The organism is Mesoflavibacter sp., from assembly GCF_964226795.1.
GTDB classification, from domain to species: domain Bacteria; phylum Bacteroidota; class Bacteroidia; order Flavobacteriales; family Flavobacteriaceae; genus Mesoflavibacter; species Mesoflavibacter zeaxanthinifaciens.
The window spans coordinates 57,672-276,327 of the sequence record NZ_CAXQQP010000010.1 but is presented as its reverse complement, the minus strand read 5'-3'; the positions used below and the strand labels follow the sequence as shown (position 1 = coordinate 276,327).

The following is a 218,656-nucleotide window of genomic DNA, read 5'->3' as shown; positions in this document are numbered from 1 at the left end:
CCCGTAACTGACGGTTATACGAGACCGTTGGTTGCAATAGCGGAATTAAAAACTAAGCGTGAAAATCGTGCGAATTCTGAACTTTGAAAATAGCGGAACTTTGCGCAAAAAAGCTTAACAGAAACTGAATTTAATACTCAAAACCGTAACGTAACGCTGAATTAAATTGTAAAACGGAATAGTGCGTGGAAACTAACTCAAGCGGAATTAAAACATGAATTGATCACTTCACTTCTACTCTAACGAATTCCAAAATTGCGGAATCAAAACGTGGAATTGAATAGCAGAACGCAAAACAAAACGCTGAGTGAATCTCAAAAAACTGAAATATAACTGCAACCAACATTGTATAAATTCAATTGCGGCTGAATTTCCTACGGAAATTCATTGCAATTTTCTATCTTTCAGTCTCAATCGGAAAATCGTACCGATTTTCCGCAACTGAAATTTATACACTAACGTTGGCAATAATTAGAAAAAGTGGGACACAAACGAAAAGGTCAATTAACAACTGATATAGAATGGCATAAACATCTACGGAAAATTGGAAAAAGATTTTTCTGGAAAGGAGAGCGTAAAGCCGAAAAGAAAATGGTTAATGAAAACATATCAGAACTTAATGAAATGAATGAAATTCCCCTACTTACTTTTGACGAATTATTTGATCTAATTGAAGAAAATCGTTTTGAAAATTTAACTGACAAAAAGATTGCAGAAAAAATATTTGAAGCAGAAAGAGATTGGAAAATGACATCTCAGGAATCTTTAAATGATTTTATGATTGTGCTTGAAAACGAAATTGGAGGAACTGTGACTATGACGAGTCTGGAGAAACTTTTGAAAAAATATAATAGAAAGGATACACAATTCGGTTGGGAAGCAGAAAGTGTTTGTTCTTTATTAGAGATTTTTAAATTGACAAAAGAAACTGATTTGAGAAATATCTTTAGTCAATTGGCTAAAAAAGTGACATAAAAACTATTGCCAACAATATATAACCGCAATTACGGCGGATTCGACTACGTCCGAATCCACTCGAAATTGCTAACGCTAGTTCTTAACCGAAAATCATTAACTTTAATCCCGTAACTGACGGTTATACGAGACCGTTAGCGGTAATTTAAACACAAATCTAAATGAGACAACAAATAACAGTTGACAAAGCAATAAAAAGAGGACATTTAATAGTGAATGTTCCTGTATTTATCGCAATTATCGGCTGTCCTGCTTTGGCTCTATACTTAGAGAAACAGAATTTAATTCCTGGTTGGGGAATTGGAATAGCTTTTTTAATAGGATTTATTTTAGCTTGGTTAATTTGGAGTTTTATGATTACCAAATGGAGAATTTGGGCATTTGACAATGTCCGAAACGTTCACGAATTAAAGAAAAGAGCTATCCAAGAAAAATTGATTTGGAATGACGGAAATATTTTCGAAAAAACGGAAATTAGGAATAAAGAGGATAAAAGTAAACTTAAAAAACTTGAAAAGAAATTTGAGCAAGAAGATGAATTTAAAGAAGATTACACTCTTCCACATAAAATGGAAATTCATTATTCGAAAGTATATAACTATTTTGAACTCGGAATTTCAATTTTAATAATTGGAGTTGGAATTTATTTATTCACTAAAGGAGAAACCAAACAATATATTTTGGGTGCAATTATGACTGGAATAGGACTTTACAGTACAATAAAGGAATCTCGAAAAGCACTTGATACAAAACCAAAAATAATAATTGACTCGAAAGGAATCCAAACTAAAAATGTGGAATTTAAAAATTGGTCAAATATAGAAAGTGAGGAAGTAGTTCAGGAAGGTTATGGCAAATCAGCTAAATCCTATCTGACTTATTTTTACGATGAAGACGAGTTTGAAAAATTAGAAATTGACTCTCTGAATGTAACTCACAAAGAATTAGAAAATATAATAAGAACATACAGAATACGAAATAATAAAAACTACCGCTAACAATGGCTATAATTCATTGCGGCTGAAATTCCTATCGGAATTTCATTGCAATTTACTATCTTTCGGCTACGGCGGAAAGAATCCTGCGGATTTTTCCGCAACGTATCATAGCCAAACACGTTGTGCAACATTTGAAAAAACTATCGAACTGAATTAAAGTATGGGATTTTTTGACCTTTTTAAGAAAAAACAAAATTCTACTGAATATAGATGTTCCACTTGTGGTGAAATACACGATGAATTACCTGCTCTCGGATTTACAACACCATTCTACTATGAAACTCTGAATGAAAAGGACAAAAAGGAAATTGCAGATATTTCAAGTGATTTTTGCATAATTACTCACGAAGACCAAACTGACAGATTTATACGAACTGTATTGACAATTCAAATTAATGATGCTTGTGAAAATTTGGATTATGGAGTTTGGGTGTCTTTAAGCGAAAACAGTTTTAATGAATATGAGGCTGACTTTAAAAATAATTCTGAAGAAAAAACCTATTTCGGAATGATTAGTAATGATATTCCAGATTATGAAGAAAGCACTTTGGGATTACACGTAAACGTGAATACAAGAAAGGGCGGAATTCGACCAGAAATTATTCCGCACCAAAACGAACACAAATTGATTTCGGATTGGGAAAATGGAATCACAATTGCGGAAGCAGAAAAACGAGTAGAACGAATGAAAAAAACGTTGCACAACAATGTATAACCGCAATTACGGCGGATTCGACTACGTCCGAATCCACTCGGAATTGCTAAAGCTAGTTCTTAACCGAAAATTATTGCTAAATTGCCCGTAACTGATGGTTATACTAGACCGTTGGTTACAATAGCGGAATTAAAAACTAAACGTGAAAATTGTGCGAATTCTGAACTTTGAAAACAGCTGAACTGTGCGCAAAAAAGCATAACGGAAACTGAATTTAAAACTCGAGACCGAAACGTAACGCTGAATCGAAAAATGTAAAACTGAACTGTGCGCAGAAACCAACTCGAGCGGAATTTAAAACGTGAATTGATCAATTCTACTCTATCGAATTCCAAAATTGCGGAATAAAACGTAGAATTGAGTAGCTGAACGCAAAACAAAACGCTAAATGAACCAAAAACTGAAATATAACTGTAACCAACAATGTATAAATTCAATTGCAATGAATTTCCTACGGAAATTCATTGCAATTTTCTATCTTTCAGCTTCAACGGAAAATCGTACCGATTTTCCGCAACTGAAATTTATACGCAAACGTTGCCAACCATTAAAAAATTACGCTCTGAATGATTGAAATTAACGAGAAAACTTTTGAATACGCTTTAACTGAATTCAAAAATATTGTGGAAAAAGACACGACTGAAAAACTCGTTGAATTTAAAACAAACAATTTTATAAATGAACACGAAAACTACAAATACGCAGTTTTAGAACAAGCAAAAAACAGACTTTTAACCAAAACTTGGAAAGAGAATGAAATTGGAAATGGCAGAATTTTAAAATCAGTAAAAGATTCAATTCAGACAAATGTCATTTACAATTATGAAACTCATCAAAACAATTTAATTGATTGGAGAAAAAAGGACAATTTTAGTAAACTAAAAGCGAATCAAAAAAACGAAAAATTACTTTTTGAGTTTTTTAAAAGTAAAATCAAAGACGAAAAGGCTTTTGACCAATTTTCAGAATTGGGATTTTCATATCAATTAATTGCATATTTATTCTTTATTAAAAACTCTCAAAAATATCTTCCGATTTCACAAACGAGATTTGATTTAATTTTTAGTTCTTTAAATATCGACTTAAAAACAAGTCATAATTCATCTTGGGAGAATTATCAAGAATTTGTTGGAATAATTAAACAATTTCAAAACTATCTTAAAACAAAGTTTAGCGGAATTGAATTGCTTGACGCTCATTCATTTTTATGGATTTATGGTTTTCAATTTGAGAAATCTAAAGAAAATACAGAAGTAAGAATTCAATCTAAAAAAACTGCCGAAAAGAAAAAACCTGAATTGCCAAATTACCAACCGAGAAAAACAATTGACTTGGAAACTTTGGTAGAACCTGAAACCGAAATTGATTATATAAAACAACTTGAAAAACAAATGGAAATCGGAAATTTAGCCGAAGAAATTGTTTTGAAGAGCGAAATAGAGTTTTTAAGAACTGATTATCCAGATTTAGCCGAAAAAGTTCGTTCAGTTGCTAATAATCCGAAACTTGGTTTTGACATTATTTCGTTTGAAATTGATGGAACACAGAAACAAATTGAAGTCAAGGCTATTTCGACTAACAAATCGAACAAAAGTTTCTTTCTATCTCGAAACGAATTTAGAAAGTCAAAAGAATATCCAAATTATTATTTATACTGCGTTTCTGAATTAAGTTCAGAAAAGCCAAAAATATTGAGAATTAAACAACCGAATTTTGAAAACGAAAATGATTTTAAAATGGAACCTATGACTTATAAAATAACATTTGAATAGAAAAATAACGGTTGGCAACACCGTATATAATCCATTGCTAGTACTAGCCTACTTACGAAAATCCTCGCGGATTTTCTATTCGGTTTTTATTTGCTAAATTACGTGCTAAACCACGCAACAAACCATATACAAACACGTTGGCAGTAAGCACCAAACTGTAACTAAAAATTATGAAAAAAAAGAAAATTAATGAATAGTATCTATTATAGTTATTTTATTCCAAGAGGAATTTTTCTTTTAATATTTTTAGTAATTGGATATTCAATTTTTAAAAAAGGGATACCAAAATGGACTTTAATAATATTTATTCCACTTGCATTTTTTTTTGGTTTTTTCACTTTTTCAGGCCCGAATTTACTTGAAAATATTAGCGTTTATGAAAAGTTGAAAAACTTGGAAACTGAAAGTGTAAAAGAAATAAATATATTTAATATAAGTTTTACAGAAAACAATAATGAACCAATTCCAAATTCACTTTACAAAATTGAAAACAAAAAAGAAATTGAATTTATTGTAAATTCTTTAAAACAAAATGAATTTTATAATCAAAACTTTGGTGGAATTGAAAAGTTTTATGGAATGACAATTATTTTAAAAGATAAATCAGAAATTAATTTTAAGATTCTAAAATCAAAGGAAAATATATATCCTGAATTATTAGAAAATATTATTCTATTGGAACTTACAAAAACAATTTAATTTCGGAAATACTAATTGAATGAACGAATATTTAGTAATAACTCTAATCTTTTTGGTCTATTTTTCACCAGTATTTTATCATTTATACCTCGCTATAAAAGAAAATAAGGAAGGGAATAAAATTCGGCTGAAAAAGTTTAAAAAGTTCTTGAAGTATAGTGTTATGATAATTATTCCAGTAATAATCGGATTTGGAATTTTAAGTCATACTAACTATTTGAATTACGAAAAACCTTTGACTTTTGACAAATATGACCAAATTACCTTTGATAATTTCAGAGGACTTGAGTTCTTCAAAAAATCACTTTATGGGAATGAAAGGTTTGCATATGTAGTTACATCAATAGACAGCGAAATTGAGGATAATTCAGTAACTGTTCAATCACTTTTCTATCCTTCAAGCTCATTTGTTTACAAAAAGAATACAAATAGTAAGGAATTGCTAACACACGAAAAGTATCATATTAAAATAACCGAATTATTCGCAAGAAAAGCAAAAGAGAAAATATCAAAACTAAATAGGTTTGACGATAAAAAAATCGAGGGAATAATTCGGCAAGCTGAACAAGACGAAAGAAAATTTCAGAGACAATACGACTACGACACTTTTCATAGTTACGTTTTGAGCGAACAAAAGAGATATGAAAAAGAAGTTGATAGTTTACTAAATTTACTGACTGAATATAAAAAACCAAAAATAGAATTTAATGACAAAAATTAGAATTATCCTTATAGCTTTAATTAGCTTAATTATAACAAGTTGTAATACAGAAAAACACAAATTCCCACTTGACAAACGTTATTGGGACTTAAATGACTACGATGATGCAGTTTTAGAATTAAATTATGGATACGAAGCTGATGAAAAACTGCCGACTTTTGACGACCCAGAAACGAGAATAATCGTAGAAAAGCTAACTGACCAACAAAATTTCAATATTGTACTTGATGACAATGAATTAGGACTAAAACATAGAAACGAAGTAGCTGAAAAATTTTTTAATGAGTGGAAAAATATGAATAATATCTACGATGCGCTCGATAGAAAAGACCAGTATTTATATGACAAAGAAATGCTTGCAGTTTGGCATTTTGGTTTAGGACTTCAGCTAAAATATTTTAAATTAGGGAATGACCAAATCAAAGAAAATGCGGACGACCCAAATTCGTCAAGAGTTAAGAATAACATTAATTCAAACGTTAAGACCTTAATAAGTAACTACTTAATTTATTTGGACGAGATAAATAACGAAAAAGCATTTACAGAAAGTGGAAAAGATAAACTTGCAGATGGAATTGACAAATACTTTCCAGCCTTGATTGAACTTTATCCAGACGCAAATTACAGCGGAATGAAAAACAAAGCGGAATTGATGTTAAAGAAAGCTGAATCGGACAAAATTAAATCGTCGCTGAATAAATTAATTGAACTGATTGACTCGAAAAGCAAAAAAGAAACTGAATAAATAACTGCCTACAACAACGTGTAAGCGCAATAACGGCTGAATTTCCTAATAGGAAATTCAACTCGTTTTGCTAAATTAGGTGCGTCAGCGGAAAGTACTCGCGCACTTTCCCGTTACTGAAGCTTACACAAAACCGTTGTAACACATTTGACCAAATCAACAAAATGAAGAAAAACAAATTAAACATTCTGACTTTTTTACTTCTAATTCCATTCATTGGAATTGGACAAATACCGAAAGGACATTTTTTAGATGCAGACAAAAAAGCTGAAAGAGGATATAAAGTAAAGCCTTTTAAACAAGAAAAAGAGGGAATTTATCATTATGCAGTATTAACAGAATTACCATTTGAAAACGATTGTGATTCTGGACTTTCGGAAAAAGAACAAATTGCCTGTTCCGAACAAAATTTGAGAAACTTCATTTACCCTAAACTTCCATCAGAAATTAAATTTAAGGGCAATGTTTATGTTTATTTGACTGTAACGGAGAATTCGGAGTCTGAAAATATTACTGTAAGTTCGTATCCAAAGTCAGAACAGACAAACGAAATCATAAAAGAAGCCATTAATTCAATCGAATTTAGACCTGGAAAATTTAATGACAAAATCGTAAAATCAAGACTTTGGACTTCATTTACATTTCCGTCATCATCAAACGAACTTTTCTCTGTGTCTTTGGCAAAAATGAAAGAAGTCGAAAATCCTAAATATGAAGACTATGAAAATCTGATTTTCGATGCAAGTCAATATATTTTTTCAAATCCAGTTTATCCAAATGGAACTGAATTTAAATCAGCCGCTCAAATTGTTGGATTTTGGATGAATAAAGATATCGGAATGGGAATACCAACTTTTGGAAAATTCTACGACGCTTTAACGAACGAAAACAAACAACAATTTCTTTATGTTGTTGCAATGATAAATTACGGATTAGACCAAAAAATAAATCACAACCGAATTTTGGAGTGCAAACCAAAAGACGGACAGAAATATAGCGAACAAGAAGATGTAAAAGAAGTTCAACTTGGAGGAGCAAAAATCTTACTAGAATTTATTGGAGACAAAGAAAATAATGTTCCAATGAATTCAAAGACAAAAAAATATTATAAAGCTTACGAAAAAGGAGAGCTTGAAGAGCAAATGAATAAATAAAAACGTGTTACAACAATGGCTATAATTCATTGCGGTTGAATTCCTAGTCGGAATTCAACGCTTATTTATTATCTTTCGGCTACGGCGGAAAGAATCCTGCGGATTTTTCCGCAACGAAATCATAGCCAAAACCGTTGTACACCATTTAAGAAAACCTATGAAAAAACTTACAATCCTACTTGTTTTAATTAACCTATTTGCTTGTCAAGAAGAATCTAAACAATGCGATTTAATTAATTTAAAACTTACAGAGATTCAAGGTTACGGACCTTTTGAAAAGCGATTTGGATTTTTGGATTGGACACCACTAACTGAAAAAGGAATTTGGGGAAATACCGAAATTAAAACAACTGGAATACCAAAAAATTGGACTAAATCAAATGTAACTCAAGTATGGTTTGATAGTCATCAATTTGCTTATCAAAATTACAAACAAGGAAATTTAAGTGATGAATTCTTCAATGACTTAAAAGCATCTTGGAAAATTGATTTAAACAAAAGAAAATTGTCTGAAAAGCCTATTAATTGTTTTGTCCACGTAGCAATCGGAACAAATCAAAATGACGAACTTGAATACATTATTGACACAAACTATGATAATGACTTTTCCGATGAAGAAATCCTAAAACCAACACCAAGAGCATTTGAATTAGATTATCAAAAGCTAATTGAAAAGTCTAAATCAGTAGTTGCACAAATAAGTACTAATAGTGGAATCAAGGAAAAAGAAATAAAGATTTTAGTTCTTTCAACAAGCGACGGAGACTTAATTTATAATTTCCCACAAATCGCAGAAACCACTTATCAAGAAAATAAAATCCTAGTGAGCAACGGGTTTTCAAATCTCACCTACGATGATAAAAGTATAATTGCAATCGATGATGAGAATACAGAAATTGTCGGTTTAAACGAATTTATCAAAATAAATAATGACCTTTATAAAAATCTTGGTGTTGATATAAACTCAAACGAACTTCGACTACTTGAAATGCCAAAGGATACTATTTTATATTCATCAAGAATTGGATTTAATGCAAAACCATTTACAGTTAAAAAACTTGACTCAAACGATTCTTTAAAGTTAGATAATTTTAAAGATAAACTTTTATACCTAGAATTCTGGGGAACTTGGTGCGCACCTTGTATCAATGAAATTCCTAATTTAAAAAAGGCTTATGATGAAACAGATAGAAATGATGTTGAATTTTTAGGAGTTGCTGTATTCGATACAAAAGAAAAGCTAAAAAGTGCAATTGAGAAATACGAAATAAATTGGCCTCAAGTTTTGGATGCAGACTCAGATAAATTCAAAGAAAGTTACAATGTGTCCGGTTACCCAACCTCATTTTTAATAGATAAAAAAGGAAAAATAATTGCAAAGAATTTAAGAGGAGAAAAACTATTGGATACTTTGAATTACTATTTAAAAGAAACGAAATAAAAACGGTGTACAACAACGGCTATAGTTCATTACGGCTGAAATTCCTAATCGGAATTTCAAGCCTTTTTTCTAAATTTATGGTTACGACGGAATGATACTCGCGTACCATTCCGTAACGAAACCATAGCCAAAACCGATGGTATATATTTACCTAAGGCTCGTAGAATTGCGTTTCACAAACGCTTCCCTTCTACTAATTACATACCATCGTCCACTGTTAATTGCACCTCGACTTTTTAATCGTATATTTATCGAGTCTACGAAAACTCATCACGTAACTACACACATAACCGTGTATAACGAATGAGGTGCAATTATAGCTCTCCGTGAGGCGCGCCTTACTACGCTATACACAGTGGTTGGCAACAATTAAAACAAACAGTGTAAATGAAAAAAGTAATACCAGTTATTATCACATTTTTAATTTTTTACAACTCATATTCTCAATGTGGACAATACATTGAAAATAAGTTAAGTGCCCTTTCGGATGTTAGATTTTGGGACGAAAACAATGGATTTGTTATTGGAGGTTCTTCATTACTGACAACCAATAATGGAGGAGTATCATGGGAAACATATAAACTGCCACATTACCAAGGTTTTTATTATAACCCATTAAATGATGTCGAGTTAATTGATTCTAACAAAGCATTTGTTTTTGGTGCAGATGGAATTATTCTTTTCACTGAAAACAATGGAATAGATTGGGAAAGAAGAATAGGAATTACAGGTCTAGAAAATTTTACAGGAGTTGATTTCATTGACAGTGACAAAGGTTATTTAGTCGGAATAGACGATTATTTAGTTAATGATACAGCTTTTTTATACAAAACAACTGATGGTGGAAATTCTTGGTTAAAAGTGACATCCAACATTTCCTCAATTGATTATGGTGATTTTAGTCCTAAAGATATTTTATTTCTAGATGAAAACATTGGTTATGTTTGGGGAGGTAATACATTTTATAAAACTACTGATGGTGGTGAGACATGGGAATACCAAAATAATCCATCAAACTCATACATAAAAAAATTACAATTCATTGATTCTCAAACTGGGTATTTAAGTGGAGGTAGTTCTATTTATAAAACTGTTGATGGTGGGAATTCTTGGACACAAACAAGTTATTACGTTGAATGGACTACAGGAGCATTTACAATAAACAATAACTACTTGTATTACTCAAGTTATGTTGTAAATGGAATTAAAAAAGTTAATATAAATAGTGATACTGAAGAAAGTGCTAATATCAACCAAGATGGTTTTTTAACCGATATATATTTTATAAATGACAATGTTGGATTTGCTGTAGGCAAAAAAGAACAAGGGTCGCCTAATATGGGAAGATTCATATTTAAGACTACAGATGGTGGAGCTAGTTGGACTCAACTTGATAGTGGTTCGCCGAGAGAAGGATATTCTAATAGTGCTAGATATTTTAAAAAGATTAATGAAAATGAGTATATATATTCAGTTGTTAGTGGAGGTAATTTTACGCATTCATCAATCTTAATTTCTCAAGACAAAGGTTCTAGTTGGAAAAAAGTTTATGAAACGGATGATGTTGTTGGCTTTACTTTATATGCGGAAGGCGATTACATCAGTTATTGGAGGTATTCCAATCCAAACAATTATAGTGAAGGTTATATAATATCAGAATCTTTTGACAAAGGACTAACTTGGACAGATGGTCCTATTTTAAATATTACCGATTTGCCAGCAGACACAAATTATTCTGTAATTAACCTTACCCAAGTATCAGTAAATGATTTATATATTTTTGGGTTTGGAAATATATACCATTCGACAGATAAAGGTCTAACTTGGAATTTAATCCCAACACCTAGTGATGTGACAACAAGACAGTATCAATTTATAGATGAAAACAATTTTATCTTATATGGGAGTTCTACGAGTTCTGAACCTATTGTTTATAAGACAAATGATGGAGGTGTAAGTTGGGATTTTGTGGCACAGATTTCTGGATATCCACACAATCTTCAATATGATAGATTTGATTATAGTAACTTAAATAAAATATATTTTTACCCTGCATATTCTGGAGGTAAAATTTTCATATATGATATTCCCAACCAAAACCTTATTGAAAGAAATATTTCATATTCTATCAATAAAATAAAAGCAATTGATGATGATTCTTTTATGATACTTGATAACAGCGGAAATCTATATATTTCTCATGATAACGGATTAACTTGGTCTCAACGGTTTTGGGCTGATTATAATAGTTCTTATCCAAATATTTACGTAGAAGATGAGAATAACATTTTCTTATGGGAGTATAATTTTATTCAAAATTTAAAAACATATATACCGTCTAAACCTGAATTGATATTTGGAAACGATAACACTTTAATTAATACAGAAGAAGAATATATTATTCCTGTTGATTTATTTTCAACAACAGAATGGATATTAGAAAGTGGCGGAACATTAATAATAGATAATAATACTAGTTATTATAAAGTGAAAGTTTTATGGGATACCGAAGGAACACATACCCTTAAAGCTAAAAAAATAAATGAATGTGGAGAATCATTATTTATTGAAATTAATGTTGTTGTAAATAACGAAACAAGTGCTGAAGGTTATAATAAAGATGAACTTTTGGTTTATCCAAATCCATTTAATGAAAAGATTTATTTAAATCTTCCTAAAAGATTTGAAGACGAATATCTGAATATATCTATTACAAACACACTAGGCCAAACTGTTTATAAAAATCAAAAAAACTATTCATCTCAAAATATAGAATTGAATGACTTGTCAAATTCAATTAACTCTGGTGTTTATTTTATCAATGTAAAATCTAATAATTATTCGATTACAAAAAAACTAATTAAAAAATAAAATAACTGTTGCCAACATTGGCTATAAGTAATTGATTGTTCTCGCCTACTTCTGAAAATCCTCGCGGATTTTCAGCTTGGTGCGTACTTGCAAAGTTAATCGCTAAACCACGCAACTACTCATAGCCGAAACCGTTGGCAAACATTACACAAAACGATGCGGAAATACAAAAATGTTGAATATACAAACCCATTTAAATTACTATTCTTACTTAGTTCAACAGTAGCCATCTTTTCTGTAATAGTTTTCGTGTTGAATAGAGTTATGAGTTTTGGTCTATTAAAAGGAATCTTAGCTTTTGTTCTTGCTGGAATTTATTTCTATATCTTAAAAAAGAATTTTATAGTAAAAATCTCAGATTTTGAATTAAAATCAAATCAGTTGGAATGGGATAATAAAAATGTTAATTTTAATGATTTAGAATATTATAAAATTCATTGGATAAAAGGAGCTGGAATAAAATTTAAGTTCAAAAATGGAAATACCTTACGAATAAGCTCAAATGATAATTTTTGCAATTCTGAGCAATTCGTGAATTTATGCCAAAATATTGACTCAAAACTATTGAAATATAATAAAGGGCAAATAGAAAGAAAAAGGTCGTTTTTCGAATCTAAACAAGGATATTACTTTGCAGTAATTATGTCAATCTTGTGTGTGATTGGAACTATTTACAAATCATTGACAGATAAAAAAATTAATATTGAGAATTTTGCCTTAATTTTAGTTTCACTAGGAATTATTTGGAGTGGAGTTAAAAGGAAAAGAAAATAACAATCTGCCAACAATGTATAACCGCAAATACGGCAAATTTGACAACCTCAGGATCTACTACTAATTACTTCTACTAAAATATACAATATTAATCTTAAGTTATATTTCAAACTTATTCAACTTTTTAATTATACCTTTAAATAGATAGATCGAACAGATCAAATAACTAAATTTGATATTTTAATAAAAAGAAATTAATAAAGATGAAGTGGTTACTATTAATTATTGCAGGACTTTTTGAAGTTGCTTTTGCTACTTGTTTAGGTAAAGCGAAAGAATCTACTGGTAACGAAACTACTTTTTGGTATATAGGTTTTTTGATTTGTCTTAGTATTAGCATGTTGCTTCTTGTAAAAGCAACTCAACAAATACCTATTGGTACAGCATATGCGGTTTGGACAGGAATTGGAGCTGTTGGAACTGTTCTGGTTGGAGTTGTAATTTTTAAAGAACCTGCTACCTTTTGGCGATTGTTTTTTATTACTACTCTAATTGCTTCAATTATTGGACTAAAGCTTGTATCTCATTAAAAAAAGCATTTACTAAAATCTATTTGTGTACTATTAAAAACTAATAAAAATTATGAGTAAAAAGGAAGTGTTTTGGTTAATTGGATCATTGATTTTAGCTTTCATCTTTAACTATATGATTTTTCATTTTACTAAGCTAAATAAAATATCTGCTTTTAATCTTAATATATACGACACATACTTTGTTATTCCTAAATATCTTATTGCTCTTTTAATAGGAAATTTAATCCTGTTTTGCATTTATCTAATACGCACAATTAAAAACCGTTTTAATAATATAACTTCTACTGTAATTTTAATGCTTTCTTTATTTTTACTAATAATTATTTTTAACAAATTAGGCGTTATTATAGAAAGCATTATACAACAAAATTCTGGTTGGAGTATTTACCCTCCGTTAAGTTCAGGAATCGATATCAAACAAATTGAATTGGAGGCGAAACTTAAAACTAACACTTTTAATACAATTTCTTATCTAATTTTAACCTTTCAAACTCTGTTTATTATTTTTCTAACATATTGTGGCTTTAAAACAGGTATTCGTTTTCAAAAAAAATAAGCAACAGTAACTTAGCGTTATTTTTAGGATATGATATAAAAAAACACTTTTACAAAAAACTGCAAAAGTGCTTTAGATATTAACTATTAGAAAGTTAAGAGATTATTTTTTTATTATTTTAAACTTTGTAGATTGCTCTTCAGAAGTAACATTAATAATGTAAAAACCTGATTGTAGATTAGATAAATCTGCTTTAACTAATTGACTATCCGTCTCTTCTTTTAAAACTGCTTTACCTAGTAAATTATACACTGTTACATCTGTAATATTTTTATTGTATTTTATGTTTATAACATCATTTACTGGATTTGGATAATATTTAAAATTATTTAGATCAAACTCTGTTGTACTTAAAGTTGCATCATAAGCTCCTATTCTAAACTTTCCAAATTGATAAGCCCATCCCCAAACTCTAATTAAAACTGTTTCTCCTGGAGTTTTATTAGTAAATAATATACCTGCAAATGGATCACCACCAATTACAAATTGGTTATTACAATAAGCTGTACCAGTGTTAGGTGGTGGTATATTGTAATAATAAGGCTGTAAAGTTTCTGTACCACAAGAGCCTGTAAAAGTTTCCATAGCTGTATCACTTAAATTTGTTTCTGTTGGTTCTGCTCTTGTTTCAATAGTAAAGTTACCTGATGGTGGTACAACAACAGAAAACCAAACATCTTTTCCGTATATACCAAAGTCTGGTAGTGTCCCGCAATTTGGAAAGTTAGTGTTGCCTGAATTTACTGTAGCAGATGTAGTCGTTGCTACTATATAACTATTTTCAAAATCTTGCCCTATTGTTAATGGTATAGGGTTAAAGCAATCATCATTTGATGGTGCTTCTGGAGATTTGTAAGCACAAAGGTTAAAATATATTGCTTGTGATGAATTTGAAGATGTTACACTTACATAATAAGTCTGATTTGCAACTAAGTCTGCTAAGATTATATCTTGACATTGAATTAATGGAGATGTTGGACTCTCTTGAAAAGGATTTAAAAAACCTGGAGTACCACTATAAATAGCTAAGTACAAAGGTGTAGAGCCATTTACTAAATCTGCCTTAAATGTATATTCGCCAGTTTCTGGTGCTGTAAAAGTATACCATACATCTGGATTAGAATTACTACACTCTGCTTCATTACTATGTGTTGCATTAGTTGTATAACCCAAAGCTGCACTTTGACAAACTTCATATGTAGAATTTGATAGTTCATCAGCAGTTGAAGGCTCATCATTTGATGGTGCATCAGGAAGTGGATAAACACATAATCTATACTCTGTAGATTCGTTTGCGCCTCTTGTATTTATATAATAGGTTTGCCCCATTACTAAAGTTGCACTAAAATATCTAGTAGAACAACCTGTCATGCTTGTTAAATTACCAACAGAACCAGAATATACACCTATTCGAACATTTAAGGTATTACCTGATAATTCTTCAATTTTTATTGCATAATCTTGTGTTTGTGTTGGCGTAAAACTGTACCAAGAATCTACCCAATTATCATAATCTGAACTAGGACAAGTAGTAAATTCTGATGATTTTGTAAAACCATAAAAGTCTCCGGTTTGTTCATTTTCACACTCATATGTAAGTGACTCTAAAATTGGTGTTGCTCCTAAAGCTTCATCTGTTTGAGCTATGATTGTGTGAGAAATAAAGAAAATAAAGAGTAATAATAGTTGTCTAGTCATGATACATTCTGTTTAATATGTGCTTACAAAATTGATAAAAAAAAGAAGTTTCTTAATGATGTTTAATTACCGTTAACTTATCGTTAACCTAAACCTGCTTTGTTAAACCACTAATACTAAATAAGTTTACACAGCAAAAATGTTTAACAACATGACTAACCATATTAATTTAAAGAAAATAAAAATGAAAAAACTCTACTTACTACTTGCTTTACTGTTAATAGTTTTGTCTTTAAAAGCACAAACTGTGCAAATAAATGAAGTTACTTTAGGTAATATATCTACAAGTACTTTTCAAGAAACACCAATAGATGCTGATGATAATTACTCTTACAGCCAAAGTATATTTTTGCAATCAGAAATCAATCAACCTGGTACAATATCAAAAATAACATTTTACACAAATGGTATATTAGAAAACTCTAACAATATAGTAGTTTACATGACTGAAACTTCTAACGATGTGTTTGCTTCAAATAGCGACTGGATACCACTTGCAAATTTAACTCAAGTCTACTCTGGTACTTACACTGTATATGGTAATGAAGTTTCATTAATACTAGATACACCTTTTAATTATTCTAATACCGATAATCTTGTTATTGCTGTAGACGAAAATCAAGATGGTAATGATACTTTTGACTTTATTACTCATAATTTAGGATATTCTCAAGCCAATGGTAGGGTTTTACATTATGGTAATAACTTTAATAATCCAGATCCATTAACACCACCATCTGGTACTTTAGATTATTATAGACCAAACATAGAAATTGATTTTAACCCTATAACATGTTATCCTCCAAACCAACCAGAGGTAACAAATACTTATGAAACATCTGTTGATGTAACTTGGCTATCTAGTAGTTCTAGTTGGGATTATGTTGTACAAACTTCAGGAATTGGCAACCCAGATAATGCAACTGCTGTTAATACAACATCAAATACTGTAAACATAACTGGATTAACTAATAATACTGCTTATGAATTTTATGTAAGAACAAACTGTAACACAGATGGAGTAAGTGATTGGATTGGTCCTGTATTTTTTAGAACAACTTGCGGTATTGTTGACGATTTTTCTGAGAATTTTGAAGCTCTACCTGACGAATTAGTAACACCTTACTGTTGGTCTACAATATCAAATTCTACCGGAACTGCACCAATTACTAAAGTAAATACAAGTGCTTCTCAAGCTTTTTCTGCAGACAATTATTATGAAATACAAATGAATAATGACGATAATTTTATTCTAGTTTCACCAGAAAGCACGACTATTGCAGATGGTATGCATAGAATTGAATTTGCGGCAAAAGTAAATTCTGTAGGATCTGATAATACAGTCTTAAAAGTAGGCTTAATGTCTAATCCAAATGATGAAAATACATTTACAGAATTAAACAGTTTTACTTTAACTAATGCATCAGATAACACAAACAACTATTCTATATACTATGTAAATATTCCTTTAAATGCATCTGCAAACCATTTAGCATTTAAACCAGAAACTAGTGCTTCGTTTAACAAAATTATTTATCTAGATAATATAGTTGTTACAACACAGCCATCTTGTTTTGAAATAATAAATATAGATGCTAATAATATTACTGACACATCATTTGATTTAACAATTACACCAGATATACAAACACAAACCGAATGGGAAATGGTAATTGTACAAACTGATTTAAACTTTAATCCTGCATTAGAGACTACAATAAACACATTATCTTTAACAAACACTATTACAACAGATTCTGATGGATTATCCATTATACCAAATAGTCCTTATCGTATTTTTATAAGAGCAAACTGCGATGCTATTGGAAGTGATGGTTCTGGTTATAGTACTTGGTTTGGTCCTTATGATATAAGAACAGCTTGTGCTCCATTTAACACAAATTTTATTGAAAATTTTGATAGTTACGTTGATGAAGATTTCCCTTTTTGTTGGAACAAAAACGTTAATTCAACTGGCTCTCCTTTATTAGAAGTTAATACGTCTTCATCTTATGCAAATTCTGGAAATAACGCTATAATAATGAATACAGGTAATGATGCAAATGCAGAAGTATTTTTAATATTACCTCAACATACAACTGCTAACGATGGTACGCATAGATTAGAGTTTTTTGCTAAGAAGAACACTACAAATACAGATGCTTCAATTATTGTAGGAACAATGAGCGACCCTTTAAACACTAACACATTTAATCCTCTTACAGAATTAGATATTACTACAGGCGGATTTACAGAAAACTTTCTTCAGTACTATGTTAATTTACCATCTAGCACAGATCAATATGTCGTATTAAAACATGGTGCTGGCTCTGGTGCAAGTGTGGCTTTTTATATAGATGATGTTTCTATAACTGATCAACCTACTTGTACAGAAGTTTATAACGTCGTTGCAGAAAATGTAACGGATAGCTCTGTAGAAGTTAGTTGGGATTTTCTTTCCAATCAATCAAGTTGGGAATATACTGTACAATTAGCAGGTGCAGGAGAACCAACTTCTGGTACTGCTACAAACACAAATATTTCTAATAATAACTTTAATACTTTATCTGCTAATACTGAATACGAAATTTATGTAAGAGCAAATTGTAATACTAACGGTTATAGTGCTTGGGTTGGTCCATTGTTTTTTACTACACAATGTTTACCAGAATCTGGAATGTTTAACGAAAGTTTTGAAGGTTTTACAAATAATACAAGTATAGAGCCTTGCTGGTCTAGTTTAATTGATCCTGTATCTACAAGTCCTTACGTAAGGTATAGCACTTTACAATCTCAAGAAGGATCTGTAAGTGTTAGGATGTATAGCGGTAATGATGAATCTGCTGGTATATTTTTAATTTCTCCAATGATATCAGATTTAGATAATACTAAACAAATACGATTTAATGTATATGATGATAACAATGGAAGCTTAGAAGTTGGGACTATGAGTGATCCATTAGATGCTAGCTCATTCACATCTTATCAAACATTTTTAGACGAAGATATGACAGATGATGCTTGGGAAGAAAAGATTGTTACATTTGAAAGTTTGTCTGAAAACAACAACTATATAGCCTTTAAGTTTAATGCTGCTACAACTTTTGACAATTTGTATTTAGATAATTTTACTTACGAAAACAATCCTTCTTTAGGAACAGACACATTTTTAAGTGATAATGAATTTAAAATTTACCCTAATCCCGTTAAAAACATATTAAATATAGACGCTTACAACATAACTTCTATTAGTATTTATAGTGTAAACGGTAAAGAAGTTTTATCAAAAGACACTAATACTAACAAAGTTAACGTTTCTGCTTTAGCTAATGGCTTATACTTTATTAATATTAAGGATAATGAAGATAGGGTCATAATTAAAAAGTTTATAAAAAATTAAATAACATATAAAAAAAGCCAGTAAAATTTACTGGCTTTTTTATTCTTCTATTATAAACTCTAGACCTACACCTCTAACGCTTTTAATATTAATTTTTTTATCTTCTTTAAGGTGTTTTCTAACTCTAGTTATAAATACATCCATACTTCTTCCTGAAAAAAAGTTACTTTGTCCCCAAACCTTACTTAATATCTCATCTCTAGGTATTAATTTATTTTTATTAGAAAACAAAAAATAAATTAATTGAGCTTCTTTTTCTGTCACTTTAGTTGTCTTGCCATTAATTGATAGAGTAAGATTATTTATATCAAAAAGATAGTTACCTATATTAATTGGTACATCTTGTTCTGTATTAATTGCGATAGTTTTTTGCTGTTTGGTACGTTTAATAATATTATTTATTCTAAGTATAAGCTCTTCTACATCAAATGGTTTTGATATATAATCATCTGCACCAATACTTAAACCTTTTATACGGTCTTCTTTAGCTTTTCTGGCGGTTAAAAATAAGAAAGGTGTTTCAGGATTTTTTTTACTAAGCTTTTTAGATAATTTAAAACCATCTAATTTTGGCATCATTACATCAATTATACAAATGTCAAAAGTGTGCATTTTAAATAAATCTAATGCTTCAATACCATCTTTTGCCCAAATAACTTCAAATTTATTGAGCTCTAGGTATTGTTTTAGCGTAAAGCCAAAATCTAAATCATCATCTGCTAATAAAATCCTTTTTTGCATCACTTACTGGAAGCTTTATATAGAATGTTGTGCCTTCTTTTAATTTACTTTCAACATCTATAGTTCCGTCATGAGCTTTTACAATTTGATTGCAGTAATACAATCCTAATCCTAATCCTTTATAGGTATGTTTATTGCGTTCACTCACTCTAAAAAACTTATCAAATATAAGTTTTTTATTTTTTTGTGAAATACCTATACCATTATCTGTTATAGATATGATATGATTGTTATTATGAATATGATATTTAATTTTTAGTATAGTCCCTTCAAATTTTATAGCATTATTTAAAATATTAGTAATTGCTGTACTTATATAAAATGTATCTATCTCTAAGATGGTTTGATTATGTTCTATCTCTCTTAAAAACAAAATATTTTTGGGTAATGTTAGCATATAATCTTCACTAACTTCATGTAAAAAAGAGGTAAGATTTATAGGTTTTTTATTTAATTTAATTTGATGGTATCCCAAACTATTATCTACTACTTGATCTATAAGATTTTGTAGTCTTTTATTCTGTCTATTAATTGTATCAATAGATTCTTTAGATATATCTTTATTGTCTACTGCAAATTTATTTGTTAGTGTTTTTGTTGCTATAGATAAAGTAGCTAATGGTGTCTTTAACTCGTGAGTAATATTGTTAATAAAGTCTGTTTTAATATCTGATATTCGTTTAAGTTTAAGTAAATTTCTTATAGAATAAGTAACTAAACTTATTAAAAATACAAATAGTAAAAATGATATAAAGAATAAGAATAGTAATTGGTTAAAAATAATTTTATCCCAATCTACTATTTTCATAAAAATACTAGATTTATACTTTACAGTAACACTTTTTGTTTCGCCTAAATTATCAACATATTGCTTATCAAAAGTCCAATTCCATGCATTTATAATTAGTCCTTCTTCCAAAGGAAAGTCATGACCAATTAAAAACCTTGATTTATCTTTACCTTCTTCTAATAATGGCTCTACATTACCATTTTGATCTATTAATAATATGGTTGAAGCAACTTTTTTAAACAAAACATTTTCATTTAAATCTAATTGCTTTGCTCCTTCTGTATAATATTTTAAAAACTGTTTGTTTTTGCTATTAGCAGATTTTTGTAAATCTTCTAATAATTGATTTTTGCTTATTAGTCCTAATTTGTAATCTGGAATTTTATCTAAAAAATCGTTACGAAATTGCCAAGAAAGAGAATCTACATAAGGTGTTTTTACAATGCTACCTATTTTTGTTCTTGACTCTACAGCAAAACTTTTTTTTCTTAAATCAAAAGTATTAAAGGTTAAATAACCTTGCATTGTTGTTAAAGCTATTAAGGCTAAAATTGCTCCTAATATTAAAAGTTTAGATTTGATCTGCATACTGCAAATTTGATTAAAAAAACACTAATAGTTAACCTTTAGTATTGTATTAACTTATTGTTAACCCAAAACAAATATCAAAAAATATTGTGGTAATTGTCCTATTAAGCTTTGATTTGGTATTTTGCATTAAGATATAAATATTTTGTTAGTAATTAAATTATTACATTTAAGACTAATAATACTTATTAAGTATAGAAGTTAATTATGTTCTTATGAAATTGAAATTTATCTCCATTATTTCAATATTAGTTATTTTAATCAGTTGTAATAAATTACCAAAGAAAAAACTGTCTCAGTTCATTTTAAAAGATGTTGGTTATGAAGTTATTAACGACTCCTTAATAGTGAAGCTATCTAACCCATTGCATTGTCCTATAAGAATAAACATCAAAACTAAAAATAAGAATTTACAAGAAAAATTAAATCAAGATTTTCCTTTAGTTTTAGAGCACTTATCTTCTAAAAAAATAAGTTATTGGACTGACACATCTAAAGAACAAACACAAATAAAGTTTTTAATAACATTAGGAAACCCTAACGACACCATATCTAAAAAGTCTTTTAGTTTACCTTTTAAAAAAGATTATACGTATAAAATTATTCAAGGTTATAACGGCGACTTTTCTCATAGTTCTAAATATTCTAAGTATGCTTTAGATTTTAATTTAAAAGAAGGAGATACTATTTGTGCTGCTGCAGATGGTTATGTTGTTGGAGTGATTGAAGATTATTCTCTTGGTGGAAAATCAAAAAAATGGAGAGATTATGCTAACTTCATAACTATTTTTCATCCTAACATGAATTTATATACTCAATATGTACATTTAACCTATAAAGGTAGCATGGTTAAAGTAGGCGACTTTGTTAAATTTGGTCAAGCAATTGGTTTATCAGGAAAAACTGGTCTTACAACTACAGAACATCTTCATTTTAATGTTTTAAAACCTAATAAATCTGGTATGGAATCTGTACCTATAAAATTTAAAGAAGGATATACTGGTAACAGTTTAAAAAAAGGACAATGGATAAAAAAATAAAACGTTATCAATTAAATAGTGTTATTGCTTTCTTTTTAATAATTATTGCATGTCAATCTCAAAATAAACCTGATCTATATTTGTATAAAAATGATGGTAAAATAGGCCTAATTAATAGTGAAGGAATTATAGTTTTAAAAGCCAATTATAGCCATATAGGAAAGTTTAAAAATGGATTAGCTGCTGTAACTGCTACTAGTAGAGCAAAAAACAACTATCATAAAATCTTAGACACAAAATTAGGATATATCAATACAGAAGGGAAAATTGTGATTCCTCTAAAATTTCAACATATAAATGGAGAAAATAAAGATTTTAGTGAAGGATTAGCTGTTGTAAAACTTAACAACAAATATGGTTATATTAATACAGAAGGAAAACTTGTAATAAAACCTAAATACACAGCTGCATACGCATTTAATGAAGGTCACGCTGTTGTTGAGCTAAATGATGATTATCATAATAGACTACTTATTGATAAAAAGGGTAATGTTGTCTTTAATTTTCTTGATAAATACAAACAACAAGTAGACTCAACAGCAACGAATATTTTAGTAAGTAATTATCAGTTATCAGATAATAAAATAGCAGTTTACACTTTTACTAAAGAAGGTAAAACTTTATCTTCTGTTTTAGACAGTACCGGAAAGGTTTTATTTACCAAACAGTTAGCCAAAATTAAGTCTTATAAAAATAATATAGCAATTGCTATAAAAGACAAGTGTAAAACTGGAAGCGATAACTGTTTTATGTTAATAGACCATAAAGGAAAAATATTAACAAAAAAACTATATTATCCGCTTAGAAGAATTAAACAAAATACTTTTTTAGCGGGAGATGTCTTTACTAGAGAAAAATTGATCATAAACAATAAAGAAGACGTCTTACTACCTAAAATTGAAAAAGGTTTACAAATTAATTTTGATGACTTATCTAACAACTTAGAGTTTATTAGAGTAGGAAAAGGTGGTTATGGTGGCTATATTGATAGAAATGGAGAATTAGTAATTGATATTAAATACATGAGTACATCTGCTTTTTCTGAAGGTTTAGCATTTGTAAAAAAATTAGACAACACTGTTTTATGTATTGATAAAGAAGATAATATTATCTTTAAAATTGATGCAAAACATGAAGCTCATTGGAGTTTCCCTTTTAGTTATAAACCATATCAAATTGGTACTTTTAAAAATGGACTAGCTACATTATTTATGATTGTAGACGGAAAGCATAAAATTGTTCAAGTAGATACAAAAGGTAATTTTTTAAAAATTAAAGAAGAATAACTTCAAACTAAAGTTTAACTAAAAAACTTACTAATCAAGCATTATTCAGAATAATTTTCAACTACAAAATCTCCCCAATTAGCTATAGATTGTATTAACGGAATTAAAGTTTTTCCAAAGTCTGTCAAATTGTATTCTACTTTTAAAGGTGGTTTTGAAGTGTAAACAGTTCTATTTATTAAACCATCTTCTTCTAAAGCTTTTAATTGTAAACTTAATGTCCTTTCTGTTACGGTTGGCATACTCTTTCTTAATTCATTATATCTTAATTTTTTATCTATAAGATGATAAAGTATAACGGTCTTCCATTTGCCGCCAATTATTCCCATAGTTAAACTTGCACAACAAGGATATTCATTACCTCTAAATTTTAGCATCTTAGGTTTTACATTTGCCATCATTTATAGTTTAAATTAATCGTACAAATTTACTAACTATGATTAAAAATGAAACTATAAATATTATAGTATTTTATAATTTTATTAAGCTTTATTAAAAGCTAAAATCCATAACTTTAAATAAAATTTATAACCTATGGAATGGATTTACGATATTAAAGACCCTATTTGGCAAACTGTTGTAGGCAGTTTAATTATTTTTGTAATTATCATAATAGTTACAAGAATAATTGGTTTAAGGTCTTTTGCTAAATTTACTGCTTACGATTTTGCATTTACTGTTGCTATAGGAAGTATAATATCTTCTACTTTAACATCTAGTACTAGTATTACTCATGGTGCTGTTGCTATTACAAGTCTTTTGGTATTAACCCTTATTTCTTCATATTTACAGAAAAAAATACCAAAATTTAGTGCTTTAATTTCAAACAAACCTATATTACTAATGGATGGTAATACCATACTTTATAATAACTTAAAATATAGTAGAATTGAAAAATCACAACTAATAGCTAAACTTAGAGAAGCTAACGTTTTGGATTTTAACCAAGTAGAAGCAGTTGTTTTAGAATCTACTGGAGATATTTCTGTATTACATAAAACTAAAGACGGTATAGAACTTAATAAACAACTATTAGATGGTGTTAGAAAGACACCTTAATTAATTGCTAACTTTTCATACAAAAAAAGCAGTCTTTATCAGACTGCTTTTTAATTGCTATTAATCAATTTTAGGACTAGATGCTTTTACCTAACCAAGCATTCATCATCCAAACCGTTTTTTCTTGTTGAGATATAAAATCACTCATCATTGCAGCTGTACCTTCATCTTCTGCGTCTCCTGCTGCGTGTAGGATAGTTCTTTCTATTTGTAGTAATTCTGTTAAAGAATTAACTATTAATTCTACTGCGTTTTCATCTTTAGATATATTCTTACCTACCGGTACTTTTGCAACACTAGAATAATCTTCAAATGTATGTAAAGGAGTTTCCCCTAGTGTTAAAACACGTTCTGCAATTTCATCTACTTTAGCATTAGCATCTGTGTATAACTCCTCAAACTTCACATGTAAATCAAAAAAGTTTTTCCCTTTAATGTTCCAGTGTATTCCTCTTAAATTTTGATAATATATTTGAAAATTAGCCAATAAATTATTTAATTGATCAGCTAAATCTTTAGTTTTTGATGGATCTAATCCAAGACTATTTAGTTTCATATTTTATAAGTTTTAATTTCTATTACAAAATTACTTCAAATTAAACACCTCTAATTATAAATATTATTGATAGATTTTATATTTTTATAGCCTTAAACTATTAATAATGACGATTACTCAATTATCATATGTTTTGGCTGTAGCCGAACACCAAAATTTTACAAAAGCAGCTCAAAAATGCTTCGTAACCCAACCTACTTTAAGTATGCAAATTCAAAAATTAGAGGACGAACTTGACGTCTTAATTTTTGATCGAAGCAAAAAACCAATAGAGCTTACCGAAGTTGGTAAAAAATTAGTAACTCAAGCCAGAAATATTGTTAACGAATCTAATAGAATACAAGATATTGTAGACCAAGAAAAAGGATTTGTTGGTGGCGAATTTAAGCTTGGTATTATCCCAACTGTAATGCCTACTCTTTTGCCTATGTTTTTAACAAATTTTGTAAAGAAATATCCAAAAGTAAAACTTAAAATTGAAGAGCTTACTACAGAAGAAATTATTACACGTATTAATGATGGACATCTAGATGCTGCTATTGCTGCAACACCTTTAGAACAAGAAAGCATCAAAGAGCGTGTTTTATATTTTGAACCTTTTGTTGCTTACGTACCGCAAAACCATAGATTACATAACAATAAAAAACTAGAAACATCAGATCTTGATATAAATGATATGCTTTTGTTAGAAGATGGACATTGTTTTAGAGATGGTGTTATTAATTTATGTAAAGTATTTAAAAACCATAATGACGACAAGTTTCAGTTAGAAAGTGGTAGTATAGAAACTTTAATCAAATTATCTAATGAAGGTTTAGGCATGACATTACTACCTTATCTTCACACTTTAGATTTACCAGAAAAATCTAAGCAAAATTTAAGGTTTTTTAATGAGCCTAGTCCAGCAAGAGAAGTTAGCTTAATCTATCATAAAAGCGAACTTAAAATGCAAATTATTGAAGCCTTACAAGATGTAATATCTGGTATTGTAAGAGGTGCAATTGCTTTTCAAAATGTTCAAATTATAAGTCCTTTAAGTAAATAAAAAAAGCGACCTAACGGTCGCTTTTTTTTTTATAATGCAAAATTTAAATAGACCGATAATCGGTGTTTTGAAGTTACATTACCGCCAAATAAATCTTGGCTAACTGGTAATGTAAAACTAGTTCCTAAAATATACTTTTTAAAAGCAACTTCTGCTCCTATAGAAGAGTTTAATATGTATCCATCAGTATCATTTAAAGTTTCTCCGTATTGAGTAATTTTATCAAAATGATCTCCTGAAACACCTATAAATGGCATTATATTAGTTTTTAATGTTTTAAAAACTGTATAAAGATTTGCAGAGTAACTTATTTGGTTACCAAATTGATAATCGTTTTTATTTTCTCCTTTTAGGTAATAACTAAATAAGGTATTTACTCCTATTTTATTTCCACCGTAATTATACCCTAAAGAAAAAATACCATCTAAGCTACCTGTTCCTACTTGAAAACCAGGATTAATATTATCGGTTAGGCGTTGTTCAAATTCACCTGTTGGTAATTTAGCTCCTAAACCTACTTGTATACTATGACCTGAAGGTTGTTTTTGATTGTTAAAGTTAATGGTACTTTTATCCTCTTTTTTATAAAAAATAAACTTATACCAGCCTATAACACTAGCATCTCCTATTCCGTTTATACTTTCTTCAATATTATTAAAATCTCTACTTAAATGCTGGTAAGGTAAATTAGCACTGATATAAAAATTCTCATTTATAGGAATTTGAGCCCATAACTGAATAGTATTAAACCTTTCTTTACTAAATGGAGAGTTTTGAAATATTCCATTTTTAGACTCAAAATTTTGATAAATATATCTTACACCTACAAAATTAGAATTACTTAAGGTACCAAAACCAAAACTACCACTACTAGTTGCACAACCACATAAATCACACAGTACTTTAAAAAACTCATCATGCTTACATGGGTTAGTGCTATTTGCTATACTAACATTAATATTTAGACCTATAAAAAATAGGATTATATATAATTTAAAATTCTGAAAAACGCTCATCTTCTAAAAATTGATTATCTGTTAGTGTATTTAAAAAAGCTATTAAGCTTTCTTTTTCGTAATCGCTTAGTGTAATACCAAACGTACCATCTGCTCTAAGCAAGCTACTGTCTACATTACCATTATCTACCATTCCAGAATCGTAAAAATCTAACACTACTTGTAGAGTATTAAACCTACCGTCATGCATATATGGATAACTAACCGCAACGTTACGTAAACTTGGTACTTTAAACTTATATAAATCGTCAGGGTTTTCTAAAACATTATAGCGTCCTTTATCGTTTAACTGAGGATTAATTGGTAAACCTGTATTTCTAAAACTTTGATCAGAAAATAAATCTGTTGCATGACAGCTTGCGCATTTATTTTGAAATGTATTTAAGCCATCTAACTCTATATCTGTTAGAGTTACATTATCTTCGTTTCTTACATATTTATCATATTTTGAATTGCTAGAAATCATCATAATCATAAATTGAGATAATGCTTTAAGCATATTCTCTGTATTTACTTCTCCTCCATTAAATGCTATATCAAATTGCTCTTGATAATATGGATCTTCTTTTAATTTGTTTATTACATTATTTAAAGATTCACCCATTTCTAATTCACTAGTAATAGGAATTATTGGTTGAAAATCTAAATGTGCTGCTGCTCCGTCCCACATAAACGAATTTTGAAATGCTAAATTTTGAATGGGTTGTGCATTTCTAAAGCCTATGCCACCATTAACACCATGACTTAAATTGTGTCCATGATGCGTAAACGCGAATGCTTGCTCATGACAAAAAGCACAAGGAATAGAGTTGTTTGATGATAATCTACCATCATAGAACAGTTTTTTTCCAAGCTCAAAACCAGCATCTGTTACAGGATTATTTTCTAAATCATATTCTAAATCCGGGAAATTATCCGGTACCTCTACTATTAGAGGTACCGGAACATATTTTCCATTATCTTCAGAATTAGAACAGGATAAGCATAACAATAATGTAAGTAAACTGTAAATTAATATTTTCATTTTACTTATTAATTACGTTATTATTCGTTGTGCACGTGATGTACAGTAAACATAGACTGAATATTAGATGCTATAACAGGTGTTGTATTTTCATCTGTATGTACTTGATTATATCCATCTGCTATATTTATTCCATCAAATATTTTAAGAATATCTGCTTTAATATGTACTTGAGGCGTTTTATCTTCTCTAACTAAAACCGTGTTAGGCAATGATAAAGTTACTTCTCTATAATTATCTAAAGATGTACCAACGCTTCCCATATGAATATTTAAGGCATCGTCTGTAATTGTACTTGTAGAGTATGTACCATCTAATCTAATAAATCTGTAACCTGTTGCCCAGCTCCACATCATACCTTCATCAGATGCATAATCTAAAAAGTCGCCTTGTCCATTTGCGCCTAAAGCAAAACGATCTTGATCTATACCTACACCAAAAGTAACAGACACATAATTTGCTGCATCTACATTATTTAAATTGACATAAATTTCACCAGCATTATTACCATCTGCTTCATTTACAATAAATGCATTATCTTCTAATGGATACATAAAATCGTTACCATTAGTATCTGTTAACCTAACGTTACTAATAATGTATTTTAAGGTAGATATTTTAAAAGATTCTCCGTTTGACTTATTATAAGATGTGCCAAAAATAAAGTCTTGATCTCCAACTCCGTTATCAAATTTTAATACAATATCTCCTGTTTGTCCTGTTAAATCTTCTGTTGTGTTATCATCGTCTGAAGAGCACGATAAAATTGTTGCGCATAGAGATAGCGCAAATAAATATTTTAAAAATTTCATTTGTGTTTTATTTAATTGTTAATTACTAATTAGTTGTATTGTATGTAATTATTAAACAATTGGAGGTTTAAAAACACTATTTTTTACATCTAGGTGATATAAAGGATTTGAAAAGAAATCTTTTCTTAATTCTATTGTTTTAAATGTATTAAAATCTAATTGAGACGTGTTATGAAAAAAAACGGGAATAAATGTTTCTGCTAACACTTTAATATTATCTTTTGAAGTATCATCTCTTGATGTTTGTAATTGCTTTGCTAAATGACACTTACCATTACAAGATAATTGAGGTTTGTCTGTATTTACACAATAGGTTTCTATAATATAATCTATATTAAGAGCGTAATAAGAGTAATTAATTACACTAAAAACAGGTCTTATTATAAAGGTTAGGATTATAAAGTATGTGTAAAATAATTTCAAGTGAAAAATTAATTTTTATGCAAAAGTAATAGAAATTTAAAATTTGTAATAAAAAAAGCGACTTAAAAGTCGCTTTTCTTTATTTAAGGATTAAGATAAATTAAACATTGTGTTAGTTTAGGGTTTTGCTTTACTAAAGAGTCTATAAATAATTTAAGCTCTTCTATTTCGTAAGGTAATAATCGCTCTAAAGCTTTTTGTACCTCTTTGCAAAACAACGTGGTGTCAAAACTAACTTTTTGAAGTACAGTTTTGGTGTACTCAAACATTGCTCTTGCCATAATTAATTTTAAGTTTTAGTTAATTAAAGGTAGTTTTATAAATAGGCAAACGGTTTAAAATTTCAGATTAAATGTAACAAAAAAATTGTTTCAAAATTTAAAACCAACGAATTTTAACAGTTAAAAAGACGTTAAAAAAAGTTTTTTAAAACCTATTATCGCCACCAATAATATCTCCTAAACCACCTAAAATACTACCTTCGCCTTTATCTTTCCCTCCGCGTGGTAAACTTGCTAAAACACGACCTGCCAACCTACTAAAAGGTAAAGATTGTATATAAACTACACCTGGTCCTTTTAAGGTTGCAAAAAACAAACCTTCACCGCCAAAAATGGTGTTTTTTATACCACCAACAAACTCTATATCATAATCTACGTCTTGTGTAAAACCGACTATACATCCAGTATCTACTCTTAATGTTTCTCCTGGTTGTAATACTTTTCTAGCTAAAGTTCCGCCAGCATGTACAAACGCCATACCGTCGCCTTCTAACTTTTGCATAATAAAACCTTCGCCACCAAAAAGTCCACGTCCTAAACGCTTAGAAAACTCAATACCAACACTTACACCTTTTGCTGCACATAAAAAAGCATCTTTTTGACATATAAATTTGCCACGATACTCCATTAAATCAATAGGCACTATTTTACCTGGATATGGTGAAGCAAAACTAACGTTACGTTTACCTTGTAATACATTGTAAAATGCCGTCATAAATAAACTTTCTCCAGTAAGTAAGCGTTTTCCGGCACCAAATACTTTACCTAAAAAACCTTTATCCTTTTGTGATCCATCTCCAAAAATGGTTTCCATTTTTATTCCTTCATCCATCATCATGAAGCTGCCTGCTTCTGCTATAACACCTTCGTTTGGGTCTAGTTCTATTTCTACATACTGCATTTCTTCTCCGTAAATTCGGTAGTCTATTTCATGTGAATTCATAGTTTTTTGATTTAATGATTAACAGCTATTGGTTGTAAGATTTGTAAAAATGTTACAATGTTATTTTGACTTTAATTTAATAGACCATTCAAAATCAAAAGTAGAAACCACTACTCCATCTTGATTTACACCTTGAGATTGCATCCAAACGGTTTGACCTTCGCCAGTTTTTATAGTTTGTGCTATAGCCTGATCTATTTTGTTGCCATCATTACACGTAAAAGTTATTTTTCCTGTTGCTTTTTTAGTAAAAACTGCTTTGTTAGTAGTCACTAACATTGATATTTTTTGACCACTTTCTTGAATTTTTGCAATTACCAATGCGCCTGTAGAAAACTCTGCAGCCATACCTTGTACTGCCCAAAACATTGATTTGAAAGGGTTTTGATTAATCCATTTATGTTTTACTGTTACCTCACAACTTTGATCAGAAATTGACTTTGTTCTTACACCACAAATATAGGCAGATGGCAGTTTAAACATTGTATAAGTATTTAGTTTGCTTGGTGTTAACTTCATAATATTATTTTTGGGTTTTTGGCTAAATTATTGAAAATAATCCACAACTCAACATGTTAATGAAATGTTAAATTTTAGTACTTTGTATTGCATAATACCTTCTTTTAGATATATATTTGCATAAGAAACTATTATATACTTTTAAAATCATGCTTACTAATCACCAAAAAAATCTAGCAACTATAATACATTTATCGACATTTAGTCGCTTTATTATTCCGTTTGGAAATTTTATTGGACCAATTGTTTTATGGTTGACTAATAAAGAAAAATCTGATTTTATTGATACACATGGTAAACAGGCTATTAATTTTCAGATTAGTATTTTACTATACACCATGATTTTAGGATTATTATTTGTACCGTTTTTCTTGTTTAATGTTTTTAGTCATTTAGATTTTTTTGAAATTAACACCTTTGACGGTTTACATATTAGTTTAAATGAACCTTCGCCTCTATTTATATTAGGTGGTAGTTTAGGGTTTGTAGCAGTAATTGGATTTATTCTAGAAATCATTTTTATAATAAACGCTAGTATAAAAGCTAAGGATGGCGAATTTTATCAATATCCGTTTAGCATTAATTTTATTAAATAAAACATGAAACAGTTTTTAAAAATCAAGATAGCAAGTTAGCCTGCGTTAGGGATTGAGCAATTGTTGGAGCACATCTTTGATTGCGACTTGCGAAAGCCCGACCCAATTGGGTAACGCTATAAAATAAGAATTATCAATTTCATCAAAAATAATCATCAAAAAATGAACAGTTTAACAATAAATCTCATAAAAATATGAAGATAGAAAATACAAAAGCACAAATGCGAAAAGGTGTGTTAGAATACTGCATACTGTCTGTCTTAAAGGATGAAGACGCTTACGTTGCAGAAATTTTAGACACTTTAAAAGACGCTAAGTTGTTAGTAGTTGAAGGGACAATTTACCCATTATTAACACGACTAAAAAACGCTGGCTTACTAAGCTACCGTTGGGAAGAGTCTACTTCTGGTCCGCCACGTAAATACTACGGACTAACAGAAACTGGACATATCTTTTTAAAAGAATTAACCCAAACTTGGGACGAATTACAAAATGCAGTTAACATAGTAACACAAATTAAATCAACTAAAAAATGAATAAAACAGTCAACATAAATTTAGCAGGTATATTCTTTCATATAGATGAAGATGCATACTTAAAATTACAGCGCTATCTTGAGGCTATAAAACGTTCATTTACAGACTCTCAAGGTCGTGAAGAAATTATATCGGATATTGAGGCTAGGATTTCGGAATTATTTACAGAACGTATGAAAACCGAAAGACAAGTTATTGGTAACAAAGAAGTTGAAGAGGTTATTGCCATTATGGGACAACCTGAAGATTATCTTGTTGATGACGAGATTTTTGAAGACGAACCTTCTAGCAAAACTAAAAATACTTACAGAGCTAGCAGTAGTAAAAAACTATACAGAGATACAGACAACTCTTACATTGGTGGTGTGTCTGCTGGTTTAGCCCATTACTTTGGTATTGATGCTATTTGGATACGTTTAATCTGGATTTTACTTGTGTTTGGTGCTGGTACTGGTGTATTCTTGTACATTTTACTATGGATTTTAGTACCAGAAGCTAAAACAACTGCAGAAAAACTTACCATGACTGGTGAAGCTGTAAATATTAGTAACATTGAAAAAAAAATTCGTGACGGATTTGATAGCGTAAGCGAAAATGTTAAAAACATAGATTTTCAAAAACATGCAGATAAGCTAAAAGAGGGTTTTGAGCATGCGTCGGATAACATTAGTGACTCTGTAAAACGCATACCTACAAATAAAATTAAAGACAATAGTAAATCTTTTTTTGACGGTTTAGGTAATCTTATTAAAGGTGTTTTTAAAATCTTTGCAAAAATCATAGGACTATTTATTGTCTTAGCAACCATAGCTGGTACAATTGCATTAACCGTTGGATTAATTATAGGTTCTTTTTTTGATAGTAATATCCATTTTTTAGACAACGACTTAATGGAGCTTTCAACAACTAGCGGAATGTCTTTTGAGGTACTATCTATTCTAATCTTTATTGTATCAGTTATTCCGCTTATATTTTTATTCTACTTAGGTTTAAAAATATTGATTTCTAACTTAAAACCATTAAGCAACATTGCTAAGTTTACATTACTAGGTTTATGGCTTTTATCTTTAATAGGATTAATTACTATATCAATTAATCAAGGTCTAAGTTACAGCGAAAAAGCGCCAGTAATTATCAATGAAAAAATTGAAAACATTAAAAGCACAGACACTTTAGTTTTAACAATGAAAGGAAACGATAATTTTGCTGGAGATTATTATAGACGTTATCATAATTTTAGAACTGGTTTTGATGAAAACGGAGAAAAGGTAACTTTTTCTCAAGATATTAGAGTAAATATTAAATCTACTAGTGATAGTGTTGCAAAAATCAAAGTGTTTAAATCTTCTAGAGGTAGGACTTTTGAAAGTGCTAAAGAACGCGCAAAAACTATTGATTATAACTATAATATTAATGGTAATAAATTAGAATTAGATAATTATTTTCTAATTCCAAATACCGAAGCTAAACGTGATCAAAAAGTAGAAGTTACTGTTTACTTACCCGAAGGAAGCGTAATTTACAACAATCCTAATACAGAAAGTTTTATAAGCTACAGTAGTTTTGATGGCTATTTAAGAGAAAATACTGGCCATTATTTTAAGATAGAACAAAACAATGCAACTTGTTTAGATTGTCCTGAAGACCAAGATGAAGATGAAGATGAAAACGAATTAAAAATTAACGTAGACTTAGATGGAGAAACCTCTAAAATTAAATTTAATGAAGATGGTTTTGAAGCCAAAGGTGAAAACTTAAAAATCAAAATAAACGATACTGTTTTTGATGCAAGTACCAAAAACGTAAAAGTTATTATAGATGATGAAGAAGGTATAAACATCACAAATAATAAAAAAGAATAACCATCAATCAATCAATCAATCAATCAAAAAACATCAATTATGGTCGCATTAATCGAATATATAATTAACACCATTATAGATATTTTAGTCTAAAACAACCATTATTAACCACTAAAAGTAGCTACCATCTCAAACAAAATAAAGTTTGGGGTGGTTTTTGTTTATATTTGTTCATAACAATATAATTTATAAAATGAATAAAACCTTACTTCTAATGTTATGCGCACTAATATCTACAATATCTATTGCGCAAGATAAAGTAAAGGGTAGCAGAGTATTATCTACCAACACAACAGACATTAACCCTTTTAACAGACTATTACTAACCGAAGATTTTGAGGTAAAACTTGTAGAAGCCGAAACTGCTGCAGTAAAAATTGTAATTGACGAGAACCTGCATGATTACATAAAAATCATCGATAAAGACAGCACACTTACCTTAAAAACTACAGCAAAATTAAGATTTAAAAAACAAGAAATTACCGTATTTTATACAGATGTTTTAAATACTATTGAATTGAAGGAAGATGCAGAAATATTCTCTGAAAACAGTCTAAAATTTACAGATTTAACTTTAGTTACCTCAGATAACTCTAAAGCTTTTTTAACTGTTGAATGTACAATGATTAAACATATAAATGAAGGTAAAGCACGAAACAAATTAAACATTACTGCAGATAATGTTACTTTAGAGTTAAACGGTGACAGTAAAATTGAAGCATTAATTAATGCCTCAAAAATTGAAGCAGATTTATTAGAAAGTGCAGATGCACAAATAGAAGGAGACGCTAAAGACTTAGACTTAAACGTTGATAATTCTTCTGAATTTAACGGAGAAAAACTTAGCATTAAAGACATAAACATTACAACTCTTAATCGTGCAGAAGCTAAGGTAAATGCATCTAGCGACCTCAACATAAATGCTTCTGGCACTTCTGAAATTGAAATTTATGGTAGTCCAAAAATCAATATAGAATCTTTTGAGGATAACGCCATTTTGAAGAAAAAATAAATAACTATACTGAATAAAAAAACCGAAGCTGATTGGCTTCGGTTTTTTTTATTTAAAAAGTATTTCTTTTAATAGTTTGTAGCTGTATTAACCTCAAAAGAAGCATCTTTAGCTGCTAGGTAACGCTCTGCATCTAATGCTGCCATACATCCAGTACCTGCAGCTGTTATAGCTTGTCTGTATACATGATCTGCTGCATCTCCACTTACAAAAACACCTTCTATATTAGTTTTTGATGTACCTGGTTTTGCATTTATGATATAACCTGTTTCATCTAAGTCTAAATAATCTTTAAAGATATCTGTATTAGGTTTATGCCCAATTGCTACAAAAAATCCTGTTGCAGGTATTTCTTGCTTTTCTTTAGTTTGATTATTAAATACTCTTACTCCAGTTACAACTTGTCCATCTCCTAAAACCTCATCAGTCTCTGTGTTGTATAAAATTTCTATATTTTCTGTATTTTTTACACGTTCTGCCATGATTTTAGATGCTCTAAACTCATCACGTCTTACTAACATGGTTACTTTTTTACAAAGTTTAGAAAGGTAATGTGCTTCTTCACAAGCACTGTCTCCTGCTCCTACAATTACAACTTCTTGGTTACGATAGAAAAATCCATCACAAACTGCACATGCAGAAACACCGCCACCAAGTTTTAGATATTTCTGTTCAGATTCTAAACCTAAATATTTTGCACTTGCTCCAGTAGAAATTATTATAGTATCGCTATGTATTTCGGTTTCATCATTTACCCAAACTTTATGTACATCTCCAGAAAAATCTACTTTAGTAATCCATCCATTTCTAATATCTGTTCCAAAACGTTCTGCTTGTGCTTGTAGCTGTAACATCATTTCTGGACCTGTAATACCTTCTGGATAACCTGGGAAGTTTTCTACATCATTAGTAGTTGTTAATTGTCCTCCTGGTTGGTTCCCTTGGTATAAAACAGGATTCATATTTGCTCTAGCTGCATAAATTGCTGCTGTATAACCAGCAGGACCAGAACCTATTATTAAGCACTTAACTTTTTCTATATTATCTGACATATTTAATTTCATTTTTATTGTATAACAAAAGTAGTTTTTTTAATAAAAACCTTACGTAGAAGTTATTAAAAGTTATTATCTACAAATAAAGATTGTTTATGTTTTGTTGTTTTTTACATTAATTTAAGAGCCTTTTACGCTAATTATTACTAACTTACGGTGATATGAAAAATAAAAACCAAATGGGAGTGATAGCTACTAACAAAAACCAAAACATTTTAATTTACAGTTCAGAAAACAGTATTGGCAAGCAAGCCTTAGCTTATTTAGAAGATAGTAAAAATAAAGTCTTTACTATTGATGTAACAAAAACAAAGGTTTCTGGTACACAATGGTTAGAAATATTTCAGAATCTAAAATTACATCCTAAAGATTTTGTTAATAAAGAGCATCCTGATTTTACAAAAAAATATGATAAGGATACTAAGTTGTCTAAACAAGATTGGATTAAAGTTGTACAGAATAGTCCTGTTGTAATGACTAATCCGGTTTTAATTGTAAAAGATAATTTTTATAAAATAGAAACACCTTCTGATATTAGAAAATATTTAGATAACAGCTCTGAAGAAATTGACGAAAAAAAACACATATGATATGTATTTTGTTATCATAAAAAAAGGTCTGAAAATATTCAGACCTTTTTCTTTTTCTATTTGATTATTATCTTAAATCTTCTAACGATTTGATATTTGATAATCCGTTAGTGATTGTTGTTTTCTGCTTTTCTAAGATGTTTTTTGTTGACATTGGTAGTGAAGTTTCGTTTATTACTTCCTCATACTCTTCTACAGCAGATTTTTCGCCTCTAATTGCTTCTTCTAACATAGATTCTTCATTATCTGAAGAAAACACTTTTTTTACATCCATCCAAGCTCTATGTGCATCTCCAATTAAACTTCCGCCTTTATCTACTTCTTGATTAAAAGATTTAATTTCTCCTTTTAATTCATGTCCAAACTCATAACGCTCTTGTGCTTTTTGATTAAAATAATTTTTTAAAGCGCTATTTTGTACATTTTCTGCAGCTTTTTTAAATCCTTTTTCTGCATCATATGTTTTTTCTAATAAGTTGTTTAGTTTACTTCCTACTTGTTCTGTGTAAGTTGCCATAATTTTTGATTTTTTAGTTGTTAGTTTTCTGTGATCTCTTTGTATAAAGAACCAATGAATAAAGCAACAAATAGAAAGAAACATAGTTTTGCTATAAAAGCTAAATTTCCTGCTATGTTACCAAACCCTAAGATGGCTGCAATAAATGCTAAAAATATAAAGAGAACGGTCCAACGTAACATGTTATACTTGTGATTAATTAAAAGACTTGACTTTCAAATCTTATTATAAAGATAAGGGTTACATCAGCCACAAACAGCCTGTTTAACAATGGTTTAATCTAAGTTTAACGCCAGTTAACAATATAAAATCTATTTTAAGATGGCTTTAAGATTAAAGTTGTTTTTATTAAGATTATAGTTGTGTAGTGTATGACTTTAAAAGTTCTTTTAAAGCTTTTTCTGAAGAAGTGAAATATTCTGTTTCAAGTGATTGTTTTTTTGCTTTATTAAAAAACTGTTCTATACTTCCATCTTCATAACTACTAATTATTGCTGGATGTATATAATATTTTTTGCAAACATTTCTTGTGTTTCCTAATTCTTTAGCAGCGACGTCTATTGCTTTAAGAATATTTTTTTTGTTTTGGTTTTTATCATTTTCTGTCCCTAATTCTAACAACGATTCAAAAAATATTATAGATGCTGCCCATGTCCTAAAATCTTTTGCAGTAAAGATGGTACCGCTTATTTCTTTTAGGTATTGGTTTAATAATGTGCTATCTATTTTTTGCTTGTTTCCTTCTTGATCGTAATACTGAAATAATTCCCAACCAGGAATTTCTTCACATTTATTAACAAGTCTAATTAACTTTTTATTTCTAATTGAAACTTTGTGCTCTTTTCCTTTTTTACCTACAAACTCAAACTGAATTTTATCTTTATAAGTATTAACGTGTCTTGATCTTAATGTGGTTAGTCCGTATGTTTTATTCTTTTTCGCATATTGACTGTTACCTATTCTTATGTGTGTTTCTTCCATTAATTTTACAACTAATGCTAAAACCTTAGATTTTGTCCATTGTTTTTGATCTAAATCTTGGTCTACTTTTTTTCTAATATTGGGTAGATGGTTTGCAAACAAAACCATTTTGTAGTATTTGGTTTGGTTTCGTATTTCTTTCCATTTTTTATGGTATTTATACTGTTTTCTTTGTTTTGCATCTCTGCCTACTGCCTGAAGATGTGTGTTTGAAAGTGAAGAAATTTTAACTTGTTGCCATGCTGGTGGAATGACCAAACCTTCTATTCTTTTAAGTTGTGTTTGATCTGTCAAATTTTTCCCTTTATATTTAAATATGAAGGTTTTATTTTCTTTTAATCTTTGAATATTTAGATGTGAAGGATTGGTATAAACCAAATCAAATTCTTCTATAACCTTTTCTGGCTGTAAAAGAATTTGATTGTAAAGTTCTTTATTTATTGATGTGCTTTTCACCTATAAATTTTCTGTCATGTAACTTCTATATTTTTTAGCTAAGTCTTCTTTTTGCGTTTGACTGAAAACTTTCCCAGCTAATTGAAAAAACGAATGTTCTTCATCTTCTAGATGATGTTCTACTTTTTCTTTTAAATCTTTAGCATATTTTAACCAAGCAGAAGAGTCATAGTCTGTGTCTTCTAGCTTTTCTATAAGTTCATCAATTTCATGATGTTCTGCAATACCATGTCTGGCTTTATCTTGCATCATATCATCACTTATCAATGGTTTATAAAAATGTCTTTCTTCTGCATCTGCATGTACTTCTAGTTCTTTTTTCAATTTCTTAAAAATTGTATCACGCTTATCTGTATCTCCTGTGGTTTGTACAAGTTGATCAAGTAATTCTCTTTGCGTATCGTGGTCTTTTCTAATAGATTCAAAAATATTCATATTAATAGCGGTTTATTTTATAATTTTTTTAATTAACATCATTATTCCTACTTTGGATGCCATTTTAAAACCTGTTTGTATCCAAGTGTAAGGCTGTAAAGTATCTTTAAAGTCGTTTTTAACAACCTTAAGTTCTTCCCAAGCAATTTGCTTTTCTAATTGTAATCTATGCAAGTCCCTTTTTATATCTTCTTGTGTTTTATATTGTGTTTTCATTAGTCAAAAAAGGTTTTTGAAAGTGATGCAATGACTTTGTTATTTATCTTACTTCTAAACATATAAAACAATACAGAAATAAGTATAAATATTGCACCAACTATTAGATAACCTAATGATACGCTACCTAAAGCTTTACCTATACCGATTGCTGCAGATATTGCTAAAAACAAAAGTCCTACTAAGATAAAAGCACCAACTACTACAGCTTTTACCAACAAGCTTACAGAAGATGTAAGTTGTTGGAAAATTTTAAGTCTGTAGTACTCGTGAGATTTTTTTAAAAACTCTTCACCTTTATCTACTGCTTGACTTGAGGTTTGGTTGATTTGTTCGAATACAGACATTTTATTTCTGTAATTTTTTATTTCTTTCTTTTAAATCTTTAAGCTTCTTTTCTAAAGTAGAAATAACATCATCTGCTTTGTAACTAGCGTCAGAAACTACACTTTCTAATTGTGCATCTAAAGTTGCTTTTTTTGTTGTTAATGTATTAGCTACTTGATCTTTTAAATCCATTGCACTAGTGGCAAGATTTTCTTTAGTAGCAATTGCTTCGTCTCTTAATTTTTTTCTTGTATTACTTCCTTTATCTGGTGCAAATAAGATTCCTAAAGTTGCTCCAATTGCTCCTCCTAATAATAATCCTAATGCTGAATTTGTGTTGTTGCTCATAATAATTTTTTTTGATTGTTAATATTAATTTGAAGTGAAACGTATCATTAACGCCTCATCTCAAAATTAACAAGTATTTATTGAAATATTCTTAATAAAAATTTAAATAAATTGATAAAAGTTTGTTAAAACACATTTAATTAAAACTATTTTTACGAATAATCCATAATTTTAACACAAATAAAATTTACTATGAAAAATTCAATTATAACATCAAATCCTTACAATCAAAAAGAACTTAAAACTTACAACTACCATACAGATAATGAGATAAAAATTATTCTTGATAATGCGCAAAACGCTTTTGAAGACTGGAAAACAGAAGAAATAAAAGAGCGTACAAACCTTTTACAAAACTTAGCAAACACATTAGAAGATAAAAAAGAAATTTATGCAAAACTAATGACTGAAGAAATGGGAAAACCAATTTCTCAAAGCATTGCAGAAATAGAAAAATGTGTTTGGCTATGCGATTTTTATATTACTAATGCAGAAGATTTTCTTGCAGACAGTATTATTGAAACAGACGCAAAAGAAAGTTTTATTAGTTATGATCCTTTAGGCGTTGTGCTAGCTGTAATGCCTTGGAATTACCCATTTTGGCAAGTAATGCGTTTTGCTGTACCTTCACTTACAGCTGGTAATGTTGGCTTGCTTAAACATGCTTCTAATGTAACTAGTACAGCATTAGCAATTCAAGATTTATTTGAAGAAGCTGGTTATCCAAAAGGTTGTTTTCAAACGCTGTTAGTAAACCACGATCAAATTGAAGATATTATTGAAAACGATATTGTTAAAGCAGTTACACTAACAGGAAGCGAACCTGCAGGAAAAAGCATAGCTGCTGTAGCAGGAAAAAATCTTAAAAAAACTGTTTTAGAATTAGGAGGAAATAATGCTTGTGTGGTTTTTGACGATGCTAATTTAGATAAACACATAGATACTATGGTAAAGGCTAGAATGCAAAATACTGGTCAAAGCTGTATTGCTGCTAAACGATTTATTGTATCTGAAAAAATTTATGATCAGTTTATAAGTCGTTTTAAAGATGAAGTTTCTAAGCTAAACTCTGGTAATCCTGAAGATTCAGACACTTTTATTGGTGTTATGGCTAGAGAAGATTTAGCCGAAGAGTTAGAACAACAAGTTAATAAATCTATAGATTTGGGTGCAAAAATAATTTTAGGCAATAAAAGAAATAAAGCTTATTATGAACCTACCATTATTACCGATGTGACTGAAGATATGCCTGTTTTTAAAGAAGAAACCTTTGGTCCTGTTGCTGCTGTAATCAAAGCAAAAGATAACGAAGATGCAATTAAGTTAGCCGCAAACTCAAGATTTGGTTTAGGTACTATGATTTTTACTGAAAACACAGATAATATTTATAATTACATAGGAGATATACCAGATGGAGCATTATTTATTAACGATATGGTAAAATCTGATCCTAGATTACCATTTGGTGGTACAAAAGCTTCTGGATATGGAAGAGAGTTATCTAAAGAAGGAATTTTAGAGTTTGTCAACAAAAAAACTGTTTATATTAAAAAGTAAAGCGACTACTTAAAACTGTTATACTACATTTGTAGCTTTTTATCCATTTTCAAAATTTTGAAATCCTGTGGAATATTTAATAGTTATAAAGCTTTTAGTTGCAATATGTTTTGTTGTAGGTTTATCGTATTTAGCAGAAAATGTTAGTCCTAAAATTGCAGGAATTTTATCAGGTTATCCAACAGGATCTGCCATTACATTATTCTTTTTTGGATTAGAAGAATCACCCGAATTTGCTGCCGAAAGTGCCATCTTTAATATGGTAGGTCTTACAGCAGCTCTTACCTTTGTATATGTTTATTACAAAGCGTCATTATACTTTAAAACGTATAATATCCTTTGGTCTTCGGTTAGTGCTATTGCTGCATATTTATTAGTTGTTTGGATATTATCGTTTTTACAGCTAAACACTTACGTAGCTATTACAATTCCTGTAATATTCGCTTTACTTTACATTAGACTATTCAAGCAAATCGAAAATATTACCATTAGCCAAAAAGTAAAATTAAATTATCGTATTCTTTTTTTACGAGCTATTTGTGCGGCTTTAATAATTTTAACCATAACCAATGCACCAAAATATTTTGCATCTAACTGGTCAGGATTATTCTCAGCGTTTCCCACTACGCTTTTTCCGTTAATGCTTATTATTCATTTTACATATTCAAAAAAACACGTACATACCATTATAAAAAATGTACCTATTGGTATGTTTTCATTAATAATTTATTCGTTAACGGTATCTATAGTTTATCCAAAATTTGGTATATATTATGGTACATTAATAGGTTTTTTTACAGCAACGTTATATCTATTAGCATACAAAAAGGTTACTTCTATATTACAAAAAACCAAAATCATAAAGTAAGTTATGCAAACAAAACTACACATATTTAAAGTCGTTGCACAACATCTAAGCTTTACTAAAGCAGCAGAACAGCTACACATCTCTCAACCTGCAATTTCAAAAACTATAAGAAACCTAGAAGAGACATATAAAACATCTTTCTTTACAAGAAAAAGAAACTCAATAAATTTAACCAAAGAAGGAAAGTCTTTTTTAATTTATGTCAATAAGATTATAGAAATTTATAATCAAATGGACGAGCAGTTTCTTTATAAGAATGAAACATTTCCGGAGACTATAAATTTAGGTGTAAGCACTACTCTATCCAATTATGTTTTACCAAAAACGATTGCTAAATTTAGAAATCAATTTCCTAATACAATTTTCAATATTATTAGCGACAATACAATTGCTATTGAAGACTTAATCCTAAGAGAGACTATTAATTTTGGAATTACCGAAGGACAAAGTTCTAATCCAAAACTGCACTATTCTAAATTTATTAAAGATGAAATTGTTTTAGTTACAAACGCCAATAACACTTCATTTTCTAAAGGTATTATTACAAAAGACACTTTGGTAAATTTACCAATAGCCCAACGTGAATCTGGATCTGGTACAAAGAGTATTATAGATTCAACGCTGAAAATAAACAATCTTAAATTAAATAATGTAGTTGTTACCTTTAATAGTACTCAAGCTATTAAAAATTATTTATATCATTCTGAAGATTACGCACTACTTTCTATAAATGCTGTTACAGAAGATTTAATAAGTAATAGACTAAAAGTAATAGACATTAAAGATTTTACTATAAATCGATGGTTTTACTTTGTAAAACGTACAGGATACATCTCAAAACAACTTGAAAACTTGGAACGTTTTATAAAAAACAGTCATAACTTTTAGTTATGCTTAATACCAAAATAATTTGGTGTTAAATTATAGCTTAACTCTAATTTTGTATCGTTTATAAAATTTAACGGTATGAAAAATAGCTTAGCAAAACTCACTTATTTATTTATAATAACACTTTCACTTTTAGGATATTTAAGCAGTTATTTAGCGCTTATATTAGGGTTTATTTTTGTCTTAATTTTTAATAATCCTTATAAGACTTATAATTCCAAAGCAATACATTTATTATTAAAAATAGCTGTTATAGGCTTAGGGTTTGGTATGTTTATTACAGAGACATTACAGACAACTAAAGATGGTTTTGGACTAACCATATTTACAATTATTCTTACATTAAGTGTTGGTATTATTTGTACTAAACTTTTAAAAATAGATTTAAAACTAGGACATCTAATCACATCCGGAACAGCAATTTGCGGTGGTAGTGCTATAGCAGCAATTGCACCTACAATTAAAGCAAAACCTAAGACAATAAGCATGGCATTAGTTATTGTTTTTTTGCTTAACTCTATTGCCTTATTTGTATTTCCTGCTTTAGGACATTATTTCAATTTATCACAAGAGCAATTTGGACTTTGGTGTGCAGTTGCTATACATGATACTAGTTCGGTTGTTGGAGCGGCAATTAACTATGGTGATGAGGCTTTAAGAATAGCAACTACCGTAAAACTATCCAGAACACTATGGATTATTCCTCTTGCTATCGTCTCGTTGTTTGCTTTTAAAAACTCTAATAAAAAAATTAAATTCCCTTTATTTATTCTCGCTTTTATTGTCGCTATTATTTTAAACAGTTATCATCTTATCCCAGAAAACATTTCTAACAACATCGTTATTATTGCCAAACGTTTATTAATAACTACTTTGTTTCTTGTAGGTACTTCAATTTCAATAAAAGACATTAAACAAACAGGAAGCAAACCTCTTATCCTTGGTGTATTACTATGGATATGCATTTCTGTATTTTCGCTTATTTATATCCTTAATTAATTAAACCTTTGTTAAAAAATAAACGTTCATTTATTTTTTAAATATCTTTGCATTGTAGAATTAAAAGTAATGGCAAAACTTCAAAAAAGCATAGACAAACGTAACACTTTAGTTAAGGCAACTATTGATTTGGTAAATAACAATGGTTTCCACGCTACACCTATGAGTAAGATTGCTAAAATGGCTAATGTATCGCCAGCAACGATCTATTTGTATTTTGAAAACAAACAAGATTTAGTAAATCAAACTTATATAGAAGTAAAAAGTGAATACACTAAATATGCGTTTAACGGTTATGATGCCAATGCACCTGTAAAAGAAGCGTTTCAATACATCTGGAATCGTATTGCAGATTTTAAGCTTAAGCAATGCGAACACGCTTTGTTTTTAGCTCAATGTGATAATACACCAATGATAGATGAAGCTAGCAGACAAGAAGGCATTAAACATTTACAACCGCTACTAGATTTATGGGCAAAAGGTAAAGCCGAAGGTATTATAAAACCATATTCAGACTATATTTTATATGCCTACGCTATAAACCCGTTAGCTTTTTTAATGTTAGCTCAAAAACGTGGCGCAATTACTTTAGATGATACCTTAATTAAAAATGCTTTTGAAGCAGCTTGGAACAGTATAAAAAAATAAAAACAACCTATGGAATTATTAGATAAATTAAATTGGAGATATGCCGCTAAGGCTATGAACGGTAAAGCCGTACCAGAAGAAAAAGTAGAACGTATTTTAGAAGCTGCACGATTAGCACCAACGTCTAGTGGTTTGCAACCTTTCGAAATTTTTGTGGTAAAAAACCAAGATATTAAAGAACAAATTAAACCAATAGCTTGGAACCAAAGAGTTATTACAGAGTGCTCTCACCTACTCGTTTTTGCAGCTTGGGACACGTACACTGCAGATCGCATTAATTACATGTTCGATTTAACCAACGATATTCGTGGTTTTAGAAACGAAGGTTGGGAAAATTACCGTCAAATGTTACTTAACGCATATCCACAAAAAGACGAAGAAGAAAACTTTAATCACGCGGCAAAACAAGCCTACATTGCATTTTCTCAAGCAATCGCAGCTGCTGCTTTTGAAGGTGTAGATGCAACACCAATTGAAGGTTTTGATCCTGAAGCTGTAGATAAAATTTTAGGCTTACGCGAAAAAGGCTTACGTAGTGCAGTATTGTTACCGCTTGGTTATAGAGAAGAAGAAAATGATTGGTTGGTAAATCTTGTAAAGGTTAGAAAACCTATGGAAGATTTAGTAACCGTAATTGACTAATTAAAAAAAGAGAAAGAAAATGAACAATTTTGAATTTAAAAATCCTACCAAAATCATTTTTGGAAAGGATTCAATAGAAAAACTAAAAAATCAAATACCAGAAGATGCCAAAGTATTAATGCTTTATGGTGGTGGTAGTATTAAAAAGAATGGTATTTACGATAAAGTAAAAACCGCTTTAGCTAATGTAGATGTTACCGAGTTTGGTGGTATTCCTGCAAATCCAGAATATGATATTTTAATGAACGCTTTAAATGTCATTAAAGAAGAAAACATTACCTATTTATTAGCTGTTGGTGGCGGTTCTGTAATTGATGGAACAAAATTTTTATCGGCTGCAGCAGTTTACGACGGTGATACACCTTGGGATATCTTAATAAACAAAGTACGTACAGAAAATGGTATGCCATTTGGTACCGTATTAACCTTACCTGCTACAGGATCTGAAATGAATTCTGGCGCAGTTATTACCAGAGAAGAAACTAAAGAAAAATTAGCTATGGGCGGACCTGGTTTATTTCCGCAGTTTTCAATATTAGATCCTTCGGTAATTACTTCTATTCCACAACGTCAATTGGCAAACGGAATAACAGATGCCTTTACACATGTATTAGAACAATACATGACCTACCCTATTGGTGCCTTATTACAAGATAGATTTGCCGAAAGTATTATGCAAACCTTAGTAGACGTTGCACCAAAAGTACTAGAAGACCCAACAGATTTTAAAGCGGCTTCTAACTTTATGTGGAGTTGTACTATGGCACTAAACGGACTTATACAACAAGGCGTTCCTACAGATTGGGCTATCCATATGATGGGACACGAATTAACTGCTTTATTTGGTATAGATCACGCCAGAACATTAGCAGTAATTACACCTAGCCATTACAAATATAATTTTGAAGCTAAGAAAGAAAAATTAGCTCAATACGCAGAACGTGTTTGGAATGTAACCGAAGGAAGCATTGATGATAAAGCTTATGCTGCTATTGAAAAAACCGAAGCGTTTTTCCATCAATTAGGTATAGATACTAAATTATCTGATTACACAGATAAGTATGAAGGTACTGCTGAAGAAATTGAAAAACGTTTTGAAGATCGTGGCTGGAAACTTGGTGAAAAACAAGAATTATTACCAGCAGATGCCAAGAAAATAGTAACTATGGCATACTAAATTAAAACATTAAAAAGTTTGATTATATAGCGAAACAGAGATTTAAACTCATTTTAAATCTCTGTTTTTTTATTAATTATTACAAATATTTACTAAACCGTACTAAACTGTTAAGACTTAATTAAATATTACATGAGTATTTGTTAGTCTTTCCTAACCTTTGTTGCTTTGTAAAAAATATTGAAACTATGACAATTTTTGTAGACATGGACGATGTACTTGCCGATACTTACGGTAAGCACATAGAATTATACAATAAAGAACACAAACAAGAGCTTTCTTTAGCTCATATTGAATCTGGTGAAGTATGGCATAATGTACCAGAAATTCACCAAGAAAGTATTTTACAACACGCTTACCAAGACGGTTTTTTCAGAAATTTAGAGCCTATAAAAGATGCTATCCAAGTTATGGAAGCGTTATATAACAAACACGAAGTGTATATCGCTACTGCTGCGACTCAGTTTCCAAATTCATTAAAAGAAAAAAGCGATTGGCTAGACCAATATATGCCATTTATTACTTGGCAACATCGAATTATGTGTGGTCATAAATTTATATTAAAAGGTGATTTGCTAATAGACGACCGTACTTACAATTTAGAAAAGTTTGATGGTGATACATTATTATTTAACTCACCACATAATATTAACGATACTGGATATACCAGAGTATCTAGTTGGCTAGAAATTGCAGAACGTTTGTTATAATACAAACTAATAAAAGTTAAATTTCATACAGCTCAATAGGTAAGTTATCAGGATCATTAAAGAATGTAAATTTCTTGTTGGTAAACGGATCTATCCTAACACCTTCATGTGTAATATTTTTGGAATTCAAGTATTGTAAACTTTCCTCTAAATTATTTACACCAAAAGCAATATGACGTAATCCTGTCGCTTCTGGTTGCGATACGCGTTTTGGCGGATTAGGAAACGAAAATAACTCTATTATATATTGATTGTTTAATGCTAAATCTAACTTGTAAGAATCTCGGTCTTTACGATAAACTTCATTTTTTATGCTAAAACCAAGAATATCTGTATAAAATACTTTTGACACTTCGTAATTTGAACAGATTATGGCAATATGATGAATGGACTGTAACTGCATTATGAATTGAAATTAGGTAAAACAATATCGGAAATTTTATTTATCGCCTCATCCAAAGGTGTATCAGATTTTCGTAAATGTAATGCCATGTGGTTTACACCTGCCTCTTCGTAGGCTTTTAATAATTCGGTTAAATGATTAATACCAATTGCACCACCAAATCGATGTGGTTTAAATGTGGCATCATCATCTTGTAACAGATTTAAATGAAATGCCGAAATATAAGGTTTGCAAGCCTGATCTGTATCGTATAACGCTTCGCACCATCGTTTTCGGTTTAAATAGGTTTCTTCTGGTGTTCTTGGGTAATTAAACCAACCATTAGCATTTTTGGCAATCCACTCAAGACTTTGTCCGGAATGTCCTGCAACAACTAGCGGAATTTGATGTTTTGGCTTCGGGTATACCGCAACACCTTTATTTAAAAATGGATATATAGTCGATAAATCGCTGTTGGTTTTCCATGCTTCTTGCATAATATTAAGATGATCTCTAAACAATTTTGGTCGCTCTTGATAATCTATGCCATACATAGGAAACTCAACAGGTCTATCACCCAAACCCAAGCCTAAAATAAGTCGGCTATCACTTAGATGTTCTATAGTAGCAGTTGCTTTTGCTAGTTTTATAGGTTGATGTAATGGTGAAACTATTGCAGCTGTACCTAACAACATATTTTTAGTTGCGGCAGATAAATATCCTAAATAACTTAAGGTGTCAAATAACTGTGCACCATCACCAAAATTAGGATCGTAAACGGGTACTTCTCTAATCCAAACTGCAGCAAAACCAGCCTTATCAATTTGTTTAACGTACTGTAAATGCTTGTTTATATCTGGCACGCCAAATGGTCTACCGTCTTCCTTTCGTTTTTTATCGCCTTCTAAAGACCAATCGTTATCTAAAGGAAACTCAATACCTAGTGTCATTTTGCCTGGTGTGTAGAGTTTATCAAAATTTTTCATAGCATTTTTTTTGAATTCAATAACATCAGGTAACTATACAGCTACCTGATGTTGTTTTATTAAGCATTCCAGATACTGTCTGCGGTATACGGACCGTTTTCAACTTCCCAAAATGTACCATCTATAAAACGATGATTTTTATCTAAAGCTTCAATACGTTTAATATCGTCTTCATTCAATTCAAAATGAATGGTGTCAAAGTTTTCTTGTAGACGTTTTGGGTTAACCGATTTTGGTATGACTGAAACACCACGTTGTATATCCCAAGCCAAAAGTACTTGTGCGGCAGTCATGCTATTAGCAGTTGCGATGTCGTTAATAGTCTTGTTTTTCAACAAAATTAATTCGTCATCATCATTTGCACCAGAACCAATTGGTGCATAAGCTGTCATGTGAATGCGATGTGTTTTAGCAAATTCTAACAGTTCGTTTTGTTGTAAAAACGGATGCACTTCTACCTGAAGCATTTCTGGTAAATGTTTAGCATGATCAATAATATTTATCAAATCATTTTGGTTGAAATTACTCATCCCAATATGCTTGGTTAAGCCTTGCTCTAAAGCATCTTCCATACCTTTCCATGTGTCCGTAAGAGGTTTGTCTTCAAGCGGAATAAATTCTTCTGCTGTTTTAGGAAACTCGACACCTTTTTTAAAGGCAACTGGCCAATGGATGAGATATAAATCTAAATACTCTAACTGTAAATCGTTTAAGGTGTTTTGTAACGCAGGAATAACGTTTTCTCTTCCATGAGAATCGCTCCATAATTTTGAAGTAATCCATAAGTCTTCACGTGTAACAATACCTTCTTTAATGGCATCTGCAATCGCGTTTCCCACTTCTTTTTCGTTACCATATACTGAAGCACAATCAATATGTCTATATCCAATTTTTATAGCTTCGTATACAGACGTGTACACTTCATTAGGTTCTGATCTAAAGGTACCAAGACCTAAGATTGGAATTTCGTCGTTATTTCTAAATTGTAAAGTTTTCATTGTTCTAAAGTTTTTCTTTTTTGTATAAAATCAAAGTGATTAAAAAGCCGACTATTACTAATATGCTTCCAACCCAAGGTGTTGCGCCAACACCAAGCGAAGATTCAACAATAAGTCCACCAACATAAGCGCCAATTGCAATACCTACATTAAAGGCTGCTATATTTAAAGCAGATGAAACATCTTCGGTACCTGGTAAATATTTTTCAGACATTTTTACCACATACAATTGTAAAGCAGGCACATTAGAAAAAGCTAATATGCCCATAAAAAATAGTGTAACAACCGACCATATTTGGCTAGATGCTGTAAAATAAAGTATAAATAATACTATAGCTTGTAAGGCAAACATCACCATTAAGGCTTTTCCTGGCTTTTTGTTAGATACTTTACCACCAATAACATTTCCTAACGCTATTGCGATACCGTAAACTAGTAATAAAATACTCGTCATATTTCCTGAAAAACCAGTAACTTCTTCTAATAATGGTGCTAAATAAGTAAAGGTTACAAAAGTACCACCATAACCTAAAGCTGTGATAGCAAGCACAAGTAAAATAGAACGATTTTTAAGTACTTTTAACTGATCTACAATACGAAGTGGTTTTGATGTTTTAATCGACGCTGGTACCAATAAGTAACTTGCTACTGCACCAATAATTCCTAAAATAGCAACACTTATAAAGGTGGCACGCCATCCAATATTTTGACCTATATAGGTTCCTAATGGTACACCTGTAACGATTGCTACAGTTAAACCAGCAAACATTATAGAAATAGCAGAAGCACGTTTATCTTCCGGTACTAAACTAGCCGCAATAGTTGAGCCTATTGAAAAGAACACACCATGCGCAAAACCTGTTAAGATTCTTGCTAAAATTAGTAAGATAAAACTTGGTGCAATAGCTGCCAATCCGTTACCAATTATAAACAATAGCATTATAGCAATTAGCAGACGTTTTCTTGCTATTTGACTTGTTAAAGCGGTTAATACTGGCGCACCAATTGCAACACCAACTGCGTATAAACTGACTAATAAACCTGCAGAGGATATTGAGGTGTTTAAATCGTTTGCTACTGTTGGCAGTAAGCCAACAATAACAAACTCTGTAGTTCCTATACCAAATGCACTAATGGTTAATGCCCATAATGCTGCTGGTAAACTTTTACGTTTAGATTTAGCTTTTAGAGTTGCTGTTTGCGTTTTCATTTTTAGTGTTTATCCTCTAAAAGTTCTACAATTTTTTCTGCTGTTAATTTTGCAGAAGCAGGATTTTGACCTGTTACTAAACGTTCATCTACGCTTACTTTTTCCTGCCACATAGCTGCTTTATCTACAGTCGCACCACGTTCAATAAGTTTATCTTCTAATAAAAATGGCACCACGTTTTCTAATTTTACATTAGCTTCTTCTTCATTAGTAAATACGCTTACCGTTTTACCTTCAACTAAATAATTACCATTAGATAATTTAATATTTACTAAAGCCGAAGGACCATGACAAACAGCTGCTACAACACCGTCGTTTTCATAAATTTTTGCAGCAATTTTTGCTAGCTTTTTATTGTTTGGAAAATCCCACATTGTGCCATGTCCGCCAGCATAATAAATGGCATCGTAATCTTTAGCTTTTACTTTTGAAACTTTTAATGTGTTTTGAAGTTTATTCTGAAATGTTGAATCATTCCAATATTTATTATTCACTTCATCTTTAAGATCGAAACCATCTACTGGTGGATTGCCGCCTTCTGGACTTACTAAGGTTATTTCATAATTATTAGCTTCAAAAACCTCGTAAGCATGGGTAACTTCACTTAAATAATAACCAGTGTCTTTACCTGTATCACCTAATTCTTGATGACTAGATAGCACCATTAATACGCTTGGTTTGTCTTGTTGTGTTTGTGCTATTAAGGCAATGCTAAAAAGCAAAGCGATTGCTGAGAAATAAAATTTTGTTTTCATTGTTTTGTTTTTTGTTTTAAAATTCTGGTACAAAATTCAATGAAAAGCACTACTTGTGCGAGGATGTATGTCACGATTTTAAAGTGATGTATGGCAACAAAAAAATGTGATGTAAATCACTTTTTTAACCTTTAAAGCGACTCAAGGTTTCTCTAGATACACCTAAATAGGCTGCAATCAGCTTTTTAGGTATGCGCTGTACTAATTTTGGCAGTTTAAATAATAAAGCGTCGTAACGTTCTTCGGCAGTTTGTGTTAATAAAGACAGGATACGTTGCTGCAAACCAATAAATCCGTAATTAGATTTTATTCGGAAGAAATTTGCCATAGCAGGTATTTTTTTACAAATGGTTTCACGACTTTCTAAAGACAAACAGAAAAACTCAGAATCTTCAATACAATCTACAAAAATTGTGGCAGGTATTTGATGCTGAAATGCGTAGTAGTCGCTAACCCAATAGTCTTCCATAGCAAACTGAAGAATGTGCTCGCTACCTTTTTCATCTACAGCATAAGATTTTATTAGTCCGTTGATAATCCAAAATTCGCAATCTACAGGTTGTCCTGTTTGAATTAAAAACTGATGCTTTTTAAGTTTTTTATGTTCAAAATGAGGTACTATAAAATTCCACTCTTCATCTGTAAGTGTTACAATTTCTTCAAAGTGTTGCCTTAAGAGTTGGTATTTGTCTAGCATGCTGCAAAAATAGAAATTATAAAGTTAGAATTCTATACGCTTCAAATTCAATTTCCTGATAGTTTTCTTACGCCCATTGGCTCAAACTTTTTTAAAATTGGTTTCCACTTATTTAATATAACGTTCATGGTGTGAACTAAAGAACATACATTTGGATTACCCTGCAAGAGGCGAAATGTTATAAATTTGTAATATGAATTACACCGAAAAAACATATTACTACGACTACGACAGTCCTGTCATAAAAGATATTATAAAAAACGTCGAACATTTAACTTGTCAGCAAGAGATTATAGAACAATTGTATCTAAAGGTTAGAGATGGTTGGCGTTATTTACCTTTTAATATTGGTTTAACAAAAGCACATTTTAAAGCCAGTAATATTGCAAAAAAACCAGATGGACATTGCATAGACAAAGCCATTTTATACATTGCATGCTTACGCGCTTTTAATATTCCTGCAAGGTTGCATTTGGCTAAAGTATCTAACCATATTGCTACTGAGCGTTTAGAAAAAGTGATTGGAACTAACGAGCTTGCACCTCATGGTTTGGTGGATGTATTTTATAATGGCAGATGGGTTAAATGTTCGCCTGCGTTTAATAAAGAACTATGTGCTATTTATAATGTAGATGTTTTAGATTTTAATGGAACCGAAGATGCTGTGATGCAAGAATACAATAAAGACGACCATAAATTTATGACCTACATTGAAGATTATGGTCATTTTGAAGATGTGCCATTAGAATTTATAAAGGACACATTTAAATCAAATTATCCTAGTCTTTATGAAAGATTTAAAGGTCAGGATCATATTAAAATATAAGAATGGTTTGCAATCAGAACTAAGTCAAATACAAGCCTTTTTAAACTTTTTATAAAAATTATTCATTCTGTAATTACACAATTTACATCCAAATCATAATAATTTGTTCCAGAATATTTCTTAAAAAAGAAAACTCGCGAATGTTTTCTAGTATAAAAAGTTAAAAAACATTTTCAAAAAAAGATTTAAACAGTGTAAAAACTTATATTCGCGCCCATTATGTGGATGTATTTAGGGCTATTAGCTGCACTTTTTTTAGGTTTACACAACTTGTGTAAAAAACATGCGGTACGCGGTAACGAATCTTTCCCTGTACTACTAGGTACGGTAACTTTCGGATTTATATTTATTGCCACTTTCTATGTATTATCTGTTTTTTATCCAGAGTATGCACAGCAACATGGCTATAATTTTCAAAATATATCTTGGTCTCAACACGGGTTTATAGTAATAAAGTCTTTAATTATGGCTGGATCATGGCTTCTAGCCTATCAAGCTTTAAAACATTTACCAATTACTATTGTAACACCAATTAGGTCTGCTGGTCCTTTTTTTACGTTTATTGGTGCAATTTTTATATATAAAGAAGCACCTAATGCTTATCAATGGGTTGGTTTTTTTCTTATCATTTTTTCGGTACTTCTTTATTCTAAAATAGGAAAAAAGGAAGGTATTGTTTTTAAGAAAAACAAATACATTTTCGCTATTATTGGTGCCACATTTTTAGGTGCTAGTAGCGGTTTATATGATAAATTTTTAATTCAGAGTTTAAATTTAAATCCACAAACATTACAATTTTGGTTTTGCTTTTACACCATTATTATTTTAATATTAATCTTAAGCATAACTTGGTTTCCTTATAAGCATAAACGAGCTGCTTTTAAATTTAGGTGGAGCATAATTGCTGTTGGTATTTTACTTCAAGCTGCAGATTATTTCTATTTTAAAGCTCTACAAGATCCAGAAGCATTAATTATGATTCTTTCTGCAATAAAACGAAGCCAAATTTTGATTGCTGTTTTGGTAGGAGGCATCATTTTTAAAGAACAAAATAAGCGAAAAAAACTAGTGCCTCTTTTTGGGATTTTACTTGGTGTATTTTTAATATTATATGCTTAAAGGTTATTTTATTAATTATTCTAGAAGTTAGTTAAAAATAATCATTTTAGTTGCATATTCTAAACACTATAACAGGATTAAGAGATCTTACATTTTAACTTTAATTAGATTACAAAAAAGTTTTAACACTTTAATTTATAGCAATTTAGAATATTTCTATGTAAAATTATTTAAGAAAAGCTTAATCTTTTTCAATAACATTAGTAACTTACGTAAGTCTAAACTTAGATTAATTGTTAAGGACAAATTATTTTCAATTACACAAACCACTGTGAGCTTTTTAAATCAAAAGATATTCAACAAAATATCTATTATAAACATATTTATAATAGTTTGTTTTATGGCCTCTATTTTTTTAAGTCTATTTAAAGAAAAAGACTCTTTAATTTACACTTTACCCTTAACAGTTATATGTTTATTAATTAAATATATTTCTGTTAAAAACACTAAAACACACATGCTTTATGAACTAAGTTTAGTTTGTGTTATAATTGCTGATGTATTGATTTTTTCTAATTTTAAAACCAATTTTATCTACATAACCCTTTTAAATGGATTGTTTTTACTATGTAATCTAGCTGTTTTAAAACGCTATTTACATGAGCAGAAAATAAAAAAAATTTTAACGCCTTCTGTTTTAATTAGTGTTGCGCTTGTGGCTTATGTGTTTTTTTATGTGCTTCGATTACTAATTGAAACATTACCCAACAACCAAGTATTTTTTGCGTTTTGTACAATGTCTTTTTTTGCAGCTTTTTTTATAGTTATAGCTCTTATTTATTTAAGTCAATTATACCAAAATGGACTAATTTTACTAATTGCAGGTATTTCTTATTTCTTTCAAATGTTTTTTAGTTTGATTAATGAATTTTTACATTATGACAAGATATTTACAACTCTTATTGTAATAAGTCATATAGTCGCTTTGTTTTTACTTACTAAATTTATTTCTGTTACAAAGCCTACAGATACTCAAATCTCTATTGATTAACTTGAAACCAAAATGGTTTATTTCCTGACGTATCAGTGTTTTTTGTATAAATAATACATCCAATCTTTAACTGGCTATATAATTTTAACAAGATCATTAGCTTATTTGTTCACTCCTAGATAGTAGATAGGAATAATTACCTTATAAATATTTAACGTAAACTTATGCCATATACTCTATTAATATAATTAGCAAGTTTTCCTTGTGTAATGGCTTCGTCTGTTAATTTATAAGTAATTTTATTATGTTTTTCTTCGATAAGCAATTAGGTGTAAGCTATTGCTTAAGCTGCTCTACTAGTGTAAGTACACTTGCTTTTTTCCGGCAGAATTTCGTGTTTCACCGTCTTTAATATAGATAAATATGTTCCTAAAAATGTCAAATATTAAACCTACTTCTATAGCAAATTTATTGCACTTTCAATTTGCAATTGCGCCATATCTAGTATTGCATCGTTTTTAGGTTTAATAATTGATAGTTCTGTGCACGCCAAAACAATGGTGTGTTTTAATGCGTATGTATTACATAAATTGAAGTACGAATCCATTAAATCATCGGTTTCGGTATGATTGTAAATAGCTTGTCTTACAGTATCAATAAGCTTCATTTCTGATGCATTAGGTACTAAAACATCTATATTATGAGCATTTAAAGCGTCTTTTATATAATTTGAAGACATGGTATATATAGAACCAAACACTACAACTTTATTTAATTGTTTAGCCTTAATAGCATTTATTGTTAAATGAATAGGATGAATAATTTGTTGTGGAATTAACATCTCATCTAGCGTTTCATGAAGTGTAATATTAGGAATTAATACATGTGAAGCTTTAAATGATTGGATGGCTGAAAATGATGGTTGTAATACGTCTTTTAGAGCTTTTGAAGGTTTAGGAAGTAATGTGTTTATTGCATGAAAGTTAACGTTATACAGTACCAACGGACAGGTACTATAACCACCAAACTTGGCATTATATTCTTTATTAAGCGATTGTAAATAAAAGGCTGTAGACCGACTTCCTAATCCTAAAACCACTAGTGTATTATTACTCATAACTAATGGCGTTTTAAGATATAATCTGCAAAATAAGCTTTGCTGTCTAAAATTTTATCTTCTATTGTAAAATCGGTATTTGCAATAACACTATGAATTAATTTATCATTATACTTTCTTGAAATTTCGGTGTGAATTTTTTCACCTTCATCAAAATCAAACGTAGCATTCATAGCTTTAATGCTTACTGTTTGCGCTTTTGTGCTTAAAATATAGCTTTCAGCAATACCTTTAACGGCATCATATTTTGGAAGATGTTCAAAATTATCTAAATTAAAATTGGCTTCTAACTCGTTGTTAATTCGCTCTAAAATATTTAAATTGAATTGTGCTGTAATGCCTTTAGAATCGTTATAAGCTGGTAATACGATATCTTCAGATTTTATTAAATCTACACCCAATAAAAGCATATCATTTTTTTGAAGGTTAGCACTTAAATTATAAATGAATTGTTGCGCTATTACATCATCCATATTGCCAATATTAGAACCTAAAAACAAAATAACCTTTGGTTTATTATTGTGTTTTAATGATGCCAAAACCTCAAAATAATCACCTTGTTTTGGTGTTACAGCTACATTTGGTAAAGTTTTATTTAAATCTTTTTGTAATAACTGTAATGCATTTGCCGAAATATCTATAGGTATATATTCAAAATTAAAATGCTGATCTATCAAAGCTTTAAGCAAATGTTTGGTTTTTAACCCATCGCCAGCACCAAGTTCAATAAGTTCAAAATGGATATTGGTTTTTAACTGCAAAGCCTCAATTAAAGCGTTTGTTTTGTTTTGAAAAATTTCTAACTCGCATCGTGTTAAATAGTACTCTGGCAAGTTCATTATTTCTACAAAAAGCGCATCGCCTTTTTTATCATAAAAGTATTTTGAAGGCAATGTTTTAAGAGGTTGCTCTAAACCTTTCCTAACGTCTTCTTTAAATGTATTTGTCATCTATTTTACAAGTCTAATTCCTGTGTATTGCCAGCGTTGTGCTGGATTAAAAAAATTGCGATACGTTGGTCTGCTATGGTTTTTAGACGTTGCAACAGAAGCACCTCTTAACACCATTTTACTGCTCATAAATTTTCCGTTATACTCACCTACTGCCCCATTTTCTTTTACAAAGTTTGGGTATGGTAAATAAGCGCTATTTGTCCATTCCCAGCGTTTTCCCCAATCAAATTTTCGTGATGCAATTTCCCATTCAAATTCTGTAGGCAATCGCATACCTTTCCATTCTGCAAACGCTTGCGCTTCAAAAAAACTAACATGACTTACTAGTGCTAACGGATCTACCTTTTGCAATCCAGCTAAGGTATATTGGTACCATTCATCATCTTTTTTATGCCAATATAAAGGTGCTTTAATGTTGTTTTGGTTTACCCATGTCCAACCTTCATCTAACCAAAGATTAAAATCTGAATACGCACCAGAATTCATAAATTCTAAATACTCACCATTTGTCACCAAATGGGTATGTATTTCAAAATCATTTAAGTGTACTTGATGCACGCCTAATTCATTATCATAACAAAAATCATCACCTTGATAACCAACGGTATAATTACCTGCGTTTATGGATACCAATGCATCATCTGTATTGTAGTCTTTCACTAAATTATAGTCGGAATTAAACACAGGAAATAACGGATTATGACCCAGCATGTATTTAACATCGGTTAACAAAAGTTCTTGATGTTGTTGCTCATGATTTAAACCAAGCGTAACCAAGTCTAACAGTCTTTTATTGGTTGTAGCGTTTAAAAGTGTCATCATGTGTTTATCTACATAACTTCTGTATTCAAACACTTTATCAATACTTGGTCTAGACATATTGCCTCTGTTGGCTTGCAAAATACGAGAGCCAACATTATTGTAATAACTATTGAACAAAAAGTTGAAATCATCATCAAACACCTTATAATTTTTACTGTATATGTTTAGAATAAATGTTTCAAAAAACCAAGTAGTATGTGCTAAATGCCATTTTGCTGGACTTGCAAATTGTACCACTTGAATTGAAAAATCTTCAATAGTTAAATGTTTGCAAAAAGAGAGTGTTTCTTGCCGTATTTGCTGATATTTTGTGCTTAATGTCATTATTCTAATCCTTTTTTTAACGGATTCCAAAACGGTTTAATTTTTAACTGTTTTGCGCTGTAACCTAATTCTTTCTTAAGATACTGATTTAAAATTAAACAAACTCTGCTAGTTGCTTACTTTCGCCTTCGGTATAGTACACAATCATATTAAAAGCGACTTGATGTGCTTTTTCTGGGTGATGGTCTTTAACCAAATCTTTACGAGTGGCTAAACTTTCAATGGTAAGAATCTCTATACCAGAATTATTTGGCTTTTTTGCATTAAACTCAATATTTGGGATATCTTTTGGCATCAATTATTTCCACCAATTTTTTGTTGTAAAGCTGCTATCTTTAATATATATTTCTTCACCAATTTTAGGTGTTACCACATTTAATTTTTTTGTTTTTGCTGTTGCTGTAAATCGCTCTACAGGATCTGTCCAAGTATGCATTGCAAGTTTAAATGCGCCCCAATGTATTGGCATTACTTTTTTCGCATTTACATCAATTCCGGCTTGTACCGTTTCTTCAGGAAACATATGTATGTCTGGCCACATTTCGTTGTACTGACCGCATTCTATCATGGCGAAGTCAAACGGACCGTACTTCTCGCCTATTTCTTTAAAATGATCGGCATAACCACTATCGCCACTAAAGAAAATATTGTCATTTTTGGATTGAATTACCCACGACGACCATAATGTTTTTGCCCTATCGGATAATCCGCGACCAGAAAAATGTTGCGCTGGTGTACATACAAATTTTAAATCATTAAACGTGGTTTCTTGCCACCAGTCGAGTTCTGTAATTTTGTTTTTATCAACGTTCCATTCAAGTAAATGTGCACCAACGCCAAGTGGCATATAAAAGTGACCAACTTTATCTTTTAAAGCCTTTATCGATTCGTAATCTAAATGATCGTAATGATCGTGAGAAATTAGTACGGCATCAATTTTTGGTAATTGTCCAATTGTAATTGGCAATTCTTCAGAAAAACGCTTACTTCCTAAAGTTGGATGTGGCGCAGGAACACTGCTTAACATCGGGTCTATCAAAATAGTTTTACCTTGAGTTTGCAGTAAAAATGTTGAATGCCCAAACCAAACTAACCGTGTATCACCTTTGTAATTAGCAATATTTAAAGAATCAATTTTTATTGAAGGTAAATCGTGTTCTGGTTTTGTATTTGGCTGACTTTTAAAAAAGCCCATTAACGCTTTACCCATATCTTTTAAACTCATATCGAGTTTAACATCTTTGGTGTTTTTAAATACACCATCCTTATAATTTTTTGAAGTTTTATAACTTTCAATTGCTTCTTTAGATGGTTTTCCTCCAAATTGAGGACTAAATTGTACAAATAACACCACAATCAATGCGATTGCAGCAACAACTATTACGATGCTTAACACCATTCGTTTTAAAAATTTTAAAAGTTTACACTTCATTAGATTTTTCTAATTGCTTTCTAATATGTTCGCTATCCCAATGATTATCGTAGGCTACAATGCCTCGTTTAAAGTCATCTTCAAGCAATTTTTCTTGCTGTTCTATTTCTTTTCTCGCCATAAACACATAGTCTTCTTCCCGTTTAGGCTCAGAAGCTAACCGCCTTAAACTAGCTTCATCATACTTAATAAAATTCTGTACTTGACGGTTTAAAGTATATTTTCTAAAGCCTAGTTTATTAAGTGCATCACTCGCCAACGCTAAAGATGTATCTAAAGTTTCGCGGTAAATATTAGTTACATCAAGATTTAATAACTCGTAAGCGTCGTAACGGTTTTTAGTACGAACCAACATCTCAACATGCGGATATTTTTCTTTTATAATTTTACTGATGGCTTTGGCTACAGAAACTTTGTTTGTGGCAAAAATAAGTAATTTAGCTTCTGCAATTCCTGCGGATTCTAACAAATCTTCGCGTGTGGCATCACCATAATACACTTCAAATCCCATTTTACGAAGGAAATCGACACGGTTAGAATCGAAATCTAAAATGGTGGCTTCTACGCCATGAGAACGCAAAAATCTGCCAACCGTACTACCAAAATGTCCAAAACCAACTAATATTACTTTTTGCGATTTAGCGATATGATCCATTGGTCGTTTTATAGATTCTTTAGTACCTACTTTTGGAAGAATTAACCGCTCATTGATTACTGCTAAAATTGGTGTTAACGACATAGATACTGCAGTTATTACTAGCATCATATCCATTTGTTCTTGCTCTAAAATATTAAGCTGAAAGGCGAACGATAACAATACAAATGCAAACTCACCTACTTGAGCTAAACTAAAAGTTAGCAGCACATTTTGATCGAGTTTTAATTTGAAAATACGCCCTGTAATAAATAATACCAACGCTTTTATGGCAACAATAGCGAGTAAAATACCGCCAATTGTTAACGGGCTATTCGCAATCACCACAAAATTAATAGAGGCACCAACCGCCATAAAAAAGAGACCGAGTAGAAGGTTTTTAAACGGTTCTAACGTGCTTTCTAATTCGTGTTTAAACTCGCTTGTAGATAATACCACACCACCTAAAAAGGCACCTAATGCAGGGCTTAAGCCTACAAATTCCATTAAATATGAAATCCCAAATACTATTAAAAATGCAGCCGCAATTAACAACTCTCTAACACCTGTTTGTGCTACTTTACGTAGCATTGGAACCACTATAAAACGACCAGCCAAAACAATAAGGACTACCGATAAAATAATAGCTAAAGTTTGTAATCCTATAGGTAAACTTTGAATTAAACTTGATGCCGAATGTGACGCCTCATTACTCGCTTGTTCCGAAGTGTTACTTAATAAAGGTAAAGCACCAATCATAAATATGACGATGATATCTTGAAATAATAAGATGGAAAACGAGCTTGAACCAAAGGTGGTATTCATTAATCCTTTTTCCTTTATAGTTTGCAAAGCAATTGCGGTTGATGACAGTGCTACAGCCATACCAATAGCGAGTGCAACCTGCCATTCGTAACCTAAAAATGAAAAGAACACATAAGTTAGACCAACTGTTAATGCCACTTGTATACCACCCATACCAAGTATGGATTTTCGCATGTTCCAGAAATTTTTTGGTTCAATTTCTAGACCAATTAAAAACAGCATTACTACAACGCCAAACTCTGCAAAGTGTAAAATATCTTCGCCTTCTTCACCAATAAACCCGAACACATAAGGACCTATTAAAACACCTGCCAGCAAATACCCAATGACTGAGCTTAATCCCAATCGCTTTGCTATCGATACACAAATAATGGCACCAGCAAGAAAAACAATCGCTTCAAATAATAAACTTCCAGACATACGTTACGCGTTTAAAATTTCTAAATCATTAAGAAAAGAACAATTGGATAGCTGCGTTGCATTAAAATCGCCTTGCAACAAATCAATTAATTGTTCGTATTGGTTGGCGTAATCCAATAAATCTTCTTCAGATAAATGATGCGTACCCATAACAGCAAAAGGTGGTAAATAGTTCATTCCACACAATGTAGCAGTTTGTTCAAAAGGTCTTAAAAATTCATTAATGGTGTAGGTATTATAGCCTTCTGTACAATACACTTCGCGAGATCCTCCAGTAGTAATAACATTAAAAACGGTTTTATTTTGCAGTACTTTTCCGTGTGGACCGTATGCCCAATTAAACTCTAGAACTAAATCTTTCCATTGCTTTAAAATGGCTGGACTACTGTACCAATACAACGGATGATGCCAAATAACAATATCGTGTTGAAGTAATAACTCTTGTTCTTGTTGCACATTAATATGAAAGTTAGGATAATGCTCATACAAATCGTGAAATGTTACGTGCGCCTTATCTTTTAATCGGTCGATGAGTGTTGCATTGACTCTTGATTTTTCAAATTTGGGATGTGCGAAAAGAATGAGTACTTTTTTCATTGGCTATTTTGGTTGACTTTTAAACTTTAGTTGCTAACTATCCTTTCTGTTAAAGTTACTAATAATTTCACTTTGTCTTCAGCATACGCATCAGGATGCGCATTATTGTAACTTCCTCTGTCATTGTCAAAATATGTGCCTGATTGGCTTTTATGACGTTCTGACATCATATTAATTTGATAGTGTTATAAAAAAAAAGCCACACAGAATGTGTTTTACATTTGGTGGCTTTTTCTGCTATTAATCAATCAAACTAAACTTAAAATCTATCTGTAAGGAACACCATTTACAATAGGTTTAAACCTAAAAATATAAAACGGTGTAGATGATTTATCCTTTCCATTGTTAAAAACAGCGCCATTATTAACCTGTGTTGCAGAAACGTACATATAACCATCGACATGATTGTAACTTACACCATCTGGCCAAACCATATTTTTATGTTTTGCAATGGTTTTTACACTTTTATCTTTTGCAGAAACCACTGCTACACTTTGTTTTTCAAGCGCTGTTAGATAAATATTTCCATCCATATCAATACTCATTCCGCCATTGTTAGGTTTTTTAGAATAAGTTTCAATTTTAGTATCTAAATCGGCATCAGTATAAGTTTCATTTACTAAATCTGAAGTTTTAATTCTGTAGATTTTTGTTCCGTTTAACGGACCGTAATAAATATATTCAAAATCTTTATCGGCAGTAATTCCATCATTACCAACCAACAAATCGTTTCCGTTTACTGCCAAATGTTTACCATTAATAACCGTTGGTGTATTTTCTGGTTTGGTAGTTCGCGAACCTTCAAGAACACGACGTGTTTTTCCGGTTTTCATATTTACAATTATAAAAGCCGCTTTGCTTCCGTCGCCACCATTACCAATACCTTCGTCTGCAATTATAAAATAACCATTTTTAGTATCGACTACCATATCATTTGGCTGAGCAATTTCTGGAACAGACGATTTTGGCAGGTAGTAAATACGCTCTAAACTGTTAGTTTTAGTATTCCAACCCACAATTTTTGGCGTTACGTTGTTGCGTTGTGCCATATCTAGCATCCAAATAATGCCGTTTTCATCATTACGAATCCCCAAAACATTACTTAAATAATTATCGTCGGTATCGCGTGGTGTATTCCACGCTTTGTTTGGAAACGGTTTACTTTCTTTGGTTTTTACATCCATTATCATCACGCGATTTTCGGGTGCAAAAAAAGGATGATGGCTATAAACCAAATTGCCATTATTGGTAAACGTAATATTACCAACTGCCTGATTTGTTGTGGCAAATACTTCTGCTTCTTGCGCTTGGGTATTTAATTGAAATAAACCAAAACAAACAAGCATATTTTTAATGAATTTCATTGCTATTTTATTTTGAATTTACCATTAGAACGGATGTAAATAACCGTTTCTGTTTCTGTAGTTAAACGTGGTGAAGCGTCATATTCTGCACCAAAATAAGAACCTGGTTCCAACACGTTTTTAGCATCCTTTTTAGAAAATTGATGCGTTACTTTACCAGAAATAACCACAGCTCTAAAGTTTGGACTTAAGTTTTTAATTTTACCCTTGAAACCAGCTGGTAATTTTAAAAGAGTAGCACGCAGTTGATTTTTTTCGTGACTTCCCCATAAAAAAGCAGTTTCAACATTACTTTTTTCTGAAATCCATTCAATATCATTAGCGTTTAACCAAACTAAATTTGTTTTATCAACGTTCACTGGTTTTTCGCCATTATCAAACGCTTCCAATGTTGGTTTTACTAAATACGGTCCTTCTTGAATATCTAAAAACGCCATATTATCTTCGGCATCAGCAGCTGTAATATGTGCTTCACCAGCAGGTTGTTGCCAATATGAACCAGCTGGCAACCATTGTTTTTCGGCATTTTCATCATCATTATGCAACAAACCTTTAATTACGACACCACGATAGGTAATGTTGTGAATATGTGGTGGTGATGAAAATCCTTTTTTAAATTTCACTAAAAAACCTGCAGGCTCGTTTTTTGTACGGTCTCCCCAAAGTTTTCCTGCTGCAGGACTTTTATCGCCTCGTAATGGATTTAACCAACCCCATTCTACATTGTCTGCAGTAACGACTTCGTTTTTAGATTTTCTAACATCTGTTGTTGGTGTTTGGGCAAAAGCCGTAACACTTAATAACAGCGTTACTAATGTTGTTGTGATTGATTTCATAGTTTTTGTTTTATTGATTAAAAACGAAAATATTTCGTTTTAAAAATTATTATTTTTCTTTTGTTTTCTTAAGATATGCTGGTAATTCTTTGCTTAGCCAATCTTGACGAACAGGCACATGCACATCTAAATCTACCGTTTCTTCTAACGCCCAAAATTCATGTGGTACATTTTCTGGGAATACAATAACTTCTCCTGCCCCTACTTCTACAAAGGTTTCTTTGCCATCAATTATGGTTTTAATTTTCACCTTACCAGACATAATATATGTTATCTGTTCATTTGGGTGTTGGTGCCAAGGAATATGCGCGCCTTTTTCAAGATTAAAAATGGTCATTTGTCCTTTTTCACCGTGAAACCACTTGCGTTTTATGCCTTTACCAATAGTTTCTGATTGCATTTCATCAAAATTGAAATGTTGTACTTTTGATGTGGCTACAGAATCTATGGTTGTTACTTGTGCGTTTGCTTCAATTCCTATAAAACAAATAAAAAGCAATACTATTGAAACTATTATTTTATTCTTCATTCTTCTGAAATTAACTGACTTATTGAGTCTAAAACCCTTCTAAAACTATTTTACTTTTTTACTACTGAAATATCAAGTTGAACATCTTTTAGTGATTTTTTAATACCCATTAGTAAAAACTAATTGTTCTTTACAACTAACATCTAGCTTAAACGTTTTTAGAAATTATATTTCAGTAAAAATTTCGCTTTCTGGTAATCTAGATTTTGGTGTTTTATCTGTAGAATTAAAATCAGATTCTGCTCTGTAACCTATAGAAACGGCAACTAAAGCTGTGAAGCCTTTTTCTCTTAAACCAAATTCTTCATCTAAAGCTTTTACATCAATTCCTTCCATAGGTGTAGCATCAATTCCTAAACTCGCAACACCCAACAAAAAGCTACCTATGTTAAGATATACTTGCTTTTCCATCCAATGATTTAAATCTTTTAAATCATATTTATGTATGTCTGCAAATGTTTTAACAGCACCTATAAATCCATTTTTTATGTCTTCATTTGGGAATCGTCCATTTTTATCATCTACATCTGCAATGTGTTTGTAATAGTCTTCATCTGCATCTGTTTTTGCACAAAAAAGCACTACAGCTGAAGCATTAGTTACTTTAGGTTCGTTAAAATGGAAAAAACCTTGTGTTCCTTTTGCTATACGTGCTTTTCCTTCTTCAGTTTCAGCAATAATAAAATGCCAAGGTTGTAAGTTTACACTTGACGCACTCAGTCTTAACAAGCTTTTTACTTGATCCATATCTTCTTCAGATATTTTTTTGGTTGGATCAAATTCTTTAGTAGTGTATCTCCAGTTAAGTGTTTCTTTTAAATTCATTTTTAATTGATTCTTGTTATGTTTTATTTTTAACTATCAAAAGTATAGTGACAAAAGTATGTATAGTGATTATTTCTGACAATAACGGTCAAAAAGGATAGTTTAATTTTTTATAGTATAAAAAGACGTAAACTCAACAATATCAATACATTCAACCGAATGTTAAATTTACTATAAAAAGTATAGTTGTAATATTCTTAAGATTTCATTTAAAAAAAATTTAAATCGTTTTTCAACAAAATCAAATATGAATAAATATAATCTAGATCAATTAGTCTTATAAGAAGAAATGACTATTTACTACAACAATTTAATAATGTAATTAATAAATTTGAGATCCATCTATAAGATTAATGGATGCTTTAATGTTGTTTTTTATTTTTTAAAACACATCAAGGGGAATTTAAAATAAAAAAAGCCTGAATATAAATATTCAGGCTTTAGTTTTGTCGGGGTGGCAGGATTCGAACCTGCGACCTCCGCGTCCCAAACGCGGCGCGATAACCGGGCTACGCTACACCCCGAAAATGGTTATCTTTTCAAAACATAAATTTTGTTTTGAGGGTGCAAATATAGTAGTTTTCATCAATTTAAAAACATTTTTTATTATTAAATTGTAAATTCATAAAAAAAAATGAAAATGAAATTCAAATTCGGTCCATTTATTATAATAATTATAGCCTCCTTTTTTGCTTGTGCACAAGACAAAAACCCTATAAACACAAAACATTCATATGAGGTAATTGTAAAAGACCTAAATAACCCATGGGGATTTACTTTTCTTACTGATGGGTCAATACTAATTAATGAAAAAGATGGTCGAATCATTCATTTTAAAAACAATAAGAAGACTGAAATTAAAAATCCACCAAAAGTATATTTAAGAGGTCAAGGTGGATTGTTAGATATTGAGCTACATCCTAATTATAAAAATAACGGATGGATTTATTTTTCTTTTGCTTCTTCTGATGGTGACGAAAATGGAGGAAACACCTCAATAATGCGTGCAAAAATTAAAAACGACAGTTTAATTAATAAAGAAATACTTTATAAAGCTGTACCAAATACTACAAAAGGACAACATTTTGGATCTAGAATTGTCTTTAAAGATGGCTACTTATTTTTTAGCATCGGAGAGCGCGGAGAAAGAGATATCAATCCTCAAGATTTAACTAGAGATGGCGGTAAAATTTATAGGTTAAATGACGACGGAAGTATACCTAAAGATAATCCTTTTGTTGATACTAAAAATGCTAAAACCGCTATTTGGTCCTACGGACACCGTAATCCTCAAGGCTTAAAAATTAACCCTTTTACTAACGAAATTTGGTCTCATGAACATGGACCACGCGGTGGTGACGAGATTAATATCATTAAAAAAGGTGCCAATTACGGCTGGCCAGTTATTACTTACGGTATCAACTATTCTGGAACAACAATTACAGACCAAACCAAAAAAGAAGGCATGCAACAACCTTTACATTATTGGGATCCATCCATTGCTCCTTCTGGTATGTCATTTATTAATAGTGATAAATATGGAGATTGGAAAGGCAGTTTGTTAGTCGGCTCACTTAAATTTCAGTATTTAGATTTATGTACACTTCAAAAAGGAAAAGTCATTAAAGAGCAACGTCTTTTAGATGGTTTAGGTCGTGTAAGATCAGTAGAACAAGGTCCAGATGGTTATATCTATGTTGGCATAGAAAACTTAGGTATTGTAAAATTAAAAAGAGATAAAGAATGAAAAAAATAGGACTAATTCTAATTGCTTCAATATTAATAATAAGCTGCAAATCTTCAGACAAAAAAGCTAACCCAGAATTAAAATCTTCTATTGCCCAAGGAGAAAAAGTATATCAAAATTTCTGTATAAACTGTCATATGGCTAATGGAGAAGGGATTGAAGGCGCATATCCGCCATTAGCAAATTCTGATTATTTAGAAAACAATTTAGAAGCTAGTATAATAGGAATAAAAAACGGTATGAAAGGTAAAATTACTGTAAATGGAAAAACCTACAATAACGTTATGACTCCAATGGGTTTAAATAACCAAGAAGTAGCAGATGTGACTAACTATATTTTAAATAATTGGGGCAACAATAGTGACACTTTAATTACAAGTAAAGAAGTTTCTAAAATACTACTTAAATAAGGTTGTAAATTCTTAAATTTGAACCTTAAAATTAAATAAAAACAATGCTAATTATAGGAATTGCTGGCGGAACAGGCTGCGGTAAAACAACAGTAGTTAATCAAATATTAAACGAATTACCAGAAGGCGAAGTAGGTGTAATATCTCAAGACTCATATTACAAAGACACTACTCACCTATCTTTTGACGAACGTGTTAAAATTAATTTTGATCATCCACGATCAATAGATTTTGAACTTTTAGAGCAACACTTAAAAGAATTAAGAGCTGGTAATGCCATAAACCAACCCGTATATTCTTTTATAAAACATAATCGTACAGGCGATGTTATTGTAACAAAACCTCGTAAAGTAATGATTGTTGAAGGAATTTTAATCCTTTCTCATCCAGAAATTAGAGAGCATTTTGATATCAAAATATTTGTTCATGCAGATAGTGACGAGCGTTTAATAAGACGACTAAAAAGAGATATAAAAGATCGTGGTCGTGATATAGACGAAGTATTATCACGTTACCAAAACACGTTAAAACCAATGCATCAACAATTTATAGAACCAATGAAAGAGTATGCAGATATTATTATACCTAATAACAGATATAATACAGTTGCAGTAGACATAGTAAAAACAATAATTAACGAACGCTTAGTTTGAAATACTTAAAAAACATATACATTTTAACACTTGTTGTTTTTGTAATATGGATGGTGTTTTTTGACACCAATTCGTTAATTATACACAGTCAATATAATTCTGAAATTGACGATCTTGAAGCAGAAAAAGAATACTACAAAAAAGAAATACAAAAAGATAAAAAAGCTATAGAAGAATTGAGTCGTGAAGAAGGTATAGAAACCTTTGCTCGAGAACAATACTACATGAAGCGAGACAATGAAGATATTTATATAATAGAATATCAAGACAGCCTAAAAACTAAAGAAGATGAGTAAAAAACTATTTTCAGATTTTGAACCAGTTTCTGCAAAAGCTTGGAAACAAAAAATACAGGTAGACTTAAAAGGAGCAGACTATAATGACACTTTAGTTTGGCAAACTAACGATGGTATAAATGTAAAACCATTTTACCATCAAGACACTTTAGAAAACACTTTACACATAAAACCACAAACTTGGTCTATTGGTCAAATTATATTTGCTCAAAATGCAGATACAGCTAATAAAAAAGCAATAAATGCAATTGAAAAAGGTGCAGAAACTATAAAATTTATTATTCCTAATAATGAAGTTTCAATTTCAGAATTAATCAATAATATTGATTTACACGCTACAAACATTCAATTAGAGTTATTGTTTTTAGATCAAAACTGGATTTCAAATATTGATCAAAATATAAGTATTCAAGTAGATCCAATTCATCAATTAGTAAAAACTGGTAATTGGTTTTCTAATCTTGATAAAGATCTTACAGCCATTAAAGACACAGTAGCACATACAGGTTGTTTAACAATAAATGCTACAACCTATCAAAACGCTGGTGCAAATAACGTACAACAAATAGCCTACACTGTTTTACATACTAATGAATATTTTAATATCGTAGATGTTTCAACCATAAAAAAGGTGATTTTTAATGTTGCTGTTGGTACAAATTATTTTTTCGAAATTGCAAAATTAAGAGCGCTTAGAGCTTTATTTGACAGTATTGCTTCAGAATATAACATCTCTGCAACATGCGTTATAAACGCAATTCCTTCAAAAAGAAACAAAACTATATACGATTATAATACAAACATGCTTCGTACAACAACAGAATGCATGAGTGCTGTCCTTGGCGGTGCTAATACTGTTTTTAATTTACCATATGATGCAATTTACCATAAAGACAACGCTTTTGGAGAAAGAATAGCACGAAACCAATTATTAGTATTAAAAAACGAAAGCTATTTTAATGCTGTTAACAACCCATCAGATGGTAGTTACTACATAGAAAGTTTAACAAATCAACTTGCAGAAAACAGTCTAGATCTTTTTAAAGACATTGAAGCTAACGGAGGATTATTAAAGCAATTAAAAGAAGGCACTATTCAGAAAAAAATAAAAGAAAGTGCCGCAAAAGAACAACAGCAATTTGATGAACAAAAAATCATTCTTTTAGGTACCAATAAACATCCTAATAAAGAAGATAAAATGAAAAACGATTTAGAGTTATTTCCTTTTGTAAAAACCAATCCTGTTAAGACTTTAATAGAACCTATAATTGAAAAGCGTTTAGCAGAAAAACTAGAACAAGAACGATTAAAAACCGAAGAATAAACAACAAAACTAAAAAAACATGAACACACGTATTTTAAAAACTGTATTTGTATTTTTTATCGTATTAAACTTTAGCTGCAAACAAGATAACACCGAAGCAACGTTAGCAGAGTATAAATATGCAGAAAAACCAGAAACTATTAGCTGTGATCCTGCAAATGATAAGCTATTAAAAGAAGCGTTATATAGCTTTGAAAAAGATATTTTAAACCAATATGACCCAAACGGTAAAAATAAATTAAGAGCATACAGAGCTTTTGTAAATAATGCTATTTCTAATCGTGTAAAACCAGAGAACATGATGTCTTCGCACACAAAAGCTATTTTTGATGTATTAAAAACAAAATCAGATTTATGGCAAGAAGGAGCTTTAAACTATAATAGCGATTTGGTTAAATGTCTATCTCAAAACATGCAAGATCAAAGCTTAAAAACAACCTTTAACGCACTTGTAAGCACCAATAGCATGAATTACAAATTATTTGCTCCTGCATTAAGAAGCAACACATCTTACACCAGAGACGTTTATTTACAAACCTTTATAGCTTTAGATTATTACTACTCTAAGATGTTTGATTTAGATTTTACAAAAATTAATTTAGAATTTAACGACACTAAACAAGAAGCTAATAACAAAATAGATTTTAATAAAACACCTCTTAATCTACCTAAAAAAAATAACGTAAAAAAAGCAGACGATCACGCTGGGCACAATCATTAATATGAACTTAAAAAAAATAACATATTTAATATTAATAAGTCTAGTAATTACCTCTTGCATAAACAATGTTACAGAGGTAAGCAACTGGTTAATGGTAGATAGTTCTAATATAGAAACTATAGAAGGCAGCTACCATAAGCTAGATAAAGATCCTGTTAGAATATACTTACCAAGTGTTTTTAAAAGGAAAAGTGGTGTAGAATTCGAGAAAATTTTAGACAGCATCTCTACAGACAAGAATAGTCTAAAACTTGAATATGCCAGACTAAAACAATTAAGAGAAATAGAAGGTAATTTTTACATCTATTTTGATAAAAGCACATTCTCTACTTACACAATTAACACTTTACCTTACATGCCGCTTCAAAGACAAGACGCAAAATTTTTGTTAGGCATCATAAGTCAGTCAAATAGAGAAAATGAAAACAATCTAGATTTAAAATACACAAAGGTCACTGCTAAATATGATAATTCTGTTGGACCACAAATATTTAAATCTATCTTTAAAGTAGAAGATACTAAGTCAATAGACAATCCGACCTTTTACAATTCTACTTATATAGTTTCTTACAACAACAAAACGGTTTTTATTCAATTAAGCACACCTTTTGAAGCTAACTTTGATCCGTTTTTACAAAAAATGATATTATAATGTCAAGAAAAAATCTTCAACATATAACGCTTAAAACTCAAGAAAACATAAAAGTAGACCAACAAATTTCTACTTTTAATACTGCAGAAGACATTCCTGTAAAATCTACTTACGCTAAGTCAGATACTAAGGATTTAGAACACTTAAATTTTGTTGCAGGAATAGCACCAAATCTTCGCGGACCATACAGCACAATGTATGTACGCAGACCTTGGACCATACGCCAATACGCAGGTTTTAGCACCGCTGAAGAGAGTAATGCATTTTACAGAAGAAATCTTGAAGCTGGTCAAAAAGGTCTATCAGTTGCTTTCGATTTAGCGACGCATCGTGGTTACGATTCTGATCACGAACGTGTAGTTGGAGACGTAGGTAAAGCTGGTGTAGCTATTGATAGTGTTGAAGATATGAAGGTTTTATTTGACCAAATTCCGTTAGATAAAATGTCTGTATCTATGACCATGAATGGTGCTGTGTTACCAATCATGGCATTTTATATAGTTGCAGCCGAAGAACAAGGCGTAAAACCAGAACAATTAGCAGGAACCATTCAAAATGATATTCTAAAGGAATTTATGGTGCGTAACACTTACATTTACCCACCAACACCTTCTATGAAAATCATTTCAGATATTTTTGAATATACTAGTCAGAATATGCCAAAATTTAACAGTATTAGTATTTCTGGTTATCATATGCAAGAAGCTGGCGCGACTTGCGATATCGAATTAGCTTACACGCTGGCAGATGGATTAGAATATATTAGAAAAGGATTAGATGCAGGAATGGATATAGATACTTTTGCTCCAAGATTATCCTTCTTCTGGGCTATTGGTATGAATCATTTTATGGAAATTGCTAAAATGAGAGCTGCAAGAATGCTTTGGGCTAAATTGGTGAAACAATTCAACCCTAAAAATGCTAAATCTTTAGCATTACGTACGCATTGCCAAACAAGTGGATGGAGTCTTACAGAGCAAGATCCTTTTAATAATGTAGCAAGAACAACTATTGAAGCTGCAGCTGCTGCTTTTGGAGGCACACAAAGTTTACATACAAATGCATTAGACGAAGCTATAGCTTTACCAACAGATTTTTCGGCAAGAATTGCACGTAACACGCAGATTTTCTTACAAGAAGAAACACATATCACTAAAACTGTAGATCCTTGGGCAGGTAGTTATTATGTTGAAAAACTAACTCATGATATTGCAGAAAAAGCTTGGGATTTAATACAAGAAGTAGAAGAACTTGGCGGAATGACTAAAGCAATAGAAGCTGGTATACCAAAACTTCGTATTGAAGAAGCTGCTGCGCGTAAACAAGCAAGAATAGATTCTGGTCAAGACATAATAGTTGGAGTAAACAAATACCAATTAAAACAAGAAGATCCTTTACATATTTTAGAAGTAGATAACCAAACGGTAAGACTACAACAAATAGAAAGCATTAATAAAATTAAAGCAACTCGTAATACTGAAAAAGTAAAAGAAGCTTTAAATAATTTAACAAATGCAGCTAAAACAAATCAAGGAAATTTATTAGCTTTAGCAGTAAATTCTGCTAGAGAAAGAGCTACATTAGGAGAAATTAGTGATGCTTTAGAAACTGTATTTGGACGTTATAAAGCAAACATAAAATCATTTTCAGGTGTGTATAGTAAAGAGATTAAAGACGACAGTAGCTTTAAAAAGGCAAGAGCATTAGCAGATACTTTTGCTGAGCAAGAAGGCAGAAGACCTCGTATTATGATTGCTAAAATGGGACAAGATGGTCATGATCGTGGCGCAAAAGTAGTTGCCACAGGTTATGCAGATGTAGGTTTTGACGTAGATATTGGACCTCTATTTCAAACACCTAAAGAAGCAGCAAAACAAGCTGTAGAAAATGATGTGCATATTTTAGGAGTATCTAGCTTGGCAGCAGGACATAAAACCTTGGTTCCGCAGGTTATTGAAGAACTTAAAAAATATGGTCGAGAAGATATTATGGTAATTGTTGGAGGCGTTATCCCAAAACAAGATTATCAATACCTATTTGATGTTGGCGCTGTAGCCGTTTTTGGACCAGGAACAAAAATTAGCGATGCAGCTATTAAAATTTTAGAAATCTTGATAGATTAATTATAAAAAGAGCCACTAAAAAAGTGGCTCTTTTTTTTTATAATAAATTGAAATTCTTTTCGTTAGCATATTGAATAAATTTTCATTTTAACATAAATTTCAACATTTAGTTAAACATAAATTTTATTTTTATAAACCATTCCTTACAAATTATTAATTAAAACAACCAAAAATGAAAAAATCACTATCAATTTTCACAATGGTGTTGTTTGTATTAACAGGTACTATTAAATTAAATGGACAAACTGTTACTAAAACATCACTTAAAACAGATCAAACTAAAAAATTTAATTCTGCAGAAAAAATCCCTTTTAATCCAGAAGTAAAAAAAGGAGTTTTAAGTAACGGCTTAACTTATTATATTAAAAACAACGGTAAACCAGAAAACAAAGTAGAACTTAGACTTGTAGTTAAAGCTGGTTCTATTCTTGAAGATGAAGACCAAAGAGGTTTAGCTCACTTTATGGAGCACATGAACTTTAACGGAACCAAAAATTTTAAAAAAAACGAACTTGTTGATTACCTTCAAAGTATAGGAGTAAAATTTGGTGCTCACTTAAACGCATATACTAGTTTTGACGAAACCGTTTACATGCTTCCAATACCTAGTGATGATCCTGAAAAATTAGAAAAAGGATTTCAAATATTAGAAGATTGGGCTCATAATGCACTATTAACAGAAAAAGATATTGATGAAGAAAGAGGTGTTGTTTTAGAAGAATTTAGATTAGGTCAAGGCGCTGATGAAAGAATGATGCAAAACTACCTACCAAAATTAATGTATGGTTCTAAATATGCAGAAAGGTTACCTATCGGAACAAAAGAAAATCTTGAAAATTTTGACTACGAAAGCTTAAGAAGCTATTATAAAGATTGGTACAGACCAGATTTAATGGCGGTTATAGCTGTAGGAGATATTGATGTAGAAACTTTAGAAAAGAAAATTAAATCACACTTTGGAGGTATAGAAAATCCTAAATCACCTAAACCTAGAGAAATTTTTTACGTTCCAAATCATAACGAAACTTTTGTAGCGATAGAGACCGATAAAGAAGCTTCGTTTTCTCAAGTCAGAGTGCTTTTTAAAGATGAAAGCAACAGTAAAGAAGACGAAACATTAGAAGAGTTTAGACACTCTATTGTAGAATCACTTTTTTCTCAAATGATAAATAATCGTTTAGACGAACTTAGAAATAGTGAAAATCCACCATTTGTTTACGGGTATTCTTTTCATGGAGGTACATGGGCAGACACTAAAGACGCTTATCAATCTTTTGCTATGACAAGTCCAGATGGACAATTAAAAGCATTAAAAGTATTACTTGAAGAAAACGAAAGAGTAAAAAAATACGGCTTTGGCCAAGGTGAATTTGAAAGAGCCAAAAAAGATTTAATCGCTAGATTAGAAAAATCTTTTAAAGACAAAGATAAAACTGAGTCTAACAGAGTTTTAGGAGAATACATAAGAAACTTTTTGGTTAACGAGCCAATGCCAGGTATAGAATGGGAATACAACTTTCATAAAGAACAACTACCTACAATAAAACTAAATGAAGTAAATCAATTAATTTCTGACTATATAAAAGACACAAACAGAGTTGTAGTTTTAACAGGTCCTGATAAAGAAGATATTAAAAAAGTAACAGAAAAAGAAGTAAGAGATTTATTAGAAACCGTTAAAAACGAAGACATAAAACCGTACGAAGACAAAGAAGTAGCTTCTTCTTTAATTACAAATTTACCTCCAAAAGGTTCTATTGTAAAAGAAACACAAAATAACAAATTAGGTACCACTACCCTAACCTTAAGTAACGGCGCAACGGTTACTTACAAAAAAACAGACTTTAAAAACGACGAAATTTTATTTGATGCCTTCAGTTTTGGTGGTAGCTCATTATATTCTGATGAAGATTACTTAGAAACAGTATTTGCTAACAATGGATTAACAGATGCTGGCGTTAATGGATTTAGCAAAGTAGATCTAGGAAAAATGATGTCAGGAAAAATTGTTAGTGTAAGACCAAGAGTTGGCGGTATTACGGAAGAAATTTCAGGATCTTCAACACCAAAAGATTTTGAAGAATTGTTTCAGCTAACACATTTATATTTTACAGCATTAAATAAAGACGAAAAAGCTTTTGCTTCATATATAAATAAACAAAAAGCCTTTATAGGCAATATGTTATCAAGTCCGCAATTCTATTTTCAAGATCAATATTCTAAATTTGTATACGGTGCAAACCCAAGATATTCCGGTTTTCCAACACCAGATAAATTAGATCAAGCTAATTATGATTTAGCTTACCAAAAGTTTAAAGAACGCTTTGCAAACGCAGGAGATTTTAAATTTTACTTTGTAGGGAACATTGATGAAAACAAAATAAAGGAATACTCAGAAAAATATTTAGCTAACTTACCATCAACAGGTAAACAAGAAACTTACAAAAAAACAGATTTTAGACCTTTATCAGGATCACATACAAAAATTGTAGAAAAAGGTACAGACCCAAAAAGTTCTGTTAGAATTGTGTATCAAGGTGAAACAACTTATGATGAAAAAGAAGACTATGCATTAAGTAGTTTAGGTGAAATTTTAACCATAAAACTAATCGAAAAACTACGTGAAGAAGAAGGCGGTGTTTATGGTGTTGGAGCTAGAGGAAATATTAACAAAATTCCTTACGGCTGGTATAGCTTTAGTATTAGTTTTCCTTGTGGACCAGAAAATGTAGAAAAACTTAAAAATGCAGCTATTGCCGAAGTTGAAAAAATTGTAGCTAACGGACCTACAGAAGAAGACTTAGCCAAAGTAAAAGAAGCGCAGCTATTAGAAAGAAAAGAAGATCTAAAAGAAAACAGATTCTGGTTAAGACTTCTAAAAAATGCAGATTATGAAGATAAAGATGCTAATAAAATCTTAGAGTATGAAAAAACTGTAACTAATCTTAGTAAATCTGACATACAAAATGTTGCTAAAAAATATCTAACAAAAGGTTATATTTTAGGTATCCACAATCCAGAAAAATAATCAAGTCAAACATTAATAAAAATGAGGTTGCAATGTTAAATTTACAACCTCATTTTTTTATTTATGTTATTAACAAAGGTTTTTATTCCTCATAAATAATTGTATTTTTACCGTTACAAAAACCAAATTGATTAATGGGTAAAATTATAGCAATTGCCAATCAAAAAGGTGGTGTTGGTAAGACAACTACCTCTGTAAACTTAGCCGCCTCTTTAGGTGTTTTAGAAAAAAAAGTTTTACTTATAGATGCAGATCCACAAGCTAATGCCACATCTGGATTAGGGATAGATGTAGAGTCTGTAGAAATTGGTACATATCAAATTTTAGAACACACTAACACAGCAAAAGAAGCTGCAATACCTACAGAAACTCCAAACTTAGATATAATACCAGCTCATATTGACCTTGTTGCTATCGAAATTGAATTAGTAGATAAAGACCAGCGCGAATATATGCTTAAGAAAGCTCTTGAAGAGATAAAGGACCAATATGATTATATACTAATAGATTGCGCTCCTTCTTTAGGACTATTAACCCTTAATGCGCTAACTGCTGCAGATGCAGTAATTATTCCAATTCAGTGCGAATATTTTGCACTAGAAGGTTTAGGAAAATTATTAAACACTATTAAAAGTGTACAGAAAATACATAACAAAAATCTAGACATAGAAGGTTTATTGTTAACCATGTACGATTCGCGTTTAAGACTGTCTAATCAAGTAGTAGACGAAGTCCAAAAACACTTTAACGACATGGTATTTAGTACCATTATTCAGCGAAATGTTAAACTTAGTGAAGCACCAAGTTATGGTGAAAACATTATTAATTACGACGCATCAAGTAAAGGTGCTAGCAATTACCTAAGTTTGGCTAAAGAAATTATTACAAAAAACTCCTAATTTATGGCGAAAGCAACTAAGAAACAGGCTTTAGGACGCGGACTTTCAGCATTACTGAAAGATCCAGAAAACGATATTCAATCTGCAAAAGACAAAAACGCAGACAAAGTTATAGGTAATATTGTCGAGTTAGAATTAGATCAAATTGAAATGAATCCATTTCAACCACGAACTAATTTTAATGAAGAATCGCTGCGTGAATTAGCCTCATCTATTAGAGAATTAGGTGTAATACAGCCAATCACGGTAAGAAAATTAGGCTTTGAAAAATATCAGTTAGTTTCTGGTGAAAGACGTTTTAGAGCATCAAAATTAGTTGGTTTAGAAACTGTACCTGCTTACATAAGAATAGCTAACGATCAAGAAAGTCTAGAAATGGCATTGGTAGAAAACATCCAACGTCAGGACTTAGACCCAATAGAAATTGCTTTATCTTATCAACGTTTAATAGACGAAATCAATCTTACACAAGAGCAAATGAGTGAACGTGTAGGAAAAAAACGAAGCACCATTGCTAATTACTTACGTCTTTTAAAGTTAGATCCGATTATCCAAACAGGTATGCGCGACGGATTTTTATCTATGGGACATGGACGTGCTATTATAAATATTGAAGATCAAAATATTCAACTTGAAATCTACGAAAAGATTTTAAGTGACAAACTTTCTGTTAGACAAACCGAAAATTTAGTTCGTAATTATAATCAAACTAGCGAAGTAAAAGTTCCTGCAAAACCTACAAAAGAAGAATTACCAAAATATGTTAAAAAAGGCATCACTGCTTTTTCAGAATACTTTGGACATAAAATTGACGTTAAAGTCTCTAGCAATGGTAAAGGAAAAATTACAATTCCTTTTCATTCTGAAGAAGATTTTAACCGTATAAAAAAGCTAGTCCAAGGTGATAAATAAGCAATATATTATTACACTTCTTTGTGTTATTTTTTGCTGTTTTCTTCAAGCACAAGAAGATAACAGCAATAAAAAAGCAGACACAACAAAAACCAACAAATTACCTAAAGGATTAAAGGAAAAGGACGATATAGCTTTAGCAGACTCTAGTAAAGTAAAAAAAGTTAAGCTTCCAAGAGAATATGACCCTTTAGCACCTTCTCGTGCTGCATTTTATTCTGCAATTTTACCTGGTTTAGGTCAGGCTTATAATGGTAAATACTGGAAAGTACCTATTGTTGTAGGTGCAATAACTACGGGTATTTTATTTTACGATCATAATAACAAACAATACAATCGTGTTAGAGATGCTTACAAGAGAAGACTTGCAGGTTTTACAGATGACGAGTTTTATGGTAGACTAACTGATGATGCACTAAGAGATGCACAACAAACATTTAGACGTAATAAAGAATTATCTTTATTAATTACATTTGGTCTTTATGCTCTAAATATTGTAGACGCTAATATAGACGCTCATTTATTACAATATAATATAGACGAAAACTTAAGTTTAAAGCCTCATTACAAACTAAACGATATTGATAATCAAGGAGATTTAGGCTTAACATTAAACTTTAAATTTTAACTTCTTATAAATTGAAGCTAACTTTAGTTTCATTTAAATACATAAAAAATGAAAATCGCATTATTAGGATATGGTAGAATGGGTCAAGCTATTGAGCAAATTGCCGTAAGCCGAGGACACGATATTGTAATAAAAACAAGTAGTAATACAGGTTACAATATTAAAGAAGCAGATGTTGCTATAGATTTTAGTATTCCTAATGCTGCTTTTAATAATATTTCAAACTGTCTAAATAATGATGTGCCTGTAATCTCAGGTACAACAGGTTGGTTAGATAAATATAATGACGCTGTTTCGCTTTGCAAAAAAAATAAAGGTGCATTTATATATGCTTCAAACTTTAGTTTAGGTGTAAATATCTTTTTTGAACTTAATGAAATTTTAGCAAAAATGATGACTAAACTAGAAGATTATAAGGTAGACATCGAAGAAATTCATCATACAAAAAAATTAGACGCACCAAGTGGTACTGCTATAACTTTAGCAGAAGGCGTAATAAAAAATCACAGTCAATATTCTAATTGGAAATTAGATGAAAGTACAGAAAACATACTTCCAATAACTGCAAAACGTATTCCTGATGTTCCTGGCACACACATTATTACTTATAAAAGTGATATTGACACCATAAAAATTGAACACGAAGCACACAGTAGACAAGGTTTTGCTTTAGGTGCAGTTATCGCTGCCGAGTGGATTATTGGCAAAACAGGTGTTTTTACTATGAAAGATGTGTTAAATATTGGGTAACTTTAATATATTTAACAACATTTGTAAAACAAGACAAACTAACAAATCAGATATTTATTATGAGTGGAACTCAGTGGATTATATTTTTCTTTATCATTCAACTTTTACATGGTTTAGCTACTTGGAAGTTATATATAAAAGCAGGAAGAAAAGCATGGGAAGCATTTGTACCTGTTTACAATGCTGTTATCTTAATGAAAATTATAAACAGACCTTGGTGGTGGACAATCCTTTTATTTTTGCCAATAGTTAATCTTATCCTGTTTCCGGTAGTTTGGGTAGAAACAGCAAGAAGTTTTAACAAAAACAGCACTCAAGATACTTTTTTAGCTATTATTTTATTAGGATTTTATAACTTCTATTTAAGTTATGGGGCAAAAGATTTAAAATATAGAGAAAATAGAAGCTTACATCCTTTAACCGAGCTTGGTGATTGGGTAAGTTCTATTTTATTTGCAGTTGTTGCTGCTACAATTGTTCACACTTATTTTATTCAACCTTTTGTAATTCCGACTTCTTCTTTAGAAAAAACTTTATTGGTTGGTGATTTCTTATTTGTTAGTAAAGTAAATTATGGCGCGCGTACACCACAAACTACAGTTGCTGTACCAATGATACACGATGCTGTTCCAGGAACTACGGTTCCATCGTACATCAAAAAACCACAATTACCATATTTTAGGTTACCAGCTTTAGAAGAGATAGAACGTAACGATATTGTTGTTTTTAATTGGCCTGTAGATACGTTGGTAGATATTAATAATCCTTACGGAGAAGTGAGATACAAACCTGTAGACAAAAAGACCAATTATGTAAAACGTTGTGTGGGATTACCTGGTGACTCTTTATCTATCAAAGAAGGATACGTTTACATTAACGGAAAGAAAAACGAATTACCCGACAGAGCTAAACTTCAGTTTTTTTATACAGTAATATTAAAGAATAACGTCTCTCAAGAATTTTTAGACCAGTACGGAATCACGGAGTACACAAGAGTATTTCAACTTAAAAAATCAATTTTTGAGAATGAAAAAGTTCAACAATACATCAAAGCAAATGGGATTAACTTAACTGTGGTTTCAGATGATGGCGACATGGTTGCTTTTAAAGGCAATGTGTCTCAAGACATGTATGATAAATTAAAAATTAATTTTTCTGATAAAGCATTAAACATTAATCTTACAGAAGAATTAGCTACAAAAATTAAGAGTAATCCTAATGTAGTTTCGCTTAAAAAAGATTTATCAACACAACCGGAAAATGATATTTTCCCTCGTACGCCAGAATATAGTTGGAATAAAGATGAATTTGGTCCAATTTACATTCCAGAAGCAGGAAAGACAGTCGACTTAAATTTAGAGGTTTTACCGCTTTACAAACGCATAATTACTGCTTACGAAGGGAATACTGTAGATGTAAAAGGTAATCAAATTTTAATTAATGGTGAAGTTGCAAACACATATACTTTTAAACAAGATTATTATTGGATGATGGGTGATAACAGACATAATAGTCAGGATGCAAGAATGTGGGGCTATGTGCCATTTGACCACGTGGTTGGAAAACCTGTATTTGTTTGGATGAGTTGGGATAGCAACGGTAAAGGATTAGACAAAATACGTTGGAATAGATTATTTACTACCGTTGGTGGCGAAGGTAAACCAACATCGTATTTTATTCCATTTTTAGTGGTATTAGCTGGTATTTTTGCTTTTAATAAATTTAGAAAACGTAAGAAGAAAACAGCTTGATTTTAGTTCATACTTTTTTGTTCATCAAACCTTTTTTCAATTTGTTCAACAGGGTCTTTTTTTGACCTAAAACCACGATTCATACCAGATCCTATATAGTCTTTTAACGGTTTATCAACGTTTGGCAATATTAAATTTCTAAACCAATTGTTTATTGTTTTTAAAAAATAAATCATAATTTAAAAGTACAAAAAACGCATTAACAAATGAAAGCACTTCTTCATCCAACATATTTTCCTAGTATTGCACAATGTGTAGCTATTGCAAAAGCTGAAGATTTGGTGTTTGAAAAACATGATAATTTCCAGAAGCAAACCTACCGTAACCGCACATATATTTATGGCGCAAATGGCAAATTACAATTAAGCATTCCTATAATTCACAGTCATAAAAACAGACAATTATACAAGGATGTAAAAATTAGTAATACCGAAAAATGGCAACAAATACACTGGAAAAGTCTTGAAGCTGCTTATCGCACGTCGCCTTTTTTTGAATATTATGAAGATGAATTTATTCCACTTTTCGAGAAAAGACATGAGTTTATTTATGATTTTAATTTAAAATGTTTTGAAGTTGTAAGTGATTGTCTTCAGTTAGATATGGATATTACTTATACTGAAAGTTATCAAACAAAACATGACGATTTAACAGATTTTAGATCGCTTGTTAACGCCAGAAAAGAGCCTAATTTCAACTTTGAAAACTATAGACAAGTCTTTTTTGATAAATGTGGATATATAGATAATTTAAGTATTATAGACTTATTGTTTAATGAAGGAACAAATGCGTTGACTTATTTAGAGAACCAAATACTACCTACGCATGTATAAACCAATTATACATTACGGTATTCACTTTATATTACCTTTAGTGGTTGCTGTTTTTTTCTATAAAAGAAGATGGAAAAAAGCTTATCTAATTATGATTTGTGGTATGTTAATAGATTTAGATCATTTAATAGCTACGCCTATTTTTGCACCTAACAGATGTAGCATTAACTTTCATCCACTTCACTCCTATTATGCTATTGCTATTTACATACTACTTCTAATCCCCAAAAAAACACGCTTAGTTGGATTAGGCTTAGTTATACATATCTTAGCAGATAGTGTAGACTGTTTGCTTTAGTTATCTTTTAAGCTTAATCTTGTCATTATAGGATAATGATCAGAATACTCTACATCAAAAGTCTTAAAACTATCTACTGTAAAGCTTGGATCTACAAGAATAAAATCTATTCTTAAAGGGAAAAACTTAAAATCGTAAGTGCGCCCAAAACCATTACCTTGCTCTTTAAAAGTATCTTTTAAATCGCCTTTTACTTGATTGTATATATAAGAAAAAGCAGAGTTATTAAAATCTCCAGAAACAATCATTTTGTAAGGAGAATTGGATTTATGTTTTAAAAATAATTCGGCTTGAGTTTGTTGCTTTTTAAAAGTTTCACCTATACCGTTAAAAATTTTTTCTCCTTCTTCTTGAGTTAAATTTTCTGCTTTAGTATTAAGTCGTAATGATTGAAAATGTACATTATAAACTCTAATTGTATCTTTATCTTTTACAATGTCTGCAAAAATGGCATTATTAGCAGTATTAGGAAAATTAATCGAACCTGAATTAATTATTGGATATTGAGAAAAAATAGCTTGACCATATTTTGTTTTTTTACCCTCTAATTTTTCAAATTTATATTTAAAAAAAGATAAATCTACAGATTGATGTGGATGAAACTCTTGTATACACAACACATCTGGTTGCTCTTTTTTCACAAAATTAGTCAGCTTAGTTTGGATGTCTTTTTCTGCTATCCAATCGTAAAGATTAAATAGGCGTACATTATAATTCATCACAGATAGACTACTTTCTATATTTTTTTCGGAGTTTGAAAACTTATAAAAGGAACCAAATAATAGATAACCAATAGCTATAACAAGTAAAGAAAGTATGAGTTGCTTTTTGACTTTAAACAACCAATACACAAAAAATAATACGTTTAACAAAATTAAAAAAGGAACACCTAAACTTAGCACAGAAAGTGTAGCAAAAGTTTTTGGAGGTACATGAGGTAAAATATAAGATAGCAACAGTAGAAAAGCCACAATAGAATTGAGGAAAAAAACGATTTTTTCAAAAAATTTCAACTTTTTCATATCATATTTCCTCAGTTACTTTAGTTGTTATTTTCCTGCTCTAAAAAGAAAATCTTTCTCTTCTTTAGTCAAACTATCGTAACCACTTTTACTTATTTTATCTAGAATAGTATCTATTTTTTTTTGTGTATTAAGCTCGTTAAATTCTTTTTTATCATAACCAGCTACTTTACTTTTCCTTTTATGAACGGTTTTTAAGTTTGATTTATTATTTGGCTTAAACCAACTAGCTATATTATCCATAAATCGACCAAAACCTGCACCTATATCATTGCCTTTTTCTAATTGTTTTGCATAAACAAAACCTAATAAAGCTCCTCCTAAATGTGCTAAACTTCCACCTGCGTTACTACCAAACAAACCTATAATATCAAAAGCTACAAATGCTACAGCTATCCACCATAATTTTAAATTGAAAGTAAAAAATCTTATATTTTTATCGGGTAAATAAGCGCTTAAAAAAATTAATAACGCACTAACGCCACCAGAAGCACCAATTAGATAAGCGTTTGCTGAAAAGAAACTAGAAAAAACATTATAACCAAATAAAAAGGCTAAACCACCTACAATTATTCCTAAAAAATAAATATTAAGCGCCATTTTAGGATTGAATAAGTTCATAAATATTCTTCCTAAAAGGTATAACCAAAGCATATTAAAAATCATATGAAATAAACCAAAATGCACAAATCCATAAGTAAAGATTGTCCATGGTTTATATAATACATCATAAAAATCGCTTTGTAATCTTAACCATTTAAAAACACTAGGAACAATAGGATTTAATATTAATGCAAGCAAAAAGATAATCACATTAATGACTATAACTTTTTCTAGCACATTAAGCCTAGCGTATTTATATTTTAACTGATCTATTTGACTCATTTATCTATCCCAACGATTTTGATTGAATTGATTTTTCTTCCAATACCACATAATAAAAAATCCGACTAAAGCACCACCAACATGAGCTAAATAAGCGGTATTACTTGGACTAAAAAATGATTGACCTGTAACAGCAGATATTACATCTAAGATAATTATCCCGGGAATAAAGTATTTAGCTTTTATAGGAATTGGTAAGAAAATCATCATTAGCTCTGCGTTTGGATTCATCATACCAAATGCTGCTAAAATTCCCATTATACAACCTGATGCGCCAACCATTGTACCATTATAAGCATCATATGCAGATTGTAATTCTGTAATCATTTCTTGAGGTACATTGTTGTATACTCTTCCTGTATTCATCATATCAAAAAACTGATCTGATGTCACTCCAGAAGCCATCAACTGCTCGTAAGCAGGTAAATAATTAAAATATGCCCCGCCTAACTGAAACAATGCAGCTCCTAAACCTGCAGAAAAATAGATAAACAAAAATTTATTTCTTCCTAAGCGATATTCTACGGGAGAACCAAACATCCATAACGCAAACATATTAAAAAAGATATGTCCAATACTACCGTGCATGAACATATGCGTTACTATTTGCCAAGGTTTAAAACTATCACTTGCAGGAAAATGAAGCGCAAACCATTCATAAAAAGCTTCTCCGCCACCAACAGTAACCGTTCCAATGAAAAAAATTACATTGATAATTATAAGGTGTTTTACGGTATCTGAAATTCTCATCATAACTTACATAAATTTCTTTTCAAGTTCATCAACAGTCATCGTAATAAACGTTGTTTTATTGGTCGGTGACACACTTGGTTCTTTACAAGCAAACAGCCTGTTTACTAAGTGTTCTTGCTCTGTATTTGTTAAGGTTTGTCCTGTTTTTATAGCTAAACTTTTCGCCATAGATTTTGCTAATAAATCTGCTGCAGAAAAATGGCTGTCTGGCACTTCGTTTTCTACATCACTTATTAGCTGCTCTAAGATTATAGATACTTCACTTTCTGGCACATTTACAGGCACGCCAGTAATCACTACAATTTCATCTTTAACATGTGTAAATACAAATCCTGTAGCTTCTAAATCTTCTTGTAGTTGTTGAATTAATTTAATTTCTTGCTTAGAAAAATGTAATTCTAACGGAAATAATAACTGCTGACTTACACCTTCTTTTACAGTTATATTTTGAAGGTATTCTTCATACAATACACGTTGATGAGCCTTATGCTGGTCTATAACCAACATACCCGATTTTATGGTACTTATTATAAACTTATTATTAAGCTGATAGGTAGTTTGCTTCTGCTCTACTTCATTTTCGTTTTCAAAAATTGAAGCGGTTTCTGGTTCGCTTTCAAAAGTCACTTCATTAAAATTTGAAGCCGATTGATTGCCTTTAGATTCTAATCCAACATACAAACTTTCCCAACTTGTTCCTCTATCTTTTTTAAATGAAGGCGTAGTTGAAAATGAAGATACAGATGAAGACGACTTGCTAGTAACAACTTCATCTTTAAAGGGATTAAAACTACTATCTACCTCAACCGAAGGTGCAGATTTTTGTTGATAATTATAAGGCGTATCTAAGTTTGCATCGCGTTCAAAATCTAAAACTGGTGCAATATTAAACTGTCCCAAACTATGCTTTACTGCAGATCTTAAGATGGCATATAATGTATGCTCATCGTCAAATTTAATCTCAGTTTTTGTTGGGTGAATATTAATATCTATGGTTTGTGGATTTACCGTTAAGTTTAAAAAATAACTTGGTTGCGCACCATCTTTAAGTAAACCTTCAAACGCTGAATTTATTGCGTGATTTAAATAGGCGCTTTTAATAAAACGATTATTTACAAAGAAAAACTGTTCATTACGACTTTTCTTGGCAAATTCTGGTTTACCAACAAATCCAGAAATGGTTAGTACCTCTGTAGCTTCTTCTACAGGTACTAATTTTTCGTTGGTTTTAGTCCCAAAAATATTAACTATACGCTGCCTATAATTGCTTTCAGGAAGGTTAAATGTTTCGCTTCCGTTATGAAACATGGAAAATGTTATGCTTGGATGCGCTAATGCCACACGATGAAACTCGTCTATAACATGACGTAATTCGACAGCATTAGACTTTAAAAAATTTCGTCGTGCAGGAATATTAAAAAATAAGTTTTTTACAGCTAACGATGTTCCTTTTGGTGTTACGACTACATCTTGACTTTTAACTTCGCTACCTTCAATTTCTATACAAGTACCAAGCTCGTCATCTTCCTGTTTTGTTTTTAGCTCAACATGTGCAATTGCAGCGATACTTGCTAAAGCTTCGCCACGAAACCCTTTTGTGTTTAATTGAAATAAGTCTTCTGCATTTCGGATTTTTGATGTAGCATGACGCTCAAAACTCAATCTAGCGTCGGTTGCACTCATTCCTTTTCCGTTATCGATAACTTGTATTAATGTTTTACCAGCATCTTTTACAATTAATTTTATTGTTGTTGCTCCAGCATCAATTGCGTTTTCTAAAAGCTCTTTTACGACAGATGCAGGACGTTGTACTACTTCTCCTGCAGCAATTTGATTAGCAACATGATCTGGTAATAATTGAATGATATCTGCCATATTCTATTTTGGGAAGAAAATGGATAGGTCAAAACCAATAATTAATAAAAATAAAAACACTAAGACTGCAACAATTATCAAAATGCGTCTATTTGCAGCTTGATCTGGGTTATGTTTTAACTCGTCTATTGCGTTATTAAATTTTTGTTTTATGTTTTTGTTATCACCTACCGTTGTTCTAAAATCGTCAAATTTGTGTTTTATTTCATATGGGCTTCCTTCACCTTTATAATATCTTGGTGTGTAACTAAACTTTTTGTTTTTTCGTCTTGTTAGAAGTCCCATAATTATTTAATTTTTGTATCTAAGTAATACATTAAGATAGCAATAAATACTAAAAGTCCTATTAAAAGGAACAAAGTATTACTCTTTTTTCTTCCAGAAATAGAAGGTCTTGCCTCGCTCCAATTAGATTTCATACTTTCTTTTAATTGCGAAGCAGAATCGTTGTCTTTATTAAAACGAGATTTGTAAGTAAATGTTTTATTTTTTCTTTGACCAAACAATGCTAAATGGTATTACTAGTAAGTTCAAATTTACTGAAAATACTAGAGATTGCTGGTTAGAGAATGCTAAAAATTGTTAACAAAAAAAGGAATAGTTAGCTGTTAGCAATATTAAATAAACTAACATTGACTACACACTAAATACTGAAAACCCAATAATCAATACTCTATACCGAAATCTAAGCGTTCTCCCTTAATTGTGCCATTTTTAAGGCAGCTACAGCAGCTTCTACACCTTTATTACCATGTTTACCGCCAGAACGGTCAATTGCTTGTTGCAAAGTATTATCTGTAAGCACACAGAAAATTACAGGTGTTTCGTGCTGTACGTTTAGATCTTTAATCCCTTGTGATACAGCATCACATACAAAATCAAAATGTTTTGTCTCGCCTTGTATTACGCTACCAATTGCTATTACAACATCTACCAGTTGTTCTTGCATTTTTTTACTTCCGTAAATTAGCTCATAGCTACCTGGCACATGCCAAACTACAATGTTGTCTGGTGTAACACCATGTTCTAAAAGTGTGCCTTTTGCTCCTTTTAAAAGACCTTCGGTTATATTGTCGTTCCATTCTGAAACAACAATCCCAAACCGAAATTGCTTTCCGTTTGGGATTGATGCTTTATCGTAAGCTGATAAATCTGTTGTTGCCATATTATTTTATTTTGACATCGCTTGTGCTTTTCCTATAAATACTTCTGAGTTTTTAGCTTCAGGAGCATCTGGATAGTTGTCTTTAATTTTGTTAAATAAGTCTAATGCTTTAGAAGTATTACCCATATTTAAAGCTGTTACACCTGCTTTATATAAAAACGTTGGTGTAGTAAACTCGTTTTGACGTAAGTTAGCTGCTTTTAAATAATAGTCTAAAGCCTGCTCTTCTTGGTTTAATTGCATAAACGCATCACCTATTGCTCCTTTAGCCATTGGCGCTAAAGCTTCGTCTTCACTTTTAAAATCGTCTAAGTAAGCAATTGCTTTTTCGTAGTCTTTTAAATTTAAGTATGCCATACCTGCATAGTAGTTTGCTAAGTTACCAGCATCTGTACCACTATATTGATCTACGATATCTGTTAATCCTAACTTACCTTCTCCTCCACTTAAAGCTAAATTGTATAAAGAGTCTTTGTTTGCTGTAGCTGTTACAGCATCATTAAAATACTTTTTTGCTTGGTACATCTCATTCATAGCAGTTGCTTGTTTTGGTTTTGCTACAAATTGTTGGTAACCTAAGTACCCTAAAACTAAAGCAGCTATAACACCAATTACTATAAAGATGTTTTTTTGATTTTTTTCTACAAACTCTTCTGCTTTGTTAGCAGACTCGTCTAAAGTATTAAATACTTCTGCTGTTGTAGATTCTTCTTCTACTTCTATTTCTTTTTCAACTTTCGTCTTAGGTTTGTATCCTCTTTTCTTATACGTTGCCATACTTCGTTTTATTAATGCGCACAAAAATATAATTTTTCTTCATAAATAAAAGCCTATTTATTTGATATTTTTCAATAATTTGCACTTCTTATTGTGGTAACACTATTTAGCACACTTTTTTTATATTATATCCATGATTTTAAAATCACTTTCGCTTTTAAATTATAAGAATTTTGACACCAAAACTTTTGAGTTTGACACTACTATTAATTGTCTTGTTGGTAATAATGGTGTAGGAAAAACTAATGTTTTAGATGCTATCTATCATCTTTCTTTTGGCAAAAGCTATTTTAATCCGGTCTCTTCACAGAATATTAGACATGATGAAGATTTTTTTGTTATTAATGGCGAATATGATAAAGATAATAAAACCGAAAACATTGTTGTTAGCTTAAAAAAAGGACAAAAAAAAGTTATAAAACGTAACACAAAAGCTTATGATAAATTTAGTGATCATATTGGCTTTTTACCTCTTGTAATTATTTCGCCAGCAGATAGAGATTTAATCATTGAGGGCAGCGATACCAGAAGAAAATTTATTGACAGTGTAATTAGTCAAAATGATAAAAACTACTTAAGTCATTTAATAAACTACAATAAAGTATTGGCGCAACGTAATTCGTTATTAAAATATTTTGCTGCTAACCATACATACAACCAAGACACTATTGATGTGTATAACGAACAGTTAAACACTTATGGAACAGAAATTTTTGAAAAACGTAAAGCATTTTTAAAATCTTTTGTTCCTATTTTTAAAGAACGTTATAAAGCCATTAGCGATAATAACGAAGCTATAGATTTAGATTACAAAAGCCATCTTTTTGATGATGATTTAAATACACTTTTACGCCAAAACATAAATAAAGATAAAGCTTTACAATACACAAGTGTTGGTGTACACAAAGACGATTTAATATTTAATATTGATGATCATCCTATAAAAAAGTTTGGTAGTCAAGGACAGCAAAAATCTTTTTTAATTGCATTAAAACTTGCACAATTTGATAGTATAAAAGCCGAAAGTGGTAGTAATCCAATATTACTTTTAGATGATATTTTTGATAAATTAGACGAAACTAGAGTTGCTCAAATTATTAAGCTAGTTGATGACGAAAATTTTGGTCAGATTTTTATAAGCGATACACACGCAGATCGTACAGAAAATGTAGTAAAACAAGTACATCAAAGCTATAAAATATTTAAACTATAATTTTTAAAAAATGAAAAATTTAATCTTTATATTCATTTTAACAATCTTTAGTTGCTCTAAAGACAAAACAGAATTCACCAATAATTTAGAAGGCTATTGGGAAATAAAAGAAGTAAAACTAAATAATGGAGAAGAAAAACAATATACTGTTAACGAAACTATTGATTATATAGAAATCACATCAGACTCTTCTGGATTTAGAAAAAAAATGAAACCTGAGTTTGATGGAACTTTTAAAACTTCTAAAAACTCAGAAACTTTCACTTTCAAAATAGAAAACGACAGTTTTAACTTACATTACAAGACACCATACCATAACTGGAAAGAAACTATTTTAGATATTTCTAAAGATGAAATGAAAGTAATAAACCAAAGCAAAGACGTATATTTATATAAACGTTACACACCAATAAACATTCAATAATGGCCAAACGAAATAACGATATATTAAACCTACAAGATGTCTTAAAAGAATTTGTTACAGAAAATAAACTAGAAACTGGTTTAGACAAAGTACAAGTTAGAGAAGCCTGGATAAAACTTATGGGTAATGGTATTAACAACTACACTACAAATATTCAATTAAAAAGAGACACACTATATATACAATTAAGCTCTAGTGCCTTAAGAGAAGAACTAAGCTACGGAAAAGAAAAAATCATAAATCTTATTAATGAAGAGCTAGGTAAAAATATAGTTAACAAAATAGTACTCAGATAATTGAAAAATTTTTATCGTTTTTTTTATTTTTTTGAAAAATTTTAAAAATAACGTTGAGTTAATATTATAAACTCTATCTTTGACACATTATTAACAAATTTTTTTTATTACAATGGCTCAAGGCACAGTAAAATTTTTCAATGATTCTAAAGGTTATGGTTTTATAACTGAAGAAGGATCTAACAAAGACCATTTCGTTCACATCTCAGGTCTAATTGACGAAGTTAGAGAAGGAGATGAAGTAGAGTTTGATCTACAAGAAGGACGTAAAGGTATGAACGCAGTAAATGTAAAAGTAGTATAATATATATTTTCTATTTAAACGATTACAAAAAAAGCCTTTCTAATTTAGAAAGGCTTTTTTAGTTATATATGTTTTATTATTTAAAACATTTCTCTTCCAGAAAAATGAAAAGCACCTTCAATAGCTGCGTTTTCATCACTATCACTACCGTGTACGGCATTTTCTCCTATAGATTCTGCGTACATTTTTCTAATAGTTCCTTCAGCAGCTTCTGCTGGATTAGTAGCACCTATTAAAGTTCTAAAGTCTTCTACTGCGTTATCTTTTTCTAAAATAGCAGCTACAATAGGACCACGTGTCATATACTCTACTAACTCACCAAAGAAAGGTCTTTCTTTGTGTATAGCATAAAATGCTTCTGCATCTTGCTTAGTCATGTGTGTTAATTTCATTGCTACGATTCTAAATCCTGAAGCATTAATTTTTTCTAAAATTGCGCCAATGTGTCCTTTTTCTACAGCATCTGGCTTAAGCATTGTAAATGTTCTATTAGTTGCCATTTTATTGTTTTAGTTTAATTTCAACTTATTATAACACAGCTATATTTAGCTTGTTAATTTTGTGCAAAAGTAAGGCATTTATTAAGAAAAACAACAAATTCAATTATTAAAAAATTGTATATTCGTACGCTATGACAAAACATGAAATTTCAGATATTAAATCGCTATTAGCTTCACCTAAAAAAATAGTAATTGTTACTCATAAAAACCCTGACGGAGACGCTATTGGGTCTAGCTTAGCCTTATTTCATTATTTAACAAAAATCAATCATTCTGTAACAGTTATTACACCTAATGATTATCCTGATTTTTTAAAATGGGTTCCTGGTCAGGATTTAATTTTAAAGTTTGACTCACAAAACAGTCAATCTTTAGAAGCGTTAAACAATGCAGATATTGTTTTTACTTTAGACTTTAATGCCTTTCATAGAGCTGGAGATATGGAAAATACGCTTGCAGAAAATAAGTCTTTAAAAATTATGATAGATCATCATCAACAACCAGATCCGTACGCAAAGTATACATATAGTGATGTAAGTATGAGTTCTACCTGCGAGATGATTTATAATTTTATTGAAATGTTAGGAGATTTAGACCTTTTAGATAGAAATATGGCAACCGCTATTTATTTAGGAATAATGACAGATACTGGTTCTTTTAGGTTTAATTCTACTACAAGCAGGACTCATCGTGTTATAGCAGATTTAATTGATAAAGGTGCTCAAAATACTTTTATTCATAATCAAGTATACGATACTAATAGTTACAACCGTTTGCAACTTTTAGGCTGTGCTTTAAGCAACCTAAAAGTATTGCCAGAGTATAGAGCTGCATACATCACTTTAACTCTTAAAGAGCTTCAAAAATTCGATTATAAAAAAGGCGATACAGAAGGATTTGTAAATTACGCTTTATCATTAAATAATATTGTTTTAGCTGCTATTTTTATAGAAGACGCACAACAAAATATAGTAAAGATTTCTTTACGCTCTAAAGGAGATTTCTCTGTAAATTTAATGTCTAGATCTCATTTTGAAGGTGGCGGACATACTAATGCTGCAGGCGGAAAAAGTGATTTACCAATTAAAGAAACTGTTGAAAAATTTATTAGTATATTACCACAATACAAATCGGCATTAAATGAAGCTTAATCATTTTATATTTATCTTTTTTGGACTGCTTATTACAGCTTGCAAAAGTCCTGAAGCGCGTAAACCAATTACTGTGTCTTCTGGAAGTTTTATAGACCAATCTGTTGCACGTAATAAAGCTTTAAACCAAAAAGAAATTGAAAAAATAGAAACCATAATAGCCAATCAACCTGATAAAGAATTTAAAAATTCAGGAAACGGTTTTTGGTACTATTACAATACAAAAGTTGAAAATGACAGTTTACAAACACCAGGTTTTGGTGATATAATTAACTTCAATTACAATGTAAAAACCTTAGATAGCGATGTAATTTACACTAAAGAGGAAATAAAAACACAAAACTACGCTATGGATCAAGAAGAAATTTTTACTGGTCTTCGCGAAGGTTTAAAACTTCTAAAAGAAGGAGAAACTGCTACATTTTTATTCCCTTCGCAAAAAGCATATGGTTATTATGGAGACGAACGCAAAATAGGTATTAACACACCAATTATGTGTCAAGTAACCGTAAATAAAATCACTAAAAATCAAGACTAAACCAAATAACAATGAACCTAATAAAAAAACAAATGAAATTTTTACTTATCGCTTTTATTGCCAGCTTTTCGGCAATGTCGTGTCAAGACAAATATCCTGATTTACCAGACGGACTTTACGCCGAGTTTAAAACCAACAAAGGAACCATGGTCGCTAAGTTATTTTACGACAAAGTACCTGTTACTGTTGCCAACTTTGTAGGTCTTGCAGAAGGAACACACCCAAAATTAGCAGATTCTTTAAAAGGAAAACCATTTTATAACGGTATTACTTTTCATAGAGTTATGGATAAATTTATGATACAAGGTGGCGACCCAACGGGAACTGGTATGGGAAGCGCAGGTTTTAAATTTTATAGCGAGTTTGACACAAGCCTAAGTCACGATAAAGCAGGTATTTTATCTATGGCTAACTCTGGAGGATTAAACACAAATGGTAGCCAATTTTTTATTACCGAAGTACCAAAAACCAATCTTGATGCTTTTTATGCAGACGGAAGTTTTAAAAACTGTAACATGCCAAAAACAAGCTGTCATGCAGTGTTTGGAGAATTAGTAAAAGGAATAGAAATACAAGACACGATATCTAATGTAAAAACAGTACAAACAAAACCTGTAGATCCTGTTATTATTGAAGAATTAAATATTATAAGAAAAGGTGCCGATGCAAAAGCATTTGACGCTGCAAAAGTATTTACCGAAAAAGAACCTTTATTACCTCAACGCTTAGAAGAACAACAAGCTGCTATGCAAGAAAAAATTAAAGAGCAAGCAAAAATAGCTGGTAAAGCCTTTATCGAGAAAAATAAAGATATGGAAGGTGAAGTTATAGAGTCGCCTACTGGATTAGTAATGATTTTAAACAAAGCCAAAGATGGTGTTACACCAAAAAGCACCGATAACGTCTTAATACAAAGTACAGGCTACTTTGAAAACGGAAACTTATTTTACACCACAGATGCAGAAGTAGCAAAAGCTACAAACACCTATAACGAACAAGCAGATAAAGCTGGTGCATATGAGCCTTTCCCTATGATTTATAACGAGTCTGCTACGCTTGTACCAGGTTTTAGAGAAGCTATGCTAAAAATGAACATTGGAGATAAAGCCCGTATTTTTGTACCAAGTTATTTAGGTTACGGACCAAACGGACGTGCGCCACGTATACCACCAAATGCTAATTTAGTATTTGATTTAGAAATTGTTGGTATTAAATAAATACCTCTAAAACATAAATACAAAACCACCTTTTTAGGTGGTTTTTTTATAAATATATGTAGACCTACGTATTGATTTTCTTACATTAAAACACTAACTTCGTTTAACAATCGATAACGCGAATTGGAAACTTGCTTTATCTTAACGTTGGCAATAATACGTTAAAAAAAACTTCAATAATGAAAAAAATCAGATTAGTAATTTCGTTAATTCTTATTTCAAATTTATTATCAGCTCAGAGTGAATCTGATATTACTCAATTTGATAAAGCACTAAATCAATTTCTTAATGTAAGAGATTTTTGTATTTCAAAAGATGGAAAAGAAGCATTCTTTACTGTACAAAGCCCTAATCAGGAAATTTCACAACTTGCTTATATTAAAAAGAATAAAACAGGATGGTCTCAACCAGAATTATTGCCTTTTTGTGATTCATATATGTATTTAGAGCCCTTTTTGTCTTTTGATAATAATCGACTATTTTTTGTCTCTAATAGACCATTAAATGATTCTATTAATGAAAAAAAGGATTTTGATATTTGGTATGTTGAAAGAGGTAACAATAATGAAGTGTGGTCAAAACCCAAAAACGTCGGGAAACCAATTAATTCAGAATTAGATGAGTTTTATCCTACTGTCAGTAAAAATGGGAACATATATTTTACAATGGTATCACCTGATGGTTTTGGAAAAGATGATATTTATTATTGTGAATTGAAAGGTGATAAGTATTTAAAACCTGTTTTATTAGATGAAAATATAAACAGTGCCGGCTATGAGTTTAATGCTTTTATTTCTGAAAACGAAGATTTTATAATTTATTCGAAATATAATGAAAAAGATGGTCAAGGAAGTGGGGATTTATATATCTCGAAAAAGGATACAAATGGAAACTGGAAAAAGGCCATAAACCTAGGAATTCCTGTAAACACAAAATATATGGAATATTGCCCATTTTATGATGAGCAAAACCAAATATTATATTTCACAAGCAAAAGAAATAATATTTATCCAAGAAATTTCGAAACTATTTCAGATTTTAAAAAATATATTAATGAAAGTAACAATGGCTTAAGTAAAATTTATAAAATCTCACTTAAAATAAAATAGTACTATTGCCAACAATGTATAAAAATAATAGCGGTTTAATCGCTAAAACGAAAGCAAGTAAGTATAAAAAAGTCTGTATTTAACCGAAAAGTTAGTGCGTCTAAATCCGCTACTATTCTTATACTAGACCGTTAAACGAAACAAAAAAAGCCCAGCAAAACTGAGCTTTTTTTTATTATTATCTACTTCCCTATTTCTTTGGGATTTCTTTTAAAATTTCTAACACAAATTTCCAATATTTTTGTGCAGAGCTAATTTGCGCTCGTTCATCTGGACTATGTGCGCCTTTAATATTTGGTCCAAAACTAATCATTTCCATATCTGGATAATTTTGTCCTAAAATACCACATTCTAAACCTGCATGGCAAGCTGCAACGTGTGGTTTTTCGTTATTTAATCGCTCGTAAACATTGGTCACCACTTTTAAGATAGAGGCCTCCATATTTGGTGTCCAACCTGGGTAATCTCCAGAAAACTCTACTTCGCAACCTGTTAATTCAAACGTTGCGCGTAAAGTATTGGCTAAATCTAATTTAGAACTCTCTACAGAACTACGTGTTAAACACGCAATTTCTATTTCGCCATCTTTTATAGTTACTCGTGCAATGTTATTAGACGTTTCTACTAATTCTGGTATATCTGCACTCATACGGTATACACCATTTAAAGCCGCATAAATAGCTCTAGTTACACCTTCTTGCACACCTAAATCCATAATTTTTTCTGGCGTTTCAGTTTTAGTGACCAAAATCTCTAAATCTGGCTCCATGGTTTTAAGTTCCTTTTTTATGGTATTGGTTTGCTCTTTCATTTCTGCTAAAAAAGCTTCTTCGTGTATCGCATCTATAGCGACAATTGCTTTACTCTCACGTGGAATAGCGTTACGTAAACTTCCGCCTTCAATTTGAGAGATACGCAAACCAAAGTTTTCAAAACCGTCAAATAACACACGGTTCATAATTTTATTGGCGTTACCTAAACCTTCGTGTATTTGCATACCAGAATGTCCGCCTTGTAATCCTTTTACCTCAACTTGATAACCGGTTTTAAATTCTGGTGTTTCTTCTTCGTCATAAGTACGTCTTGCAGTTACATCTACGCCACCAGCACAACCAACACCAATTTCGTCATCTTCTTCGGTATCTAAATTCAATAAAATATCACCAGTTAATAATCCGCCTTTTAATCCCATTGCGCCAGTCATACCAGTTTCTTCATCAATGGTAAATAAAGCTTCTATTGCTGGATGTGGTATATCTGTACTTTCTAAAATAGCCATAATGGTGGCAACACCTAAACCGTTATCTGCACCAAGTGTTGTTCCTTTTGCTTTTACCCAATCTCCATCTACATACATATCGATACCTTGCGTATCAAAATCAAAATCGGTATCGTTATTTTTTTGATGTACCATATCTAAATGCGATTGCATTACAATCGTTACACGATCTTCCATTCCTGCTGTTGCTGGTTTTTTGATAATTACGTTTCCTACTTCGTCTTCTATAGTTTCTAAACCTAGCCTAGCTCCAAAATCTTTCATAAATTTTATAACGCGTTCTTCTTTTTTAGAAGGTCTTGGTACAGCGTTTAAATCGGCAAATTTATTCCATAATGCTTTAGGCTCTAAGGCTCTTACGTCTTGACTCATATTTTTATTTTTATTGAAACACAAAAGTACAAAATGCACTATGGATTAATTACTTTTTTAAGTTGAAATTATGAGAATATTTCCCCTATTTTGAAATCTAAAAGAATACTTAAAACATAACCAATGAGGGTTTATTTTATTTATTTTTGAGGTCTATGCGAAAACACACCAAATTAATTTTAACGGGATTAATTGTACCTACCTACATTTTGGTGCAACTTGCCAAACGTTTTCCTGAATTTGTAGACCGTTATTATAGCGACGGTTTATATCCGTTTTTATCTAAATTCTTTAGATATGTTTTGGGTTGGTTACCGTTTAGTTTTGGTGATTTCGTTTATGGTGTTGGCTTGATCTTAATACTTAGATGGTTAGTTTTAAATAGAAAACGCATTTATAAAGATACCGTAAAATGGTTGTTAGATGTTGGTGCTGTTTTGGGTGTTGTGTATTTTGCGTTTCATTTACTTTGGGGATTTAATTATTACCGTAATCCTTTACACAAAAACTTAAAATTAGAAGATAATTACACTACAGAGCAACTACTTTCGGTCACCAAAAAACTTATTGAAAAATCCAACAGTTTACAGTTGCAAATTGCCAAAAACGACACTGTAAAAGTCGTTTTACCTTACACTAAAACAGAAATTTTAAAACAAACTCCTAATGGTTATAAAGCGCTGGAAAAAGAATTTCCGCACTTAGAATACCATCCAAAAAGTTTAAAGACATCGATTTTTAGTTTACCGCTTACGTATATGGGTTTTAGCGGTTATTTGAATCCGCTAACTAACGAAGCGCAAGTAGATTATTTAATTCCGGAGTATAAATTCCCAACTACTTCTGCACACGAGATTGCACACCAATTAGGTTATGCTTTAGAAAACGAAGCTAATTTTATGGGCTTTTTAGCATCTGTAAACAATCCAGATATTTATTTTAAATATTGTGGTTACACCTTTGGATTAAGACATTGCTTAAGAGAAGTCTATAAACGTAATCCTGATACTTATTTTGAATTAGTTGAAACTATAAACCCTGGTATTATCAAAAACTACCAAGAAGTACAAGACTTTTGGAATGGTTATAAAAACCCATCAGAAATTTTCTTTAAAAGCACATATACCACTTACCTAAAAGCTAATAACCAAGCAAAAGGTATGGAAAGCTACAGCTATGTAGTGGCATTACTAGTAAATTACCTACAAAATAAAACACTTTAAAAAAGTTAAAATTTCACCCTTGATTTTGAATGGGTTGCTTTAAGACTTATCTTTAGTCTCTTTAAGACTTTAAACTAACTAATCTTATGAGAAAAATCCTAAGCTTTTTAGGACTATTGTTGTGTAGTTATTCCTTTGCACAAGAATATATTCCTAAAAATGATGGTGTAAAAACTAACACCTCTAATTACACAGCATTTACAAATGCTAAGATCTACATTACTCCAACACAAATTGTAGATAATGGTACACTTTTAATTAAAGACGGAAAAGTAGTTGCTAGTGGTAATAATATATCTGTCCCAAAAAATGCAGTAACTGTAGATTTAAGTGGTAAAACTATTTACCCTTCATTTATTGAAACGTACAGCGATTTTGGAATGAAACCTGTTGAAAACGCTTCAAGTAATAGACGATCACCTCAATACGATGCAAGTCGTGAAGGTTTTTATTGGAACGACCACATAAGACCTGACCAAAACGCATTAGACTTTTTTGACTTTGATAGCAAAAAAGCTGAAAAACTTAGAAAAGCTGGTTTTGGAGTTGTCAACTCTCACATTGATGACGGAATTATCCAAGGTACTGGCGTATTGATTACATTAGCTCCAGAAGGTAGTGATGCTACAAGATTATTAGACGAAAAATTAGGTCAGTTTTACGGTACTTCAAAAAGTAAAACATCACGTCAAATGTACCCAACATCTTTAATGGGTACTATGGCATTATTAAGACAAGTAAATCTTGACGCAGATTGGTACGCAAAAGGAAATATAAAAGAGAAAGATCGTGCTTTAGAAGCGTTTAATGCTAATAGAAATGAAATTCAAATTCTTAATGCTTCTAGCAAAGAAAATGTACTTCGTTTTGATAAAATCGGTGATCAATTTAATACTCAATATGTTTTTGTTGCTGGCGGTGATGAATACGAATGGATTAAAGACATCAAAGCGACAAACGCACAGTTTATTGTACCCGTAGATTTTCCAGATGCATATGATATGGAAGACCCATTAATGGCTAGCTCTGTTAGTTTAGCCGACTTAAAAGCATGGAATCAAGCACCTTCAAATCCTAAAGTATTAGCAGATAACAATATTACTTTTGCTTTTACAACTCATGATTTAAAAGAAGAAAAAGACTTGTTGGCTAATCTTCAAAAAGCTATAGAATATGGTTTAGATAAAACTAAAGCATTAGAAGCTTTAACAACTATTCCTGCTCAAATCATTGGCAAATCTACTCAATTAGGACATTTAAAAACTGGTGCTTATGCTAACTTTTTAATCACTTCCGGAGATATTTTTGATAAAGAAACAACCATTTATCAAAACTGGGTAACTGGTGTTAAAGATGAAATAACACCAATGGACACCAAAGACTTGCGTGGAGATTACACATTTAAATTAAACAATACCGATTACGAATTATCAATCTCTGGAGATGTAGAAAAACTGAAGTCTAAAGTAAAAACTGAAGATAAAGAGTTAGGTTCTAAAATTAACTTTTCTGACGAATGGTTAACGCTAACTTTTTCTACAATTGACACTACAAAACAAGAGTTTGTAAGAGTTGTTTCAAAAATTTCAGATTCAGAAAACATAAAAGGAAAAGCAATTTTACCTAACGGAAAAGAATTTGCTTTTAACGCTACTAAAAAAGCTTCAGAAAAAACTGAAGAGAAAAAAAGCGATAAAGACGAAGATAAAGAAAGTGAAATGCCAAAACTATTCCCTGTTACTTATCCTAACATGGCTTATGGTTTTACTAGCCTACCTCAACAAGAAACTATTTTATTTAAAAACGCAACGGTTTGGACTAATGAAGCCGAAGGTATTTTAGAACAAACAGACGTTTTAATTAAAAACGGAAAAATTTCTAAAATCGGAAAAAATCTTAGCGCTGGTAATGCAACAATTGTAGATGCTACAGGAAAGCATTTAACGTCTGGAATTATTGACGAACATTCGCATATTGCAACTTCAAGCGTCAACGAAGCTGGTCATAATAGCACTGCAGAAGTAAGCATAGAAGACGTTTTAGACGCCGAAGATATTAACATTTACCGCAACCTTTCTGGTGGTGTTACATCAATACAAGTACTACACGGATCTGCAAATCCAATTGGTGGTCGTTCGGCAATTATTAAATTAAAATGGGGAGAAACTCCAGAAAATTTAATTTATACAAACACTCCAAAATTTATCAAGTTTGCTTTAGGTGAAAACGTAAAGCAAAGTAATTGGGGCGATGATAGTAGAAACAGATTCCCACAAACCAGAATGGGTGTAGAGCAGGTTTTCATAGATTATTTTCAAAGAGCAAAAGAATATGATGCATTAAAGAAAAGCGGTAAACCATATAGAAAAGATATTGAGTTAGAAACTATTGCCGAGATTTTAAATAAAGAACGTTTCATTTCTTGTCACTCTTACGTACAAAGTGAAATTAATATGCTAATGAAGGTTGCAGAACGATTCAACTTCAACATTAATACCTTCACACATATTTTAGAAGGTTATAAAGTAGCCGATAAAATGGTAGAACACGGTGTTGGCGGATCTACATTTAGCGATTGGTGGGCATATAAATATGAGGTTAACGATGCTATTCCTTTTAACGCACCAATCATGCACAATGCAGGTGTAACGGTTGCTATTAATAGTGATGATGCCGAAATGTCTAGACGCTTAAATCAAGAAGCTGCAAAAAGTGTAAAATACGGAGATATTAGCGAAGAAGACGCTTGGAAGTTTGTGACTTTAAACCCAGCAAAATTATTACACATTGATGATCGTGTAGGAAGTATAAAAGTTGGTAAAGATGCAGATGTAGTTTTATGGTCAGATCATCCGTTATCTATTTATGCTAAAGCAGAAAAAACAATTATTGACGGTACAGTTTATTTTGATATTGAACGTGATGCACAACTTCGTGAAGCAATGGAAAAAGAAAAAAATGAATTAACCTCAATGATGCTTCAAGCAAAACACAAAGGGTTAAAGACGAAGCCAATTGAGAAAAAAGAAAAAGAATTATTACACTGTGACTCTGTAGAACATCAGTTTTAAAAAAGGACAACGTGTATAATCAAAACGTATAAAAAATGAAAAAACTAAATATATTAATCCTAACACTTTTGGTGAGTCTTTATGGTTTAGCACAGCAAACACCAGCACCAAAACAAACAAATGCTTACTCTATAGAAGGTGCTACCTTACATATGGGTAACGGTAATGTGATTAAAAATTCTTTAATCATGTTTGACAACGGAAAAATTACTTTTGTTGGTAGTGCTATGATGAAAATAGCCAGACAAGGCAAAGTTATAGACGCAAAAGGCAAACATGTATATCCTGGTTTTATTGCTCCTAATTCTACATTAGGTTTAGTAGAAGTAGATGCTGTAAGAGCTAGTGATGATGAAGATGAAATCGGAGCTATGAATCCGCATGTAAGAAGTATAATTGCATATAATACCGAATCTAAAGTTGTAGAATCTATGCGTCCAAACGGTGTTTTAATGGCACAAATTACACCACGTGGCGGACGTATTTCTGGAACGTCAAGCATTGTACAATTAGATGCTTGGAATTGGGAAGATGCGATCATAAAAGAAGATGATGGTATTCATCTAAATTGGCCAAGAGCATATTCGCGCGGTCGTTGGTGGTTAGGAGAACCAATGGTTTTAACCGAAAACAAAAATTACAGCAAAGAAGTAGACGAATTAAAAAACTATTTTGCAGAAAATAAAGCCTATCAAGCGGGTAATACATCTCCAAAAGATATTCCTTTTGATGCTTTACAAGGACTAATAAATGGTAATAAAACGCTTTATGTACATGTAGACAACGAAAAAGGAATTACAGACGCTATCAATTTCGCGAAAGCGCAAAACATAAAAAAGACTGTAATTGTTGGAGGTTACGAAGCTAACAACGTAACAGACTTATTAAAAGAAAATAATGTGCCTGTGCTTTTACAACGTGTACACTCTTTACCAAATAGTGGTGATGACGATTACGATTTACCATATAAATTAGCTACAGAGTTAGTTAATGCTGGCGTTTTAGTTGGTCTTGAAAATGCTGGTGATATGGAACGAATGAACACTAGAAACTTACCATTTTTAGCAGGCACTACTGTTGCTTACGGATTAACTAAAGAACAAGCTTTAAGTTTAATCACTTACAACACAGCAAAGATTTTAGGTATTGATGATACTGTTGGATCTTTAGAAGTTGGTAAAGATGCCACACTTTTTATTAGTGAAGGTGATGCTTTAGATATGCGTACCAACAAACTAACTAAAGCCTTTATACAAGGTAGAGATATTAGTCTTGAAACACATCAAACAGAATTAGCAAAACGCTACTCAGAAAAATATAAAAACCAATAATAAAAAAAAGCGAGCTAAATGCTCGCTTTTTTTATTCTACTATTGTAGCAATTTCTGGAGCTTTAAAAGTCGCTTTTGGAACAGCTTGTTTTGTTAATTTAACATCTATAAATTGTGTTGTTCCCATTGGTTCTGTAGGTAAATTATTTTTGTATTTATAACGCACCATTTCAGCAGGTAATAAGATACCATTTACATCTTGCCATTTGCTATATCTTCTAAAATGAAATTCGGTAGTATCAATACCAGGTATAAAGTTTACGGTATATCCTAACCATTCCATTACGTAAGTTTCTGGGTTGTAATACACAATATATTGATCTTCTGGTGTTTCTCCTACTCCATTTTCATAAGTAAATTTAATACCAGGATATGTTTTTCCTTCAAAGGTTAATGGTTCTGCATCGCTAATGTTAATACCATCATCTCCAAATACAAAAGGCATTGCATAAAAGTAAAACATCAAATTATAATAATATTTAGGGTCGTAACCTTTGTACTCGCCTTCTTTATTATTTACATACCAAGTTTTTGCACCATCATGTCCAATCACAAAATCAGGATGTGTTATTAAAGCTTCTCTAGTTTTTAAGTTGGTTAAGGTTACTTCATTTCCGTTAGGTTTTGGCATTGTAAACTCTAAAGATTTCATTTGATTCCAAAGGTCAATTCCTCCATGCGCATCAAAAATTTTAGTTAATGTTTCAGGGTAAATTGAAGTTGTAACATCTAATTCTTCTTTTTTGTAATCAGTAGTAATCTCAGTTTCTTTTTTTGTTTGTTCTTTACAGTTAAAAAGAAAAACAGCTAAAGTAATTAGTAATAAAAAATTTTTCATGTTTAAGGTTTATCGTTATAATTAGTGCTAGGTCGTTATATTGTTACAATACTTACATTTTTTAAATTACTTTTGTGTTATGAATTACAAACAAATTTCTAGCACACAAAACCAACTAATAAAACAGATAGTTTTATTAAAAGAAAAATCTAGAGAACGTCGTAAAACAAACCTGTTTATTGTTGAAGGTTTACGCGAAATACATTTGGCTTTACAAGGACATTACGATATAAAAACCCTTTTGTTTTATCCTGAAATTTGTCCAGAAGACAGTTTACCTAAGCTAAATAATTCTACTCAAGTCATTGAAATCTCTAAAGACGTTTATCAAAAAATAGCGCATAGAGACACAACTGAAGGTATTGTAGCGATTGCTAAAAGTAAATCGCATCAATTAGACAACTTGAAACTAAACAATAAAAATCCATTAATTTTAATTGCAGAAGCACCTGAAAAACCTGGAAACATCGGCGCGTTGTTACGTACCGCAGATGCAGCAAACGTAGATGCTTTTATATTAGCAAATCCTAAAACCGATTTGTACAATCCAAACATTATTAGATCTAGTGTTGGTTGCTTGTTTACTAATACCATTGCGACTGGTAATACAGAAGATATTATCGCATTTTTAAAGTCGAATAACATTAATATTTACAGTGCTATTTTGCAGGATGCAGCATATTATCATAAACAAGATTTCACTAAAGCCAGCGCTATTGTTGTTGGTACAGAAGCAGATGGCTTAAGTCAAGCTTGGCGCGATGCTTCAACACAAAACATCATTATCCCAATGAGTGGAAAAATTGACTCTATGAATGTATCTGTTGCTGCTGGAATTTTAGTTTTTGAAGCTAAAAGACAAAGAGATTTTATTTAAAATATTATCATGAATCACACTACCCTATTCTATATCATCATCGCAATTATAAGCATTAATTTTATTATTGATAAAATTTTAGATGCGCTTAACGCGAAACATTATAATGACCAATTACCCAAAGAACTACAGGATGTTTATGATGAAAACGAGTATAAAAAATCACAACGCTATAAAGCTACTAACTATCGTTTTGGGATATTAACTTCTACATTTTCTTTTGTGCTAACGTTGGCGTTTTTCTTTTTAGACGGTTTTGCTTTTGTTGACCAATTAGCTAGACAAATTACAGACCATAATATTTTGGTAACGCTTATCTTTTTTGGAATTATAATGATAGGTAGTGATATTTTGACCACGCCATTTTCTTATTACAAAACCTTTGTGATTGAAGAACAGTTTGGGTTTAATAAAACTACTAAAGAAACCTTTATTTTAGATAAAATTAAAGGTTGGTTAATGACCATAATTGTTGGCGGAATCATACTAGGCATCATCACATGGTTTTATCACACAACTAAAGATTTATTCTGGATTTATGCTTGGATTTTAGTATCTGTTTTCACCATTTTTATCAACCTATTTTATTCGCGATTAATAGTACCTATTTTTAATAAACAAACACCTTTAGAAGACGGAAGTTTGCGTGATGCAATTTCTAAATATGCTGAAAGTGTTGGCTTTAATCTAGATAAGATTTTTATCATTGACGGTTCTAAACGAAGCACAAAAGCCAATGCCTATTTTTCTGGATTTGGAAATGAAAAGCGTGTGACACTTTACGATACTTTAGTTAATGATTTAGATGAAGATGAAATCGTTGCAGTACTAGCGCATGAGGTTGGTCATTACAAGAAAAAACACATTATTTTTAATTTAATTTCTTCTATTTTACTAACAGGTTTCACACTTTTTATATTGTCATTATTAATTGACAATCCTATGCTTTCTGAAGCTTTAGGTGTACAAGAAACAAGCTTTCATATCGGGTTAATTGCATTTGGTATTTTATATAGTCCGCTTTCTGAAATCACAGGATTAATCATGAATTGGTTTTCTAGAAAGTTTGAATACCAAGCAGATGACTATGCAAAAAACACCTACAAAGCAGAGCCTTTAATAACTTCACTTAAAAAGTTATCTAAAAACAGTCTTAGTAATTTAACGCCTCATCCTGCGTACGTGTTTATGCATTATTCTCATCCTACATTGTTAGAAAGAATTAAGAATTTAAAACAGTAACCCAATTTTGATAAAAATTACCTATCTTCAAAACTTCATTTTAAAAAATTAGATAATGAAACTTGGCGCATTTTCAGTTAGTCTTGCTGTAAAAGACATACATAAATCAAAAGCATTTTATGAAAAATTAGGCTTTACACCTTTTGCTGGAGAGATAGAAAAAAATTATTTAATCATGAAAAATGGTAACGCGCTTGTAGGATTGTTTCAAGACATGTTTGATAAAAACATATTAACTTTTAATCCTGGATGGGACGAAAGTGCTAATAAATTAGAAGATTTTACAGATGTAAGAGATATCCAGAAACACATCAAATCTTATCAAATACCTTTAATTACAGAAGCTGACGAAAGCAGTTCTGGTCCAGCAAGTTTTGTGATTTTAGATCCTGATGGTAATCCTGTTTTGATTGATCAGCACGTCTAAAAACTATTCTACTAAAAAATCAAAATATTGGTTTTTAAACGGCTCATTTCTTAATGTAAAATGCCACCATTCTTTCGGGTAATTTCTAAAACCGTTTTTAAGCATAACATTTTGTAAACGTTGTCTGTTAGCGATTTGTTTTTCGGTTAGATTAGTATTGCTTACCCAAGATTCTGGTCCAAAAAAATCAAAAGGAGATCCCATATCTAGTTCTTCACCAGTTTCTAAATTCACTATAGTTACATCTAAAGTGCTACCACTACTGTGTCTAGATTTTGATGCAATGTAACCTTCTTTAAATAAATTACGCTTATTTACTTTTGGGTAGTAATGCATTTTCATCATTGTATCATTAACTTGTTTTGCCCAACGAACAAAATGATTAACTGCACGTTGTGGTCTGTAAGCATCAAAAACTTTTAGAGTTAAACCTTCTTTTTTTAAATCGGCTTGTACCTTTTTTAAGGCTTCTACTGTTTGTGTTGTTGTAATCACAACTTCGTTTACATAGCCATCTATTTGTCCTCCAACAAAATTATTATCATAGCAATAACGTAATTCAACTTTTAAATTAGGTAAACTATCTTGCGCATATACAAAGCCTTTAGGTAGTTGGGCAAAAGTGAGTTGAGTTATAAAAAATAATAAAAGAGTTAGGCTAAATTTCATGATAAATAAATTATAGGTTAAATTTATAAAATAAAAAGTTACTATGATTTATCCTTGGCATCTTTACGCTATGGCGTGTATGTATATTTTGGCTGGAATAATGCATTTTGTAAAACCTAAAATGTATATGCGCATTATGCCTAATTATATTCCTAATCACAAATTAATGGTATTACTTAGTGGTGTTGCCGAAATTATTCTTGGTGCAACGCTATGCTTTCCCTTAACAAAAAACACAGCTATTTATGGTATTATTTTAATGCTAGCTGTTTTTTTTACTGTTCATTTCTATATGCTTTCTAATGAAAAAGCTAGTGCAGGTTTACCAAAATGGGTATTAATTTTACGCATTCCATTACAATTCTTTTTAATGTATTGGGCATATTTTTATTTACAATTTTAAAAATGCTTTTTCCTGAAGACATATCATTAAATTTACCAGATTCTGACATTAAATACTATCCAGACTTTTTTAATAAAAAAGAAGCAGACGCCTATTTTAATTCGCTTTTAAAACATATAAATTGGCAACAAGATGATATAACTGTTTTTGGAAAAACCTATAAACAACCTAGACTAACTGCACTTTTTGGCAACAATGGTAAGCCTTACAGTTATTCAAATATTACAATGCATCCGCATGTTTTTACAGAAGAACTACAGCAAATAAAAGATAAAGTCGAAACTAAAGTTAACACAAAATTTACCACGTGTCTTGCTAATTTATACCGAAACGGAAACGACAGTAATGGCTGGCATGCAGATAATGAAAAAGAATTAGGAAAAAACCCAATAATTGCTTCTGTTAGTTTTGGAGCAGAACGATACTTTCATTTAAAACATAGACAAGATAAATCTTTAAAACAAAAACTATTACTTCAGCATGGTAGTTTACTTTTAATGCAAGGTAAAACCCAACACCATTGGTTACATCAAATTGCAAAAACTAAAAAAGATATTGGTCAGAGAATAAATCTAACCTTTAGAATTATTAAATAGAAATTATTAAAAACAAAAGAGTCAAGGTCCCTCAACCTTGACTCTATGCTATTTGGCATCTTATATATTGGTCAGATTTAGGGTCTCTATATCTAATCAAGATGCAAATATTAATTAATTAATCCATTGAACTAAAAAGTATGTAATTCTTAGTACGTGTCAAACATAATATTATTTCCTTTTCAAATAGTTTAAAAACACAAATATTCGATGAAATACACTTAATTTTAACATTTATCGATTAAAAACACAAAATAAGGGATTAAAAACAATATTTAAAATTATTAATTCGATAACTATCGATAAAATAAATTCAGTTATTTTTGTACATGTTAACACTATAAATTGGCATCTTTTTTGACAATTTTTAATTAAAAAATAATATGAAATTTTTAGTTCTTTTTATTTCGCTTTGTTTTAGCTCTACACTTATAGCACAAGAATCTAGTTTTACAAAACAAGACATTTCTGTAAATAAACATATAGATGGTACATTATTATCACCAAATAATGTCAAAAAGCCTAATTTAGCTATTATAATTGCAGGATCTGGACCTACCGACAGAGATGGTAATCAAAATTTTTTAAAAAATAACAGCTTAAAAAAATTAGCTGTAAATCTTACCAATAACAATATTGCTACATACAGATATGATAAACGTATTGTTAAACAATTAAAATCTAACAATTTAGATAAAAATATAATTTTTGATCATTTTGTTACAGACGCAAAATCTGTAATAGATTATTTTAAAAGCACTAAAAACTTTAATAAAATTTATGTTATTGGGCACAGTCAAGGTAGCTTAGTTGGTATGCTAGCTGCTAAGGACCGTGCAGATGGTTTTATATCTTTAGCAGGTGCTGGACAAAGTATTGATCAAGTTATTATAGAACAAGTCAATAAAACAGCACCTAATTTTACAGAAGATACTAAACGTATATTTAAAACTTTAAAAGAAGGTAAAACAACTACAGATTATCCTATGGCATTATCTTCTATATTTAATATCGAAATCCAAAAGTTTATGATAAATTGGATGAAATATAATCCAACAGAAGTCTTAAGTACTTTAAACATACCTATTTTAGTTATAAACGGAACTAAAGATTTACAGGTAAGTGAAACTGAAGCTAAACTTTTAAAAGAAGCTAATAAAGATGCTACTTTAAAAATAATAGAAAATATGAATCACGTACTTGTTACTATAGAAGGTGATGATTTAGAAAATTCAAAATCATATGCAGAAACCCAAAGACCTATTGCAGAAGGATTAATTGATACTATTACAAATTTTATTAAATAGTTAAATGGCAACATACCTAAATAGAAAAAGCATCCTAAAAAGGATGCTTTTTCATACTAACCAACCAAAAATATAAGTAATCTTTACTCGTTAATTAAGGTAACCACACCTTTTACTAAGTCATCATAAATAATTACATATTATATAAATCAAATGCTGTGCCAAACTTTATTTTGACATAAAATAGAAAAAGCACCTCAAAATGAGATGCTTTTTCGTACTAACCAACCAAAAATATGAATAATCTTTGCTATTTAATTATGGTAACCACACCATAATTACGTCTTCACAAATATTACATATATTTAGTCTATATAATACTGATTTCCTTACAATTAGAATTTAAAAGTTTTGTTAAAGTTTATTATATAGAAAAAGCACCTCAAAAAGAGATGCTTTTTCATACTAACCAACCAAAAATATGAGTAATCATTACTCGTTAGATCAGGTAACCACACCTTTACCAAGTCATCATAATTAATTACACTTTAAATAAAACAAATGCTGTGCCAAACTTTATTTTAAGTCCTTTTTATTACAGTTTTATTTGATTATTTTGCGGTAACTATAAAACTAAACTATGAACGAACCATTATTTACAAACGACACTATCGTTTTTGGAATATTAATGTTAGCACTTGGTGCTATTTTTTACACAGAGTCTTTAAAAGGTGGCTTTTGGGAGAAATTTTATAAAATAGTTCCTGGGTTATTTATGGCTTATATGCTTCCTGCAGTTTTAACTACTGTAGGTTTAATTGCTCCAGAATGGGAAACTACTAACACAGACACTGGTGAAATAACAAAACATAGCACAAACCTATATTATGTTGCAAGTAGATACCTTTTACCAGCTGCTTTAGTACTTATGACTTTAAGTATTGATTTAAAAGGTGTTTTTAATTTAGGTTGGAAAGCGCTAATCATGTTTTTTACAGGTACAATAGGTATTGTAATTGGAGGACCTATAGCTATTTTATTGATTTCTGCTTTTTCTCCAGAAACTGTTGGCGGTGTTGGTCCAGATGCTGTTTGGAGAGGATTATCAACCCTTGCAGGAAGTTGGATTGGTGGCGGAGCTAACCAAACTGCTATGCTAGAAATTTACGGTTATAATCAAAAACTTTATGGCGGAATGGTCTTTGTAGATATTGTTGTTGCTAATTTATGGATGGCGCTTCTTTTAATAGGAATAGGTAAAAGAAACGCTATTAACAAATGGTTAAAAGCAGATACATCTTCTATTGAATCCTTAAAAGAAAAAATGTCTTCTTTTACAGATAGCGTAAAACGTAATCCTTCTTTAACAGATTTAATGCTAATGGCTGCAATCGCTTTTGGTACTGTTAGTGTAGCCCATCTATTTGCTGGTATTTTAGCTCCTTTTTTCAAAAACATTGTTGATGGTATAGAAAACCAAACTTTAAAAAATGTATTTACCTTTTTAGACAGTTCTTTTTTCTGGATGATAAGTATTTCAACTATAATTGCCATTTTACTTTCTTTCACAAAAGCTAGAAATTATGAAGGTGCTGGCGCTAGTAAATTTGGTAGTGTATTTATCTATATTTTAGTAGCAAGTATTGGTATGAAAATGGATTTAACCTTAATATTTGACAATGTTGGTTTAATTGCAATTGGATTAGTTTGGATGTCTATTCATGCGCTACTTTTAATTTTTGTAGCAAAAATTATTAAAGCACCTTACTTTTTCCTAGCTGTAGGTAGTCAAGCAAATGTTGGTGGCGCTGCATCGGCACCTATTGTTGCTTCTGCTTTTCATCCATCATTAGCTACAGTTGGTGTACTATTAGCTGTTTTTGGTTATGCAGTTGGTACTATAGCTGCAATTGGCTGTACAATTTTAATGCAATTAGCTTCTGCTGGTTAGTATTTTTGTGATTTTTATAAGATATTTGCCCACTAAAAATTAAATAAAAATGAAAAAAATCTTAGTACTACTTCTTGTAACACTTATTTTTTCTTGCGGTGATAGCGGAAAAAAACTTACTGTTGAAGCTACCGTTAAAGGTTTAAAAAAAGGTACTGTTTACCTAAAAAAAGTAATTGATACAACTTTAGTTACTGTAGATTCTGTAACTGTAAATGGCGATTCTAACTTTACATTACAAACAGAGATTGATGAGCCAGAAGTATTTCATTTGTATTTAGATAAAAACTCTAAAGAAAATGATCGTATATCTTTCTTTGGTGATAAAGGTGTAACCAAAATTTACACCAAATTAGAAAACTTTAATTTTTACGCTAAAATTGAAGGTTCTAAACAACAAGAACTTTACCAAGAGTATCTAGAAATGATGAATAAAATAAACAACAAAAACTTAGATGTTTTTAAAGAAAATCTAGATGCTTTAAAAAATAAAGATTCTGCTGCTATAAAGAAAACAGAAAAGGCTTTAGAAGGCTTTACAAAAAGAAAATATTTATATGCTGTTAATTTTGCTATTAATAATAAAGATAGTGAAGTTGCTCCTTATATAGCTTTATCTGAAATTTATGATGCTAGATTAAACTTACTAGATACGATTAATAAAGTACTAACTCCAGAGATTAAAAACTCTAAATATGGTAAGCAGTTAGAAGACTATATAAGTAAACGAAAAGCTGAAGAAACTAAATAAAATAACAGAAATAATTAAAAAAGCCATTCAAAATTGAATGGCTTTTTTTATGATTAAATATCAACTTTTATTAATAAAAAAAGCTTCTCATTTTATTGAGAAGCTTTAAGAGCCGATGGAGGGACTCGAACCCACGACCTGCTGATTACAAATCAGCTGCTCTAGCCAGCTGAGCTACATCGGCAAAGCGAGTGCAAATATAATTTGAGAAATGATATTTGCAAACTTTTTTTTAAAAAATTATCCTAATTTGTTAATTCTTTCTATTAACGCTCTACCTTTGTCTTCTAGTTCTTGTTGAATACCTTTAAAGTGAACTTTCTTATTTTCAACATCTTTAGCGTTTACTTTTGCTATTAACTCGTCAAAAGTTGTTATTGCATCATCAATAATTTTTTCACTTTCTTTTGTGTCTTTATCTGTATTTGCATATTCCCAGATATAAACAGCTTCAATAATATCTCCTAAAACGTAATTAATGTCTTTTTTTAGGTCTCTTTTATTTGCCATGATAATTAAAATTTAATTTGCGCAAAGCTACATATAAAGTTTATTATCTTCACTATATAACTTAGTTTTTGATAGTTTTATTCTAATTATTTTGAAGGATAAGTTACATAATTGCGTGGTGTTTCGTACAAAGTAACTTGTAGTTCAAATTTTGGATCTAATTTGGCTTTAATTTTATTATAAACTACGACAACTATATTTTCTGCTGTTGGGTTTAAGTTTTTAAATTCTGGTACGTCTACGTTTAGGTTTTTATGATCAAAAGCATCTTCTACCTCTTCTTTTATGATATCTTTTAATATTTTCATATCAATTACATAACCTGTTTCGGGATCAATATCTCCTGTTACATGTGCAATTAGCTCGTAATTATGACCATGAAAGCTTGGGTTATTACATTTGCCAAAAACGTCATTATTTTTGTCTTCTGTCCAGTCTTTTCTATACAGCCTATGTGCGGCATTAAAATGTGCTTTTCTGCTAACGGTTACTTTCATTGATTAATGCTTTATAAATTCGTAAAACTTTTCAAAAATAATCTTAAACCATGCGGTATATAGTTCTGGATGCTGTTCTATATCTAGCTTTACTTCGTCTAAAGACATCCATTTCCAAGCTTCTACTTCGTCTTTATTTATGTTTGGCTCATCATTATAATAACCAACCATAATGTGGTCAAATTCGTGCTCTGTAAGACCGTTTTCAAAAGGTGCTTTGTATATAAAAGAAGTTTTTTCTTCTAGCTCTGTTACAAAGCCCATTTCTTCCATTAACCGCCTTTTTCCTGCTGCTATGTTACTTTCTCCTTCACGTTGGTGACTACAACATGTGTTTGTCCATAAACCTGGCGTATGATACTTGGTTAATGCACGTTGCTGCAACATTAATTGGTTTTTATCATTAAATACAAATACTGAAAACGCTCTATGTAGCAATGCTTTTTCATGTGCTTCCATTTTAGGCATTAATCCTATTTGCTCGTCTTTTTCGTTTACTAAAATTACTTTTTCTTCTGCCATCTTATTTTTTAAGTCTAACAAATTTACAAAATACGAAATTTGTTCTGAGTCCTTTTAGGCAATATTTAGTAATATAATTTTAGAGCATAAAAAAGTGCTTCTTTAGAGAAGCACTTTTTTTTATTTATTTTATGTTTTAATTACTAGTAACTATAAACATACTTCTTCTGTTTTGTTGATGTTCTTCTTCTGAACATTTTACACCGTTAGAACAACGGTTTACTAATTGTGTTTCTCCATATCCTCTACCTGATATTCTACTCGGGTCAATATTACCTTTTTGGATTATCCAATTTTTTGTAGACTCGTTACGTCTTTGTGATAACGCAATATTATATTGGTCGGTTGCTCTAGAGTCTGTATGTGATTGGACATCTATATTTACTGTTGGATACTTCTTTAAGTAATCTATTACTTTTTGTAATTCTACTTGTGCATCTGGTCGAATGTTAGACTTATCAAAGTCAAAATAAATTGGGTTTAAGTCTAGTTCTGTAAATAGATCTTTACCTACTGGTAAAGGTTCATTTTCAGTTTGTTTAAGGTTTAGTTTTAAAACTACATCTTCTTCTTTAGATGGGTTTATTTTAAAGGTTTCTTCAGATTGTATAAATTCATCTTTAGAAGCTATGACCTTATACGTTTGTTTTTTACAACTTCCTTCATAGCTGAATGCTCCGTTTTGGTCTGAAGTTAGGTTTTGTACTTCTACACCTTTTTCGTTTAAAATAACAACGCTAGCGTAAGGTATAATTGCGTTTGTTCTTTTATCTACTGTTGTACCAGAAATAAAACGTGTACAATATTCTCTTGTAAATTTATAGATGTCGTCATCTCCTTTTCCGTTATAACGGTTTGATGTTAAATAACCTTCGTTAGTGTTTTCATCTATTATAAATTCAAAATCATCTCTTGAGCTGTTTATTGGTTTACCTAGATTTGTAACAGCAACTTTAGTCGCTTCTAGATTACTCATAAATACATCTAAACCTCCAAGACCTTGGTGTCCGTCTGATGAGAAATAAAGTGTTCCGTTATTGCTTATAAACGGAAAATTCTCTCTTCCTTCTGTGTTAATTGTTTCACCTAAATTAACAGGATCACCATATGTACCGTCTTCGTTTATATCTACATAAAATAGGTCTGATTTACCATAAGTACCTGGCATATCACTAGCAAAGTATAAACGTTTTTCATCTACACTTAAAGCTGGATGTGCTACATTATAATCGTCATTATTAAATGGCATACTTTCTATATTTGTCCAATTACCATCTACTAATTGTGCTTTATAAATTTTTAATCCATTAACTTTTTCGTTGCTTTTTCTTGCTTTACCTCTAAAATAATTGTTTCTGGTAAAGTACATTGTATTACCATCTTTTGTGAAAGAGGTTGAAGACTCGTGATATTTTGTATTTATATTTTCTGAAAGTTTTTCTGGCTTACCTTCACTTTCATTTATATAATAAAGGTCTAAAAATGGTTGCTCGTTCCATTTATAAAGTTTTCCATCTCCTCTTGATGATGCAAATACAATTCCTTCTTTATAAAAGGATGTTCCGAAATCTGAAAAACGAGAATTAAAATCTAGATTTTCTAATTCAAAATCTCCTGATAATTCTTCTATTGTCTCTAAATAATTTGGAGATTTTTTAAATAGAATTGCTCTAGAGTCATTTGGTTTAAGTACTGCAAATTTTTGCATATATTCATTAGCTTTATCGTAATTACCAATAGCTTTTAAAGCCATAGCATAACGATAATAATATTCGTATTCTACAACAATGTCTTTAATTGCAAAAAGTTCTCCGTACCATTTTGAAGCATCTTCCATTTTCACATTAAAATAGTAAGCATTGGCAAGTTTTTTTAAAACTTCTGGTGTACGATTACCGTCTTCTACTAATTTTAATAATGCTTTAGTTGTTTCTATATATGATAACTTGTCGTATTTTTTTTCAACTTTTGCAGATATACCGTTATCTTGAGCCTTAAAAGTTGAGAACGATAATATCGAAAAAACTGTAAGTATGATAATTTTATTTTTCATAAGTATTGTGTTCTTTTAGAAGAATCTTGGTGATAAAATCTTTGTTACATCTCTTGGTTCGAATCTAAGAAAAACTTCAAATGAACCTTGCTGAAATTGTGTTTGTCCTAACTCGGTCGTTTCTCTATCATAACCAAAGCCTAACATAAAGCTATCTGAGAGCTGGTAGCCTAACATACCACTAACCGCTGCATCCCATCTATATGCTAATCCAAATGTAAATTTTTCTTTTAAAAGTGCATTTATAGACAAATCTGCTGCTAATGGTGCACCTTGAACACCTTTTAGTAAAAAGGCTGGTTTTAATTTTAAATCAGCATTTATATCAAAAACGTATCCTGCTATCAAGTAAGCATTTATTCTTTCTTTTGCTTGAGATAAAGAGGCTTCATCAAAGTGCTTAGTCTCTAAAATATTTGGAACAGAAAGTCCTACGTACCAACGATCTGCTTTACGGTAATAGATACCTGCTCCAAAATTTGGAGAAAATTTATTTTCTATATCTGATTGCAGCAAAACATCTCCTCCATTATACTGACTTAATTCTGAATAGTTTACATCTAAAAGATGTCCTCCTACTTTCAAACCAAAAGCTAGTTTACTTTCTTCTGATAGATTTATTGTGTAAGAAAAATCTGCATCGACATAAGTTTCTTGTGTTGGACCTATTCTATCATTTATTACAGATAACCCTAACCCTATTTTACTATCTTCTGCAATTGGGGAATGGATATTAAAAGTTCCTGTATCTGGAGCTCCATCTAACCCTACCCATTGTGTACGGTAAAGTAGTAAGGCGCTAATACCATCTCTAGATCCAGCGTATGCAGGATTTATACTCATTGTATTATACATATACTGAGTATACTGAGCATCTTGTTGAGCTGTAACATTACTTACAAACAAAGAACTTAAGAGAAGTGCTAAAATTAAAATTCTATTTTTCATTATAAAAAAGATATATTTTTAGATAAGAGGCTATTTATAAATAGCCTCTATTACTTATAATTTAACGTTGAATATATAGATATCCTGCTTTAGATTTAGTTTCGGTTCCGTTGTTATATTCAATAACATAGTAATAAGTACCTACTGGCAATTGTTTTTCTGTTTTAATAGTTGCACGTCCATTAGATTCTCCTTTGAAGAATTGTCCGTTTTGACCATATCCTGAAACTTCATAAACAATTACTCCCCATCTGTTATAAATCCTAACAGTGTTTTCTGGATATAATTCTATATTTCTAATAATGAAAACATCATTATCTCCGTCTCCGTTTGGTGTTACTGCATTAAATACTTCTAAATCGTCTTCTGAAGGTGAAGCATTATTAAACCCTAAGTAATCTGGTAGTAACTGATCGCCATCACTATCTACTGCATCATCACCAAAACCAACTCCGTCATTATTAGGATCAGGATATTCATCTTCTGTTAATATACCATCTCCATCATCATCAGTATCTAAATAATCTGGTGTTCCATCTTCATCAGAATCGTCGTTAGTTGGGTCTCCATCACCTTGTGGATCAACTTCTCCGTCTGAGTCATCTACATCTCCATAATCTTCATTTATAGTATCAACACCATCTCCGTCATCATCAGGATCTAACCAGTTTGGTATTCCGTCTCCGTCAGTATCACCGTAAGGTAATTCTGTTCCGTTAGGCACATTATCATTATCACAATCTGCGTCTAACCATGCTTGAGACTGAGATACATCAGAACTACTTAAATAATCAAAATCACAAGGATCTAATGGATTAGTACCATCTTCTAATTCTGTTCCGTTGAAATACCCGTCACCATCACAATCTGAAGAAATCCAAGGTTCTGCTTGAGTTTCTGTAATACTTTCTGGATTGTAATCACAAGGATCTGTTGGATCTGTTCCTTCTAGAACTTCAACTGAACTTAAAACACCATCTCCATCTGAATCTCCATCTGGTTCATAAGTAATTGTTACTATTGCTTCATTAGATATATTACCATCATTATCTTGAATAGTGTAAGTTATAGGTGTTGGATCTCCGTTAAACCCTGATTCTGGTATAAATGTAAGTATACCTAATTCATCTATTACCCAAGTTCCTTCTCCTGGCACTACTAACGTATCATTATCTCCATCTCCATCTGTATCAGTTGCTCCTGGTGTTGTTATGCTTACAGAACCTAAATCTAATGTTCCATCTGGATCAACATCTTGACCATTACCGTTATCGGCTATTATATCTATAACTACTGTAGAGCCAAAAGGATTTAGTAAACTGTCGTCGTCTTCTGCTATTGGATTTTGAGTTTCGTAATCAATAGTTACAATAGCTTCGTTAGATACATTTCCATCATTATCTTCTACAGTGTAACCAATTGGTGTTGGGTCATCTGTAAATTCAGATTCAGGGATAAATGTTATCACTCCTGTAGTTGGATCTACTATCCAAGTTCCTTCGCCTGGAACAACTAAAGTGTCATTGTAACCGTCACCATCAGCATCTATAGCTGAAGGATCTGTTAAATTAACAGTAGTTGAATCTATTGTCCCGTTTGGATCAGAATCATTATCTACAACATCTACAGATACATTTGTATTACTTGCTACTCCTGTTACTGTATCATCTATAGCTATCGGAGTACATCCTCCAGCATCTACAAATGGATCACAAGCATCATTTGGATTACTAGTTCCTGTTGGAACTAATGGTGTGTTTGGATCATCAATTCCTGTTGTTTCCTCACAGTCTGTTAAGCCGTCTCCATCAGTATCGGTACTATTGATTCCGATTGGATCACATTGATTGTTTGGATCGAATGGTCCTGGTCCATATGTGTTTGGATCTTCTGGCGTGTTTGGATCATCAATTCCTGTCGTTTCCTCACAGTCTGTTAAGCCATCTCCATCAGTATCGGTACTATTGATTCCGATTGGATCACATGGATTGTTTGGATCGAATGGTCCTGGTCCATATGTGTTTGGATCTTCTGGTGTGTTTGGATCATCGATTCCTGTTGTTTCCTCACAGTCTGTTAAGCCATCTCCATCAGTATCTGTTGCATCTGGACAAGGCTCTGGTGCATACCCATCATCGGTGGTTGTGTTTATGCCTTCAACTACGGTTACCGTCTCTGGATCTGAACCTGTTGTGGTTAACGTATCTGTAATGTCTGCTGGTAAGGTTGTCTCATCTACATCTACCGTTGCATCGCCTACTGGAATATCTGTTGCTGTCCAATCTCCATTGGCATCTGTCGTTACTGTCGTTGGGTTACCATCGACATCTGTTACTACAACATCTACACCTGCAATTCCTGCTTCGCCTGCATCTTGTACGCCATTTCCGTTGGTATCTTCAAATACTGTTCCGCTTAAGTCGCCTAATGCTGGTGCATAACCATCATCGGTAGTTGTGTTTGTGCCTTCAACTACGGTTACCGTCTCTGGATCTGAGCCTGTTGTGGTTAAGGTATCTGTAATGTCTGCTGGTAAACTAGTCTCATCTACATCTACCGTTGCATCGCCTACTGGTATGTCGGTTGCGGTCCAATCTCCATTAGCATCTGTGGTTACTGTTGTTGGGTTACCATCAATATCGGTGATGATTACTTCTACACCTGCGATGCCTGCTTCGCCTGCATCTTGTACGCCATTTCCGTTAGTATCTTCAAATACTGTTCCGCTTAAGTCGCCTAAACAAGAGTTTATATTATCATCTAAAGAACTACCTATATTCTGTCCTCCTGAAACTGAATCAGGAACTCCATTTGAATCAACACTTCCTAATATTTCACCTTGAGTATTAACGCTTGAAGATGTAATAGAAGCGTCACCTTCAATAGCATCAAAACATCCATCTGCATCTGAATCATTATCTAAATGATTTGGTATTGTATCTGAATCTGTGTCTAATGGTAGACAATAAATTAACTCATAAATTTGTAGCGTTACATTTCCTGCATTTCCATTATTTTTACCAACATAAATTTTAATTTCATCTAAAGGACCTTGTACTGAAACTTGTATGCTATTATTAGGAGCATTATTGCCACCTGCTGTACTAAATATTGTTTGATTTACAATTTGTCCGTTTGCGCCAAGATTAATATCCGTAAGAGTTACGGGTACATTTGAACCGGCATTAGTAGCTTGAAAATCTACTCTATCTGCATTATCAAGACCTCCATATTTAAAATTAAGATTATAAATAGGCTCTGAAAAAGTCAAAGTATAAATACCTTTATCTCCAACAGAAAAATTAGTATTGCTTACTTGCGTATTTATATATTCTCCATCTACACCTGCAACTGTTTGACTTGAAACACCAGATGCCCATGTTGTATTACCTTCTATTTGATATGTAAACGTTGCGCTAGCTGAACCATAATTATAGATACTGTTTACTACACCTGGATTTGAAGTATTATCTGAGAACGTTTGTCCCAATAGTACAAACGTTGGAGAGCAATTAAGCTCTAAAGTATCAATTATACCATCATTATCATCATCATTATCACAAAAGTCTGATATATTATCATTGTCTGAATTTGTATTTCCTGAAGCTGAAGCGTTACATTGATTTACACATAAACTAACTCCATCTGTCGCTTGAATATAAGTTACAAGGTAATCTGGAGTACCATCATTTCCTGGGTCAACAGTTGGAGACAATCCATCTGCATCGCCACTTAAGTCTGTAAATTGAAAATTTGGGCTTGTATCTGTTGTTGCGTTAGATTCGTATGCATCAGAGCATCCATCTCCATCAGTATCTAAATCAAACTGATTAATTATTCCGTCTCCATCTAAATCATACTGATCACTTATACCATCTCCATTGGCATCTATAAAACCTGAAAAATCAGGATCGAAGTAATTAGCTGCTCCATCTCCATCTTCATCTGCTAATGGATCTTCATTATTATTCTCTGTAACATCTAAAACTCCATCATTATCATCATCAATGTCTGTATTATCTAAAATACCGTCATTATCATTATCACATAAAGGTATTTCAATTGACGATGGAGTTGTAGATCTTGTTGATCCATAAAACCAAGTATTAATCACACGAGTGTTTCCAAAGTCATCACATAAAACGGCATTAGTATTATTACCGCCTTGGCTGATAGCAGGTACAGAATCGTCTGGATTACTTGAACTCCATGCGTGAGCAGGTCCAAAAGTACCATCTAATAGACCTTCTCTGCTAAATGCAGGATTTACTGTTGTTATATTATTTAAAGCATTACTACCTCCTGCTACATTACATCCAGTTCCGTCGTTAGTAACCGTAACAGCTCTATCATCCCAAAACATTTGTTTACTTCCTGCTGTTGGAGCAATCCCATTAATACTTAAACCATTAATATTTAATTCGGCATCAATCATAGGGACATTAGTACGTCCTATATATGATACAACCGTTACAGTTGTTGCATTTGTTGTTACTGGGTTACCTAAACCATCATTACCATCCCATGGAATTAATTTTTGACCTGGTGTATTTTCATAAACTTCAATTAAAACATCTTCTGTCCCTGATTGATAACCAGCCACACCATTAAAGTCTAAGATTATAGCTGTATCTTGAGCTAATATTAATGTTATTGGTATAAAGTAATTACCAGGACAACCTAAAATTTTATCAGCAACTACAGGGTTTGGCTCAATACTAGGTATAAACACATTTTGATCTGGTTCTGTAATAAAGACTTGATAACCATTATCAAGATTTACTGGAGTACCTAATCCATATGTTTGCGATCTTCTTGTTGTTAGGAAATCGTTCGACATATCGTCATCATCATTAACCACTCCAAATCTATTCATTGCTAATTGGTAACCAAATGGTCTGAATCCTGGTTCAAACTGAACTTGTACTATTACTTGATCATCTGTATACGCATAAAAATCTCCTTCAAAAGAAGCTACATCTGATGGATTAGGAACATTTGGTGTCGTTGCATTATTATCAGCATCTTCAACTCTATATGTAATAAAACTCCACTTTCTTGACCATATTCTTCCTTCTACTTGGTTGTTTGAAGCATCAGAAACAGTAAAATCAAAATACGGTAAAAAATTAATTCCTCCAGGAGCAGTATTAACAGCAGTTGCACCTCCATCATTACTAGAATAAAGTTCAATGTAATAATCACCGTTTGCTGATGGATTAAATGTTATAGGATTATAACCTGCAGGTGTTGCTCCTCCAATATTTGGTCCTGCAACAGCAGAAGCATAATTTGGTATATAACCTGCAGCCGTACCATTGTTTGTAAACAAAGTAGCAGGTGTTTGTGGCACACCTGCTGCGTTAAATATTCTATAATAAAAATTAGTTAACAAAGGATTATTTCCTCCTGCATACGAATTTCTTATTCTTGCCTGAACTCCAAAATAAAGATTCTCTACCGAAGCATCAGCTATAGTAAAATAAAGTCTTTCAGTTTCAGGAGCTCCCAGATATGGACCTACATTACCAGCATCTGTTCTTATATAAATTGCTGTACCATTAGTTGAATTTGGCATTACTTGTTTAGTTCCATCTGCTAAAACAGATGACACAAACATTAAAGAAAAAGTACAAAAAAGGGCTATTAACTTAATTCTTTTGGAGAAAGTAAAAATGTTCATATTTATATGAATAATGTTAAGAATATTATAATACTATATAAAACCCATAAACTAAATTTAATTAAACTAAACTTTAGTTACAGGCACTCTGTTACTCTAAAAAAAATGACAATCAGTTATTTACACATATTAAATTACCCTAAGGGAAGGTAATTGCACAATGCTAAATTATGTCGTTTTGGTTAAAGAAACCTTAAAATGTTCTAAACAAATATCATTTTTCGATGAAATGCAATTTTCTGTCTACCAAAAGAAATTTCTCACAATATGAATGATTTATCAGTTCTTTTGACATTACTTTAAGTTAATGTTTTTATTAAAACAAAATTTGACATAGCCCACACATACTATATTAAAATGTAAATAATAGCTATATATTTGCGCAAATTAAATTTTCAATGAAGTTTATAGAAGAAATCAACAGAAGGAGAACCTTTGGTATTATCTCTCATCCAGATGCAGGTAAAACTACACTTACAGAAAAACTATTACTTTTTGGTGGTGCTATTCAAGAAGCAGGAGCTGTAAAAAGTAATAAAATTAAAAAAGGTGCTACAAGTGATTTTATGGAAATTGAACGCCAAAGAGGTATATCTGTAGCAACTTCTGTATTAGCTTTTGAGTACAATGGAATAAAAATCAATATTTTAGACACACCAGGACATAAAGATTTTGCTGAAGATACTTACCGAACACTTACTGCTGTAGATAGTGTAATTGTAGTTATAGACGTAGCTAAAGGTGTTGAGGAACAAACAGAAAAATTAGTTGAAGTATGTAGAATGCGTAATATACCAATGATTGTTTTTATCAATAAATTAGATAGAGAAGGTAAAGACGCTTTTGAATTATTAGACGAAATAGAACAAAAACTTAAATTAAAAGTTATACCGCTAAGTTTTCCTATAGGAATGGGTTATGAATTTAAAGGTATATATAACATTTGGGAACAAAATATTAACTTATTTAGTGGTGATAACAGAAAGAACATTGAAGAAACTATAGAAATTTCAGATATAAACTCACCAGAAGTTAATAGCTTAATTGGTGATAAATCTGCCGAAACTTTAAGAGAAGAATTAGAATTAGTTGAAGGTATTTATCCAAATTTTGATAGAGAAGAATACCTTAATGGTAATTTACAACCTGTATTTTTTGGTTCTGCTTTAAATAACTTTGGTGTTAGAGAATTACTAGATTGTTTTGTAGATATAGCGCCAAAACCTAGAGCAAAAAACAGTGAAGAACGCTTAGTTAAACCAGATGAGAAGCAATTTACTGGTTTTGTCTTTAAAATTCATGCTAATATGGACCCTAAGCATAGAGACCGACTTGCATTTATAAAAATTGTTTCGGGTGAGTTTAAGAGAAATACTCCATATCTACACGTTAGAAATAATAAGAAAATGAAATTTTCTAGTCCTAATGCATTTTTTGCTGAAAAAAAAGAAATAGTAGATGTTTCCTATCCTGGTGATATTGTAGGATTACACGATACAGGAAACTTTAAAATTGGTGATACGCTAACAGAAGGAGAAATTATAAACTATAAAGGAATACCAAGCTTTTCTCCAGAACATTTTAGATATATCAATAACGCAGATCCTTTAAAATCTAAACAATTATATAAAGGTATAGATCAATTAATGGATGAAGGTGTTGCCCAATTATTTACATTAGAATTGAATGGAAGAAAAGTAATTGGTACCGTTGGAGCACTTCAATATGAAGTGATTCAATATCGATTAGAACATGAATACGGAGCTAAATGTACCTATGAAAATTTAAATGTATATAAAGCATGTTGGGTAGATCCAGAAGATCCTAAAAATGATGAATACAAAGATTTCTTAAGAGTTAAGCAACGTTTTCTTGCAAAAGATAAACAAGGTCAACTAGTGTTTTTAGCAGACTCTGCTTTTTCTCTTCAAATGACAGAACAAAAATACCCTAGTATAAAATTTCATTATGTTTCAGAATTCAAATAACTAAAAAATCAATTTTAAGCTATTTTAAGAGATTATAATCAAAAGATATATAATAACATTACAATTTTGAATTTCAACATAAAAACCTTATTAAAAACACTTGGTTTTTTTAAACAGATAACTTAAATTGATTGAAAAATTGATTGCAAATAACAAAAATCTATAAATAAAAAATCCCATCAAAAAGATGGGATTTTTTTATGCTTGACCAGTTGGACCAAAATTTAATGGAATTGGTGGTTGCTCATAATCTTTAATTTCGCCATGAGCTTTTTCAAATCTATTTACATTATCACCTAACGCTTTTAATAATCGTTTAGCATGTTGTGGTGTTAATATAATTCTAGACTTTACTTTACTTTTTGGTGTACCTGGCATAATGCTTACAAAATCAATTACAAATTCTGAAACTGAATGATTTATTATTGCAAGATTAGAATATGTTCCTTCTGCAACTTTCTCATCTAACTCAATATTTATTTGTCCTTGTTTTTGCTTATTGTCTTTATTGTCTGACATGTTATTTTATTTTAAATAAAGAATCCTGCTTGAAGCAGGATTCTTTTAGTATTAATAAATTTTAAAATGATATTCTTAACAAGAAATATTAGTTAAAATTAACCTCTTGTTTAGCTTTCATCATTTGATCAAATTCTTCTTTAGATCCTACTATAATATTATCATAAGCTCTCATACCTGTTCCTGCTGGTATACGGTGACCTACAATTACATTTTCTTTAAGACCTTCTAAAGTATCTACTTTTCCGCTTACTGCTGCCTCATTAAGAACTTTTGTTGTTTCTTGGAACGATGCTGCAGATATAAACGACTTAGTTTGAAGTGATGCTCTTGTAATACCTTGTAAGATTGGGGTTGCTGTGGCTGGTCTAGCGTCTCTAGCTACAACTAACTTTTTATCTTCACGTTTAAGTATAGAATTTTCGTCTCTTAATTGGAAAGCAGAAACAATCTGACCTTCTTTTAAGTTTGAAGAATCTCCTGCATCTTCTACTACTTTCATTCCAAAGATTTCATCATTTTCTTCTATGAAATCTGATTTATGAATTAGTTGGTTTTCTAAGAATACAGTATCTCCAGAGTCAATAATTCTAACTTTACGCATCATTTGTCTTACAACAACCTCAAAATGCTTATCATTAATTTTTACTCCTTGTAAACGGTAAACTTCTTGTACTTCATTAACTAAGTATTGTTGTACTGCAGAAGGACCTTTAATATTTAAGATATCGTTAGGTGTTACAGAACCGTCAGATAAAGGCATACCTGCTTTTACAAAGTCATTTTCTTGTACTAAGATTTGGTTAGATAATTTAACCAAGTACTTCTTAATATCTCCTAATTTAGACTCTACAATAATCTCGCGGTTACCTCTTTTAATTTTACCAAAAGATACAACTCCATCAATTTCACTAACAACAGCTGGGTTAGAAGGGTTACGTGCTTCAAATAATTCTGTTACACGTGGTAAACCTCCTGTAATATCACCTGCTTTAGCAGATTTACGTGGTATTTTAACTAAGATTTTTCCAACCTTAATCTTATCACCATCGTCAATCATAATGTGTGCTCCTACTGGTAAATTGTAAGAACGGATTGCTTCTCCCTTACTATCTTCTATAATAAGAGTAGGTATTAATTTTTTGTTTCTTGATTCAGAAATTACTTTTTCTTGGAAACCTGTTTGCTCATCAATTTCTACTTGATAAGTAACACCTTGCTCGATATTTTCATACCTTACTTTTCCTGCAAATTCTGAAATGATTACACCGTTATATGGATCCCAAGAACAAACAACATCTCCTTTACTTAACTTATCTCCACTCTTAACAAAGATATGCGATCCATAAGGGATATTGTTAGTACTTAAAACAATACCTGTCTTTTTATCAACAAGTTTAAGTTCTGATGTACGTGAGATTACAACATCTACTTCGTTACCTTCATTATCTGTACCTTTTACTGTTTTAAGGTCATCAATTTCGGCAACACCATCAAACTTAACTATTAATTTATTTTCTTCTGAAATGTTTCCTGCAATACCTCCTACGTGGAAAGTACGAAGTGTTAACTGTGTTCCTGGCTCTCCAATAGACTGCGCTGCTACAACACCTACAGCTTCACCACGTTGAACCATTTTGTTGGTTGCTAGGTTACGACCGTAACATTGTGCACAAATACCTTTCTTTGCCTCACATGTTAATGGTGAACGTACTTCTATAGACTCAATAGGTGATTTTTCTATTTTATCAGCAATTGCTTCGTCAATTAATTGACCTGCTTCTACTAATACTTCTTCTGTTAATGGATCATAAACATCATTTAATGATACACGCCCAACAATTCTTTCACCTAAACTTTCTACAACTTCGTCATTCTTTTTAAGTGGTGCAACTTCTACACCTCTTAAAGTACCACAATCTTCACTATTTACAATAACGTCTTGAGATACATCTACTAAACGACGAGTTAAGTAACCTGCATCGGCTGTTTTAAGTGCGGTATCGGCAAGACCTTTACGAGCACCGTGAGTAGAGATAAAGTATTCTAAAATTGAAAGTCCTTCTTTAAAGTTAGAAAGAATTGGGTTTTCAATAATCTCTCCACCACCAGCGTTAGATTTTTTAGGCTTAGCCATTAATCCACGCATACCGGTTAACTGACGAATTTGCTCTTTAGATCCACGAGCTCCAGAATCAAGCATCATATATACAGAGTTAAACCCTTGTTGGTCTTCTCTAATACGTTTCATAGATAATTCTGTTAACTCGGCATTGGTAGATGTCCACTCATCAATTACTTGATTATAACGTTCGTTATTTGTAATTAATCCCATGTTATAGTTACCTGTAATAACATCTACTTTTTTGTTTGCAGCATCAATCATTTCTTGCTTTTCAGCAGGAATAATGATATCTCCTAAACTAAAAGATAAACCTCCTCTAAAAGCAAAGTTGTATCCTAAAGTTTTTATTTCATCTAAGAACTGAGCTGTTTCTGGTACACTAGTAACTTTTAAGATATTACCAATGATATCTCTTAAAGCTTTCTTTGTTAATACCGTGTTTATATAACCTGCAGCAGCTGGTACTTTTTCATTAAAAAGTACACGACCAACTGTAGTTTCAATAATTTGTGGTACTAACTCTCCAGCTTCATTAAAATCGATTGCTCTAACTTTAATTCCTGCGTTTAAGTCAACACGCTTTTCATTATAAGCAATAGTTACTTCTTCTGCTGAATAAAAAGTTAAACCTTCTCCTTTTATTTGAACTTCTGGAGTAGATTTACGCTCTTTAGTCATATAATATAAACCAAGAACCATATCCTGAGATGGTACAGTAACTGGCGAACCGTTTGCAGGGTTTAAGATATTATGAGACGCTAACATAAGTAATTGCGCTTCAAGAATAGCTTCTGGACCTAACGGTAAGTGAACCGCCATTTGATCACCATCAAAATCGGCATTAAATGCAGTACACACTAATGGGTGTAATTGTATAGCTTTACCTTCTATTAATTTAGGCTGGAAAGCTTGAATACCAAGTCTGTGAAGCGTAGGAGCACGGTTTAAAAGTACTGGATGTCCTTTTAAAACATTTTCTAAAATATCCCAAACTACTGGTTCTTTTTTATCTATAATTTTCTTTGCAGATTTTACGGTCTTTACAATTCCTCTCTCAATTAATTTTCTAATTACGAAAGGCTTGTATAACTCTGCTGCCATATTTTTAGGTAGACCACACTCAAATAATTTTAATTCTGGTCCTACAACAATTACAGAACGTGCTGAGTAATCTACACGCTTACCAAGTAAGTTTTGACGGAAACGTCCTTGCTTACCTTTTAAAGAATCTGATAAAGATTTTAATGGTCTGTTAGAATCTGTTTTTACAGCAGAAGATTTACGTGTGTTATCAAATAATGAATCTACAGATTCTTGTAACATACGCTTCTCATTACGTAAAATTACTTCAGGAGCTTTAATTTCTACTAATCGCTTTAAACGGTTGTTACGTATAATTACACGACGGTATAAATCATTTAAATCTGAAGTAGCAAAACGTCCACCATCTAATGGCACTAATGGTCTTAATTCTGGTGGAATTACTGGTACCACCTTCATTATCATCCATTCTGGACGGTTTTCTCTATTTTCATTAGATTCACGTAAAGCTTCAACTACTTGTAAACGTTTTAAAGCTTCTGTTTTACGTTGTTTAGAAGTTTCATTATTTGCTTTATGTCTTAACTCATAAGATAAAGCATCTAAGTCTATTCTTGATAATAATTCTATTAAACACTCTGCTCCCATTTTAGCAATAAACTTATTAGGGTCTGTGTCTTCTAAATAGTTATTATCTTGAGGAAGTGTTTCTAAAATATTTAAATACTCTTCTTCTGTTAAGAAGTCCATTTTTTGTAATGGTTCTCCTTCTTCATTTTTAGCATTACCTGGTTGAATTACTACGTAACGTTCGTAGTAAATAATCATATCTAATTTTTTAGATGGTAATCCTAATAAATATCCTATTTTATTAGGTAAAGAACGGAAGTACCATATATGAGCTACTGGTACAACTAAATTAATGTGCCCTACACGGTCACGACGTACTTTCTTTTCTGTTACTTCTACACCACATCGGTCACATACAATCCCTTTGTAACGAATACGTTTATATTTACCACAAGCACACTCATAATCCTTTACAGGACCAAAAATACGCTCGCAAAATAAACCATCTCTTTCTGGTTTATGAGTACGATAATTGATAGTTTCTGGTTTTAAAACTTCACCTCTAGATTCTGCTAAAATAGACTCTGGTGATGCTAAACCAATTGAGATTTTATTAAATCTCTTTACTGTATTCTTATCTTGTTTTCTAGCCATAATTTCTTATAGTATTCAGTCTCCAGCTTTCAGTATGTAGATTAACTACATACTGATTACTGACTACTATTTTTTTATTCTTCTAATCTAATGTCTAACCCTAAACCTTTTAATTCGTGCATTAATACGTTAAAAGATTCTGGTAATCCTGGTTCTGGCATAGCTTCTCCTTTTACGATTGCCTCGTAAGTTTTAGCTCTTCCGACCACGTCATCAGATTTTACTGTCAAGATTTCTCTAAGTGTACTAGATGCACCATATGCCTCTAGTGCCCAAACTTCCATCTCTCCAAAACGCTGACCTCCAAATTGTGCTTTACCACCTAATGGTTGTTGTGTAATTAAAGAGTAAGGTCCGATAGAACGTGCGTGCATCTTATCATCAACCATATGACCAAGTTTAAGCATGTAAATAACACCTACTGTAGCCGGTTGATCAAAACGATCACCTGTTCCTCCGTCATATAGATATGTATGTCCAAATCTTGGGATACCTGCTTCGTCTGTTAGCTCATTAATTTGATCTAATGTAGCACCGTCAAAGATTGGTGTAGCAAACTTTTTACCTAAATCTTGCCCAGCCCAACCAAGTACTGTTTCATAAATCTGACCAATATTCATACGAGAAGGTACACCTAATGGGTTAAGAACGATATCAACAGGTGTTCCATCTTCTAAGAAAGGCATATCTTCTTGACGTACAATACGTGCAACAATACCTTTGTTACCATGTCGTCCTGCCATCTTATCTCCTACTTTTAGTTTACGTTTTTTAGCAATGTAAACTTTTGCAAGTTTGATAATTCCTGATGGAAGTTCATCTCCAACAGAGATAGTAAACTTCTCTCTTCTTAACGCACCTTGTAAATCATTCTCCTTAATCTTGTAGTTATGGATTAAGTCTGCAACTAATTTATTAGTATGCTCATCTGTTGTCCATGTACCACTTGTTAAGTGAGTATAGTCATCAACAGCATTTAACATTTTAAGAGTAAACTTTTTACCTTTAGGTAAAACTTCTTCTCCTAAATCATTGTATATACCTTGAGATGTTTTTCCTCCAACAATTGTAAAAAGTTTATCAACTAGAACAGATTGTAACTCATCAAATTTAGTAGCATATAACGTTTCTAATTTTGCTATATCTTCTTTGTCTTGAGCTCTTTTACGTTTATCTTTAATAGCTCTAGAGAACAACTTCTTATTAATTACAACACCGTGTAATGAAGGTGATGCTTTTAGAGAAGCATCTTTTACATCTCCAGCTTTATCACCAAAAATAGCACGTAAAAGTTTTTCTTCTGGAGTTGGATCAGATTCACCCTTAGGAGTGATTTTTCCAATTAAAATATCTCCAGGTTTAACTTCTGCTCCAACTCGGATCATACCATTTTCATCTAAGTCTTTAGTAGCCTCTTCTGAAACGTTTGGTATATCATTAGTTAACTCTTCATTACCTAGTTTTGTATCTCTTACTTCTAAAGAATATTCATCAATATGTATAGATGTAAATATATCTTCACGAACTACTTTTTCAGAAATCACAATCGCATCCTCAAAGTTATACCCTTTCCATGGCATGAAGGCAACTTTCATGTTTCTACCTAAAGCTAATTCTCCTTTTTCAGTTGCATAACCTTCACTTAGTACTTGACCTTTAACAACTTTATCTCCCTTTCTTACGATTGGTTTTAGGTTGATTGAAGTACCTTGGTTAGTCTTTCTAAACTTAATTAAAGGGTAAGATTTAACATCACTATCAAAACTTACTTTAGCTTCGTCTTCTGTACGTTCGTATTTAATTACGATTTCATTAGCGTCTACATACTCTACAACACCATTTCCTTCTGCATTAATTAATACACGAGAGTCTGATGCAACTTGCTTTTCAAGACCTGTACCTACGATAGGGGATTGAGGTCTTAATAATGGTACTGCTTGACGCATCATGTTTGATCCCATTAATGCACGGTTGGCATCATCGTGCTCTAAGAATGGAATTAAAGATGCTGAAATTGAAGAAATCTGGTTAGGCGCCACATCTGTATAATGGATTTCTTTTGGATCCATTACTGGGAAATCTCCTTCCATACGAGCAATTACTTTGTCGTGAAGGATTTTACCACTATCATCAACTTTTACAGTTGCTTGAGCGATTAATTTTTCTTCTTCTTCTTCTGCACTTAAATATATTGGATCTCCTTTAATATCTACTACTCCGTCTTCAACTTTTCTGTATGGCGTTTCAATGAATCCCATAGAATTCACCTTTGCATATACAGAAAGTGATGATATTAATCCAATGTTTGGACCTTCAGGAGTTTCAATAGGACAAAGTCTTCCGTAGTGAGTATAGTGAACATCACGAACCTCGAAACCTGCTCTCTCACGAGATAAACCGCCTGGTCCTAATGCAGATAAACGACGTTTGTGAGTAATCTCTGCTAATGGGTTTGTTTGATCCATAAACTGAGATAACTGGTTTGTACCAAAGAATGAATTAATTACTGAAGATAACGTCTTAGCATTAATTAAGTCTATTGGTGTAAACACTTCGTTATCACGTACATTCATACGCTCACGAATGGTACGAGCCATACGTGCTAAACCAACACCAAACTGAGATGATAATTGCTCTCCTACTGTACGTACACGACGATTTGATAAGTGATCAATATCATCAATCTCTGCTTTAGAGTTGATTAACTCGATTAAATATTTAATAATGGTAATGATATCTTCTTTAGTAAGAACTTGTTTGTCCATACCAATATCAAGACCTAATTTTTTGTTCATTCTATAACGACCTACTTCACCTAAAGAGTAACGTTGGTCAGAGAAGAATAATTTGTCAATAATACCACGTGCAGTTTCCTCATCTGGCGGTTCTGCATTACGTAATTGACGGTAAATATGTTCAACAGCTTCTTTTTCAGAATTTGTTGGATCTTTTTGAAGTGTATTATGAATAATAGCGTAATCTCCTTGTTGAGATGTTTCTTTATGTAAAAGAATGGTTTTTACTCCAACTTCAAGGATTTCTTCTATATTATCTTTATCTAATTCTGTATCACGATCTAAAACAATTTCGTTACGCTCAATAGAAACAACTTCTCCTGTATCTTCATCAACGAAATCTTCGTGCCATGTATTAAGTACACGTGCTGCTAACTTACGTCCTAAAACTTTTTTAAGTCCAGATTTAGAAACTTTAACTTCTTCTGCAAGATCAAAAATTTCTAATATATCTTTATCACGCTCAAAACCGATAGCTCTAAAAAGAGTAGTTACAGGTAACTTTTTCTTTCTATCGATGTACGCATACATTACTTGGTTAATATCTGTTGCAAATTCAATCCAAGAACCTTTGAAAGGTATAACTCTTGCTGAATATAATTTTGTTCCATTGGCATGGAAAGATTGACCAAAGAACACACCTGGCGATCTGTGTAATTGAGATACTACTACACGTTCTGCTCCGTTGATAACAAATGTACCACTAGGAGTCATGTAAGGTATTGTTCCTAAATACACATCTTGAACTATGGTTTCAAAATCTTCATGTTCAGGATCTGTACAATATAACTTTAACCTTGCTTTTAAAGGAACGCTATAAGTTAATCCTCTTTCTATACACTCTTCAATAGTGTATCTTGGTGGATCTATAAAGTAATCTAAAAATTCTAAAACAAATTGATTACGTGTGTCTGTAATTGGAAAGTTTTCTAGGAAGGTGTTATATAAACCTTCATCACCTCTTTCTTCAGATTTAGTTTCTAACTGGAAAAAATCCTGAAAGGATTTAATCTGAATATCCATAAAGTCTGGGTATTCAGTTCTATTTATAATAGAAGAGAAATTTAATCTTTCAGCTTGTGTTACTAACATCAATGGACGAAATTTTGATTAAAAAAAAATGTTTGTATATAGTTAATCACTATATACGACAAATGGTTTAGGTCTAAGAGACAACTCTCCAGACCTAAACCTTTGTAAAATTTAAGTGTTAAGCTTACTTAAGCTCAACCTCTGCTCCTGCTTCTTCTAATGAAGATTTTAAGCCTTCAGCTTCGTCTTTAGAAACTCCTTCTTTGATGTTACTTGGTGCACCATCAACTAATTCTTTAGCTTCTTTTAATCCTAAACCAGTTAATTCTTTAACTAATTTAACAACTGCAAGCTTAGATGCTCCAGCTGCTTTAAGAACTACGTCGAATTCTGTTTTTTCTTCAGCAGCTTCTGCTCCACCAGCAGCAGCGCCACCAGCAACAGCTACTGCAGCAGCAGCAGGCTCTATACCGTATTCATCTTTTAAAATAGTAGCTAACTCGTTTACTTCTTTAACTGTTAAGTTAACTAATTGTTCTGCGAAATCTTTTAAATCTGCCATTTTTCTATCGTTTTAATAATTTTTTAATTTAATATATAATTGTAAAAGTGCGTACTCTTTTAACCTTCTCTTTCTGATAAGGTCTTAACTAAACCAGATAATGTGTTTCCACCAGATTTAAGAGCTGAAATAACATTTTTAGCTGGAGACTGTAATAATCCAACGATATCTCCTATTAATTCTTCTCTTGACTTGATGTCTACTAATGTATCTAATTGGTCATCTCCTACATAGATAGCTTCTTCAATAAAAGCACCTTTTAATAAAGGCTTTTCAGACTTCTTTCTGAAGGCTTTTATTACCTTAGCTGGAGCATTTCCTGTTTCAGAATACATTACTGAAGTATTTCCTTTTAAAGTTGTTGGTAAGTCTCCAAAATCTTTATCTGAAGCTTCCATTGCTTTTTCAAGTAATGTATTTTTTACTACTGCTAACTTTACGTTTGCTTTAAAACAAGCACGACGTAAGTCTGAAGTAGCACCTGCATTTAATCCAGAAATATCTGCAATATAGATATTAGCGTTATCGGCTAATTGTGCAGTTAAGTCTTGAATTACTTGTGATTTTTCTTCTCTTGTCATAATAAAAGTTTTTAACTACTTAACCTATTTTAGTATCTATTGCAATACTTGGGCTCATAGTACTTGACATGTAAATACTTTTTACATAAGTACCTTTAGCTGCAGTTGGCTTAAGTTTAATTAATGTTGTTAATAATTCGTTTGCGTTACCTGCAATTTTATCTGCACTAAATGATGCTTTACCTATTGATGCATGAACAATACCAGTTTTATCAACTCTAAAGTCTATCTTACCAGCCTTTACTTCTGTTACAGCCTTAGCTATATCCATAGTTACTGTTCCTGTTTTTGGGTTAGGCATTAATCCTCTTGGTCCTAATACACGACCTAAAGGTCCTAATTTACCCATAACGCTAGGCATTGTAATAATTACGTCTACGTCTGTCCAACCACTTTTGATTTTATCAAGGTATTCATCTAAACCTACGTAATCCGCACCTGCTTCTTTAGCTTCTTCTTCTTTGTCTGGTGTAACTAATGCTAATACTTTAACATCTTTACCTGTTCCGTGAGGAAGAGATACAACACCTCTAACCATTTGATTAGCTTTTCTAGGATCTACTCCTAATCTAACAGCTAAATCTACAGAAGCATCAAACTTGGTGTTTGTTATTTCTTTTACTAAAGCTGAAGCTTCTTCTAAAGAATATAATCTATCCTTTTCTATTTTTGCTTGAGCTTCTTTTTGTTTTCTTGTTAATCTTGCCATTTTCTTAAAATCTTTTTAGGTTAATTTGGTGCATCTCCACCTTTAACAGTTATACCCATAGATCTTGCAGTACCAGCAATCATTTTCATTGCAGAATCTAATGTAAACGCATTTAAATCTTGCATTTTATCTTCTGCAATAGTTCTGATTTGATCCCAAGAAACTTTTGCTACTTTTCTTACATGAGGTTCTCCTGAACCTTTTTTTACTTTGGCCGCTTCTAATAATTGAACTGCTGCAGGTGGTGTTTTGATTACAAAGTCAAAAGACTTGTCTTTGTAAACGGAAATCACCACTGGTAATACTTTACCAGCTTTATCTTGGGTTCTAGCATTAAACTGCTTACAGAACTCCATGATATTAACTCCAGCAGCACCTAAAGCGGGTCCAACCGGCGGCGATGGGTTCGCTGCGCCTCCCCTTACTTGTAGTTTAACTACTTTTCCTAATTCTTTTGCCATTTTGAATAATTTAGTTTCATACTCACTTTTTGGAAGCAATGAGTACTTTCCTTAGTGTAACAATTATTATATTTTTTCAACTTGCATGTAGCTTAACTCTAATGGTGTTTTTCTTCCAAATATTTTCACCATTACTTCAAGCTTACGCTTTTCTTCGTTAATTTTTTCTATAGTACCATCAAAACCATTAAATGGTCCATCAATTACTTTTACTGTCTCTCCTACTACATAAGGTATAGCTACATTAACATCTGTATCAACAGTTAATTCATCAACTTTACCTAACATTCGGTTTACTTCAGATTGCCTTAATGGTAATGGATCACCTCCTTTAGTAGCTCCTAAAAAACCAATTACATTTGTAACGGATTTAATAATATGAGGTACTTCACCAGAAAGATTAGCTTTAATCATAATGTAACCGCTGAAATAAACTTTTTCTTTATTTATTTTTTTTCCGTTACGTATCTGAACTACCTTTTCTGTAGGCACTAATACTTGTTCAACATAATCTTGTAGTCCTAGTCTTGCAATTTCGTTTTCAATATAAGTTTTAACCTTATTTTCTTGTCCACTAACTGCTCTTACAACATACCATTTTTTTTCTCCAACTTCAGCCATTATATCTTATCCGTTTATTAGATTAAAGTATAAACTTATTACTTTACTAAAAACCGTATCTACTCCCCAAATAGCTAGTGAAAAGATGATTGAAAAAACAGCCACTAGAATAGTTAAACTTTGAGCTTCTGCCCATGGTGTCCAACTGACATTATTCTTTAGTTCTGTAAATGATTCTTTTATGTAATTTACCACTCCAGCCATAATTTTATTTATTTATGTCTCTTCTTAAAAGAGTAGACATTTTAATTTTTAAGCTCAAATAAAACCTTAAAAGATTCTATTTATTTTGCACGGGTTGAGAGACTCGAACTCCCGACACCTGGTTTTGGAGACCAGTGCTCTACCAACTGAGCTAAACCCGTTAATATAAATCAAGGCGCTTCGAAAAACGAAGCACCTTAATTTTATTTTAGCTGACTAAAACTTAGTCTAAAATTTCAGTTACCTGACCAGCACCAACTGTTCTACCTCCTTCACGGATAGCGAAACGTAAACCTACGTTCATTGCAATTGGCTGAATTAACTCAACAGTGATAGTTAAGTTATCTCCTGGCATTACCATCTCTACTCCATCAGGAAGAGAAATTGTTCCTGTTACGTCAGTTGTACGTACATAGAATTGAGGACGATAGTTATTATGGAATGGAGTGTGACGTCCACCTTCTTCTTTCTTAAGGATATAAACCTCAGCTTTAAATTTAGCGTGTGGTGTTACAGATCCAGGTTTAGTGATTACCATACCTCTAGAGATTTGTGTTTTTTCAATACCTCTTAATAAGATACCTGCATTATCACCAGCTTCACCTCTATCTAATATTTGACGGAACATTTCGATACCTGTAATAGTAGAAGTTAATTTTTCAGCACCCATACCAATAATTTCTACAGGATCTCCTGTTTGAGCAACACCTGTCTCAATACGACCAGTTGCTACTGTACCACGACCCGTAATAGAGAATACATCCTCGATTGGCATTAAGAAAGGCTTATCCATATCACGAACAGGCTCTTCAATCCACTCATCTACTGCATTCATTAATTCCATTACAGTATCAACCCACTTTTGCTCACCATTAAGTGCACCTAAAGCAGAACCAGAAATTACAGGTCCATTATCTCCATCATACTCATAGAAAGATAATAACTCTCTAACTTCCATATCAACTAACTCTAAAAGCTCAGCATCATCCACCATATCTACTTTGTTTAAGAAAACAACGATACGAGGAATACCAACCTGACGACCTAATAAGATATGCTCACGAGTTTGTGGCATAGGACCATCTGTTGCAGCAACCACTAAGATAGCACCATCCATTTGAGCAGCACCAGTTACCATGTTTTTTACGTAATCGGCGTGACCTGGACAGTCAACGTGTGCGTAGTGACGCTTTTCTGTTTGATATTCTACGTGAGAAGTATTAATTGTAATACCTCTTTCTTTTTCTTCTGGAGCGTTATCGATAGTATCGAAATCTCTTGATTCTGATAAACCTGCATCAGCTAATACTTTAGTAATAGCAGCAGTTAAAGTTGTTTTACCGTGATCTACGTGTCCAATAGTACCAATATTTAAGTGTGGTTTTGAACGATCAAAAGTTGCCTTTGCCATGTTTTAATAATTTAATCTTAGTTATATAATAATATTAGTGTATTCTAATTTTCTGTTTAAATATAGAGCCAATGACGGGATTTGAACCCGTGACCTCTTCCTTACCAAGGAAACGCTCTACCCCTGAGCTACACCGGCTTAAATATTAGAGCGGGAGACCGGGTTCGAACCGGCGACATTCAGCTTGGAAGGCTGACGCTCTACCAACTGAGCTACTCCCGCAATTATTTAAAATCCTTAATCAAGTTTAAAAAAGTGGGGAGAGCAGGATTCGAACCTGCGAAGACATAGTCAGCAGATTTACAGTCTGCCCTCGTTGGCCGCTTGAGTATCTCCCCAATTTAAACTTTTCACTCTTTATATGAACGTAAAAACTTTTATTAAGCTTTCTATCTAAACGAGCCGATGGAGGGACTCGAACCCACGACCTGCTGATTACAAATCAGCTGCTCTAGCCAGCTGAGCTACATCGGCTTTTTAACTTTTTTTACACTACAAAAAAAGCCCGCTATTTCTAACGGACTGCAAATGTATATATTTATTTTTTTATTCAAAACATTTTTTGAGAAATATTTTAAAAATGTGCTCTTAATTTTTCTTTTCGCTTTTGAAGTTGTCTTTTTAATGAAGAAATTGCTGTATCTACTCCTTCTTCAAATGTTTTACATTTTTTTTTTACCACTAAACTATCTCCTGGTATATTTATTTTGGCTTCAAATATTTTATTTGATTTATTATTTGTGTTTTCAACTTTTAAATAGACATCTGTCTGTATGACTTTGTCATAAAATTGTTCTAGCTTATTCATTCTTCTTTGAATAAATTCTAATAATTGTGGTTTTGCGTTAAAGTTAACTGCTTGTGTGTTTACCTCCATGAGAATTAATTTTTGGTTAAACAATTAGTCCTTTTTACTTCTTGGATGTGCTTTTGCGTAAACTTTTTTTAGCTCTGCAATACTATTATGTGTATATACCTGTGTTGCTGCTAATGACGAATGCCCTAAAAGTTCTTTTACCGCATTAAGCTCTGCTCCTTGATTTAAAAGGTGCGTTGCAAATGAATGCCTGAGTATATGTGGACTTTTTTTTACTTTGCTTGAAGCTAGACTAAAGTACTCATTGATTATTCTATAAACAAGTGTTTCGTATAATTTAACACCTTTAACTGTTAATAGTAAGTAATCTTCATCTTCTATCTTCTCTAAAGACTTTCGTTTTTCTAAATACGTTTTTATACTATCTACAAGCATATTTAATAACGGAATGACACGCTCCTTATTTCTTTTACCAAGTATTTTAACAGTTTTATTCTCTAAGTCTATGTTTTTTACCTTGATATTAATAAGTTCTATCCTTCTTATTCCTGTTGCGTAAAAAAGTTCGATAATAAGTTTGTTTCTTACACCTTCAAAACTATCTGCGTGACTTATTTTATTTAACACAGAATTTATTTCTTCTTCAGAGAAAGGCACTTGCACTTTTTTACTAGTTTTTAAGGATTTGTGTTTAGCTAATGGATTAGTTTTAATGTATTCTGTTTTTATTAAAAATTTGAAAAAACTATTTAAGGATGAAATTTTTCGATTAATACTTCTGTTAGAAATATTTTGATTGACCATTTGTATAATCCATGATCTTATTTGAGCGTAGTTAACTTCTTTTAGGTTTTCATTTTTATATTCTTCTTTTAAAAAATCTAGAAACGATTGTATGTCTTTACCATAAGCTTTTATGGTAAGCTCTGAGTAGTTTTTTTCGAGTAGTAAATATTCTAGAAATGATTGTAATAACATACGCTTGAGGATGAAATATAAATATACACTTTTAATTTTTGAACATAAAAAAATCCCACTTTATTTAAGTGGGATTTAATTTTTTTAACTTAGAAAATTAGATTGACTCTTGATCTCTTAGTCTTTGAATATATTGTGCTTTTTGAACTTGTGCTCTTTTAACAACTGAAGGCTTTTCGAATTGTTTACGCTCGTATAAAGCTTTACGCGCTCCTGTTCTGTCAAACTTACGTTTGTAACGTTTTAACGCTCTTTCTATATTCTCTCCGTCTTTTAATGGAATTATTAACATAGTGTCTTAACCTCCTCTCTTTTAAAATTTTGGTGTGCAAATATAGGAAGTATTTTAAATATTTCAACTTTAATTAAAAAATATTTTAATTGCCTTAATTGTTGTCTTTTAATTTTTATTATAAAGTGAAGATCTTTTAGTTAAATCCTTGATAAGCTGCTCATCTTCTTCACTTTCTAATAGGGTATTGTAATTATCCCAAAATGATTTATGATAAGGTTTTTTTGCAAAAATATCTGGATCCCAATTTGATGTATTTACTTGCGATAGCTTTTCTTCGTCTAAAATTATTTCGGTAAATAATATTTCTTGCACTGTGTAATAAAAACGTTCTTCTTTATTGTAGCGTTCTTGCTCTTCTTCAGTTAAATTTTGATCATTCTTTAAACCTACGTTAACCAGTTTTGGTGTTTCGTAATAAATGTAGTTTGGATACATCTTGTCTTGATACTCCATATAACTAATCACTAATTTATGGTTGGTTTGTGTATCAAATAATCTTTTACTTCGTGTTTTTTGAGCTGGAGATGCTGCTACTAAATCGTATTCTATCTTTTTAATTGCAAAATTATCCCAGTAAATGTATATCCATCCTTTAGCGTTGTACCCTTCGTTAAAAATACCTTCTGTATCTAAACCAACGTATTCTCTGGATTTATCTATTTGAATTTTATAAATCTTACGTTCGTTATCAACTAAAATAGTATCCAATCTAAATTTGTGTGTAGCTAGCACATCTTCTCCAAACAAGGCGTCCGGACTTTTTGAGTTTCTTACTAAATTCAACTTACCTTTAAATAGACCTTCTAGCCCGTTTACTCTAGTGTCATTCCATTTAATTGCTTTAACAAGAGATGATGTTTTTATAGTGTCTCTTTTTAAGTTTTTAGGTTTTAAATTAACGTTTGCATTATACTTTAGATATGTTGAGTACGCAAAAAGACTATCTACATCTCTTAAGTCGTAGCTTTTTCTTACTTCGTCTACGTTTATTTTAAGATTATCCGTTTCACCATTAACGTACGTTGTGTCGTCATAAACAGTAATCGCACTTTCGATTAGCCATTTAAATTGTTTTTTATTTCGCTCTTTATGTCTTAAGAATCCTTTTTGAAGATAAGCTTGTGATGGAAAATTTCTATCTAAACGCTCTAAAGCACGAAGCACAATACTGTCACCTGTTTTTGGTCTTGGTGTTGCATTTAAAACTACTTCTTCTAAAGTTGCGACATCTTCTTCAAGAAAAACTTCAAATGAATTATCAAACTCCTCTACAGGCACTTTATAACTTTTAAAACCTATTGAAGAGATTACCAAAGTATCTTTAGCCATTTCTTCTGGCACTAAAAGCACAAATTTACCATCTGCATTAGTTACTGTACCAATAGTTGTATTTTGAACATAAACACTTGCATTTTCTATAGGTAACAAGTTTACAAAGTCTACTACTTTGTTTTTAAGCTCGTGCTGAGAAAAAGCTGAAACACTTATTAAAAATAAAAATAATTTAAAACTATTTTTTAAGTAAGATAATTTCATATGATAGGCTATTTTTACTTTGTAGCTGGTTTATAGTCTTTACCGTCTATAACCATTTTAGCTATTATTTCTCTTAATATTTCAGACGTTCCACCTCCAATTGGTCCTAAACGACTATCACGGAACAATCTTGCTAAAGGATATTCTTCCATATAACCATAACCACCTAAAAACTGTAAACAATCATAAATAGCATCGTCTGCAACTTTAGTGGATTTTAATTTAGACATTGTTGCTTCTTTAACTACATATTCTCCTTTATCTAATCTAAAAGCAATATTGTAATTAAACGTCTTACATAATTCTAATTCTGTATAATGATCCGCAATTTTATGTCTTAATACTTGAAATCTATCTATTGTCTTACCAAATGCTTCACGGTTTGACATGTATTCTAACGTATACTCTAAAGCATACTGTGTTCTTGCATGTGCATTTACACCCATAATTAAACGCTCTAAAGCAAAGTGCTGCATAATGTATGGGAAGCCTTTATTTTCTTCACCCATTAAATTTGATGCAGGAATGGTTACATTATCAAACGCAATCTCTCCAGTATCTGATGCTCTCCAACCTAATTTATCTAACTTGGTAGCAGATACACCTGGTGTATCTCTGTCTATTAAAAATATGCTAATACCTTTATTGCCTAATTCAGGATTTGTTTTTGCTGCAACAATTAAATAATCGCTGTAAACTCCATTAGTTATAAAGGTCTTAGAACCGTTAATAACATAATTATCTCCTTTTTTTACAGCAGTTGTTCTCATTCCTGCTACATCACTTCCGCCAAAAGGTTCTGTAATACATAAACAACCAATCATATCTCCTGTAATACTTGCAGATAGATATTTTTCTTTAATAGCTTCGCTTCCTTCTGCGTTAAGGTGTGTCATGGCTAGGTAAGCGTGCGCCCAAATAGCTGCTGCAAATCCTGCTGAGTTTATACGTTGTAACTCTTCTAAAAGGATAATCATGTAGAAAATATCTAAATCTAATCCGCCGTACTTTTCAGGATAACTAATCCCTAAAAAGCCCATTTCGCCAAATTTATTCCAGATAAATCGCTCTATGGTTCCTGTTTTTTCCCATTTTTCGATATGTGGCACGACTTCTTTTTGTAAAAAATCGCGTAAACTGTTTCTAAATAATTGATGCTCTTCAGTGAAGTACATACTCTCCATAGCTTGTTAGTTTTTTAATTGAGCTGTAAAGATAACTTAATTATATCAAATTTTTTAAGCGGAAAACCTTTAACTTTTTTCAAATCTTCTAAGGAAGAAAAGCCGTCACGAAGTGTTCTTTGTTCTATTATACTATACGCTACTTCATAGTCTATATATTTTATAGTTACCAATTGGTCTCGTGTTGCTTTATTAAGAGATATTTTATTTACTAATCTTGGTGTTTTGATATCAAAATGTTGTTTAATATTGTCTATAACTTCTGGTGACAAACCATAAACTTCTGTTAGTTCTACTAAGTCATAAAACCCATTTATTTTAGTTCTGTACTTTATTATTCTTGCAGAAAGTGCTTCTCCAACACCATAAACTTTTTGAAGCTGACTTGCGGTTGCTATGTTAATGTCTATTTTTTGCTCTGAAGTTTTTTCTTTCGCTTTCGCGGAAAAGTTTTGCGTATATTTTTTTGGTTTTGGATTAGTGATCCAATCTGGAAATTTAAAATAGGGAGAAATTTGATTTAATAAAGAATCTGAAACTTTAGTTACTTTTTGAAATTGTGTTGTAGAATTAATCCATTGATCCTGTTTCCTAAACTCTAAAAGCCTATTAATTTCATCTTGAGACATTCCTAAAGTGTAACCTTTATAATCAGTTATAAAATTTGGATTAAAAGGATAAATTTTAGGTTTACGGTTTTCAACTTCAACCTGTTTTAATGAGTCAATTTGATTGATAAAAGCAATTAACTCCTTATTGTTTTGTGTAGAAACAACTTCAGTTTTAAAGACATATTCAGAACCAAAATAAATAAACAACTGAATAATTATAATAAGAAGTAACAATAAAAAAATCCCATTTCGTTGTTGATTAGAAAACGTGAAATGGGATTTGATATTCATTTTAATATATTTTTTTACATTTCGTCTACCAAGTCTGTTGCTCCATCTTCTAAAGCGTCTTCCTTTTTATTGATAGCATTCATGTATTTTTTAAGTTCTTTTCTAATTAATGGTGATAGCATAACTACACCAATAATATTTGGCACTACCATTGCAAAAATCATTGCATCAGAAAAGTCTATTACTGCTCCTAAACTTATAGATGCACCTACAACTACAAAGAATAAAAATAAGATTTTATAGATTAAATCTGTTATTTTTCCTTTTCCAAAAAGATAAGCCCAACCTTGCATACCATAATAAGACCAAGAAATCATCGTACTAAAGGCAAATAAAATTACCGCAATTGTAAGTACAATCGAGAAGTGAGGAATTACCGTATCAAATGCTGTTGCTGTAATCTCTACACCTTCTTTTACCTCTACACCATATTGCATAAATGTACCACTAATAGCAGAAGAATCGCCTCCAAAGTTTGTAATGATAATTACTAAAGCTGTCATTGTACAAATTACTACTGTATCCACAAAAGGTTCTAATAAAGCAACGATACCTTCACTTGCAGGATATTTTGTACGTACAGCCGAGTGTGCAATTGCTGCAGAACCAACTCCAGCTTCATTAGAAAATGCACCACGACGTACACCTTGTATCATAACACCAATTAAACCACCTGCTATTCCTAATCCAGAAAATGCACCTTCAAAGATTAAAGCAAAAGCATCATCTATTAAAGTGAAGTTGGCAAATAGAATTATTAATGCTGCTAACACGTAAATACCTGCCATAAAAGGAACAACTTTTTCTGTAACAGAGGCAATACGTTTAATTCCTCCAATAATAACAACCGCTACTAGCGCTGCCATTACAATACCAAAATACATACCTGCATTATCACCTGTTAAACCAAATAATTTTGTAAACTGTGCTGCTGCTTGATTGGCTTGAAACATATTACCGCCTCCAAAAGATCCACCGATAACAAAAATTGCAAAAATTGCTGCTAATACTTTACCAACGCCTCCAGCTCCTTTTTCTTTTAAACCTTTAGATAAATAATACATTGGTCCACCGTAAACAGTTCCATCTTCTCCTACGTCTCTATACTTTACACCTAATGTACATTCTGCAAATTTTGAAGCCATACCTAAAAGACCTGCAACAATCATCCAAAACGTTGCTCCTGGTCCACCTATAGATAAGGCTACTGCAACACCTGCAATATTACCTAATCCTACTGTAGCAGACAATGCTGCTGTTAATGCTTGGAAGTGAGATACTTCTCCATCTGCCCCATCATCTTTTATTGTTTCAAAAACATTTCCTCCAGGTGTTTGATCTCCGTAAAGTTTATCTACACCATGTTTTTCGATGTCTTCGTATTTACCTTGAACAACTTTTACTGCTGTTTTAAACCCAGTAATATTGATAAATTTGAAATATATAGTAAAGAATAATGCTCCTCCAACTAGCACAAATAAAACCCACGGAATTTGAATATCATCTGTAAAAGGTATTTCTGCAAATATGCCTTCTACAAACCAGCCTGTATATTTTTTAAATACAGCGTCAAATTTTTCTGCAGTACTATCTTGTGCAAATGTGATTATTGGTATAATCAAAGTAAAAATTGAAAGAAGATATTTCTTCATAATTATTTTAAATTGTTAGTTATAAGTTTAGTTAAAGTTAGCAATATGCAAAAAAATGATGAATTTTTAAAACATATGCTGTTAAATCAGTAGTTAATCTAGCTTGTATAGTGTGTTTAATTTGTTGATTTGTTCTGGTCTTCCTAGTACTATTATTTTTGAGTTTGGCATTAACTTTTGGTCTGCTTCTGGGTTAACAATATACTCTCCATGCTCACCTTTGTAACCTATTACTGTACAACCTGTTTTGTGACGCAGGTCTAAATCTTTTATTGTTCTTGCTTGTTTTGATACATCATAAAGCTTTTCTGCTTTAATTTCTTCTATATTGATGTTTGTTTCTCCAACAATAGCAAGATTATCTATAAACTCTATTAAATCTGGAACTACAACTAAAGACGCCATATGATCTCCTCCTATTCTGTCTGGCAAGATTACATTGTTAGCTCCTGCCAATTTTAATTTTTCATAAGATGTCTCTTGAGATGCACGACTAATTATATGTAAGTCTTTTTTTATTTGTCTAGCAGATAGTACTACAAATAAATTATCGGCATCGTTTGGCAGTGCTGATATTAACGTACTAGCACGATCTATACCTGCTTGATGCAAAACCTCATCTTCATTAGCATTACCTAAAATAAAAGACATATTTTCGTCTTGAAACTTGTCTATTATGTCTTTATCTTTTTCTATAATAACAAAAGGTTTATTGTAAGCTAGCAATTTAGTTGCAGCTTGTTTTCCGTTTCGTCCATAACCACAAATAATAATATGATTAGACAGTGCATCAATTTTTTTCTGCATTTTCTTTTGTTTTAATTCTTCAATATTATTTCGGCTTAAAATATATTCGGTAATAACAGTAATAGCATATCCAACAATAATCACACTTGTTAAAATTAAAAACATTGTGAATATTTTTGATACATCATCTAAAGGTTGTACTTCTCCAAAACCTACGGTGGTAATAGTAATTACCGTCATGTACATTGCATCTACCCAACTATAATCTGACATGAATTTAAACCCTAAAACACCGACTATTAATAATATTACTAATAGTAAAACTGCTGTATAAACTTTTGATCTAAAAAGCTGAATAATTGGGTTAGTCATAATTTTTTATAGGTCAAAGACTGAAGTCCTTTTGGTATAAATAAGATCTTTTACGCGCATCCAAAACGCTAAGAATAAATACAATGCAAACCCAAAACCTAGAGTTACAAAAGCTAAGTACATAAAACTAGTTCGTACTACCTTAGCGCGAATACCTAATCGGTCTGCGATACGTTGACAAACATGATAACCTCTTTTTTGAAAATATAATAATGGCTTGTAAGATATTTGCATACCGCAAGTTAATTAATTTTAAGCTTTGTTTCTATATTTATTTTTAACAATTACTTATGATTGTAATATAAGTTAGTTGGTTAATAAAGTATTACCTACTGCGCATTGTAAACATTTATTTTTATTACAATATTCATTTTTAAGCTGAAGTAATGCTTGACTATGTAATGCTGAAGTTGCTTTTACATTTAACGAATCAAATTTATCGATAATACTATTTTTTTCTGCTGAAACTTGAGATAATAATTGTGTCAACTTTTCATCTATATCTTTTCCTTGTTGTTTCGCGTAGCAAAATTTAAGCGGAACAATCGTATTTATGATAAGTAAATCTATAAAAGAAGTACTGATTTTTTTGCTGACTTTTTTTGAAACTTTTCCAAATGTATAATGCGTATCCCAATATTCTGAAGTGCTTACTTTAAAAATATCATAAATATCTTCTTTAGTTTTACAGTCTATAATTTTTGAAAATAAATTTTTGTGCTGTGCATACAAATTAGCTAATTGCGACCAACGAATTGTCGGAAAATTAGGTGGACGCAACCTAAAAAACTGCATTGGTAAAACATTTGCATTTTTTAACCCAAACTTTTGAGATAAAAACTGATAATCTTTCTTCAACTTTAAAAAGTAAGCGTCTTGTACATCTTTTTCTAACAAACCTGCTTGTCCAAAAAATAAAGCTTCTAAGTTTTGAAAACTGTTTTGCTGCTTCATCACTACCGAAAAATCAAAACTATTAGCTACACTTAAAAAGGCTTCTCCGTTAATTTTTAGACCAAAATTTTTAGCTAAAAGTTTAAATAATACTGCTTCCCAATTATTTTTAGATTGTTCTAAAACAACATTTATAACCTTTGCTTTTTGCTCTAAACGCTCAAAAAACAAACGTTCTAACCAGTTGTTAAATATAAAATCTGATATTTGATTTATTTCATTTTCGCAATTAATCCAAGTAGATTTATTATTAAATAATTTTTGATAATTATTTAATGCAGATAAATGCACGTACTTTTTAAGCTCTAAAGAAGGTATGGCTGTATTATCTTTTCTAAACACATCTGTATCATGTTGCCAAACTACATGTAAAATAACATTATCATAGTTTAAATCTACCTCGTGGTTATGTACAAACCAGTCGCTAGATTTTATATGGATTTCTACATTTCCTGCCCAAAGTTGATCACCTATTGTTATTTGTGCATTAAAAAAGTCTGGTCCAGCATTATGGTTATGTGTCCCTAAACTTTTGATAGATACTGCTTCACCATTAGTAGTTTGAAGATTAGTTGACTCAAACTTTTTGTATTTCCAGAGGTAGTGTAAAAAGTCTTCTTGCATGCTTTGAAAATACGAATTTATTTTAAGTATTGAATTAATTGTCAATACTTAAAATATTTTCATAAAAAAACTCACAGTGGTTAGCTGTGAGTTTTTTTATCTTATCGAACGAAAGAGAGTTATCCAATTCGTAACTATGTTATTGTAATTTCTCCTTTTAGTGGAAATGACCTTGGATAATTTTATTTAAGGAGATTTCTGCTTTAGCAGGAATGGTTTTATTCAATATAACCTTTTTCGCGCATCCAATCGTCATTAAACATTTTACCAACATATCTACTTCCGTGATCATGAAATAAAACTACAACTACATCTTCTGGTTTAAAATGTTCTTTTAATTGTAATACACCTTTTATTGCAGCTCCTGCACTATTACCTAAAAACATACCTTCTTCTTTGGCTAGTCTTTGTGTATAAACTGCTGCATCTTTATCGGTTACTTTTGTAAATCCATCGATAATGCTAAAATCTACATTTTCTGGTAAAATATCTTCACCAATACCTTCTGTTACATAAGGGTAAATTTCGTTTTCATCAAAAACACCTGTTTCGTGATATTTTTTAAAAACGCTTCCGTAGGTATCTACTCCCCAAACTTTAACATTTGGATTTTGTTCTTTTAAATATTTTCCAACTCCAGAAATAGTACCGCCTGTACCAACACCAACAACAAAGTGTGTTACTTTACCTTCGGTTTGTTGCCAGATTTCTGGACCTGTACTTTCGTAATGTGCTTTTGCATTACTTGGATTATCATATTGGTTAACGTACCAACTATTTTCTATCTCTGTACTTAATCGTTTTGATACAGAATAGTAAGAACGTGGATCATCTGGTTCTACAGCAGTTGGACAAACTACAACTTCTGCTCCTACAGCTTTTAAGATATCTACCTTTTCTTTACTTTGCTTATCTGCCATTACAAAAATACATTTGTATCCTTTTACGATTGCAGCTAATGCTAATCCCATACCTGTATTACCAGAAGTACCTTCTATAATAGTTCCACCTGGTTTTAAGCGTCCGTCTGCTTCTGCATCTTCTATCATTTTTAGCGCCATACGATCTTTTACCGAGTTGCCTGGATTAAAGGTTTCGTATTTTGAAAGGACTAAACATGGTAACGCTTCGGTTAGCTTATTTATTTTTACTAACGGTGTGTTACCTATGGTTTCTAATATGTTGTTTGCGTAATTCATTTGATGTTTTTTGCGGTTGCAAAAGTACGGAATTGTTTTAGAATTAAACGAATAGTCATTACGTTGATTTAAAAAAACGACCAATAGTGTTTACCCGCGTTAGCGATAGTAGTGGTTAGCTTTTGGCGAGGCGCGCATCGAGCCAAAACTAGTAACGGATAGCGCGACCCTTGTGGTAACGCCCAAAAAAATTTGAAATTTACTCGAAACGAATAGCTTTTACCGGTGAAATTTTTGACACTATTACAGATGGGATAATTAACATGAGTAAACATAATACAAAAGTACCGATGTTAAGTGCGATAATGTACCCGATATTGAAATAAATTGGAACAGTAGAGACGTAATATGTTTTTGGGTCAAGCGGAATTAAACCAAAATATTTTTGAATTAACAATAGGCTAATACCTATTAAATTTCCCCAAAATAATCCTTTTATAATTAAATAGGTTGCGTTGTATAAAAATATTTTTCGGATGCTTAAGTTACTACTTCCTAATGCTTTTAAAATACCTATCATTTGTGTACGCTCTAAAATTAGAACTAGTAATGCGGTAATCATATTTATTCCTGCTACTAAAATCATAATACCTATAATGGCGTATGTGTTTTTATCAAAAATGGAAATCCACTCGAAAATTACAGGATGCATTTGGTCTACGGTTACTGCATTGAGTAAGGTTGGCACTTCTTCTCTTATAGCGTTTCCGGTAGTTTCTAATTGGTCAAAATCTTTGATAAACACCTCAAAACGTCCTACTTGATTATTGTCCCATTTATTGAGTCTTTGTATATGTGTAATATCGCCAACAACATATAGTTGATCAAATTCTTTTAATCCTGAATTGTATATACCAACAATTTCAAAAGTTACAATATTTGGTGGTCTTGAGGTATCTTCTTTTAAGAAATAGGTATTGAATTTATCACCTACTTTAAACTGTAATCTATTGGCTAAATATTCTGAAATTAGAATTTGGTCATTCCATTTTTCTTTAGGAAAATCTGGCAACTTTCCTTCTACTAAAAACTCTTCAAAATATTGCCAGTCGTAATCTTTACCAACGCCTTTTAAAACAACATACTCAAAATCGTCTTCCAACCTAATTATACCAGATTTTGTTGCTGTTGCTTGTATATGTGTTACCTCTGGAACTGCAGAAAATTTAGGGTAAAAATCTTGCGTTGTCGATATTGGGTTCTGACTTTCTTGAGAATTATTATTATCATATCTTTCTATAACAGCATGACCTTCAAAAGCAACTACTTTTTCTCTAATCTTTTTTTGTAAGCCAATACCAGTAGCAATAGCAATTAACATTACAATCATACCTAGGATTATGGCTAAAATTCCTATTTTTATAATTGGCGCCGAAATACTACTTTTATACGCCTTACTATCAATAATGCGTTTAGCTATAAAAAACTCGAGATTCAATATGATATTTTCTTTTAATTGGTGTAAAAATACAGTTTTATTATTTGTTTTAACACTATTTGCCTGTGGTAATCAAACAAAAAAAAGTTTAACTCACGCAGAAAAAACAGTTATTAAAACTAAAGCTGACACTACAACTGAGACATCTAAACCCTTAGTACTTGGAGTTAATAAAACTAATTTATATTTACCATTATTAAAAGGGAAACGTGTTGGAATTGTTGCTAATCAAACTTCTGAAATTACTTTTTTACAACGCGCAGTTGTAGATGAAAGTACAATGGGAAGCAAAAAAGTAACACAACATTTAGTTGATTACCTTAAAGATTACATGAGTGTAAATGTGACGACTGTTTTTGCGCCAGAACATGGTTTTAGAGGTCAAGCAGATGCTGGTGAAGTTGTTAAGGACGGTATTGATACCAAAACTGGTTTACCTATTATTTCTTTATACGGTAATAACAAAAAGCCAACCGCAAATCAATTAAAAGACATTGATATTATTGTTTTTGACATACAAGATGTTGGTGCTCGTTTTTACACTTATATTTCTACATTACACTATGTTATGGAGGCTTGCGCTGAAAACAACATAAAAGTGATTGTTTTAGATCGACCAAACCCAAATGGTCATTATGTTGATGGTCCTATTTTAGATCCAGAATATAAAAGTTTTGTTGGTATGCATCCTGTACCTATTGTACACGGATTAACTATTGGCGAATATGCTAAAATGGTAAACGGAGAAGGTTGGTTAAAGAACAACATTACATGTGACTTAACAGTTATACCTATGGATAATTACGCTCGTGATTTAGAGTATGATTTACCTGTTAAACCATCTCCAAACCTACCAAACGCAAAAGCAATTAATCTTTATCCTAGTTTGTGTTTTTTTGAAGGTACTAATGTTAGCGCTGGTCGTGGTACAGATATGCAATTTCAAATTTATGGATCACCAGATTTACCTAAAACAGACTTTACTTTTATACCAAAATCTAATGATGGCGCAAAATACCCAAAGCATGAAAATAAGGTTTGTAACGGTTACGATTTAAGAGGCCTCAAAAGACTTGACAAGATAGATTTAAGCTTTATTATAAACGCTTATAATACAACTACAAACAAAGAAAGCTTTTTCTTAAAAAATAATTTTATAGACAAGTTAGCAGGAACTAACAAACTACAAGAACAAATTAAAGCAGGTTGGACTGAAGACAAAATAAAAGCCACTTGGCAAAGTGGCTTAGAAGATTATTTGACAAAACGAAAAACATATTTAATTTATAATTAATCGTTATAAGGTTTACCGTTTGGCCTTAAGTTTTCTTTACGATACTCTTCTCTAGTTTGAACATCTACAGATTTATCATTAACAAGAGTCAAATTATATTTTACTTTTTTTGATTTTACTGTATTACTAGCTAATTCTTTTTCAGAATTAGCTTTATCTTTTTTATTTTTTTCTAACTGAGCTAACATTACTCTTTTAGACGCTTCTATTTCTGCTCTTTTTGCTTCTTCTTCTTTTTGTCTTGCTTCTGCAATTCTTTTCTTTTCAGCTTCTTCTTTTAGCTTTTTTCGGTTCTCTTCAGCTAGCTTTAATTCTTCTTGATGTTTTAAAGCTATTTGCTTTGCTAATTCTTCTTCCTTTTTAGCTTCTGCTATTGCTACTTCTTCTTTCTTTTGTTTTGCAGCTCTTTCTTCTTGTAATTTTATAAGATTTGCTTTAGCTATTGCTCTTTCTTTTTCTAAAAGCGCTTCTCTTTCTTTTTTTATTCTATCACGTTCAGAAATTTCTTTATCTGATAGCTGATTTTTAGTATTTATATTATTACTACTTGCTAAACGCGTATCTTTATTAGTGTTTTTTGATAAAGGCTTTATGAATCTTTTTTCTTGTTCTTCTTGAGATAAGCTAGATCGTAAGATACTTTCTTCTAAATCTGTAACAGAATTGTCTACAGCTAAAATTTCTTTTTGCCTTACAATATCAAAAGCAATAATCATGTCTTCTCTATACACAGCAATAGTATACCTTCCTTTTGCTAAGTGGTGCAATGGTATTATAGCGCTTTTATTATCTAAATCTACCATAACGGTCTCTTTTTGAGCATGACTTAAAAAGCTTACTCTTAGAATTGATTTATCACTTGTCATCAAAATAGTATCTCCTACTTTGTTTAAATCATGTTTTAAACCTAAAGCAGAGCTATTTTTATTTTTATGAATAAGCGTAAATTTTTCTTGCGCAGTTACAGAAAAAGTCAGCGCAAATAAAGCTGCGAATAGTAATGTTTTTTGTAGGTATTTCATCTTTATATTTTTAACGTAATGCTAAAAATCAATTTCTAAGGGAAGTCAAATGTATATCGAAAAAAACTTACTAAGTTGGTATCAATATTAAATTTATGAGAAATTAGCCAAAAAGCATAAAATACTCGACCAATAACCAATTTAACTGATAATCAATAATTTATGTATTAAACTTAATACAAAACGAATAAAAATGTAATGTTTTATTTAATTTATTAGGATAAAATCAACAAAACAATAAAATGATTGAAATTTATACAAAACTAATCTGTTGTTGGCTTTCTATATTTATGAAAAGGTTGTTTTAAAAGATGAATTAGACTACCATTTTCTTTTTCATTAGGAAAAGTATCTACACCATAAACAATATCTTCTCTGTTCATGTACATATAAGTACCAAAAAGTCTATCCCAAATAGAAAAAATATTACCGTAGTTAGAATCTGTATATGGTAATTTATAATGATGGTGAATTTTGTGCATATCTGGTGAAATAAACACGTAACTAATTAATTTATCTACACGCTTAGACATTTTGATATTAGCATGTGTAAACTGCGTAGCAACAAGTGACATTGACTGATACAAAAACACAATTGCTATTGGCGTACCAACTATAAACACACCTGCAAGTGTAAATGCAAATCTTATAATACTTTCTATTGGATGATGTCTATTTGCTGTAGTTGTATCTACATTATGATCAGAATGATGTACAAGGTGTACCATCCAAAGTGGTTTTACTTTATGCTCTACATAATGTGCTAAGTAAGCTCCAAAAAAGTCTAAAAATAAAACTCCTAATAGCGCATATAACCATAAAGGCATTTCTGGTAGCCAATTAATAATCCCAAAGTTATTTTCTTTCACCCAAAAGGAAGTAAAAATTAACAAACCAGCTAGTGTAAAATTAATAATTACAGTAGTAAGTGTAAAGAATAGGTTAGGCAATGCATGCTTCCATTTTTTGTATTTAAAATTAAAAAGTGGCAACATACCTTCTAATATCCAAAATAGCGTAATACCTCCAATTAACAACGCACTTCTGTGTGTTGACGGTATTGCCTCAAAGTAGCTTAAAATAGTTTCCATAACCAACTACAAGATATGAAATAAAGTTTATTTTGTAATAAACTTTATTTTATTCAAATCATTTTGAGTGACTTGACCTTGCCATTTTAAGGATTCTTCTATTTTACCTATCCCTTTTAATGAAGCATATTGTAAAAAGGCATATAGTGATTTATTAATTTTATCTATACTAGTCTCATTTGTCTTTTTTAAAGCACGGTAAACTTTACGATGTCTACCTAAGATTAAATCTTTATTTAAATCTAATAATTCTATTTTTTGAGTTAAAGCAGATTTATTATCAAAATTACTTTTTTCTAACAATGTCTTAGCTTCATTCATATAAATATCAGATAAATTAACAATCTCTTTTTTAACGTCGTCTTTAGCATAAGTTGCAAAATCTAAATATTTAACTGCGAGTCTAAATGCAGACGAAAATGACTTGTTTTCAAAATAACCTGTCATTTCAGATTTTAAAAATGATAAGTTTAACGCATAGCTTCTAATCAGTCTAGTAAGGTTTAAAATACCGTATTCGTCTAAAGCTTTAGTATTAATTATATTTCCATTTGGATCCATGACTTTTAAAAAGTCATCATTAAAACGTTCTTTATATTGGTAACTTTTATCCTTTAAGTAATCTTCTGCTAATTGATCATAATTACTCTCACTAATTATGACTGGCACAAAATATTCCCAAACTAATTTGTTTGCGTTTTCATCTTCAAATAGCTTGACCTCGTACTTAATACCTTTATTGTCTTCTATCAAAACAGGATAAGCATAACTTGCAGAGTTTTCCCAAACTGCCAAAATCATCTTATCTTCCATTAAAGCCAATCTTTTAGCAAATTTAAAAGAGGTTAACCATTCTTGCGACCAAGAAAAACTAGTTACAAAAACACATAATAGTAAAGCAAATACACTTTTTTTCATAGAATTAAATTTAGACCATTAATGCACAAAAACCAAACCAAATGTTATAGATTAATACGTTTTTTCATAGCTTCAACTATATTATAAGCTGCAGGACAAATGGCTACATTTTTCATTGTTAAATTTGATATTTGCTGAAACTTTTTTCTATCCGTATGCGGAAACTCGGCACAAGCTTTGGGTCTAACATCATAAATAGAACAATAATTATCGGCACCTAAAAATGTACATGGTACACTTTGTAAGACGTAATCATTATCTTCATCAATACGCAAATACGTGTCGATAAATTGTTGTGGTTTCATTTTAAAATACTTAGCAATACGCTCTACATCCTTATTGGTAAATAATGGACCTGTTGTTTTACAACAATTAGCACATTCTAAACAATCTGTACGTTCAAATTCTTCTTCATGCAACTCTTGCATGATATAATCTAATTGTTTTGGTGGCTTCTTTTTTAACTTTGTAAAAAAGGTTTTGTTTTCCTTATGCTTATCTTTGGCAAGCTTTGGAAGGTTATTTATAAACTCTTGCATGCTGCAAAAATACTATTTTACCACTATGTTTTCGCTTTCGCGGAAATGAAAATTAAAACTAAATGAAAGACCTTTTTGGAAAAGCTTTATTAGATTATTATAACGGTAACTACACCGAAGACATTATAACCTCAACAAACATTTCTGATGAAGATGAGTTACCACTTCCTTATTTATTCAGAGGTTTTAAAGACATGCCTAAACTAGAGCAAAAAGCACTAAAATTAGCAAAAGGTAAAACGCTTGATGTTGGTTGTGGCGCAGGTAGCCATAGTTTGTATTTACAACAAAAAGATATTGAAGTTAAAGCAATAGATATCTCTGAAAGCGCTGTAAAAGTCGCAAAACAAAGAGGCGTTTTAAATATTGAACACAAATCTATTTTAGATGAAACCGAAACTTTTGATACTATTCTTTTACTTATGAATGGCACTGGTATTTTTCAAACCTTAAATCAAGTGTCAAAATACCTATTACACTTAAAATCTATTTTAAATAAAAACGGACAAATTTTAATTGATTCTAGTGATATAAAATATATGTACTTAGATGAAGATGGCGGATTTTGGCACGATATGAATGCTAATTATTATGGCGAATTAGATTATTACATTTCTTATAAAGGTGAAAAAGAAACACCAATGAAGTGGCTTTACCTAGACTTTAATTTATTAGATACCGCATGCAAAGCTGTTGGTTTAAAATGCGAAATGCTCGCTGAAGGCGAGCATTATGATTATTTGGCTAAAATTTTTATTTAGTCTTCCATACTAAAACTCTTAATTTAAAATTATCATCAACTAAAGACTTCACATTACTTCTTAATTTTAAATTAAACCTATTTTTAAAATAACTCATTATTTTTTCATCAAATTTATCGCCTAGTCCTTTTTTTACTGTTATCTTGTTTACACTTGAAAGATTATTGTCAAAAACAACTTCATATAGACCATAATCATTATCAAACTCATAATATTTTGATCGACTAAAATCTGACTGAAAAAAAGACAGATTACTTTCATAAAAACTTAAAGACTCTAAATTTTCCTTTCGTAGATTGTTTAAGATTTTCAATTTACTTAAATCATCTTTAGCTCTCCTGTTTTTTAAATTAACTGAAGGATTACATTCACTGATAATTAATTTATTTTCTTCAGATATATTAATATAAAAAAGCCATTCTGAATCTTTTTTTGGGTTTGGTATTGGACAAATCCCACTTGGTTCTGAGAAATAAATTATATTTGAATTGTACTTAAAATTTATTTTTTCTAAAAATTCAACCTCTATCTTTTTTGCTTGTTTAGAATTACTATGATACTCTAACACCTTAACTACTTTAGCTGTAAAAATATTATCAAAACTATTAAGTTTAGTACTTAATGTTCCGTAACTACAACTACAAGCATAGCTAACCACTGAAAAAAGGAATAGCCCTATTGTTAAAGTATTAACTTTCATAAAATCACTTAAAGATTATAACCTTTTTCTGATAATTTAGAAATTACACCTTGGTATAAATCTTTACTCCACATCTCAGATATATTACTCATGGACGCATTCATAGAATCCTGTGAGTTTACAATTTTCTGTCCTGTTTCGCTTGCATAAAATTCTTTTAAAACTACTTTATCGCCTTCAGACAACTCTTCTGGTTTAAACATGTTTTGTCCTGCCTTGGTTGCATATAATGCATTCATATTTTTTACATCTTCATGCGTAAAATGTGCGCGATAAGCAGACACTATCATTTGAGCTAACTCATCCATTGCATCTGTTTTTTCTGCTTTTACTTCTGTCCAAACTTTTGCTGGTACGTTTTGAGATTCAAACTGCTCTTCTAACATTGAAAACATTTGATCTACTACATTTTCATAATAAGCAATGGTACCATTACTTTTTATGCATTTTTTTACGTCTTCGCTATAGGCATCAACTTGTGCAAAACCTAAATTTGCTACTACTAAAAAGCAAATAAGAGTGATTATATTTTTCATTTTAAAGGTTTATTGTTATTTCAAATTTAACAATTATTATGCCAATGCTAATTAAAATCAAACTTATAAGTCGCACCAGCTAAGATCTGAATACCTTGTACTGGCGTGTTTTGCCACTTATTGTAGTTTTGAGAAGCAATATTATTTGCCTTTAAAAATGCAGACCATCTATCGGTAATGTGATAACCCACATGTGCATTAGCATCAAAATAACTATCTAAAGTTACTACTTGATTTGTTGGTGGAGCTAATAGACTTGGCACAAATAATAAATCTTTACGCTCTCCAACATAAAATAAGTTAGCGCCTGCAAACCAATGTTCGTCTATTTGATAATCTAAAAATAAAGACGCTTCAATATCTGGCAGATTCCATGCTTCTTCTTCATTTTTAACATCATACGTAAAATATTCGGCTTTTAATCCTAAGGTAAAGTTTCTATTTACGTCTACATTTACTTCACCTGCAACACTAAACGTGTTTACATTATCATAAGTTACACCAAAAGAATTTCCGTAAGTATATGGTTGTTCTGTTGCCAACACATCATTATTTATAAATAAAGCTTTGTTTTTTTCGGCTTGGTATCTTCCGCTAATCGTATAACTTGTATTGCTAGATAATTTTCCTCTTAATCCTCCAAATGCATTGTATTGTTGATCTGTAGGAACAATAAATAAATTTGGTGACACAAACGGATTCTCTTGTGCAAAATCATGATAGTTATTTTGTATTAACCCTCCTTTTACTCCTGCAAAAACGATTAAAATTTCATCTACTAATTTATAACTTGCTGCAATATCTGGATAGACAAAAAACTTACTATCACTAGCTTCTGTATTATTAAAATAAACCGCTTTTAAACCTAAATCCACTGTTAAATCGTCTTGTTTGAGTTGTAATTTTGGATTGATTCCCACTTGAAAATTACCATAGTTTAATTCGGTTGGCGAGTAGTAATCACGGTCAAAACTTCCGCTTAAATAATCTATAAAAACTCCTGTATTTATATCTAAATCTTGAATGGTCACTGTTCCGTTTACATCGGCTTTAAATCTATTTTCTCCAGAACTATAATCGTCTCCAAATCGTCTAAACAACACACTTCCATCATTAACAATTGCATCTTCAAAATTAATATCGCCACCAACATGCGCAGTGTAAAAAGAATGACCAACGTCCAATCCATCTGCTGTTGTTTGATCAAAAATTGGTTGTTGTAAACCGTACCAATTGTAAGTTTGATATTGAAATCCACCTAAAGCTGTCCAAGTAAAATCTCTATTTCTATTAGTATAGCTTAAATTTAATTTAGAATCTGAAAAACCACTATCTGTCAACACATCTTCCACATCGCCTTGAGACGATTGATGTGCAATATGAGCACTTACAGACTGATCACGACCAATTGCATGATTTAAAAACACTTCTCCAACAATAGTTGTGTAAGTCCCAACACCTAAACTAGCATAGTTATCGTATAATTTCACTTTTTTTGCTTTGTCAACAACTGCTGCTTTACCTTTTGCTGGTGTAAATGTAGATGCTACAGGAAACGAAAAAATATTGTATTGCACTTCTTTTTTTGCACCAGTTTCGGTATCATCTAACGTTGGTGTTTCTTTTACTTTAAATGCATCCGAAACGGTTGGTGTATATGGCTTTATAACATCTATAACATCTGTATTTATAGTGTCTTGATCTCTTTCTTGAGAAAATAACATTACGGTTGTTATCAAAGATAAAAACAGTAATATGATTTGCTTTTTGTTATTAAACATAATTTAGTTTTATTGAATTATGATTGTATCTTAATCTTCAGTAATTACAGAAGAATTTGTTTTAGCTTCTTCTGCTTTTATAGTTGCTAATTCGGTTTCGGCTTCTGTCTTTACATCTTCAAAATTGCTGAAGTTTTTAATCACACTTTCTAAAATGTAAGTCGCTTGAAACGCATCGCCTAAAGCATAAAAATTCTTTGCCATAACGATTAACCCTTTTGCTCCGTAATATTTATAACCCGAATAATCTTTAGCTAATCGCTGTGCTACTGCATTAGACGCTTCATAGTTTCCTTCTTTGTTTTTAAAATAAGCGCTATAGTACAAAGCTTCTGCAGCAGTCTCACCTGTTGCGGTTGCTTCAACTTTTTGATATGCTGTTTTAGCTTTAGCTTCATCATTTGTTTTAATTGCAGAACGTGCAATGATGACGTAAGCATCGCTTTTAATTTTATTATCTAAATTGGTGTTAGCAAGTACTTTTTCCGCGTAAGCGACTGCTTGACTATATTGCTCTAACTGATAATTAGCTTGCATTAAATTAGACTGAGCAAAACGTGTATTTTGAGGAAAATTAGATTCGGCTTCCAAACGCTTTAACGTTGGTATTGCTGCATTCCAATCTTTTTGATCTAACTGAATTTGAGATAAACGTAGCAATGCTTCTTCTGTAAATTCGCTTTGCGATTGGTTTACAACATATTCAAAATGTGGTTTTGCATTCTCAGCTAAGTCCTTTTTAAAGTACAATTGTGCCAAATAGAAATGTGCAGAATTGGCATGCAACCCATTAGGAAATTGGTTTAAATAGTTGTTAAACTGTTTAATCGCTGCATTGGTATTGTTGTCTAAAAACTGTTTTTCGGCAGCTTCGTAAGTGTCATTATCTAAATCGGCATCGGTAACTTCTACATAATCCAAAGTATTAACCCAAGCAGCATAAGCGTCTACTTGACCTAAATCTATGTAGATTAATCTTGCAGTAGAGACCGCTTGATTGGCTTCTGGTGAGTTTGGATAATTCTCTGCCACAGCTTTTAACTTAGTCAATGCGTGTTGGTTATCATTTTTATTGTAAAACACTAATCCTTGACGCAACTGTGCTTTGCTGTTAAACGGACTTGTTTTGTACTCTGAAATTAAGCGATCAAAGGTTTGAATTGCTTTAGCATCGTCGCCAGATTTTACATAAGAATCTCCTAACGCGTACATCGCATCATCACGTAGTTTTGAGCTTTTATAAGTTGAAATAAATTGTTCTAACTCGCTTCTTTTTTTAGCATCTTGGCTTATGTAACCATAACTCATCGCCTTTTGAAAGAACGCATAATCGTTTTCTAATTGTCCAACAGCAATTGCTTTTTCATAAGCCGAAATAGCATCAGTATAACGACTTGACACAAAATAACCATCGGCTAAACGTAAGTAAGCATCATTTAATCTTACTTTGTCTTCTTTGTGTTTTGAGATAAAACTGTTGAAATACTGCGTCGCTTCGCTATACTTTTTTTGTTTAAAATAGGTGTAAGCAATATTGTAATCTAAGTTAGTATATTCTTTAGTTGAAGGCGCTTCAGATTGCTGTTCAAACTGTTTAAAACCAATTAAAGCTTCGTTGTAATCACTTAAATTGTAATCCGTTTCGGCATTCCAAAATGTTGCACGCGCTGTAAAGGTTTGGTCTTGTTGCTCGCTTAAAGATTTTTCAAAAAGGTCTTTTGCGTCTTGGTAATTTCCTTCATTATATAATTCTAAACCACGATAAAACGCTACTTTTTGGTATGCTACTTTACTTTCAAAACTCTTTTTATTTTTTAGTAATTCTAACGCTTCTTTATAGTTTTTAGATGTAATGTAAGAGTCTATTAAAAGTGTTTCTACTTCATCTTTATATTGCGTATCAGGATATTTTTCTAAATAACCTGTTAGCACTTGTGGAACCGATTGATAAGCGTTACCAATCTCGTAACTAATTTTAGCATAATTTAACCAAGCATCTTCTTGAATTTTTAAATCATAATCCATCTGAGATGCATTTCTAAAAGCGTTTAATGCTTCTTGTTTTTTACCGACATGTACGTAACTTTCGCCTAAATGATAGTAAGCATTTTGGGCAACGCTATTATTTGCGCTTACAATTTTATTAAATTCTGAAATAGCACTGTCATAATCTTTCTGTTTGTAATAGGCGTAACCTAATTGGTAATAATCGGTATTGCTCCACTTACCTTTTCTACCTCGGTATTCTTTTAAATACGGAATGGCATCGCTGTATTTTTCTAAGTTGAAATAGCTTTCGCCTATAATTTTATTAAGTTCAGAAATTTCATTTCTATCACTAGTCGGTAATTTTTCTTTAGCTAATTCTATCGCTTTTTCAAACTTACCTAGTTTAAAGTTTAAATCGGCTTGATAATAGCTTAGCTTTTCTTTGTATTTTTCTTCATCACTAACTTGATCAAAATACTTATTGGCGCTATCATAATCATCACCTTGATAAGACATGAAACCAAGATAGTATTTTGCTTGAGAGCCATATTTTTGTGAAGTCTCTACACGCGTTAAATACTTTTTAGCATCGTTATAATTTTTGGTTACAAAAGAAGCGTAACCATTATTAAAATTGAATTTTTCTCGGTCTGCTCGACTCATAGACGCTTCATCTACTTTATCATACCACTTTTGTGCGTAGGCGTATTTTCCGTTTTCAAAATAATAATCGGCAACATCTAAAAAGGCTGTATTTTTTTTAGTGCTTGTTGGATAATTTTCAACAAAATTTTCCATCATCGTATCTGCGCCTTGCTGGTTTAATCTAATTGCCGAATTGGCAATATAGAAAGCACAATCGCTTTCGATATTTGGATTATCGGTTTGCTTTTTAACCTGGCTAAACAAGGTTTGTGCTGCTAAATATTGTTGATTATTAAATAGTTGAAGTGCTTTTTGATAATCGGTTAAAGGACTTGTATAAATGGCGGTTTGTTGCGCCATCATCACTACCGAAAATAGAAAAACCACTAAAAAGGTGAGCTGTTTTTTTACTAACATTGACACGTTTTTTAAATTGTAAATCAAAGATAAATTAATCTAATAGCTTAACGTTAGATTTAACTAATAATTATAAACGGAGTTATTAAATGTAGACTTTAGTTATTCTTTTTTATCTACTAAACCAAGTATACTAAAGAAAAAACTAAACAAAATTAGTTGTACACCAAGCGCTGTAAAAATTGCTGAAGGAATTAAGAGTTTTAACACTTCAAAAGAAGAAGTTTCTGCTAAAAAGCAATAGAGTAAACTTGCGCTTCCGCCAAGAATCATTAAAAATCCAACTAACAAACCTTTTTCTAAAGTGAAATATTTAAATAGGTTATTATAGTTTTTTCCTCTTGGAATTAGGTTTTGATTTGTTGCATAAATCTTTGTTAGCGCATAAAACAATATAAATTGAAATCCGATTAGTATTAATGAAGACGAAACCGGCAACCATTTTATTAAGTTATCTTCTGGCTTAACCACTAAATAAACTGTAGCAATTAAGGCTATTAATAATAATAACAACCCAGGAAAAAGAAACAACCATTTTGGACTGTACAGCAATAAAAAACGAAGGTGACGCCAACCATCTGGAAAGGTTCTTAGATGAGCCTTACGTGTTCTTCCCGCTGGAAAAACTGTAGTTGGAACTTCGGTTATTTTAAGATTTAACATTGAGGCTTTTACAACAATTTCGGAAGCAAACTCCATTCCTGTAGATTTTAAATCTAGTGTTTGGTATGCTTTTTTATTAATACCTCGTAAACCACAATGAAAGTCGTTTATTTTAGTTTTAAAAAATAAATTCCCTATAAAACTCAGTACTGGATTACCTAAATACCGATGTAAAAAAGGCATTGAGTTTTCAATTTTTTCGCCTTTAAAGCGATTACCCATTACCAAGTCATAACCTTCGCGCAGTTTTTTTACAAAAGGCATTAGGTTTTCTAAATCATGACTATCGTCTGTATCTGCAGTAATTACATATTTGCCTTTCGCTGCTTCAATTGCGCCTCTTGACGCGCTACCATAACCTTTTTCTTTTACATCTACTACTCTAGCACCTAAAGTCAATGCTAAATTTTGAGAACCATCTGTGCTTCCGTTATCACCAATAACAACTTCTCCAGAAATATTGTTTTCTTTTAAAAAATTTAGTGCTTTTGTTATACAGCTTTCTATGGTTTCAGCTTCATTTAAACATGGCATTACTATGGACAACTCTACAGACATCTTATGCTTTTTTAATTTTAGAATCTAATATTAAAATAAATGCTACTAATAAAACCCAATCAAAATAAAAAGTATACCTATAAATTGAATGTACGACCATTGCGATGATAATTCCGTTTAAAACCTTTAAAGTTATTGCTATTCCTAAAAACAACATCGTATTATCTTTAAAAAACATGATGCAATATAAGAGTAACAATCCTAAAGCAAGACACATTTGTATTCCGCCAAATCCTTTAATAAAGCTTTTTACAACCATTCTTACCCATGTTTTAAAGTTTGCCTTTAATAAAGGCAAAAACATACTAGATGTCATTTGGTCTACCTTGTATTGCTGTTCTAAATAATTATACCCTTGCGTGCCATAATAATCCATGTTAGCCTGATGAATTGAAGCGTTACAAATTTTTGAAAAGTTGTTCTCAAAAAAAAGATAATCATCTACATATTTGGTTTGTATAGCTTGGTTTCTTGTTATTTTTTTATCTAACATTAAATTATATGTCCTATTAAAAAAAGCTTTTTCTTCAGGATTAGAAAACAGCTTTTCATCTTCCGCATTAGCGATATAAAAAGGATTTGTTATAAAATGCACATAGGTCATAGCATAACCTTTAAATTCACCTATAACTATTTTATTATACGTCTTTTCTAAAAGACTACTTAAAAAAGGTGTTGCTAATGTTAAGCATAAAACAATGAATCCTTTTTTATAATTTTTAGATTGATAAACAACATAAACAAGCGCTAAAATTAATAATGGTAAAAAAGCTAAAAATTGACCTCTTGTAAATAGTAGAACAAAAAAAACAACAATTAGTTTATAAGAATTCTTAAGTGTTTTATTGGATAATAGTTTAAAAACTTCAGCAATAAAAATTAAAATTAAAGGAAACACTATAGCTTCAGAAAGCACTCTATTTACCGATAAATAAAAGTACAACCCATTTATTAAAATTGAAAACTGGATTAATAAAATTCCTACTGCTGATAGATTGATTTTTGATTTGATTGACTTTAATAAATAATTAATCGCAAATGCAAAAAATAAATACTGTAAGACTAAAACTGGTACCTCATAATAATCTCCAAAAACAGTCGTTGTCAGTTTTAAGAACAGACTGTAAACCGGTGATCTGTTAATTTGCATATCTAAAAACGCATAACTATCAGGATAAAAAATAGTACCAGTATTTAAGACCTTTAAAAGTCCTAAAACAAAAATTATAAGATAAATTATACGGTATTTGGTTGGCAGTAATTTTATCATTTTTTGTAAAAAGGACTAAGGTAATGCTTTAAGATTAATATAAAAACCTTTTAATAGGCTGTGACATAAAATTTTGTTTACTTTGTTATAAATAATTAAAATCGAATATGAGTCAAACCGTTTTAGAATTAAAAGATGCTAGTATTTTTCAAGGAGAAAGTTTAGTATTATCTAATGTTAATTTACAAGTCAACAAAGGTGATTTTGTTTATTTAATAGGAAAAACTGGATCTGGAAAAAGTAGTTTTATGAAAACGCTTTATGGTGATTTAAAACTAACTCAAGGTGAAGGTCATATTGTAGATTTTAATTTACGCACACTTAAAGAAAAAGAAATTCCTTTTTTAAGACGAAAGCTTGGTATTGTTTTTCAAGATTTTAAATTACTAACTGACAGAACCATAAATGACAATTTAACCTTTGTTTTAAAAGCAACAGGCTGGAAAGACAAAGATAAAATGAAAGAACGCATTGAAACCGTTTTGGACAAAGTAGGTATGAAAACTAAAGGTTTTAAATTTCCGCATGAATTATCTGGAGGAGAACAACAACGTATTGCAATTGCAAGAGCATTATTAAACGAGCCAGAATTAATCCTAGCAGATGAGCCAACAGGTAATTTAGATCCACAAACAAGTATTGAGGTAATGGAAGTGCTGCAAGACATTAACAAAAACGGAAACACCATTTTAATGGCGACCCATGACTATGCTTTACTTTTAAAATACCCAAGCAAGACTTTAAAATGTGATGACAACAAAGTGTTTGAAGTGGTACAACGTAAAAGTTAATTATCTTTTTTATAAATATGCGGGTTTTTTCTAATCCCATTTTTGAAAATTCTTCTAACTAACATTCTTAATTTACTATCTGATTTAAGAATTAGATTAGTAATAAACTCATTAGGTCGACCTCTAAAGGTAGTGACATGAAACTTATCGTTATCCTTTAAAGGATAATCACTAAAATAATAATTTGATATGCATTTTCTACTTTTATTAACAACAACTTTACTTACCGAATGCCAAGAATGATCATGTGTAGCCATTACTGCTAATCTATTAAACTTACTTTCAATAGTTATTTGCTTACCACCTGTTCCATTTGGCCAAATCTCTAAATTTCCTCCGTTTTCTAGTTTCCAATCTGGAGAGACGTAATATAGTAAATTTAAAACTCGCCACCTTGCTCTATTAGCATCATGTGAATTATCTAAATGCGGTTTTAAAAAATTATCTTTTCTCATCATCGATAATCCTCCTGCGTATAAACAAGGATCTGCATATAAGTTCTTAATATCTGTAATTTTTGATATCTCAGAAATTATTCTTTCATCCTGAAACGCGTATAAAACTTTCTCTAAAAGACTGGTATGCTTATTCATTTGAGCTGAAATAAATTTATATTCTCTCAAACTTTTTAAACATCTCATATCTTCTTCTTTTGGAAAAATATCATTTAATTTTAACGCCAAATCTTCAGGTAAAAGATCATCAATAAAAAAAAAGCCTATCTCATCTTTTGATCCATCATAAAGTCGTTTTAACTCTTCTTTAGAGGAATGAATTTTATTAAAAATTAAATTGGCTATTTCTGAAGTTTCTATATCAGTCATACATTGATATTTTGTAAAATGCAATATAAGTATTTTAAGCTAAAACTAATTTAAAATAATTACTTTTACAGTCTAATCCTTCATTTAATGATTTCAATATTAATTCCTGTTTATAACTACGATATAACAAGTTTAGTTTCTGAAATTTATGAGCAACTAATATTATGCAAAGTTGATTTTGAAATCATTTGTGTAGATGACTGTAGTACAGTTTACTCTTCTAAAAATGCCTCAATTACCAAGCTAGAGCATACACATTACTACAAATCTAAAAAAAACCATGGAAGAAGTGCCACAAGACAACATCTTGCCAAGAAAGCAAAATACGACTGGCTTCTATTTTTAGATGCTGATGTTATGCCAAAATCTAAAAATTTTATTTCTAGATATATTAACAAAAACAACTTTATTTTTGATGCTATTTATGGCGGTTTTGCTTATCATAAATCTCCGCCAGGACCAAAGCAAACATTACGTTGGAAATATGGGGTAAATAATGAAGAGATACCAGCTTTAAAGAGAAACAAAAAACCTTTTAAGGTTATAATTTCTGCTAATTTTATGATAAAAAAAAGAGTTTTCTTAATGATTAACTCAATGATAAAAGATTCTTCTTATGGTCAGGATAACTACTTTGGTGCTTTACTGAAAAAACATAAAATTAATGTACATCATATAGACAATGAAGTTTATCACTTAGGAATAGAAAAAAATGCAGACTACTTACAAAAAAAAGAAATTGCCGCAAAAAGCTTATTATGCATTTACCAGTCAAATAAAATTAAAGCTCATGAAAATACTTTACTTGCATTTTTTGAAACTTTAAAAAAAACACATTTGCTATTTTTGTTTTCGTTAATCTACAAGCATTTTGGTGTTATAATCAAATCTAATTTATTAGGTAAAAATCCTAATATTAAAATCTTACAACTATACAGAATAAGTTTTATGAGTTATCAATATTTCAATACTTCTAAATAAAGTTTTTAAAAGACAAAAAATCATTGTAATCTCTAATATAATCTTCTTCATCAAACACATCTGAAGCTAGTACCAAACACACAGATCCAGATGAAAAATCTTGCAACTCTCTCCAAATTCCTTTAGGTATTAATAAGCCTTTATTTGGTTTATTTAATATTATTGAGCGTTTACTTTTACCATCATCAAGAGTTACCTCAAAGCTTCCGCTTAATGCTATAAGTAACTCTAACTGTTCTTTATGTGCATGCCCACCACGATAGGCGTCACTTGGCACATCATATAAGTAATATACGCGTTTTATATCAAAAGGAATGGTATCTTTTTCTACGACTCCTAAATTACCTCTTAAATCCTTTACTACGGGTATGTTTATTATTTTTAACTCTTTAAACATATTATGTAATGTTTTTTACTATTTGTTCCCATTGTTTTGCAATAGCACTCATTCTTAGGTGCTTTACACTACTTTTTGCATTTTTTTTACAAGCTAAATATTTGTTTTGCTCTAGAATAAACATGTTTAATGCTTGTTTATATAACTCTGTATCATTATTTACAATTAACCCATTATAGGCGTGTTTTATAATCTCTCTTGAGCCAGAACAATTTACAGACACTACTGGAGTACCTAAAGCCAAAGACTCTATTACAACTCTTGGAAAACCCTCATACCTACTTGTTAAACAGGTAAAAAGTGCATTTTTCACATAAGGGAATGGGTTTTTTGTAAAGGGTTTAAACACTATTAAATTTGTATTGGCTTTTTGCTTTAATTTTTGCAAATCATCACCATCTCCTAAAATCAAAAGACGTATTTTTTTAGACGGTAAAACAGACTTTTTATAGGCATCTATAAGCATTGATATATTCTTAGTTTTGTCTTTTAAACTACCATAAAATAGGATATACTTTCCTGAAAATTTAATTGACGTATTAGCAAGACTTTCTAATTCTTTAAAATCTAAAGGATTATATATAGAAAATACATTTTCAAATCCATATATCTGCTTTACTTTGTCTTCAATTTCTTTAGAAACACCTACATAGAAATGATCATTATTATAAACTAGAGAAGTAAATATTGTTTTTTTTGATAAGTACACACTTAATTTCCTACTTCGTATTACGTAAAGTAATTTTTGATTTTTATAAAATAAATTACTTAAAAGTAATTCTTTAAAAAAAATAGGTCTTGTTCGATTATCTATTATCAAATCAAATTTTTCTTTTGCAAGTGTTTCTTTTAATAATCGATACCGTTTAATTAACCCTAAAAAACTAGGGTTACTATCTTTTATCAATCCTAAATTTAATAGTTTACCATGATATTTATAATCTATTCTATTTAACATAATAATGAGATAAACCTCATAACCTAAATAGTCTAACATTTTAGATAACAAAGCAGACGATCGTTCTGCTCCTCCAGCACCTAGAGAAGACACAATAATGCATATTTTCTTTTTATTACTCTTAGTTACCTGCAATATTTTTTATAATTATCTTTGAATGGTAAAAGTACAAAATATGAAGATATTATTAGTTGGAGAGTATAGCAGACTTCACAACTCTTTAAAAGAAGGATTGACTGAATTAGGGCATGATGTTACAATAATGGCTTCTGGTGATGGTTTTAAAAATTATCCTGTAGATATTAAAATAAACCATTCTTTTAATAATTTCTTTTTAAAAAAGCTTAAAGTTTTAATTTACAAACTCACTAAAATAGATTTAGGGGCTTTTCAAATGTATATTAAAGCTAAATCTAACCTAAAAACCCTAGGCAACTTTGATGTTGTACAACTTATAAATGAATCGCCATTAAAAATAACAACTAAATACGAAATTAAGCTTATTAACTCTCTTTCTAAACAAACTAAAAAAATTTATTTATTATCCTGTGGTATTGATTACACATGTATGAAGTATATGATTAATGGTGGTTTCAAGTACAGTATTATGACACCATATCTAAACGATAAATCATTAAAAAATCGTTATCGTTTTCAATTAATGTACTTAAGCAAACCTTACAAGCGCTTACACGATTTTATACTCACAAAATGTAACGGCATTATATCTAGTGACATAGACTATCATATTCCCTTTCTAAAAAAAGAAAAATATCTAGGATTAATTCCTAATGCTGTTAATTCTGATAAAATACATTACATTCCAATTAGTATTGAAAAAAAAATAAAAATTTTTCATGGTGTTAATAAATTTGCTTATCACAAAAAAGGTAACTTATTTTTTGACGATGCTATATCTATTTTAAAAGATAAATATCCAGATAAAGTTGAAGTCTTTAGAACTGAAAATATCCCTTATAAAGATTACATAAAATTATATGACTCTTGTCATATTTTACTGGATCAAGTTTACGGCTACGACCAAGGTTACAATGCTTTAGAAGCTATGGCAAAAGGCAAAGTAGTTTTTACAGGCGCTGAACAAGAATGGCTAGATCATTATGATTTAGAAGAAGATACTGTTGCCATAAATGCTTTACCTGATGTAAATTATTTAGTTAAAAAATTAGAATGGTTAATAGAAAATCCTGAGCAAATTAATAAGATTTCAAAAAATGCTAGACAGTTTATTGAAACACATCATGATTATAAAGAAGTTGCAAAACAATACTTAGCAACTTGGCATAATAATTAATCTTCTTCCTGTTTCTCTGGGATTATACCAAATAAAGAAGAATAAAAAATCATCAAGATAATTCCATAATACAGCACATAAGTTACAAAGTGAGCCATATTTGCACCAACAACTCCAAACTCATCAATCAAATATTGACTTGTAAAGTATAAGGTTGTCACAGAAAAAGCTTCTGTAATTATATAATGCCAAAACATTCGTTTTGCTAAAAACTGATACGCTATAACTACAGATAGTACTTTAATAAAATCTCCTAAAAGCTGCCAAAAAAATAGGTCTTCTACAGGTTGAAATTCTTCAGTTAAAACAATTAAAACAATAAAATGTCTCAAAAAGTAAATAATAATAAGACCTAATCCAAAAATCGGAATTATAGTCTTATAAAAGCTAAACACTTCTTTTCTAAAGTCTTTAATAGTGTCTATTTCAGAAAAACGAGGTAAAATATATAGAGACAAAAGTGTGCTAACAAACATTAAATAGTAGTTAGATATTCTGTTCATTGCTTCCCAATGTCCAGCACTTTCTACTCCTACATTATCTATAATATAATTTCTTATAAATAATGCTACTAAAGGTAAAATAATGGCAGAAAACAAAGCCATTCCGGAATATGAACTTAGCTTTTTAGTTAACTTAAAACTAAACTTACTAGCTTTAATTAATGGTGCCAAGTTTTGTCTATTAATAATCCCTACAAGCGTAATTAAAAAGATTATAGACTCTGCAATAGCAACAGCTGTTAAGGCTCCATCTATTCGGTCTTTCCAAATTAAAAGAATAGTAATAATGGCTCCTAAAATCTGACCAAAAATGTTGAATATGATTAAATATTTATATTTAGAAAAACCATTCATTATAGCAAAAGCCAACATGTTTAATGCATAAAAAGGTAGTGCTAATGCTAAAATTTTTATTATGTATGTGTAGTTATTATAGGCTTTAAAAATGAAGTCGTTTATGTACTCTGCATTATAATAAATTAAAAAACTTAGTAAAAGAGTAGAGATAAACCCTAAATAAAAAACTGTAGATAGTATCTTAGAAAGTTTTGTCCTGTCATGCTTATGTTGTGCTATATATTTAACAACACCTTTGTATAGACCTAAAATAGATACAGACTGTACAGAACCAACAAAATTACGAAGGTTACCCACTAGTGCCATACCTTCGGCACCAATAAAAATAGCCATAAACTTTGACGTTAAAAATCCAGCTATAATTTTAACAATCACAGATACTGAATTAAGTGAAGCTACTTTTAATAAAACATTATTATTAATATAGTTTAATACTTTTTTCAATTAGTAATCATTAAGGGTTCTAATAACTTGATCTACTTCTTTTTGAGTCATCACAGGACTAATAGGTAGACTAACACAAGTTTCGTGAATTTTTTCTGTTATCGGAAATTTTAAACTATTTAATCGATAAAGCGCTTTTTGTTGGTGAGGAGCTGTAGGATAATGTATAGCCGACTCTATTTTGTTAGCTTTTAAATAATTAACAAAATCCTGACGATTATTTACTAAAACAACAAATAAATGAAACACGTGGTTTGAAGAGTAATCATAAAACGGTAATTTGACTTTAGGGTTATTGATTTCGGATAAGTAACGCTTTGCTATCTCTTGACGTCTTAAATTATCTGCATCTAATTGTTTTAATTTAGTTGAAAGAAACAATGCCTGTATTTCATCCAAACGACTGTTACTTCCTACTAATTCGTTAACATATTTAGCTGAAGATCCATAATTTCTTAACTTGAAAATCACCTTCGCCAATTCTTCATTATTTGTAGTAACAGCACCAGCATCTCCTAATGCGCCAAGATTTTTTGAAGGGTAAAAACTAAATGCTGCAGCATCTGCTAAATTGCCTGCTTTTTTTGAATCTGCTGTTGCGCCATGCGCTTGTGCTGCATCTTCAACAATTAATAAATTTTTATCATTAGCCAGTTTATTTATAGAATTCATATCGCACAACTGTCCATATAAATGAACGACTAAAATTGCTTTTGTTTTAGTTGAAATATGCTTTTCAATTTCTAATACATCAATATTAAAAGTTTTTGCGTCTGGCTCTACTAAAACTGGAGTTAAACCAGCATTAATTATAGATATAATACTTGCTATATAAGTATTTGCAGGAACAATTACCTCATCTTTTGGCTGTAAAAGCCCTAATTTTAAATAGCCTTTAAAAATCAATTCTAAAGCATCTAAACCGTTACCTGTTCCTATACAATATTGTGTGCCGCAATAGGTAGCAAATTCGGTTTCAAACTGTTTTACTCCTTCACCAAGAATGTACCAACCGCTTTTTAAAAAAGCCTCAAACTTTGTTTTAAATTCGGTTTCAAAACGTGCGTTTATTTTATGTAAGTCTAGAAAATTAATCATCAAACTCTAAATTAATTATTGACTGTTCAAATATCGTACAACCTAATTCCTCCTTCTGCTTCTTTAAGCCAGGATTATACCCTAAAGGTGTTTTTGCAAACGCTGTACCCATAGAAAAACTTTGCTTACCTTCTTTTTGATACAAATTGATTAAGTGTATAAAAAGATAATCCAATGCTCGATATTTTTCTCCTAGAGTTGTAGTTGCTCCATATTGTGATTTTACAACATGGTCTTTTTCAAAAATAGTTATACCGGCTAATAAAATATTATCCAAATAAATATTAAATTGTTTTATATTATCAGGAAATAGATTAGATAAATATTTAATTTCAGAAAGTGAATGAACTGGTTTTGCTTGGTGTTTTTCTCTTAATCTAGGAATTAAAACATCATTCCAAAACCGGTCAAATTGATTTGATTTATCTATTATAAAATGATGCTTATTATTCCTGTACTTTTTTAATTTATTTTTATGTATCGTTAACTTTTTAGTTAAATCTACTGCAAAAACCATTTTAGTCTCTTCTACCTGTTCGTTAAAACAAGTAATAATTTCATTATAGAGATATTTTTGTTTGTAATAAAATTCAGGAATTAATTTAATCTTTAAAGACTTAAAATTTTGCTTTTTTAAAAATACACGGACCTGACTTATAATATCTACTAAACTAGTGAAGTCTTTAATATTTTCGCAAAACACAAATCCTCCATAAGTTAATCCCTGATGAGAAAACAGCTTATCTTCTACTCTATTTGCTGGTAAAACTGCGACTAACTTTTCTTCTTTAAATACCATTAAAGAATAGTCCTCAAATCGGTCTTTATGGTAATCCATAAAATAACGATTAAATAGAAAAGTACCATTTTGGGACTGACTTATAAAGTCATTCCAAAGCTTAAGATGTGATGCTGAATATTTAAGTACTGAATAAATAGAGTAACTGTTTTTTCAGCTTTGAAAGTACTAATTTTTCTTTAAAAACGCATAATAAAAGTTAACACAAAAAATAGCTGCGTTTGCTATAATTATAGGTAAACCAACTCTAACGGTTGGCATCATAAAACCATAAATTATAAATAATGTACAACCAATCATGTTAACAATTCTTAGTCTTTTTACATTTTTCATTGTAAATGAAAGTAAGACAAAAAAAGAGGCAAAATAGCCTATGTATTCTGTTAAAGTAATCCCGAATAATTCCATTTATTTTTCTTTAATGTTTTGAACATCTCCATTAAGATGCCAATCGAAATAGGTTAAAATAGCATTGCATAAATAAAAAATGTATTTGATAACATTAGCTAAATTACCTTGTATAAAATTCTTTACTATTTGCGCAAAATTATAAAATGTCCAGACTAAAAAGGACTGTTTGTATTTAAATACAATACCTACATTTCCTATAATAGAAATTCCAAAAATAATTGCAATTGTATGTTTAAAAATGGGATTGGTTATTGTTGTACCAAACCAATAAAATCCTAAATATACAAGACTATAAGAAATTATAAACGCGACAATAAATAATATCCAATACCTAAAATCTGCATTTTTAATACGTTCGCCTTCATACCATTTCTTTGTAGACAATAACGCTAATCCAAAGGTTAAAGGATAAGTTATTATAGCTGAATGATTGCCAAATAAATAATCTATAACTCCAGAATTTATAGTCGTAAAAATCCAAATTACGTTACCTATATTACTTTGTCTAACTAAAAAACGTGTAGCTAATAAAGAAAAAACAGCTCCTAAAATAGATAAAATACCTATCGGGAAAGCGCCTTTTTCTATATAGCTCCATAAACTAGAAAAAGGTATCCCAAAACGGATACCTCCTTCATAATATATAGTTTCATGAAAGTTTCTGTAAAGTGTAATACTAACTACCAAAACTACTCCAAGTACATCTATATATTTAGAGTGTACAATGCGTCTAAGCATAGGATTTGATATGGTAGTATCGGTCACTTTTTACAAAGCTTTATTACGCTTACGCTCAACTTCTTTTAGTAAAATTTTACGTAATCGTAAGTGGTTTGGTGTTACCTCTACATACTCATCTTTTTGTATGTATTCTAAAGCTTCTTCTAAAGAAAACTTAATTGCAGGTACAATCTTAGCTTTATCATCTGCTCCAGCACTACGTACGTTACTTAACTTTTTAGTTTTTGTAACGTTTACAGTCATATCATCTTGACGAGAGTTTTCTCCAATAACTTGACCTTCGTAAATATCTTCACCTGGATCTACAAAAAACTTACCTCTATCTTGTAATTTATCAATAGAATAAGGAATAGCTTGACCGTTTTCCATAGATACTAAAGATCCATTTTGTCTTTCAGGAATACCGCCTTTTACTGGTTGATATTCTTTAAAACGGTGAGCCATAATAGCTTCTCCTGCAGTTGCTGTTAATAATTGGTTACGCAAACCAATGATACCTCTTGACGGAATGATAAACTCGCAAACCATACGGTCTCCTTTAGCTTCCATACTCATCATTTCACCTTTACGCATCGTTACAAGCTCTACAGCTTTACCTGATACTGTTTCTGGTAAATCGATAGTCATTTCTTCAACTGGCTCACATTTTACACCATCAATTTCTTTAATGATTACTTGTGGCTGACCAATTTGTAACTCATAACCTTCACGACGCATCGTTTCGATTAAAACCGATAAGTGTAATACACCACGACCAAAGACCATAAATTTATCGGCACTATCAGTCTCTTGTACACGTAAGGCTAAGTTTTTTTCTAACTCTTTTGTTAAACGATCTTTAATATGTCTTGACGTTACAAACTTTCCGTCTTTTCCAAAGAAAGGCGAATCGTTAATAGTAAATAACATACTCATTGTTGGCTCATCAATTGCAATAGTTTTTAATCCTTCAGGATTTTCAAAATCGGCAACAGTATCACCAATTTCAAAACCATCAAGACCAACAATAGCACAGATGTCTCCAGTTTGTACTTGATCTACTTTTATACGACCTAAACCTTCAAAGACGTGTAATTCTTTAATTCTACTTTTCACCTTAGAACCATCACGTTTTACTAACGTAATTTGTTGGTTAACTTTTAAGTCGCCACGTGTTAAACGTCCAATAGCAATACGACCTGTAAAACTAGAGTAGTCTAAAGACGTGATTAACATTTGTGTAGTTCCTTCTTCAATTTTTGGTTCAGGAATATGCTCGATAACCATATCTAATAATGGTTCGATGTTTTCTGTTTGTTGCTTCCAATCTTCACTCATCCAGTTGTTCTTTGCAGAACCATAAACTGTTGGGAAGTCTAATTGCCACTCTTCTGCACCAAGTTCAAACATTAAGTCAAACACTTTTTCGTGTACCTCATCCGGTGTACAGTTTTCTTTGTCAACTTTGTTTACAACTACGCAAGGTTTTAACCCTAAATCAATAGCTTTTTGAAGTACAAAACGCGTTTGAGGCATTGGTCCTTCAAAAGCATCAACTAATAAAAGTACACCATCTGCCATGTTTAAAACACGCTCTACTTCTCCACCAAAATCGGCGTGACCTGGTGTATCAATAATATTAATTTTAGTGTCTTTATAAGTAACCGATACGTTTTTAGAAGTAATCGTAATTCCACGTTCACGCTCTAAATCGTTATTATCCAAAATTAAATCACCAGTATTTTCGTTTTCTCTAAATAACTGACAGTGATACATAATTTTATCAACCAGCGTTGTTTTACCGTGGTCTACGTGCGCAATAATTGCAATGTTTTTAATCTTAGCCATAAATAGTGCCTTATTTTAAGCGTGCAAAGGTAGGTATAAATTATATATATTCAACACTTTATTTTTTAATTGGGCATTACCCTTTGTAACAACGCATGTTTCTAGACTAAAATAAAGACTATTAACAAGTTACAAAGGGTCGCGCTTTCAGAAGTCGCAATCAAAGATGTGCTCCAACAATTCTTCAATCGCTAATGCAAGTGTTTGCTAAGATTATTTCTTTCACCTAAAAATAAAAGCCTATTTATTTCGGTCATTAATAGTATCTTTGTAGCATCTAAAACTATAATGATGACACTTCAAGATATACCTAAAATCAAACATACAGACAGTAATAACTTCTTTTTACTTTGTGGTCCATGCGCTATTGAAGGCGAAGACATGGCTTACCGCATTGCCGAAAAAGTAGTTAGCATTACCGATAAGCTAAATATACCTTACGTATTTAAAGGTAGTTTTAAAAAAGCAAATCGTAGTCGTATTGATAGTTTTACAGGTATTGGCGATGAAAACGCATTAGAAATTCTTGCTAAAGTGTCTGAAAAATTTGATGTCCCTACCATTACAGATATACATGAAGTTAGCGATGCTGCAAAAGCAGCACACTACGTAGATGTATTACAAATACCAGCGTTTTTAGTACGTCAAACCGATTTGGTTGTTGCTGCTGCAAAAACAGGAAAAGTAGTCAACCTTAAAAAAGGACAATTTATGAGTCCTGAAGCGATGAAACACGCTGTACAAAAAGTAAAGGATGCCGGTAGTGACAAAGCTTGGATCACCGATCGTGGTACTATGTTTGGTTACCAAGATATGATTGTAGATTTTAGAGGTATTCCTACAATGAAACACTATGCACCTGTAGTTTTAGACGTCACTCATTCTTTACAGCAACCTAACCAAAGTGCTGGTGTTACTGGTGGACGACCAGATATGATCGAAACTATTGCGCGTGCTGGTGTTGTAAATAATGTAGATGGTTTATTTATCGAAACACATTTTGATCCAGCTAATGCAAAAAGCGATGGTGCGAACATGTTACACTTAGATAACTTAGAAGGTTTATTAACTAATTTGGTGGCCATTAGAAAGTTGGTGCAGAGTTTTTAATTAGTGACACCAATTACACAAATTATCTCTAATTATATTTCTAATATAGTTGTTTATAAAACTACATCTGTTCGAGTGTTTTTTATGTAATTTTAAATGGAATAAAATGTATCGAGAACTTTAAGTTTATACTTCTCGATACAATTTTACTTCGTTACTCTTCGTAAAATCACTCGAAGTGACGATAATGAATATTACCTTTGATGATAGAGCTATTTGTTTTTCAATACAACTCACTAGCTGCCTTCAACACATCTATAAAAACATTGTCATTTATAGCATCTAAAGACGTATATCTAAGTGACATCATTTTTTTACGATTTTCGATAATTTGATATTCTTGATGTACTTTTATTTCTGGTCCTTTTACAAAACCAACATCTACAAATTGTTTTTTATGACTAGCATTGAAGTAACAAAAAGGCTTTCCTTTTAAGTAGTAAAATGGAATTTTATATTTAAACTTTAATTCAACTTCAGGTAAAGTATGTTCTACTAAAATTTGTAAATGCAATAAAATAGCCCGAAAAGGTTCGGGCTGATTTAATATATATTGTTCTGCAGGATTCATTTTAGAATATGGCTAAAATACCAATCACTAATAAAACAATTCCGATAATCGCTTTAAAAGGCATTAACTTGTCTGATAATTTTCTTAATGAATTTTCAAACGCAGGCGCTTTACCAAATACGTGTGTAAGTAGTAAAATACCTCCAAGAATACTTATAATACCATACAGACTAAAATGACCTCCAAAAAGTCTTAACAACGGTATTACAACTAATGCGCCACCAATTATAGTTTGAAAAGGGGCTAAAACACCTGCGATTTTGTTAAAAAAGTTACTTTCTCCATCCCATTTATCTAATGTTGACAGACCAAGCAAAATTCCTCCAGTAATATTTGCTATAATTAATAATAACCCAAGCATAATTTTTTGATTTTTAGTTAGAATTAAATTTAATAAAAAAGTAAATTAGACACTAATTTTTATTTTCAAATTTAAAAATCTGTAGCATCGTTTGGATCGGTTCCATTTATTGCTTCATCACCATCATTAACACCATCTCCATCGGTATCTGGATTATTTGGATCTGTGATATTTCCGTTAGGATTAGCTGTAGATTGACCGTTATCGATACCGGTTAGTTCTTCACAATCAAATAAGCCATCATTATCAGAATCTATAAATGTTGGCGGACCTAACAAGTAAAACATTCCGTTTGTTGATACTTGATTTGATACTGTATTTTCAACTCTTACATATAAAACTGTTAGTCCGCTAGAATTTGAAAATGGAGTTGCAATAGGATTAACGTTAGCATCTGCATCTGCTTGAGTTTCATGAAAAGTTATGTTTGAGTTTATGTAATTGTCATTAAACTGTTCTAGATCATAAGTCAATCCATCGCAATCTTCTGAGAACCATTCTGCGCTATAAACAGCTACATCTTGAGGATCTAAATAATCAGGAACATTGTCTCCGTCGCTATCTTGATCCATTGGATTTGTATTACTTCCGTAAACCTCATCTGCAGTATTTATTCCATCACCATCATCATCTTGGTCTTGATAATCTGGTATACCATCTTGGTCAGTATCATCATCTAATAAATTTCCGTTTCCATTAATATCTTCATCTATATCATAAACACCATCATTGTCAAAATCTCCTAAAGTGATACAGGTTGATGTTGTTCCTAAATCTGTATTTGCTGTGAAATTCCCAGTTAAAACATCAGTTTCTTGTCCTCCAGCCACATCTACTACATTTATTATATATGAGCTATCTGAAGCACAATAACTAATACTTTCGTTTACGGTTCCATCAGTAATAGGTATAATTTGCGCATTGTTACCATTAACTAATTGCATGTAACCGTTAGTAATTGGGTTTCCTTCGCAATCATTAAACATTCCGGTAAGTGTAGTTAATTGCTCTGTTGAGTTTGTTACTGTAACCGTAACTGTATCATCTGCAGAAAATGGTCCTACTGTTGTTGTAAACACATCACAACCATAATTAGAAACGGTTAAAGTTAATGCTTCGTTTGCTGCTACTAAACCACAAACTTCTCCGTTACTATTTGTATATCCTCCTGAAGTTGAATTCCATGTAGTTGTTTGCAACGTTAATTGCGCATTGAGACTTGGTAGTGGATTACCATTTATATCTTGTAATATTATACAAGTTTGAACAACATCAAAAGGCGCATCACAATTCCAGAAACTAAAATGTGATACTTCACCTACATATTCACTACCAATTAATGTAGCTTCACCTTCTTCTACCCAATATCCATTTTGCTCATCAAAATACCATAATGGTATTGTTGTTGGCGGATTTGTAGCATTAGTTGGCACGGGAACAGTTATGGTTGCTGTACTGCCAGATGCAATATTTAAATCTTCACCATTTTCTCCAATTAGTTCTACAGCAATCATGCCGTAAGTTTCTAAAGCTCTTAAATCTCCAGCCGCATCTTGAGCTATTAACATACCTGGCATTTGTAGATTCATATCTTCTTCATCTGGATTTAAATGTCTTAACACGACATCTACATTACCTTGATATGCAAATCCTGTTGAAGTTTCAAAATTACCATCAAAATCAACTTTGGTTCCGTTTGGCAAATCAATTGTTATAGCTTGACCAGAAACTATTGTTGCATTTGGTGTAGCATCTAACAACATTATTTTAACTTGATTAACACCTTGTGTTGGCACTAATGCTCTAGATCCAGAAATGTAACCTTGTTTTGATGCTCTTATGTACGCAAAGCTTTCGTAGACAGAAACATCGTTAACTGCAAAAACACCATTAACGTCTGTTATTGCAAATCCGCTACCTAAAGTAATGTTTGCACCTATAATTGGCTCATTATTTTCATCTACAACTCGACCTATAAAGTCTGCTGAAATTTGTGATCCAAAATTAGAAAAGAAAGGATTATCAGATAACCCATCTTCTTGTTGTTGGTTGATAGGTATATTATTATCCTTTTCACAAGAAACTACTAAAAAAAGGAATACTAAAGTGTAAATTAGTTTTGAAAACTTCATACTTAAAACATTGAATACTAAACTAAAGGTAAATTAAAATAATTACAAAAGAGAATTAACCTTATTCTTTTCCTTCTACATAATCTTGTAGATACGCATAACGTTTGGTTAACTTTCCGTTTTCTGTCATTTTTGCTCGTTTTAAAACACCATTTTTATCACCATTAAAAAATGCAGGTATCACCGATTTTAAAAACATCTCACCAAAACCTTCACTTGCGTCTTTTGGTAATTCACAAGGTAAATTATCTACAGCCATAACGGTAATTGCTCCTTTTGCATTGTATGGTACTTCATTTTCTGTCTTAGGATCGTAACCATAAAATGGATCTGCAATTGTTGAAGGTCTTATTGTACTAGCAACTGGTCCGTCAATATCACAAGACACATCTGCTACTAAATTAATTTTAAAATCTGGATGTTTTGCATCTTCTCTTGTAAATATATAAGGTGCGCCATCACCATAAAAATGACCAGCGATAAAAAAATCGGTTACCTTAGCGTAAGGCATAAAATTGCTTTCGTAATCGCTTGGATCTTTATAAAACTCTGGTCTACTTCCTACTTTACCATCTTTGCGTTTGTTATATTCCATAACATCTATCATACAATAAACAGGCTCTGTAAAATCTGACGTTAAGTATAACGCATCACTTACTTCTTTAATTTTTAAATGGTCCAAAATTTCTTTAGCGCCTTTTGCTACTTTACCTGTTCCGGAAAGCACAATCTTTATGTTTGGTAATTTTATTTTATCAAGCTCTGCTTTTACCTCATCTAAATCTTTTAAGTGTTCTACTTTTGGTAGTTCAAACAAACCGTCACGTAATCCTAAAGCCCTAAACCCATTATAAGCACCAACTAATCCTGCGTAGCGACCAAAACCTATTAATCGTGCTCCGCTTTCTTTAACGATGGTTTCGTGATCGTATAATTCGATATTTTTTTCTAAAATAGCTTTTAACAACTTACGGTTATAAGGTTGCTTTTTTATAGTATGACTGAAGAAAAAATATTTTTTATTAGGAATTAAAGCGTCTATTGGCACTTCTTTTACACCTAACATAACGTCTGCTTCTGAGACATCTTGAGTTACTGTAAATCCTAAATCTGAATAGTCTTTATCTGGAAAAACCCTAATATCTGAAGCCTCTACTACTACGTTTGCTTCTGGAAAATTATCTTTTAGTGTTTTTAAATCTTTTGGTGAAAATACAACGCGTCTATCTGGTGGATTTTTACGTTCTTTTATTATTGCGAATTTCATGTATTACATTTTAATCCTGCTAAAATACCTTTATTATTAAGCTTTAGCAAATGAAATTTTATTCTACTTTTTCAACTTCATTTTCTAGTTTTAAGACATAATCTCCTTCATCTTGTTTAATGTATAGCGCTTTATTATTTGTAGTTCCATCTCTTGTTACATCTGTTCCTTTAATGGTTTTTGTTATTTGTTTTGTGTAAGTTTCTTGCACTTTTCCTATTGCTGTCCCGCTTCCCCATTTCCATTTTACCTTGCTTCCTTGTCGTATCATTTTTTTATTTTAATGTAATTATTTTTGTGTCATTTTTTCTTAAGTTTTTTATAAATGTGTGTTGGTATATTTTTTGATACATTATTTTTAGTAAATTCGCAGTCCTTTACTTTAAAAGGTATTTAAAACTAACTTTTGGTTTAGGACCGCGTTAAGGATTGAGGTATTGTTGGAGCACATCTATGATTGCGACTACCGAAAGCCTGACGCACTTTTGCCATTAAAAGCAAAAGTGGGTAACGCCATAAAATTGGGGTCGACTGGTTTTGACAGCGAGATTAATTAAATGGTAAGCACGTCGTGTAACGACTATGAGACACGTAAAACGCTAGGTCAACTTTTTAAACGGCGAGAATAACTACGCTTTAGCTGCCTAATCTGAATTATAGTAAGATTACGCCTAGGCTTACAAGGTAAGCAAGCTAAATGTCTCTGGAAAGCCTTGATTGGCGGCGTTCCTTTTTGAGGCATCGTAAATGTCAATATAGATTTGGTAGCGCTTTGATGCTAAATCGAAACTTTAAGAAGATAGGCAGTAACTAGGTTGTCTTTAACCAGGTTGCTGATGAAAACACAAGAAAAGACTAAACGTGTAGAAAGCTATTTGGTTACTTGTTTGGACGAGAGTTCGATTCTCTCCGACTCCACAAAAAACCCTGTAAAGCATTGATTTTACAGGGTTTTGTTTTTTAGTCGATAATTTGGTCGATAATATCAAATACTAATCTCTTCATATTTTACCTCTTCCAAAATTGTTTCAATATCTGAATTTACTTTTGGACTAAATAAATCTTTACTAACAGAATATGCATTCAAAGACTCTTCTGGGTAATTAAAATTTAGAATGTCTTTAATATCATTTTCATTTAAATCGGTTGATAGCCAATTATGAGTGCTTTCATTGTCAAGAATTACTGGTTGCCTGTTTTTTTTGTTGTGAATTTTAGCAAATAATGGTGACGCATCCTTTGTTAAAATAGTGAATGTTATAAATGTATCGATAACAGTATACAGACCTGCTAACGCTAAAGATTGATTTTCTTTATCCTTGAAATGAAAAGGATATTTTTTGCCTTTATGATCGTGTGGCTCAAAAAAGCCTGATAAAGGAATAATACATCTATTCTCCATAATAGAGCTTCTATAAATAAAATGCTGAAATACTTTCTCAGAGCGTGCATTTAATCCTCCTCCATACTTAACAGCTTCTTTAAAATAAGGTTTAATTTCTTCTTTAGATCTATTACTTGGAACGATACCCCAAACTCCAGGTGCTAAAACATTGGATTTCTCTTGAGGTATAACCAACATATTCGGATGAGAAAATCCGTTCATATGATAACGTGGCACATCAAAATATTCTCGCATTGAATCATCAGCAAGATTTACATTAAACCTGTTTTCTAATTCTATTGTTTTTTTAGTTTGAGATGTATGAAAACACATGTAGTTTTATTTAGGTTATTAAATATAATAATTAAACCTTTATACTTATAATTTCATTAATGTTGGTTGAATATCTTGGAGATAGACGCTCTTGCTTCATCTTCCATTGACGACCTAAAGACTGACTAGCAAATTTAATTTTATTATTACCGTAAGCAGTATTTAATCTATCTACAACATTCATAATAGGTATATGTTTTGGGTTTTCTTTTGTAAACAGTGTATATTGTTTTTGACTATCTGGTGTTAAACCCATAACTATTACACCTGCTTTTTTATAATGGTAATTTTTTTTAAATATAGATTTTAAACCTGTTTGAGCATACTTAACTAAGTCTATACTTGAATTAGTTGGATATTCTGTTTTTACGACAATGTTCCTACCGTATTGAGGTAAATCTTTACGGAAACCATTTGTGTGCAAAAACACCATTATCATGTTACATTGTGATTGTTGCTTACGTAGTTTTTCTGCACAAGACACTGCAAAAGTAGAAACCCGCTCTTTTACATCTTGATAGGATGTAATCATGTGTTCGAATGAACGTGTTGTTGCAATCATTTTTTTATTTGCAATTGTTTCTAAATCTAAGGTTGGTTTACCCTCTAAATCGTGTTTTAAACGTAAACCTACGACTGACATATTTTTACGCACCCAATCATCTGATAATTGAGAAAACTGATAAGCATTATGAATGTTTAGGTTTTTAAGTCTTTGTGAGTGTTTACGACCAATCCCCCAAACATCTTCTATTGGTAACCATTTTAATGCTTTTATACGCTTATCTTCACTATCTATGACATAAACGCTATCTGTGCGTTCTGGAAATTTTTTTGCTATTTTATTAGCTACCTTGGATAATGCTTTAGTAGGTGCAAAACCAATACTTATAGGAATACCTGTGCCTTTTGTTACACGATGACGCATTGTTAAACCTATTTGCTGAAGATTAAAAAGCTTAAAACCATCAAACTTTAAAAAGGCTTCGTCGATACTATATATTTCAATCTCTGGTGTAAATTCTGAAAGTAAATTCATTACACGACTACTCATATCGCCATATAAAGCATAGTTTGAAGAAAAAACGGTTACGTTTTTTTGAACAAATATTTTTTTATACTCAAAAGCAGGTGCACCCATTGGTATGCCTAAAGCTTTAGCCTCGTTAGAACGTGCTATAACACAACCATCGTTGTTTGATAAAACAACAATTGGCTTGTTATTTAATACAGGATTAAATACACGCTCACATGAAGCATAAAAGTTATTACAGTCTACTAATGCAAACATTTATTTATACATATTACGTCTTATATAATCTGTTATATACGCACCCACAACCCAAAGAAAAATGAGTATTGGTATGTGCCACCATTGAAAAGAATACATTTTAAAATTGTTTTATTACATTAGTTACGATACCCCAAATTACAAAATCATTGTCTTTTGTTACTTTTATAGGTTTATATTCTTTATTTTCTGCTATTAACCAAATTACGTCTTTTTCTATTTGAATGCGTTTTACAGTAAAATCGCCATCAATAAAACAAACAGCTATTTTGTTGCTTTTAGGCTCTAAGCTTTTATCTATAATTAATAAATCACCATCATTAATACCTGCATCTATCATTGAATTACCACTTACACGACCATAAAAAGTAGTTGTTGGATTTTTTATTAGGTATTTATTTAAATCTATGTTTATATCTAAAAAATCGTCTGCTGGTGATGGAAACCCTGCACTTATACCATTTGCAACAAAAGGAAGTTTTAAATATGATGAAACATCTGTTTTAAAAAATCGTATAGACTTTGTATTATTTAGGTATTTTATTTTCATATTACAAAATTAATTAAGTAATATGTTTAAATCACATGTTTAATGATAATTTATTAACTATTTGAGCATGGGAGGATGTCGGCTATTTTGCATAGTTGAGTTTTGTGACAAAATTGTTGCGCTTATGCAATTTTGTTACATAACATGTATTATGCAACTTAGCTTTGGGTTGGTTTTGTGGAGGAATGGTTATTTTGATCGTAGGTAATAGCTTTTTGCTTTTTTATTGTACTAATTTATTATAATAGATTTTTTAAATAAAACAAGCAATGTTCTATTATAGCGTTGGCTAAAACTATTGTTACATAAAACCAACTATTTGGTGGCGCGCGGAATAAAATAAAAAATATAGAATTATTGCGTAAGCAATAAACTGGGTTTTATTTTATGTAGATTAATTATGCAAAATCCAAATCGAAAAGATAATTGTTTTCAAATTCAACTATTGGATTACAAACCGTTTCAATTTCAGAACCGTATAATAAAAAACCAAAAACATCTAAAGGTTGAACGCATTCTATTGATTTCTTATTAAAAACATACTCTTGTCTTAACTGCATTAGTAGACGACCTAGAGCATTTTTACCAACTAATGTGTTTTTATCAATTTCCACTGCTGCCCAATCTTTATCTTTATTAGACAACTCCACAATAGCTTTATTTTGTGTCATCTCTAACACTTTTGAAAATTCAACTAAATTCTGTGATAACTTTACTTTTAAAACCCAATACATTATTGAATATTTTACCTCTTCCCAATCTTGTCTTGTGTATTTTAAATATTTACGACTAATCATTTTTGCAGTCATAGGACTGTTTTGCTCTATAATTTCTTGTTGGTAAGATGGAAATAAAGGATAACGACAAGCTTGATATAATGCTTCAGCAGAAGGTATTATAATATCATTCACTCTTATTGAATAACCTCCAGCCATATTTGATAAACCACCAAATTTGGATTTAGTGCTTTTAAAAACAACTACTTCGTTTTTTCTATATGTTCGTTCTGTAATCTTCATATTTTTTACAATATAAATAAATTTAACTATATGCCTCTATTTTTAACACAAAAAAGCGGTAACCAATCGTGTCCTGTGACATCCCACCAAAATACTAACGGGCAGGTATTAGAAATATTACGCCAAGTAAAAAACAAAGTACCTGTACCAAATGTTTTATGTGAGCGTACTGTATCGCCTAAAGGTCTTTTTCTTTGGTCGGGATTTGCTGTTTGAACCTTACCAAGTAATTCAACACCTTTTTCCAAAAAGATATTTTCTAATTTAATTCTATTTTCTGGACTACTAAAAAATGTTTCCTTTTTAGGTAAATTAGATGGTCTAAAAGCAGGAACACTATCGTTTTCAGCTACTAAACCAGATAAATAATCCATTGTTGATTTGGATTGGCCTTCTATAGGATAAACACAGTTTAATTTTTGTTTCTCAGCTATCCACTTTGTTTTTATATGATTTTCTACAATATAATCTGTACCAACAAGAAGTACTTTTTTAATTTTATCATCAAATTGCTTCATTAAACGCCATTCCATATTACTAAATCCAAATGAGTGATAGCAAAACAAACTAACTGCTAAAGTTTTTGATTTATTAATAATAGCCTTGTAATTTTCATTCTGACCATCTTCTTTAGTCTCTAGCCAAGTTGCTAAGTCTTTATATACTGTACCACCTGTAGCCAAAACATCATCAAAATAAATAAAATTTGTTTTAGGCACGTCTATATAATCTTTATAATCTACCATAAACTCAGATTGTAAAATATCATCTACAATTGATAAAATTTCTGACTGACTTTTGTATCCTTTTTGAAGATTAAAGAAATGAGTATTTAACACCATTTCATTCATTGTTTTATAACCATAAAAGTTTTGAATATCTAATAACCTTGTGCGTAGTAAATCTTTAGCCTTTTCTTTAGATATGTATATCTCTGGTAAAAAATGCAATAACTCTTTTAAAACAAATTCAGCATCATCACCAAATTGATTTGCCCAAGCGATAATATGCTCTACTGTTATTTCAAACTTTCTTTCTGCATAATCACATTGATAATCTTTAATTATCTCAAATATTTGTTCTGCTATTTCTTGCATTATTTATACTGTTCTTTTTATCCTTTAGATTGATTAATATTTTACGCTGCAAACATTTAAGACTCTTATTGTTATATTGCCTGTTTAATCAAGTATAAAATATACTCTAAATTATCATTATTTGTTATTACTAATTCATAATCTCCATTACCCCAATGTCCCGTATTTGATACATCACGCATTAGATTTTTAGGGTCTTCTAGCTTCCCTTTTGGCAGATTTATAAATAGTTTTATTCCTTTCTTGAGTGTTACAATATCTGCTATATTTTTATCTTTTTTAAATGCTATATATAGTTTTTTAGGTTCTAACTCAATATCATCTGCTAAATTTAAAATAGCTTCTTTATAGGTTTCGTAAAGCTCTTTTACTTTATCTGGATAACTATCTAAATGAAATTCTTCTGTATATACTTTTATCTCTTTTGTAACTGCTTCTAATTGTGTATTACTTGATGTAATTGGTTTGATACTTTCTGCCGATTTACTTTTCTTTATTTGGTTAACACTAATTAAATTATTTTCATAGCGCTTAACTTCCCATAACTCAATAGCTATATCTTTAAAATTTGTGGCTGTTTTTTGATTTTCGGTAAAACTTGTAGATACAAATACTACTCTTGTTTGACTCCAATCTACATCAGTACGTTTTAAATTTTGCTTTAGAGTTTCGTTATACTCTACTATAAAATCCGCTTTGTTTTCGAGCATTAAACTTAAATATGTGAAGCCTTGGTCTACTACACTTATATTTTTACTTCTCTTATATTCAATAATAATGAATGCATTTGATTGCGTATCGTAAGCTAATGTATCTATGCGTTTGTTTTTAATTGAGAACTCTGATTTTACTAATTGCAAATCCATTAACTCCTTTAAATTGTTTTCAAAAAGTGATTGTATTTCTTTTTCTAATTTAAAAGGTTTTTCTTTTAAAATGCTAATAGCATCTTTTGACTTTAAATTATATAAATGCATAAATTATACTTATTAGTTTTGAAAAGAATTATAGTTCATTACTAATTCTTTTGAACTTTTCTACAAATGAAACAATCTTTTGAAATACATTTTGCTTTTTTGTCAGGTATTGAGGGTTTAAAGGACTCATTTTGGGTAAAATAGAATTTAACTCCGTACCGTTTTCGCTTGCATATTCACGTTTTAAAGATGCCAAAATATAACGTTTTGCTGCTTCTTCGTTTAAACTCTCTTCTTCAATTAATTCTGCTGCTTCTTTTTTCTGTTTTTCCTTGGCATACGCATAGAAATCATCAATAATAGTTGCTTTCTCTTTTATATCATCTAAATTGGTTTCATTTATAAAATCTACTACTAAACTTTCTTTTGCTCTATTGCCTACACTTGCACGAATTACACGTCTTATTTCTTCTACTAAATCTGCTTTATTCTTGGTTTTCTTATTACTATCAAAAATTAATTCTAAAATATAGTCTAAGTTTATTTCTTGAGATTTTAATAAATCTACTTCAAAAACTACATCATCCCAATCTATATCTGATTCTTCTGCTTCATTACCTTGTTTTTCTCTTCTTAACCAATCACGAATGTCATTATAGGTAGAGCGGTAATCTTGTATTGTTCTTTCTGCAGGCACTTCAATAGCTTGCATACTTACAATATCATCGTCTGTTAAGAAGTTTTCTTCTTTAAATGCTTCTATAGCCTCTTCATCTGTAGTGTCAATACTTTGCAGTTCTTTCAGATGATTAAACTCATCATAATTTTGCAATATGTTTTCTACGCGTAAATATTCTCCAAAGAGTTTAGAAAATTCTTTTTTGTCCTTTTCTGTTTCTATCTCATCAGGATTGGGAAATTTTTCTTTTAATTCTGCTACCACTTCAACATAACCTCTACGTGCGTTACCTGTAGCAATATCTGTGAAGCCTTCTAAATATTCTTTATAGCTTTTTTCTAATACTACATTTTTAGTACTGCTATCACCAAATAAGGTAATTGCATCTATTGTTGCTTGTTCTAAATTTCTAAACGTAACAATATTACCAAAGGTTTTTGTAGCATCGTAAATACGGTTGGTGCGTGAAAAGGCTTGCATTAAACCGTGATAGCGTAAATTTTTATCTACAAACAAGGTATTTAAAGTTGGTGCATCAAAACCTGTTAAAAACATACCTACTACAATTAATAAATCTACTTCTTTGTTTTTTACACGTTTGGCAAGGTCACGGTAATAATCTTGAAAGCCTTTACTATCGATACTATAATTCATTTTAAATGCTGCATTATAATCATCAATAGCTTTTGTTAAAAACTCTTTGGCACTTACATCCATAGCTGTAGGCTCAAAGGTTTCGTCTTGTATTTCACCAATTGCTCCTTGTGCTTCATTTGCTGCAAAAGAAAAAATAGTTGCTATTCTTAAAGGTTTATCGCTGTCTTTTTGAAGCTTGTTTAATTCTTCATAATAACATTTTGCTGCATCTACACTACTTACTGCAAACATGGCATTAAAACCGCTATTACTACCTTTTGTACGGTGTGTTTTTTGCCTGTAATGTTTTAAAATATATTCTGAAATTTCTTTGATACGAACAGGATGTAATAAGGCTTTTTTGTTTTCTGCTGCGGATAATTTCTTTAAATCTTGTTCTGACTCAATCCCTTTAAACTTGGGACGAACGTCATTATAATCTACCTTAAATTTTAATACTTTTTCATCTCTAATAGCATCTGTTATTACATAAGAATGTAATTCTGTACCAAATACGCTTTGTGTAGTTTCTGAACCTAAAGCATTTTCAGGAAAAATAGGTGTTCCTGTAAAACCAAACTGATAGTATTTTTTAAACTTCTTTTTTAAATTCTTTTGAGCTTCACCAAATTGAGAACGGTGTGCTTCATCAAAAATAAAGACCACTTGTTTTTGATAAATATCTAAATCTTTTTCACCTTTCATTAAGTTATTTAACTTTTGAATGGTGGTAACCACAATTTTATTGTCGGCTTTTTCTAAATTTCTTTTTAAAGCTGCTGTATTTATAGAACCGTTTACGCTATCTGGTGAAAAGCGTTGGTATTCTTTCATGGTTTGAAAATCCAAATCTTTACGGTCTACTACAAAAAACACTTTATCTATAAACTCTAATTTTGTCGCTGCTAATCGTGCTGCTTTAAAACTGGTTAATGTTTTACCAGAACCTGTAGTATGCCATATATAACCGCCACCTTCTGTTGTTGCCCATTTTTTAGCATTATATGAACTTGTAATTTTCCATATAATTCGTTCTGTTGCTGCAATCTGATACGGACGCATTACTAATAACGTATTGTTACTATCAAAAACAGAATACGTTAATAATACATTTAATAGTGTTTGTTTTTGAAAAAATGTTACTGTAAAATCTTTTAAGTCTTTGATTGACTTGTTTTTTACATCTGCCCAATTCATGGTAAAGTCGAAGCTGTTTTTATTGCGCTTTACCGTATTGGCAAAATAACGACTGTCTGTACCGTTAGAAATCACAAAAATTTGCAGGTACTTGAACAAAGAGTTTTCTGTATTAAAACTCTCTTTTGTATAACGATGTACTTGATTAAAAGCTTCACGAATAGCAACACCTCGCTTTTTTAGTTCTACTTGTACTAGAGGTAAACCGTTTACTAAAATGGTAACATCGTATCGATTTGCATGTGTGCCTTTCTGCTCGAACTGAGAAATAACCTGAACCTTATTACGTGAAATATTGTTTTTATCTACTAAATAGATGTTTTGAATATGTCCATCATCAAACACAAAATCGTAAATATAGTTATCGTGTAGTTTACGTGTTTTATCAACAAGGTTATCACTTGGTTTGTCTAAATATTCTTCTACAAAACGTGCCCATTCTTTATCTGTAAATTGCATATCATTTAGATTTTGCAATTGTACACGCACATTTGCCAACATTGCTGTTGGTGTGGTTAGGTGTTTTACATACTCATAGCCTTGATTTATTAAATCTTTTACTAATTCTTTTTCTAAATCTGCTTCTGTTTGATACCCAGAAGGTGTTTCATTGACTTCTGAAAACTTTTTGTAGTTATCTAAAACAATGAAATTGTTTGATTCTGCTATGGTTTTATACTGTTTCATTTTGCTCTATTAGTTGCGAGAACTTATAATTATTTTCGAGATGATTTACTAATTCAATTAACTTGTTTCTATCGTTTTCTTGAACTTCTGCGGTTTCTTCACCTCCATGAGCAGAATGGCTTGAAAGATCCAATATTCTTTGTGCAAAAGGGTCTGGTTGTCCGTTTATTTTTGGTAGTAATTGTTTCCAATTGGTATATCCTAAAAAAGTTGTAGTTTTTTCTAAAATATTTCTAATGAAATTAAAGTGATACTTTTTTATTTGATTAGGATTATTTTTAGCTTTTTGAATTTCTCTAAGTATCTGTAAATGGTATGAAAAAGGAGTTTTTCTACCAAGTGGTTCAAGGTTATAATTACCGTCTTCTAATTTAACAAACCGATACTTTTTAGACCAGTCAGAGTTATAAATAAATTTTTCAACATCTGGAGTATCAACTTTACTAACATAATCAGGATTTGGTATATTGTTATTAAGCTCATTTGAAATAACATTATAAAATAAAGGATTATGAGTTGTTATTATAAATTTAAGGTCTGACCTACTATTTTTAACCAATTTTGAAATATTAACAGCTAGTTCTATTAAATGGTTGTCGTCTAACGAACTAACTGGGTCATCTATAAAAACATATTCTAAATCATTAAACTTATCTGTTGATCGATTAGTTTCATCCTTTTCATTTAATGTTTCAACAGCTTCTTCCAATAAACTATAATAGACACACCAAATAAAATTACTTTCTTCAGCTTTAGAAATCTTAATATTTGGGTCACCTTGATCATCTCCACTTGCAATTGAAAACGTTACCTCAGAATATGCTTTTACAATAGCATTATTACCTTCTTCATCTTGAGTTATATATTCTTCATTAAAACGTGGTGTAATTGAATCGTTAGTATAGTGCTGAAAATTTGATATGATGTTATTATCCAATCCTTGTTCCTTCAAAAAATTTAATGCAAATTCGGTGAAATTGTTAGGACGAATTAACAACTTACGATTGGTATCAGTATCTAAATCATTATCCCAATAAAACAAATCTTCTGTAAAAGCATTGTAATACATTACTTTAATACCTGATGCTTCTTGCTCTTCTTCCTGTTCTTCGCTAGAAACTTTTGGGGCTACTAATAACCTAAACTTACGTGATAATCGTGTTTTACCTGTACCATTAAAAGCGTAGATTAATTGTACTTTTTTATTGGCATCCCTTAACTCTTCCGCAATTTTTTTTAAAGTCTTACTCATATTATACTTCTACAGTAACTTTAGGAAATGTTAATAGCTTGTTTCTATAATACTCGTATTGTTTTTGTCGTAACTCTATTTCTTTTGGTAAACCTTCACTTATAGATGTAGTTAATACATCAAATTTATCGAGGATGTTTACGATGCGTTGTTGTTCTTCTAGTGACGGAATTGGGATTGGAATTGTCTTTATCGATTTTAGACTAAGAGTTTTTTGGTTACCGCCACTAACATTTTTTTCAATAAAATTTTGTCCTATACTTGAAACTAAAATATAAAACAGAAATTTAAAATTTATTTGAGGATTTATAATAACAGTATTTTGTCCCATACAAGCTGCATCATCAACAGGGATAATACCAACATTTCCATACGAACCTACTCTAGACATAACTAAATCATCCTTTTTAGGAAGATACTTCTTTGTGAACACTGAAAATATTTCTTCATTTACCCTTAAAGTTTTATTTAAATCCACATACCCTCCTTTTATATCCGTAACTCTAATCATACTTAATCCATTATCAGCATATTTAGGAGTTTTATGCAATGAATCGTATACATTTGCAACCTCCCCCAAAGTCTTCCATTCCACTTCACTCTCTTCAAAAGTTAGTAATTGTTCACGGTAGTATTCGTATTGTTTTTTACGTGCAGTAAGTTCTGTAGTAAGTTCTGTAGTAAGTTCTGTAAAAGTATCTAAAATACGAACTATTTCTTTTTGGATTTTGAGTGATTTATCTGGATTATCTGGACATGGGATTGGGATTTTTAATGATTTAATAATATCTGCGTTTAAATTGCTAACTGAACTACTATTAATCTTATTTAACCAGTAATATTGTACAATATCAGAAGCGAGATAATGATATAAGAAATCTGTATTAAGCAAATTTTCAAAATCACTAATTGAAGCCCAACCATCATGAATAGCTCCATTAATATCAAGAATATAAGGTCTACCAAAACTCATTGAATTAGACATAATTAAATCACCTCGTTTTAATAACCTCGATTTTTTAGCACCTTCAGTGGTTATTTTTTGTTTTGTTTTCTTAACATATTTTGAATTAGGTTCGGTATCTCCTATTTTTATCCAAGGAACACCATTTTTATCATCTGTAATAAATTTAGCAATTGGTCTTGGTGAAGCACCTCTTTGAATTTTAGCTATATCACCAAAATCTTTCCATTCAACTTCTATACCTTCTAAAAGCTTTTCTAACTTACTCATGCTTCAATTTCGTTTACAATGTTATCAATATCGGCACGTAGTTTATCAATTTTTTTAACTGTATTAGCAACCTCTTTATTTAGTACTTCTATATCTATTTTTTCACGTGTGTCTTTAGCTTCTACATAAGAACTCACAGAAAGGTTATAATCGTTTTTGGCAATTATGCTATTGTCTACAGATTTTGCTATGTGTTTTACGTCTTCTTTGCTATCAAAAAGTTGCATTACTTTTTCAATGTGGTCGTCATACAACACATTGTTATTGGTCTCTTTTTTAAAGAAGTCTTCACCACTAGCATCAATAAACTGTGTTTTGGTATCGGTTTTACTTTTAGAAAGCACCAATAACGTTACTGCTATGGTAGTACCATAGAATAAATTAGGTGCTAAATTGATAATGGTTTCTACATAGTTGTTATCTACCAAATACTTTCTAATTTTTTGTTCTGCTCCACCACGATAAAAAATACCAGGGAAACATACCAATGCTGCTCTACCTTTACTTGACAAATAGCTTAATGAATGTAGTACAAACGCAAAATCTGCTTTAGATTTTGGTGCTAATACTCCTGCAGGTGCAAAACGGTCGTCATTAATTAACGTAGGGTCGTCGCTACCTTTCCATTTTATAGAATACGGTGGATTAGATACAATGGCATCAAACGGTTTATCGTCTGCTAATTGTGGATTCATTAAGGTATTACCCAACACAATATGAAATTTATCGTAGTTTACATTGTGTAAAAACATGTTCATACGTGCCAAGTTATAGGTAGTGTGGTTTATTTCTTGACCAAAGAAACCTTCTTCAATTAAATGATTATCAAAATGTTTTTTAGCTTGTAAAAGTAATGAACCAGAACCTGCAGCTGGGTCGTATATTTTATTGATTTTTTCTTGTTTATGCATTGCCAATTGTGCAATAAGTTGCGATACGTTGGTAGGTGTAAAAAACTCACCTCCAGACTTACCAGCATTGGCTGCATATTTATGAATTAGAAACTCGTAAGCATCACCAAACAAATCAATTTTATTGTCTTGAAAATTACCCAAATTTAACCCTGCAACACCTTTTAAAACATCAGCTAATCGGCTGTTTTTATTTGCTACGGTATTACCTAATCGATTGCTTGTAGTATCAAAATCGGCAAATAAGCCTTTAATATCTTGTTCAGACGGATAACCGTTTGCAGAACTTTCTATTTCTGTAAATATTTTAGCTAAATCAGTATTTAGGTTTTCGTTGTCATCTGCGTTTTTAACTACATTTAAAAATAACTGACTTGGGTAAATAAAGTAGCCTTTGGTTTTAATGGCATCTTCTTTTATTTCAGGTGTTATTACTTTATCTGGTAAACTTGCATAATCAATACTATCGTCACCTGCTTCAATGTAATCCGTGAAATTTTCACTTATAAAACGATAGAATAATGTACCTAAAACGAAGTGTTTAAAATCCCATCCATCAACAGAGCCACGGACATCGTTGGCTATTTTCCATATTTGATTTTGTAATTGTGTTCTTTGGTCTATGCTTGTCATTTGTTTTTATGCTGTTTTATTACAATGGTAGTAACTTAAAGTTTTTATCTTAATCTAAAGGTTAAAAATATAATATTAATCTGACTTAATAATAAGGTTTTCCGCAATTATTCTTTAGAGGTATTTTTTATTTATTTTAATTTCTTTTAAAAAATCACACTAATTTATACATACAATAATTACCCCCTTAAATCCTCTCAATAATACAAACATCAAAATAAAAATTAGTAACACTGGTACTAAACAAACTAAAACCAAACTTAAACTTAAAAAAGTAACTAACCAAAAAATGATACAGTTCCACAAAAAAGTGAAACACCTTCACAAAAAAGTGAAACACCTTCACAAAAAAGTGAAATACCTTCACAAAAAAGTGAAATACCTTCACAAAAAAAGTGAAATACCTTCACAAAAAAAGTGAAACACCTTCACAAAAAAGTGAAACACCTTCACAAAAAAAGTGAAACACCTTCACAAAAAAGATGAAATACCTGCAATAAAAAGTAAAACACTCCCAAAAAACTGTATAAAACTAAACTTAACCTAAATCAATCAACACAAAACCACAGTTAACCAACCTTAACCAAAACTAAATTATTTATGCAACCGTAAAACCTACACTAAAATTGTTGTTTTGTTGAAGAAACCCCTAAACACTATATTTTACAATGGTTTTTACTTCAACACAAAAACAACAACAGTTCAACAATTAATTTTTCCTTGTTGAACTGTTGTTGAAACAAAGTTGATTTTACACAATAGTATATCACTACATTTATGCTGCATCGTCAACAATCAACACTTTTAAAAACAAATTCCTTTTCAATTTTAAAATACCTTCCTTTACATATTGTACTCTCTACATAATGCTTAGAATCCTCAACACTAGGGTAACTAGACAAATTATAACGAGTATAAGAAGAGTTTTTCTGTTCTAAACCAAACTTATCTTTCAGAATTTTAGAAATCTTTGTTGGTGTTGTTCTTACATTATTAGCTTTTAATTTGTCAACCAAATCTGATGCGCTGTAACATAAAGCTGATTTTTCAAACTTGATAAAATCATCCTTTAAAAGTTCAATTATTTCATTTTCTAAATTGGTTTTATTTCCTCTAACTAATTTAATCAAGGCGTCAGTTTTTATCTGATCCTTAGTAAACCACATTCTGGTTTTTTTGGTTACATTTGGTTTTCTTTGGTTAATGTAATTTAAGAAATACGGAATTTCGGACTCTAAATCCTCTAATAAATCTGACACTTCCATTCCCTGATTAATTGATGGAACTTTAAGAACCCAATACCTAATTTCTTTATCATCGATTAAAATAAAGTTATCCTCATTATTAGAACATAAGATAAATTTACCAAAAAAAGGAGTTTCTATTTTATCCTTTCCTTTATGCTCTATCTTGTAAGTTCTAGCTGTAGAAAGATTTTTAATCCTTTCACTATCCTCTCTTCTGTCTAGCAAAACTTCATCTATAGCCACGATAAGTTTTGTTGCCCAATCAGCATTAAATTGACTTCTAAAATCTTCATTTTTATTTATAGTCATATTCTTTTCAAAAATCAATTTTAACCAATTTAAAAAAGTAGTTTTACCTGTACTTCTTTCATTACTTACTAGACATAATATGGGTAAAATTTGCGTTGGGTAATGCCACAGGATTGTTAGATAATCTAACCCTATTGTATATTGGTGATTAAAAATATGTTTTAAAAACATTTTAGTTTTATCGAATTCTCCTTTTTTTAAATCATGTTTAAGTTGGTGGTATTCATTATAAAACCCTTTAATTTCTTCTTTATAATCAACATGACTTGGGATAGTAACAAAGCCGTCATACTTAGGTATTTCTTTTAAAAATGCCTTACCGTGATCTGTACTTATTTCACTTTTACTCCATTTAACCAAAGTTGTTATTGTATCTCCGCTATGTAGGGGCTTTTCAGTGATTTTAAAATAATCTACCCCTATTCTTAGATAATTCATAGTTATTAATTTTTAGTTAAATTAAATTCTAAAAAACCTCTATTATGACTTTTAAGTTTTTTAAAATTAAGTATCAAAACAACACCAGTTAAAGTGTTATCTTTTTTATAAAGCTTGTCTATCTCTGATTGAATAAACAAATAATCAAACCTAACCTCTCTTCTCGCTATTTTGGAAATAGAATTTAGTTTTTCTGAAATCCAATTTAACAACTCAGATGATTTAGCATCGTAACTATAATTGTTTTTTATGTGGTTTATATGAGAATTAACATCATTTACCAATTTTTGAATTTCACACACAGGAAATTCTTCTGTTTTATAAAGCTTTCTCATTATCTTCTGTATTTTAAAGATTTTACTTCAGATAATGAGTCTTCTAAATCGATTCTTTTTATTACAATTTTTCGACCTAATTTTGACGCTTTAACTCTACCAGATTTAATATAAGCATAAATAGTTTGAGTAGTTACACCTAATTCTTCAGCTGCTTCTTCTGGGGTTACTTTTTCTTGTTGTTTTTTGTCAATTAATGATTTTAAGCTCTTACTCATTTCTTTAACTTCTTTGTAAAGATTTTGAAAATCTGAGCGTGAAACATTTTGCAATACAATACCTTCCATATTTATATATTTTAATTTTAATTATGGACCAAATATTGTTATTAGTTATAATTAGTGATTTTGAAAATTTGAAAATCAAAAAATCAAATAAAAAAAATGCTATTTATGTGGCTTATCTATAAAATGTAATAAATCTAAATGTAGGTCATCTGGGTATAAATTGAAAGTTCTTAATTTATGACCAGAATAAGAAGCTGCACTAAGTCCTTTTTTATATTTGTGGCTAAATTTAAAGGTAGAAGTAATTACTTTACAAATAAAAGAGTCTGTTAAAAATGATTCATAATCACTCTTTACATATACACTTTTATTTTTATCTATTAAAAAACCTATAGCTGAAGCAAATTTTAATTCTCTAAAGCCTTTTAATTTTTGAGGTAATATTTTAAAATTGCTATCAATTAAACTTTCTTCTATTAGCTTATTCATCAACCAATTATACATACTATCCTTGAGGATGTTATTTAAGTTTAAATCAGGATTTACATGATTTGTATCTAGATTTTTTATTTTATCTTTTATAAAACCTAACAGCGATGTTTTCTTATATAAACACTTGAATTCTTCAATTAAATCAAATACTAATTGTTCTATAACCTCTGTATTCCCTGAAAGCAGACATGAAAATAAATCATACATAAGCAAGTTTTTACTCATGTTATTATCATGGTCTTCGGTAAGCTTTTTGTAATTTATGGAATCTGTCAAAAATAATTTAATAAATGAAGGTGCTGTACCTAAAGCAGAAACTAAATATTTATCATAAGTTAATTCTCTATAGCCTTCTTCTAATAAATGGTAATATTTATCATAAGATAATTCTCTAAAACCTTTTCCTAATAAAAGCAAATGCTCATCATAACTTATACTTTGATAAATTCTTGCATATTCTGTTTTTAAATATTTTAATTTATCTTGATTATCAAAAAAAGCATTTAACGTATTGTTTATTTTTCCGAAAGAATATAAAAGATTTACATCATTTTTCACCTTTAGCTTAAATAATAAGATAAGTTCATTTTTGAATTTTGGATGTAACTCATACAAACTGTTTTTATACAAAATCGGTATTTTTAAATCCTTACTATTTCCTCCCCATCGAGTTACATTCTCTCTAAGAATTATCACTTTTTTTTCTATTAGCAATTGAATTACTGAACTATTTAAAATATCTATGTTATTGTTTTTAAAAACACCCCAATAACTTATTTTTAAATCATTCTTTAAAAAATCTCTGTTTATCATTATTAATTCTTTTCAGATGATGCTAACTCCAAGCTTCCAAACGCTTTATTAATTGCATCATGCTTTGCTATATTATCTACTTTATAATAAGTATTAAAAGTCTTTAAATCTCTATGCCCTGACATTTCCATTATAGTTTTATCAGCAACACCATTATTTTTCAAAATTGTTACAAAACTACGTCTAGCTGTATGTGTTGACACTCTTTCATAAAATGGTTTTGACAATATTTTATGTTCACGGTTTTTTGTTCGGCTATATTCGACTTCAAATGTAAAGTTTGCGTTCTTAAATACCTCTTTTATATATTTATTTTGTTTTTGATTACTTAATAGTGGTAATTTATTGTTGTACTTATCAAGTATTCTTTTTGAAATATCAAACAGAGGTATTACTCGAGCATCTTTAGTCAAATCCTTTTCTTCTTTTATTAAAATTGAATTATTCGTTACTGTTCGATTATTTATAAATTTCAATTCTCCATACCTTAAACCAGTTAAACATTGAAAAACAAAAACATCTCTTACTCTCTCTAAAGCTAGAGACTTGGGTTGGTGTGTGTAAATTTCGTTTACTTGATGTAAATTTAAAGCTATTTCTTTAGTAATAACTCTTTCAGGTTTTTTGAAATCTATAAAAGCATTGTTATAAGTGTATTTATTTTTTAATGCCCAAAACATAAATGTTTTAAAAAGTCCGAGATTTCTAGCAAATGTATTAGTACTATGATCTAAAATTCTGTAACAAAAATCTTTAAATTCTGTATCAAAATTATTATTTATTGTACTAAAAGTAAGCTTGTATTTTTTTCTTGCTTCAAAACTTAATAAGTGATTTTTAATATTCGCATATCTTTTTATTGTTGAAGGTTTCCATTCTTTACGTTTTTGTTTTTCAATCATAAAATCATCATATGCACTAAAAAATGACAGTTTACTTTTTGCTACTTTTTTAAACTCTTGATCAAAAGCTTCTTTTAAAGTTTTAGAATTGAATTCTTCATTGATTTTTATGTGTAAAGCTTGTATTTCTTCAAATTTTTGAGAATATCTAGTTAACTGGTTTTTTATTGCATTTGAGTGAGAATCTTTTTTTGATCCTTTTAGTTTTGGTAATTTTTGTTCAAAATTCCAATGAATAGGGCGAATCTTTTCTCCTGTAGAATAAAGAAATTGCTTTTTTTCTTTTTTAAAATAACAAGTAAACATAATTAAGGTTGGTTCATTACCTACTCTTTTTTGGGGTTTTTTTAGAAAGAAAGAATGATTCATAGTCTTTAGCCTATTAATTGATTGATAATATGGTCGATAATACAGTCGATAATATGGTCGATAATACAGTCGATAATTTTATTATAATCAAATATAAATTAAAAACATATATAATGATAAAAAACCCTTGAAATACTGGATATATTAATGTTTGAACATTAACTAACAATAATAAGATATATAAAGTTCAATACTCTCCGACTCCACAGAAAGCCCTGTAAAGTGTTTATTTTACAGGGTTTTATTTATTTTTTAAAAATTTATTCTGAAAGAAATTTCTTAAAATAATATTCCTGCTTTATACGTATTGTTATATTTTTGATTTATGAATAATAAATCACTATTAATATTATTTTCTTTTTTTGCTTGCTATTTTATGAGTATTAAAATAGCTTTTAGTAAAACTGAAATAGATAGTCTACAGTTTTTTATTGAAAAAATAACCTCGATAAACTCTAACAAAGATCTTTTTGATGCTTATAACTACTTGTCTAAAGAGAAAGAAAAAAGATCTGATTTAGACAAAACTTATATTTACTACAACCTTTCTAAAATTGATTACACTTTAGGTTTTTACCATGATAGTGAATATAATGCTGTGCAAGCTTTAAAAATTATTGATAAAATTGCCGACTCTGACTTTAAAACAAGCTATAAAAAAAGTCTTTACACATTATTAGGTAAAATTTATAAAGCATTAAACTTTAATGATCAAGCGCTAAATTTTTACAACAAATCGCTTAAAATTGCTAGTACTACTAAAGATAGTGTTGTCATTTACAATAATATTGCTACAACATATAAGGCTAATAAAGATTTTAAAAAGGCTAACAACATCCTACTAAAAGCTAAAGAGTTATTACATAAAATTAATGATCAAACCGAGGTAGCTAGAATACTTGACAATCTTGGAGCCGTAAAGACTATTTTACAAGATCCAGAAGCTTATACTTATCTAAAAAAATCACTAAAAATACGCCAGAAACTTAAAGATTATTCGCAATTATACCCAAGTTATAAAAGCCATTTCAATTATTACTTTAGCAAGAATAATATCGACTCTGCAAAAAAATATAGTGATCTAGCTTACAATATATCCAAACTAATTAATAGTCCTTCTTATCAAATAGATGCTATTAAATTAAAACTTAAAACCAATAATAATTACAACATTAATGAGTTTTTAAAACTTACAGACAGTTTAGAAAAAGTAAGAAACATCAATAAAAATCAATACTCTCTTTTAAAGTATAATGTAAATAAAAGTTTACTAGAAACTGAAAAACAAAAAAGCCAAAAAACTATCTATAAGTTTAGCTTAATCTTTACAATAATACTAGTTGTATTATTCTTGTATTTATTAAACATAAGACACAAAAAACAAAAATTAGAACAAATCTACCAAACTGAAACCAACATCTCTAAAAGAATACATGATGAAGTAGCAAACGACATTTATAAATATATGATTGTTTTAAATGAAAACAAATTAGATAAACAGCTACAATTAGATACCATAGAAGATATATACTACAAGACTAGAGATATTTCTAAAGAAATTAATGTAATAAATGAAAAATCTAATTTTAAAGACGAATTAAAAGATCTCTTTTCTAGCTATTCTAACAACCAATGTAAAGTTGTAAGTAATGGTGTTTCTGATATTGAATGGAACAAAATAAACAAACATAAAAAAATAACTATTTACCGCGTATTACAAGAGCTTTTAACTAACACAAAAAAACATAGTCAAGCTAATTTAGTGGTAATTAAAATTAATACGAATCGTAAAAAACTAGAACTTCAATATACAGATAATGGTATTGGTACTAATCTAAATTTTAAAAATGGTTTGAAGAATACGGAAAACCGTATAAATACCTTAAAAGGAACTATTACTTTTGATACTAAACCAAATAATGGTTTTAAAGCACAAATTATAATTTAAAATGTTCAAAAAAGTTTTAATTTCTGATGATTTAGATAGTATTAGTCAAGGTGTTTTAAGCACACTTGAAAGTTTAAATATTAGCAATATAGATAAAACACTTTATTGTGATGATGCGTATTTAAAATTAAAAAAAGGATATCTAGACAAAAATCCATACGAATTATTTATTACAGACTTATCTTTTATTGCAGATCATCGTGAACAAAAATTTAATTCTGGTAAAGATTTAATTAACACATTAACCCAAGAACATCCTGATTTAAAAATTATAGTTTATAGTATTGAAGATAGACTAGAAAATGTAAAACAACTTTATTCTAATAATAAAGTAAATGCTTACGTATGTAAAGGAAGAAATGGTTTAAAAGAATTAAAAAATGCCATAATTGATGTTTATGAAAACAAAACATATCTATCACCTTCAATTTCTGATCGTTTAAAATCTAAAAATCATTTAGAAATAACAGACTATGACATCGAGTTATTAAAACTATTATCTATAGGATTATCTCAAGATGAAATTAGCAGTAATTTTAAACAGAAAAATATATCGCCTAACAGTTTAAGTTCAATAGAAAAAAAAATAAATAAACTTAAATTATACTTTAATGCTCAAAACGCAATACACTTAGTATCAATAACAAAAGATACTGGTCTAATTTAATTTATTCAACTTACGGTTTACCGTAAAACTATTTTAAACTATTAAGTTAGCTTTACACCATAGATAATGTTTTGGGAGAAGCCATTATCTTAAGTTAGCTAATTGTTGAGTTAAATTTATTTTTTGGCTATTAATCATTTTATTAAATTTATTAAATCTCAACAAAAAAGCCTTACAGAAATGTAAGGCTTTTTATTTTTATTTCTCTTCTTGGCTTAACCATTTACTGTATCCGCCTTTAAAGTCATAAATTTTAACAAATCCTAGGGACTTCATTTTTTCTGCACATTTAGCACTTCTACCTCCCATGTGACAATACACCAATACTGGTTTGTTTTTATCTAACTGTTGTATATCATTTTCAAAAGTTGGTGATAAAAAATTTATGTTTTGTGCTGTTGCAATATGTCCTGCATCATACTCTTCTGGAGTCCTTACATCTATTAGTTGCACATCTTCCATATTAAGATATGTTTGCATCTCTTCTTGTGATACAACTTCTATTTCTCCTTCGGTTACTGTTTTACAGCTTACAATAACTGCTAATAATAAGAATAAAATTAAAGGTTTTTTCATACTAAAAAGTTTATTTATTCTACGTCTCCTGTCCATTCTAATATACCACCTAATAAATTATAAGCATTATCAAAACCTAATTGATTCATAATATTACAGGCTTTTTCACTACGTGCTCCTGATCTACAATACACATAGTAGTTTTTTGATTTATCAAGTTCTTCAAGTTGATAAACAAACCCTTGCCCTTTATAAATATCTATATTAATTGAATTTGGTATTTTCTTTTCTGCAACTTCAGCTTCTGTTCTTACATCTAATATTACTGCATTATCATCTGCATTAAGCTGCTCTGTCCAATCTTTTTGAGATAAATTTGCCATCTTTTAAATATTTTTTTTCAAAATTAAGATTTCTAAGTTATATAGACGTAAAAAAACCCGGAATGTTACATTTCGGGTCTTAACTTTAAATAAAATTATAAACTTTTATACTTTTATAGTACAACCAATAGCTTTTGTTTCCTTAACCTTAATTTCATTTCCTGATAGCAATGCGTTAACAGCATCTTCTACATATCTAGTTTTTACTGCATTTGCATCTTGAAAATTATCATCTATTGCGCCAATATATTTAACAATATTTCCTTTTTTAGTTTTTTGTAAAACATACACATGTGGTGTTTTAGTGGCTCCATATTGTGGATAAATCTTTTGGCCTTTATCAATTAGATACGGAAATGTAAAACCTTTTTCTTTGGCTCTTTTCTGCATTGCTTCCATGTTATCTCCTGGTTTTACATCTGTATTATTTGGCATAATTGCAATAACAGGGTAACCTTTACTTGCATACTTTTTATTTAAAGCTTCAATTCTGTCTTCATAAGCTACTGCATATGGACATGTATTGCATGTAAAAGTCACTATAAATCCTTTTGCTTCATTAAAATCTGAAAGTGACACCATAGATCCGTCTATATTTTCTAATTTAAAATCGGTAGCAATATCACCTATTTTATAACCTTCTTTAGGTTTAATTGTAAAAGCACTAATTGTTAGCACTAGTACAAATAATGTTAATAATTTCTGTGTTGTTTTCATGAGAGTTATTTTAAAAATTTATTTAGTGCTTTTTCTAATTCTTCATACTCAAAAGCTTGTTCAAAAAATTCTCGTTTATTAGAATTATAAATTAAAGTTGCTGGTATAGCACCAGACCAATCTTTATTTACTTTTGGAATCCAATAATTAGAATCCATATCATTTAAAGCATAAAGTTCTGCCTGTAATTGTTTTTCGTTTATAAAGTTTTTAAGTTTTGTATCAAAATGTTTAGGAAAGTCTAAACTGACCAAAACAACCTCTACATTTTTATCTTTATATTGTTTATTGATCCTTTCAAAATAAGGTAATTCTTTAACGCATGGCGCACACCAAGTTGCCCAAAAATTAACAACATAAGTCTTATTATCCTGCTTGTTTAGCACTTTTTCTAAACCGTTATAATCTACTTCTGTAAATGTTATTTCTTTACTTTCTTCTTTACAAGAAACCATTAATAAAACCACTAAAATTGGTAATATGTATCTCATTAAATCTAAATTTTAGAATAAAAATAATAATCACCTATGTGTTATTTTTAAGTTTTAACAAATAATTAATTGCTGATTATATTTGAAAACTAAAATTTCATTTTTATATTTACACCGTAAATAAAACACATGAACACAATTTTAAATCATACTTGGTGGTGGAACTTCAAGATTTCAATCTTCGTGAAGTAAACCCTTAGTATATTTAATTTAAAAATATTTTAAAAGGCTTGTCATTCACGACAAGCCTTTTTTTTTATCATTATGAAAACATTTAGCTTATACACTCATTACAAAAAAATATTAGCAGATACGATAACACCCGTTAGTATCTATTTAAAAATTCGTGATAAATATCCAAATAGTATCCTATTAGAAAGTAGCGATTACCACGCTAACGATAACAGTTTTTCCTACATCTGTTTTAATCCAATAGCCTCTATTAAAGTAGATGACAAAGCGATTACACAAACTTTTCCTGACGGAAGTGTTATGAGTAACAGAGTAAGAAATGTAACTCAAATGATACATAAGTTTACTAAACGATTTAAAGTCAATTCTGAAACAGATTTTAAGTTTATCAACAATGGTATTTTTGGTTACACTGCCTATGATGCTGTAAAACATTTTGAAGATGTTACTATTAGTAAAAAACCAAATTCTTTAGATATACCTGATATTTACTATGCAGTTTACCAAAACATCATAGCTATAAATCATTTTAAAAATGAAGCATATATTTTTGCCCATTGTTTTGAGACAGATAATAATATAGACGAAGTTTTACAATTAATAAGCTCTAAAAATTATGCTACATATAAATTTAACACAGAATCTGAAATAAAGTCTAACCTAACAGATGAGGATTATAAAAATCACGTAGAATTAGCAAAAAAACATTGTGCAAGAGGTGATGTGTTTCAGTTAGTGTTATCTAAAAAATTCTCTCAAAGCTTTAAAGGAGACGAGTTTAATGTCTATCGTGCATTAAGAAGCATTAATCCTTCTCCGTATTTGTTTTATTTTGACTACGGAAATTTTAAAATCTTCGGAAGCTCTCCAGAAGCACAACTAGTAGTTAATAACGGTCAAGCCGAAATACATCCAATTGCGGGCACATTTAAAAGAACAGGTAATGATGAAGAAGACCAAAAGCTAGCTAAAAAATTAGCAGAAGACGCAAAAGAAAATGCAGAACATGTCATGCTAGTTGATTTAGCAAGAAACGATTTAAGCAGACACGGAAGCGAAGTAAAAGTAGAAACTTACAGAGAAGCGCAATTCTTTTCGCACGTTATACATTTAGTAAGTAAAGTTACAGGTAAAGTTCATAAAAACACAGCGACAATGCAAGTTGTTGCAGATACTTTCCCTGCGGGCACGTTAAGCGGCGCTCCAAAACATAAAGCGTTACAACTTATAGAAAAATACGAAAAAACAAGTCGTGCATTTTATGGAGGTGCAATTGGTTTTATGGATTTTAAAGGTAACTACAATCACGCCATCATGATACGTACATTTATAAGCAAAGACCATAACCTACATTGGCAAGCTGGCGCAGGAATTGTATCTAAATCCATTCCAGAAAACGAATTACAAGAAGTTTACAACAAACTAGGAGCCTTAACAAAAGCAATTGATTTAGCAGAACAAATTAATTAATCCTAAATCTAAATAAACATGAAAAAAGTATTAGTTATAGATAATTACGACAGTTTTACGTACAACTTAGTACATTATTTAGAAGACCTTAACTGCAATGTTACCGTAAAAAGAAACGACAAACTTACTATAGATTTTGTAGAGCAATTTGATAAAATAGTATTGTCGCCTGGTCCAGGTATTCCTGAAGAGGCTGGTTTATTAAAAGAAATCATAAAAACTTATGCGCCAACAAAAAGTATTTTTGGTGTTTGCTTAGGCCAACAAGCAATTGCTGAAGTTTTCGGGGGACAATTAATTAATCTAAACGATGTGTATCATGGTGTATCTACAAAAGTAACAATTACTGTAGATGACGAATCATTGTTTAACGGATTAGAAAAAAATATTGAAGTAGGACGATATCACTCTTGGGTTGTAGACCCTAATTTACCTGAAAGTTTAGAAGCTACTTCGGTAGACGAAAACGGACAAATCATGTCTTTACGCCATAAAATATATGATGTAAAAGGTGTACAGTATCATCCAGAAAGTGTATTAACACCTTACGGAAAAAAAATTTTAGAAAACTGGTTAAAAGAATAAATCCGTCATTCCTTCAAGAGATAGGGAATCAAAAAAGATTTTAAAAAAAAATTGTCACGTTAAAATAATTATGAAACACATATTAAACCGATTAATAAACCACGAAAGCATATCTAGCGAAGAAGCCAAACAGGTATTAGTAAATATATCAGAAGGTCTTTACAACAAAAGTCAAATAGCTTCTTTTTTAACTGTTTACATGATGAGAAGCATTACTTTAGAAGAGCTGCAAGGTTTTCGTGATGCGCTTTTAGAGTTGTGTATACCTGTAGATTTATCAGATTTTAACGCTATAGATTTATGCGGTACTGGTGGTGATGGAAAAAACACATTTAACATATCTACATTATCTTCTTTTATTACAGCAGGAGCAGGAGTTAAAGTTGCAAAGCACGGTAACTATGGCGTATCTTCAGCTTCAGGATCTTCCAATGTTTTAGAAAAACTAGGAGTGCATTTTACCAACAATGAAGATGTTTTAAAACGCTGTATTGACCAAGCTGGTATTTGCGTTATGCACGCTCCTTTATTTCATCCAGCAATGAAAAACGTAGGCCCAATAAGAAAAGAGTTAGGCGTAAAAACGTTCTTTAACATGCTTGGTCCAATGGTAAATCCAGCGTTTCCTAAAAATCAAATGGTTGGTGTATTTAATTTAGAATTACAACGCCTATATGGTTACCTATACCAACAAACCGATAAAAACTACAGCATAGTTCATGCAATAGATGGTTATGATGAAATCTCACTGACAGGAAAAACAAAAATCATTACTAACCAATCTGAAGTTATTTTAGACCCAAGCGACTTAAATATAGAACAAATTGAAGCTTCAGAAATTTTTGGTGGTAATACTGTTGAAGATGCTGCTAGAATTTTCAAAAAAGTAATTTCAGGAAAAGGTACAAAAGCGCAAAACGATGTTGTTTGTGCTAATGCAGGTCTTGCTATTGCTACAGTTAAGCAAATTTCTCATCAGGAAGGATTTAAACTTGCCAAAGAAAGTCTTGGTACAGGTGAAGCAAAACGCAGCTTACAAAAATTAATAGAATTAAGTAAATAAAAAACCATCATTTCAAGCACTTTATAAGACCAATAAAATTGTAATGAAAAATGAACATCTTAGATAAAATTACAGCAGATAAACGTAAAGAAGTCGATTTAAAAAAATCACTTATTTCAGCCAAACAATTAGAAGAATCGTTTCTATTCGAAAGACAAACCATTTCATTAACAGAGCGATTAAAAAATAGCACTTCAGGAATAATTGCAGAACATAAACGCCGCTCACCTTCTAAAGCAACTATAAATCAAGATTTAAACGTTCAAGATGTTGCAAAAGGTTACGAAAACGCTGGTGTTTGTGGTATGTCTGTACTAACCGACGGTAAATATTTTGGCGGTAGTTTAGACGATTTAATTATTGCAAGAGCAAGTATTAATTTACCACTACTTAGAAAAGAATTTATAATTGACCAATATCAAATTATCGAAGCAAAAGCTTATGGTGCAGATGTCATTTTACTAATTGCTGCAATACTTTCTAAAGAAGAAATTAAGCAGTTTTCAACACTTGCTAAACAATTAAATTTAGATGTTTTATTAGAAGTTCATAATGAAGAAGAATTACACAAATCCATCATGCCAAGTATTGATATGTTAGGCGTAAACAACAGAAATTTAAAAACTTTTGAAGTCTCTCTTGAAACTAGTAAACTGTTAAGCGAAATTATTCCTAATGATTTTATAAAAGTATCTGAAAGCGGAATAAGCACTGTTGAAGCCATTAAAGATTTAAAGCAATATGGCTACAAAGGTTTTTTAATTGGTGAAAACTTTATGAAAACAGACAATCCAGGAGAAAATTCAAAAGTGTTTATTGAAGAATTAAATAGATAATTGTCATGTCGAACGCATGTGAGACATCTCATCATGATGTAATTTCTCAATCGCTTTGCTCACGTCGAAATGACCAGAAATAGTAATTAAATAATAGATTCCTGTCTACGCAGGAATGACAAGAATATGAAACTAAAAGTTTGCGGAATGAAATACCAAGACAACATTAATCAAGTTGCTGCTTTGCAACCTGATTATTTGGGTTTCATTTTTTACGAAAAATCAAGTCGCTTTTTTGAAGGTGTTATTCCTAAGTTACCAAAAACAATAAAAAAAGTTGGTGTATTTGTAAATGCTAGTTTAGAGTTTATTTTGAATAAAATTGAAACACATCAATTAAACGTTATCCAATTACATGGACAAGAAACACCTGAGTTTTGTAAAGAATTAAAAACACATTGTCATTCAGAGCACAGCGAAGAATCTATAAAAATCATCAAAGTCTTTTCAATAAAAGACCATTTTGATTTTTCAGTATTACAACCTTTTGAAAACATCTGTGACTATTTTTTATTCGATACAAAAGGAAAATTACCTGGCGGAAATGGACACACATTTAATTGGGACGTTTTAAAAAACTATCCATCAACAACACCTTATTTTTTAAGTGGCGGAATTGGATTAGGTGAAGTAGACACTATTTTATCATTCCTACAAAAAAAGGAATCCAAATATTGTTACGCTATTGACGTGAATAGCAAATTTGAAATTACACCTGGTTTAAAAGATATTGAAGCATTAGAAAAATTTAAGAGCAGCATGTCATTCCGCACTTGATGCGGAATCTATTTCAAACTGAATAAAAGAAATGTAAAATTAAAAAGATTCCTAACTACGTAGGAATGACACAAAAAAACAAATTGGTCACTTCGAGTGATTTTTGAGAAACGAAAAAATTGTAACGAGAAGCAAAAGGTCTTGATACAATTCTGATAAATCGGAATTAATTGACCTGACGATAAAATAAAATACTATGAACTACAACATTAACGAAAAAGGATATTACGGAGATTTTGGTGGTGCATTTATACCAGAAATGCTATATCCAAACGTAGAAGAATTACGTCAAAATTACTTAAACATCATGGCAGAACCTTCTTTTAAAGCAGAGTTTGACCAATTATTAAAAGATTATGTTGGTCGTCCTTCTCCACTCTATTTTGCCAAACGTCTTTCAGAAAAATATAACACTAAAATCTATTTAAAGCGCGAAGATTTAAATCATACTGGTGCACATAAAATTAACAATACCATTGGTCAAATTTTAATGGCAAAACGACTAGGCAAAAACCGTATTATTGCCGAAACTGGTGCTGGACAACATGGTGTAGCAACAGCAACAGTTTGTGCACTTATGGGTATAGAATGTATTGTTTACATGGGTGAAATTGATATCGCACGTCAAGCACCAAATGTAGCACGTATGAAAATGCTTGGCGCAACAGTAATACCTGCAACCTCTGGAAGCAAAACCTTAAAAGACGCTACAAACGAAGCTATTAGAGATTGGATTAATAATCCTGTAGACACACATTATATTATTGGAAGTGTTGTTGGTCCGCATCCTTATCCTGATATGGTAGCAAAGTTTCAAGCAGTAGTTTCAGAAGAAATTAAATTTCAACTAAAAGACAAAGAAGGTACCGAAAATCCAGACTACGTTATTGCTTGTGTTGGTGGCGGTAGTAATGCTGCTGGCGCATATTACCATTATTTAAATAATGAAAACGTAAAACTTATCGCTGTAGAAGCTGCTGGTTTAGGCGTAGATTCTGGTGAAAGTGCTGCAACATCTGTATTAGGAAAAGAAGGCATCATTCACGGAAGTAAAACTTTATTAATGCAAACTAACGATGGTCAAATTACCGAGCCTTATTCTATTTCAGCAGGATTAGATTATCCTGGCGTTGGACCAATGCATGCGCATTTATACAAAACTGGTCGTGCCGAGTTTATTTCGATTACAGATGATCAAGCCATGCAAGCTGGTTTAGAATTGTGCAAATTAGAAGGTATTATTCCTGCTATAGAAACATCTCATGCATTAGGTGTTTTCGAACAAAAAACGTTTAAACCTAACGATATTGTTGTAGTAAGTTTATCTGGTCGTGGTGATAAGGATTTACAAAACTATATAGACTATTTTAAAATTTAAAACTTGTCATTCCGCACTTAATGCGGAATCCAAATAAAAACCTAAAAATAGATTCCTACTTAAATAGGAATAACATATAAAATGAACAGAATAAACCAAAAACTAAACGAAGACAAAAAACTTTTGTCTATATACTTTACAGCAGGTTATCCAAACTTAAATGATACCCTTACAATAATAGAAAATCTAGAAAAAAGCGGTGTAGATATGATAGAGATTGGGTTACCTTTTAGTGATCCTTTAGCAGATGGACCAACCATACAGGCAAGCTCTACAGAAGCTCTAAAAAATGGAATGACTACAGAAGTGCTTTTTAAGCAATTAAAAGATGTAAGAAAAACCGTTTCTATTCCATTAATTATTATGGGATATTTTAATCCGATGTTGCAATATGGTGTTGAAGCTTTTTGTAAAAAATGTCAAGAAATTGGCATAAATGGATTAATAATTCCTGATTTGCCAGTAGATGTGTATAACGAACAATACAAAAGTACTTTTGAAAAGTACGGATTAATAAATGTATTTTTAATTACACCTCAAACCTCAATAGAGCGTATTAAATTTATAGACTCTATATCAAATGGCTTTATTTATATGGTAAGCAGTGCAAGTGTTACAGGAAGCAGTAAAGGTTTTGGTGATACGCAAACTAATTATTTTAAGCGCATTGCAGATATGCAACTTAACAATCCGCAAATCGTTGGTTTTGGAATAAATAACAACGATACTTTTACTCAAGCCACAACTTATGCTAAAGGAGCTATTATTGGAAGCGCGTTTATAAAACATTTATCAAATAACGGTGTTAACAAAATAGAAGACTTCATCAGCTCTGTAAGAAAATAAAACATATATTTGGTTATTAATCACTAACCAATTAAAATATTTCATTATGGAATGGTATTTAAAAGTCGTAAGAGATAATTACGCAAATTTTGAAGGAAGAGCAAGACGTCAAGAGTATTGGATGTTTGTCTTATTTAATTTTTTATTTATAGTAGCTATTGCTTTAGTTTCTGGTATACTATCAGGTCTATTAGAAGCTCCTGGTTTTATGTTTTTATACCTTATCTATGTTTTAGCAGTGTTTATTCCTAGTTTAGCTGTAGCTGTAAGACGATTACATGATGTTGGAAAAAGCGGATGGTTTTATCTAATTAGTTTAATACCATTAATTGGTGGGATTTGGTTATTAATTCTTTTTGTTACAGAAGGAGATAAAGGTCCTAATCAATATGGTCCAGATCCTAAAGCACCAAACTCTGAAGAAATTAATGAGATTGGTCAAGTAAATGACTAAAATATTTCTAAACCATAAAAAAGCCTGCATAAGTTATGCAGGCTTTTTTATTAACATCTTAAAAGAATTGTTTAACAACGATTTATGAAAATTTCTCATTGTTTTTCTTAAATTATATTTGAACAAAAAAAGAAAAATTATGGGAATTATAGCCGACAGAAAATTAAAACGAACAAAAGAACAAACCAATCCAACTAATCCGACAGGAAACACAAAGTTGGAAACAAACGATTTTGATATTGACGAAAAAACAATCAAAAATCAGCAAAATAAAACAAACAGTTAATCTGTAAATATTTATATTTAAAGCCTATTCTTAAAAGGTAGAATAGGCTTTTTTTTATGAAATTACTTAATGATTTTCGTTTAATAATACTACTCTGCTTAACGCTTGGTTTAGCTCCTTTTTTTCCCGAACCTCATCTTTGGGGAAAACTAAAATGGATTGCTGGTGGTGCAAATGGCATGCAACCTGTGGATTGGTTTGATGTTGTTTTACATGGATTTCCTTGGGTACTTTTAATTAGAATTTTCATCTTAAAAATCAATAAAAAGAATGTCGCTTAATATTGTTTTAATAGAACCTGAAATACCAAATAACACAGGAAACATTGGTAGATTAGCGTTAGGATCTGGTAGTAAATTACACTTGGTCAAACCCTTTGGTTTTGAACTTACAGACAAACGTTTAAAAAGAGCTGGTTTAGATTATTGGCAGCACTTAGATGTTATTTATTATGATAACATAGATGATTTTTTCTCTAAAAACAAAAACAAAAACATGGCTTTTTTATCTGCACACGGAAAGAAAACCCATTGGGATATCCCATTTGAAGAGGATTTGTTTTTGGTCTTCGGAAAAGAATCTGTTGGTTTACCTAAATCTTTAATAGAAAAAGAAGCTAATAATTTATATAAAATACCTCTTCATAGCCAACATATTAGAAGTCTAAATATTGCTAATGCAGTTAGTATTGTAATTTATGAAGGATTAAGACAGTTAAACCATTAAAATATGACACCTAAAACCTCTAATGTTTTTAATTTTTTTTCAGAATATTTTCAAATCCTATTAGGTATTGTTCTTGCTAGTATTGGCTTAAAAGCATTTTTATTACCAAACGGGTTTATGGATGGAGGCGTAACTGGTATAGCTTTATTAATTAATAAACTAATAAACATTAATATCTCTATATTATTGATTGTTTTTAGTATTCCGTTTTTAATTATGGGGTATTTTACTGTATCTAAAAGAATTATTTTAAAATCTATTATTAGTATTATTGGGTTAGCTCTTTTTATTCACTTTGAAAACTTTGAAATTATCACAGAAGATAAATTTTTAATTTCCATATTTGGCGGTTTGTTTCTTGGCGCAGGTATTGGTATTGCGATTAGAAATGGTGCTGTACTTGATGGATCAGAGATTTTAGGCATATTTATTAATGATAGGTTTGGCATTAGTATAGGAAAAGTTATTCTTGTTTTTAATATTATCTTATTTTCTATTACTGCTTTTGTAATTTCTAAAGAAATTGCGATGTACTCTATTCTAACCTACATTGTCACTGCAAAAGTTACAGATTTGGTTATTGAAGGTTTTGAAGATTTTATTGGTATTACCATTGTATCAACCCATTATGAGAAAATAAAAGTTGCCATCATTAATGAACTAGGAGCAGGAATGACTATTTATAAGGGTCAAAAAGGGTTTGGCAGTAAAGGTAAAACTGAAGATTTTGATATTATACACACCATTATAAACCGTATTGATATAAAAAAAATGTATCGAATAGTTACTAGTATTGATAAAGAAGCGTTTATTGTAGAGTTTGATGTAAACAATGTAAAAGGTGGAGTCTTACGTCGTTATTTAGCTAAAAAAAGCAAAAAGCTAGACAAAAACTTAACTAAAAATAATTTTTTCTAAGTGCTTTAGTAAATAACGTTTTACTACAGCTATTTTATAATTACCAATTTCTTGCTTGTATTTATTTAGGATTATTATGCTTTAAATAATTTAAATACATCGCTTCTACTTTTGCTCTTGCCCAAGGTGTACGACGCAAAAACTTTAAACTAGATTTAATTGAAGGATTGCTAATAAAGCAATTGATCTTAATAACATGTCCCATGTATTCCCAACCATAATGTGCTTGTAAGTCGGTTACAATTTTTTCTAGTTTTATACCGTGTAATGGGTTATTTGGTTGACTTTCCATTAGATATTTTCTACTAATTCTTTTATTTTAATAGCCTTTTCAAAATGATCTAATTTATGAGTTTTAATCCACCAAGTAGCTGCTTCCATCAACAATTCTGGATTATCATTTTTATTTTTAAAAAACGCATAAAATGAAACACCAACATTTTCACCTTTTGTTTTAATTTTCTGGTCACAAACTTTAATAATCTTTTCTTTTAAAACAGGCGTCATTTAGTTGTTATTTTTTCTATTAGAATTTCTGTTTTTATTACGATTTCTTTGTCTTCTTCCTGAGTTTGAAGTTGTGCTTTTTCTTTCGCCTTTAGGCTTATTAGAATTATTGCTTTTTGATCTTCTATTTTGTCCTGGTCTAATCGGAGCAGTAGACGCATTTGGATCTGGCTCAAAACCTTCTAAAATCTCGACTGGTAACTTTTCGCCTATTAATTTTTCAATATCTTTTAAAAATGTAGTTTCGTCTGCACTTACTAGGCTAATAGCTTGCCCATCTGCTCCTGCTCTACCTGTACGACCAATACGGTGTACGTAATCTTCTGAAATATTAGGGATTTCAAAATTTATTACATGAGGTAATAACGGTATATCTAAACCACGCGCAGCAATATCTGTTGCAACAAGCACATTAATACTTCCGCTTTTAAAGCCTTCTAAAGCTTTGGTACGCGCGCCTTGACTTTTATTTCCGTGGATTGCTGCTGCTTTTATACCAACTTGATCCATTTTTTTACACAATTTATTGGCGCCATGTTTGGTTCTTGTAAATACTAAAACTTGCTTCCAGTTTCCATCTTTAATTAGTTTGATAACCAAGCCTGTTTTTTTACCTTTTGCAACACGATATACTTTTTGCGAAATAGCCTCTACAGTTGTATTTTCTGGAGTTGCTTCAACTTGAATAGGATTGTTTAAAATTCCGTTAGCCAGTTTTTTAATGTCTTTAGAAAATGTTGCCGAAAACATCAGGTTTTGACGTTTGTCTGGCATAAATTTCATGACACGTTCAATATCTCTTAAAAAACCCATATCTAACATTCGGTCCGCTTCATCTAGAACAAAAATTTCTACACGTTTTATAGACAATTCATTTTGATTAATTAGATCTAGTAATCGTCCTGGTGTAGCGACCAAAACGTCTACACCTTTTCTAATTGTGGCTATTTGTGGTTTTTGGTTGACTCCACCAAAAATTACTGCGCTACGCAAATTTAAAAACTCGCTATATTCCTTTACATTGGTATAGACTTGAGCTGCAAGCTCTCTAGTTGGCGTTAAAATTAACGCACGAATAGGTCTAAACTTCTTTTTAGGGTTTTCTGATAAAATGTGCAGTAATGGTAATGTAAAACCTGCAGTTTTACCTGTTCCTGTTTGTGCAGAAGCCAATACATCATTACCATCTAAAACTGGTGGTATCGCTTTTAATTGTATTGGACTTGGTGTTGTGTATCCTTTTTTACTAATTGCTTTTAGTAAAGGTTGAGATAAACCTAAAGATTGAAATGACATAAATAATGTTTGTGAGATAAACACTATTTTTTTAGGTTACCTCTTTAATTAGCTGCGAATGTACGGCTAATTAATGGTTTTTTAGTTTTATCGCTGCTGTTTATATTATAAATCATTTTTGACTTAATTATTTTTTGCTCCAATTGAATAAAAGATATAAGCATAAACACATTTAGATTTATTTTCTAAAAAATCTGCAACTTCTTTTTCCAATTCTGCTTCATTTTCTTTGAAGCTGTCTTTTTTTGTAAACTTTTCAAGTTCTACACAAACATCAATATCAGCAATAGATTGATCAAAATTTTGGAGTATTTTAGCATCACTCATTATCTCTTCAGATTCTTCTGGATGTTCTTCAATGTATGTTGTAAATCGTTTTTGAGCCTCTTCACTTCCTAATGCTTCTATGTTTCTCATCATACGTTTAATTTCTGGATGCATATCGTCCATTAAAGTATTTATACAATCACACATTAAATTACCAAATTTTTCTGCATCAGAAACATTAGAATCTGTTTGTGCTTGCAAAGAAAAATTAGTCAATAAAACACTTAATAACAGTAGAAGAATAGATTTTTTCATAAAAAATTGGTTTGGATAGACTTCTAAAGTAGTACTTTTATTTAGATAGTACTAAAAAAATTCTTGATACTGTAACACTCTAAAATCAAATGTGTTGAATTTTGAATTTTTAGCTTTAAGTTGTTTATAAAGCGGATTGCTACCTATTGCTCGATTAGCGCTACCTGAAGATGAGGTTAGAGATACTGTTTTAATAACTCTATTTTCTGAATTAGTATTTGGTAATTCAAATTGATGAATTCTTGGTATTTCATTAGAGACTAATTCTAATTTTATATTGTAATCTTTTATATGTTTTCTAAAGAAATACTCTGGTCCATTTCTACTGTTTCCTCCTGTAAAAAGTATGGTTTCAATATTAGAAAATCGTTTAATGTAATCTATAACATCTCTTAATTTAACATTAAACATTCCTAAATCTGAAGCGTCTATTTTTTCTCGTTCGCAACTATCTACAATATCACAAACGCCTATTTTGTGTTTGATTAAAAAATCTTTTCGCTGGTCTATAGCTTCTTGAGAATTATCAAATCTTAAGTTTAGATTATGTATTTTATCAATATACAACCAAAGTGAATTGTAATAACTACCATAACAAAAATCTACATCTTTTTCCAACAAATCGCCTGTACTGAATCTTGGTGGTGGTAATGTCCCTACAATCAGTTTTTTAGTATCTTTTTTTATGAATGGCGGATATGGATGATGATGTTTAAACACAATATAGTCTTGGATTTGGTTTATATTTTTTGTATGTTAAGTGTAGAAAAATACAATTAAAATATGGGAAAAGGAGATAAAAAATCTAAACATGGTAAAATACACAGAGGAACTTTTGGTGTTAGACGACCAAAAATAAAAAAACGTGTAAGACCAGAAACTAAAATTAATGTAGATAAAAAGGCAAAAGCTTAAATTTTAAACTTTTGCCCTATTTTTTTTCCTACTACATATGCACCAAATACTGCTAGCAGTAATATTGTAATATTAAGAAAGACATATAAACCATATAAAAATATATTGTCTTGAGAGTTAAAACAGTATGTTTCTGTAAAGCAAACTTCTACTCTATCTTCATATAAAAATGGTAATAAATAACTTAT

General features: G+C 30.9%; 218 protein-coding genes, 7 tRNA genes and 1 other RNA gene (1 of these 226 running past the window's edge). 92 read left to right on the top strand and 134 right to left on the bottom strand.

The window, feature by feature from the left end; genetic code table 11:
• Positions 1-480 precede the first annotated feature (480 nt).
• The 13 genes from ACEQT4_RS10375 to ACEQT4_RS10315 all read left to right on the top strand — a co-directional run bounded on the left by ACEQT4_RS10375 (position 481) and on the right by ACEQT4_RS10315 (position 13,954).
• Positions 481-975 carry a hypothetical protein gene (locus tag ACEQT4_RS10375; RefSeq protein ID WP_370227518.1) on the top strand — a complete coding sequence of 165 codons (495 nt, stop codon included), beginning with the start codon at positions 481-483 and terminating at the stop codon, positions 973-975.
• A gap of 161 nt (positions 976-1,136) precedes the next feature.
• Positions 1,137-1,973, top strand: coding sequence for a hypothetical protein (locus tag ACEQT4_RS10370; protein WP_370227516.1), 837 nt, complete (start codon positions 1,137-1,139; stop codon positions 1,971-1,973).
• A 160-nt stretch (positions 1,974-2,133) separates the two neighbouring features.
• Entirely contained in the window at positions 2,134-2,688 is a 555-nt protein-coding gene (locus ACEQT4_RS10365; RefSeq protein ID WP_370227514.1) for a DUF2199 domain-containing protein, read from the top strand.
• Positions 2,689-3,254: 566 nt separating this feature from the next.
• Positions 3,255-4,460 (top strand): DUF3883 domain-containing protein, encoded by a 1,206-nt coding sequence (locus ACEQT4_RS10360; protein ID WP_370227512.1) that lies wholly within the window; start codon positions 3,255-3,257, stop codon positions 4,458-4,460.
• 189 nt (positions 4,461-4,649) lie between these two features.
• A complete protein-coding gene (locus ACEQT4_RS10355; protein ID WP_370227510.1) occupies positions 4,650-5,159 on the top strand; it encodes a hypothetical protein in 510 nt (169 codons plus the stop codon).
• A gap of 19 nt (positions 5,160-5,178) precedes the next feature.
• Positions 5,179-5,880 carry a hypothetical protein gene (locus tag ACEQT4_RS10350; RefSeq protein ID WP_027880585.1) on the top strand — a complete coding sequence of 234 codons (702 nt, stop codon included), beginning with the start codon at positions 5,179-5,181 and terminating at the stop codon, positions 5,878-5,880.
• Positions 5,867-6,625, top strand: coding sequence for a hypothetical protein (locus tag ACEQT4_RS10345; RefSeq protein ID WP_370227508.1), 759 nt, complete (start codon positions 5,867-5,869; stop codon positions 6,623-6,625). The genes ACEQT4_RS10350 and ACEQT4_RS10345 overlap by 14 nt, the downstream gene beginning before the upstream one ends.
• Before the next feature lie 164 nt (positions 6,626-6,789).
• Positions 6,790-7,779 carry a hypothetical protein gene (locus ACEQT4_RS10340; RefSeq protein WP_027880587.1) on the top strand — a complete coding sequence of 330 codons (990 nt, stop codon included), beginning with the start codon at positions 6,790-6,792 and terminating at the stop codon, positions 7,777-7,779.
• Positions 7,780-7,936: 157 nt separating this feature from the next.
• The gene (locus ACEQT4_RS10335; protein WP_370227506.1) at positions 7,937-9,220 is read left to right on the top strand and encodes a TlpA family protein disulfide reductase; all 1,284 of its coding nucleotides are present in this window, start codon (positions 7,937-7,939) and stop codon (positions 9,218-9,220) included.
• Between the two features lie 387 nt (positions 9,221-9,607).
• Entirely contained in the window at positions 9,608-12,091 is a 2,484-nt protein-coding gene (locus ACEQT4_RS10330) for a YCF48-related protein (protein ID WP_370227504.1), read from the top strand.
• A 156-nt stretch (positions 12,092-12,247) separates the two neighbouring features.
• Complete coding sequence (locus ACEQT4_RS10325; protein ID WP_370227502.1) at positions 12,248-12,865, top strand: hypothetical protein; 618 nt, start codon at positions 12,248-12,250, stop codon at positions 12,863-12,865.
• 203 nt (positions 12,866-13,068) lie between these two features.
• A complete protein-coding gene (locus ACEQT4_RS10320) occupies positions 13,069-13,395 on the top strand; it encodes a multidrug efflux SMR transporter (protein ID WP_370227500.1) in 327 nt (108 codons plus the stop codon).
• A gap of 52 nt (positions 13,396-13,447) precedes the next feature.
• The gene (locus ACEQT4_RS10315) at positions 13,448-13,954 is read left to right on the top strand and encodes a hypothetical protein (protein ID WP_370227498.1); all 507 of its coding nucleotides are present in this window, start codon (positions 13,448-13,450) and stop codon (positions 13,952-13,954) included.
• A 102-nt stretch (positions 13,955-14,056) separates the two neighbouring features.
• On the opposite strand, the gene ACEQT4_RS10310 is transcribed toward ACEQT4_RS10315, so the two are convergent.
• Complete coding sequence (locus ACEQT4_RS10310; protein WP_370227496.1) at positions 14,057-15,652, bottom strand: T9SS type A sorting domain-containing protein; 1,596 nt, start codon at positions 15,650-15,652, stop codon at positions 14,057-14,059.
• Positions 15,653-15,836: 184 nt separating this feature from the next.
• On the opposite strand from ACEQT4_RS10310, the gene ACEQT4_RS10305 reads away from it, so the two are divergent.
• Positions 15,837-19,052: a T9SS type A sorting domain-containing protein gene (locus ACEQT4_RS10305; RefSeq protein WP_370227494.1), complete on the top strand. Its 3,216-nt coding sequence runs from the start codon at positions 15,837-15,839 to the stop codon at positions 19,050-19,052.
• Between the two features lie 39 nt (positions 19,053-19,091).
• On the opposite strand, the gene ACEQT4_RS10300 is transcribed toward ACEQT4_RS10305, so the two are convergent.
• Both ACEQT4_RS10300 and ACEQT4_RS10295 read right to left on the bottom strand, forming a co-directional pair.
• Positions 19,092-19,793, bottom strand: a complete 702-nt coding sequence (locus ACEQT4_RS10300) for a response regulator transcription factor (RefSeq protein ID WP_223077175.1) — start codon at positions 19,791-19,793, stop codon at positions 19,092-19,094.
• Positions 19,765-21,171 carry a sensor histidine kinase gene (locus ACEQT4_RS10295; protein WP_370227491.1) on the bottom strand — a complete coding sequence of 469 codons (1,407 nt, stop codon included), beginning with the start codon at positions 21,169-21,171 and terminating at the stop codon, positions 19,765-19,767. Before ACEQT4_RS10295 ends, ACEQT4_RS10300 begins: the two co-directional genes overlap by 29 nt.
• A 215-nt stretch (positions 21,172-21,386) precedes the next feature.
• Between ACEQT4_RS10295 and ACEQT4_RS10290 the strand changes: the two genes are divergently transcribed.
• Both ACEQT4_RS10290 and ACEQT4_RS10285 read left to right on the top strand, forming a co-directional pair.
• Positions 21,387-22,211 (top strand): M23 family metallopeptidase, encoded by an 825-nt coding sequence (locus ACEQT4_RS10290; protein ID WP_370227489.1) that lies wholly within the window; start codon positions 21,387-21,389, stop codon positions 22,209-22,211.
• Positions 22,196-23,497, top strand: coding sequence for a WG repeat-containing protein (locus ACEQT4_RS10285; RefSeq protein WP_370227487.1), 1,302 nt, complete (start codon positions 22,196-22,198; stop codon positions 23,495-23,497). Before ACEQT4_RS10290 ends, ACEQT4_RS10285 begins: the two co-directional genes overlap by 16 nt.
• A gap of 41 nt (positions 23,498-23,538) precedes the next feature.
• Here the strand turns inward: ACEQT4_RS10285 and ACEQT4_RS10280 are convergent, their stop codons facing one another.
• Positions 23,539-23,895 carry a winged helix-turn-helix transcriptional regulator gene (locus tag ACEQT4_RS10280; RefSeq protein ID WP_370227485.1) on the bottom strand — a complete coding sequence of 119 codons (357 nt, stop codon included), beginning with the start codon at positions 23,893-23,895 and terminating at the stop codon, positions 23,539-23,541.
• A 136-nt stretch (positions 23,896-24,031) separates the two neighbouring features.
• Here ACEQT4_RS10280 and ACEQT4_RS10275 point away from each other — a divergent pair, with 136 nt between their 5' ends.
• Entirely contained in the window at positions 24,032-24,556 is a 525-nt protein-coding gene (locus ACEQT4_RS10275) for a DUF421 domain-containing protein (RefSeq protein ID WP_370227483.1), read from the top strand.
• 76 nt (positions 24,557-24,632) lie between these two features.
• On the opposite strand, the gene ACEQT4_RS10270 is transcribed toward ACEQT4_RS10275, so the two are convergent.
• Positions 24,633-25,112, bottom strand: coding sequence for a Dps family protein (locus ACEQT4_RS10270; protein ID WP_370227481.1), 480 nt, complete (start codon positions 25,110-25,112; stop codon positions 24,633-24,635).
• A 106-nt stretch (positions 25,113-25,218) separates the two neighbouring features.
• On the opposite strand from ACEQT4_RS10270, the gene ACEQT4_RS10265 reads away from it, so the two are divergent.
• The gene (locus tag ACEQT4_RS10265) at positions 25,219-26,157 is read left to right on the top strand and encodes a LysR substrate-binding domain-containing protein (protein ID WP_027880600.1); all 939 of its coding nucleotides are present in this window, start codon (positions 25,219-25,221) and stop codon (positions 26,155-26,157) included.
• 29 nt (positions 26,158-26,186) lie between these two features.
• On the opposite strand, the gene ACEQT4_RS10260 is transcribed toward ACEQT4_RS10265, so the two are convergent.
• From ACEQT4_RS10260 to ACEQT4_RS10230, 7 genes are all read right to left on the bottom strand, one after another.
• Positions 26,187-27,173 (bottom strand): hypothetical protein, encoded by a 987-nt coding sequence (locus ACEQT4_RS10260; protein WP_370227478.1) that lies wholly within the window; start codon positions 27,171-27,173, stop codon positions 26,187-26,189.
• Entirely contained in the window at positions 27,151-28,197 is a 1,047-nt protein-coding gene (locus ACEQT4_RS10255; protein ID WP_370227476.1) for a cytochrome-c peroxidase, read from the bottom strand. Before ACEQT4_RS10255 ends, ACEQT4_RS10260 begins: the two co-directional genes overlap by 23 nt.
• Positions 28,198-28,217: 20 nt before the next feature.
• Positions 28,218-29,009, bottom strand: coding sequence for an MbnP family protein (locus ACEQT4_RS10250; RefSeq protein ID WP_370227474.1), 792 nt, complete (start codon positions 29,007-29,009; stop codon positions 28,218-28,220).
• Between the two features lie 51 nt (positions 29,010-29,060).
• Positions 29,061-29,432, bottom strand: coding sequence for a hypothetical protein (locus tag ACEQT4_RS10245; protein ID WP_370227472.1), 372 nt, complete (start codon positions 29,430-29,432; stop codon positions 29,061-29,063).
• 83 nt (positions 29,433-29,515) lie between these two features.
• Positions 29,516-29,713 (bottom strand): hypothetical protein, encoded by a 198-nt coding sequence (locus tag ACEQT4_RS10240; protein WP_027880601.1) that lies wholly within the window; start codon positions 29,711-29,713, stop codon positions 29,516-29,518.
• Between the two features lie 145 nt (positions 29,714-29,858).
• A complete protein-coding gene (locus tag ACEQT4_RS10235; RefSeq protein ID WP_370227470.1) occupies positions 29,859-30,656 on the bottom strand; it encodes a TIGR00266 family protein in 798 nt (265 codons plus the stop codon).
• Between the two features lie 60 nt (positions 30,657-30,716).
• The gene (locus ACEQT4_RS10230) at positions 30,717-31,175 is read right to left on the bottom strand and encodes a DUF4442 domain-containing protein (protein WP_336069892.1); all 459 of its coding nucleotides are present in this window, start codon (positions 31,173-31,175) and stop codon (positions 30,717-30,719) included.
• 149 nt (positions 31,176-31,324) lie between these two features.
• Between ACEQT4_RS10230 and ACEQT4_RS10225 the strand changes: the two genes are divergently transcribed.
• From ACEQT4_RS10225 to ACEQT4_RS10210, 4 genes are all read left to right on the top strand, one after another.
• A complete protein-coding gene (locus ACEQT4_RS10225; RefSeq protein ID WP_027880604.1) occupies positions 31,325-31,771 on the top strand; it encodes a DUF4870 domain-containing protein in 447 nt (148 codons plus the stop codon).
• A gap of 194 nt (positions 31,772-31,965) precedes the next feature.
• Positions 31,966-32,307 carry a PadR family transcriptional regulator gene (locus tag ACEQT4_RS10220; RefSeq protein ID WP_027880605.1) on the top strand — a complete coding sequence of 114 codons (342 nt, stop codon included), beginning with the start codon at positions 31,966-31,968 and terminating at the stop codon, positions 32,305-32,307.
• Positions 32,304-34,169 carry a PspC domain-containing protein gene (locus ACEQT4_RS10215; protein WP_370227466.1) on the top strand — a complete coding sequence of 622 codons (1,866 nt, stop codon included), beginning with the start codon at positions 32,304-32,306 and terminating at the stop codon, positions 34,167-34,169. The genes ACEQT4_RS10220 and ACEQT4_RS10215 overlap by 4 nt, the downstream gene beginning before the upstream one ends.
• Before the next feature lie 193 nt (positions 34,170-34,362).
• Positions 34,363-35,181: a GIN domain-containing protein gene (locus ACEQT4_RS10210; protein WP_370227464.1), complete on the top strand. Its 819-nt coding sequence runs from the start codon at positions 34,363-34,365 to the stop codon at positions 35,179-35,181.
• A 68-nt stretch (positions 35,182-35,249) separates the two neighbouring features.
• Here the strand turns inward: ACEQT4_RS10210 and trxB are convergent, their stop codons facing one another.
• Entirely contained in the window at positions 35,250-36,233 is a 984-nt protein-coding gene (gene trxB, locus ACEQT4_RS10205) for a thioredoxin-disulfide reductase (RefSeq protein ID WP_027880608.1), read from the bottom strand.
• Positions 36,234-36,397: 164 nt separating this feature from the next.
• Between trxB and ACEQT4_RS10200 the strand changes: the two genes are divergently transcribed.
• Positions 36,398-36,826 (top strand): arsenate reductase family protein, encoded by a 429-nt coding sequence (locus ACEQT4_RS10200; protein WP_240471269.1) that lies wholly within the window; start codon positions 36,398-36,400, stop codon positions 36,824-36,826.
• A gap of 67 nt (positions 36,827-36,893) precedes the next feature.
• Here the strand turns inward: ACEQT4_RS10200 and ACEQT4_RS10195 are convergent, their stop codons facing one another.
• The 7 genes from ACEQT4_RS10195 to ACEQT4_RS10165 form a co-directional block, all read right to left on the bottom strand.
• The gene (locus ACEQT4_RS10195) at positions 36,894-37,343 is read right to left on the bottom strand and encodes a PA2169 family four-helix-bundle protein (protein ID WP_027880610.1); all 450 of its coding nucleotides are present in this window, start codon (positions 37,341-37,343) and stop codon (positions 36,894-36,896) included.
• A gap of 20 nt (positions 37,344-37,363) precedes the next feature.
• Positions 37,364-37,525 carry a DUF1328 domain-containing protein gene (locus tag ACEQT4_RS10190; protein ID WP_081653208.1) on the bottom strand — a complete coding sequence of 54 codons (162 nt, stop codon included), beginning with the start codon at positions 37,523-37,525 and terminating at the stop codon, positions 37,364-37,366.
• A gap of 172 nt (positions 37,526-37,697) precedes the next feature.
• Complete coding sequence (locus ACEQT4_RS10185; RefSeq protein ID WP_370227460.1) at positions 37,698-38,780, bottom strand: DNA topoisomerase IB; 1,083 nt, start codon at positions 38,778-38,780, stop codon at positions 37,698-37,700.
• On the bottom strand, positions 38,781-39,215 hold the full coding sequence (locus ACEQT4_RS10180; RefSeq protein WP_370227458.1) for a hemerythrin domain-containing protein: 435 nt from the start codon (positions 39,213-39,215) through the stop codon (positions 38,781-38,783). It abuts the gene before it with no gap.
• Between the two features lie 12 nt (positions 39,216-39,227).
• Entirely contained in the window at positions 39,228-39,431 is a 204-nt protein-coding gene (locus ACEQT4_RS10175) for a hypothetical protein (RefSeq protein ID WP_370227456.1), read from the bottom strand.
• Entirely contained in the window at positions 39,431-39,778 is a 348-nt protein-coding gene (locus ACEQT4_RS10170; RefSeq protein WP_027880614.1) for a phage holin family protein, read from the bottom strand. The genes ACEQT4_RS10175 and ACEQT4_RS10170 overlap by 1 nt, the downstream gene beginning before the upstream one ends.
• A gap of 1 nt (position 39,779) precedes the next feature.
• On the bottom strand, positions 39,780-40,106 hold the full coding sequence (locus ACEQT4_RS10165) for a YtxH domain-containing protein (protein WP_027880615.1): 327 nt from the start codon (positions 40,104-40,106) through the stop codon (positions 39,780-39,782).
• 192 nt (positions 40,107-40,298) lie between these two features.
• Here ACEQT4_RS10165 and ACEQT4_RS10160 point away from each other — a divergent pair, with 192 nt between their 5' ends.
• The 8 genes from ACEQT4_RS10160 to ACEQT4_RS10125 all read left to right on the top strand — a co-directional run bounded on the left by ACEQT4_RS10160 (position 40,299) and on the right by ACEQT4_RS10125 (position 47,595).
• Entirely contained in the window at positions 40,299-41,663 is a 1,365-nt protein-coding gene (locus ACEQT4_RS10160) for an NAD-dependent succinate-semialdehyde dehydrogenase (RefSeq protein WP_370227453.1), read from the top strand.
• Positions 41,664-41,730: 67 nt separating this feature from the next.
• Entirely contained in the window at positions 41,731-42,531 is an 801-nt protein-coding gene (locus tag ACEQT4_RS10155; RefSeq protein WP_370227451.1) for a hypothetical protein, read from the top strand.
• Positions 42,532-42,534: 3 nt separating this feature from the next.
• Positions 42,535-43,419 carry a LysR substrate-binding domain-containing protein gene (locus ACEQT4_RS10150; RefSeq protein ID WP_370227449.1) on the top strand — a complete coding sequence of 295 codons (885 nt, stop codon included), beginning with the start codon at positions 42,535-42,537 and terminating at the stop codon, positions 43,417-43,419.
• Between the two features lie 78 nt (positions 43,420-43,497).
• A complete protein-coding gene (locus ACEQT4_RS10145) occupies positions 43,498-44,418 on the top strand; it encodes a YeiH family protein (RefSeq protein ID WP_370227447.1) in 921 nt (306 codons plus the stop codon).
• Positions 44,419-44,487: 69 nt separating this feature from the next.
• A complete protein-coding gene (locus ACEQT4_RS10140) occupies positions 44,488-45,066 on the top strand; it encodes a TetR/AcrR family transcriptional regulator (protein WP_370227445.1) in 579 nt (192 codons plus the stop codon).
• Between the two features lie 9 nt (positions 45,067-45,075).
• Positions 45,076-45,708 carry a nitroreductase family protein gene (locus ACEQT4_RS10135; RefSeq protein ID WP_370227443.1) on the top strand — a complete coding sequence of 211 codons (633 nt, stop codon included), beginning with the start codon at positions 45,076-45,078 and terminating at the stop codon, positions 45,706-45,708.
• 19 nt (positions 45,709-45,727) lie between these two features.
• Positions 45,728-46,885 (top strand): iron-containing alcohol dehydrogenase, encoded by a 1,158-nt coding sequence (locus ACEQT4_RS10130; protein ID WP_370227441.1) that lies wholly within the window; start codon positions 45,728-45,730, stop codon positions 46,883-46,885.
• 188 nt (positions 46,886-47,073) lie between these two features.
• On the top strand, positions 47,074-47,595 hold the full coding sequence (locus tag ACEQT4_RS10125) for a 5'(3')-deoxyribonucleotidase (RefSeq protein ID WP_370227439.1): 522 nt from the start codon (positions 47,074-47,076) through the stop codon (positions 47,593-47,595).
• Between the two features lie 16 nt (positions 47,596-47,611).
• On the opposite strand, the gene ACEQT4_RS10120 is transcribed toward ACEQT4_RS10125, so the two are convergent.
• The 6 genes from ACEQT4_RS10120 to ACEQT4_RS10095 form a co-directional block, all read right to left on the bottom strand.
• A complete protein-coding gene (locus ACEQT4_RS10120; protein WP_370227437.1) occupies positions 47,612-47,998 on the bottom strand; it encodes a VOC family protein in 387 nt (128 codons plus the stop codon).
• Positions 47,998-48,963, bottom strand: a complete 966-nt coding sequence (locus tag ACEQT4_RS10115) for a TIGR03571 family LLM class oxidoreductase (protein ID WP_370227435.1) — start codon at positions 48,961-48,963, stop codon at positions 47,998-48,000. The genes ACEQT4_RS10120 and ACEQT4_RS10115 overlap by 1 nt, the downstream gene beginning before the upstream one ends.
• A gap of 59 nt (positions 48,964-49,022) precedes the next feature.
• The gene (locus ACEQT4_RS10110; protein WP_370227433.1) at positions 49,023-49,961 is read right to left on the bottom strand and encodes an aldo/keto reductase; all 939 of its coding nucleotides are present in this window, start codon (positions 49,959-49,961) and stop codon (positions 49,023-49,025) included.
• Between the two features lie 4 nt (positions 49,962-49,965).
• Positions 49,966-51,171 (bottom strand): MFS transporter, encoded by a 1,206-nt coding sequence (locus ACEQT4_RS10105; protein WP_370227431.1) that lies wholly within the window; start codon positions 51,169-51,171, stop codon positions 49,966-49,968.
• Positions 51,172-51,173: 2 nt separating this feature from the next.
• Positions 51,174-51,926: a type 1 glutamine amidotransferase domain-containing protein gene (locus ACEQT4_RS10100; protein ID WP_027880629.1), complete on the bottom strand. Its 753-nt coding sequence runs from the start codon at positions 51,924-51,926 to the stop codon at positions 51,174-51,176.
• A 124-nt stretch (positions 51,927-52,050) separates the two neighbouring features.
• Positions 52,051-52,623, bottom strand: a complete 573-nt coding sequence (locus tag ACEQT4_RS10095) for a Crp/Fnr family transcriptional regulator (RefSeq protein WP_370227429.1) — start codon at positions 52,621-52,623, stop codon at positions 52,051-52,053.
• Positions 52,624-52,816: 193 nt separating this feature from the next.
• Here ACEQT4_RS10095 and ACEQT4_RS10090 point away from each other — a divergent pair, with 193 nt between their 5' ends.
• From ACEQT4_RS10090 to ACEQT4_RS10080, 3 genes are all read left to right on the top strand, one after another.
• Positions 52,817-53,449 carry a transglutaminase family protein gene (locus ACEQT4_RS10090; RefSeq protein WP_370227427.1) on the top strand — a complete coding sequence of 211 codons (633 nt, stop codon included), beginning with the start codon at positions 52,817-52,819 and terminating at the stop codon, positions 53,447-53,449.
• Positions 53,450-53,668: 219 nt separating this feature from the next.
• Complete coding sequence (locus ACEQT4_RS10085) at positions 53,669-54,568, top strand: EamA family transporter (RefSeq protein ID WP_370227425.1); 900 nt, start codon at positions 53,669-53,671, stop codon at positions 54,566-54,568.
• A 340-nt stretch (positions 54,569-54,908) separates the two neighbouring features.
• A complete protein-coding gene (locus ACEQT4_RS10080) occupies positions 54,909-55,559 on the top strand; it encodes a hypothetical protein (RefSeq protein WP_370227423.1) in 651 nt (216 codons plus the stop codon).
• A gap of 397 nt (positions 55,560-55,956) precedes the next feature.
• Here ACEQT4_RS10080 and ACEQT4_RS10075 read toward each other — a convergent pair whose 3' ends face one another.
• From ACEQT4_RS10075 to ACEQT4_RS10015, 13 genes are all read right to left on the bottom strand, one after another.
• Positions 55,957-56,616 (bottom strand): aspartate/glutamate racemase family protein, encoded by a 660-nt coding sequence (locus ACEQT4_RS10075; protein WP_370227421.1) that lies wholly within the window; start codon positions 56,614-56,616, stop codon positions 55,957-55,959.
• A gap of 2 nt (positions 56,617-56,618) precedes the next feature.
• Entirely contained in the window at positions 56,619-57,566 is a 948-nt protein-coding gene (gene egtD / locus ACEQT4_RS10070; RefSeq protein ID WP_370227419.1) for an L-histidine N(alpha)-methyltransferase, read from the bottom strand.
• Positions 57,567-58,715: an ergothioneine biosynthesis protein EgtB gene (gene egtB / locus ACEQT4_RS10065; RefSeq protein ID WP_370227417.1), complete on the bottom strand. Its 1,149-nt coding sequence runs from the start codon at positions 58,713-58,715 to the stop codon at positions 57,567-57,569.
• A gap of 94 nt (positions 58,716-58,809) precedes the next feature.
• Positions 58,810-59,010: a hypothetical protein gene (locus tag ACEQT4_RS10060; protein WP_370227415.1), complete on the bottom strand. Its 201-nt coding sequence runs from the start codon at positions 59,008-59,010 to the stop codon at positions 58,810-58,812.
• A 3-nt stretch (positions 59,011-59,013) separates the two neighbouring features.
• Entirely contained in the window at positions 59,014-60,147 is a 1,134-nt protein-coding gene (locus ACEQT4_RS10055; RefSeq protein WP_372521217.1) for an MBL fold metallo-hydrolase, read from the bottom strand.
• Positions 60,137-62,026 (bottom strand): monovalent cation:proton antiporter-2 (CPA2) family protein, encoded by a 1,890-nt coding sequence (locus tag ACEQT4_RS10050; protein WP_370227411.1) that lies wholly within the window; start codon positions 62,024-62,026, stop codon positions 60,137-60,139. The genes ACEQT4_RS10055 and ACEQT4_RS10050 overlap by 11 nt, the downstream gene beginning before the upstream one ends.
• 3 nt (positions 62,027-62,029) lie before the next feature.
• Positions 62,030-62,623, bottom strand: coding sequence for an NAD(P)H-dependent oxidoreductase (locus ACEQT4_RS10045; RefSeq protein ID WP_370227409.1), 594 nt, complete (start codon positions 62,621-62,623; stop codon positions 62,030-62,032).
• A gap of 26 nt (positions 62,624-62,649) precedes the next feature.
• A complete protein-coding gene (locus ACEQT4_RS10040) occupies positions 62,650-62,790 on the bottom strand; it encodes a hypothetical protein (protein WP_370227407.1) in 141 nt (46 codons plus the stop codon).
• A gap of 99 nt (positions 62,791-62,889) precedes the next feature.
• Positions 62,890-63,987 carry an L-dopachrome tautomerase-related protein gene (locus ACEQT4_RS10035; RefSeq protein WP_370227405.1) on the bottom strand — a complete coding sequence of 366 codons (1,098 nt, stop codon included), beginning with the start codon at positions 63,985-63,987 and terminating at the stop codon, positions 62,890-62,892.
• A 2-nt stretch (positions 63,988-63,989) separates the two neighbouring features.
• The gene (locus tag ACEQT4_RS10030; protein ID WP_370227403.1) at positions 63,990-64,823 is read right to left on the bottom strand and encodes a DUF4437 domain-containing protein; all 834 of its coding nucleotides are present in this window, start codon (positions 64,821-64,823) and stop codon (positions 63,990-63,992) included.
• Between the two features lie 49 nt (positions 64,824-64,872).
• A complete protein-coding gene (locus ACEQT4_RS10025; RefSeq protein ID WP_370227401.1) occupies positions 64,873-65,352 on the bottom strand; it encodes a cupin domain-containing protein in 480 nt (159 codons plus the stop codon).
• A gap of 165 nt (positions 65,353-65,517) precedes the next feature.
• Complete coding sequence (gene nfsB, locus ACEQT4_RS10020; protein WP_370227399.1) at positions 65,518-66,177, bottom strand: oxygen-insensitive NAD(P)H nitroreductase; 660 nt, start codon at positions 66,175-66,177, stop codon at positions 65,518-65,520.
• Positions 66,178-66,626: 449 nt separating this feature from the next.
• Positions 66,627-66,701: transfer RNA gene (locus ACEQT4_RS10015), tRNA-Pro, on the bottom strand.
• 116 nt (positions 66,702-66,817) lie between these two features.
• Here ACEQT4_RS10015 and ACEQT4_RS10010 point away from each other — a divergent pair.
• The 16 genes from ACEQT4_RS10010 (at position 66,818) to ACEQT4_RS09935 (ending at position 83,202) form a co-directional block, all read left to right on the top strand.
• Positions 66,818-67,924, top strand: coding sequence for a PQQ-dependent sugar dehydrogenase (locus tag ACEQT4_RS10010; protein WP_181256089.1), 1,107 nt, complete (start codon positions 66,818-66,820; stop codon positions 67,922-67,924).
• The gene (locus tag ACEQT4_RS10005) at positions 67,921-68,334 is read left to right on the top strand and encodes a cytochrome c (RefSeq protein WP_106676096.1); all 414 of its coding nucleotides are present in this window, start codon (positions 67,921-67,923) and stop codon (positions 68,332-68,334) included. Before ACEQT4_RS10010 ends, ACEQT4_RS10005 begins: the two co-directional genes overlap by 4 nt.
• A gap of 44 nt (positions 68,335-68,378) precedes the next feature.
• Positions 68,379-68,987: a uridine kinase gene (gene udk, locus ACEQT4_RS10000; protein ID WP_106676094.1), complete on the top strand. Its 609-nt coding sequence runs from the start codon at positions 68,379-68,381 to the stop codon at positions 68,985-68,987.
• Entirely contained in the window at positions 68,984-69,283 is a 300-nt protein-coding gene (locus tag ACEQT4_RS09995) for a septum formation initiator family protein (protein ID WP_027880654.1), read from the top strand. The genes udk and ACEQT4_RS09995 overlap by 4 nt, the downstream gene beginning before the upstream one ends.
• A complete protein-coding gene (locus tag ACEQT4_RS09990; protein ID WP_370227396.1) occupies positions 69,276-70,607 on the top strand; it encodes a methylmalonyl-CoA mutase subunit beta in 1,332 nt (443 codons plus the stop codon). The genes ACEQT4_RS09995 and ACEQT4_RS09990 overlap by 8 nt, the downstream gene beginning before the upstream one ends.
• A gap of 19 nt (positions 70,608-70,626) precedes the next feature.
• Positions 70,627-71,328: a hypothetical protein gene (locus tag ACEQT4_RS09985; protein ID WP_370227394.1), complete on the top strand. Its 702-nt coding sequence runs from the start codon at positions 70,627-70,629 to the stop codon at positions 71,326-71,328.
• Between the two features lies 1 nt (position 71,329).
• Complete coding sequence (locus tag ACEQT4_RS09980; protein WP_223077219.1) at positions 71,330-71,980, top strand: hypothetical protein; 651 nt, start codon at positions 71,330-71,332, stop codon at positions 71,978-71,980.
• Positions 71,980-74,103 carry a methylmalonyl-CoA mutase gene (scpA, locus tag ACEQT4_RS09975; RefSeq protein WP_370227391.1) on the top strand — a complete coding sequence of 708 codons (2,124 nt, stop codon included), beginning with the start codon at positions 71,980-71,982 and terminating at the stop codon, positions 74,101-74,103. Before ACEQT4_RS09980 ends, scpA begins: the two co-directional genes overlap by 1 nt.
• A 172-nt stretch (positions 74,104-74,275) precedes the next feature.
• Positions 74,276-77,131, top strand: coding sequence for a M16 family metallopeptidase (locus tag ACEQT4_RS09970; protein ID WP_370227388.1), 2,856 nt, complete (start codon positions 74,276-74,278; stop codon positions 77,129-77,131).
• A gap of 134 nt (positions 77,132-77,265) precedes the next feature.
• Positions 77,266-78,030, top strand: coding sequence for a ParA family protein (locus ACEQT4_RS09965; protein WP_027880660.1), 765 nt, complete (start codon positions 77,266-77,268; stop codon positions 78,028-78,030).
• 3 nt (positions 78,031-78,033) lie between these two features.
• Complete coding sequence (locus tag ACEQT4_RS09960) at positions 78,034-78,942, top strand: ParB/RepB/Spo0J family partition protein (protein WP_027880661.1); 909 nt, start codon at positions 78,034-78,036, stop codon at positions 78,940-78,942.
• Positions 78,932-79,570, top strand: coding sequence for a DUF5683 domain-containing protein (locus ACEQT4_RS09955; protein ID WP_027880662.1), 639 nt, complete (start codon positions 78,932-78,934; stop codon positions 79,568-79,570). Before ACEQT4_RS09960 ends, ACEQT4_RS09955 begins: the two co-directional genes overlap by 11 nt.
• Positions 79,571-79,618: 48 nt before the next feature.
• Positions 79,619-80,320, top strand: a complete 702-nt coding sequence (dapB, locus tag ACEQT4_RS09950; RefSeq protein WP_370227385.1) for a 4-hydroxy-tetrahydrodipicolinate reductase — start codon at positions 79,619-79,621, stop codon at positions 80,318-80,320.
• 59 nt (positions 80,321-80,379) lie between these two features.
• The gene (lepB, locus tag ACEQT4_RS09945) at positions 80,380-82,071 is read left to right on the top strand and encodes a signal peptidase I (RefSeq protein ID WP_370227383.1); all 1,692 of its coding nucleotides are present in this window, start codon (positions 80,380-80,382) and stop codon (positions 82,069-82,071) included.
• A 206-nt stretch (positions 82,072-82,277) separates the two neighbouring features.
• Positions 82,278-82,904 carry a WbqC family protein gene (locus tag ACEQT4_RS09940; RefSeq protein ID WP_027880665.1) on the top strand — a complete coding sequence of 209 codons (627 nt, stop codon included), beginning with the start codon at positions 82,278-82,280 and terminating at the stop codon, positions 82,902-82,904.
• Positions 82,897-83,202, top strand: coding sequence for a DUF6122 family protein (locus tag ACEQT4_RS09935; RefSeq protein ID WP_370227380.1), 306 nt, complete (start codon positions 82,897-82,899; stop codon positions 83,200-83,202). Before ACEQT4_RS09940 ends, ACEQT4_RS09935 begins: the two co-directional genes overlap by 8 nt.
• Here the strand turns inward: ACEQT4_RS09935 and ACEQT4_RS09930 are convergent.
• From ACEQT4_RS09930 to ACEQT4_RS09895, 8 genes are all read right to left on the bottom strand, one after another.
• Positions 83,199-84,173, bottom strand: a complete 975-nt coding sequence (locus ACEQT4_RS09930) for an endonuclease/exonuclease/phosphatase family protein (RefSeq protein WP_370227378.1) — start codon at positions 84,171-84,173, stop codon at positions 83,199-83,201. The genes ACEQT4_RS09935 and ACEQT4_RS09930 overlap by 4 nt on opposite strands.
• A gap of 78 nt (positions 84,174-84,251) precedes the next feature.
• Positions 84,252-85,109, bottom strand: coding sequence for a rhomboid family intramembrane serine protease (locus ACEQT4_RS09925; RefSeq protein ID WP_370227375.1), 858 nt, complete (start codon positions 85,107-85,109; stop codon positions 84,252-84,254).
• Entirely contained in the window at positions 85,110-85,862 is a 753-nt protein-coding gene (locus ACEQT4_RS09920) for a rhomboid family intramembrane serine protease (protein WP_370227373.1), read from the bottom strand.
• 3 nt (positions 85,863-85,865) lie between these two features.
• A complete protein-coding gene (gene mutL / locus ACEQT4_RS09915) occupies positions 85,866-87,737 on the bottom strand; it encodes a DNA mismatch repair endonuclease MutL (protein ID WP_370227371.1) in 1,872 nt (623 codons plus the stop codon).
• A gap of 3 nt (positions 87,738-87,740) precedes the next feature.
• Complete coding sequence (locus ACEQT4_RS09910; RefSeq protein ID WP_370227368.1) at positions 87,741-88,022, bottom strand: riboflavin synthase subunit beta; 282 nt, start codon at positions 88,020-88,022, stop codon at positions 87,741-87,743.
• 2 nt (positions 88,023-88,024) lie between these two features.
• Positions 88,025-88,243 (bottom strand): hypothetical protein, encoded by a 219-nt coding sequence (locus ACEQT4_RS09905; RefSeq protein WP_370227366.1) that lies wholly within the window; start codon positions 88,241-88,243, stop codon positions 88,025-88,027.
• 179 nt (positions 88,244-88,422) lie between these two features.
• Entirely contained in the window at positions 88,423-88,902 is a 480-nt protein-coding gene (gene ribH / locus ACEQT4_RS09900) for a 6,7-dimethyl-8-ribityllumazine synthase (RefSeq protein ID WP_370227364.1), read from the bottom strand.
• A gap of 6 nt (positions 88,903-88,908) precedes the next feature.
• Positions 88,909-89,679 carry a tetratricopeptide repeat protein gene (locus tag ACEQT4_RS09895; protein WP_027880674.1) on the bottom strand — a complete coding sequence of 257 codons (771 nt, stop codon included), beginning with the start codon at positions 89,677-89,679 and terminating at the stop codon, positions 88,909-88,911.
• Positions 89,680-89,812: 133 nt separating this feature from the next.
• Here ACEQT4_RS09895 and ACEQT4_RS09890 point away from each other — a divergent pair, with 133 nt between their 5' ends.
• From ACEQT4_RS09890 to ACEQT4_RS09875, 4 genes are all read left to right on the top strand, one after another.
• Complete coding sequence (locus tag ACEQT4_RS09890) at positions 89,813-90,892, top strand: DNA replication/repair protein RecF (protein ID WP_027880675.1); 1,080 nt, start codon at positions 89,813-89,815, stop codon at positions 90,890-90,892.
• 10 nt (positions 90,893-90,902) lie between these two features.
• A complete protein-coding gene (locus ACEQT4_RS09885) occupies positions 90,903-91,316 on the top strand; it encodes a lipocalin family protein (protein ID WP_370227360.1) in 414 nt (137 codons plus the stop codon).
• The gene (locus tag ACEQT4_RS09880; protein WP_027880677.1) at positions 91,316-91,612 is read left to right on the top strand and encodes a DUF721 domain-containing protein; all 297 of its coding nucleotides are present in this window, start codon (positions 91,316-91,318) and stop codon (positions 91,610-91,612) included. The genes ACEQT4_RS09885 and ACEQT4_RS09880 overlap by 1 nt, the downstream gene beginning before the upstream one ends.
• 112 nt (positions 91,613-91,724) lie before the next feature.
• A complete protein-coding gene (locus ACEQT4_RS09875; protein ID WP_027880678.1) occupies positions 91,725-91,916 on the top strand; it encodes a cold-shock protein in 192 nt (63 codons plus the stop codon).
• Between the two features lie 80 nt (positions 91,917-91,996).
• On the opposite strand, the gene ACEQT4_RS09870 is transcribed toward ACEQT4_RS09875, so the two are convergent.
• Positions 91,997-92,416 (bottom strand): nucleoside-diphosphate kinase, encoded by a 420-nt coding sequence (locus ACEQT4_RS09870; RefSeq protein ID WP_027880679.1) that lies wholly within the window; start codon positions 92,414-92,416, stop codon positions 91,997-91,999.
• A gap of 131 nt (positions 92,417-92,547) precedes the next feature.
• Between ACEQT4_RS09870 and ACEQT4_RS09865 the strand changes: the two genes are divergently transcribed.
• The 4 genes from ACEQT4_RS09865 to ACEQT4_RS09850 all read left to right on the top strand — a co-directional run bounded on the left by ACEQT4_RS09865 (position 92,548) and on the right by ACEQT4_RS09850 (position 96,431).
• Complete coding sequence (locus ACEQT4_RS09865) at positions 92,548-93,567, top strand: bifunctional oligoribonuclease/PAP phosphatase NrnA (RefSeq protein ID WP_370227357.1); 1,020 nt, start codon at positions 92,548-92,550, stop codon at positions 93,565-93,567.
• Positions 93,557-94,105 (top strand): gliding motility-associated peptidyl-prolyl isomerase GldI, encoded by a 549-nt coding sequence (gldI, locus tag ACEQT4_RS09860; protein WP_370227355.1) that lies wholly within the window; start codon positions 93,557-93,559, stop codon positions 94,103-94,105. Before ACEQT4_RS09865 ends, gldI begins: the two co-directional genes overlap by 11 nt.
• Positions 94,106-94,137: 32 nt before the next feature.
• Positions 94,138-95,322: a peptidylprolyl isomerase gene (locus tag ACEQT4_RS09855; RefSeq protein ID WP_370227352.1), complete on the top strand. Its 1,185-nt coding sequence runs from the start codon at positions 94,138-94,140 to the stop codon at positions 95,320-95,322.
• Between the two features lie 179 nt (positions 95,323-95,501).
• A complete protein-coding gene (locus tag ACEQT4_RS09850) occupies positions 95,502-96,431 on the top strand; it encodes a PD40 domain-containing protein (protein WP_027880683.1) in 930 nt (309 codons plus the stop codon).
• A gap of 190 nt (positions 96,432-96,621) precedes the next feature.
• Here ACEQT4_RS09850 and ACEQT4_RS09845 read toward each other — a convergent pair whose 3' ends face one another.
• Complete coding sequence (locus tag ACEQT4_RS09845) at positions 96,622-98,082, bottom strand: aminoacyl-histidine dipeptidase (protein WP_370227349.1); 1,461 nt, start codon at positions 98,080-98,082, stop codon at positions 96,622-96,624.
• Positions 98,083-98,237: 155 nt separating this feature from the next.
• On the opposite strand from ACEQT4_RS09845, the gene ACEQT4_RS09840 reads away from it, so the two are divergent.
• The 3 genes from ACEQT4_RS09840 to ACEQT4_RS09830 all read left to right on the top strand — a co-directional run bounded on the left by ACEQT4_RS09840 (position 98,238) and on the right by ACEQT4_RS09830 (position 103,707).
• Positions 98,238-99,305 (top strand): DUF3810 domain-containing protein, encoded by a 1,068-nt coding sequence (locus tag ACEQT4_RS09840; protein ID WP_370227346.1) that lies wholly within the window; start codon positions 98,238-98,240, stop codon positions 99,303-99,305.
• A gap of 86 nt (positions 99,306-99,391) precedes the next feature.
• Entirely contained in the window at positions 99,392-102,376 is a 2,985-nt protein-coding gene (locus ACEQT4_RS09835; protein ID WP_370227343.1) for an amidohydrolase family protein, read from the top strand.
• 35 nt (positions 102,377-102,411) lie between these two features.
• Positions 102,412-103,707, top strand: a complete 1,296-nt coding sequence (locus ACEQT4_RS09830) for an amidohydrolase family protein (protein ID WP_370227341.1) — start codon at positions 102,412-102,414, stop codon at positions 103,705-103,707.
• Between the two features lie 31 nt (positions 103,708-103,738).
• Here ACEQT4_RS09830 and ACEQT4_RS09825 read toward each other — a convergent pair whose 3' ends face one another.
• On the bottom strand, positions 103,739-104,545 hold the full coding sequence (locus tag ACEQT4_RS09825; RefSeq protein WP_370227338.1) for a DUF6503 family protein: 807 nt from the start codon (positions 104,543-104,545) through the stop codon (positions 103,739-103,741).
• A 79-nt stretch (positions 104,546-104,624) separates the two neighbouring features.
• Between ACEQT4_RS09825 and ACEQT4_RS09820 the strand changes: the two genes are divergently transcribed.
• From ACEQT4_RS09820 to ACEQT4_RS09810, 3 genes are read left to right on the top strand one after another with little or no spacing between them, the layout of a single operon-like run.
• Positions 104,625-105,422, top strand: coding sequence for a TrmH family RNA methyltransferase (locus ACEQT4_RS09820; protein ID WP_370227335.1), 798 nt, complete (start codon positions 104,625-104,627; stop codon positions 105,420-105,422).
• A gap of 9 nt (positions 105,423-105,431) precedes the next feature.
• Positions 105,432-106,664: a M48 family metallopeptidase gene (locus tag ACEQT4_RS09815; protein ID WP_370227333.1), complete on the top strand. Its 1,233-nt coding sequence runs from the start codon at positions 105,432-105,434 to the stop codon at positions 106,662-106,664.
• A 55-nt stretch (positions 106,665-106,719) separates the two neighbouring features.
• The gene (locus ACEQT4_RS09810) at positions 106,720-107,091 is read left to right on the top strand and encodes a VOC family protein (RefSeq protein ID WP_336128446.1); all 372 of its coding nucleotides are present in this window, start codon (positions 106,720-106,722) and stop codon (positions 107,089-107,091) included.
• Positions 107,092-107,094: 3 nt separating this feature from the next.
• On the opposite strand, the gene ACEQT4_RS09805 is transcribed toward ACEQT4_RS09810, so the two are convergent.
• On the bottom strand, positions 107,095-107,760 hold the full coding sequence (locus ACEQT4_RS09805; protein ID WP_370227329.1) for a M15 family metallopeptidase: 666 nt from the start codon (positions 107,758-107,760) through the stop codon (positions 107,095-107,097).
• 43 nt (positions 107,761-107,803) lie between these two features.
• Here ACEQT4_RS09805 and ACEQT4_RS09800 point away from each other — a divergent pair, with 43 nt between their 5' ends.
• From ACEQT4_RS09800 to ACEQT4_RS09780, 5 genes are all read left to right on the top strand, one after another.
• A complete protein-coding gene (locus ACEQT4_RS09800) occupies positions 107,804-108,163 on the top strand; it encodes a MauE/DoxX family redox-associated membrane protein (protein ID WP_370227327.1) in 360 nt (119 codons plus the stop codon).
• A gap of 2 nt (positions 108,164-108,165) precedes the next feature.
• Positions 108,166-108,759, top strand: coding sequence for an alpha-ketoglutarate-dependent dioxygenase AlkB (locus ACEQT4_RS09795; RefSeq protein ID WP_370227325.1), 594 nt, complete (start codon positions 108,166-108,168; stop codon positions 108,757-108,759).
• 383 nt (positions 108,760-109,142) lie between these two features.
• Positions 109,143-110,066, top strand: coding sequence for an alpha/beta hydrolase (locus ACEQT4_RS09790; RefSeq protein ID WP_370227322.1), 924 nt, complete (start codon positions 109,143-109,145; stop codon positions 110,064-110,066).
• A 580-nt stretch (positions 110,067-110,646) separates the two neighbouring features.
• The gene (locus ACEQT4_RS09785; protein ID WP_027880696.1) at positions 110,647-111,957 is read left to right on the top strand and encodes a DUF819 domain-containing protein; all 1,311 of its coding nucleotides are present in this window, start codon (positions 110,647-110,649) and stop codon (positions 111,955-111,957) included.
• Positions 111,958-112,006: 49 nt separating this feature from the next.
• Positions 112,007-112,708: a DUF4369 domain-containing protein gene (locus ACEQT4_RS09780; RefSeq protein WP_370227319.1), complete on the top strand. Its 702-nt coding sequence runs from the start codon at positions 112,007-112,009 to the stop codon at positions 112,706-112,708.
• Positions 112,709-112,818: 110 nt separating this feature from the next.
• On the opposite strand, the gene ACEQT4_RS09775 is transcribed toward ACEQT4_RS09780, so the two are convergent.
• From ACEQT4_RS09775 to ACEQT4_RS09745, 7 genes are all read right to left on the bottom strand, one after another.
• Positions 112,819-112,892: transfer RNA gene (locus ACEQT4_RS09775), tRNA-Thr, on the bottom strand.
• Positions 112,893-112,948: 56 nt separating this feature from the next.
• Entirely contained in the window at positions 112,949-113,218 is a 270-nt protein-coding gene (locus tag ACEQT4_RS09770; protein WP_027880698.1) for a hypothetical protein, read from the bottom strand.
• An 86-nt stretch (positions 113,219-113,304) separates the two neighbouring features.
• Positions 113,305-113,715, bottom strand: coding sequence for a 6-carboxytetrahydropterin synthase (locus tag ACEQT4_RS09765; protein ID WP_304143995.1), 411 nt, complete (start codon positions 113,713-113,715; stop codon positions 113,305-113,307).
• A gap of 3 nt (positions 113,716-113,718) precedes the next feature.
• On the bottom strand, positions 113,719-114,237 hold the full coding sequence (gene idi / locus ACEQT4_RS09760) for an isopentenyl-diphosphate Delta-isomerase (RefSeq protein WP_027880700.1): 519 nt from the start codon (positions 114,235-114,237) through the stop codon (positions 113,719-113,721).
• A gap of 136 nt (positions 114,238-114,373) precedes the next feature.
• Entirely contained in the window at positions 114,374-116,290 is a 1,917-nt protein-coding gene (locus tag ACEQT4_RS09755; RefSeq protein WP_370227315.1) for an OmpA family protein, read from the bottom strand.
• A 15-nt stretch (positions 116,291-116,305) separates the two neighbouring features.
• Positions 116,306-117,238 (bottom strand): type IX secretion system membrane protein PorP/SprF, encoded by a 933-nt coding sequence (locus tag ACEQT4_RS09750; protein ID WP_370227313.1) that lies wholly within the window; start codon positions 117,236-117,238, stop codon positions 116,306-116,308.
• Positions 117,239-117,299: 61 nt separating this feature from the next.
• The gene (locus ACEQT4_RS09745) at positions 117,300-122,858 is read right to left on the bottom strand and encodes a gliding motility-associated C-terminal domain-containing protein (RefSeq protein WP_370227310.1); all 5,559 of its coding nucleotides are present in this window, start codon (positions 122,856-122,858) and stop codon (positions 117,300-117,302) included.
• Between the two features lie 461 nt (positions 122,859-123,319).
• On the opposite strand from ACEQT4_RS09745, the gene ACEQT4_RS09740 reads away from it, so the two are divergent.
• Positions 123,320-124,909: a peptide chain release factor 3 gene (locus tag ACEQT4_RS09740; RefSeq protein WP_370227308.1), complete on the top strand. Its 1,590-nt coding sequence runs from the start codon at positions 123,320-123,322 to the stop codon at positions 124,907-124,909.
• Positions 124,910-125,107: 198 nt separating this feature from the next.
• Here ACEQT4_RS09740 and ACEQT4_RS09735 read toward each other — a convergent pair whose 3' ends face one another.
• From ACEQT4_RS09735 to ACEQT4_RS09605, 27 genes are all read right to left on the bottom strand, one after another.
• Entirely contained in the window at positions 125,108-125,428 is a 321-nt protein-coding gene (locus ACEQT4_RS09735; RefSeq protein WP_027880460.1) for a DUF3467 domain-containing protein, read from the bottom strand.
• A gap of 88 nt (positions 125,429-125,516) precedes the next feature.
• On the bottom strand, positions 125,517-129,818 hold the full coding sequence (gene rpoC, locus ACEQT4_RS09730; RefSeq protein WP_027880459.1) for a DNA-directed RNA polymerase subunit beta': 4,302 nt from the start codon (positions 129,816-129,818) through the stop codon (positions 125,517-125,519).
• A 74-nt stretch (positions 129,819-129,892) separates the two neighbouring features.
• On the bottom strand, positions 129,893-133,705 hold the full coding sequence (gene rpoB / locus ACEQT4_RS09725) for a DNA-directed RNA polymerase subunit beta (protein ID WP_370227305.1): 3,813 nt from the start codon (positions 133,703-133,705) through the stop codon (positions 129,893-129,895).
• 124 nt (positions 133,706-133,829) lie between these two features.
• A complete protein-coding gene (gene rplL / locus ACEQT4_RS09720) occupies positions 133,830-134,207 on the bottom strand; it encodes a 50S ribosomal protein L7/L12 (protein WP_027880457.1) in 378 nt (125 codons plus the stop codon).
• A gap of 59 nt (positions 134,208-134,266) precedes the next feature.
• A complete protein-coding gene (rplJ, locus tag ACEQT4_RS09715) occupies positions 134,267-134,788 on the bottom strand; it encodes a 50S ribosomal protein L10 (protein ID WP_027880456.1) in 522 nt (173 codons plus the stop codon).
• 19 nt (positions 134,789-134,807) lie between these two features.
• Positions 134,808-135,497 carry a 50S ribosomal protein L1 gene (gene rplA, locus ACEQT4_RS09710; RefSeq protein WP_027880455.1) on the bottom strand — a complete coding sequence of 230 codons (690 nt, stop codon included), beginning with the start codon at positions 135,495-135,497 and terminating at the stop codon, positions 134,808-134,810.
• Positions 135,498-135,517: 20 nt separating this feature from the next.
• Complete coding sequence (gene rplK / locus ACEQT4_RS09705) at positions 135,518-135,958, bottom strand: 50S ribosomal protein L11 (protein ID WP_027880454.1); 441 nt, start codon at positions 135,956-135,958, stop codon at positions 135,518-135,520.
• Between the two features lie 66 nt (positions 135,959-136,024).
• Positions 136,025-136,579 carry a transcription termination/antitermination protein NusG gene (nusG, locus tag ACEQT4_RS09700; RefSeq protein WP_027880453.1) on the bottom strand — a complete coding sequence of 185 codons (555 nt, stop codon included), beginning with the start codon at positions 136,577-136,579 and terminating at the stop codon, positions 136,025-136,027.
• Between the two features lie 6 nt (positions 136,580-136,585).
• On the bottom strand, positions 136,586-136,783 hold the full coding sequence (secE, locus tag ACEQT4_RS09695; RefSeq protein WP_027880452.1) for a preprotein translocase subunit SecE: 198 nt from the start codon (positions 136,781-136,783) through the stop codon (positions 136,586-136,588).
• An 88-nt stretch (positions 136,784-136,871) separates the two neighbouring features.
• A tRNA-Trp gene (locus ACEQT4_RS09690) sits at positions 136,872-136,944 on the bottom strand.
• Between the two features lie 62 nt (positions 136,945-137,006).
• Entirely contained in the window at positions 137,007-138,194 is a 1,188-nt protein-coding gene (gene tuf / locus ACEQT4_RS09685) for an elongation factor Tu (RefSeq protein ID WP_027880451.1), read from the bottom strand.
• Between the two features lie 66 nt (positions 138,195-138,260).
• Positions 138,261-138,332: transfer RNA gene (locus tag ACEQT4_RS09680), tRNA-Thr, on the bottom strand.
• Positions 138,333-138,343: 11 nt separating this feature from the next.
• A tRNA-Gly gene (locus ACEQT4_RS09675) sits at positions 138,344-138,416 on the bottom strand.
• A gap of 34 nt (positions 138,417-138,450) precedes the next feature.
• A tRNA-Tyr gene (locus ACEQT4_RS09670) sits at positions 138,451-138,532 on the bottom strand.
• A gap of 62 nt (positions 138,533-138,594) precedes the next feature.
• Positions 138,595-138,668 (bottom strand) — tRNA-Thr (locus tag ACEQT4_RS09665).
• Between the two features lie 100 nt (positions 138,669-138,768).
• The gene (gene hpf, locus ACEQT4_RS09660) at positions 138,769-139,071 is read right to left on the bottom strand and encodes a ribosome hibernation-promoting factor, HPF/YfiA family (RefSeq protein WP_370227299.1); all 303 of its coding nucleotides are present in this window, start codon (positions 139,069-139,071) and stop codon (positions 138,769-138,771) included.
• Between the two features lie 24 nt (positions 139,072-139,095).
• The gene (locus tag ACEQT4_RS09655) at positions 139,096-139,989 is read right to left on the bottom strand and encodes a tyrosine-type recombinase/integrase (RefSeq protein WP_370227297.1); all 894 of its coding nucleotides are present in this window, start codon (positions 139,987-139,989) and stop codon (positions 139,096-139,098) included.
• Between the two features lie 97 nt (positions 139,990-140,086).
• Positions 140,087-140,281 carry a 30S ribosomal protein S21 gene (gene rpsU / locus ACEQT4_RS09650; protein WP_027880448.1) on the bottom strand — a complete coding sequence of 65 codons (195 nt, stop codon included), beginning with the start codon at positions 140,279-140,281 and terminating at the stop codon, positions 140,087-140,089.
• A gap of 108 nt (positions 140,282-140,389) precedes the next feature.
• Complete coding sequence (locus ACEQT4_RS09645) at positions 140,390-141,820, bottom strand: carboxypeptidase-like regulatory domain-containing protein (protein ID WP_370227295.1); 1,431 nt, start codon at positions 141,818-141,820, stop codon at positions 140,390-140,392.
• Between the two features lie 14 nt (positions 141,821-141,834).
• Positions 141,835-143,004, bottom strand: a complete 1,170-nt coding sequence (locus tag ACEQT4_RS09640; RefSeq protein ID WP_370227292.1) for an acyl-CoA dehydrogenase family protein — start codon at positions 143,002-143,004, stop codon at positions 141,835-141,837.
• Between the two features lie 14 nt (positions 143,005-143,018).
• On the bottom strand, positions 143,019-143,906 hold the full coding sequence (locus tag ACEQT4_RS09635) for a ComEA family DNA-binding protein (protein WP_370227290.1): 888 nt from the start codon (positions 143,904-143,906) through the stop codon (positions 143,019-143,021).
• A 14-nt stretch (positions 143,907-143,920) separates the two neighbouring features.
• Positions 143,921-145,558 carry an alanine/glycine:cation symporter family protein gene (locus tag ACEQT4_RS09630; protein ID WP_370227287.1) on the bottom strand — a complete coding sequence of 546 codons (1,638 nt, stop codon included), beginning with the start codon at positions 145,556-145,558 and terminating at the stop codon, positions 143,921-143,923.
• A gap of 93 nt (positions 145,559-145,651) precedes the next feature.
• Positions 145,652-146,677, bottom strand: a complete 1,026-nt coding sequence (locus ACEQT4_RS09625) for a TrkA family potassium uptake protein (RefSeq protein ID WP_027880443.1) — start codon at positions 146,675-146,677, stop codon at positions 145,652-145,654.
• Positions 146,678-146,683: 6 nt separating this feature from the next.
• Positions 146,684-146,911, bottom strand: coding sequence for a PspC domain-containing protein (locus tag ACEQT4_RS09620; protein WP_027880442.1), 228 nt, complete (start codon positions 146,909-146,911; stop codon positions 146,684-146,686).
• 72 nt (positions 146,912-146,983) lie between these two features.
• Positions 146,984-148,255 (bottom strand): DUF2851 family protein, encoded by a 1,272-nt coding sequence (locus ACEQT4_RS09615; protein WP_370227284.1) that lies wholly within the window; start codon positions 148,253-148,255, stop codon positions 146,984-146,986.
• A gap of 218 nt (positions 148,256-148,473) precedes the next feature.
• Positions 148,474-149,454 carry a PLP-dependent cysteine synthase family protein gene (locus ACEQT4_RS09610; protein WP_370227282.1) on the bottom strand — a complete coding sequence of 327 codons (981 nt, stop codon included), beginning with the start codon at positions 149,452-149,454 and terminating at the stop codon, positions 148,474-148,476.
• A gap of 199 nt (positions 149,455-149,653) precedes the next feature.
• Positions 149,654-150,892: an ABC transporter permease gene (locus tag ACEQT4_RS09605; RefSeq protein WP_370227279.1), complete on the bottom strand. Its 1,239-nt coding sequence runs from the start codon at positions 150,890-150,892 to the stop codon at positions 149,654-149,656.
• Between the two features lies 1 nt (position 150,893).
• On the opposite strand from ACEQT4_RS09605, the gene ACEQT4_RS09600 reads away from it, so the two are divergent.
• The gene (locus ACEQT4_RS09600; protein ID WP_370227276.1) at positions 150,894-152,186 is read left to right on the top strand and encodes an exo-beta-N-acetylmuramidase NamZ domain-containing protein; all 1,293 of its coding nucleotides are present in this window, start codon (positions 150,894-150,896) and stop codon (positions 152,184-152,186) included.
• On the opposite strand, the gene ACEQT4_RS09595 is transcribed toward ACEQT4_RS09600, so the two are convergent.
• The 4 genes from ACEQT4_RS09595 to ACEQT4_RS09580 form a co-directional block, all read right to left on the bottom strand.
• Complete coding sequence (locus ACEQT4_RS09595; RefSeq protein WP_370227273.1) at positions 152,183-153,208, bottom strand: hypothetical protein; 1,026 nt, start codon at positions 153,206-153,208, stop codon at positions 152,183-152,185. The two genes, ACEQT4_RS09600 and ACEQT4_RS09595, sit on opposite strands and share 4 nt — an antisense overlap.
• A 263-nt stretch (positions 153,209-153,471) precedes the next feature.
• Positions 153,472-154,299, bottom strand: a complete 828-nt coding sequence (locus ACEQT4_RS09590) for a sterol desaturase family protein (protein WP_370227271.1) — start codon at positions 154,297-154,299, stop codon at positions 153,472-153,474.
• Between the two features lie 27 nt (positions 154,300-154,326).
• A complete protein-coding gene (locus ACEQT4_RS09585) occupies positions 154,327-155,217 on the bottom strand; it encodes a hypothetical protein (RefSeq protein ID WP_370227269.1) in 891 nt (296 codons plus the stop codon).
• Between the two features lie 44 nt (positions 155,218-155,261).
• Positions 155,262-155,756: a YkgJ family cysteine cluster protein gene (locus ACEQT4_RS09580; RefSeq protein ID WP_027880434.1), complete on the bottom strand. Its 495-nt coding sequence runs from the start codon at positions 155,754-155,756 to the stop codon at positions 155,262-155,264.
• A gap of 62 nt (positions 155,757-155,818) precedes the next feature.
• Here ACEQT4_RS09580 and ACEQT4_RS09575 point away from each other — a divergent pair, with 62 nt between their 5' ends.
• Positions 155,819-156,517 carry a class I SAM-dependent methyltransferase gene (locus ACEQT4_RS09575; RefSeq protein ID WP_370227266.1) on the top strand — a complete coding sequence of 233 codons (699 nt, stop codon included), beginning with the start codon at positions 155,819-155,821 and terminating at the stop codon, positions 156,515-156,517.
• On the opposite strand, the gene ACEQT4_RS09570 is transcribed toward ACEQT4_RS09575, so the two are convergent.
• The 6 genes from ACEQT4_RS09570 to ACEQT4_RS09545 all read right to left on the bottom strand — a co-directional run bounded on the left by ACEQT4_RS09570 (position 156,510) and on the right by ACEQT4_RS09545 (position 165,076).
• Positions 156,510-157,217 (bottom strand): hypothetical protein, encoded by a 708-nt coding sequence (locus ACEQT4_RS09570; RefSeq protein ID WP_370227263.1) that lies wholly within the window; start codon positions 157,215-157,217, stop codon positions 156,510-156,512. The two genes, ACEQT4_RS09575 and ACEQT4_RS09570, sit on opposite strands and share 8 nt — an antisense overlap.
• An 8-nt stretch (positions 157,218-157,225) precedes the next feature.
• A complete protein-coding gene (locus ACEQT4_RS09565; RefSeq protein ID WP_370227260.1) occupies positions 157,226-157,753 on the bottom strand; it encodes a DUF2059 domain-containing protein in 528 nt (175 codons plus the stop codon).
• 47 nt (positions 157,754-157,800) lie between these two features.
• Entirely contained in the window at positions 157,801-159,534 is a 1,734-nt protein-coding gene (locus tag ACEQT4_RS09560; RefSeq protein ID WP_370227258.1) for a TonB-dependent receptor, read from the bottom strand.
• A 30-nt stretch (positions 159,535-159,564) separates the two neighbouring features.
• Complete coding sequence (locus ACEQT4_RS09555; RefSeq protein ID WP_370227256.1) at positions 159,565-162,585, bottom strand: tetratricopeptide repeat protein; 3,021 nt, start codon at positions 162,583-162,585, stop codon at positions 159,565-159,567.
• Positions 162,586-162,687: 102 nt separating this feature from the next.
• Complete coding sequence (locus ACEQT4_RS09550; protein ID WP_370227253.1) at positions 162,688-163,806, bottom strand: glycosyltransferase; 1,119 nt, start codon at positions 163,804-163,806, stop codon at positions 162,688-162,690.
• 1 nt (position 163,807) lies between these two features.
• The gene (locus ACEQT4_RS09545) at positions 163,808-165,076 is read right to left on the bottom strand and encodes a hypothetical protein (protein WP_370227251.1); all 1,269 of its coding nucleotides are present in this window, start codon (positions 165,074-165,076) and stop codon (positions 163,808-163,810) included.
• Between the two features lie 107 nt (positions 165,077-165,183).
• Between ACEQT4_RS09545 and ACEQT4_RS09540 the strand changes: the two genes are divergently transcribed.
• Positions 165,184-165,867, top strand: coding sequence for a cell division ATP-binding protein FtsE (locus ACEQT4_RS09540; RefSeq protein ID WP_027880426.1), 684 nt, complete (start codon positions 165,184-165,186; stop codon positions 165,865-165,867).
• Here ACEQT4_RS09540 and ACEQT4_RS09535 read toward each other — a convergent pair.
• On the bottom strand, positions 165,864-166,691 hold the full coding sequence (locus ACEQT4_RS09535; RefSeq protein ID WP_370227248.1) for a 2OG-Fe(II) oxygenase: 828 nt from the start codon (positions 166,689-166,691) through the stop codon (positions 165,864-165,866). The genes ACEQT4_RS09540 and ACEQT4_RS09535 overlap by 4 nt on opposite strands.
• Positions 166,692-166,778: 87 nt before the next feature.
• Between ACEQT4_RS09535 and ACEQT4_RS09530 the strand changes: the two genes are divergently transcribed.
• A complete protein-coding gene (locus tag ACEQT4_RS09530; protein WP_370227245.1) occupies positions 166,779-167,672 on the top strand; it encodes a glycosyltransferase family 2 protein in 894 nt (297 codons plus the stop codon).
• On the opposite strand, the gene ACEQT4_RS09525 is transcribed toward ACEQT4_RS09530, so the two are convergent.
• Both ACEQT4_RS09525 and ACEQT4_RS09520 read right to left on the bottom strand, forming a co-directional pair.
• A complete protein-coding gene (locus ACEQT4_RS09525) occupies positions 167,665-168,069 on the bottom strand; it encodes an FdtA/QdtA family cupin domain-containing protein (RefSeq protein WP_370227243.1) in 405 nt (134 codons plus the stop codon). The two genes, ACEQT4_RS09530 and ACEQT4_RS09525, sit on opposite strands and share 8 nt — an antisense overlap.
• A gap of 1 nt (position 168,070) precedes the next feature.
• Entirely contained in the window at positions 168,071-169,120 is a 1,050-nt protein-coding gene (locus ACEQT4_RS09520) for a glycosyltransferase (protein WP_370227241.1), read from the bottom strand.
• A gap of 82 nt (positions 169,121-169,202) precedes the next feature.
• Here ACEQT4_RS09520 and ACEQT4_RS09515 point away from each other — a divergent pair, with 82 nt between their 5' ends.
• Positions 169,203-170,342 carry a glycosyltransferase gene (locus ACEQT4_RS09515; RefSeq protein WP_370227238.1) on the top strand — a complete coding sequence of 380 codons (1,140 nt, stop codon included), beginning with the start codon at positions 169,203-169,205 and terminating at the stop codon, positions 170,340-170,342.
• On the opposite strand, the gene ACEQT4_RS09510 is transcribed toward ACEQT4_RS09515, so the two are convergent.
• The 6 genes from ACEQT4_RS09510 to typA all read right to left on the bottom strand — a co-directional run bounded on the left by ACEQT4_RS09510 (position 170,339) and on the right by typA (position 176,522).
• Positions 170,339-171,646 carry an O-antigen translocase gene (locus tag ACEQT4_RS09510; RefSeq protein WP_370227236.1) on the bottom strand — a complete coding sequence of 436 codons (1,308 nt, stop codon included), beginning with the start codon at positions 171,644-171,646 and terminating at the stop codon, positions 170,339-170,341. The genes ACEQT4_RS09515 and ACEQT4_RS09510 overlap by 4 nt on opposite strands.
• Entirely contained in the window at positions 171,647-172,744 is a 1,098-nt protein-coding gene (locus ACEQT4_RS09505; RefSeq protein ID WP_370227234.1) for a DegT/DnrJ/EryC1/StrS family aminotransferase, read from the bottom strand.
• Complete coding sequence (locus ACEQT4_RS09500; RefSeq protein ID WP_370227231.1) at positions 172,737-173,582, bottom strand: FemAB family protein; 846 nt, start codon at positions 173,580-173,582, stop codon at positions 172,737-172,739. The genes ACEQT4_RS09505 and ACEQT4_RS09500 overlap by 8 nt, the downstream gene beginning before the upstream one ends.
• Positions 173,583-173,711: 129 nt before the next feature.
• On the bottom strand, positions 173,712-173,951 hold the full coding sequence (locus ACEQT4_RS09495; protein WP_223077290.1) for a uroporphyrinogen decarboxylase: 240 nt from the start codon (positions 173,949-173,951) through the stop codon (positions 173,712-173,714).
• Entirely contained in the window at positions 173,952-174,692 is a 741-nt protein-coding gene (locus ACEQT4_RS09490; RefSeq protein WP_370227229.1) for a nicotinamide mononucleotide transporter, read from the bottom strand. It lies immediately after the preceding gene.
• Positions 174,693-174,722: 30 nt separating this feature from the next.
• Positions 174,723-176,522 carry a translational GTPase TypA gene (gene typA / locus ACEQT4_RS09485; protein ID WP_106678930.1) on the bottom strand — a complete coding sequence of 600 codons (1,800 nt, stop codon included), beginning with the start codon at positions 176,520-176,522 and terminating at the stop codon, positions 174,723-174,725.
• 291 nt (positions 176,523-176,813) lie between these two features.
• Between typA and kdsA the strand changes: the two genes are divergently transcribed.
• Positions 176,814-177,632: a 3-deoxy-8-phosphooctulonate synthase gene (gene kdsA, locus ACEQT4_RS09480; RefSeq protein WP_370227520.1), complete on the top strand. Its 819-nt coding sequence runs from the start codon at positions 176,814-176,816 to the stop codon at positions 177,630-177,632.
• 223 nt (positions 177,633-177,855) lie between these two features.
• Here the strand turns inward: kdsA and ACEQT4_RS09475 are convergent, their stop codons facing one another.
• From ACEQT4_RS09475 to ACEQT4_RS09455, 5 genes are all read right to left on the bottom strand, one after another.
• A complete protein-coding gene (locus ACEQT4_RS09475; RefSeq protein WP_370227225.1) occupies positions 177,856-178,203 on the bottom strand; it encodes a DUF1801 domain-containing protein in 348 nt (115 codons plus the stop codon).
• 1 nt (position 178,204) lies between these two features.
• Positions 178,205-178,564: a hypothetical protein gene (locus ACEQT4_RS09470; RefSeq protein ID WP_106688267.1), complete on the bottom strand. Its 360-nt coding sequence runs from the start codon at positions 178,562-178,564 to the stop codon at positions 178,205-178,207.
• 71 nt (positions 178,565-178,635) lie between these two features.
• Positions 178,636-180,696, bottom strand: coding sequence for a hypothetical protein (locus ACEQT4_RS09465; RefSeq protein WP_370227223.1), 2,061 nt, complete (start codon positions 180,694-180,696; stop codon positions 178,636-178,638).
• A gap of 61 nt (positions 180,697-180,757) precedes the next feature.
• Positions 180,758-181,963: an NAD(P)-dependent oxidoreductase gene (locus ACEQT4_RS09460; protein WP_027880411.1), complete on the bottom strand. Its 1,206-nt coding sequence runs from the start codon at positions 181,961-181,963 to the stop codon at positions 180,758-180,760.
• Positions 181,964-182,021: 58 nt separating this feature from the next.
• Complete coding sequence (locus tag ACEQT4_RS09455; RefSeq protein WP_027880410.1) at positions 182,022-182,234, bottom strand: DUF2945 domain-containing protein; 213 nt, start codon at positions 182,232-182,234, stop codon at positions 182,022-182,024.
• 252 nt (positions 182,235-182,486) lie between these two features.
• On the opposite strand from ACEQT4_RS09455, the gene ssrA reads away from it, so the two are divergent.
• Positions 182,487-182,884, top strand: a transfer-messenger RNA (tmRNA) gene (gene ssrA, locus ACEQT4_RS09450).
• A gap of 64 nt (positions 182,885-182,948) precedes the next feature.
• Here ssrA and ACEQT4_RS09445 read toward each other — a convergent pair.
• From ACEQT4_RS09445 to ACEQT4_RS09375, 15 genes are all read right to left on the bottom strand, one after another.
• Complete coding sequence (locus ACEQT4_RS09445) at positions 182,949-183,680, bottom strand: SOS response-associated peptidase (RefSeq protein WP_370227219.1); 732 nt, start codon at positions 183,678-183,680, stop codon at positions 182,949-182,951.
• A gap of 31 nt (positions 183,681-183,711) precedes the next feature.
• A complete protein-coding gene (locus ACEQT4_RS09440; protein WP_370227217.1) occupies positions 183,712-184,971 on the bottom strand; it encodes a Y-family DNA polymerase in 1,260 nt (419 codons plus the stop codon).
• A 100-nt stretch (positions 184,972-185,071) separates the two neighbouring features.
• The gene (locus tag ACEQT4_RS09435) at positions 185,072-185,521 is read right to left on the bottom strand and encodes a LexA family protein (protein ID WP_370227215.1); all 450 of its coding nucleotides are present in this window, start codon (positions 185,519-185,521) and stop codon (positions 185,072-185,074) included.
• Between the two features lie 398 nt (positions 185,522-185,919).
• Positions 185,920-186,540, bottom strand: a complete 621-nt coding sequence (locus ACEQT4_RS09430) for an NADAR family protein (protein WP_370227212.1) — start codon at positions 186,538-186,540, stop codon at positions 185,920-185,922.
• Between the two features lie 26 nt (positions 186,541-186,566).
• On the bottom strand, positions 186,567-187,637 hold the full coding sequence (locus tag ACEQT4_RS09425; protein ID WP_370227210.1) for a hypothetical protein: 1,071 nt from the start codon (positions 187,635-187,637) through the stop codon (positions 186,567-186,569).
• A gap of 71 nt (positions 187,638-187,708) precedes the next feature.
• Positions 187,709-188,614 carry a DUF5655 domain-containing protein gene (locus ACEQT4_RS09420; protein WP_370227208.1) on the bottom strand — a complete coding sequence of 302 codons (906 nt, stop codon included), beginning with the start codon at positions 188,612-188,614 and terminating at the stop codon, positions 187,709-187,711.
• A 28-nt stretch (positions 188,615-188,642) separates the two neighbouring features.
• On the bottom strand, positions 188,643-191,753 hold the full coding sequence (locus tag ACEQT4_RS09415) for a type I restriction endonuclease subunit R (RefSeq protein ID WP_370227206.1): 3,111 nt from the start codon (positions 191,751-191,753) through the stop codon (positions 188,643-188,645).
• A complete protein-coding gene (locus tag ACEQT4_RS09410; RefSeq protein ID WP_370227203.1) occupies positions 191,740-193,005 on the bottom strand; it encodes an AAA family ATPase in 1,266 nt (421 codons plus the stop codon). The genes ACEQT4_RS09415 and ACEQT4_RS09410 overlap by 14 nt, the downstream gene beginning before the upstream one ends.
• Before the next feature lies 1 nt (position 193,006).
• On the bottom strand, positions 193,007-194,239 hold the full coding sequence (locus tag ACEQT4_RS09405) for a restriction endonuclease subunit S (protein ID WP_370227201.1): 1,233 nt from the start codon (positions 194,237-194,239) through the stop codon (positions 193,007-193,009).
• Entirely contained in the window at positions 194,236-195,783 is a 1,548-nt protein-coding gene (locus tag ACEQT4_RS09400; protein WP_370227199.1) for a type I restriction-modification system subunit M, read from the bottom strand. The genes ACEQT4_RS09405 and ACEQT4_RS09400 overlap by 4 nt, the downstream gene beginning before the upstream one ends.
• Positions 195,784-196,571: 788 nt before the next feature.
• Positions 196,572-197,777 (bottom strand): primase-helicase family protein, encoded by a 1,206-nt coding sequence (locus ACEQT4_RS09395; protein ID WP_370227196.1) that lies wholly within the window; start codon positions 197,775-197,777, stop codon positions 196,572-196,574.
• A 5-nt stretch (positions 197,778-197,782) separates the two neighbouring features.
• Complete coding sequence (locus ACEQT4_RS09390; RefSeq protein WP_370227194.1) at positions 197,783-198,112, bottom strand: hypothetical protein; 330 nt, start codon at positions 198,110-198,112, stop codon at positions 197,783-197,785.
• Positions 198,112-198,399 (bottom strand): helix-turn-helix domain-containing protein, encoded by a 288-nt coding sequence (locus ACEQT4_RS09385; RefSeq protein WP_370227192.1) that lies wholly within the window; start codon positions 198,397-198,399, stop codon positions 198,112-198,114. The genes ACEQT4_RS09390 and ACEQT4_RS09385 overlap by 1 nt, the downstream gene beginning before the upstream one ends.
• A 99-nt stretch (positions 198,400-198,498) precedes the next feature.
• Positions 198,499-199,644: a hypothetical protein gene (locus ACEQT4_RS09380; RefSeq protein WP_370227189.1), complete on the bottom strand. Its 1,146-nt coding sequence runs from the start codon at positions 199,642-199,644 to the stop codon at positions 198,499-198,501.
• A 2-nt stretch (positions 199,645-199,646) separates the two neighbouring features.
• The gene (locus ACEQT4_RS09375; protein ID WP_370227187.1) at positions 199,647-200,915 is read right to left on the bottom strand and encodes a tyrosine-type recombinase/integrase; all 1,269 of its coding nucleotides are present in this window, start codon (positions 200,913-200,915) and stop codon (positions 199,647-199,649) included.
• 376 nt (positions 200,916-201,291) lie between these two features.
• On the opposite strand from ACEQT4_RS09375, the gene ACEQT4_RS09370 reads away from it, so the two are divergent.
• Positions 201,292-202,863: a hypothetical protein gene (locus tag ACEQT4_RS09370; protein ID WP_370227185.1), complete on the top strand. Its 1,572-nt coding sequence runs from the start codon at positions 201,292-201,294 to the stop codon at positions 202,861-202,863.
• 1 nt (position 202,864) lies between these two features.
• Positions 202,865-203,530, top strand: coding sequence for a response regulator (locus tag ACEQT4_RS09365; RefSeq protein WP_370227183.1), 666 nt, complete (start codon positions 202,865-202,867; stop codon positions 203,528-203,530).
• Positions 203,531-203,728: 198 nt separating this feature from the next.
• On the opposite strand, the gene ACEQT4_RS09360 is transcribed toward ACEQT4_RS09365, so the two are convergent.
• The 4 genes from ACEQT4_RS09360 to ACEQT4_RS09345 form a co-directional block, all read right to left on the bottom strand.
• Entirely contained in the window at positions 203,729-204,106 is a 378-nt protein-coding gene (locus ACEQT4_RS09360) for a rhodanese-like domain-containing protein (RefSeq protein ID WP_027880393.1), read from the bottom strand.
• A 14-nt stretch (positions 204,107-204,120) separates the two neighbouring features.
• Entirely contained in the window at positions 204,121-204,429 is a 309-nt protein-coding gene (locus tag ACEQT4_RS09355; RefSeq protein ID WP_027880392.1) for a rhodanese-like domain-containing protein, read from the bottom strand.
• Positions 204,430-204,534: 105 nt separating this feature from the next.
• Positions 204,535-205,146, bottom strand: a complete 612-nt coding sequence (locus ACEQT4_RS09350) for a thioredoxin family protein (RefSeq protein WP_370227179.1) — start codon at positions 205,144-205,146, stop codon at positions 204,535-204,537.
• Between the two features lie 5 nt (positions 205,147-205,151).
• Complete coding sequence (locus ACEQT4_RS09345; protein ID WP_370227177.1) at positions 205,152-205,637, bottom strand: TlpA disulfide reductase family protein; 486 nt, start codon at positions 205,635-205,637, stop codon at positions 205,152-205,154.
• Between the two features lie 264 nt (positions 205,638-205,901).
• Here ACEQT4_RS09345 and ACEQT4_RS09340 point away from each other — a divergent pair, with 264 nt between their 5' ends.
• The 12 genes from ACEQT4_RS09340 (at position 205,902) to ACEQT4_RS09285 (ending at position 215,168) form a co-directional block, all read left to right on the top strand.
• Positions 205,902-207,299: an anthranilate synthase component I family protein gene (locus ACEQT4_RS09340; protein WP_370227174.1), complete on the top strand. Its 1,398-nt coding sequence runs from the start codon at positions 205,902-205,904 to the stop codon at positions 207,297-207,299.
• Positions 207,300-207,317: 18 nt separating this feature from the next.
• A complete protein-coding gene (locus tag ACEQT4_RS09335) occupies positions 207,318-207,884 on the top strand; it encodes an aminodeoxychorismate/anthranilate synthase component II (RefSeq protein WP_106678876.1) in 567 nt (188 codons plus the stop codon).
• A gap of 70 nt (positions 207,885-207,954) precedes the next feature.
• Positions 207,955-208,947 carry an anthranilate phosphoribosyltransferase gene (gene trpD / locus ACEQT4_RS09330; RefSeq protein ID WP_106678874.1) on the top strand — a complete coding sequence of 331 codons (993 nt, stop codon included), beginning with the start codon at positions 207,955-207,957 and terminating at the stop codon, positions 208,945-208,947.
• Between the two features lie 50 nt (positions 208,948-208,997).
• Positions 208,998-209,783, top strand: coding sequence for an indole-3-glycerol phosphate synthase TrpC (trpC, locus tag ACEQT4_RS09325; RefSeq protein WP_370227171.1), 786 nt, complete (start codon positions 208,998-209,000; stop codon positions 209,781-209,783).
• Between the two features lie 126 nt (positions 209,784-209,909).
• Entirely contained in the window at positions 209,910-210,560 is a 651-nt protein-coding gene (locus ACEQT4_RS09320) for a phosphoribosylanthranilate isomerase (RefSeq protein ID WP_370227169.1), read from the top strand.
• Positions 210,561-210,756: 196 nt separating this feature from the next.
• Positions 210,757-211,938, top strand: coding sequence for a tryptophan synthase subunit beta (gene trpB / locus ACEQT4_RS09315; protein ID WP_027880384.1), 1,182 nt, complete (start codon positions 210,757-210,759; stop codon positions 211,936-211,938).
• 81 nt (positions 211,939-212,019) lie between these two features.
• The gene (trpA, locus tag ACEQT4_RS09310) at positions 212,020-212,784 is read left to right on the top strand and encodes a tryptophan synthase subunit alpha (RefSeq protein WP_370227166.1); all 765 of its coding nucleotides are present in this window, start codon (positions 212,020-212,022) and stop codon (positions 212,782-212,784) included.
• A 46-nt stretch (positions 212,785-212,830) separates the two neighbouring features.
• Positions 212,831-213,238, top strand: coding sequence for a DUF805 domain-containing protein (locus tag ACEQT4_RS09305; RefSeq protein ID WP_370227164.1), 408 nt, complete (start codon positions 212,831-212,833; stop codon positions 213,236-213,238).
• Between the two features lie 139 nt (positions 213,239-213,377).
• On the top strand, positions 213,378-213,524 hold the full coding sequence (locus ACEQT4_RS09300; RefSeq protein ID WP_169558272.1) for a hypothetical protein: 147 nt from the start codon (positions 213,378-213,380) through the stop codon (positions 213,522-213,524).
• Positions 213,525-213,580: 56 nt separating this feature from the next.
• Positions 213,581-213,805, top strand: a complete 225-nt coding sequence (locus tag ACEQT4_RS09295) for a hypothetical protein (RefSeq protein ID WP_370227160.1) — start codon at positions 213,581-213,583, stop codon at positions 213,803-213,805.
• Positions 213,795-214,250 carry a tRNA (cytidine(34)-2'-O)-methyltransferase gene (locus ACEQT4_RS09290; protein ID WP_370227158.1) on the top strand — a complete coding sequence of 152 codons (456 nt, stop codon included), beginning with the start codon at positions 213,795-213,797 and terminating at the stop codon, positions 214,248-214,250. The genes ACEQT4_RS09295 and ACEQT4_RS09290 overlap by 11 nt, the downstream gene beginning before the upstream one ends.
• Positions 214,251-214,253: 3 nt before the next feature.
• Positions 214,254-215,168 (top strand): YitT family protein, encoded by a 915-nt coding sequence (locus tag ACEQT4_RS09285; RefSeq protein ID WP_370227156.1) that lies wholly within the window; start codon positions 214,254-214,256, stop codon positions 215,166-215,168.
• A gap of 61 nt (positions 215,169-215,229) precedes the next feature.
• Here ACEQT4_RS09285 and ACEQT4_RS09280 read toward each other — a convergent pair whose 3' ends face one another.
• The 5 genes from ACEQT4_RS09280 to ACEQT4_RS09260 form a co-directional block, all read right to left on the bottom strand.
• Positions 215,230-215,460, bottom strand: a complete 231-nt coding sequence (locus ACEQT4_RS09280) for a VF530 family DNA-binding protein (RefSeq protein WP_370227153.1) — start codon at positions 215,458-215,460, stop codon at positions 215,230-215,232.
• Entirely contained in the window at positions 215,460-215,675 is a 216-nt protein-coding gene (locus tag ACEQT4_RS09275; protein ID WP_027880377.1) for a DUF6500 family protein, read from the bottom strand. The genes ACEQT4_RS09280 and ACEQT4_RS09275 overlap by 1 nt, the downstream gene beginning before the upstream one ends.
• A complete protein-coding gene (locus ACEQT4_RS09270) occupies positions 215,676-216,971 on the bottom strand; it encodes a DEAD/DEAH box helicase (protein WP_106678856.1) in 1,296 nt (431 codons plus the stop codon).
• A gap of 123 nt (positions 216,972-217,094) precedes the next feature.
• The gene (locus ACEQT4_RS09265) at positions 217,095-217,553 is read right to left on the bottom strand and encodes a hypothetical protein (RefSeq protein ID WP_370227151.1); all 459 of its coding nucleotides are present in this window, start codon (positions 217,551-217,553) and stop codon (positions 217,095-217,097) included.
• Between the two features lie 51 nt (positions 217,554-217,604).
• The gene (locus ACEQT4_RS09260; protein WP_370227148.1) at positions 217,605-218,273 is read right to left on the bottom strand and encodes a uracil-DNA glycosylase family protein; all 669 of its coding nucleotides are present in this window, start codon (positions 218,271-218,273) and stop codon (positions 217,605-217,607) included.
• Between the two features lie 63 nt (positions 218,274-218,336).
• Between ACEQT4_RS09260 and ACEQT4_RS09255 the strand changes: the two genes are divergently transcribed.
• Positions 218,337-218,468 (top strand): 30S ribosomal protein THX, encoded by a 132-nt coding sequence (locus ACEQT4_RS09255; RefSeq protein ID WP_370227146.1) that lies wholly within the window; start codon positions 218,337-218,339, stop codon positions 218,466-218,468.
• Here ACEQT4_RS09255 and ACEQT4_RS09250 read toward each other — a convergent pair.
• Positions 218,465-218,656, bottom strand: the 3' portion of a protein-coding gene (locus tag ACEQT4_RS09250) for a hypothetical protein (RefSeq protein ID WP_370227144.1). 147 nt of this gene lie beyond the right edge of the window; the window shows 192 of its 339 coding nt (coding positions 148-339); its start codon lies off the right edge, out of view; its stop codon occupies positions 218,465-218,467. The two genes, ACEQT4_RS09255 and ACEQT4_RS09250, sit on opposite strands and share 4 nt — an antisense overlap.

Excerpts from the sequence above, each read along its gene's own strand:
- ACEQT4_RS10370 (WP_370227516.1), top strand. The coding sequence starts at position 1,137 with ATGAGACAACAAATAACAGTTGACAAAGCAATAAAAAGAGGACATTTA.
- ACEQT4_RS10365 (WP_370227514.1), top strand. The coding sequence starts at position 2,134 with ATGGGATTTTTTGACCTTTTTAAGAAAAAACAAAATTCTACTGAATAT.
- ACEQT4_RS10360 (WP_370227512.1), top strand. The coding sequence starts at position 3,255 with ATGATTGAAATTAACGAGAAAACTTTTGAATACGCTTTAACTGAATTC.
- ACEQT4_RS10355 (WP_370227510.1), top strand. The coding sequence starts at position 4,650 with ATGAATAGTATCTATTATAGTTATTTTATTCCAAGAGGAATTTTTCTT.
- ACEQT4_RS10350 (WP_027880585.1), top strand. The coding sequence starts at position 5,179 with ATGAACGAATATTTAGTAATAACTCTAATCTTTTTGGTCTATTTTTCA.
- ACEQT4_RS10345 (WP_370227508.1), top strand. The coding sequence starts at position 5,867 with ATGACAAAAATTAGAATTATCCTTATAGCTTTAATTAGCTTAATTATA.
- ACEQT4_RS10340 (WP_027880587.1), top strand. The coding sequence starts at position 6,790 with ATGAAGAAAAACAAATTAAACATTCTGACTTTTTTACTTCTAATTCCA.
- ACEQT4_RS10335 (WP_370227506.1), top strand. The coding sequence starts at position 7,937 with ATGAAAAAACTTACAATCCTACTTGTTTTAATTAACCTATTTGCTTGT.
- ACEQT4_RS10330 (WP_370227504.1), top strand. The coding sequence starts at position 9,608 with ATGAAAAAAGTAATACCAGTTATTATCACATTTTTAATTTTTTACAAC.
- ACEQT4_RS10325 (WP_370227502.1), top strand. The coding sequence starts at position 12,248 with ATGCGGAAATACAAAAATGTTGAATATACAAACCCATTTAAATTACTA.
- ACEQT4_RS10320 (WP_370227500.1), top strand. The coding sequence starts at position 13,069 with ATGAAGTGGTTACTATTAATTATTGCAGGACTTTTTGAAGTTGCTTTT.
- ACEQT4_RS10315 (WP_370227498.1), top strand. The coding sequence starts at position 13,448 with ATGAGTAAAAAGGAAGTGTTTTGGTTAATTGGATCATTGATTTTAGCT.
- ACEQT4_RS10310 (WP_370227496.1), bottom strand. The coding sequence starts at position 15,652 with ATGACTAGACAACTATTATTACTCTTTATTTTCTTTATTTCTCACACA.
- ACEQT4_RS10305 (WP_370227494.1), top strand. The coding sequence starts at position 15,837 with ATGAAAAAACTCTACTTACTACTTGCTTTACTGTTAATAGTTTTGTCT.
- ACEQT4_RS10300 (WP_223077175.1), bottom strand. The coding sequence starts at position 19,793 with ATGCAAAAAAGGATTTTATTAGCAGATGATGATTTAGATTTTGGCTTT.
- ACEQT4_RS10295 (WP_370227491.1), bottom strand. The coding sequence starts at position 21,171 with ATGCAGATCAAATCTAAACTTTTAATATTAGGAGCAATTTTAGCCTTA.
- ACEQT4_RS10290 (WP_370227489.1), top strand. The coding sequence starts at position 21,387 with ATGAAATTGAAATTTATCTCCATTATTTCAATATTAGTTATTTTAATC.
- ACEQT4_RS10285 (WP_370227487.1), top strand. The coding sequence starts at position 22,196 with ATGGATAAAAAAATAAAACGTTATCAATTAAATAGTGTTATTGCTTTC.
- ACEQT4_RS10280 (WP_370227485.1), bottom strand. The coding sequence starts at position 23,895 with ATGGCAAATGTAAAACCTAAGATGCTAAAATTTAGAGGTAATGAATAT.
- ACEQT4_RS10275 (WP_370227483.1), top strand. The coding sequence starts at position 24,032 with ATGGAATGGATTTACGATATTAAAGACCCTATTTGGCAAACTGTTGTA.
- ACEQT4_RS10270 (WP_370227481.1), bottom strand. The coding sequence starts at position 25,112 with ATGAAACTAAATAGTCTTGGATTAGATCCATCAAAAACTAAAGATTTA.
- ACEQT4_RS10265 (WP_027880600.1), top strand. The coding sequence starts at position 25,219 with ATGACGATTACTCAATTATCATATGTTTTGGCTGTAGCCGAACACCAA.
- ACEQT4_RS10260 (WP_370227478.1), bottom strand. The coding sequence starts at position 27,173 with ATGAGCGTTTTTCAGAATTTTAAATTATATATAATCCTATTTTTTATA.
- ACEQT4_RS10255 (WP_370227476.1), bottom strand. The coding sequence starts at position 28,197 with ATGAAAATATTAATTTACAGTTTACTTACATTATTGTTATGCTTATCC.
- ACEQT4_RS10250 (WP_370227474.1), bottom strand. The coding sequence starts at position 29,009 with ATGAAATTTTTAAAATATTTATTTGCGCTATCTCTATGCGCAACAATT.
- ACEQT4_RS10240 (WP_027880601.1), bottom strand. The coding sequence starts at position 29,713 with ATGGCAAGAGCAATGTTTGAGTACACCAAAACTGTACTTCAAAAAGTT.
- ACEQT4_RS10235 (WP_370227470.1), bottom strand. The coding sequence starts at position 30,656 with ATGAATTCACATGAAATAGACTACCGAATTTACGGAGAAGAAATGCAG.
- ACEQT4_RS10230 (WP_336069892.1), bottom strand. The coding sequence starts at position 31,175 with ATGAAGTTAACACCAAGCAAACTAAATACTTATACAATGTTTAAACTG.
- ACEQT4_RS10225 (WP_027880604.1), top strand. The coding sequence starts at position 31,325 with ATGCTTACTAATCACCAAAAAAATCTAGCAACTATAATACATTTATCG.
- ACEQT4_RS10220 (WP_027880605.1), top strand. The coding sequence starts at position 31,966 with ATGAAGATAGAAAATACAAAAGCACAAATGCGAAAAGGTGTGTTAGAA.
- ACEQT4_RS10215 (WP_370227466.1), top strand. The coding sequence starts at position 32,304 with ATGAATAAAACAGTCAACATAAATTTAGCAGGTATATTCTTTCATATA.
- ACEQT4_RS10210 (WP_370227464.1), top strand. The coding sequence starts at position 34,363 with ATGAATAAAACCTTACTTCTAATGTTATGCGCACTAATATCTACAATA.
- trxB (WP_027880608.1), bottom strand. The coding sequence starts at position 36,233 with ATGTCAGATAATATAGAAAAAGTTAAGTGCTTAATAATAGGTTCTGGT.
- ACEQT4_RS10200 (WP_240471269.1), top strand. The coding sequence starts at position 36,398 with ATGAAAAATAAAAACCAAATGGGAGTGATAGCTACTAACAAAAACCAA.
- ACEQT4_RS10195 (WP_027880610.1), bottom strand. The coding sequence starts at position 37,343 with ATGGCAACTTACACAGAACAAGTAGGAAGTAAACTAAACAACTTATTA.
- ACEQT4_RS10190 (WP_081653208.1), bottom strand. The coding sequence starts at position 37,525 with ATGTTACGTTGGACCGTTCTCTTTATATTTTTAGCATTTATTGCAGCC.
- ACEQT4_RS10180 (WP_370227458.1), bottom strand. The coding sequence starts at position 39,215 with ATGAATATTTTTGAATCTATTAGAAAAGACCACGATACGCAAAGAGAA.
- ACEQT4_RS10175 (WP_370227456.1), bottom strand. The coding sequence starts at position 39,431 with ATGAAAACACAATATAAAACACAAGAAGATATAAAAAGGGACTTGCAT.
- ACEQT4_RS10170 (WP_027880614.1), bottom strand. The coding sequence starts at position 39,778 with ATGTCTGTATTCGAACAAATCAACCAAACCTCAAGTCAAGCAGTAGAT.
- ACEQT4_RS10165 (WP_027880615.1), bottom strand. The coding sequence starts at position 40,106 with ATGAGCAACAACACAAATTCAGCATTAGGATTATTATTAGGAGGAGCA.
- ACEQT4_RS10160 (WP_370227453.1), top strand. The coding sequence starts at position 40,299 with ATGAAAAATTCAATTATAACATCAAATCCTTACAATCAAAAAGAACTT.
- ACEQT4_RS10150 (WP_370227449.1), top strand. The coding sequence starts at position 42,535 with ATGCAAACAAAACTACACATATTTAAAGTCGTTGCACAACATCTAAGC.
- ACEQT4_RS10145 (WP_370227447.1), top strand. The coding sequence starts at position 43,498 with ATGAAAAATAGCTTAGCAAAACTCACTTATTTATTTATAATAACACTT.
- ACEQT4_RS10140 (WP_370227445.1), top strand. The coding sequence starts at position 44,488 with ATGGCAAAACTTCAAAAAAGCATAGACAAACGTAACACTTTAGTTAAG.
- ACEQT4_RS10135 (WP_370227443.1), top strand. The coding sequence starts at position 45,076 with ATGGAATTATTAGATAAATTAAATTGGAGATATGCCGCTAAGGCTATG.
- ACEQT4_RS10130 (WP_370227441.1), top strand. The coding sequence starts at position 45,728 with ATGAACAATTTTGAATTTAAAAATCCTACCAAAATCATTTTTGGAAAG.
- ACEQT4_RS10125 (WP_370227439.1), top strand. The coding sequence starts at position 47,074 with ATGACAATTTTTGTAGACATGGACGATGTACTTGCCGATACTTACGGT.
- ACEQT4_RS10120 (WP_370227437.1), bottom strand. The coding sequence starts at position 47,998 with ATGCAGTTACAGTCCATTCATCATATTGCCATAATCTGTTCAAATTAC.
- ACEQT4_RS10115 (WP_370227435.1), bottom strand. The coding sequence starts at position 48,963 with ATGAAAAATTTTGATAAACTCTACACACCAGGCAAAATGACACTAGGT.
- ACEQT4_RS10110 (WP_370227433.1), bottom strand. The coding sequence starts at position 49,961 with ATGAAAACTTTACAATTTAGAAATAACGACGAAATTCCAATCTTAGGT.
- ACEQT4_RS10105 (WP_370227431.1), bottom strand. The coding sequence starts at position 51,171 with ATGAAAACGCAAACAGCAACTCTAAAAGCTAAATCTAAACGTAAAAGT.
- ACEQT4_RS10100 (WP_027880629.1), bottom strand. The coding sequence starts at position 51,926 with ATGAAAACAAAATTTTATTTCTCAGCAATCGCTTTGCTTTTTAGCATT.
- ACEQT4_RS10095 (WP_370227429.1), bottom strand. The coding sequence starts at position 52,623 with ATGCTAGACAAATACCAACTCTTAAGGCAACACTTTGAAGAAATTGTA.
- ACEQT4_RS10090 (WP_370227427.1), top strand. The coding sequence starts at position 52,817 with ATGAATTACACCGAAAAAACATATTACTACGACTACGACAGTCCTGTC.
- ACEQT4_RS10085 (WP_370227425.1), top strand. The coding sequence starts at position 53,669 with ATGTGGATGTATTTAGGGCTATTAGCTGCACTTTTTTTAGGTTTACAC.
- ACEQT4_RS10080 (WP_370227423.1), top strand. The coding sequence starts at position 54,909 with ATGGCCTCTATTTTTTTAAGTCTATTTAAAGAAAAAGACTCTTTAATT.
- ACEQT4_RS10075 (WP_370227421.1), bottom strand. The coding sequence starts at position 56,616 with ATGAGTAATAATACACTAGTGGTTTTAGGATTAGGAAGTCGGTCTACA.
- egtD (WP_370227419.1), bottom strand. The coding sequence starts at position 57,566 with ATGACAAATACATTTAAAGAAGACGTTAGGAAAGGTTTAGAGCAACCT.
- egtB (WP_370227417.1), bottom strand. The coding sequence starts at position 58,715 with ATGACATTAAGCACAAAATATCAGCAAATACGGCAAGAAACACTCTCT.
- ACEQT4_RS10060 (WP_370227415.1), bottom strand. The coding sequence starts at position 59,010 with ATGCCAAAAGATATCCCAAATATTGAGTTTAATGCAAAAAAGCCAAAT.
- ACEQT4_RS10055 (WP_372521217.1), bottom strand. The coding sequence starts at position 60,147 with ATGAAGTGTAAACTTTTAAAATTTTTAAAACGAATGGTGTTAAGCATC.
- ACEQT4_RS10050 (WP_370227411.1), bottom strand. The coding sequence starts at position 62,026 with ATGTCTGGAAGTTTATTATTTGAAGCGATTGTTTTTCTTGCTGGTGCC.
- ACEQT4_RS10045 (WP_370227409.1), bottom strand. The coding sequence starts at position 62,623 with ATGAAAAAAGTACTCATTCTTTTCGCACATCCCAAATTTGAAAAATCA.
- ACEQT4_RS10040 (WP_370227407.1), bottom strand. The coding sequence starts at position 62,790 with ATGTCAGAACGTCATAAAAGCCAATCAGGCACATATTTTGACAATGAC.
- ACEQT4_RS10035 (WP_370227405.1), bottom strand. The coding sequence starts at position 63,987 with ATGAAATTCATTAAAAATATGCTTGTTTGTTTTGGTTTATTTCAATTA.
- ACEQT4_RS10030 (WP_370227403.1), bottom strand. The coding sequence starts at position 64,823 with ATGAAATCAATCACAACAACATTAGTAACGCTGTTATTAAGTGTTACG.
- ACEQT4_RS10025 (WP_370227401.1), bottom strand. The coding sequence starts at position 65,352 with ATGAAGAATAAAATAATAGTTTCAATAGTATTGCTTTTTATTTGTTTT.
- nfsB (WP_370227399.1), bottom strand. The coding sequence starts at position 66,177 with ATGAATTTAAAAGAAACACTTAACTGGAGATACACTACTAAAGAATTT.
- ACEQT4_RS10010 (WP_181256089.1), top strand. The coding sequence starts at position 66,818 with ATGAAATTCAAATTCGGTCCATTTATTATAATAATTATAGCCTCCTTT.
- ACEQT4_RS10005 (WP_106676096.1), top strand. The coding sequence starts at position 67,921 with ATGAAAAAAATAGGACTAATTCTAATTGCTTCAATATTAATAATAAGC.
- udk (WP_106676094.1), top strand. The coding sequence starts at position 68,379 with ATGCTAATTATAGGAATTGCTGGCGGAACAGGCTGCGGTAAAACAACA.
- ACEQT4_RS09990 (WP_370227396.1), top strand. The coding sequence starts at position 69,276 with ATGAGTAAAAAACTATTTTCAGATTTTGAACCAGTTTCTGCAAAAGCT.
- ACEQT4_RS09985 (WP_370227394.1), top strand. The coding sequence starts at position 70,627 with ATGAACACACGTATTTTAAAAACTGTATTTGTATTTTTTATCGTATTA.
- ACEQT4_RS09980 (WP_223077219.1), top strand. The coding sequence starts at position 71,330 with ATGAACTTAAAAAAAATAACATATTTAATATTAATAAGTCTAGTAATT.
- scpA (WP_370227391.1), top strand. The coding sequence starts at position 71,980 with ATGTCAAGAAAAAATCTTCAACATATAACGCTTAAAACTCAAGAAAAC.
- ACEQT4_RS09970 (WP_370227388.1), top strand. The coding sequence starts at position 74,276 with ATGAAAAAATCACTATCAATTTTCACAATGGTGTTGTTTGTATTAACA.
- ACEQT4_RS09965 (WP_027880660.1), top strand. The coding sequence starts at position 77,266 with ATGGGTAAAATTATAGCAATTGCCAATCAAAAAGGTGGTGTTGGTAAG.
- ACEQT4_RS09960 (WP_027880661.1), top strand. The coding sequence starts at position 78,034 with ATGGCGAAAGCAACTAAGAAACAGGCTTTAGGACGCGGACTTTCAGCA.
- dapB (WP_370227385.1), top strand. The coding sequence starts at position 79,619 with ATGAAAATCGCATTATTAGGATATGGTAGAATGGGTCAAGCTATTGAG.
- lepB (WP_370227383.1), top strand. The coding sequence starts at position 80,380 with ATGAGTGGAACTCAGTGGATTATATTTTTCTTTATCATTCAACTTTTA.
- ACEQT4_RS09940 (WP_027880665.1), top strand. The coding sequence starts at position 82,278 with ATGAAAGCACTTCTTCATCCAACATATTTTCCTAGTATTGCACAATGT.
- ACEQT4_RS09935 (WP_370227380.1), top strand. The coding sequence starts at position 82,897 with ATGTATAAACCAATTATACATTACGGTATTCACTTTATATTACCTTTA.
- ACEQT4_RS09925 (WP_370227375.1), bottom strand. The coding sequence starts at position 85,109 with ATGAGTCAAATAGATCAGTTAAAATATAAATACGCTAGGCTTAATGTG.
- ACEQT4_RS09920 (WP_370227373.1), bottom strand. The coding sequence starts at position 85,862 with ATGATGAGAATTTCAGATACCGTAAAACACCTTATAATTATCAATGTA.
- mutL (WP_370227371.1), bottom strand. The coding sequence starts at position 87,737 with ATGGCAGATATCATTCAATTATTACCAGATCATGTTGCTAATCAAATT.
- ACEQT4_RS09910 (WP_370227368.1), bottom strand. The coding sequence starts at position 88,022 with ATGGGACTTCTAACAAGACGAAAAAACAAAAAGTTTAGTTACACACCA.
- ribH (WP_370227364.1), bottom strand. The coding sequence starts at position 88,902 with ATGGCAACAACAGATTTATCAGCTTACGATAAAGCATCAATCCCAAAC.
- ACEQT4_RS09895 (WP_027880674.1), bottom strand. The coding sequence starts at position 89,679 with ATGGCAACGTATAAGAAAAGAGGATACAAACCTAAGACGAAAGTTGAA.
- ACEQT4_RS09890 (WP_027880675.1), top strand. The coding sequence starts at position 89,813 with ATGATTTTAAAATCACTTTCGCTTTTAAATTATAAGAATTTTGACACC.
- ACEQT4_RS09885 (WP_370227360.1), top strand. The coding sequence starts at position 90,903 with ATGAAAAATTTAATCTTTATATTCATTTTAACAATCTTTAGTTGCTCT.
- ACEQT4_RS09880 (WP_027880677.1), top strand. The coding sequence starts at position 91,316 with ATGGCCAAACGAAATAACGATATATTAAACCTACAAGATGTCTTAAAA.
- ACEQT4_RS09875 (WP_027880678.1), top strand. The coding sequence starts at position 91,725 with ATGGCTCAAGGCACAGTAAAATTTTTCAATGATTCTAAAGGTTATGGT.
- ACEQT4_RS09870 (WP_027880679.1), bottom strand. The coding sequence starts at position 92,416 with ATGGCAACTAATAGAACATTTACAATGCTTAAGCCAGATGCTGTAGAA.
- ACEQT4_RS09865 (WP_370227357.1), top strand. The coding sequence starts at position 92,548 with ATGACAAAACATGAAATTTCAGATATTAAATCGCTATTAGCTTCACCT.
- gldI (WP_370227355.1), top strand. The coding sequence starts at position 93,557 with ATGAAGCTTAATCATTTTATATTTATCTTTTTTGGACTGCTTATTACA.
- ACEQT4_RS09855 (WP_370227352.1), top strand. The coding sequence starts at position 94,138 with ATGAAATTTTTACTTATCGCTTTTATTGCCAGCTTTTCGGCAATGTCG.
- ACEQT4_RS09850 (WP_027880683.1), top strand. The coding sequence starts at position 95,502 with ATGAAAAAAATCAGATTAGTAATTTCGTTAATTCTTATTTCAAATTTA.
- ACEQT4_RS09845 (WP_370227349.1), bottom strand. The coding sequence starts at position 98,082 with ATGAGTCAAGACGTAAGAGCCTTAGAGCCTAAAGCATTATGGAATAAA.
- ACEQT4_RS09840 (WP_370227346.1), top strand. The coding sequence starts at position 98,238 with ATGCGAAAACACACCAAATTAATTTTAACGGGATTAATTGTACCTACC.
- ACEQT4_RS09835 (WP_370227343.1), top strand. The coding sequence starts at position 99,392 with ATGAGAAAAATCCTAAGCTTTTTAGGACTATTGTTGTGTAGTTATTCC.
- ACEQT4_RS09830 (WP_370227341.1), top strand. The coding sequence starts at position 102,412 with ATGAAAAAACTAAATATATTAATCCTAACACTTTTGGTGAGTCTTTAT.
- ACEQT4_RS09825 (WP_370227338.1), bottom strand. The coding sequence starts at position 104,545 with ATGAAAAATTTTTTATTACTAATTACTTTAGCTGTTTTTCTTTTTAAC.
- ACEQT4_RS09820 (WP_370227335.1), top strand. The coding sequence starts at position 104,625 with ATGAATTACAAACAAATTTCTAGCACACAAAACCAACTAATAAAACAG.
- ACEQT4_RS09815 (WP_370227333.1), top strand. The coding sequence starts at position 105,432 with ATGAATCACACTACCCTATTCTATATCATCATCGCAATTATAAGCATT.
- ACEQT4_RS09810 (WP_336128446.1), top strand. The coding sequence starts at position 106,720 with ATGAAACTTGGCGCATTTTCAGTTAGTCTTGCTGTAAAAGACATACAT.
- ACEQT4_RS09805 (WP_370227329.1), bottom strand. The coding sequence starts at position 107,760 with ATGAAATTTAGCCTAACTCTTTTATTATTTTTTATAACTCAACTCACT.
- ACEQT4_RS09800 (WP_370227327.1), top strand. The coding sequence starts at position 107,804 with ATGATTTATCCTTGGCATCTTTACGCTATGGCGTGTATGTATATTTTG.
- ACEQT4_RS09795 (WP_370227325.1), top strand. The coding sequence starts at position 108,166 with ATGCTTTTTCCTGAAGACATATCATTAAATTTACCAGATTCTGACATT.
- ACEQT4_RS09790 (WP_370227322.1), top strand. The coding sequence starts at position 109,143 with ATGAAATTTTTAGTTCTTTTTATTTCGCTTTGTTTTAGCTCTACACTT.
- ACEQT4_RS09785 (WP_027880696.1), top strand. The coding sequence starts at position 110,647 with ATGAACGAACCATTATTTACAAACGACACTATCGTTTTTGGAATATTA.
- ACEQT4_RS09780 (WP_370227319.1), top strand. The coding sequence starts at position 112,007 with ATGAAAAAAATCTTAGTACTACTTCTTGTAACACTTATTTTTTCTTGC.
- ACEQT4_RS09770 (WP_027880698.1), bottom strand. The coding sequence starts at position 113,218 with ATGGCAAATAAAAGAGACCTAAAAAAAGACATTAATTACGTTTTAGGA.
- ACEQT4_RS09765 (WP_304143995.1), bottom strand. The coding sequence starts at position 113,715 with ATGAAAGTAACCGTTAGCAGAAAAGCACATTTTAATGCCGCACATAGG.
- idi (WP_027880700.1), bottom strand. The coding sequence starts at position 114,237 with ATGGCAGAAGAAAAAGTAATTTTAGTAAACGAAAAAGACGAGCAAATA.
- ACEQT4_RS09755 (WP_370227315.1), bottom strand. The coding sequence starts at position 116,290 with ATGAAAAATAAAATTATCATACTTACAGTTTTTTCGATATTATCGTTC.
- ACEQT4_RS09750 (WP_370227313.1), bottom strand. The coding sequence starts at position 117,238 with ATGAAAAATAGAATTTTAATTTTAGCACTTCTCTTAAGTTCTTTGTTT.
- ACEQT4_RS09745 (WP_370227310.1), bottom strand. The coding sequence starts at position 122,858 with ATGTTTGTGTCATCTGTTTTAGCAGATGGAACTAAACAAGTAATGCCA.
- ACEQT4_RS09740 (WP_370227308.1), top strand. The coding sequence starts at position 123,320 with ATGAAGTTTATAGAAGAAATCAACAGAAGGAGAACCTTTGGTATTATC.
- ACEQT4_RS09735 (WP_027880460.1), bottom strand. The coding sequence starts at position 125,428 with ATGTCAGACAATAAAGACAATAAGCAAAAACAAGGACAAATAAATATT.
- rpoC (WP_027880459.1), bottom strand. The coding sequence starts at position 129,818 with ATGGCTAGAAAACAAGATAAGAATACAGTAAAGAGATTTAATAAAATC.
- rpoB (WP_370227305.1), bottom strand. The coding sequence starts at position 133,705 with ATGTTAGTAACACAAGCTGAAAGATTAAATTTCTCTTCTATTATAAAT.
- rplL (WP_027880457.1), bottom strand. The coding sequence starts at position 134,207 with ATGGCAGATTTAAAAGATTTCGCAGAACAATTAGTTAACTTAACAGTT.
- rplJ (WP_027880456.1), bottom strand. The coding sequence starts at position 134,788 with ATGACAAGAGAAGAAAAATCACAAGTAATTCAAGACTTAACTGCACAA.
- rplA (WP_027880455.1), bottom strand. The coding sequence starts at position 135,497 with ATGGCAAGATTAACAAGAAAACAAAAAGAAGCTCAAGCAAAAATAGAA.
- rplK (WP_027880454.1), bottom strand. The coding sequence starts at position 135,958 with ATGGCAAAAGAATTAGGAAAAGTAGTTAAACTACAAGTAAGGGGAGGC.
- nusG (WP_027880453.1), bottom strand. The coding sequence starts at position 136,579 with ATGGCTGAAGTTGGAGAAAAAAAATGGTATGTTGTAAGAGCAGTTAGT.
- secE (WP_027880452.1), bottom strand. The coding sequence starts at position 136,783 with ATGGCTGGAGTGGTAAATTACATAAAAGAATCATTTACAGAACTAAAG.
- tuf (WP_027880451.1), bottom strand. The coding sequence starts at position 138,194 with ATGGCAAAGGCAACTTTTGATCGTTCAAAACCACACTTAAATATTGGT.
- hpf (WP_370227299.1), bottom strand. The coding sequence starts at position 139,071 with ATGGAGGTAAACACACAAGCAGTTAACTTTAACGCAAAACCACAATTA.
- ACEQT4_RS09655 (WP_370227297.1), bottom strand. The coding sequence starts at position 139,989 with ATGTTATTACAATCATTTCTAGAATATTTACTACTCGAAAAAAACTAC.
- rpsU (WP_027880448.1), bottom strand. The coding sequence starts at position 140,281 with ATGTTAATAATTCCATTAAAAGACGGAGAGAATATAGAAAGAGCGTTA.
- ACEQT4_RS09645 (WP_370227295.1), bottom strand. The coding sequence starts at position 141,820 with ATGAAATTATCTTACTTAAAAAATAGTTTTAAATTATTTTTATTTTTA.
- ACEQT4_RS09640 (WP_370227292.1), bottom strand. The coding sequence starts at position 143,004 with ATGGAGAGTATGTACTTCACTGAAGAGCATCAATTATTTAGAAACAGT.
- ACEQT4_RS09635 (WP_370227290.1), bottom strand. The coding sequence starts at position 143,906 with ATGAATATCAAATCCCATTTCACGTTTTCTAATCAACAACGAAATGGG.
- ACEQT4_RS09630 (WP_370227287.1), bottom strand. The coding sequence starts at position 145,558 with ATGAAGAAATATCTTCTTTCAATTTTTACTTTGATTATACCAATAATC.
- ACEQT4_RS09625 (WP_027880443.1), bottom strand. The coding sequence starts at position 146,677 with ATGACTAACCCAATTATTCAGCTTTTTAGATCAAAAGTTTATACAGCA.
- ACEQT4_RS09620 (WP_027880442.1), bottom strand. The coding sequence starts at position 146,911 with ATGCAAATATCTTACAAGCCATTATTATATTTTCAAAAAAGAGGTTAT.
- ACEQT4_RS09615 (WP_370227284.1), bottom strand. The coding sequence starts at position 148,255 with ATGCAAGAAGACTTTTTACACTACCTCTGGAAATACAAAAAGTTTGAG.
- ACEQT4_RS09610 (WP_370227282.1), bottom strand. The coding sequence starts at position 149,454 with ATGAATTACGCAAACAACATATTAGAAACCATAGGTAACACACCGTTA.
- ACEQT4_RS09600 (WP_370227276.1), top strand. The coding sequence starts at position 150,894 with ATGATATTTTCTTTTAATTGGTGTAAAAATACAGTTTTATTATTTGTT.
- ACEQT4_RS09595 (WP_370227273.1), bottom strand. The coding sequence starts at position 153,208 with ATGAAATACCTACAAAAAACATTACTATTCGCAGCTTTATTTGCGCTG.
- ACEQT4_RS09590 (WP_370227271.1), bottom strand. The coding sequence starts at position 154,299 with ATGGAAACTATTTTAAGCTACTTTGAGGCAATACCGTCAACACACAGA.
- ACEQT4_RS09585 (WP_370227269.1), bottom strand. The coding sequence starts at position 155,217 with ATGAAAAAAAGTGTATTTGCTTTACTATTATGTGTTTTTGTAACTAGT.
- ACEQT4_RS09580 (WP_027880434.1), bottom strand. The coding sequence starts at position 155,756 with ATGCAAGAGTTTATAAATAACCTTCCAAAGCTTGCCAAAGATAAGCAT.
- ACEQT4_RS09575 (WP_370227266.1), top strand. The coding sequence starts at position 155,819 with ATGAAAGACCTTTTTGGAAAAGCTTTATTAGATTATTATAACGGTAAC.
- ACEQT4_RS09570 (WP_370227263.1), bottom strand. The coding sequence starts at position 157,217 with ATGAAAGTTAATACTTTAACAATAGGGCTATTCCTTTTTTCAGTGGTT.
- ACEQT4_RS09565 (WP_370227260.1), bottom strand. The coding sequence starts at position 157,753 with ATGAAAAATATAATCACTCTTATTTGCTTTTTAGTAGTAGCAAATTTA.
- ACEQT4_RS09560 (WP_370227258.1), bottom strand. The coding sequence starts at position 159,534 with ATGTTTAATAACAAAAAGCAAATCATATTACTGTTTTTATCTTTGATA.
- ACEQT4_RS09555 (WP_370227256.1), bottom strand. The coding sequence starts at position 162,585 with ATGTTAGTAAAAAAACAGCTCACCTTTTTAGTGGTTTTTCTATTTTCG.
- ACEQT4_RS09550 (WP_370227253.1), bottom strand. The coding sequence starts at position 163,806 with ATGTCTGTAGAGTTGTCCATAGTAATGCCATGTTTAAATGAAGCTGAA.
- ACEQT4_RS09545 (WP_370227251.1), bottom strand. The coding sequence starts at position 165,076 with ATGATAAAATTACTGCCAACCAAATACCGTATAATTTATCTTATAATT.
- ACEQT4_RS09540 (WP_027880426.1), top strand. The coding sequence starts at position 165,184 with ATGAGTCAAACCGTTTTAGAATTAAAAGATGCTAGTATTTTTCAAGGA.
- ACEQT4_RS09535 (WP_370227248.1), bottom strand. The coding sequence starts at position 166,691 with ATGACTGATATAGAAACTTCAGAAATAGCCAATTTAATTTTTAATAAA.
- ACEQT4_RS09530 (WP_370227245.1), top strand. The coding sequence starts at position 166,779 with ATGATTTCAATATTAATTCCTGTTTATAACTACGATATAACAAGTTTA.
- ACEQT4_RS09525 (WP_370227243.1), bottom strand. The coding sequence starts at position 168,069 with ATGTTTAAAGAGTTAAAAATAATAAACATACCCGTAGTAAAGGATTTA.
- ACEQT4_RS09515 (WP_370227238.1), top strand. The coding sequence starts at position 169,203 with ATGAAGATATTATTAGTTGGAGAGTATAGCAGACTTCACAACTCTTTA.
- ACEQT4_RS09505 (WP_370227234.1), bottom strand. The coding sequence starts at position 172,744 with ATGATTAATTTTCTAGACTTACATAAAATAAACGCACGTTTTGAAACC.
- ACEQT4_RS09500 (WP_370227231.1), bottom strand. The coding sequence starts at position 173,582 with ATGGATTACCATAAAGACCGATTTGAGGACTATTCTTTAATGGTATTT.
- ACEQT4_RS09495 (WP_223077290.1), bottom strand. The coding sequence starts at position 173,951 with ATGGAATTATTCGGGATTACTTTAACAGAATACATAGGCTATTTTGCC.
- ACEQT4_RS09490 (WP_370227229.1), bottom strand. The coding sequence starts at position 174,692 with ATGCTTAGACGCATTGTACACTCTAAATATATAGATGTACTTGGAGTA.
- typA (WP_106678930.1), bottom strand. The coding sequence starts at position 176,522 with ATGGCTAAGATTAAAAACATTGCAATTATTGCGCACGTAGACCACGGT.
- kdsA (WP_370227520.1), top strand. The coding sequence starts at position 176,814 with ATGACACTTCAAGATATACCTAAAATCAAACATACAGACAGTAATAAC.
- ACEQT4_RS09475 (WP_370227225.1), bottom strand. The coding sequence starts at position 178,203 with ATGAATCCTGCAGAACAATATATATTAAATCAGCCCGAACCTTTTCGG.
- ACEQT4_RS09470 (WP_106688267.1), bottom strand. The coding sequence starts at position 178,564 with ATGCTTGGGTTATTATTAATTATAGCAAATATTACTGGAGGAATTTTG.
- ACEQT4_RS09465 (WP_370227223.1), bottom strand. The coding sequence starts at position 180,696 with ATGAAGTTTTCAAAACTAATTTACACTTTAGTATTCCTTTTTTTAGTA.
- ACEQT4_RS09460 (WP_027880411.1), bottom strand. The coding sequence starts at position 181,963 with ATGAAATTCGCAATAATAAAAGAACGTAAAAATCCACCAGATAGACGC.
- ACEQT4_RS09455 (WP_027880410.1), bottom strand. The coding sequence starts at position 182,234 with ATGATACGACAAGGAAGCAAGGTAAAATGGAAATGGGGAAGCGGGACA.
- ACEQT4_RS09445 (WP_370227219.1), bottom strand. The coding sequence starts at position 183,680 with ATGTGTTTTCATACATCTCAAACTAAAAAAACAATAGAATTAGAAAAC.
- ACEQT4_RS09440 (WP_370227217.1), bottom strand. The coding sequence starts at position 184,971 with ATGTTTGCATTAGTAGACTGTAATAACTTTTATGCTTCATGTGAGCGT.
- ACEQT4_RS09435 (WP_370227215.1), bottom strand. The coding sequence starts at position 185,521 with ATGAAAATAAAATACCTAAATAATACAAAGTCTATACGATTTTTTAAA.
- ACEQT4_RS09430 (WP_370227212.1), bottom strand. The coding sequence starts at position 186,540 with ATGAAGATTACAGAACGAACATATAGAAAAAACGAAGTAGTTGTTTTT.
- ACEQT4_RS09425 (WP_370227210.1), bottom strand. The coding sequence starts at position 187,637 with ATGCAAGAAATAGCAGAACAAATATTTGAGATAATTAAAGATTATCAA.
- ACEQT4_RS09420 (WP_370227208.1), bottom strand. The coding sequence starts at position 188,614 with ATGCATTTATATAATTTAAAGTCAAAAGATGCTATTAGCATTTTAAAA.
- ACEQT4_RS09415 (WP_370227206.1), bottom strand. The coding sequence starts at position 191,753 with ATGAAACAGTATAAAACCATAGCAGAATCAAACAATTTCATTGTTTTA.
- ACEQT4_RS09410 (WP_370227203.1), bottom strand. The coding sequence starts at position 193,005 with ATGAGTAAGACTTTAAAAAAAATTGCGGAAGAGTTAAGGGATGCCAAT.
- ACEQT4_RS09405 (WP_370227201.1), bottom strand. The coding sequence starts at position 194,239 with ATGAGTAAGTTAGAAAAGCTTTTAGAAGGTATAGAAGTTGAATGGAAA.
- ACEQT4_RS09400 (WP_370227199.1), bottom strand. The coding sequence starts at position 195,783 with ATGACAAGCATAGACCAAAGAACACAATTACAAAATCAAATATGGAAA.
- ACEQT4_RS09395 (WP_370227196.1), bottom strand. The coding sequence starts at position 197,777 with ATGAATTATCTAAGAATAGGGGTAGATTATTTTAAAATCACTGAAAAG.
- ACEQT4_RS09390 (WP_370227194.1), bottom strand. The coding sequence starts at position 198,112 with ATGAGAAAGCTTTATAAAACAGAAGAATTTCCTGTGTGTGAAATTCAA.
- ACEQT4_RS09385 (WP_370227192.1), bottom strand. The coding sequence starts at position 198,399 with ATGGAAGGTATTGTATTGCAAAATGTTTCACGCTCAGATTTTCAAAAT.
- ACEQT4_RS09380 (WP_370227189.1), bottom strand. The coding sequence starts at position 199,644 with ATGATAAACAGAGATTTTTTAAAGAATGATTTAAAAATAAGTTATTGG.
- ACEQT4_RS09375 (WP_370227187.1), bottom strand. The coding sequence starts at position 200,915 with ATGAATCATTCTTTCTTTCTAAAAAAACCCCAAAAAAGAGTAGGTAAT.
- ACEQT4_RS09370 (WP_370227185.1), top strand. The coding sequence starts at position 201,292 with ATGAGTATTAAAATAGCTTTTAGTAAAACTGAAATAGATAGTCTACAG.
- ACEQT4_RS09365 (WP_370227183.1), top strand. The coding sequence starts at position 202,865 with ATGTTCAAAAAAGTTTTAATTTCTGATGATTTAGATAGTATTAGTCAA.
- ACEQT4_RS09360 (WP_027880393.1), bottom strand. The coding sequence starts at position 204,106 with ATGAAAAAACCTTTAATTTTATTCTTATTATTAGCAGTTATTGTAAGC.
- ACEQT4_RS09355 (WP_027880392.1), bottom strand. The coding sequence starts at position 204,429 with ATGGCAAATTTATCTCAAAAAGATTGGACAGAGCAGCTTAATGCAGAT.
- ACEQT4_RS09350 (WP_370227179.1), bottom strand. The coding sequence starts at position 205,146 with ATGAAAACAACACAGAAATTATTAACATTATTTGTACTAGTGCTAACA.
- ACEQT4_RS09345 (WP_370227177.1), bottom strand. The coding sequence starts at position 205,637 with ATGAGATACATATTACCAATTTTAGTGGTTTTATTAATGGTTTCTTGT.
- ACEQT4_RS09340 (WP_370227174.1), top strand. The coding sequence starts at position 205,902 with ATGAAAACATTTAGCTTATACACTCATTACAAAAAAATATTAGCAGAT.
- ACEQT4_RS09335 (WP_106678876.1), top strand. The coding sequence starts at position 207,318 with ATGAAAAAAGTATTAGTTATAGATAATTACGACAGTTTTACGTACAAC.
- trpD (WP_106678874.1), top strand. The coding sequence starts at position 207,955 with ATGAAACACATATTAAACCGATTAATAAACCACGAAAGCATATCTAGC.
- trpC (WP_370227171.1), top strand. The coding sequence starts at position 208,998 with ATGAACATCTTAGATAAAATTACAGCAGATAAACGTAAAGAAGTCGAT.
- ACEQT4_RS09320 (WP_370227169.1), top strand. The coding sequence starts at position 209,910 with ATGAAACTAAAAGTTTGCGGAATGAAATACCAAGACAACATTAATCAA.
- trpB (WP_027880384.1), top strand. The coding sequence starts at position 210,757 with ATGAACTACAACATTAACGAAAAAGGATATTACGGAGATTTTGGTGGT.
- trpA (WP_370227166.1), top strand. The coding sequence starts at position 212,020 with ATGAACAGAATAAACCAAAAACTAAACGAAGACAAAAAACTTTTGTCT.
- ACEQT4_RS09305 (WP_370227164.1), top strand. The coding sequence starts at position 212,831 with ATGGAATGGTATTTAAAAGTCGTAAGAGATAATTACGCAAATTTTGAA.
- ACEQT4_RS09300 (WP_169558272.1), top strand. The coding sequence starts at position 213,378 with ATGGGAATTATAGCCGACAGAAAATTAAAACGAACAAAAGAACAAACC.
- ACEQT4_RS09295 (WP_370227160.1), top strand. The coding sequence starts at position 213,581 with ATGAAATTACTTAATGATTTTCGTTTAATAATACTACTCTGCTTAACG.
- ACEQT4_RS09290 (WP_370227158.1), top strand. The coding sequence starts at position 213,795 with ATGTCGCTTAATATTGTTTTAATAGAACCTGAAATACCAAATAACACA.
- ACEQT4_RS09285 (WP_370227156.1), top strand. The coding sequence starts at position 214,254 with ATGACACCTAAAACCTCTAATGTTTTTAATTTTTTTTCAGAATATTTT.
- ACEQT4_RS09280 (WP_370227153.1), bottom strand. The coding sequence starts at position 215,460 with ATGGAAAGTCAACCAAATAACCCATTACACGGTATAAAACTAGAAAAA.
- ACEQT4_RS09275 (WP_027880377.1), bottom strand. The coding sequence starts at position 215,675 with ATGACGCCTGTTTTAAAAGAAAAGATTATTAAAGTTTGTGACCAGAAA.
- ACEQT4_RS09270 (WP_106678856.1), bottom strand. The coding sequence starts at position 216,971 with ATGTCATTTCAATCTTTAGGTTTATCTCAACCTTTACTAAAAGCAATT.
- ACEQT4_RS09265 (WP_370227151.1), bottom strand. The coding sequence starts at position 217,553 with ATGAAAAAATCTATTCTTCTACTGTTATTAAGTGTTTTATTGACTAAT.
- ACEQT4_RS09255 (WP_370227146.1), top strand. The coding sequence starts at position 218,337 with ATGGGAAAAGGAGATAAAAAATCTAAACATGGTAAAATACACAGAGGA.